Source organism: Caulobacter sp. GW821-FHT11E11 (assembly GCF_058808315.1).
Genome location: NZ_JBXARO010000001.1, coordinates 112,757 through 331,200, shown reverse-complemented (window position 1 = coordinate 331,200; position 218,444 = coordinate 112,757). Strand labels below are relative to the sequence as shown.

The following is a 218,444-nucleotide window of genomic DNA, read 5'->3' as shown; positions in this document are numbered from 1 at the left end:
TTCACCCTTAGGTGTTGACGGCGTCTTCCGGAGCCAGGTCGGTCTTCTTGGACAGGTCTTCACCGGTCTCCTGATCGACGACCTTCATCGACAGCTTGGTCTTGCCGCGATCGTCGAAGCCCAGGAGCTTCACCTTGACGATCTGGCCTTCCTTCAGCACGTCCGACGGCTTGGCGACGCGTTCGTTGCTGATCTGGCTGACGTGGACGAGGCCGTCCTTGGCGCCGAAGAAGTTCACGAAGGCGCCGAAATCGACGACCTTCACGACCTTGCCGTCGTAGATCTTGCCCACTTCGGCTTCGTCGGTGATCGACTTGATCCAGTCGATCGCGGCCTTGATCTTGGCGCCGTCCGAGGCCGAGACCTTCACGGTGCCTTCGTCGTTGATGTCGACCTTGGCGCCGGTGGTGGCGACGATCTCGCGGATCACCTTGCCGCCCGAACCGATCACTTCACGGATCTTGTCGGTCGGGATGGTGATGGTCTCGATCTTCGGAGCGAAGTCGCCGACCTCTTCACGCGGAGCGTCCATGGCCTTGTTCATTTCGCCGAGGATGTGCTCACGGCCACCCTTAGCTTGAGCCAGGGCCTGCTCCATGATCGCGGGCGTGATGCCGGCGATCTTGATGTCCATCTGCAGCGAAGTCAGGCCTTCGCTGGTGCCGGCGACCTTGAAGTCCATGTCGCCCAGGTGATCTTCGTCACCCAGGATGTCCGACAGAACCGCAAAACCGTCCTTTTCCAGGATCAGGCCCATGGCGATGCCCGAGACCGGACGGATCAGCGGCACGCCGGCGTCCATCATGGCCAGCGACGAACCGCAGACCGTGGCCATCGAGGACGAACCGTTCGACTCGGTGATCTCCGAGACCAGGCGGATCGTGTAGGGGAAGTCCTCCTTGGCCGGCAGCATCGGGCGCAGGGCGCGCCAGGCCAGCTTGCCGTGGCCGATTTCGCGGCGGCCCGGGCTGCCCATACGGCCGGTTTCACCGACGCTGTAGGGAGGGAAGTTGTAGTGCAGCAGGAAGGATTCCTTGTAGGTGCCTTCCAGGGCGTCGATGAACTGCTCGTCGTCGCCGGTGCCCAGGGTGGCGACCACGATCGCCTGGGTCTCGCCGCGAGTGAACAGGGCCGAGCCGTGGGTGCGCGGCAGGATGCCGACTTCACCCAGGATCGGACGGACCTTGTCGACGGTGCGGCCGTCGATGCGGATGCCGGTGTCCAGGATCGAGCGACGGACGATGTCGGCTTCCAGTTCCTTGAAGACCGAGACCAGCTTCAGCGGGTCGATGCCGGCCGGGTTGGTGTCGCTCTTGGCGAAGGTCTCGATGGCCTTGGTCTTGGCGGCGCCCAGCGCGGCGACGCGGTCGCCCTTGGCTTGGATCTTGTAGGCGTCGGCCAGGTCCTTGCCGACGGCCTTCTTCACTTCGGCCTTCAGGGCGTCGGTGTCTTCCGGTTGGAAGTCGAAGGGCTCCTTGGCGGCGTGCTCGGCCAGCTCGATGATCGCGTCGATCACCGTCTGCATTTCCTTATGGGCGAAGTTGACGCCGCCCAGCACGATCTCTTCCGAGAGCTCTTGGATTTCGCTTTCGACCATCATCACGGCGTCGGCGGTGCCGGCCACGACCAGGTCCATCTTGCTTTCCTTCAGCTCTTCGAGCGTCGGGTTCAGCACGTAGCCGCCGTCAACATAACCGACGCGCGCGGCGCCGATCGGGCCCATGAACGGGGCGCCCGAAAGGACCAGGGCGGCCGAGGCGGCCACCATGCCCAGGATGTCGGGATCGTTCTCGAGGTCGTGCTGCAGCACGGTGACGACGACCTGGACTTCGTTCTTGAAGCCCTTGACGAACAGCGGGCGGATCGGACGGTCGATCAGGCGGGAAACCAGGGTTTCCTTTTCCGACGGACGGCCTTCACGCTTGAAGAAGCCACCGGGGATCTTGCCGGCCGCGAAGGTCTTTTCTTGGTAGTTGACCGTCAGCGGGAAGAAATCTTGGCCGGGCTTGGCCTTCTTGGCGAACACGGCGGTGGCCAGGACGACGGTTTCGCCCATGGTGGCCAGAACGGCGCCGTCGGCTTGACGGGCGATGCGACCGGTTTCGAGGACCAGCGTCTTGCCGCCCCACTCGATCGTCTTGCGCTTGATATCGAACATTTTGCTTCTTTCGGTTCCCGCGAGCGGATTCTCGTCGGGGCGGACAGGGAAGGACGGCGAAGCTTGAAGAGCTTTTGGAGCCGGCCCGGTGATCCTCATCCAGTTCGACAGGCGGGTTTGAGGACGTGAACCCTCGGACGGACGAACGGTTCTGGCCAAGCCTTCAGGAAGAAGGTGTGCGCGAACCGCCTTGGGCTCCCGACGAACGGCCTGTCTCGACCGCCGGGCTCCAAATACGCGATCCGCCGCCCTGCGTGAGCGGGGCGGCGGACCTCTGTGTGCCTTAGCGACGCAGACCCAGCTTTTCGATCAGGGACTGGTAACGGGCGACGTCGGACTTCTTCAGGTGGTCGAGGAGCCGGCGACGCTGGGAAACCAGCTTCAGCAGGCCACGACGGCTGTGGTTGTCCTTCTTGTGCGTCTTGAAGTGCTCGGTCAGGTTCGAGATGCGCTCCGAGAGGATCGCGACCTGGACTTCAGCGCTGCCGGTGTCGCCAGTGGTGCGGGCGTGTTCGGCGATAAGAGCGCTCTTGCGCTCGATGGTGATCGACATCGGATGTCTCCGCTCAGGTGAGTTGGAAGACCCGCACGGGATTGAGCTTCCCAGCGCGCATCTCGCACAGGGCCACCAGCCGATCCCCTGACATGGCGGAAACGGTGCGATCGCCGGGCGGAAGCTCGGCTTTCAGCGTTTCTACCTGCCTTGGGAGCAGGACGATGGCGCGTCCCTGTGCAAGCCGGAAAGCGTCTTCATCGGTCACGGCCAACGCCGGGATGTCGTCCAGCGCGGTCTCGACCGGAAGCAATGCCTCCGACAGCCGGGCCTCATAGCTCAAATTCTCGAGAGTTTCCAGCGATATCGAGCCACTCTCGGTAAACCCGCCCACCCGCGTTCGGCGCAGCTCGGCGACATGGCCGCAGGTCCCCAGCGCCTTGGCCAGGTCGCGGACCACGGCGCGGACATAGGTGCCCTTGCCGCATTCCATCTCCAGGGTGACGTGGTCGACATCGGCCGCTTCGGTCACGCGCAGCGCGAAAATGTTGACCTTGCGCGTGGCCAGCTCGAATTCGACCCCGTCACGGGCCAGGTCATAGGCGCGCTCGCCGTCGACCTTGATGGCCGAGAAGTTCGGCGGGATCTGGTCGACCTCGCCGATGAAGGCGGGCAGCGCGGCCTCGACCTGTTCGCGGGTCGGACGCACGTCCGAGGTCCCGGTCGTCTCGCCCTCGCGGTCCAGGGTCGTGGTGTCGCGACCCCAGGCGATGGTGAAACGATAAGCCTTGTCGGCGTCCATCAGGAACGGGACGGTCTTGGTCGCCTCACCGAGAGCAATGGGCAGAATGCCGGTGGCTAGTGGGTCCAGCGTGCCGGCGTGGCCGCCCTTCTGGGCGTTGAAGGCGCGGCGCACGCGGCTGACGGCCGTGGTCGAGGTCAGGTCGTAGGGCTTGTCCAGGCACAGCCAGCCCGAGATGGCGTCGCCCTTCTTGCGGCGGGCCATGCCTTAGTCCTCGTCGTCTTCGCCGGCGACGTCCGCCAGGGTGCGGACGTCCTGCTGGACGCGCGGGTCGTCGAACAGGCGGTCCATGTGGGCCGCGGCGCCGAAGCTCTCGTCGTGAATGAACTTCAGGTCGGGCGTGAACTTCATGTCGATCAGCTTGCCCAGGCGGCCGCGCAGGAAGCTCGCCCCCCGGTTCAGGGCCTTGAGGACCTCTTTGATGCTCTCGTCGTCGCGGCCCGCCTCGCCCTTCAGGCCAGCGCCCAGCGGTTCGACGAAGCAGACGGCGTGGCGCAGATCGGGGCTCATCCGCACTTCGGACACCGTGATCGAGACGCCGACCAGCACCGGATCGGCCAGGCCCTCCTCGCGGAAGACATCGACCAGGGCGTGGCGGATCAGTTCGCCGGCGCGCAGCTGGCGTTGCGAGGGCCCCATCGGGGCGCTCTTCTTGGTCTCGGTATTGCGCTTCATGGCGCGGTATCCTTGCGGCCCGGCCGGCGGATCGAACGCCGGTGCGCGGGGAAAATCGGAAGGCGGGGTGTCTAGGCCTGTCGGACCCGGAAGTCCAGCCTTAGGCCCCCGCCCTGTCCTTGAAGAACGCGATCACCTTGTCGCGGGCCTTCATGCTGCCGCTGTCGGGGACCGAGCGGTGGAGGTGAAGGGTCAGCACCGAGTGCGGGGCCATCGGCACGCCGGGCGCGGCGTCCGCATCGGCCAGCTCGACCACCTCGACCTTGTCGCCGAACTCGGCCCTGAGCCGGTCGATGCGGGCGTTGGGCACCAGCTTGTCGGAGGAAAAGCGCAGGGCCAGCAGCGACAGGTCCTCGTCCTTGAACCGCTGCTTGGCGCAGGCCAGTTCCGAGGCAGAGCAGTCCAGGCCGCTGCCCTTGCCCAGCGGCAGCGAGGGCTGAGACATCACCGGCGCCACGACGGCCGGCTCGGTCATCATCGCCAGGGCGAAGCCGCCGGTGAAGCACATGCCGACCGCGCCGACGCCCCTGCCCCCACACTCGGCATGGGCCTGGCGGGCCAGGGCGCGCAGCCAGTCGACGATCGGGCTGGAGCGGCCGTCCTTCAGGGCGACGAACTCGCGGCGCACGCAGATATTCTTGACGATCTCGCCGATCGCATAACCGCGCGTGACCGTCTTGGCCGGCTGGCCGAACAGGCTGGGGCAGTAGGCGGTCAGGCCCGATGCCGCCAGGTCGCGGGCGAAGGCCAGCACGCCCGGATGCAGGCCAGGCACCTCGTGGATGACGATCACCGCCGGCCCGGACCCGATCCTGTAGACCTCGCGCGTCCAGCGCCCGTCGTCGAACTCGAACCGCTCGAACCCCGCCAGCGCATCGTCAGTCATGCCCGCCCCCGCTTTGTTTCGAGAAGGCTAGACCGGCGGTCTTCAGAACGCCATCGCCCGCTCCCAGACGGGTTTCGTCCTGCTCTGCACAGGCCGTTCGGAAAGGTCGCCAGGCTCGAGCAGCAGGCGGATCTCGATCTCGGCGGACCCATCGGCCGGCGCGGGGCAGCGGCGCACCCAGGCGGCGGCGTCCTCGCGGGAGTCGAGGTCGAAGACCCAGAAGCCGGCGACGGTGCGCCCCTCGCCGTCCACGTCCGGCGTCGTGCGCGCCCCCCGGGCCGACAGCCGGGTCCGGTCGGCCACGCCGGCCCGGACAAGTTCGGCGTCATAGGCCCGCATGGCCCGGTTCAGTTCCGGGCCTGGCTCGGCCTCGACCTTCAGAAGCACCATGAAGCGCATCGCGCATCTCCCGTTCCTCTCTTCAAAGACGCGGGAGGCCGGTCGGATGCGACACGACCGGCGAAAAATTATCTAGTTGGTCGTGTCCGGGTGCTGCGGACTGTCGGTCCAGTCGCTCATCGGATCGGGCGCGCGGTTCTTGGGCAGGCGCCATTCGCCGCGATACGAGAAGTCCAGCGTGCCGCACAGGCGGGCTTTCCCCTCGGCCTTGGGATCATCGCCGAACGCCTGGATGCGCAGGTCGCGGCGGATGACGATGGTGCTGAACGACAGCCACAGCCGCGTCGCGCCCGGGCAGAAGGCGCGGACATAGATCTTGCCCTGGGCGGCCTTGGCGTCGACCTCGAACAGCATGGCGTCGGCGTCGACGCCGTCCATGGCGGCGAGGCCGCCGGGACCCAGGTCCTTCTGGCGACCGTCCTTCAGCCGCGCCTCGGCCGGCACGCCGGTGGCCAGCACCTTGACCGGCCGGCCCGAGCCCAGCAGGCCCTGGTTGAACAGGATCGTCACCCCCGCGCCGGTCAGCCGCTTGGCGTCCGGCGAGATCGGGTCGTACGAGAACATCCGCGTCTCGGCCCGGGCAGTCGTCACTGCCAGCAGGGCCAGGGCCACGCCCCCCCAGATGGCTTGCTTCATCGCTTGAAGTGCAGGTTCGCGGCTTGAGGATCAAAGCCCGACAAGCGCCAGCGGTCGCCTTCCAGGCTGAAGGTCAGCAGGCAGGGGCCGTCCTTCTTGGCCGCGCAGACCCGGCCGTCGCCCACGGGGCGCAGGGTGCTGGCGATGGCGATGCGGCCCGGGATCGGGCGGTCGGGCGTATAGCCGTAGTAGTTGGCGGCGGCGTGGAAAGTCTCAGGCCGGATCAGCGCCTCGCCAGCCACGTCGGCCAGCGGCCCCGCCGCCAGGGCGGCCAGGGCCATGACGCCGTTGCTCTGCCCGCCGCGCTGGCGGGCCTCTTCCATCAGGCGCGACTCGATCTGGTACTTCAGCGCCCTGCGGTCGACATGGGCGTCGAAAGACGCCCTGTCGTTGTCGCGGATGGCGATCAGCAGGTCGTGCACGTCGCCGGCGGCGTCTAGACGGGTCGCGGTCGCGCAGGCGCTCAACGCGGCGGCGACGGCGGTCAGAGCAAGAAGGGCCTTGATACGCATGTGGAATGGGTAGCCCCGGATTGGGGCGATTTCCAGTCTAGCCTGCGAAGGCGACGGCCTCACGGCTGCGGGCCCGAGCCTCAGGCGAGATCCGCTGCAGGGCGTAGGCTACGAAAGCTCGCTCCGCGTCCTTGCCGGCGAAGAACCTGCGCGGCGCGAAATAGGCCATGCCGCCAACCACGAAAAGCCAGGCCGCCTTGCTAGGCGTCACCATCAGCACGGCGGTCCAAGGGAGGAACGTGTCCGTGCCGCCTTGCACACGCAAGCCCGCCTCGTCGGCGCTGAAGCGCACGTCGGTCTCCATCGGCGCGCCGAGCCGGCGGAAGGCGGCGCGCGCCAGGCCGCGGCACCAGCGCAGATAGAGAACAATGAACAGGACCGACGTGCCGATGATGGCCAGGTTGCTCCAGGCGGCAGGCAGGCCGGCGAGCCTCGAGACGGACATCCAGGCGATGACCTGCCCCGCCATCAGGGCCAGATAGATGAGGAAACCATAGCGTCGCCAGCCATAGAGCCGCTGGGTCAGCGCCGCGCCGGCCGTCGCGGCCTCGCGCACCTCGATTCGGCCTTCGATCTCGATCATACGCTCGCCCAAACGCAAGAAAGGCGCGAGCTTGCGCCCGCGCCTTTCTCTAAGCTGAGTTTGGATCGAACGCCTAGTCGAGCTGGCGCTTGATCTCTTCGACGGTGAAGCACTCGATAGTGTCGCCGACCTTGATGTCCTGGAAGCCGGCGAACAGCATGCCGCACTCCTGGCCGGACGGGACCTCGTTGACCTCGTCCTTGAAGCGCTTGAGCGTCGCCAGGGTGCCCAGTTCCAGAACGACGATGTCGTTACGGATGATCCGGACCTTGGCGCCCTTGCGGACCACGCCTTCGGTGACCTTACAGCCGGCGACCTTGCCGATCTTCGAGATGTCGAAGGCCTGCAGGACTTCGGCGTTGCCGAGGAAGGTTTCGCGCTGGATCGGGGCCAGCATGCCCGAGAGCACGCCTTTGATGTCGTCCAGCAGGTCGTAGATGATCGCGTAGTAGCGGATCTCGACCCCTTCGCGTTCGGCCAGGGCCCGCGCCTGCGCCGAGGCGCGGACGTTGAAGCCGATGACCGGCGCGCCGGCGCCCTTGGCCAGCATAACGTCGCTTTCGCTGATCGCGCCGGCGCCCGACAGGATGATCCGCGCGCGGACCTCGTCGGTGGCCATCTTGTCCAGCGAACCGATGATCGCCTCGGCCGAACCTTGCACGTCGGCCTTGATGATCAGCGGAAGCTCTTTCAGCTTCTTGTCCTGCAGCTTGGCCATCATGTCGGCCATCGAAGCGCCGGCGCCGATCGGGGCCAGCGACTTCTCGCGCTTCAGGCGGATGCGGTACTCGGTCAGCTCGCGAGCGCGGGCTTCGTTCTCGACCACGGCGATGGCGTCGCCCGGCGAGGGCACGCCGTCCAGGCCGAGGATCTCGACCGGGGTGGCCGGACCGGCTTCGGTCAGCTGCTCGTTGCGCTCGTTGAGAAGCGCGCGGACGCGGCCCCACTGGCTGCCGGCGACGACGATGTCGCCGCGCTTCAGCGTGCCGCGGTTGACCAGAACGGTCGAGACCGCGCCACGACCCTTGTCCAGCTTGGCCTCGATCACGACGCCGTCGGCGCTACGGTCGGGGTTGGCCTTCAGGTCCAGCACTTCGGCCTGCAGCAGGATGCCTTCGAGCAGTTCGTCCAGGCCGGTGCGGGCCTTGGCCGAGACCTCGATGATCTGGGTGTCGCCACCCAGGCTTTCTACGACGATCTCGTGCTGCAGCAGCTCGTTGACCACGCGGGTCGGATCCGAGCCCGGCTTGTCCATCTTGTTGACGGCGACGATGATCGGCACGTCGGCGGCCTTGGCGTGTTTGATCGCCTCGATCGTCTGAGGCATCACGCCGTCGTCACCGGCCACCACCAGCACGACGATGTCGGTGATGTTGGCGCCGCGAGCGCGCATCGACGAGAACGCGGCGTGGCCGGGCGTGTCGAGGAACGTCACGCGCTGGCCGTCCTTCAGGCGAACCTGATAGGCACCGATGTGCTGGGTGATGCCGCCGTGTTCGCCGGCCGCCACGTCCGTCGAGCGCAGGGCGTCGAGCAGGCTGGTCTTGCCGTGGTCGACGTGACCCATGATCGTCACGACCGGGGGTCGCGGCTCCAGGTGATCGTCGATGTCCTCGGCGCCAATGAAGCCTTCTTCGACGTCGGCTTCCGACACGCGGCGCACGGTGTGACCAAATTCGGTCGCCACCAGCTCGGCGGTGTCGTTGTCGATGACGTCGTTGATCTTCAGCATCACGCCCTGACGCATCAGGAACTTGATGATCTCGACGCCACGCACGGCCATCCGGTTGGACAGCTCCTGCACGGTGATGACGTCGGGAATGATCACTTCACGCGCGACACGGGCCTGTTCGGCCACGCCGCCACGGCGCTTTTCCTTTTCACGTTCGCGAGCCCGGCGGACCGAGGCCAGCGAGCGCATGCGATCGGCGGAATCCCCATCGCCGGCCACGGCCTGGATGGTGAGACGACCTTCGCGGCGCTGCGGGGCGCCCTTGACGCGCGACACGGCCTTGTTGGGCGCGTTCGCGGCCTTGCGACGATCGTCATCCTCGTCCGGACGGCGGCCAGCTTCGCCACCGGGACGCGGGGCCGAACGCATGGCGCGTTGGATTTCCGGCGTGGCCGGGGCCGCGGCGGGCACGCCGGGACGCGGACCGCGCGGCGGACCGCCGGGACCACGAGCGCCCGGCGCCGGACGCGGCGCGAGGGCCGAGTAGCGGACGGTCTGCTGCGGACGGTCGCCTTGCGGACGATCACCCTGCGGGCGGTCGCCACGGTAGCCGCCACGATCGCCCTGCGGACGATCACCTTGCGGACGATCACCGTCGGGACGCGGACCGCGCGGACGGTCGCCCTCGGGACGCGGCGCGCGTTGGCCGAAATTGGCGCCGGCGTCGGGACGCGGCGCGCGTTGGTTGAACGGGCGGTCGCCTTGCGGGGCCGGACGATAGGTCGTCGTGCTGGGACGATCGTCGCGGCGTTCGCGGCTGGGCTCGTAGGTGCGGGTCTGGCCGGGCGCGGCCTGGCCGCGCGGACCATCGTGACGCGGGCCCTCATGGCGAGGACCTTCGTGACGGGGCGCATCCTGACGAGGCGCTTCGGCGCGCGGCGCGGCCGGAGCCTGGGCCACGGGGCGCGGCGCCGGAGCAGCAGCGGCCACCGGCGGCGGGGCTGCCGGCGCGGCGGGCGCGACGGGGGCCTGAACGACCGGCGCCTGAGCGACAGGCGCGGGAGCCGGGGCCGGCGCAGCGGCGGCGCGTTCGGCCGCGGCCTTGGCGGCGGCTTCGCGCTGGGCGGCTTCCTGAGCGGCGCGAGCGCGCGCATCGGCGGCGGCCTGGTCGGCGGCTTGGCGAGCTTGATTTTCACGAGCGGCGTCGACGACGCGTTGGCGGGCGCGCAGTTCTTCCTGCGACAGGCCGCCGGCCGAACCGCCGCCACCGCCGCCTTGCGACTGCTGCGGGCGCGGAGCCGGGGCGTCAGGCGTATGGCGACGCTCAGCCGAAGACGGCGCGGCAAGATTGCCGCTCGGGGCCGCGTGGGGACGCGTCCGCTTGGTTTCCACAACCACCGTCTTGGTCCGGCCGTGGCTGAAGCTCTGCTTCACGACTCCGGCGCTCACCGAGCCCTGGCGGGGCTTCAGCGTTATCGGGGGTCGATTGCCGGGACGGCCGTTTTCGTTATCGTCGCTCATGCGCTCGCTTGTACTTCCGCCGGGCGGTACCCGGCTAAAAAACCGTTCGTTCCATGTGAGAAAGGGGCCTGGACGTACCTCCAAAAAGGAAGCGCGTTTCCCGACCCTTCACTCACGAACGCGACCCGAATAGCCGCGCCCAACATCAAAGATTCTAGAGCTTTTCCATCGCACCGGCGGTTCCCCGGTGGGAGGCAAAAACCCTAGAGCCTGTCGCGATCGGTTAGCCAGACCCGGGCGAACAGGCTCGCCCTCTTTCATGAGAAATCCGATCCGCCGAGGCGGGAAGATCTCTAGCTATCCTCACGCTCGTTCGCCGACCATTCGGGAGGCAAAAGCGGGCGGAAACCCGACAAGCGCTCGACATCCAATGTCCAGCTATCGGCGCCGCGCCCGGCAAGGAGTGCGGTGTGTATCACATTCTCCCCGCCCAAGGCTAAACCCAATTCATCCGAATTGAATGCGCCCAGGACACGGGGCGCTCTGGACGCCTTGCGGGCGGCGTTGAGGATCTTTCGGCGACCGTCAGCGGCCGCGTCGGACGCCTCGATCAGCCAGGCGACCTGGCCCGTCCCCAGGGCGGCCACCACCTTTTCGAAGCCTGAGATAATGGTCCCGGCCTTCCGCGCAAGTCCCAGGCTGTCCAGGATGCGGCGGACCAGCAGGGCCTCGACCTGGTCGGCCAGGTCGGCGGGCGCCGTCAGCTTGGCCTTGGCCGCGCGCGAGAACAGGCCCTTCTTGGCGGCGGTCGTGATCGAGTCCCGATCGGCTCCGACCCAGATACCCCGGCCCGGCAGCTTGCGCGCCACGTCCGGCACCACGAGGCCATCCGGACCCGCCACGAAGCGGACCAGGCGCGCCTCGTCCGTCGCCTCGCCCAGGACGATGTCCTTGCGCAGGCGGTTGGCTTCGGCGTGGGTCTTGGGCGTGGCGGCTTCGGTCATGTCTCGCTGGGCTAGGAACGTTCCAGAATGGCGAACGGCCCCGCGGATTGCTCCGCGAGGCCGTCACGCGTTCGTCAGACGCCCTTAGGCTTCTTCTTCCGAGGCGGCGTCTTCCGAAACAACCTCTTCCGAAGCGGCTTCAGCCTCTTCAGGGGCGTCCTCGGCGACGACGTCGCCTTCGGCTTCACCCTCGTATTCGCCTTCGTACTCGGCTTCCGGCTCGTATTCCGGCTCCGGCGGGGCTTCGACCCAGCCCATGACGATGCGGGCGCGCATGATCAGGGCTTCGGCGTCTTCCGGCGACAGGTTGAAGGTCTCCAGGATGCCCGGCTCGCGCACGCGCTCGCCGCCCTTGCTCTCGAACCAGCCACGCATGTCGTCCGGCACCAGACCCGCGAGGTCTTCCACCGTCTTCACGTCGCCTTCGCCCAGGGCCACGGCCATGGCCAGGGTCACGCCCTCGACGGCCAGGACCTCGTCCTGCACGCCCAGTTCGACGCGCTTGGCGTCCAGGGCGGCGGCTTCCTTGTCCAGGAATTCGCGGGCGCGGGCTTGCAGTTCCTCGGCAGTCTCTTCGTCGAAGCCTTCGATCGAGGCGATTTCATGCGGCTCGACGAACGCCACGTCTTCCACCGCGGCGAAGCCTTCGGTGACCAGCAGCTGGGCGATGACCTCGTCGACGTCCAGGGCTTCCTGGAACAGGCTGGTGCGCTCGGCGAACTCGCGCTGACGGCGCTCGCTCTCCTGGCTTTCGGTCATGATGTCGATCTGCCAGCCGGTCAGCTGCGAGGCCAGGCGGACGTTCTGGCCGCGACGGCCGATGGCCAGCGACAGCTGTTCGTCCGGCACCACGACTTCGACGCGCTCGTCTTCCTCGTCCATGACGACCTTGGAGACTTCGGCCGGGGCCAGGGCGTTGACGATGAAGGTGGCTTCATCTTCCGACCACTGGATGATGTCGATCTTTTCGCCCTGCAGCTCGGCCACGACGGCCTGCACGCGCGAACCACGCATACCGACGCAGGCGCCGACGGGGTCGATCGAGCTGTCGTTCGAGATGACGGCCATCTTGGCGCGCGAACCCGGGTCGCGGGCCACGGCGCGGATCTCGATGACGCCGTCGTAGACTTCCGGCACTTCCTGGGCGAACAGCTTGGCCATGAAGCCGCCGTGCGCGCGGCTCAGCATGATCTGCGGGCCCTTGGTCTCGCGACGGACGTCGTAGATGTAGGCGCGGATGCGATCGCCGACGTTGAAGTTCTCGCGCGGGATCGACTGGTCGCGGCGCATGATGCCTTCGCCACGGCCCAGGTCGACAATGACGTTGCCGTATTCGACGCGCTTGACGCTGCCGTTGACGATCTCGCCGACGCGATCCTTGTACTCTTCGTGCTGACGCTCACGCTCGGCTTCGCGGACCTTATGCATGACGACCTGGCGGGCCATCTGGGTCTGGACGCGGCCGATCTCGAACGGCGGCAGGATTTCTTCGTAGACCTTGCCGATCTCGGCGTCGCGCCAGCTGCGCTTGGCGATCGAAAGCTGGACCTTGCCGATCTCGCCTTCCAGCTCGGTGTCGTCGGCGACGACTTCGATCACGCGCTTCTGCGTCGTCTCGCCCGTGCGCGGGTCGATCTTGACGCGGATGTCATGCTCGGCACCGTAACGGGCGCGAGCGGCCTTCTGGAGCGCGTCCTCGATGGCCTCGATGACGACTTCCTTCTCGATGCCCTTTTCACGGGCGACCGCGTCGGCGATCTGCAGGAGTTCGAGCCGGTTAGCGGCAATGCCGATGGCCATGGTCAGTCCTCTTCACTTTCGGACACGTCTTCGTTGTCGGATTGCAGACGGGCGGCCCTTTGCTTGGCCCCCCGGTCCATCAGGGCGTCGGTCATGACGAGCTTGGCGTCGATGATCCACGCGAAGGGGAAGTAGACGGTAACGTCGTCCTCGCCCTCGATGTTCAAACCCACCTGGTCGTCCTCGATGCCGGCCAGCTCGCCCTTGAAGCGCTTGCGGCCCTCGGCGACGCGGTCGAGCTCGATGCGAGCCTCCAGACCGGCATAGTCGTCGAAGTCCTTCAGGCGGGTCAGGGGGCGGTCGATGCCGGGGCTCGAGACTTCCAGCGTGTATTCGCCGGAGATCGGATCGGCGGGGTCCAGAACCTCGGACAGGCCGCGCGACAGGCGGGCGCAGTCCTCGACGTTCATGTCGCCGCCACTGCCGTCTTCCTGCAGCGGATGTTCGGCCATGATCTGCAGGCGGCGCTGCTCGGCCCCGCCCATCAGGCGAAGGCGAACGATCTCGTAGCCGAGGCTCTCGGCGACGGGATCGAGCAACTCGATCAGATCACGGTCTTCCTGCGTCTTGCCGCGCACGGTTCTCTCAACTCTCAAGGCCGCCAGCTTCGCTGCCGATCAGCCAAACAAAAAGCGGCAGCCTTTCGGCCGCCGCTCGAAAGCGCCATCTAGCGCTAACGGACGATGTAGAACGCTTTATAGGCGAACAGATGGGCTCTGTCGACTCTCAGGCGGGAAATCTCCCGACTCTGACTTCCGCACCGCAGCAATAATCGCCTATAAGCCAGCCCGCGCAGGCCGCCTCCCCGCGGTCCTCATAAGACGAAGAGTCACAATGGACCTCTCAAAGATTCCGACCGGGGTGAACCCGCCTTACGACCTCAACGCCATCATCGAGATCCCGCAGGGCGGCGAGCCGGTGAAGTACGAGATCGACAAGGAAAGCGGCGCCCTGATGGTCGACCGCTTCCTGCATACGGCGATGTTCTACCCGGCCAACTACGGCTTCATCCCGCACACCCTGGCCGATGACGGCGATCCCGCCGACATCATGGTCGTGGGTCCGACCCCGGTCGTGCCGGGCGCGATCATCCGCTGCCGCCCGATCGGCACCCTGATGATGGTCGACGAAGCCGGCTCGGACGAAAAGATCCTGGCCGTGCCGGTCGACAAGCTGCACCCGTTCTACACCGGTGTGTCCAGCTGGCGTGACCTGCCGACCATCCTGACCGAGCAGATCGCCCACTTCTTCCAGCATTACAAGGATCTGGAAAAGGGCAAGTCGACCAAGATCACCGGCTGGGCCGACATCGAGGAAACCGCCGACGTCATCCGCGCGGCGATCAAGCGCTACAACGAGACCTACTGATGTCTCTGGCCAGGATCGATCTCACCTTGAGGATCATCCTGGCCGACCCGCCGCCCGGCGTGGTCTTCTCCAAACAGGACGCCAAGAACCATCCGGTCGATCCGGTGCGGGCTGAAGGCGACCTCTCCTTCGACATTCCCATTACCCTGACCCCGACGCCGAACGGCCTTCGCCCCGGCGGCGGCTTCGTGCGCAACGACAGCCGGGGGCGCTTCGTCTACATCGCCTCGGGCGGGCAGGCGGGCGATGGCCACACCGTGTGGTCGCGACGCATCAAGATCTATCTGCACGACCTGCCGGCCGACATCGCCTCGGGCGAAGTGCTGGCGGCGACCATCGCCGGCCGCGCCAAGGATGGCGGGCCGGCCTGTGCGACCGTCCCGCTGCTTTCGGGCTGGACCCGCGTCACGCCGCCATGACTGCCTGACGATCTGGGGCAGGACCGCGCAAGCTCAGGCGCTCCTGCACCGCCGCGACATAGCTGGGCCCCACCGGCACCGCGGCGCCATCGCGCAGCACCAGCGAGATCAGCCCCCGCCCCGCGCGATTGACGGCCTTGACCCGGTCGGGATTGACGAAGGCCGAACGGTGCACCCGCATCATCCGGCGCGGGTTCAGCTCGCGCTCCAGCGTCGTCATGGTGATGCGGTGGATGTGCCGGCGCGTGGCCGTGTGCAGCAGGACATAGTCCTTGGCCGCCTCGATCCAGTCGATCTCCGACAGCGCCACCCGCACCAGGCCCTGACGGCCGGGAACCCAGAGGCCGTCGGCATCCTCCTCGCGGGCGACGGGCGCCGTCGCCGTGGGCGTCATGGTCAGGATCATCGGCGCGCGCGGATCGGCCAGCAGGATGGCCAGGCCGCCCTGCGCGGCGACGTCCGTAAGGCCCAGCCCCGCCATCAGCCGCGAAAGCGCCTGGCGCAGGTCCCGATAGGCGGGATCCCACGGGTCTTGGGCGACGGCCCGGTTGATGAACGGAGCGGCAGACATGGGCTCTCCTCCCGGCGCTCGCCTCAGGGCGCCGATGGTGGTTGGTGGAGCCGCCGAGATCGCAGCAGCCCCCGCTGATGGACAGGATGTCGAACCGATGATTGCCTGATGAAACGCCGATCAAGGCGCGGCAGTCAGCGTCTTCTCACCCCTCGGTGACGAGAGCTGAATGCTATGTGGCACAAAATGTGTCAATCAGAATCGGGCACAAAAAGTGCCGCGTTCGATTACAAATCCGTCACGCCCTGACGAAGTCCAGGAAGACCGGGGCGCAGTCGCCCAGCTTCTTTTCCTCGTAGCGCGTGGTGACGTGGTCGGCCGGGATCGCGTTGCGGTCGGCGCTCGCGTCGGCGAAGCGGAAGTTCGGATCGGCCAGCACCCGCTCGGTCGTCCACTCGCCGTAGTCGGCCCAGTCGGTGGCGAAGCGCAGGGCCGCGCCGGGCTTCATGACGCGGGCCAGCCGGGCGACGAATTCCGGCTGGATCAGGCGGCGCTTGTTGTGGCGGGCCTTGTGCCAGGGATCGGGGAACATGATGAAGACCCGGTCGAGGCAGGCGTCGGGCAGCCAGTCGACCACGTCGCGGGCGTCGCCCTCGTGGACGCGGACGTTCTTCAACGCCTGCTCCTCGATGTGACGCACGGCGCTGGCCACGCCGTTCACGAACGGCTCGGCCCCGATCACCAAGGTCTCAGGGCTGCGGCCAGCCTGGGTCGCCATGTGCTCGCCGCCACCGAAGCCGATCTCCAGCCACACGGCCTTGGCGTCCGGCATCAGGTCCAGCGGCTGGAACGGGCCGTGCGGCACGGCGATCTCGGGCAGCAGGGTGTCGAGCAGGGCCTGCTGGCGCGGCTTCACCGGGCGCGCCTTCAGACGGCCGAACGAGCGCAGCGGGCCATGGGGTTGGGTCGGATTGGTCATGGGCGGGCGTCTTAGTCGGTTGAGCGTGAAATGAAAACGGGCTCCGACCCGGGAAGGATCGGAGCCCGCTTCCAAAAGGATTGAAGGGTAAGGCTTACGCCAGGCCCTTCAGTTCGCCGACCAGGTCGGTCTTCTCCCACGAGAAGCCGCCTTCGTTGTCCGGCGTGCGGCCGAAGTGGCCGTAGGCGGCGGTGCGGGCGTAGATCGGGCGGTTCAGCTGCAGGTGCTCGCGGATCGAGCGCGGGGTCGCGCCGCCGATCAGCTGCGGCAGGATCTTTTCCAGCACGGCCGGATCGACCTTGCCGGTGCCGTGCAGGTCGACGTGGAACGAGACCGGCTGGGCCACGCCGATCGCATAGGCGATCTGGATGGTGCAGCGGTCGGCCAGGCCCGAGGCCACGACGTTCTTGGCCAGGTAGCGGCAGGCATAGGCGGCCGAGCGGTCGACCTTGGTCGGATCCTTGCCCGAGAACGCGCCGCCGCCGTGCGGGGCCGCGCCGCCGTAGGTGTCGACGATGATCTTGCGGCCGGTGACGCCGGCGTCGCCGTCCGGACCGCCGATCTCGAAGCGACCGGTCGGGTTGACCAGCCACTGGGTCTTCTTGGTGATCAGACCGTCCGGGAAGATCGGCAGGATGTGCGGCTTGATCAGGTCCAGGACGCGCTTGGAGGTCGCGGCCTTGCCGTCGATCTTCTTGGCATGCTGGTGCGACACGACGATCGAGACGACGCGGACCGGGCGGCCATTGCCGTCATATTCCAGGGTCACCTGGCTCTTGGCGTCCGGCTCCAGCTCCGACAGCTCGCCGCTGTGGCGCAGCTCGGCCAGGCGCTTGAGGACGTTATGGCTGTACTGCAGGGTGGCCGGCATCAGCTCCGGGGTCTCGGTGCTGGCGTAGCCGAACATGATGCCCTGGTCGCCGGCGCCCTCGTCCTTCTTGTCGGTGGCGTCCACGCCCTGGGCGATGTGCGCCGACTGGCCGTGCAGGAAGTTGGCGAACTTCGCCTTCTGCCAGTGGAAGCCCTTCTGCTCGTAGCCGATGTCCTTGATGGCCGCGCGGACCTTGGGCTCCAGCGAGCCCAGGATGTCCTTGGTCAGCTGCTTGTTGGCCTTCTTGTCGCCGTCCGGCTTGCCGGCGCGGACTTCACCGGCCAGCACGACGCGGTTGGTGGTGACCAGGGTCTCGCAGGCGACGCGGGCTTCCGGATCGACCGTCAGGAAGGCGTCGACGACGGTGTCGCTGATGCGGTCGGCGACCTTGTCGGGATGGCCTTCGGAGACGCTCTCGCTGGTGAAGATGTAGGACGAACGGTTCAAGAGACAGCTCCGGCCTTGAGGATGCGCGGGCGCGCACGGGCGCCCAGTTCGGCGTCCAATTAGACCGAAAGCATATAAAGATATGTTTATGCGATCAAGGCGAGAGAACCTGGGGCCGCTTTAAGCCCCTTTCAGCCCTCTTCGCTGGCGCTCGCCTCTTCCTCGGCCATCGAGCGGACCAGCTCCAGGATCCGGCGACGCACCTTGGCGCGGCTGATCTTCGGGAACAGGGCGGCCAGCTCCAGGCCTTCCGAGGTCATCAGGAAGTCGTGCACGAACGGCTCGCCGGTCTCGGCCACGCCCTCGGCGGTCGGATCGGCCAGGCCCTCGAAGAAGTAGCCGACCGACGACTGCAGGCTCTTGGCGATCTCATAGAGCTTGCTGGCGCTGACCCGGTTGGCCCCGCGCTCGTATTTCTGGATCTGCTGGAAGGTCAGGCCCAGGTCCTCGGCCAGCCGTTCCTGGCTGACGCCCAGGATCTTGCGGCGCATGCGGATACGGGCGCCCACATGCAGGTCGACGGGATTGGGGTGACGCTCAGCGTCCGAGGACTCGCTCATGCCTACGCTTGATAGCTGAAATTGCGGTTTTAATTCAGCCTAAGTTTTTCACGCACGCAATAGATTAAAAGGACTTACCCCTCGGTCGGCGAGCTGACGCAACCGCAGATATCAGTAGAAGTGCGAAAAACGCGAAATCACCGAAGTTGTCGAAGGGTGTAAGCCCACCCTTACCTGGTATAACGGAGTCTATCACTCCACTTTTGCCTAAATCCAACCGGGTTCCAGAGATGATTCGACCATGCGCGTCGATGACAGCGCTGACTCCCGTGGGGGTCGCGCGCAAAATCGGCTTGGCGCTTTCTATGGCCCGGTAGCTGGCCAGGTTCAGATGCTGCAACGGCCCGGAGGTCACCCCGAACCAGGCGTCGTTCGAGACATTGATCAGGACCCGCACATTCGGGTCGGCCTTGGCCAGGCCCGGAAACAGGCTCTCGTAGCAGATCAGCGGCTGAGTCAGCAGGCCGTCGCCGACCTTCAGCGGGACGGGACGCGGCCCGGTTGCGAAGCCGTCGCCCAGATGCGCCAGGCTTTTGAACCCGATCAGGGTAAGGAATTTCTCGGCGGGCAGGTATTCGCCGAACGGCACCAGCCGGTGCTTGTCATAGATGCCGACGACCTCGAGGTCGGTCGCCGTCCGCTTCAGGGCGATCAGGCTGTTGTAGTAGGTCGGCTTCTCGATCGGGCCCTCGTAGCGATAGCCGCCGATCAGCAGGGTCTGGCCGGGCTGGACGCTGTCCACGATCGCCTGCCGCACCCAGGTTCCGGGGGCCATGTAGTCATTGATCGCCGCCGGCAGGGCGCCCTCGGGCCAGACGACCAGGTCGGCGGGCTTGCCGGCATAGGGCTTCGCGGTCAGCGAAACATAGGCCTGGACGATCTGGGCGAAGCGGGCGGCGTCCCACTTGGCGTCCTGCTGGATGTCGGCCTGGACGATGCGCACCGAGACCGGCGCGCCCTGGGCCAGCGGCCGCGAAACGGCGACCGCGCCATAGCCGTAGAGGAAGACGAGGCCGGCGGCGGCCACGCCCAGCGCGATCTTGCCCGCCCTGCCCTCGCGCCACACGGCCGGCGCGGCGGCGATGGCCAGGGTGATCCAGGTCAGGCCATAGGCGCCGACCAGGGCGGCGGCCTGCGATGCCCACGAGCCGGCCCGCCAGGTCTCGCCCGGCAGGTTCCACGGAAAGCCGGTCAGCACATGGCCGCGCAGCCACTCCAGGGCCGCGAAGGCGCCGGCGAAGGTCAGCACCCGCCAAGCGCTGGCTGGACGGAAGCGGCGGTAGAGCAGCCCCGCCAGACCCCAGAACAGCGCCAGACCCGAGGCCATGGCCGCCACGGCGAACGGGGCCATCCAGCCCTGGTTGGCCGCATCGACCATGAAGGCCTCGGCGATCCACCAGGTGCTCAGAGAAAAATAGCCAACACCCGCCAGCCAGCCGCGCCAGAAGGCCGAGCGCAAAGGCTTCTCGGCATTCGCATCATCGAGCAGATAGAGCAGCCCCGCATAGCCCAGCAGGCCCGGCAACACGCCGAACGGCGGATGGGCCAGGGCGGCGGCCAGACCGGCCAGCAGCGCCAGCACCGGTCCGCTCCAGGGCTTGGCGCGGAAGCGGCTCCAGGTCGCGGTCACGAGGCGGCGATGTCCTCGACGGCGCGCGACGTCGCCGGCGTCGGACCGCCACGCATGCGCACCCGGCGCACCCGGCGCGGATCGGCCTCGACCACCTCGAATTCGTAGCCGTCGGGGTGCGAGATCACCTCGCCCCGCTGCGGCACGCGGCCGGCCAGGGCCACCACGAGGCCAGCGACGGTGTCGATGTCCTCTTCCATGTCGGAGGGCGCCAGGCTGCGGCCGACGGCGGCTTCAAGCTCTTCGAGCGGCGCGCGGGCCTCGGCCTCGAAGATCCCGCCGGGGCGGGCCACGATGGCCGCGGCGGCCGCGTCATCGTGTTCGTCGTCGATCTCGCCGACCACCGCCTCGATCAGGTCTTCCATCGAAACGAGGCCGTCCGTGCCACCGAACTCGTCGATGACCAGGGCCATGTGGGTTCGGCTGGTGCGCATGCGGAGCAGCAAGTCGGCGGCCTTCATCGAAGCGGGCACGTACAATGCATCACGGCGCAGCTTGTTCAGCACCTGGTCGCCGGACGCCGGACGCTTCTCGTCGTCGGACAGCAAGCGAAAGACGTCCTTGATGTGGACGACGCCCACCGGGTCGTCGAGCGTCTCGCGGTAGATCGGCATCCGCGTGTGCTCGGCCTCGGTGAACTGAGCCACCACCGCCTCGAAGGGCGCGGACAGCTCGACGGCCACGATGTCGGCGCGCGGGGTCATCACGTCGGCGACCCGCAGCATCTGGAACGCTTCGGCCTGGTCGACCATGTCGACCGCGCCGGTCGCGGGCGGCGGCTCGGGCGGCCGCGCGAAATCGCCGCCGCCGGTCAGCTGCTTGCGCATGCGTCGAAGGAACGCCCGCACGCCCCGGCTTCTGCGAACCGGAACGGCGGGCTGTTGACTAGGCTCGTCGCTGGGCATGGCCCTGTTTAGCGCCCCTGTTCATCGCCGGCATAGGGATCTGGAACGTCCAGACCCGCCAGGATTTCGCGTTCGAGCGCCTCCATGGCTTCCGCCTGGTCGTCGCTCTCGTGGTCGTATCCTAGGAGATGTAGCACGCCGTGCGCCACCAGATGTTGCAGATGGTGGCCCAGAGGCTTGCCCTGCTCGGCCGCTTCGCGCGCGCAGACGCCGTAGGCCAGGGCGATATCGCCGATCTGGCCTTCCGGGTTGGGGGGCGAGGGGAACGACAGGACGTTGGTCGGATAGTCCTTCTGACGGAAGTCGCGGTTCAGGGCCTGGACGCTGTCGTCGTCAGTCAGCAGGATCACGATCCCCTGGCCTTCGATGTCTTCGTGCGCGTCCAGCACGGCCTGGGCGGCGCGCCAGACCAGGGCCTCGGTCTCGGCTTCCGCCGTGGTCCAGGCCTCGTCCTCGATCTCGATGTCTACGGTGATGGTCATGTTAGCGGGGAGTACTCTTACCTGGGCGTGCTTTGGGCCGCGTCCGCGTCATAGGCCTTGACGATACGCTCGACCAGCGGATGGCGCACGACGTCCGAAGACGTAAAGCGCGAGATCGACACGCCCTCGACCCCTTCCAGGATCGAAACGGCGTGGGCGAGCCCTGAGTCACGCGGGTTCAGCAGGTCGACCTGGGTCGGGTCGCCGGTGACGACCATGCGGGCGCCTTCGCCGATCCGGGTCAGGACCATCTTCATCTGCAGGCGCGAGCAGTTCTGGGCCTCGTCGACGATGACGAACGCGTGGGCCAGGGTGCGGCCGCGCATGAAGGCGATCGGGGCGACCTCGATCTCAAGCTTCTCGCGGCGACGACGCAGCTGGTCGGCGCCCATGATGTCGGTCAAGGCTTCCCAGACCGGAGCCATGTAGGGATCGACCTTCTCGTTCAGGTCGCCCGGCAGGAAGCCCAGCTTCTCGCCGGCCTCGACGGCGGGACGGGTGACGATCAGGCGATCGACCTCGCCGCGCATCAACATGCCCGCGCCATGGGCCACGGCCAGGAAGGTCTTGCCGGTGCCGGCGGGACCCAGGCCGAAGGACAGCGGATGGGTGGCCATCGCTTCCATGTAGTGGGCCTGGCCCTTGGTCTTGGGCGAGACATTGCCCTTGCGCACCGCGCGGGGCGAGGCCTGGCCGCCGGTCTCGTGGGCCGAGCCGATGGCGATGCGCGCGTCGGCCTCGACCACCTCCTCGCCGGCGTCGGCGCGGGCGGCCAGGGTCTGCAGAACGCGTTTCGCGCCGGTGCGGCCTCGGGCGTCGCCGGTGATGGTGACGCCGCCGCCCGGGGTCTCGATCAACACCTTGAAGGCGTCCTCGATCAGGGCGGCGTGACGGCCCGACGGACCGGTAACGGCGACGACGGCGTCGTCGGACAGCGGCAGGAACTCAGGCGTACGGCTCAAGCGGTCTCCAGGGCAGGATTGGTTTCAAGCACGCCCCCCAAGCTCATCTTGGCGGCGCTCTCGATACGGACAGGCACGATCGTGCCGATCAGGCTTTCAGGGCCTTCAGCATGCACGGCCTGCAGATATGGGCTGCGACCCACGATCTGGCCAGGGTGGCGGCCCGACTTCTCGAACAGCACCGGCATGACCTTGCCGACCTGGCTGGCGTTGAAGGCGCGCTGCTGGTCGTCCAAGAGCTGGTTCAGGCGGTCCAGGCGCTCGGCCTTGACCGCTTCGTCGACCTGGCCGGGCATGGCCGAAGCGGGCGTGCCGGGACGCCGCGAATACTTGAACGAGAAGGCGGATGCGAAGCCGACCTCGCGGACCAGCTCCAGGGTCTTGTCGAAATCGCCGTCGCGCTCGCCAGGGAAGCCGACGATGAAGTCGCCGCTCATGGCGATGTCGGGCCGCGCGGCGCGGATCTTCTCGATCAGCTCCACATAGCTCTCGGCCGTGTGGTCGCGGTTCATGGCTTTCAGGATCTTGTCGCTGCCCGCCTGCACCGGCAGGTGGAGGTAGGGCATCAGCTCCGGCAGCTCGCCGTGAGCCTCGATCAGATCCTCGCCCATGTCGCGCGGGTGGCTGGTCGTGTAGCGGATGCGGTCCAGGCCATCGATCTTGGCCAGCTGGCGCACCAGCTTGGCCAGGGTCGAGCCGTCGCCGTCATAGGCGTTGACGTTCTGGCCCAGCAGGGTGACTTCGCGCACGCCCTTGCCGGCCAATTGCTTCGCCTCTTCGACGATGTCGTTCACCGGCCGCGACCACTCGCCGCCGCGCGTATAGGGCACCACGCAGAAGGTGCAGAACTTGTCGCAGCCCTCCTGCACGGTCAGGAACGCGGTGACCCCGGTCACGTGGCGTTCGGCCGGCAGGGCGTCGAACTTCTCGTCGGCGGCGAAGTCGGCGGCCAGGCGCTCGCCGGTCGCCCGGTGGGCGCGGGCGATCAGCTCGGGCAGCTGGTGATAGGCCTGGGGACCGACGACCAGATCGACCGCCTTCTGGCGATGCATGATCTCCTTGCCCTCGGCCTGGGCCACGCAGCCGGCCACGGCGATGGTCATGCGACCGCCGTCCAAGGCCTTCCGGTCCTTCATCTGCTTGATGTAGCCGAGCTCGGAATAGACCTTCTCGGTCGCCTTCTCGCGGATGTGGCAGGTGTTCAGCACCACCAGGTCCGCGCCTTCCGGGTCATCGACGACGCCATAGCCCAGCGGACGCAGGACATCGGCCATGCGCTCGCTGTCATAGACGTTCATTTGACAGCCGTAGGTCTTGATATAGAGGCGCTTTTGCGGGGTCTCGCTCATGCGCGAGGTTATGGGGTCACGCGGCCGCCGGCGCAAGTTCGCCAGGGCCACACCCAGAGCCGCTTAGTCCTCCAGCGGGATCCCGTAGAGCTCCAGCCGGTGGTCGATCAGCTTGTAGCCGAGCTTGCGGGCGATCGCGTTCTGAAGCGCCTCGATCTCCTCGTCCACGAACTCCACGACCTTGCCGGTCTTCATGTCGATCAGGTGGTCGTGGTGGTGATCGGGCGTCTCTTCGTAGCGCGAGCGACCGTCACGGAAGTCGTGGCGCTCGATGATGCCGCTTTCCTCGAACAGGCGGACGGTGCGGTAGACCGTGGCGATCGAGATGTGCGGATCGATGGCGTGGGCGCGGCGGTGCAGCTCCTCGACGTCCGGGTGGTCGTCGGCGGACGACAGCACGCGCGCGATCACGCGGCGCTGGTCCGTCATGCGCATGCCTTTTTCGATACAGGCTTTTTCGAGTCGATCCACGGCGGCGCTCCGTCTTGAGTCGCGGGCAAGATAGGCGGTCGGTCGCTAAGTGTTAAGCGCCCGGCGCATGACAAGCGCGTCCTTAGCCCCATCGGGATGGGGATAATATCCCTTGCGCAGGCCGACCTTGGCGAAACCGGTCGTCTGGTAGAGGGCGATGGCCGCCAGATTGTCGGCGGCGACCTCCAGGAACATCGCTTCGGCGCCGGTTTCAGCGGCGATCCCGGCGGCGATCTCGACCAGGGCCGCGCCCCAGCCGCGACGTCGCGCGACGGGATCGACGGCGATGGTCAGGATCTCGGCCTCGCCGGCGATCGAACGGCACAGGATGAAGCCCTTGGCCTGCGCGGGTTCGCCCGCCTCGCCCAGCACGGCGAAAGCGCCGGGAGATTTCAGCAGGTCGTCGAACTCCACCGCCGTCCAGGGCCGGGGAAAGGCCTTGTCGTGAAGATCGGCGAGATCGAAGGCGGCTTCTGAGCCGACGGGACGCAGGTTCATGCGGCGGGCAGCGTGGCGTAGGGCGCGCGCAGATACAGCGGCCGGGGCGAATGGGCAGGCGCGGGCTTCCCAGCGGCCAGGCGGGCGACGGCGACAGGGTCCGGCGCGGCCGGGGTCAGCACGGTCGCGACGCTCAGTGTATCGGCCAGCAGCGGCGCGCCGGAGCCGACCAGGGTCGCCGGTCCGCCCGAATAGAGCTCGGCCAGGCGCGCGGCGGCTTCGCCCAGGCCCAAGGCGTCGGGGGCCATCAGCGAAACGCCGTCGGCGAAGACCTGAATGTAGACCTGGCTCATCCGCGCATCGATGATGGCGGCGACGAAGCCCTTGGTCCCATAGGCCAGGCTCTCCAGCGTGTTGACGCCCACGCAGGGGATCGACAGCGCCGTGGCCAGGCCCTTGGCGAAGGCCAGGCCCACCCGCAGGCCGGTGAACGAGCCCGGACCGACCGTGACGCCGATCCGCTTGAGATCGGTGAACGCTACGCCGGCTTCGGCGGCGGCCTCGCGGGCGAGGATTCCGATGCGCTCCTGGTGGCCGCGGGTCATCGGCTCGCTGCGGGTGGCCAGCACGCGCTCGTCCTCGAGCACGGCGACCGAGCTGGCGCCGAGGCAGGTGTCGATCGACAGGATCACGAGATCAGCCGGCGCCGACCACGGCGGCCTCGGCCGGGCGCCAGACGAATTCGTTCAGCTGGGCCTTGGCCTTCAGGGTCGCCTCGGGCGGCACGCCGCCCTTGGTCCAACCGGGCACGCCGAACACGTAGGACACGGTCGCCGCCTCGGGGCGGACGCAGATCACGGCATTGACCTCGCGGCCCTCGCCAGCGCGGCACTGATCGGCGGTGAAACCGAGATCGGCCCACTTGGCCAGCAGTTGCTCGTCCTGGGGACCGCGCGCATCGCCGGCATTGACGCGGACATAGGCGATCTCGCCTTCGTCATTCTTGCCGACCTCGGCCAGCGGGACGTTGTCCTGCTCGATATTGATGATCGGCTGGGGCGGGCCTTCGCCGAAGTGCAGGAAGGCGTTGTCGACCTTGGCCTTCGGGAACAGGACCTTCAGGGTCGCGAGATCGAAGGCGACCGAACCGTTGATCGGCCCGACGCCGTCCTTGCTGACCTTCAGCGGGCCGCCGGCATAGGGCGCGATGGCGACTTGGACGGGGGCCTTGGTTCCCGCGTCGGGAGCCTTGGCGGTCTCGTCCTTCTTGGCCGGCCCGCAGGCGGCCAGCAGCACGAGCGGCAGGGCGAGGAGGGTGTGGCGGAGGGTCATGCGGGCTTTGTAGCCCGGCGCCCCTCCGCCGTCACCGGGTCAGAGGATTTTCGCGGCCTCATCGAAGTCCAGGCGCGGGTTGCGCGGGAACAGGCCCTCGTCCGTGCCATGGCCGATCGAGACGATGAAGTTGCTCTTGATGTTGGCGCCCGCGAAGAACTCGGCGTCGACGCCGGCGTTGTCGAAGCCCGACATCGGACCGACGTCCAGGCCCAGGGCGCGCGCGGCGAGGATGAAATAGCCGCCTTGCAGCGAGCTGTTGCGCAGCGCGCCCCACTCGCGGGCGGTCAGGTCGTTGAACCAATCCTTGGCGCCTGGGGCGTGCGGGAACAGCTTGGGCAGGGTTTCCGGGAAATCGAGGTCGTAGCCGATGATCACCGTCACCGGGGCCTGGCGGATCTTCGGGGCGTTCGAGCCCGACGAATGCTTGGCCAGGCGTTCCTTGGCTTCGTCCGAGGTCAGGAAATAGAAGCGGGCCGGGGTCGAGTTGGCCGCGGTCGGGCCGAACTTGGTCAGCTCATAGAGCTCGCGCAGCACGCTTTCCGGCAGCGGCGTCGGATCCCAGCCATTGCGGGTCCGGGCTTCGGTAAACAGCTGGGCGAGCGTGGCGTCTTCGAGCTTGGCCATGAGCGATCCTTGAGGAAGCTATTTGCAACAACGATAGTTACAATATAGAGCTTCCGCCCGATCGCGCAAGCTTAGCCGAGCGTCTGCTCGACCCGCGTCACTTCCGGCACATAGTGCTTGAGCATGTTCTCGACGCCCGACTTCAGGGTCGCCGACGAGGACGGGCAGCCCGAGCAGGCGCCGCGCATGTGCAGCCACACCACGCCGGTCTGCGGCTCGAAGCGCGAGAAGACGATGTCGCCGCCGTCCTGGGCCACAGCCGGACGGATGCGGGTGTCGAGCAGTTCCTTGATCTCGGCGACGATCTGCGAGGCTTCCTCGTCATAGACGCCGTCGTCGTCGTGGCCGCCTTCGGCGTTCGACGCCGCATCCAGCAGCACCGGCCGGCCGCTGGTGAAATGGTCCATGATCGCCGCCAGGATCGGCGCCTTCAGGTGCGGCCACTGGGCGTCCTCGCCCTTGGTCACGGTCAGGAAATCGGGACCGAAGAACACCCGCGTCACGTCGCCCAGGTCGAACAGGGCCTTGGCCAGCGGCGAGGCGTCGCCCTCCTCCGGCGTGCGAAACTCGCGCGCGCCCTCACCCAGCACTTCGCGGCCGGGCAGGAACTTCAGGACCTCGGGGTTCGGGGTGGTTTCGGTCTGAATGAACATGGTCCTGAAATGGACCTCGCGAGGCCGTGACGCAAGACCGGTGCGATGTCGCATTTTAAAAGTGACACAGGCGTCATTTTCTGGCGTCATGCTCGCAAAACATCGATCCGCGGGAGGATCCAAGATGAGCGACGGTTCTATCGACCTGAAGGAAGCTGCGCGGGCCAAGGCCTATTCGACGCCGCTCGAGGACTATCACGTCGCCGACCCGGCCCTGTTCCAGGCCGACGCCATGTGGCCCTACTTCGAGCGGATGCGGAAGGAAGACCCCGTCCACTGGTCGAAGGGCGACGAGGAGATCGGGCCGTATTGGTCGATCACCCGCTACAACGACATCATGACCGTCGACACGACCCACCAGGTCTTCTCGTCGGACGCCCATCTGGGCGGCATCACCATTCGCGACTTTGACGAGGACTTCGTCCTGCCGATGTTCATCGCCATGGACCAGCCCAAGCACGATATCCAGCGCAAGACGGTCAGCCCGATCGTCTCGCCGCAGAACCTGGGCCGGCTGGAAGGCATCATCCGCGAGCGGGTCTGCCAGATCCTGGACACGCTGCCGATCGACGAGCCGTTCGACTGGGTAGACCGCGTCTCGATCGAGCTGACCACCCAGATGCTGGCCACCCTGTTCGACTTCCCCTGGGAAGAGCGCCGCAAGCTGACCCGCTGGTCCGACGTCGCCACGGCCTCGCCCGAGAGCGGCCTGGTGGAGAGCGAGGACGCCCGCCGCGCCGAGCTGCTGGAATGCCTCGGCTACTTCACCAATCTGTGGAACGAGCGGGTCAACCAGACCGAGCCGGGCAACGACCTGATCTCGATGCTGGCCCACGGCGAAGCCACGCGCGACATGCCGCCCTTCGAATATCTGGGCAATGTCATCCTGCTGATCGTCGGCGGCAACGACACCACCCGCAACTCGCTGACCGGCGGCCTCTACGCCCTGAGCAAGAACCCGCAGGAAGAGGCCAAGCTGCGCGCCGATCCTTCGCTGATCCCCAACATGGTCTCGGAGATCATCCGCTGGCAGACCCCGCTGGCCCACATGCGCCGCACGGCGCTGGAGGACTTCGAGCTCAACGGCAAGACCATCAAGAAGGGCGACAAGGTCGTGATGTGGTACGTCTCGGGCAACCGCGACGACACGGTCATCGAGAACGCCGACGCCTTCATCATCGATCGCCCGCAAGCCCGCCGCCACCTGTCGTTCGGCTTCGGCATCCACCGCTGCGTCGGCAATCGCCTGGCCGAGATGCAGCTGAAGATCGTCTGGGAAGAGGTGCTCAAGCGCTTCCCCAAGATCGAAGTCCTGGAAGAACCCAAGCGCGTCTACTCGACCTTCGTGAAGGGCTACGAGCGGATGATGGTGCGGATCCCGGAGCGGACCTAAGCTAGCGCGTCGAGCTCTTCGTCCGTCAGGTCACCCGGCACCACGGTGACGGGTAGCTTGCGCCCCGCGAAGCCGACGCCCTCCTTGGCGATGGCCGCGATCAGGGGGCCCGGGCCTCGGCCGGCCGTCGACGTCGCCAGGATCAGGATCTTGATGCTGGGATCGGCGGCGACCACCGCCTTCAGGGCCGTGCGGACGCTGTCAGCGTGCTTGATGATGAACTCGGGCGGCAGGCCGGTCTCGGCAACGACCTGGGCGGCTAGGCTCTGGAGCAGGACCTCGGCCTCCTCGCGTTCTTGTCGTTCTATCTCTTCTCGAACCCCGCTCCAGTGCTCGAACTCGGCGGGCGAGATCACCTTCAGCAGCGCCACGTGACCGCCGGTCGAGCGGGCGCGGCGGCAGGCGTATTTCAGCGCCGCGGCGAACTCCGGCGTGTCGTCGGCGACGACCAGGAACTTGCGGCGACTGGAAGCGGCGTCGGTCATGCGCCGACAAGACGCCGCTTCAGCATCGACCTCAAGCCCCCCAGAAGCCGACCAGCTTCTTGACCTCGGCCAGGGTCGGGGCCGCGGCTTCGCGCGCCTTCTCCGCGCCCTTGGCCAGGATGCTGTCGAGAACCGCCGGATCGCCCAGCAGGCCGCGCATGCGCTCGCCGACCGGGGCCAGCTTCTCGACCGCCAGCTCGGCCAGGGCCGGCTTGAAGGTCCCGAAGCCCTTGCCGGCGTATTCGGCCAGCACCTCGGCCTTGGTCCGGCCGGACAGGGCCGCGAAGATGCCGACCAGGTTGTCGGCCTCGGCGCGGGCGCCCAGCTCTTCCAGGGTTTCCGGCAGCGGTTCCGGGTCGGTGCGGGCCTTGCGGACCTTGGCGGCGATGTCGTCGGCCGTGTCGGTCAGGTTGATGCGCGAATAGTCCGACGGGTCGGACTTGCTCATCTTGGCCGAACCGTCGCGCAGGCTCATGACCCGCGCGCCCGGCCCCTGGATCAGAGGATCGGGCTGCGGGAAGAAAGCCGGAACGCCGCCAGGAATGCCGAAGTCGTGGTTGAACTTCTGGGCGATGTCGCGGGTCAGTTCCAGGTGCTGCTTCTGGTCCTCGCCGACCGGCACGTGGGTGGCCTTGTAGACCAGGATGTCGGCCGCCTGCAGCACCGGGTAGGTGTAGAGGCCCACCGAGCTGCGCTCCTTGTGCTTGCCGCTCTTCTCCTTGAACTGGGTCATGCGGTCCAGCCAGCCGAGGCGGGCGACGCACTGGAAGATCCAGGCCAGCTCGGCGTGCTCGCGCACCGCCGACTGCGGGAAGATCGTCGCCTTGTCCGGGTCCAGGCCCGAGGCGATGTAGGCGGCCGCGATCTCGCGGGTCTGCTGGGCCAGCAGCGCCGGGTCCTGCCACACGGTGATGGCGTGCAGGTCGGCCACGAAGATGAAGGTGTCGATCTCGTGCTGCAGGCGGGAGAACTTCACCAGCGCACCCAGATAGTTGCCCAGGTGCAGGGCGCCCGAAGGCTGGACGCCCGAGAGCACGCGGGCGGGGCCCGAGTAGACGGCCGGCGCTTGGGTGGCGGGAGCTTGATCGGTCATGGCCGCTGGTTAGCGCCGCGACCCGACCAGGGCAAGGCCGATCAAGCCTTGCCCCGGCGCAGGACCGCCTTCAGCTCGGCCGGCTTCACCCCGCCGAACAGGAACAGCAGCGGCGGATAGACCAGAACGCCGGCCAGGCAGGTCAGCGCCAAAGCGAACTCCTTGGCCCCGATCGCGTGGCCGGTCAGGCCCAGGCTCCGCAGCGGGGCCTCGATCAGGTCGCGATAGTGCGAGGCGGCGGCCATCAGCAGGCCCATGCCCAGGCTGGCCAGCAGGATGCGGATCAGGCGCGACCAGGTCTGGCTGGTCGGGCTGTAGTCCTTCTTACGCGACAGGCCGAAGGCCATCTGGCCGACATTGATCCACGAGGCGATGGCGGTCGCGGCCGCGATGCCCTTGACCCCGACCAGCTGGAACAGGACCACGCCGAAGGCGATGTTCACGGCCACCGAGATCAAGGCGAACCGCATCGGGCTCTTGGTGTCGCCGCGCGCGAAGAAGGCCCGCGAATAGAGCTGCTGCAGCACGAAGGCCGGGGTGCCCAGGCCGTAGAAGAACAGCGCCGCCGCCGTCTGGCTGGCGTCGAAGGCCGTGAACTGGCCGCGGGTGTACAGGCCGTCCGACAGGAAGCCCGGCATGGCGATCAGGGCCGCGGCGGCCGGCAGGGTCAGGGCCATGGCGAGCGTGACGCCCTGGTCCATGGCGCTCTGGGCGTCGTCCTTGTCGCCGGAGTGCACGGCGCGCGACAGGCGCGGCAGCAGGGCCACGCCGATGGCCACACCCACCAAGCCCAGCGGCAGCTGGTACAGGCGGTCGGCGGTAGCCAGCCAGGTGCGGCCGCCGGGGACGTGGCTGGCCAGGTTGCCCGAGATGAAGATGTTGACCTGGGTGGCGCTGGCCGCCAGGGCGCCGGGGATGGCCTTGCCGATCAGCTCGCGCACTTCCGGCGTCAGGCGCGGGATCCGCCAGTGGACCTTGGCGCCGGACTTGTTGACGCCCCAGGTCAGCAGGGCCGCCTGGGCGACGCCAGCCACCACGACGCCGATCGAGCCCCAGGTCGCCGCGCCGACGGCGCTGGTCTGGGGCAGGATGAAGGCCAGGGTGCAGATGTTCAGCAGGATCGGCGCGCCGGCCGACAGGATGAAGCGGTCACGGGCGTTCAGCACGCCCGACAGGTGCGCGACGATGGCCATGCACGGCAGGTACGGCATGGTGATCTGGGTCAGCAGCACCGCCAGCTTGTATTTCTCGGTGCCCCAGCCGAAGCCCGGGCTGATCAGCATCATCAGCCACGGCATGGCCAGCTGGCAGATCACGGTGATCAGGATGGTCGAGGCCGCCAGGGTGGCCATGGCGTCGGCCGCCAGGATGTCGGCCTTCTCCTCGCCGTCGCGCTGCAGCGACTTGGCGTAGGCCGGCACGAAGGCCGCCGCGAAGGCGCCCTCGGCGAAGAACCGGCGGAACAGGTTCGGGAAGGCCAGGGCGGCGTTGTAGGCGTCGGCGGCCGGGGTGGCGCTGGCGCCCATCCGGTACGAGACGGCCAGGTCGCGCGCGAAGCCCATGAACCGGCTGACCAGGGTCAGGCCCGAATAGATCGCCGACGACTTGAGCAGGCCTCCGCCCTTCTTGGCGGGCGGCGTGGACGTTTCGGCGGGCGAGGGAGGGACAGCGTCGGTCACGAACGGCTTCTGGGGGTTTGGCGGGAGGGCGTCAAGGTGCGGCGCTGACCCCTCCACCGGCTTCGCCGGTCCCCCTCCCCCAAGCGGGGGAGGAGAGTGACTGCCCCGCTTGGGGGCGGACAGACCGCGTAGCGGTCAGGTGGGGGCCTGTGCTGAGTCATGCGCTCTCGGCTCCACGCGGCCAGCGCCGCTGAAGGTGTGTGGGGAGGCGACGGAGCGGCCGGGCGAACCCGGAGACCGTAAGGTTTGTTGTGTTTCGGCTCGCAGACCGCTCCGCCAGGCTGTTCTTGCCCGTGAGGATGGGAGGCGTGAGCGTCTTTCAGCTCGGGTCCCCACTAGCCCCCGGACGGGCGCGGACCAAGTCGATCGGCTACATCCGTCTCGACCCCGACGATCCACGATAGGCGGCTTATACGATCACCGCCCTGTCGATCCGCTGATGGCTTTGACCCCGGAAGCTGCCCGTTCGCCAGCCGATCCGCCTAAAGAGTACGGATGGAGCGACTTTCGAGCCTCCAGGAACCGCCAGCGGCCCCGCTCAACCTACCCCCGCCGCCGTTTTGGGCCGGATCCAAACGCCCTCCCCCGCGACGGGGATGGCTATGATTGTGCGGCGGGTTTGAGCGCGGATCATTCAGCGAGGTCTAAAATCGACAAGCAGTTGATTTCACTGCGTTCGATCTCGCGAATTCCGAGGATAGAGCACCGCCAATCCCCTCTCTCTTAGAGAGAGGTTCGGTGCGCGCGATCCCACTCCGTAGGAAAGCCTTCCGGCCCGGAAGAGCGCCCTCCTTACATCTCACGGCGAGACGATCGCAGGGCTGACCAGGTCAGCCCTGCACGCTGCAGCCTCCAAGAGATGAAAGGATCGCACCGACCAAGGTCGACTTTCGACCCTTCGGCGACGTTTGAAAGGTCTGTTATGGTACCGCATGATTGAGATCACTCGGCACCGCATCATCAAATCATTCACCAACGAAAGCGGTGACCAACGGGTAGTTATCGAGTTACGACCTGACGAGCTGGCTCAATTCATCGAAGAGCATTTCTACGGCGATCCAGCCGAGCACGACGATCATGTCGGCTGGCAGGCCGTTTCTGCGTCTGGCCTCTATCCAACTGCATCAGAAGCCGAACGAGCAGCTTTGGCATCAAGACCCTGGCTTCTCACAAACGTCTAAGTCCCGTTCCGAGAACGACATCGACGTCAGCTCACCACCCGTGGCGGACAATCAGTGCGGCTGTTACGAGACCGGCCGGATTGGAGAAGAGCTATGGCCGTCTGCTGCTTCTGCGCACAACCGATTACCAGCAGCGATGTTGGCGCGGTCTCTATCGCCCTGGCGGCTCTCTCCGGTAGGCGAAACCCACCCAGCCAGGAACTGTTCGCTCATGCGCCGTGCTTGGAAGAAAAGTTTGCTCCGGTTCTCGCGCCGTCCATCCCGTTTGATGCGGAAGCCTTCAGCGACTGACGGTCGACGTCTCCTGAGCGGTCGTCCTCTGCTACACTGTGAGTTCGGATCGTACTTTGGTTAGGATACGTCCTAGCAAGTTGCCGCCCTTCCACTCTGACGGCGATTGCACACACGGATCATCAACGGCCAGGCCCACACCCCAAATCCAATCTCTCGGATTGGCCTCAACCAGCATGGCCTGCCCAGTCGCTTTCAGTTGCCGCGCCGCGCCCGCGTTTTGGGTGAACTTTGCTAGGTTACCCTGGTAGACAAGGCTGACTTTCCAGCGGTCCCAGGTTTCCTGTTCAAAGCCTTGGACCGTCTGTCCGAAACGCTTCTGCTCGTCCGGACTGGCGGTCGCTAAGATCGCCTCCGCAGCATTTCCATCGCCGAAAAGTCGCGCCTTGGAGAACATCATCCATTGTTCGGCAGTGACCAGCGTCAGGCCGTCAATCTCGAACGAGGTCGGATGCCACTGACTGAACACGCCCTTGATGAAAGGGTGAAAACTATCGAAATCCTCAGCTACCGGAAGGTCGGTCTCGGAGATCAAGGGCTTGTCGGTCATCTCGCCATATGACCTCAGAAGCGTCGCCTTTCCACCCATTGCGGAAGTTGCCGGTCCATCCGAAGCTGCCGATATGGGCACGTTGGAAGATCTTAAACTCGACCGGGAGCATGTGGCGCACTTGCTTGACGAGTGCGAATGCGGTCGCCACCCCGCCACACAAGAAGGCGAGGCGAGCCTTCAGTACGAGCTTGACAGGCTTGATGCCGAAATCTCCCGACTGACTACTCAAGCTTAGGTCCGTTCACCACCCTAGTCAGACATTCATTTTGCGACCTATTGTTGCGTATGGCCCTAGATAATTACGAAGGCGTACCGGTCGTCGGCGGCTGGTTCTTATACGGCGGGACCGTTCGCACGCGCGTTGAGATAATTGCTCGCGACTACGACGTTTGGCATCGAACCCTTGAGGCGGATGGGATGCTGGAGGCTGACGACGTACCCGTTCAGCCCGGACCGGACGGTTGTCTATACTACCTTCACGGAAACACGCTTCCCCACCGAACTCTCGACGAAGCCCGGGCCTGGGTAGACAGCCAGCCTTGGGCACCTGTGTGTTGGGACGACCGCTCACCACCCATCGCAGACGCCCGCTCCGCAGGCTATTTCGGCGCGAGGTCCGGCCGGGAAGCCAGGAACGCCGCGCGTTCCTCGTCGGTCAGCACCTTGGCGGTCTTGCGCCGCGCCACCTTCGGGGTCGGCCGCGCATAGGCGCCGGCGGGGGCCGCTGCCGGCTTGAGGTCGGCCAGGCTCTTGATCGGCGGCTTCATGTCGTTCCCCCAGTTCGTGACCCGGCGAGACGACCCGCCGGCTCGTGACGGTCTTGCGAAGACGCCTAGCGCGCCACGCTGGCCCGCGCCCGGCGCAGACCCGCGCGAGCGGCCGGCGCCGTCGCTTCGTTCTGTTCCAGCGCCGCCAGCAGGTCGGCCTTCAGGGCGGCGACCTTGCGGGTCTCGGTGACCTTCCCGCCCTCGGCCGTCTGGACGTAGAAGGCGTCGACCGCCCGCTCGCCATAGCCGTCGATATGGGCCGACTGGATGGAGAGGCCGCTCTCGGCCAGGGTCTTGGCGAGCGCGTGGAGCAGGCCCGGCCGGTCGCGGCCCGAGGCCTCGACCACCGTGGCGTCGTTGGAGGCCTCGTTGTCGACCACCACCGTGGGGGCGATGGCGAAGGCGGCGGCGCGCGATTGCTCGGCGCCTCGGCGCGGCTCGACCGACAGGGCCTCGCCCCGCCCGGCGGCCTCCAGCGCATCGGCCAGACGACGCAGGCCGCGAGGGTTCTCGCAGCCGAACGGCGCGCCGGTCACGTCCTGCACATGGAAGACGTCCAGGGCCTGGCCCTGGCGAGAGGTGAAGACCCGCGCCCCGACGACATTGCCGCCCAGCGACGAGATCGCCAAAGCCAGGTCGGCGAACAGGCCGCGACGGTCCTTGGCCGCCACTACGATCTCGGCGGCGTTCTGGCCCTGGCGCACCCGGCCCTCGGCGGCGGCGCCGCCCTGGATGGCCGCCCTGCGCGCCAGGGCGGCGTGCTCGAACAGGTCTTCCTGGCCGAAGGCGCTGAAATAGGCGTTCTCCATCGCCGTCGCCCAGCCCATGGCCGCCGGATCGGTCTCCAGCAGGGCCGCGCGCGCGGTCTCGGCGGTGATCTCCTGGTGGCGCTGGACATTGGCGGCGGCGTCGCTGCCGCGCCCGCCCCGGAACACCGCCTCGGTGGCGTTGTAGAGCTCGCGCAGCAGCTGGCCCTTCCAGCCGTTCCAGACCCCCGGCCCGACGGCGCGGATGTCGGCGACGGTGATGACCAGCAGCAGGCGCAGGCGCTCGGGGTTCTCGACGATGCGGGCGAAGGCCGCGACCGTGCCCGGATCGGAGACGTCGCGCTTCTGGGCGAAGTCGCTCATGACGAGGTGGTTCTCGACCAGCCAGGCGACCAGCTCGACCTTCACACGCTCGACGCCCAGCCGTTCGCAGGCGCTGCGGGCAGAGCGGGCTCCGGCCTTCTCCTGGCCGCCGACCCCGCCCTTGCCGGTGTCGTGAAGCAGCATGGCCAGGAACAGGGCCTCGCGGTCCTCGATCAGCGGCATGATCGAGACGGCCAGCGGGTGGTCGTCCACCAGTCGCCCGGCCGCCATGTCGCCGATCAGGCCCACCGCCCGCAGGGTGTGCTCATCCACCGTGTACGAGTGGTACATGTTGAACTGCATCTGGGCGACGATCCGGCCGAACTCCGGCACGAAGCGGCCCAGCACCCCGGCGTCGTTCATCAGGGTCAGGGTGCGATAGCTGCGCTTGCCCCGCGCCAGCAGGTCCAGGAACCCCCGGCAGGCGTCGGGATCGCGGCGCACGCGCGAGGTGATCAGCGACAGGCTGCGGGTCACCGCCGTGAAGGCGTCCGGATGCAGATCCAGGTCGCGCTCGTCGGCGATCTTGAACAGGCGGATCAGGTTGACCGGATCGGCCTCGAAGATCGATTGATCCTCGATGTTCAGGCGCCCGCCGTCCTCGTAGAAGCCCTCGACATCCAGCGCCTTGCGCTTGGGACGCCCGCCCGACAGGAAGCGCGAAATGCCCTTGGGCTCGTTCTTGAAGTGCTCGGCTTCCAGCTTGGCCGAGAAGGCGCGGGTCAGGGCCCCGACCTCCTTGGCGATCAGGAAGTAGCGGCGCATGAACCGCTCGACCGCCGGCGCGTCGCCCCGGTCGCCATAGCCCATGCGGCGGGCGATCTCGGGCTGGAGGTCGAAGGTCAGGCGCTCTTCCGGCCGGCCCGTCGTGAAGTGCAGATGCGCCCGCACGGCATGCAGGAAATCGAAAGCGCGGATGAAGGCCTTGGTCTCGCGGCCCGAGAACACCTCCATCTTGAAGACGTCCTCGGGACGATCGACGGGGTGCAGATATTCGGCGATCCACATCAGGGTGTGGAGGTCGCGCAGGCCGCCCTTCCCTTCCTTGACGTTGGGCTCGACCATGTAGCGGCTGGCGCCGGCGCGGGCCTGGCGGTCGTCGCGTTCCTTCAGCTTGGCGGCGACGAACTGGGCGCCGGTGCCCTTCATGACGTCGTCGCGGAAGCGCTTCTTCAGATCGTCGGCCAAGCGCTCGTCACCGGTCAGGCGGCGGGCCTCCAGGATCGAGGTGCGGATCGTGAAGTCTTCCTTCGAGAGGCGCACGCACTCCTCGATGGTCCGCGAGGCGTGGCCGACCTTGAAGCCCAGGTCCCACAGCGCATACAGCATGTACTCGATCACGCTCTCGGCGTGCGGCGTCTGCTTGTAGGGCCGCAGGAACAGCAGATCGATGTCGCTGAACGGCGCCAGGGTCCGCCGGCCATAGCCGCCGACCGCCAGCAGGCACAGGCGCTCGCCCTCGGTCGGGTTGCGGGCCCGGAACACGTGCACCGTCGTGAAGTCGTAGAGGGCGGTGATCACCTCGTCGGTGACCCCGCTGAGCAGCCGGGCGGTCTCGACGCCGGCGGCGCCGTTCTCCAGCCGTTCCTTGGCGATCATCCGGCCGCGAAACAGCGCCTGTTTCAGGATCTCGATGGCCCGCGAGCGCTGTTCGGCCTCGTTGCCGATGGAATCCAGCGCGGCGGCCGACAGTCGGGCCCGCAGGGCGTGACCGTCGACGACGTGTTCCAGGCGGGTGGGGCGAAGGCGACGGGGCATGTTGATTATATGGGTACCAGCTAGGTCTTCAGCAGACCCTTAAGACGATAGAGGGCTTCCAAGGCCTCGCGGGGGCTCATGCCGTCAACGTCCAGATCCGACAAGGTGTCCTCGACGACACTCGGCGCCGCTTTGGCGGGCATCGGCGCGGCGGCCTGGCTGAGGGCGAACAGCGGCAGGTCGTCCAGCTTGGCCGGCGACTGATCCTTGCTCTCCAGGCGATCCAGCACCTCGCGGGCGCGGACGACCACCGGACCGGGCACGCCGGCCAGCTTGGCCACCTGCACGCCGTAGGAGCGGTCGGCGGGACCGGGCGCGGCCTCGTGCAGGAAGACAAGGTCGCCGTTCCATTCCTTGGCGCGGAGGCTGAGGTTGGAGACGAAGCTCAGCCGCTCCTCCAGCGTCGCCAGCTCGTGATAGTGCGTGGCGAACAGGGCGCGGCTCTTGTTGGTGTCGTGCAGGGCCTCGGCGCAGGCCCAGGCGATGGCCAGACCGTCATAGGTGGCCGTACCGCGGCCGATCTCGTCCAGGATCACCAGCGAGCGCGGGCCGGCCTGCGTCAGGATGGCGGCGGTCTCGACCATCTCCATCATGAAGGTCGAGCGGCCACGGGCCAGGTCATCGCCGGCGCCGACGCGGCTGAACAGGCGGTCGACGACACCGAGACGGAATGAGGCGGCCGGCACGTAGCAGCCGGACTGGGCCAGGATCGCCAGCAGGGCGTTCTGGCGCAGGAAGGTCGACTTACCGGCCATGTTCGGGCCGGTGACGATCGACAGCCGCGCCCCGGTCTCGCCCGAGGCGTCCAGGCAGCAGTCGTTGGGGGTGTAGGGGTCGCCGGCGCGCTTGACGGCGGCCTCGACCACCGGGTGGCGGGCGCCCTTGGCGTCGAAGGCGTAGGACCTGTCGACGATCGGCCGCACGGCGTCGGCGTCCTCGGCCCACTCCGCCAGCGCCGAAGCGACGTCCAGGCGGGCCAGCGCCTCGGCGGCGATCTGGATGGCGTCGGCCAGCAGGCGGGCCTGCTCGCGCCAGTCCTCGAAGGCGGCGACCTCCATGGCCAGGGCGCGCTCGGCGGCCTGGGCGATGCGGGCGTCCAGGTCGGCCAGCTCCACCGTGGTGAAGCGCACCTGGCTGGCCAGGGTCTGGCGGTGGATGAAGACAGCATTCAGCGGTGGTTGAAAGAGCGGGTCGGCCTTGCCGGCCGTGGCCTCGACGAAATAGCCGAGCACGCCGTTGTGGCGGATCTTCAGTGGCACGCCGCTGTCGGCGGTCAGCTGGGCTTCCAAGGCGACGATGACCTTGCGGCTGTCGTCGCGCAGGCCGCGCGCCTGGTCCAGCTCGGGCCGGATGCCGGCGGCGACGAAGCCGCCATCGCGGGCCAGGGCCGGCAGGTCGTCGCCCAGGCCTTGCTCCAGCACGTTCAGGAACTGCGAAAGGCCCTCGTGCAGCGACGGAGTCAGGGCCTTGAAGGCGTGCTCCAGCTCGAATGGCGGCGGCGACAGCGGATCGGGCGAACCGCCCGCCATGCCGGCCAGGCGTTCGCCGACCTTCAGCGTGTCGCGCAGGCAGCCGAGGTCGCGCGGACCGCCCCGACCGAGGGCGAGACGGGAAAGCGCGCGAGCCATGTCGCCGGAGCCCTTCAGGACTTCACGCAGGCGCTGGCGCAGCTGGCGGTGCTCGACGAACCATTCGACGGCGTCCAGGCGCTGGTCGATGGCGGCGACGTCCAGCAGCGGGCGGGCCAGGCGCGAGGCCAGCATCCGCGCGCCGCCGGCCGAAACCGTGCGGTCGATACAGGCCAGCAGCGAGCCGTTGCGATCGCCGGTCTGGGTGCGGTCGATCTCCAGGCTGCCGCGCGTGGCCGGGTCGATGGCCATCACATCCGCATCAGCGGCGCGACGCGGCGCGCGCAGCGCCGGCAGCTTGCCGGCCTGGGTCATTTCCAGGTGGGCGGCGATCAGGCCCAGGGCGCCGATCTCGGCCGGCGTCAGGCCGCCAAAGCCGTCCAGGGTGTCGACACCGTACAGGCGCTTCACGCGGGCTTCCGAGGCCTGCGGCTCCGACAGCGCCGAGGGCATTGGCTGCACCAGGCCGCCGCAGATCTTCAGGGTCTGGGAGAGGCTCTCGTCCGACAGAAGCCGATCAGCGACCAGGGTCTCGGACGGCGCCAGCGCCGCCAGGATCGGGGCCACGGCCTCCTTGGCCAGGGCGAAGACCTCGACCTCGCCGGTCGACAGCTCGACCGACGCCACGGCCGCCTGCCCCGCCCGCACGGCGACGGCGGCCAGGCGGTTGGCGCCACGGGCGTCCAGCAGGCCGTCCTCGGTCAGAGTGCCGGGCGTCACGACGCGGACGATGTCGCGGCGGACGACGGACTTGGAGCCGCGCTTCTTGGCCTCGGCCGGGTCTTCCATCTGTTCGCAGACGGCGACCTTGAAGCCCATGCGGATCAGCTTGGAGAGATAGGCCTCGGCCGCGTGCTGCGGCACGCCCGCCATCGGGATCGGCTGGCCCGCATGCGTGCCCCGGAACGTCTGGCTGATGCCCAGCGCGGCGGCGGCCTTATAGGCGTCGTCGAAGAACAGCTCGTAGAAATCGCCCATGCGGAAGAAGATCAACGCATCGGGCTGCCGCGCCTTCATCTCGAAGAACTGCTGCATCACCGGCGTCGCGCCGGTGGGGTCGAGAAGGTGCGCAGGAGTCGGCGTGGCGTGGGCGTTCATGACGCCCGAAACTACAGAGCGTCGCGACTCCCGTTAAGGGGCGGCGTTAAGGTTTTCGGGGGATGGAAGACCGTTACGCTGATTTTCGAACTTGCTTGACGGCCGATCCACGCCCGGTTGAGCTGGCCGCATGACTACCACCACGCCGGCCCAGCCGCCTCCGCCTCGCCCCGCCGTCATGGGCTCCTACCGCCCCGACTGGCTCGAGAAGCCGACCGGCGACGACATGGCGGACTTCTATCCCGACCATGCCGCGCGAAACGACATCTCCGGCAAGGCGACGATCACCTGCAAGGTGAACACCGGCGGGCTCCTGACCGAATGCAAGGTCGTGGAGGAAAGCCCGCCCGGCGAGCATTTCGGCGAGGCGGCGCTGAAGCTGGCGCCCAAGTTCCGAATGATCCCGCCAGACGATCCCAACGCGGCGCCCGGCGAGGTGACGGTGCCGCTGATCTTCGAGATCCCGGAGCGGTCCGCGGGCGAACCCGACGTCTCCCAGATCCTGACGACGGCCGGTCTGGGCGTGGCGGGCGTCTCCGCCCTCCTGCTGATCGCGATGATCTGGGGTCTCGGCCGCTACCACAACCGCGCGGCCAGGCGGTCGACGAGGAAGCCCTAGCTCCCCGTCACCTCTTCCCAGAAGCGCTTGGCCTTGCCGACGAAGTTGGCCGACTTGGGGTTTTGCTTCTCGCCGCACAGGCCGGCCAGTTCGCGCATCAGTTCTTTCTGACGAGCTGACAGATGGGTCGGGGTTTCGACGAACAGTTCGACCACCAGGTCGCCGCGCTGACGGCTGCGCAGGGACGGCATGCCCTTGCCCTTGAGGCGGACGGTCTTGCCGGTTTGGGCGCCTTCCGGGACGTTGACCGAGATCTTGCACTGGCCGTCGCAGGTCTCGCCGCCCAGCAGGCAGGGGGCCTCGATCTCGCCGCCCAGGGCGGCCGTGGTCATCGGCACCGGCACGGTGCAGAGGAGGTCGAGACCGTCGCGTTCGAAGAGCTCGTGCGGGGTCACCGACAGGAAGATGTAGAGGTCGCCGCGCGGACCGCCGCGTGCGCCCGCGTCGCCTTCACCCGCCAGGCGGATGCGGGCGCCGTCATCGACGCCGGCCGGGATGCGGACCGACAGGATGCGCTCGCGGCGCACCTGGCCGTGGCCGTGGCAGTTCGTGCAGGGATCCAGGATCATACGGCCCGAGCCGCCGCAGCGCGGGCAGCCGCGCTCGACCGCGAAGAAGCCCTGCGTCGCGCGGACGCGGCCAGCGCCGCCGCAGGTGCCGCAGACGGTGGGGTTGGTGCCAGGCTTGGCGCCCGAGCCCTCGCAGACCTCGCAGGTCATGGCGGCGGGCACCTTGATCTCGACCTCGGCGCCGGCATAGGCCTGCTCGAGGGAGATCTCCAGATCGTAGCGCAGGTCCTGACCGCGCTGGGGACCGTTCGACTGGCGACGGCCGCCGCCGAACATCTCGCCGAAGACGTCACCGAAGACGTCGTTGAAGATGTCGTTGGCGTCGAAGCCCTGGCCGCCGAAGCCGGCGCCACCGCCGCCTTGCGGACCGTTGACGCCCGCATGGCCGAAGCGGTCATAGGCCGCGCGCTTCTGGGGATCGGAGAGGACCGAATAGGCCTCGTTGATCTCCTTGAACCGCCCAGTGGCGTTCTCGCAGCCGCCATTGCGGTCGGGGTGATGTTCCATCGCCAGTTTGCGGAACGCGGACTTCAGACCAGCATCATCGATGGTCCGGGTCACGCCGAGGATTTCGTAATAGTCGCGCATCGTCAGCGTCTGGCGCCCAAAAGGCCCACGAAAGTGGCGTTGATACAGGAAGAGGTGGGATAGCACGCGGCCCGGCGCAAGGCGTCCTCAGGCGGCGAGACAAGACGTCGCGGCCGCGGAACAGACCTATCGAGCATGTTCCGCGGCGCGCGCATGGCGATTAGTTCGCCGGCTTGTTGTCGTCGACTTCTTCGAACTCGGCGTCGACGACGCCATCGTCCGCGGCCTCGGCGCCGTCAGCGCCTTCGTCCGAACCCGACTGGGCGGCGTACATGGCCTCGCCCAGCTTCATCGACGCCTGGATCAGGGCTTGGGTCTTGGCCTGGATGGCCTCGACGTCCTCGCCTTCCAGGGCGGTCTTCAGCTCGGTGATCCCGGTCTCGATCGCGGTCTTTTCAGGCGCGCCGACCTTGTCGCCGTGCTCGGCCAGAGCCTTCTCGGTCGAGTGCAGGATCGCCTCGCCCTGGTTCTTGGCCTCGACCAGCTTCTTCTTGGTCTCGTCGGCGGCCTTGTTGGCCTCGGCTTCCTTGACCATGCGCTCGATGTCCGCGTCCGAGAGGCCGCCATTGGCCTGGATGCGGATCGAGTGTTCCTTGTTGGTCGCCTTGTCCTTGGCGTGGACCTGCACGATGCCGTTGGCGTCGATGTCGAAGGTGACCTCGATCTGCGGCACGCCGCGCGGCGCCGGCGGGATGCCGACCAGGTCGAACTGACCCAGGATCTTGTTGTCCACGGCCATCGGGCGTTCGCCCTGGAACACGCGGATCGTCACGGCCGACTGGTTGTCGTCGGCGGTCGAGAAGGTCTGCGAGCGCTTGGTCGGGATGGTGGTGTTGCGTTCGATCAGCGGGGTGAACACACCGCCCAGGGTCTCGATGCCCAGGGTCAGCGGGGTCACGTCCAGCAGCAGCACGTCCTTGACGTCGCCTTGCAGCACGCCGGCCTGGACGGCCGCGCCCAGCGCCACGACTTCATCGGGGTTCACGCCCTTGTGGGGCTCACGACCGAAGAAGTCCTGCACCGCCTGCTGGACCTTGGGCATGCGGCTCATGCCGCCGACCAGGATCACTTCGTCGATGTCGCTCTTCTTCAGGCCGGCGTCCTTGAGGGCCTGTTCGCACGGACCGATGGTGCGCGAGATCAGGTCGTCGACCAAGGCTTCCAGCTTGGCGCGCGACAGCTTGATGTTCAGGTGCAGCGGGCCCGAGGCGTTCATGCTGATGAACGGCAGGTTCACTTCGTACTGGGCGACCGACGACAGTTCCTTCTTGGCCTTTTCGGCCTCTTCACGAAGGCGCTGCAGGGCCAGCTTGTCCTTGCGCAGGTCGACGCCCTGCTCCTTCTTGAACTCGTCGGCCAGGTAGTCGACGATCCGAAGGTCGAAGTCCTCGCCGCCCAGGAAGGTGTCGCCGTTGGTCGACTTCACTTCGAAGACGCCATCGCCGATTTCGAGGATCGACACGTCGAAGGTGCCGCCGCCCAGGTCGTAGACGGCGATCTTCTTGTTGTTGTCCTTGTCCAGACCGTAGGCCAGCGCGGCGGCGGTCGGCTCGTTGATGATGCGCAGGACTTCCAGGCCGGCGATCTTGCCGGCGTCCTTGGTCGCCTGACGCTGGGCGTCGTTGAAGTACGCCGGGACGGTGATGACCGCCTTGGTCACGGTCTCGCCCAGGTGGGCTTCCGCGGCTTCCTTCATCTTCTGCAGGATGAAGGCCGACACTTCCTGCGGGCTGTAGTCCTTGCCGTGGGCCTTGACCCAGGCGTCGCCGGTCGGGCCCTTGACGATGTCGTAGGGCACCATGCCCTTGTCTTTTTCCACGACCGGGTCGCTGGCGGAGCGGCCGATCAGGCGCTTGATCGCAAACAGCGTGTTGGTCGGGTTGGTCACGGCCTGGCGCTTGGCCGGCTGGCCCACCAGGCGTTCGCCATCTTCCATGAAGGCGACAACCGACGGCGTCGTGCGAGCGCCTTCGGCGTTCTCGATCACCTTCGGGGTCTTGCCGTCCATGATGGCCACGCACGAATTCGTGGTGCCAAGGTCGATGCCGATAATCTTGCTCATATTGGTACCTGTTCGCTCCTTTAGGCGGACGGCGGTGACAAGGGCCTTCTCGGAAGCGCCCCGGTTTTTCTCGTTCCCGTCCCCGGTGGGTTCGTACGCTCTACGGTTGGGTCCACATCTTGTTCCGACGGCAAAAGCCGAGCGGGCAAAATGCGTTGTGCGAAGTTGACGAGCCCGTCAACCCCGCTTCGAAGCCGGATATGGGGGATGGGTGGCAGGGCGCAAGCCCATAACCCCTCGGATGGAGGGGGAATCTGGTACCGCGACCAAGAAAAATGGCCGCACCCCTTTCGAAGCGCGACCATTGGAAGTCGTTGATTATTCGAGAATTAGCCCGCCTTGGCGACCCAGGCGGTGATCACCGGCAGGCGCTGCTGGCGGATCTGGGCGCGGTTCAGCACGGCGGCGGCGGCCTTGTCGGCTTCCTTGCGCGAACCTTCGGCCAGATTGGCGGCGGCATAGGCCTTGATCTTCTCGGCCGTGGCCGGGTTCGACGAGGCCGCCCCCAGGCCGGGGATGAACCGGGTGCGCGAGCTGGAGTCGACCTTGTCGTTGACCGCGTCCTTGTTGGCCACGGCCCAGTCGAAGGTGAGGTCCGGATGCAGGCCGGCGACCCGCGAGATCATGGTCGACGACAGGGTCTCGCCCGGCTCGGTGGTCAGGGCCAGTTCCAGCGCCTTCTTGGCCAGGGTTTCATCTTCGGCCGCGGCCAGCAGGCTGTAGAGCTGGGCGCGGACCAGCGGGGTCTTCTCGGCCTGGGCCTGGGCGCGGATGGCGTCCCAGGTCGCCTGGTCGGCGTGCTTGGCCACGACGCCCAGGATGGTCTTGCGCAGCGGACCGGGGATGGCCGACGGGTCGGTCTTGTCGGCGTTGAAGCGCCGGGTCGCCTCGGCCACCACGTCGCTGTCGCCCAGGCCGCCCAGCGCCCCGATCAGGTCGGCGCGCAGGATGGCGACATTGTCGGGCTCGCCGGTCTTGGCGGTCCAGCCCACCTTGGCCATCAGCGGCCGCAGCTGGCCGATGGCCACCTTGCGGAACGCCGCGCGCTCGGCGGGCGCGCCTTCGTAGTAGCCGTCGATGGCCGACAGCACGCTGGCCACCTTGGACAGCACCTGCGGATCGGCGTCGGCCGGCGTGGCCTTGGCCAGGTCGAGGAAGTCGGTGGCGGGCTGGTAGCCGGCCAGGCCCATCGACCAGGCGTCGCTCATCACGCCCAGCTGGTCGATCGCCGGCAGCTTGCCGAAGCTCTGGACGATGCCCGTGAAGCGCTCCGAACCGTACAGGGTGCGGAAGTAGCCGCTCTGGCCGGCATTGACGACCACCGGGCCGCAGCCGTCGACCGTAACCGTCCCCTGGCCGCCGGTGACCAGGGTCTTGGCCGTGCCGCCGCCGATGGCCTGGACGGTGACCGGCACGCGCCAGGTCAGGGGCTTCTTGCCCGGGATATCCTTGCTGAACTCGCCCTGGGTCAGGGACAGCGTGGTCTTGCCCGCCGCGCAGGTCGCATTGCTGACCGTGATCAGCGGGACGCCCGGCTGCAGGGTGAAGTCGTGGGCGATGGCCTTGATCGGCTTCTTGGCGGCGACCTCGACGGCGCCCCACAGGTCGTCGCTGACCGTGTTGCCGTGGGCGTGCTGCTTCATGTAGGCGCGCACGCCGTCGCGCCAGGCGTCGTGGCCCACATAGCTTTCCAGCATGCGGATGACGGCCTCGCCCTTCTGGTAGGTGATGGCGTCGAAGGCCTGGCTGGCCTGCTCGACGGTCTCGACGTGCTGCACCACCGGGTGGGTGGTCTGCAGGGCGTCCAGGCCCATGGCGTACTCACGGCCGTTCACCGCGCTGACGGCGGCGTTCCATTCGGGGTGGAAATGCTCGGTCGCCCGGCCTTCCATCCACGAGGCGAAGCCCTCGTTCAGCCACAGGTCGTCCCACCAGGCCATGGTGACCAGGTCGCCGAACCACTGGTGGGCCATCTCGTGGGCCACGGTGGTGAAGACGTTCTGCTTGTCGGACTCCGTCGAGATCTTCGGGTCCAGGTTCATGGCGTATTCGAAGTAGAAGATCGCTCCCCAGTTCTCCATGGCGCTGAAGAACTGGCTGCGGCCCGGCGCGGCGATGTTGTCCAGCACCGGCAACGGGTACGGCGTGCCGAAATAGTCGTTGTACCAGGGCAGGATGTCGGCGGCGGACTTCAGGGCGAAATCGGCCTTGGGCGTATCGCCCTTCTTGGTCACCACGCCGACGTCGACGCCGGCGGCCTTGACCGAGGCGCGGTCGAACTCGCCCAGGCCGAAGAACAGCAGGTAGGTCGACATCTTGGGCGAGGTCGCGAACTTCACGACGGTCTTGCCGCCGCCCAGGTCCTTCGAGGACGCGATCGGCATGTTGCCCAGGGCCATCTGGCCGGTCGGGATCGTCGCCTCGACGGTGTAGGTGGCCTTGTAGAACGGCTCGTCCCACGAGGGGATGAAGCGGCGGGCGTCGGAATTCTCGAACTGGGTGTAGATCGCGCGCTTCTTGCCGGCCTCGGTCTCGTAGTCGAGGGCGAACAGGCCGGCGGCCTGCTTGTAGATCTTGCCGGCATAGTCGATCGACAGGACGTACTTGCCCTTCGGCAGGGTCTTGCCGAACGTGAAGGCGGCGGTCTGGGCTTCGTCGTCAAGCTTGATCTTGGCCGCGCCGAAACCGGCGATCTCGGCCTTCGAGAACGTCAGGTCGGCGGCCTGCAGCGTGACCGTCGCGGTCGGCTCGACCACCTCGATGGCGATCTTCACCTGAGCCGTGAAGGTCATCTTGTCGGCGTCGGGCGTGAAGGCCAGATCATAGTGGACGGGGCGCACATTGCGCGGCAGCTGGGTCGTCACGGTCGCGAAGGTCGCGCCCTTTGTGCCGACGGCGTTCGGGGCGGCGGAAGCGCTGCCGGCGGCCAACAAGATCACGGCCATGGCCGCTGAGGACATAAGACGACGCATGTTCGGTCCTAAAATGGAAAAATCATCCGGCCCCCTCAGCCGGCGGCGCAAACCAACACCTTCCGCCCCTATGGCGCGCGTTAAGTTTCAGTAATGTTTCAGCCCCTGACCGTCATTCCGGGTTTTGACCTCTGGCCCGCCCTGCTGGACCCCGCCGCCCAGCGGCAACTGGTCGAGGCCGCCCTGGCCGCCGCGCAGACTGCGCCGTTCACGAACTACGGCACGGCCTATGGTAAGCCGATGAGCGTAGCGATGACGGCGTTCGGCCCGCTGGGCTGGACCAGTGACGCCAAGGGATACCGCTACGCCGAACGGCATCCGGACACGGATCAGCCCTGGCCCGCCATGCCGCCCGTCCTGCTCGACCTCTGGCGCCAGCTCGGGGATCCCGACACGCCGCCGGACTCGTGCCTGATCAACCTCTATCGCGACGGCGCCCGCATGGGCCTGCATCAGGACCGCGACGAAGCCGATCCCCGCTTCCCGGTGCTGTCGATCTCGCTGGGCGATACGGCGGTGTTCCGGATCGGCGGGACCGCTCGCAGGGATCCGACCCGCAGCCTGAAACTGAGCTCAGGGGATGTGTGTCGGCTCTCAGGCCCGGCCCGCCTGGCGTTCCACGGCGTGGATAGGATACAGGCGGGATCATCGGGCCTGGTGCCCGGCGGCGGGCGGATCAACCTGACCCTGCGCCGGGCGCGGTAGGGGGAACCATGCGCATCGCCATTGCCTCGGACCATGCGGCGATCGCGCTCAAGAATGAGCTAGTCGCGTGGCTGACGGGCGAAGGTCATGACGTCGCGGACCTGAGCGCCGGCCTCGTCGCCGACTATGCCGACCAGGGCTACCGGCTGGCGGCGCACATCGCCGATGGTCGGGCCGAGCGCGGCATTGCCCTGTGCGGCTCGGGTATCGGGATCTCGATCGCGGTCAATCGCCACCCGGCGTGCCGCTGCGCGCTGGTCAGCGACCCCGACCTGGCCCGGCTTAGCCGCGAGCACAACGACGCCAATGTCATCGCCCTGGGCGCCCGCCGTGTCGACCTCGACACCGCCGAGGCCTGCATCGCCGCCTTCTTCGAGACCCCCTTCGCCGGCGGCCGCCACGCCCCTCGCGTCGAAAAGCTGAGCGCTCAGGCCTAGGGCGTGACGCCAAAGCTCGCGAAGCGCTTGTCGATCCCGGGCTCCAGGGCGCGGGCCTGGTCGAGATCGGCGTCGCCGCCGGCCGTGTCGCCGCTCCGGCGCTTGGCCACGCCGCGCCCGAACAGGGCGGTCGGCACCGGCGGATCGGTCTTCAACGCTTCGTCGTAGTCGACGAGCGCGCCGGACAGATCGCCCAGGCGCAGCTTCACCAGACCCCGGCTGTCGAGCGCTTCGGGCCGGCCCGGATCCAGGCCCAGGGCGGTGTCGCAGTCGGCCAGCGCCTTTTGGAGATCCACACCCGCCCTCGCCCGCGCCCAGCAGCGGTCGTTCATCAGATCCGGCCAGCCGGGCTGCTGGGCGATCAAGGCGTCGTATTCGGCGATCGCCAGGTCGTAGCGCCCGGCGTCGGCATTGATCTCGCCGCGCAGCTGGCGAAAGCGGAAGCTGGTCGGCGCGTACGCCAGCCCCTTGGCGACATCGGCCAGGGCCAGGTCGGTCTCGTCTCGCGCCCAGCGCATCCGGGCGCGGTAATAATAGATCCGGTCCTCGCCGCCGCCGACCTTCAGCGCCGCCTCGAGCGCGGCCAGGACCTCTTCAGGCGGACCACCCTCGGCCAGCACCGCCTTCAGCTGATAGGCCGCCGCGGTCGGCCCCAGGGCCAGGGACTTGTCGAGCTCCGCGCGCGCCTCGGGCATCTGGCCCAGCCGCCCCAGCGCCAGGGCGTAGGACAGGTGCGCCCGAGGATCGTTCGGCGCGAAGGCCAGCCAAGCCTGGTAGGTCTTCGCCACGCCCTCGGCGTCGCCCTGGTCGCTGAGGAACTCGCCCATCACGGCGTAGGCGCGCGGCGACTGGGGATCGAGGCGCAAGGCCTCGTCATAGAGGCGCTGGATCAGGGCCGCGGCTTCGGGATGCTCGAGCCGCATGGCCAGGCCCAGCCGCAGGTTGGCCTCGGCGCTGCGAGCGTTGGCGGCGAAGGCGGCCTGGGCGGTGTCGAGCCGCTCGGGCACGGCGTCCGAGCCCATGGTCCACAGCGCATCGGACAGGACCGAATAGCGTGAGGCCGTGCTGGAAACGCTGTCCAGATTGACCGGCTGGGTCTGGGCGAACGCCGCCGACGCCCCCAGCATGCAGACCGTCAGGATCGTGGTCCGCAGACCCTTGGCGACAAACTCGAACACGATCCCTCCTGACGCGAACCGCCTGATCCTAGCGTCAGCCGCCCATAACGAAAAAGGCCGCCCCCTTCGGAGCGGCCTTGTCGATCTTTGGAAACCGGTGTCCCGGCCCGTCCCGGATCAGCCGCGCAGCTTGCGGGTGATGACTTCCAGGTCGTGGTTCAGGGCGCTGTCCTCGGCCCGGAGGGCCTCGATGCGGCGCACGGCGTGCAAGACCGTGGTGTGGTCGCGGCCACCGAAACGACGGCCGATGTCCGGCAGCGAACGGGTGGTCAGCTGCTTGGCCAGCCACATGGCGGCCTGGCGCGGACGGGCCACGGCGCGGTTGCGGCGCTCGCTGAGCAGGTCGGCCTGCTTCATGCCGTAGTGCTCGGACGTCGCCTTCTGGATGTCGTCGATGGTGATGCGCTTCTCACCCGACCGCAGGTGCGGACGCAGGACCGCCTGAACTTCGTCCAGGGTCAGGCGCGACAGGCCTTCACCGGCGCGGGCCGACAGGGTGTTCAGCGCGCCTTCCAGCTCGCGGACGCTGTCGGTGAAGCGATCGGCCAGGAACTGCAGCACGTCCGGACGCATGGTCGGATCGAAGCCGTGCGCCGCGGCCAGGGTCTGGATCTTGCGCTCCAGAATGCCCATGCGCAGGTTGCGATCGGCCGGCTCCAGGCCGCAGACCAGGCCCGCCGACAGGTGCGAGCGCAGGTGCGGGTCCATCTCGGTCATGGCCGACGGCGGACGGTCCGCCGAGAACACGACGCGGCCGCCTTCGCCGACCAGGGCGGTCAGGGTGTGGAACAGCTCTTCCTGGGTCGACTGCTTGCCGGCGATGAAATGCACATCGTCGATGATCAGCAGGTCGGCGGCGCGCAGCTCTTCCTTGAAGGCCGCCGTCTGGCGATCCATCAGGGCGCGCACGAAGGTCGACAGGAAACGCTCGGCGGTCAGGTACACGACGCGCTTTTCCGGCGCGTTGCGCATGGCTTCCCAGGCCAGGGCATTCAGCAGGTGGGTCTTGCCGAAGCCGTAGGGGCCGTGGAACAGCACGGGATTGAAGTGACCGTCGGCCCAGTTGGCGATGCGGCGCGCCACGGCGTGGGCGAACTCGTTGGCCGGACCCGGGACGAAGGTCTCGAAGGTGAAACGTTCTTGCAGGCCCTGGGTGCGGGGCGACTTGGCGCTCGGCGCCACGACGGCCGGCGCGTCGCTCGACACGGGCAGGACGATCTCGATGGGTTCGGCGGCCTTCGGAGCAGCCTCGACATAGGCGCCCGCCGAAGCTTCGAATTCCAGACGCGACTTCAGGTCGATACGGCGACCGGTCGCGTCGTTCGCGGCCCACAGCTCGCCAATGCGACGCCAGGCGCTGCGACGGATCCAGTCACGCGCGATACCCGTGGGCGTCACCAGCACGACGTCGCCGGTCGCGGCCTCACGCAGCATCGCCGGTGCGATCCAAGACCCGAAGGCCGCGTCGCCCAGCTCGCGTTTCAGAGCCACGGTCACTTTCGACCACACGGTCGCGGCCGGCTCGCAAGCCGTCGCAATCGCCGCCGAAAAGTCCTGGCTGGCCACCCCGCCCTTCATCGTCATTCGTCCACCGCCTTCGTACAAAAACAACCGCCGCAAACCCACTTCAGCCGCTCGCCCCCCATGGCGTACAGCCGGTTACTCAGCGCACACAGGTTCTTACCCGGCGAACGCAGGAGGTCCGCCGCCGCCTTGTTTTTTCCAAGACTGGAGAAGCGCTGAGACGCTTAAACTAGCCAGCGCAGGGGGCCGGTCAAACGGAAAACTTGCGTCCGAGTCCGGATATTTCTGTTGACTCGCGAGAGCCCCTCGCCTGGCAAGGGAATAGTGAAGCCAACCCCTCAGATCACAGATTGCAACGCGAAAAATAGAGCGTTGGATTCAAAGCAAAAGCCGACCAGGCGGACCTGATCGGCTTTTGTAAATACTTGTAATCGTTGGACGAACGGCGTTCGTCCAGAATCTGGACTTAGGCCGCGGCCTTATCCAGCTTCTTCAGACGGGCCGCCAGACGCGACACCTTCCGCGAACCCGTGTTCGGGTGAACCACGCCCTTCGAGACAGCGCGCATCAGCTCCGATTGAGCCTCGACGAACGCGGCCTTGGCGACGGCGACGTCACCCTTGGCGATGGCGTCGTCGAACTTGCGCAGGAAGGTGCGCACGCGCGAGCGACGAGCGGTGTTGACTTCAGTGCGGCGGGCGATCTTGCGGATCGCTTTCTTGGCGCCGGGATTATTGGCCATTAGGTCGGACCTTCAAACGGACAGCCGCGCGGCGACCGCGAAGCAGGGAAAATAGAGCGCGCGGATATACGGGAACCACTCGCCGGGGTCAACGGTCCACAGGCAGGAATCCTGCGGCCATTTTGGCGCAATCGTTTCCGAGCGTGACAGCCAAAAAGTGGGAACCGGTTTTGGCGCCGTCACGCGACCAAGAAAGCTACTCGCCCTTGAACGCCGGCTTTCGCTTCTCGACGAAGGCCGCCATGCCCTCCTTCTGGTCCTCGAACGCGAACAGCGAGTGGAACAGGCGCCGCTCCAGGGCGACCCCCGTCGTCAGGGTCGTCTCGTAGGCGGCCTCGACCAGTTCCTTGTTCATGGCCACGGCCAGCGGCGACTGGGCGGCGATCTTGGCGGCGATGGCCAGGACCTCGTCGACCAGGGTGTCGGCCGGGAAGATCCGCGACACCAGGCCAGAGACCTGGGCCTCCTCGGCGCCCATCATCCGGCCGGTCAGGATCATGTCCATGGCCTTGGACTTGCCCACGAAGCGGGTCAGGCGCTGGGTGCCGCCGATCCCGGGCGCGACGCCCAGATTGATCTCGGGCTGGCCGAACTTGGCGGTGTCGGCGGCCAGGATGAAGTCGCACATCATGGCCAGCTCGCAGCCGCCGCCCAGGGCGTAGCCGGCGACGGCGGCGATGATCGGCTTGCGGCACTGCTCGATCGCCCGCGCGCCGGCGGTGAAGAAGTCGGCCTTGAACATCTGGGCGTAGCTCTTGTCCGACATCTCCTTGATGTCGGCGCCGGCCGCGAAGGCCTTGGCCGAGCCGGTCAGCACGATGCAGCCCACGGCGTCGTCGACCTCCGCCGCCGCCAGCGCCTGGGCCAGCTCGCCCAGCAGCTGGGTGTTCAGGGCGTTGAGGGCCTCGGGCCGGTTCAGACGGATCAGGGTCACGCCCGGCGCCTTTTCCGGCGCCTCGACGATCAGGGTCTGGTACTCGGCCATCGGGGTCTCCTGCTTGAACGGTGCAGTTATAGAGAGGCGCACGGCGTTGGGGAGCCCTCTAAGCGCCTTGGCGTCTTGGCTTTGCGCGGCTAGCCGAACGGAGAGTCCTCGGTCCTGAAATGAGGGATGGGCGTTGGCCTATCCCCCGAGGCGCCATCGTCGATATTGCACCAGCTGGACAGCGTGTTTCCGGTGGCGGCGTCGGAAACCAGGTTCACGACCTGACACCCTCCGTGAAAGTACTCCGGGAACTGGTCCCGCTGCGAAACAAGGCGAATTCCCGCGCGCTCGGACGTCCAGACGCTCGGGGTCCGCACGAAGACGGCCACCCATACCGTTCTGGGCTGGCCCAGCTTTTCCGGCGCGCCCGAGGTCGTGAAGGGAAGCTGGTCGCCGTCGCGGACGGTCATCAGCAGGTAGTGCCGAACGTAGTCGTCCTTCCTGAGGTCTGCTGAGGGCAAGACCGCGCGTTCGTCGACCTGCTCGACGCGAGGCGCGGAGGCATGGCAGGCGGCGAGGCTGAGGTCCGCAACAACGGCCACGACAGCGGCCCATCCCGCCCCGGCCCCCTGAGGTCGACTGAACATCTTCAATTCCAGGAAAAGCCCGTGCGCAAAGCGCAGCCGGAAGGCGTCTCGCCTTCTTCGTAAAGCGTCACGCGGCGGATGGCGCTTATCTGGCGCTCGGTCAGGGGTCTCTCCGAGCTGAAATAGGCGGCGCCATGAGCGCCATTCCAGATGGCCATCTCATAACGCCCCTCCACGCGTCGTTGAGCGAACCTCGCCGGTTTCAAGCCGGCCTGGGCTTCGACAATCCTGCCCTTGGGCCGGGCGGCCCACCCTACGCCCCGAACCTCGAGCGCGCCGAACGGTCCATTCCCAGCGGAAGCTTCCGCCGTGTACGCCACCGTCCAGCGTCGTAATTCTCTCACCGGGTTCCAGATCGATGATGGGGGAGTAGCCGCAGAAGCGCGCGGGCCCGATCAGTTCGGCGGCCTCCGCGCGCAGAGAAAGCGTCATGGCGAAGGCGGCGACAATCAGTGCTTTCACATGCCCCTCCAGACACCTCATGACGCTGGAGAGGCTAACGGTCCGAAGGCCCGACAGCCACCCAGCTCAGGCCTCGCTCGTGCTCACACCTGACACACCGGGCAGAAGAACGTCGACCGCCCTGCCTGGACCTCGCGGGCGATGACGCCCTTGCAGCCGGGGGTCGGGCACGGTTCGTCCTCGCGGTCGTAGACGCGGAAGCGGTGCTGGAAGTAGCCCAGGGCGCCGTCAGCGGCGGCGAAGTCCTTCAGGGTCGAGCCGCCGACCTCGACGGCCTCGGCCAGCACGTCCTTGATCGCCGTGGTCAGGGGGCCGAGCCGTTTCTTGGCGATCCCGCCTGACGGCTTGAACGGCGAGATGTGCGCGCGGTGCAGGGCCTCGCACACATAGATATTGCCCAGGCCCGCGACGGTCTTCTGGTCCAGCAACAGGGTCTTGGGGCCCTGCTTGCGATTGGCGAAGGCTTTTTCCAGCGTCTTGACGTCGAAGCCGTCGCCCAGCGGCTCGGGCCCCATGGTCGCGAACCAGGGGTGGCGGCTGACGCCTTCGGTCGGGATCAGGTCCATGAAGCCGAACCGGCGCGGGTCGTAATAGGTGACGGTCGCGCCCTCCTCCGTCTCGAAGACCACGTGGGCATGCTTGTCGTCGGGCGTGACCTCGCGGGCGAAGTCGCCGGGGCGGACGGTCCTCTCATGGCCCTCGGCCGGCGCGGCGATCTCGAAGCGGCCGGTCATGCCGAGGTGCATGACGAGCGTGTCGCCGCGATCCAACGGAGCCAGGATATATTTCGCGCGGCGGTCCAGCCGCAGGATCTTGGCCCCCGTCAGCCGTTGGACGAAGCCGTCGGGCAATGGGAAGCGCAGGTCGGGCCGGTTGGCGCGGACGCGGGCCAGGCGCGCGCCGGACAGGACGGGTTCGAGACCGCGTCGGACGGTCTCCACTTCGGGCAATTCGGGCAAGGGCGATCCCTTAAGACGATGACGCGACGCAATGTGCGGGCTAAGAGCGGTCTGTCATATAGAGAACCCGGCCCAAAGACGTCATGAGCAACACCTCCGCCAGCTTCGGTTTCACGGATGTCGACGCCTCGCTGAAGGCGGGCCTGGTGCGCGGGGTCTTCGACCGCGTCGCCAAGAACTACGACATCATGAACGACCTGATGAGCGGCGGCGTGCACCGCCTCTGGAAGGACGCCGTGGCCGCGCGCCTGAACCCGCAGCCGGGCGAGGTGATCGTCGACTGCGCCGGCGGCACCGGCGACATGGCCCGCCGCTTCGCAAAGATGACCCGCGCCGCCCAGGAGCGCCGTGGCGGTCCGGATGCGACCATCAACATCGTCGACTACAATGCCGAGATGATCATGGCCGGCATCGAGCGCGGCGGCGAACCCGAGATCACCTGGACGGTCGGCGACGCCCAGCGCCTGCCGCTGCCCGACAACTACGCCAACGCCTATGTGATCAGCTTCGGCATCCGCAACGTCACCGACATCGACGCGGCCCTGCGCGAAGCGCGCCGGGTGCTGAAGCCCGGTGGCCGGTTCCTGTGCCTGGAGTTCTCGCGGCCGGTGACCGAGGCGCTCGCGAAAGCCTACGACGCCTACAGCTTCAAGGTCATTCCGCAGGTCGGCGAGTGGGTCGCCAAGGACCGCGACGCCTATCAGTACCTGGTCGAGAGCATCCGTCGCTTCCCCGACCAGCGCACCTTCGCCGGCATGATCGAGAACGCCGGCTTCAAGCGGGTCAGCGTCACCAACTTCACCGGCGGCGTCGCGGCCCTGCACCAGGGCTGGGCGCTCTAGGATCGTGGCCAACCTGTCCGCCTTCTGGCGCCTGACCGGCGCGGGCTGGGCCCTGGTCCGGGCCGACGCCCTGATCCCGCGCGAGGTCGAGCCGCTGCTGCCGGCGCCCGCCAAGTGGGCCGGGCGCGTCCTGCGCCTGTTCGCCGGCGGGGCGGCCAAGCGCGGCCGGCCGGGCGAGCGCCTGGCTCAGGTGCTGGAAAAGCAGGGTCCGGCCGCGATCAAGATGGGCCAGTTCCTGTCGACCCGCGCCGACATCTTCGGAACAGCCTTCGCCGAGGACCTCTCGCACCTGAAGGACCGGCTGGCGCCATTCCCCCTGGCGGTGGCCGAAGCCGAGATTCAGCGCAATCTCGGCAAGCCGCTGGGCGAGATCTATGTCGAGATCGGCGAGCCGGTCGCCGCCGCCTCACTGGCCCAGGCCCATCCGGCCACGCTGGTCGACGGCCGCAAGGTCGCCGTGAAGGTGCTGCGCCCCGGCGTCGAGCGCCAGGTGGCCCAGGACAGCGCCGTGCTGCGCCTGGCCGCGCGGCTGGCTGAAAAGCTCGCCCCCGCCTCGCGCCGCCTGCGCCCGACCGAATTCGTCGAGGTGGTGATCCGCTCGCTGGACCTGGAGATGGACCTGCGTTTCGAGGCCGCCGGCTGCGCCGAGCTGGGCGAGGCCATGGCGGTCGACCCTTACATGCGCGCGCCGCTCGTCTGCTGGGAGGGCGTGGGCAAACGCGTCCTGACCCTGACCTGGGCCGAGGGCGTGCCGCTGTCCGAAGCCGCCGCGCTCGAACTGCCCGGCCTGGACCGCAAGGCCCTGGCCGAGAACGTCACGCGGGGCTTCCTCGCTCAAGCCCTGGACCATGGCCTGTTCCACGCCGACCTGCACGAGGGCAACCTGTTCGTGGCCGCCCCGGCCGAGGTGGTCGCCGTCGACTACGGCATCGTCGGGCGCCTGGGTCCCGGCGAGCGACGCTACCTGGCCGAGATCCTGTACGGCTTCTTGAACCGCGACTACGCACGGGTGGCCAAGGTCCATTTCGACGCCGGCTATGTGCCCGCCCACCAGGACGTCGACGCCTTCGCCCAGGCCCTGCGCGCCGTCGGCGAACCGGTCTTCGGCCGCAACGCCCGCGACGTCTCGATGGGCCGCCTCTTGGCGCAGCTCTTCGAGATCACCGCCCTGTTCGACATGGCCCTGCGGCCCGAGCTCGTCCTGCTGCAGAAGACCATGGTCACCGTCGAGGGCGTGGCCCGCCGCATCGACCCGACCCACGACCTGTGGGCCGCCGCCGACCCGGTGGTGCGCCGCTGGATTGGCCGCGAACTGTCGCCCGCCGCCAAGGCCCGCGACTTCGCCGAGGAAGCCCTGCGCGCCATCAAGGCCCTGGCTCGCCTGGCCGAGGCTCCGCCGCCGCCCGTCGCCGTGGTGGCCGAGCGCCAGCATGCTTGGCCGCTGCTGTGGTTCCTGGTCGGGGCCGCGACGGCCGGCGCGGCCTTCGTCACCGGCCTGCTGCTGGCGCGGCCGCCCGTCTAGCTCTCCGCCGGCTCCCGCTCGCGCCGATTGGACGCCGAGGCCCGCCGCGCCTCGCGGGTCTTCTGCTCGTCCCAATAGGCCGCGCCCTCGTCGGGCTTGAACATCGTGCGCGGCGCGCCCTCGCGCGACACCACCGCGAAGACATTGCCCTTGGGATCGTAGATCAGCAGGTCGCCGTTCGCGCGTTTCAGCGTCTCCGCGCCCTTGGGCGGATCGCTGACGAAGGCATGGACCTTAGCGACATAGTCGTCGGCGCTCTTGGCCTCGAAGGTCGCGCCGTTGCGTTCGAACGAGCGCTGGGCGTTCTCCTCGGCGGTGCGGGTGCGGTTGGCGGCCCAGTAGGGCTTGCCCGAGACCAGCTTGACCGGCGCGTCGCGCGGATCGGCGGTGCGACCGCCGCTTTCCCGGCCTTCGACGGACGGCGCTGTCGCCTCCGCGCTGGTCCGCTCGCTGGCCTTGGGCGCCTTCACCGCCGAGGCTCCGCTGTCGCAGGCCGCGAGGCCCGCGAGAAGCACGAGCGCTATCGCGCTCACCGAGAAACGTCGCACAATCTTCATGATGGCATCGCCCCATTGTTCTACTTTGACGTTTATTGAACGAAAGCGGAACACGAGTCGAGTCCCTATCTTTCAGCCATCATTGTCTCTGGCGCTTTGGCTCGGGCGTAGGCATGTGCAGGGCGATACAGATGTGCGGAGCGCGACGTTGAGCGAGAAGCGGGTTCTTCTGATCGTCGGCGGCGGGGTGGCGGCCTACAAGGCGCTGCTCTTGACCCGCCTGCTGCGCAAGGCCGGTATCGGCGTGCGGCCGATCCTGACCAAGTCCGGCGCCGAGTTCGTCACACCGCTGTCCCTGGCGGCCCTGGCCGAGGACAAGGTCTATCAGGAACTGTTCTCGCTGACCGACGAGCACGAGATGGGCCATATCGAGCTGTCGCGCTCGGCCGATCTGATCGTGGTCGCGCCGGCGACGGCCGACCTGATCGCCAAGGCGGCCCACGGCCTGGCCGGGGACCTGGCTTCCACCACCCTGCTGGCCACCGACAAGCCGGTGCTGATGGCCCCGGCCATGAACGTTCGGATGTGGCTGCATCCCGCCACCCAGCGCAACATCGCCACCCTGAAGGCCGACGGCGTCAGCTTTGTCGGGCCCGAGGAAGGCTCCATGGCCTGCGGCGAGTTCGGCTATGGCCGCCTGGCCGAGCCGGAAGAGATCTTCGCCGCCATCGTCGCGCAGCTGGAAGGCCCCGCCGCCCGGCCGCTGGCCGGCAAGCGTGCTTTGGTCACCGCCGGCCCGACCTTCGAGCCGATCGACCCGGTGCGCGGCATCACCAACCGCTCCAGCGGCAAGCAGGGCTTCGCGATCGCCGAGGCGCTGGCCAGGCTGGGCGCGGAAGTCACCCTGGTCGCCGGCCCCGTCGCCCAGCCCACCCCGGTCGGGGTCAAGCGGGTCGATGTCGAGACCGCTCGCCAGATGCTGGCCGCCAGCCAGGCCGCCCTGCCCGCCGATGTCGGCGTGTTTGTGGCCGCCGTCGCCGACTGGCGCGTGGACGAGGCCTTTGGCACCAAGCTGAAGAAGGAAAAGGGCGGCCCGCCGGCCCTGACCTTTGTCGAGAACCCCGACATCCTGGCGACCCTGTCGGCCAGCGGCCCGCAGCGGCCAAAGCTGGTGATCGGCTTCGCGGCCGAGACCGACCATGTCGAGGAGCACGCCCGCGCCAAGCTGGCCCGCAAGGGCTGCGACTGGATCATCGCCAACGACGTCACCGAACCGGGCGTGATGGGCGGCGGCGAGAACGCCGTGCTGCTGATCACCCAAGGCGGGACCGAGCGCTGGGACCGTGCGGCCAAGGACCAGGTGGCGGCCCAGATCGCCCGACGCATCGCCGACGCTCTGGCCTGAGCCCCGGCAAATCAGCTACAGCCGGGCGGTCTTTCAGGAGCGCCTCCCATGTCCGCCATCCCCGCCGGTCTCGCCATCCGCTTCAAGCGCTGGGAAGGTCAAGCCGACCTGCCGGTGCCGACCTACGCCACGGCCGGCGCGGCGGGTTTCGACCTGCGAGCCCACGTGCCGGAAGACGCGCCGATCGTGCTGAAGCCCGGCGCGCGCTGCATGGCCCCCACGGGGTTTTCGGTCGCGGTTCCGGACGGCTATGAGATGCAGGTGCGCCCGCGCTCGGGCCTGGCCTTCAAGAACGGCGTGACCGTCGTCAACGCGCCGGGCACCGTCGACAGCGACTATCGCGGCCAGGTCTGCGTGCTGCTGATCAATCTGGGCGAAGAGGAGTTCACGATCCGCCGCGGCGACCGCATCGCCCAGGGGATTATCGCGGCGGCCCCGCAATGGCCGCTGGTCGAGGTCGAAGACCTGGACGCCACCGATCGCGGCGCCGGCGGCTTCGGCTCGACGGGCTCGAAGTAAGGCTTAGAAACTGGGGGCCGCGTGGACGGCCTTGAGGCCGATCATCAGGTAGCCGCCGAAACCGGCCGCGAAAGCGGCCGCGGCCATCCACAGCACCGGGCGGATCATGTCGAGTGGCGTCTGGCCGGTCTGGGTCTTCATCTGAGGTAACTCCTGCGACCTTGAGCGGGGCCGGCGAGATACTCGCGCCGGAGGAGATACGCACTCCCGCCACGTTGGTTGCGTTGGGGAGCGGCTTTTACTGTGTCGTGATTCCGACGCAAGTGAAAATTGTGACAGGCTGTCGCAGTCGATTTTACGCCTCACAGTAGAGCGGTAATCGTCCGACTACGGAAAGTATCGCTTCGAGACCTTCATCAGGTATAGCCGGGTGCGACAAACGGTCGCCATCCGAGTGGATTCCTGAGATTTACTGGGCTGGAAACCGATTTCCACCTGCGAGATTCCAGTGAACACTGGTCTTCTTCACATCCCTACGGGTTTGTTAACCCTGTAAGCGCAGTTGTTGACCGAACGACCGGGCCGGGGACACTGCTCATGTCTAATCTGAAAGTTGCGCACAAACTTCTGGCTGCATTCGCCGCTCTGGTGATCGGCGTCGTCATCGCCGGCGCCCTGGTGGCCGCCAGCCTGGGTTCGACCCAGAAGATCACCGCGCTGAACGAGCACAGCTACGCCTATATCGACGCGATCGCCGACACGACCGGAGCCCTGGTCGAGGAGCAGAACGCGGTGCGCGGCTACGTCGCCAGCCTGGACGCCTCGTTCCTGAAGAAGCGCGCCAAGTATCACGAAGAGTACGAGACGGCCTTCAAGCGCATCGTGGCCGGGGTCGAGGACGCCGACGAGAAGGCCCGCGCCGACGCGCTGGTCGCCGCCGTCGAGACCTTCGAGACCGAGACCGGCAAGCAGATCGCCGACGCCGACAACCTGGCCACCCGCGAGCAAGCCCGCACGGAAATCGCCTCGTCCGGCCGCCTGACCAATGTCCGCAAGGTGCTGGAGGCGATGACCAAGGTCGAGGACCAGCAACTGGCCGAGCGCCGCGTCGAGCAGGCCAACGCCTTCCGCGCCGGCCTCCTCACCCTGGCCATCGGCGGCGCCGTCGCCGTGGGCGTGGCCATCCTGATGGGCTGGCTGCTGTCGAACGCCATCGCCGCCCCGGTCACCGCCATGACGGCCGCCATGCGCCGCCTGGCCGGCGGCGACAACACCGTCGAAGTGCCCGCCGTGGGTCGCAAGGACGAGATCGGCGGCATGGCCGCCGCCGTGCTGACCTTCAAGGAAGCCGCGATCGAGAAGATCCGCCTGGAAGGCATGTCGGCCGAGCAGCGCGCCGAGGCCGAGCGCACCCGCCAAGCCGGCGAGACCGAACGCGCGGCCAACGCTCGCGAGCAGACCGTCGTCGTCAGCCGCGTCGGCGAGGGCCTGGAAGCCCTGGCCGGCGGTGATTTGACCTTCCGCCTGACCGAGACCTTCCCGCCCGCCTATCGCAAGCTGCAGGCCGACTTCAACGCGGCCATGGATCAGCTGGCCCAGACCATGGGCGTGATCAACGGCGCGGTCGGTGGCATCCAGGCCGGCTCGGGCGAGATCAGCCAGGCGGCCGACAACCTGTCACGCCGCACCGAACAACAGGCCGCCAGCCTGGAAGAGACCGCCGCGGCGCTGGACGAGATCACCGCCACGGTCCGCAAGACCGCCGACGGCGCCGGCAGCGCCCAGCGCACCGTCACCTGCGCCCGCGCCGACGCCGAGAAGGGCGGCGAGGTCGTCGACCGCGCCGTGGCCGCCATGGGCCAGATCGAAAACAGCTCGCGCGAGATCGGGGCCATTGTCGGCGTCATCGACGAGATCGCCTTCCAGACCAACCTGCTGGCCCTGAACGCCGGCGTCGAGGCCGCCCGGGCCGGCGAGAGCGGCCGAGGCTTCGCGGTCGTCGCCCAGGAAGTGCGGGCCCTGGCCCAGCGCTCGGCCGACGCGGCCAAGGAGATCAAGACCCTGATCGCCAACTCGACCGCCCAGGTCGACGAGGGTGTCAGCCTGGTCGGCCAGACCGGCGAGGCCCTGCGACGGATCATCGCGGGCGTGCAGGACATCAACCACATCGTCGCCGAGATCGCCGCCTCGGCGGTCGAGCAGTCGACCGGCCTGCAGCAAGTCAATACGGCCGTGAACCAGATGGATCAGGCCACCCAGCAGAACGCCGCCATGGTCGAGGAAAGCACGGCCGCCAGCCATGCCCTGTCGAACGAGGCCCGCGAGCTGGGCCGTCTGGTGCAGCGCTTCCGCCTGGCCGAGGCTCCCGGCGCCCGCCGCGCCGCCTGAACCAAAAACATCGGTCGCCGTTAATTGAAAATTGGACGACTGCGTCCATTTATCCCTTGCTGAGCGCGCCGGACGAGACTATCCGGCGCGCTTGAAGCCTTTCGACAGGGGTCTGGGTCATGGCGACGCCGGGTAACAAGAAGCTGGTTCCGATGATCGTCGGCGGGGTCGTCCTGCTGGGCGTGGCCGTCGGCGGGACCCTGTGGTTCATCGACAAGCAACGCTACGAGGCGACCGACAATGCCTTCGTCCAGGCCGACACCGTGCAGGTCAGCCCGCAGGTCTCGGGCTATGTGGCCGAGGTGCTGGTGGCCGACAACCAGCGGGTCGAGGCCGGCCAGGTGCTGGCCAAGATCGATCCGTCGACCTTCCAGGCCCGCGTCGACCAGGCGATCGCCAATGCCGGCGCCGCCGACGCGGCCATCCGCGCCGTCGACGACAAGAACAGCCTGGAACAGGCGATGATCGCCCAGAAGGCCGCCGGCGTGACCAGCGCCCAGGCCGACGCCGGCCGCGCCAAGGCCGATCTCGACCGCTACGACGCCCTGGCCAAGCAAGGCTGGGTCTCGCAGCAGAAGGTCCAGACCGAGCGCGCCGCCGCCACCCAGACCACCGCCGGCGTCGCCAGCGCCCAGGCCGCCCTGGAAGCCGAACGCCGCGCCGCCCAGTCGCTGGGCTCGGCCAAGGCCCAGGCCGTCGCCCAGGCCGCCGCCGCCCACGCCGCCGTGGAACAGGCCAAGCTTGATCTGGAACGCACCACCATCCGCGCGCCGGTCGCCGGCGTGGTCGGCGCCCGCTCGGTCCGTCCGGGCCAGCTGGTCCAGCCGGGCGTGGCTTTGATGTCGGTCGTGCCGCTGGGCCAGGCCTTCATCGTCGCCAATTTCAAGGAAACCCAGGTCGCCCGCATCCGCGTCGGCCAGCCGGTCGAGATCAAGGCCGACGCCTTCGGCAAGCAGAAGATCGTCGGCAAGGTCGACAGCTTCGCGCCCGCCACCGGCCAGGAGTTCGCCCTGATCCCGGTCGAGAACGCCGTCGGCAACTTCACCAAGATCACCCAGCGCCTGCCGGTCAAGATCGTGGTCGACCGCAGCCAGCTGGGCGCGGCCCTGCGTCCGGGCCTGTCGGTCGAGATCAAGGTCGACGTCCGCGACCGCTCGGGGCCCTCGTTCGCCGAGGCCGGCCAGGCCGAGCCGCAGGTCGCCCGTCAGGGCGAGGCGCGCTAGGGGCGGACGGTCATGACCGACGCCGTCGCAGCCGCCGCCCCCAAGCCGGACGTTAACTGGACCAAGCTGTTCCTCGGCTTCGGGGCCATGGTCATTGGCCAGTTCATGGCCATCCTGGACATCCAGATCGTGGCGGCCTCGCTGCCGCAGATCCAGGCCGGCGTGGGCGCCAGCACCGACCAGATCAGCTGGATCCAGACCGCCTACCTGATCCCCGAGGTCGTGATGATCCCGCTCTCTGGGTATCTGTCGCGCCTGTGGGGCACCCAGCGCCTCTATCTGATCTCGTGCACCGGCTTCATCATCATGAGCGTGCTGACGGGCCTGTCCTCGTCGATCGACATGATGATCCTGACCCGGGCCCTGCAGGGCTTCATCGGTGGAGCGATGATCCCGACGGTGTTCGCCGTGGCCTTCACCGCCTTCCCGCCCGAGCGGCGCGTGACGGCCAGCGTGATCATGGGCCTGATCGTCACCCTGGCCCCGACCGTCGGCCCCACCCTGGGCGGCCACCTCACCGAGGCGCTGTCCTGGCGCTGGCTGTTCTTCATCAACGTGCCCACCGGCCTGATCGTGCTGTTCGGTGTCTATCGCTGGGCCGACTTCGACAAGGGCGACCCCAGCCTGGCCAAGGGCTTCGACTGGTTCGGCCTGGCGGTGATGGCGATCTTCCTGATGAGCATGCAGTTCGTGCTGGAGGAAGGCGCCAAGGACGACTGGTTCGACGACAGCGGCATCCTGTGGCTGACCGTCGTGGCCGTGCTGGGCGGGGTGACCTTCATCTGGCGGCAGCTGACCTATCGCAACCCGATCGTCGAGCTGCGCGCCTTCGCCAATCGCAACTTCACCATCGGCGTGGTGATGACCGCGGTCTCGGGCGCCAGCCTGTTTGGCGGCACCTTCCTCTTGCCGCAGTTCCTGGGCCGGGTGCGCCACTATTCGGCGTCGGAGGTCGGCACCACCATGGTGGTCTCGGGCCTGTCGATGTTCCTGACCGGGCCGCTGGCCGGGCGCCTGGTGCGCAAGGGCGACCCGCGCATCCCGATGTTCATCGGCTTCATGCTGGCCGGCTGGGGCATGTACATGGCCCATAGCGTGAGCAAGGACTGGGGTTTCTGGGAGTTCGCCGGCGTTCAGGCTTGCCGCGGCGTCGGGGTCATGATCGCCATGATCGCGACCCAGCAGATCACGATGAGCACCCTGCCCCCGCACATGGTCAAGAACGCCTCCGGCCTGGTGAACCTGTCGCGCAACACCGGCGGCGCTGTGGGCCTGGCCCTGCTCGCCACCTCGATCACCCAGCAGACCGCGCTGTACTACGACGACATGACCTCGAAGGTGATGCAGGGCGGTCCGACGGCCAACATGATGGCCGGCCTGACCGAGCGCATGATGCAGCTGGGGGTCGCCGACCCCGCCGGCGCCGCGCGCAAGGCCATCGGCGGCATGATGCAGCAACAGGCGACGGTCATGGCCTTCGGCGACAGCTTCACCCTGCTGGCCATCGGCTGCTTCGTCGCCGCCGTCGTGTCGCTGCTGGCCGCGCCGGTCAAGAACGCTCCCCCGCCGCCATCGGACGCTCACTGATGCCCCGCGTACCCGGACAGATCGACGTCGCCAAGACCGAAGCCATCCTCGACGCCGCCGTCGAGGTGATCGGCGAACGCGGCCTCTCGGCCCCGATGGAGGAGATCGCCCGCCGCGCGGGGGTCTCAAAGCAGACGGTCTACAACCACTACGGCTCCAAGGCCGAGCTGATGCGGGCTCTGATGAACCGCCGGGTCGAGGCCATTACCGCCTCGCTGCGCGAGCCGGGCGCCATCGAGAACCCGACCGAGGCGCTGGAAGCCTATGCCCGCTCCGTGCTGGAGACGGTGATCACCAGCAAGAGCTACTCGATGATGCGGGTGATCATGCTGGGCTCGGGCGAGATGCCCGACGTGGCCAAGGAGGTCTTCGAGGCCGGTCCCTTGAGCGCCCGCAGGCAGCTGGCCGAATTCCTCAAGACCGAGACCGAGCTTGGCCGGATGAAGGTCGAGAATTTCGACCAGGCCGCGGAGTTCTTCTCCGGCATGGTCATGGGCCACAGCCAGCTGCGCTCGCTGCTGCGCCTGCCGTCCGACAAGACCCCAGACGAATACGGCCGCCTCGCGAGGGAGGCGGCCGTTCGTTTCATGCGGGCTTACGCGCCGTAGAAAGTCTTACGCTTCTTCCTGATCGGGCATGCCCATCATGTGGAAGCCGGCGTCGACGTGGACGACTTCGCCCGTGGTCGACAGGCCAAGGTCCGAGACCAGCCACAGGGCCGCGCCCGCGACGCCTTCCATCGAGGTGTCTTCCTTCATTGCCGAGAACGCCCGGCCTTGGGCGATCATGCCGCGACCGCCGGCGATGCCGGCCAGGGCCAGGGTGCGCATGGCGCCGGCCGAGATGGCGTTGCAGCGGATGCCCTTGGGACCCAGATCGCGGGCGATGTAGCGGGTCGCCGCTTCCAGGGCCGCCTTGGCCACGCCCATGGTGTTGTAGTTCGGGATGGTCCGCTCCGACCCCAGATAGGTCATTGTGATCAGCGAACCGCCGTTCGGCATGATCTTCGAGGCGCGCTTGGCGACGTCCACGAAGCTGAAGGCCGAGATGTTCAGGGCCGTCAGGAAGCCCTCACGGGTGGTGTTGTCGACGAACGAGCCCTTCAGCTCGTCCTTGTTGGCGAAGGCCACCGAGTGGACGACGAAGTCGATCGTCCCGAACTTCTCCTCGATGGCGGCAAAGGCCGCGTCCATCGAGGCGTCGTCGGTGACGTCGGCCGGGACGAGGGTGGTGACGCCGATGCTCTCGGCCAGCGGCCGGACGCGGCGCTCCAGGGCTTCGCCCTGGTAGGTGAAGATCATCTCGGCGCCTTGGGCGGCCAGCTGGCTGGCGATGCCCCAGGCGATGGAGTTGTGGTTGGCCACGCCCATGACGAGGCCCTTCTTGCCCCGCATCAGCTCGCCCTTGGGGAACGCGTAATCGTCGGCCATGTGTCGGGCCCCTTCTAGAAGTCGTTGCCCGTGGTTAGCAGGCGGCGCGACGCTTCGAAACCCCGACCCGCGTTCAGTCGACGCGGACGATCCGTCCCAGCTTGTCGCGCAGGGCCTGGGCGAGAGGCCGCGGACCCAGCGGAACGGGCTTGCCATCACGCCGAGGCCAGACCACGCCGCCGGTGCGGACATTGGCCGGCAGCCGCAGATAAAGCTGGTTCGTCTCGGGTCGCGAATACAGCGGTGTGTAGTAGATGCAGTCCTCGAAGAAGAAGTGGGTGACCAGCGAGCGCCGCGTGGCGCCCGGCCGCTGGATCGCCAGGCCGCCATGGGTGGTGTTGGCGGCCCAGACCAGCACCTGGCCCTTGCGCAGCAAGGCCGGACGGCGATCGCCGGTCACTTGGCGGGCGAAGGCCTCGACATAGTGGGCGGCATAGTCGCCGCGCTTGGGCCGCCGACCCGCCACGCCCGCGTCGGCCATCTCGAAGATCCGCTCGCGGTGGCTGCCTGGGTGGTAGAACAGCGGCCCGGCGTCGGCGGCCACGTCTTCCAGCGCGATCCAGGCCCCGCACATGAAGCGCGGCGGCTGGCTGTGGAAGTGGGCGATGTCGGAATGGGCGTGCTGCTCGCTGCCTTCGCGGAAATTCAGGGTCTGGAAGGCGAAGGGCGCACGGCCATACGCCAGCTCCAACATCGTGGTCAGCTTGGTATGGCTGGCCAGGTCGCGTACGGCCTGCGAACGTCGCCAGACATCCTGGGCGCGACGCTTGCCGGGGCGGAAGAACCGCTCGGCGTCGGCCGTGGCGCGGTCGATCAGCGCCAGAGCGTCTCGCCCCAGGTCGAACACCGCCACGCCGTCGCGATGCAGGTCGGTGACGAAGCGGCGCTGCTCGGCGTCAGCGCCCGAAGCGTCGAGATAGGCCGTCACGGACTCGCCCTCGATCCATGGGATTTGCGGCAGATCGACGGGACGCATGCGGAAACGCTCGCTCGAACGGGAATGGCCGAGCTTACCGCCGAGCGTTGAGCGCAATCAACCTTGGGTGATCATTTTCTCGAAGGCCGCCTCGAGCGTTCGGGCGAAGGCGGCGGGATCGAACACCGAGGTGGCCAGAATACGCTCCGCCACCCGCGCCTTGAGCGCCGCCAGGGCCGCGTGATCGTTCGCCAGGCGGGTCGCCGTGGCGACGTAAGCCTTTGAATCGGTTGCGATCAGCTCGGGCAGTCCCAGAGCGGTCATCAGGCTGGCGCCGACACGGCTGGCGAAACTCTTGCCTGGAAGGCTCAGTATAGGAATTCCCATGCGCAGGGCGTCGCTTGCCGTGGTGTGGGCGCCATAGGGCCAGGTGTCGAGGACGAGGTCAGCCAGGACGTGGCGGGCCAGGTGCTGCGCATGCGGAACGGGCCCAGCGAAGACCAGCCGTTCGGGCGCCACACCGGCCACCCGGGCCTCGCGGCGCAGGTTCTCGGCCGCGCCTGGCGCGCCGCCATAGAGCCACAGCACGGCGTCTGGCGTGGCCTTCAAGATCGCCATCCACGCCGCGAAGGTCGCCGGCGTGATCTTGGCCGGGTTGTTGAAGCAGCACAGCACGACCGCATCATCGGGCAGACCAAGCTCGGCCCTACTGGGAGGTAGAGTCACCGCGCCGAGGGCGTCGTTGGGCTGGTAGAGCGGCAGGTGGACCACCGCCTCGGACCAGTGACCCTCTTCGCCCGGCGGGATCGTCACGGCGTCGGCCAGAACGATGTCGGCGTGCTTGCCCAAGGTCCCCGGATAGCCCAGCCAGCTGACTTGGACCGGCGCGGCGCGATGGGCCAGGATCCCTGGGCGGCCGTCCTGGGTGTAGCCCTTCAGGTCGACGGCGATGTCGATCCCGGCCTCGCGACACTGGGCGGCGATGGCCGCGTCGGTGAGGCTTCGCGCCTCGATCCAATGTTCGCAGGCTGCCTTCAGGCGATCGCGCATCGGCCCAGCCAGGTCGGGGCCGTACGAGACGGCGAAGATCTCGAACCGCTCGCGGTCGTGCGCCTCCAGCACCCCGGCCAGCAGACGCGCCGTGGCGTGCTCGTGCAGGTCGGCCGACAGATAGGCCACCCGGATCCGCGCGCCGGCAGGCCTTTCCGGCCATACGGGCGCCGGAACCGGCGGCGGAGCGGACAACTCCGCGCAGCGGCGATGCACGACGGGCTCGTCGAAGATGGCCAGGGCCGCGAACGGGGCGATGGCGGCGCGCCCCAGCTTCAGCTCGGCCTTGACCAGCATGTCCAGCGCCGCGTCTTCGCGCCAGTCGCAGGTCTGGCGCCGCGCCCACATCAGGTCGCCGGCGAGGCGGGGATGCAGCGGGTCGATCTCCATCACCGCTTCCAGGTCGCGCGCCGCGTCGGCCGGACGGTTCAGCAGCAGGCGCAAGGCCGCGCGGCTGGCCAGCACTTTGGCGTCGGCCGGCGAGACCTGCACGGCGCGATCCAGAACCGCCAGCGCCTCTTCGAAACCGCCCAGTCTTTGCAGCGACATGGCCAGGGCGCCGAGCACCGGCGGGTTCTCAGGATCGGCCGCGAGCGCCGCCCGCGCGGCGACCACCGCCTCAACATCACGCGCCAAACTATTGAGAACCAAGGCTTTTGCCGATAGTAAGCCAGGTCGCTTACTGTCGAGCGTCAAGCCAGAATCCAGGGCGTTCAGAGCCCCTTCCGCCTGGTCCAGGCCCAACAGCGAAACGCCGAGAATATGCCAAGCCTCGACGCTAGGCGCATCGACGACGAGCCGCTCGCACAGGGCGGCGGCCTCGGCCAACCGGCCGGCCTTGTAGAGATCGAAAGCCTCACGAGCGCTCATCGACGCCCGCTCCGGCTTAGACGCGGCTGAAGATCAGCGTGCCGTTGGTGCCGCCAAAGCCGAAGCTGTTGGACATTACCGTTTCCAGCGGCTTGTCCGAGCGCTCGAGCAGGATCGGCAGGTCGGCGAACTCGGGGTCCAGCTCCTCGATGTGGGCGCTCTTGGCCGCGAAGCCGTTGTTGAGCATCAGGATCGAGTAGATGGCCTCCTGCGCGCCGGCGGCGCCCAGGCTGTGGCCGGTCAGGGACTTGGTCGACGAGATCAGCGGAGCCTTGTCGCCGAAGACTTCGCGCACCGCGCCCATCTCCTTGCTGTCGCCGACCGGCGTCGAGGTGCCGTGCGGGTTCAGATAGTCGATGGTGCGGCCGCCCGCTTCGGCCATGGCCAGCTTCATGCAGCGCGCCGCGCCCTCGCCCGACGGGGCGACCATATCGAAGCCGTCCGAATTGGCGGCGTAGCCGACCAGCTCGCCGTAGATCTTGGCCCCGCGCGCCTTGGCGTGCTCGTATTCTTCCAGCACCACGATGCCCGCGCCGCCGGCGATGACGAAGCCGTCGCGGTTCTTGTCGTAGGCGCGGCTGGCCACGGCCGGATTGTCGTTGAAGTGGGTGCTCATCGCGCCCATCGCGTCGAACAGGTTCGACAGCGTCCAGTCCAGCTCCTCGCAGCCGCCGGCGAAGATGATGTCCTGCTTGCCCAGCTGGATCTGCTCGGCGCCCGCGCCGATGCAGTGGGCGCTGGTCGCGCAGGCCGAGCTGATCGAATAGTTGATGCCGCGGATCTTGAACCAGGTCGACAGCACCGCCGACGGACCCGAGCTCATGGCCTTGGGCACCGCGAACGGGCCGATCCGCTTGGGGCCCTTCTCGACCGTCGTGGCGGCGGCCTCGACGATGATGCTGGTCGAGGGACCGCCCGAACCGACGATCAGGCCGGTGCGCTCGTTGGAGATGTCGGTCTCTTCCAGCCCGGAATCGGCGATCGCCTGCTCCATGGCGACGTGGGCATAGGCCAAGCCGGGCGACAGGAAGCGCGCGGCGCGGCGGTCGACCAGCGACTCCCACTCGATCTGGGGCGCGGCATGGACCTGGCAGCGGAAACCACGCTCGGCGTAGTCCGGCGCGGCGACCACGCCGGACTTGGCTTCCCGCAGGGACGCCAACACCTCATTGGCGTTGTTGCCGATGGACGAGACGATCCCCAGTCCGGTGACGACGACGCGACGCATATCTAAATCCTCTTCTCCCCCCGGGGACCCTGTTAGGGGCCGACTCTCGAGGGCCGGTCTCGTCTAACGGATCAGGACGCCATCTGTTCGGCGGTGAACGTGCCGACCTTCAGGTCCTTGGTTTCGTAGATCACCTTGCCGTCGGCTTCCAGAACGCCTTCGGCGATTCCCATGACCAACTTACGCATGATCACCCGCTTGAGGTCGATCTTGTAGACGACTTTCTTGACGTCCGGCGTCACCTGGCCGGTGAATTTCACTTCACCGACGCCCAGGGCGCGGCCACGGCCGGGCGCGCCCGACCAGCCCAGGAAAAAGCCGACCAGCTGCCACATGGCGTCCAGGCCCAGGCAACCGGGCATGACGGGGTCGCCGATGAAGTGGCAACCGAAGAACCAGAGGTCGGGATTGATGTCGAATTCGGCTTCGACATAGCCCTTGCCGTACTTGCCGCCGTCGGATTCGATCCGAACGATGCGGTCGAACATCAGCATCGGCGGGGCCGGCAGCTGAGCGTTGCCGGGGCCGAACAGCTCGCCGCGACCGCAGGCGAGGAGTTCTTCGTAGGTATAGGCGTTCTTCTGCATAGGGACGCCCTAGCACGGCGGCGGGTCAGGTCTCAACGTTTCCCTGACGCCGTATGTTCCTATCCCTTGCGGCACTGGACGGCGGGGTCCGCGCCCCAGATGTCGGTTTCCCGCGCCCAGCCGGACGAACCATCGGCCCGCAGCCGACACCAGCCGTCCTCGCACTTGTCCAGGCTGGCCGTGGAACGGCCCTTCAGATAGGCGCTGACCTTGGCCCCCGCCTTGGGGGCGCTGAGCAGGGCCAGGTTGGTCGGTTGCACGCGCATCGCCGAGCGGCGGCCGTCGATCACCCGGCGATGGACCCAGGCCAAGCCCCCTTCGGGATCGCAGATCCGCCGCCACTCGCGGGTTTCGGCCACGATCTGCACCGGCATGCCCTTGGCGTGATAGATCCACAGCAGCTGATGGGCCTCGTCCGGACCGTTGCGAGCGTTGACCTCGGCATATTTCAGCGAGACGTAGCGCGGCACTTCCAGGCCCGAGGGCGTGATCCGAGGGCCATCGGCCAGGGCCGGACCCGCCAAAAGGGCCATAACCGCCGCAAAGACGGCAAGAAGCGAACGATGTTCTGTTTTCGACGGCATGTTGCTTGGCCCCCTCGGGCCCCTTTGCTACAGCTTTCAAACGCCCGTCAGTGAGAGCTTTTCAAACCGCCCATGGCCGCTCGCAAGCTCAAAGTCATCGTCACCCGCAAACTCCCCGATCCGGTGGAGACGCGGATGTGCGAACTGTTCGACACCGAACTGAACGTCTCCGACAAACCCTTGACGGCGGATGAACTGGTCGACGCCATGGGTCGCGCCGACGTGCTGGTGCCGACGATCACCGATCGTATCGACTCCCGCCTTCTGTCGCGATCCGGCGATCGGCTCAAGCTGATCGCGAATTTCGGCGCCGGTGTGGACAATATCGACGTCGCCACGGCCAACGCCCGCGGCATCATCGTCACCAATACGCCGGGCGTCCTGACCGAGGACACCGCCGACCTGACCATGACCCTGATCATGGCCACGTCGCGCCGGGTGGTCGAAGGCGCCGAGGTCGTGAAGGCCGGCGGCTTCCACGGCTGGTCGCCGACCTGGATGCTGGGCCGCCGCCTGTGGGGCAAGCGGATCGGCATCATCGGCATGGGCCGCATCGGCCAGGCCGTGGCCCGCCGCGCCAAGGCCTTCGGCATGCAGGTGCACTATCACAACCGCAAGCCCGTCAGCCCGCGCATCGCCGAGGAGCTGGGCTGCACCTACTGGGAAAGCCTGGACCAGATGCTGGCCCGGATGGACTTCGTCTCGGTCAACTGCCCGCACACGCCCGCCACCTACCACCTGCTGTCGGCTCGCCGGTTGAAGCTGCTGCGGCCGCACGCGGTGATCGTCAACACCGCCCGCGGCGAAGTGATCGACGAAGGCGCGCTGGCCAACATGCTGGCCAAGGGCGAGATCGCCGGCGCGGGCCTGGACGTCTACGAGCACGAGCCGGCCATCAATCCCAAGCTCCTGAAGCTGCCCAATGTCGTGCTGCTGCCGCACATGGGCTCGGCCACGGTCGAGGGCCGCATCGACATGGGCGAGAAGGTCATCGTCAACGTGAAGACCTTCATGGACGGCCACCGGCCGCCGGACCGCGTCATTCCGTCGATGCTCTGACAAGCTTTCAAGCCGAAGCTTGACCTTCAGCCCCGAACCAAGCACCTCTCCCAGAGGTTGCGGCGGGGCTCTGCATATGATTTCCAGGCGTGGACTCCTGGCCGCGGGCGCTGTCGCGCCCGGCATGCTGTCGACGGCGCGCGCCGCGACCACCACCGCCCCGTCGGTCTCCGAGCTTACCGCGCCGCCGACCGTGCTGGGCGCGGCGCTGTCGCCCAATGGCGCCCAGCTGGCCATCCTTCATGTCGAGCACGTCGGCGAGGCGCTCAAGGCCTATGTCCTGCTTCAGGACGTCAGCAAACCCAAGGCGCTGCCGATCCCGGTGCTTATCGGCGACTACGACGTCCAGAAGATCCAGTGGGCCAATGACGAGCGGCTGCTGATCTGGGTGGACATCCACAAGGAGCTGGACGGCAAACCCACCCGCGCCCGCTATGGCAACCTCTATTTCGACGCCCCCAAGAACCGCATCCTGTCGATGAACCTGGATGGGTCGGAATCGGCCCTGCTGTTTGGCCAGGAAGAGTTGCTGCTGCGGGAGTTCGACCTGGCCACGGTCGTCGACATCCTGCCCGAGGATCCGAACCTGATCCTGATGCAGGCCTGGGAGAGCCAGAAACTTCGCTACACGCTCTACAAGGTCGATGTCCGCACGGGCGCGGTGACCCTGTTCGAGCGCGGTGAGCCGTCGACCTATGGCTGGTTCACCCAGAACGGCGTACCGGTCGTGCGGTTCGACGCCAACCGTCGCGGCACGGTCGTCTCCCTGTTCACGCGCGCGCCCGGCGCCAAGGACTGGACTCTCTACCGCAAGCTGCGCCGCGACGAGATGCGCCGGTTTTCCGACCTCGAGATCGTCGGCGCGACGCCGGAGGCCGGGGTGCTGCTGGTCTCGAGCCAGCGCGACGGCGACGACGGCCACGTGCTTCGCCACTTCGACCTGGCCAAGCTCGAGCTGGGCGAAGCCATCGCCGCCCGACCGGGTCGGGACATTACCGACGTTTTCATGGACGACCGCAGCCGGCTGATCGCCGCGTCCTTCACTGAAGACCGGCGCGACTACGTCTTCTTCGAACCCGCGATGAAGGCCAGCTTCGAGCAGCTGTCGGCGGTGTTCAAGCACGACGTCAACCTGACCTTTGTCGACGTCAGCCTGGATCATCAGCACTTCGTTCTACACACCTCCAGCCCGACCGATCCGGGCTCGTACTGGTTCTACGACGCGGCTGGTCGCCTGAGCCTGCTGGGCCAGACACGCCCCTGGCTCAACGGCCGACTGGCGGCCATGCGCACCCTGAAACTCAAGGCCCGCGACGGCCTGGACCTGACCGCCTACCTGACCTTGCCGCAGAACGCAGCCGGTCCCTGCCCGCTGATCGTCTATCCCCACGGCGGGCCCGAAATGCGGGACAGCTACAGCTTCGACCTGTTTGCCCAGGCCTTCGCCGCGCGCGGCTGGGCGGTCCTGCAGGTCAATTTCCGAGGATCGGGCGGCTACGGCCGCGCCTTCGCCGATGCAGGTCGCAAGCATTGGGGCGTCGAGATGCAGAACGATATCGAAGACGCCCTCGCCGCTGCATTGGCCACCGGCAAGATCGATCGTGGGCGCGTGGCGATCTGCGGGGCCAGCTATGGCGGCTATGCGGCCCTGATGGGCGCGGTGAAGACGCCCGACGCCTATCGCGCCGTGGTCGCTATCGCCGGCGTCACCCATCTGGACGACTTCCTGGCCAGCGTCCGCAGCGACGACGGCGCAGACGCGCCCAGCTATCAATACTGGCTGAAGACGATCGGCGATCCGGTCGCCGACAAGGCCCTGCTGGCCGCCGGCTCGCCGGCCTTGCGCGCTCGCGAGATTCGCGCCCCGGTGCTGCTGATCCACGGAACGGTCGATGCGATCGTGCCGGTCGAGCAGTCCAAGACCATGGCCAGGGCTCTGAAGTCCGCCGGCAATCCCGCAAAATATGTCCAGATGGACTGGGTCGGCCACCGGGGCTGGGACCGCTTCACGACCACCAGAATCGTGACCGAGACCGCGGATCACATCGCGAAAGCCTTCGGCGCCTAGCCCTTGGCCGGATGCGTCGCCAGCCAGGCCTTGAGGTCGGCGGCGGAGCGGTCGGGGATCTGTTCCATCGGCACGTGGCCGACGCCCGGATAGAGGATCAGGGTCGCGCCCGGTATGGCCTTGTGGAACTTCTCGGCGTCGGCGGGCGGGATCAGCCGGTCGTCCTGGCCGAACATGATCAGGGTCGGGACGTGGATGGTCGACAGGTCCGGCGCGGTGGCCACGCGGCGCGGCCGCTGGCCCAGCAGGACCGTGCGGTGGCCCGGCGCCCGCGCCAGGTCGACATAGCGATCGATCAGGGCCGGGGTGACCATCTTCGGGTCGATATAGGCCGCCCGCAGCGCCTGGGTCATCAAGGGCCGGATCTCGATCTCCTTCAGCACCCGCCGGCCGATCGGATTGCCCAGGAACTTGAAGATCGTCGCCCCGCCGCGCCCTTTCGTGGGCCAGCCGGCGGCGTCGACCAGGATCAGGCGCTGCACGCGGTCAGGATGGTCCAGGGCGTAGGTCCAGGCGACCTCGCCGCCCATCGAATTGCCGCCCAAGGTGAAGCCGGTCAGACCCAGACCCCGGGTCACGCCGTCGACCACGCCCTCGAAGCTGTCGGGCTGCACGACATAGGTCTCGCCGGTGCGGGTCAGGCCATGGCCGGGCAGGTCCAGGACCACCACGCGGTAGTCGCTCGACAGCGCCTTCGCCCAACCATCCCAGGCATGGGTCGAGGCGGCGAAGCCGTGCACCAGCACGATGACCGGCGCGTCGCGCGGGCCGACGTCGCGGTAGTGCGCCCGCACGCCGCCCGGCAGGTCCATGTACTGCGAGTCCGGATAGCCATACTTGGCCTCCAGCGTGGCGTAAGGGATGTCCGGCCGCTGCAGCAGCAGCCAGCCCACCGTCGCCAGCACCACGATCAGCAGCAGGGCGGTCGCGAGACCGCGCACCAGCATCTTCATCCCCGCCCTCCCCCGAGAGATCCATCAAAACTAACCGAACGCCGTTATCCGAAAGCCGTCAAGCGCCGCAGGACGTACAATGGGGATCAGCCCCGATCCGCACCGTGCGAGTCTCGGCCGCCAGAGCATCATAGATCAAGAGCTTACCGGACAAGGGCTCGCCGGCTCCGGCGACCAGCTTGACCGCTTCCAGCGCCATCATCGAGCCGATCACGCCGGCCAAGGCCCCGACCACGCCCACAAGCGAGCAGGTCTCGGCGTCCGGCGGGATCTCCGGCACCAGGCAGCGATAGCAGGGCTTGCCATGGAACACCCCGACCTGACCGGTCCAGCGCCCTAGGGCCCCGCTGACCAGCGGCTTGCCATGGGCCAGGCACGCGTCGCTGACGGCGAAGCGGGTGGCGAAGTCGTCCGTACCGTCCAGGACGAGGTCGTACCGGGCGACGATGTCGCCGGCATTGCTCGCGTCCAGCCATACCGAATGGGTTTCGACGCTCGTGTGGGGGTTCAAGGCCTCCAGGCGCTCGACCGCCGCCTCGACCTTGGGCCGGCCGACATCGGCGGCGGCATAGAGCACCTGGCGTTGCAGGTTCGACAGCGACACGGTGTCCGGATCGACCAGGCCGATCGTCCCAATCCCGGCGGCAGCAAGGTACAGCGACGCCGGCGCGCCCAGGCCGCCGGCTCCGACCACCAGAACCCGCGCGGCCTTCAGCTTCTGCTGCCCCGGGCCGCCGATCTCGCGCAGGACCAGGTGGCGGGCGTAGCGCTCGACCTCAGCCTCTGAAAAGGCCATCGGGGAAAAACTCATGGCGCTTGACCCTCCGGCCCGGCCTCGCCACATGCGAAGCCATGCAAAGCTCGACATCCTTCCCCGACTGGCACGGCACGACCATTCTGGCGGTGCGCAAGAACGGACAGACCGTGATCGCCGGCGACGGACAGGTCTCCATGGGGCCAACCGTCGTCAAGGGCAACGCCCGTAAGGTGCGACGCCTCGCGGGCGGCAAGGTGGTGGCGGGTTTCGCCGGCGCCACGGCCGACGCTTTCACGCTCATTGAGCGTCTGGAAGCCAAGCTGGAGCAGTATCCTGACCAGCTGGCCCGCGCCTGCGTCGACCTCGCCAAGGACTGGCGCACCGACCGCTACCTGCGCAAGCTGGAAGCCATGCTGCTGGTGGCCGACAAGACCGCCATCTACACCGTCACCGGCGTCGGCGACGTGTTGGAGCCGGGCGAGAGCGCCGACGGCAACGCCGTGGCGGCGATCGGCTCGGGCGGCAACTACGCCCTGGCGGCCGGCAAGGCCTTGATCGACCAGGATCTTTCCGCCGAGGAGATCGCCCGCAAGGCGATGGCGATCGCGGCCGAGATCTGCGTCTACACCAACGGAAATCTCACCGTCGAAGCCCTGTAGGCTTTCGTCGCAAGACGGATGCTGATCCGCTCCCGGTGGCGCTTGATCGCGGTCGGGAGGATCCTTCGCAATGCTTGCTGTCGCACTCTTTGCCCTGTCGGTCGCCACGACACCCGCCGCCCAGATCGAGGCCGCCGAGCGCGCCTTCGCCGCTGACGGCCTGACGCTGGGGATCAGGGGCTCCTTCCTGAAGCACATGGCGGACGACGCCATCGTCTTCGATCCGGCCCCGGTCAGCGCCAAGGCGCTGTATGGCGGGCGCTCCGGCGAAGGCGAGCCGAAGCTGGAGTGGTGGCCGGTCTGGGTCATGGCGGCCCGGTCCGGGGACCTGGGCCTGTCGATCGGCCCCTCGGCGATCAACGGCAAGCGCGCCGGCTGGTACGCCAGCATCTGGCGCAAGGACGCCGATGGGACTTGGCGCTGGATCTATGACGGCGGCGCCCAGGCCGACTCTGTCTCGGTCCAGGGCCCGGAAACGCCGGCCGCGCACGGCCCGGTGGTCAAGACCGGCGAAACCAGCCCCGCCAAGGCTTTCGACGCCGTTCGGGCAGCCGAAGAAACGCTGAGCCAGAAAGCTCAGCAAGATACGGCCTTGGCCTATAAGGCTTTTCTAGCGACCGACGCACATCTGCTGGGTCCGCGCGGGACCCGTGACCTGGCGCCGACCGCCGCCGACCAACGCCTAGCGCTGCGTCCGGCGACCATGACTCTGACCCTGCGCGGCGGCGGCGCGTCCAAGGCCGGGGACTTCGTCTGGACTCACGGCGAGGCCATCTGGCGCGAGACGGGTCAAAAATCCGCCCAAGCTCACTATATGCATGTCTGGCAGAGGCGACCCGATGGGTGGCGCCTGATCTTCGAGACCCTGATCAACGACCGATGACCGAGTTTTCCCCCCGCGAGATCGTTTCCGAGCTGGACCGCTACATCGTCGGCCACGCCGAGGCCAAGAAAGCCGTCGCCGTGGCCCTGCGCAACCGCTGGCGCCGCCGTCGCGTGCCGGCCGACCTGCGTGACGAGGTTACCCCCAAGAACATCCTGCTGATCGGCCCGACGGGCGTCGGCAAGACCGAGATCGCCCGCCGCCTGGCCAAGCTGGCCCAGGCCCCGTTCCTCAAGGTCGAGGCCACCAAGTTCACCGAGGTCGGCTATGTCGGCCGCGACGTCGACCAGATCGTCCGCGATCTCGTGGAAAGCGCCCTGGCCATGGTCCGCGACAAGCGCCGCGCCGCCGTGAAGGCCAAGGCCGAAGCCGCCGCCGAGGAGCGGATCCTGGACGCCATGACCGGCCCCGGCTCGACCGCCGCCCGCGACAGCTTCCGCAAGAAGCTGCGGGCCGGCGAACTGGACGACAAGGAGATCGAACTAACCCTGGCCGACACCGGCGGCGGCAGTTTCGAGATCCCCGGCCAGCCCGGCGCCCAGGTGTTGAACCTGTCGGAGATGATGAAGTCGCTGGGCGGTGGTCGCACCAAGACCCACAAGACCACCGTCGCCGCCGCCTGGACCCCGCTGATCGCCGAGGAAAGCGACAAGCTGCTGGACCAGGAGGCCCTGACCCAGGAAGCCCTGGAGCTGGCCGAGAACCACGGCATCGTCTTCCTCGATGAGATCGACAAGGTCGCCAGCTCGTCGAAGCGTTCTGGCGCGGACGTCTCCCGCGAGGGCGTGCAGCGCGACCTGCTGCCGCTGATCGAGGGCACGACGGTCTCGACCAAGTATGGGCCGGTGAAGACCGACCACATCCTGTTCATCGCCTCGGGCGCGTTCCACGTGGCCAAGCCGTCGGACCTGCTGCCCGAGCTGCAGGGCCGCCTGCCGATCCGCGTGGAACTGAAGGGCCTGTCGCGCGACGACATGCGCCGCATCCTGACCGAGCCGGAAGCCAATCTGATCCGCCAGCACCAGGCCCTGATGCTGACCGAAGGCGTGACCCTGACCTTCACCGACGAGGCGATCGACGCCGTGGCCGATGCGGCCGTGGCCGTGAACAACTCGGTCGAGAACATCGGCGCCCGCCGCCTGCAGACGATCCTGGAGAAGGTGGTCGAGGAGATCAGCTTCTCGGCGGCCGATCGCAGCGGCGAGACCGTGGCGATCGACGCGGCCTATGTGCAGGACCGCATCGGGGCCCTGGCGGCCAACGCCGACCTCAGCCGCTTCATCCTCTGACGGCTAGGAGGCGGCGCGAACCGCCTCCATGCCCAGGATCGCCGCCTTGCGGGCCAGGCCCCAGTGGTAACCGGTCAGCTTGCCGCTCTTGCCGATAGCCCGATGACAGGGGATCAGCAACGAGATCGGATTGGCCCCGATCGCGCCGCCGGTGGCCTGGAAGGCCTTGGGCTTGCCGGCCCAGCAGGCGACCTGGCCGTAGGTGGCCGTCTCGCCGGTCGGGATCTGCAGCAGCGCCTTCCAGACCTGCACGTGATAGGGCGAGCCGATCAGCACCACCGGCAGCGGCCCCTCCCCGCCCGTGAAGGCGTGCAGGGCCGTGGCCTGGGCGGCCGCATCGTCGCGGGTCCAGTCGGCGGCCGGGAAGCGGCGGTGCATGTCGGCGAACGTCGCCTCGTCGTCGCCGTCCGAGAAGGCCAGGCCCGCCAGACCCCGGTCGGCCATCACGAACAGCCCCCGCCCGAACGGCGTCGGGGCCCAACCCCAGCGCAGCCGCATGCCCGCCCCGCGCCGGCGCACCTCGCCGGGCGTCACCGCCTCCTGGGCGATGAACAGGTCGTGCAGCCGCGACGGCCCTGACAGTCCCGCGTCGAAGGCCGCGTCCAGCACCGTGCCGCCGGCCTCCAGCGAGCGCCGGGCCTCGGCATGGGCGATGGCCGAGACGAAGCTCTTCGGGCTGACCCCGGCCCAGCGCGTGAAGATGCGCTGGAAGTGGAACGGCGACAGGCCTACGGCCTGGGCCGCCTCGTCCAGCGACGGGTGGTCCGACCACCGCTCGGCCAGCCAGTCGAGCGCCTTGGCCATGCGGTGATAGTCGACCGAGCGCTCGGCCAGGCGAACCAGCTCCTGGCTCGCCGTCTCCGGGATCGCGTCGGAAAAGGGGGATGCGTCGTATGCCATGGTCATAGGCTACGGCCCTCGGATAACGGCGTCCGCCCGGTTCTTGCGGTCGGCTCTGAATTTAGGGGGCGGCCCCGCGCTTGGCGAGCCGTGCGCATCACGGCATGGTCCGGCGCATGGCCAAGGCTCCCGCTCCCAAGAAAAAGAAACCCGCTCAGAAGCGGATCAGCCCCGCCGAGCGCGAGCGGGTCGAGATCCTGTTCGAGCGTTTCGAGAGCCTGGACCTGCATCCCAAGACCGAGCTGAACTACTCGAACGCCTATGAGCTGGTCACCGCCGTGGCGTTGTCGGCCCAGGCCACCGACGTCCAGGTCAACAAGGCCACCGGCCCGTTGTTCCAGGTCGCCGACAGCGCCGAAAAGATGCTGGAGCTCGGCGAAGAGGGGCTGATCAAATACATCGCCTCGATCGGCCTGTTCCGCACCAAGGCCAAGAACGTCATCGCCGCCGCGCACATCCTGATGGACAGGCACGGCGGCCAGGTGCCGCTGAACCGCGTCGACCTGGAGAGTTTGCCGGGCGTGGGTCGCAAGACCGCCAGCGTGGTGCTGAATGAGCTCGACATCGAACCGGCCATCGCCGTCGACACCCACGTGTTCCGGGTCTCGCACCGGCTGAAGCTGTCGGCCGGCAAGGTCCCCGACGCGGTCGAACAGGACCTGATGCGGATCGTGCCGCCGCCCTACCAGACCCGGGCGCACCACTGGCTGATCCTGCACGGCCGCTATGTCTGCGTGGCGCGCAAGCCCAAGTGCGAGATTTGCAAGATCAGCGACCTGTGCCCATCGCGGGAGCTGTTCCTGGGGGCCTAGCCGATCGCCCGAACCACCGCGCTTGCAAACGCCTCGCCCCGGTCGTGCGCGTGCTCCAGGAACAGGTCCGGTTCGATCACCTCCAGCTCCATCAGCTGCGGCGTGTGGTCCAGGCCCCGGATCAGGTCGACCCGCGCATAGGTCAGAACCTCCCCCGCCGCCTGCAACACCATCTCCGCCGCCCGCAGAGCCTCCGGCTCTGGCGCGATCTCGCTGACCTGGCCGCCGAACTGCGGTTGGACGCGGAAATCCCCCTCGACCGCGACCTTGGTCACCGCGTGGCTGAACTGGCCGTCGAAGAAGAACAGCGACAGCTCGCCCTCCTCGCCGACCGCCGGCAGGAAAGGCTGGATCAGCGCCGGGCCGCTGGGACCGCCGGCCAGCGAGCCGCCGTGGCGCTTGACCCGGATGGTCTCGTGCGAGCCGGCCGAGACCTGCGGCTTGACCACCAGTTCGTCGACCCCGAAGGCGTCGAAGGCGGCGCGGATATGTTCCCGGGTCAGCAGATCATGCGCATGGGTCGGCACGACCGGCGCGCCCTTCCCGGCCAGCTCGACCAGGTAGGTCTTGGTCGAGTTCCAGCGCATGGTCGCGGCCGGATTGGCCACGCGGACTCCGTCACGCTCCAGCCCATCGAGGAAGCCGAACCATTCGTCCTGACGGCCGTGATAGCCCCAGGCCAGCGACGGCATGGCCAGCCGCGCCTGGTCCTTTTCGACCCGATCGGTCCACGGTTGAGACGCCACGCTCAGCCCCTTGGCCCGCAGCGGCGCGGCCAGGCGCTCGAACAGCGGGCTCCAGCTGTCGGCGAAGCGGGGCTCGTCGCGGGCGGGGACCAGGATCAGGACGTCGACCATCGGTTTACTCATGCTTGCTAGAGCTTCGCAGCTAGGATGTCGCACGCCCCGGAGCAACCCTCGCGTTGCCTTGGGCGACTACATCCTTTAATCGCCAAGTGCTTGTGGCCTTTCGGCTCGTTCTTTCAAAGGTTTGTTCCGCCCCATGACCGCGCTGTACGACGTCGCCGCCATCGGCAACGCCATCGTCGACGTCATCGCCCAGTGCGACGACGCCTTCCTCGAGCGTGAGGGCCTGGTGAAGGGCTCGATGGCCCTGATTGACCCGGCGCGCGCGGCCAGCCTGTACGACGTCATGGCCGCGGCCATCGAAGCCTCGGGCGGCAGCGCCGCCAACACCGTCGCCGGCGTCGCCAGCTTCGGCGGCAAGGGCGCCTTCATCGGCAAGGTCGCCGACGACCAGCTGGGCGCGGTCTTCCGTCACGACATGAAGGCCATCGGCTGCCTGTTCACGACGCCGTCGCTGGCCGAAGGCCCGGCCACGGCCCAGAGCCTGATCAACGTCACCCCCGACGCCCAGCGCACCATGTCGACCTATCTGGGCGCCTGCGTGGAACTGACCCCGGCCGACGTCGATCCGGCGATCATCGAGGCGGCGCAGTATTCCTACCTGGAAGGCTATCTGTTCGATCCGCCCGAAGCCCGCCGCGCCTTCGCCAAGGCCGCCGCGCTGAGCCACGGCGCGGGCCGCAAGATCTCCATGACCCTCTCGGACAGCTTCATGGTCGACCGCCATCGCGGCGCCCTGCTGGGCTTCATCGAGACCCAGTGCGACATCGTCTTCGCCAACGAGGCCGAGGTCTGCTCGCTGTTCGAGACCACCGACTTCGACGCCGCCGTGAAGGCCTTGGCCGAGCGCAGCGAGATCGCCGCCGTCACCCGGGGCGAAAAGGGTTCGGTGATTGCCTCCAATGGGCAGCTTCACGAAATCTCGGCCTACCCGGTGGAAAAAGTCGTGGACACGACCGGCGCGGGGGACCAATACGCGGCCGGTTTCCTCTACGGCCTGTCGCAGGGACGTCCGCTGCCGGTCTGCGGCCAGCTGGGCTCTCTCGCCGCCGCCGAGGTGATCGACCACTACGGTCCGCGTCCGCAGGTTTCCCTGCGTGAGCTGGCCCAGAAGAACGGACTGTAAGGATTCAGATGGCCCGCACCGCTGAAGTGGTCCGCGAGACGAAGGAGACCCAGATCCGGGTCTGGATCGATCTCGACGGGACCGGCGCCTCGACGATCTCCACCGGCATCGGTTTCTACGACCATATGCTCGAGAGCTTCGCGCGCCACGGCGGCTTCGACCTCAAGGTCGAGACCAAGGGCGACCTGCATATCGACATGCACCACACGGTCGAGGACACCGGCATCGTTCTCGGCCTGGCGATCAAGCAGGCGCTGGATGGCTTCAAGGGCATCCGGCGCTTCGGCTCGGCCTATATCCCCATGGACGAGACCCTGACGCGCTGCGCCATCGATCTCTCCAACCGCCCGTATCTGATCTGGAAGGTCGACTACAAGCGACCCAAGGTCGGCGACATGGACACCGAGCTCTTCAAGGAGTTCCACCACGCGTTCGCCATGAACGTCGGGGCGTGCGTCCATCTCGAGACCCTGTACGGCGACAACACCCACCATGTGGCCGAAAGCGGCTTCAAGGCCCTGGCCCGGGCGCTGCGTCAGGCGGTCGAGATCGACCCGAAGACCGGCGGCCTGGCGCCGTCCACCAAGGGCGTGCTGTAAGGATACTCCATGCAGACCGTCGCCCTGATCGACTACGGGTCGGGCAACCTGCGTTCGGCCGAGAAGGCCCTGCGTGAGGCGGCCCGTCGCCGCGCGCTCGACGCCGACATCGTCGTCACCGCCGATCCCGACCTTGTCGCCAAGGCCGATCGCGTCTTCCTGCCCGGCGTCGGGGCCTTCGCCTCGTGCCGCGCCGGCCTGGACGCCACCGGCGTCTACGAGGCGATGAACCAGGCCGTCCACGGCCGCGGCGTGCCCTTCATGGGCATCTGCGTCGGCCACCAGCTGCTGGCCACCGAAGGCCTGGAGTTCGGCGTCACCCCCGGCCTCGACTGGATCGCCGGGCAAGTGAAGAAGCTCGAGCCCACCGATCCCGCGCTGACCATCCCGCACATGGGCTGGAACGCCATCAAATTCGCCCGCGCTCATGCCCTGTTCCAAGGCATCGAGGACGGCGCCCACATGTACTATGCCAACTCGTTCGCCCTGGATGCGGCCGACCCGGCCGACGTCGTCGCCACCACCGACCATGGTGGACCGTTCACGGCGGCGGTGGCCAAGGGCAATGTCGCGGGCTTACAGTTCCACCCCGAAAAATCACAAAGTGCCGGGCTCGCCCTGCTCGCCAACTTCCTGGAATGGCGCCCATGATCCTCTATCCCGCCATCGACCTGAAGGACGGCCAGTGCGTGCGCCTGCTGCACGGCGACATGGAGAAGGCCACGGTCTTCAACACCTCGCCCGCCGACCAGGCCCAGCGCTTCGTCAAGGACGGCTTCTCGTGGCTGCACGTCGTCGACCTGAACGGCGCCATCGAGGGCAAGTCGGTCAACACCGCCGCCGTCGAGTCGATCCTGGAGTCGATCTCCATCCCCGTGCAACTGGGCGGCGGCATCCGCACCCTGGAAGGCGTCGAAGCCTGGATCGAGGCGGGCGTATCCCGCGTCATCCTCGGCACCGTGGCCGTGCACGACCCCGAACTGGTCAAGAAGGCCGCCCGCCTGTGGCCCGAGCAGATCGCCGTGGCCGTCGACGTCCGTGACGGCAAGGTCGCCATCGACGGCTGGACCGGCCTGTCTGACCTGTCGGCCATCGACCTGTCGCGTCGCTTCGAGGACGCCGGCGTCGCGGCCCTGATCATCACCGACATCAGCCGCGACGGCGCCCTGACCGGCGTCAATGTCGAGGGCGTGGGCGAGCTGGCCGACGCCGTCTCGATCCCGGTCATCGCCTCGGGCGGCGTCGCGGCCGTGGCCGACATCGAGCGCCTCAAGGCCCGCAAGGGCGTCGAGATCGCCGGCGCCATCCTGGGTCGCTCGCTCTATGCCGGCACCATCAAGCCGTCCGAAGCCCTGATCGCGGCGGCGGTCTGATGCTGAAGACCCGGATCATTCCCTGCCTCGACGTGAAGGACGGGCGGGTGGTCAAGGGGGTCAATTTCGTCTCCCTGCGCGACGCCGGCGATCCGGTGGAGCAGGCGCGGGCCTATGACGCGGCCGGCGCCGACGAGCTGATGTTCCTGGACATCACCGCCTCCAGCGAAGGCCGCGGCCTGATCCTGGACGTCATCTCGCGCACGGCCGAGGTCTGCTTCATGCCCGTCTCGGTGGGCGGGGGCGTGCGGCAGGTGTCGGACATGCGCCGGCTGCTGCTGGCCGGGGCCGACAAGGTCTCGACCAACACCGCCGCCGTCGAGAATCCCGACCTCATCGCCGGCGGCGCCGACGCGTTCGGGGCCCAATGCGTCGTGGTGGCCATCGACGCCAAGCTGCGCGAGGACGGCTCGGGCTGGAACGTCTGGACCTATGGCGGCCGCAAGGACACCGGCCTCGACGTCGTCGACTGGGCCGCCAAGGTGGTCGAGCGCGGCGCGGGCGAGATCCTGCTGACCTCGATGGACCGCGACGGGGCCAAGATCGGCTACGACATTCCGCTGCTGCAGGCCGTGACGGGCGCGGTGAACGTGCCGGTGATCGCCTCGGGCGGGGCCGGCAAGACCGAGCACCTGGTCGAAGCCGCCCGCGACGGCCACGCCGCCGCCGTGCTGGCCGCCTCGATCTTCCACTTCGGCGAGATCAGCATCGGCGAGGCCAAGCAGGCCATGGCCGACGCCGGCATCCCCGTGCGCCTGGACCGGAGCGCCGCATGAGCCGCCTGAGCGAGGTCCTCGACCGCCTGGCCGCCACGATCGAAGCCCGCAAGGGCGGCGACCCGTCGGTGTCCTATACGGCCAAGCTGCTGAACGACCCTGCCCTGGCGGCCAAGAAGCTGGGCGAGGAAGCGGTCGAGACCGTGATCGCGGCGGTGGCCCAGGGGCCGGAGGCCCTGGCGGCCGAGAGCGCGGACCTGCTCTACCACTGGCTGGCGCTGATGGCGGCGTCGGGCGTGTCGCTGGACGCGGTGGCCGAGAAGCTGGAAGCCCGTGAAGGGACCTCGGGCATCGCCGAGAAGGCTTCTCGCCCCCAATAAACCCGCTGATCCCCGCGAAAGCGGGGACCCAAGCGGACTCAGCGGTCACTCCACGGGTTCAGATAGATTTCCAACTCAGCTTGGGTCCCCGCTTTCGCGGGGATCAGCGGTGTTGGGTTGTGGCTCAGGCTTTTCTTTTCAGCGCCACATAGAGCGCCCCGTCGCCGCCGTGCCGTTGGTCAGCGGTGGACACCCCCGCGATCATCTCGCGCACCGCTGGCCCCGCCAGCCATTCCGGCGTGCGTTGCTTGAGCACGCCGTGACCGACCTTGCCCTTGCCGGTGATCACCAGCACCGCTCGGTGGCCGTCGTCATAAGCCCGCCGGATGAAGCCTTCCAACGTCGCCCGGGCCTGGTCCTGATCGAGCCCGTGCATGTCCAGGCGCGCGCCGATCGGGTCGTGCGACTTGACGATGCGGCGCTTGCGGTTGGGTTCGATGCGGTCGGGCGCGTATTTCAGGGTCCTGGCCGGAACGGGCTTCAGCTCTTCGGGCGCCACGCGCAGGGGTGCGATCGAAGCCAGCCGGGTCGGCGGGTCGGCGGGCATGGCCGTGGACGCCTTCAGCGACGGCCGGATCCGGGCCTTGGACCGCATCTTCTCGGGCGCGACCGCCGCGCGGGGCGTCACGGTCGAGGCGACGAGCTTCCAGAGGCGCTTGTCGTCTTCCGGGGCGGGCGGCGGTTTCTTGGCCACCTCAGCGCGGGACCAGCCGGTAGAGGCGCAGGGCGTGGCGCACGCGGCCGGCCTCGGCCCCGGCGGCGGTCCCGCTGCCGACATAGAGGTCGGCCCGGACCTCGCCTTTGATGGCCCCGCCGGTGTCCAGCGCCACGGCGAGGCGGCGATAGGCCGGGAAGGCCCCCGCCAGCTTCGGCGCGGCGGCGTCCAGCCAGTACAGGCTGCCGAAGGCGTGCTTGCTGGGATCGACGGCGATGGCTCGGCCGGCCGGCAGCGGAATACCGGCCGCGCCGACCGCTTCCTTGCCGTCGTCGGCGGCCATCTTGAAGAACACGTAGCGCGGGTTCAGCTGCATGATCGCGTCGGCCTCGGGCCCGCGATGGTCGGCCAGCCAGGTGCGGATGGCGTCGCCGGAGGTGTTGTTGTCGGGCAGCAGGCCCCGGTCGCGCATGGCCGTGGCGATGCCGACGAACGGCTTGCCGTTGGTGCCGGCGAAGGCGGCGCGCACGCGGCGGCCGTCGGGCAGGACCAGGATCCCCGAGCCCTGGATCTGCAGGAAGAACAGCTCCTCGGGCCGCATCCAGGCCAGGGGCTTGTCGGTCGGAACCGCCTCGATCTCGGCGCGTGCCGGATAGGGCACGAAGGTCGGACCTTCGACATGGCCGGTGATCTTCTTGCCGACGAACGACGGCTCGAAGGCGCCCAGGTCCAGCACCACGAGGTCGGACGGCAGGCCGCGCACGGGAACCGTGAACTCGGCGTTGCGCGACATCCGCGCCTCGTACTGCGGGGCGAAATAGGCGGTCAGCAGGCCTTCGTCACCGACCGGCTCAGGCCGGAAGTTGGCCTCGAGGAACGCCCGCGCGCCCTGCCCGTCCTGGATCACCGTGGCCTTGGCCAAGCCGCAGACGCGGGTCAGGGCCGGGTCCTTGGACACGCCGCATCCGGCCCGGAAGGCGTTCAGGGCCGCCAGGTGATCTTCCTCGCCCCAGCCGGCCAGGCTGGAGAACGACATCGCCGTCGGCGGCAGGGCCGTGGCGGGCGGCGGCGGCGCCGTCGTGCTCGGCGGAGGCGTCGGGCCGGTCGTGACCGGCGCGGTCGGCGCTACCGCGCTGGCGCAGGCGCTCAGCAGCAGACCCGCCAGGATCAGCGGCGCGAAGGAGGTCGAAACGCGGGTCATTACGCCTCGGCGGCGGCGACGTAGGTCAGGAGCCAGTTCGGATTGCCGCTCTTGACCTCGCGCTCGAAGGTCCAGAGCTCGGCCGTGCGACGGTCGTCGACGCCCTCGCCGCGTTCGTCCTTGGTGCGAGTGCGCACCTCGGCGAGGATCCGCACCACCGCCTTGGCAAGATCGCCCACGACGTCGACCTTTTCCAGGTCCAGGCGCGGCGGGGTCAGGAACTCGACCTTCTCGGTGCGGCCCGAGGCTTCGCGCGTGGCCATGGCCTGCTCGAAATTGTCCATGACCTCGGTGGCCAGCAGGGGCTTGAGCGTCTCGCGGTCGCCTTCGGCATAGGCCTTGACGATCTGCTCGTAGGCCCCGCGCGCGCCGGTCAGGAACTTGGCCGGGTCGAAGTCGGGCTGCTTGGCCTTCAGCGTCGCCAGGCCTTCGGTGCGCTGGCCGTTATAGGTGTCGAGCGCCGCGGCAGGCGGGCCGGCCTGGACCGCTGCCTGCGGGTTGTCCTCGGGCTGACGGCCGACCCGGCGCCCCAGGGTGGCGTAGAGCTGGTACAGGACGACCGCGGCGACCGCGGCGAGGAACAGGATCTGGAGCACTTCAAGGTCCGTTGACGGGCTTTCGGCCCAGCGAATGGTGTCTATATAGGCGAGACGCGTTCTCCCGTCAGGCGCCTGGCGTTGCGCCAGACCGGCCCTCATGGTAGCAGCGCCCACCTTTCTTACAGGCGTTCTAGCCGCCGATTACGGATTTTATCCTAATGACCGACACCACCGCCCCCGTGGGGACCCCGGAAGAGGCCGCTGGGCAATCGGGCATCCGCATCCTGGCCCAGTTCGTCCGTGACTTCTCGTTCGAGAATCCGCTGGCTCCGGACAGCCTGCGCGCCGGCGCCGCTCAGCCCGCGATCGACATGGGCGTCGAAATGAACGCCCGCGGCCGTCCCGACGGCCTGTTCGAAGTCGACCTGAAGCTCTCGGCCCGCGCCCTGCGCGACGAGCAAGCCGTGTTCCACGTCGAAGTCGTGTACGGCGGTCTGTTCCATATCGAGGGCGTCGCCGAAGCCGACCTCGAGCCGGTGCTGCTGATCGAGTGCCCGCGCTTCCTGTTCCCGTACGCGCGTCGCCTGATCTCGGACGTCACGGCCGAAGGCGGTTTCCCGCCCTTCCTGATCGACCCGATCGACTTCGCCGGCGTCTACGCCGCGCGCAAGGCCCAGGCCGAAGGCCAGCCGATCGGCAACGCCTAAGCTTCAGGCGCTACCGCTGAATACAAGAAGGCCCGGTCATCGCTGACCGGGCCTTTTTCGTTACGGCTGCAGGCGATAGCCGCCCATCTCTGTGATCAGGATCCGCGCCACGGCCGGATCTGGCTCGATCTTCTGACGCAGGCGATAGACGTGGGTTTCCAGCGTGTGGGTGGTGACGCCGGCGTTGTAGCCCCACACCTCGGTCAGCAGTTCCTCGCGCGACACCGGCTTGGAGCCGGCGCGGTAGAGGTACTTGAGGATGTTGGTTTCCTTCTCGGTCAACCGCACCTTCTTCTGCTTCTCGTCGACCAGCAGCTTGGCGGACGGGCGGAATTCGTACGGGCCAATGCGGAACAGGGCGTCTTCCGAGGCTTCGTAGCTGCGCAGCTGGGCGCGGATCCGGGCCAACAGCACGCCGAAGCGGAAGGGCTTGGTGACATAGTCGTTGGCCCCGGACTCCAGGCCCAGGATCGTGTCGCTGTCGCTGGCGGCCGCCGTGAGCATGATGACCGGAGCCGTGACCCCGTTCTTGCGCATCAGGCGGCAGGCCTCGCGGCCGTCCATGTCGGGCAGGTCGACGTCCAGCAGGATCAGGTCGGGCTTGATCTCGCGAGACACCCGCACGCCCTCGCCGGCGGTCGAGGCCTCGGCGACCGCGAACTCCTCGTGCAGGGCCAGTTGCTCGGCCAAGGCGCCGCGCAGGTCGTCGTCGTCGTCGATCAGCAGAAGGGTCTTGCGTTGCGCCATAAGGCGAAACATGCACCGCTGCGGCCCCTCGGGACAACCCCGTGAAGGTTCATTAGTCTGAGGAGTAGGCCCTCAATGCCGTTTCGCGCCCATGCCGATGGCCGTTTCGAGCTGGACGGGCGGATCCTGCGCTGCGCGATCGGCAAGGCTGGCGTGATCGCCGGCGCGGACAAGCGCGAGGGCGACAACAGGAGCCCGCTGGGGACTTGGACGATGCGCGAGGTGTGGTACCGGCCGGACGTCTATCCGGACGGCCCGACGACCGCCCTGCCCGTCCGCGCGACGCGGCCTGAGGATGGCTGGTGCGATGCGCCAGGCGACCCCAACTACAATCGCCCTATCATCCTGCCCTATCCGGCCAGCGCCGAGCGGATGTGGCGCGACGACCCTGTCTACGACCTGGTGGTGATCCTGGGCCACAACGACGACCCGCCGGTCCCAGGGATGGGCTCGGCGATCTTCATGCACCTGGCGCGGGAGGGGTATCCCGGCACCGAAGGCTGCGTGGCGCTGGAGCGGCCGGACATCGAGGCGGTGCTGGCGGCGGCCAAGCCCGGCGATGCGGTCGAGATCGTCGCCTAGCCGCGGCTGCCGAAGATCGCCGATCCGACCCGCACCGAGGTCGCCCCCTCGGCGATCGCGGTCTCGAAGTCGTCGCTCATGCCCATCGAGAGCTTTTCGACGCCATTGCGCTCGGCGATGGCCCGCAAGGCGGCGAAGTGCGGCGCGGGGTCCTGGTCGACGGGCGGAATGCACATCAGCCCCTCCACGGTCAGGCCATAGGTCCCCCGGCAGGCGGAGATGAAGGCGTCGGCGTCGGCGGGCGCGATCCCCGCCTTCTGGTCTTCCTCGCCGATATTGACCTGGACGTAGAGGCGCGGGGCCTTGCCGGCCCGCTGGATCTCCTCGGCCAGCACGCGGGCCAGCTTTTCGCGGTCGAGCGTCTCGATAACGTCGAAGAAGGCGACCGCCTCGCGGGTCTTGTTGGTCTGCAGCGGGCCGATCAGGCGCAGCTCCAGGCCCTCGCGACGCGGACCCCAGCGCTCCATGGCCTCTTGCACCCGGTTTTCGCCAAACACTTTCTGTCCCGCATCCAGCACGGGCGCGATATGCTCCCACGGCTGGGTCTTGGAGACCGCCACCAAAGTCACAGATCCCGCCGGCCGTCCGGCGCGGACTTCGGCGGCGGCGATGCGGTCCTGGATGGTGGCGAGCGCGTGCGACATCGGGGGGTGTGGCCTTGGACGGAAACGTGAGCGAACTGGAAGTCCTGTCTAGTGCGGCGGCGGCCTTTCCGCCAAGGACCGCGCGCGGCAAGGCCCTGCCCGGCCTGCTGTTCTTCACCGATCCCAGCCGGATTGCGAACCCCGAAGCCGTGGCCGAGCGCCTGCCGGCCGGATCCGGGATCGTCTTCCGCGCCTTCGGGGCCGAGGACGCGGTGGACCAGGGCCGCCGCCTGCGGGCCATCGCCGACGCGCGCGGCCTGCTGCTGCTGGCCGGCGCCCATCCCAGCCTGGCCGAGGGTATCGGGGCCGACGGCGTGCACATGCCCGAGGCCCGCGTCGCCGAACTGCCGCGCCTGCGGGCCGAACACGCGCGCTGGCTGATCACCGTGGCGGCCCATGACGTGGTCGCCGTCCAGGCGGGCCAACGCGCCGGCGCCGACGCGATCGTCGTCTCGCCGGTCTTCGCCAGCAACAGCCCCTCTGCGGGCGAACCGTTGGGGATCGAGGGCTTGAAGGGTTTGGTCGCGGCGACGGATCTGCCCGTCTACGCCCTGGGCGGCGTGCGGGCGCGCACGGTCACGCAGCTGATCGGCAGCGGAATCGCCGGGATCGCGGCGGTCGAAGCCCTAGCAGGCTGACCGAATTAGAACTTGAAGGCGGTTTCCAGGCGGACGCGCGGCGCGGCTTCCGGCTGTTGAGCCTTGCGGGCGGCCAGGGCCGGGTTGGATTCACCCAGGCTGACGGCGCCGCCGACGCGGATCGACGGGGTCACCTTGAAATAGGCGCCGGCCTGGACGTCCTGCATTTCCATTTCGCGGCTGGACGGCTGGTCGAGGTCCAGCTTCAGGCCCCAGCGACCCTTCTTGGCGTCCCAACGCAGCGAACGCTTGTCGTCCTGCGGATATTGGATGCCGGCGGCGGCGCTGGTGAAGTCGTTCTTGACCGAGAAATCGGGCGCGACGGCATGCGGTTTGGCCTGGGCGAACGCCGTCGCCGCCGATCCAGTGAGGATCAGCGCGGCTGCACCCGCCAAAAAGAAACGCTTCGCGACCATCGCTACTCGCCGCCTAAACAATGTCCCCACTCGTTCCATATAGGATCGAGCCCCTGAGTTTTCGATTAAAGGCTTGGCTGGAACGCGGTCAACGGGGGTTTGGTCGCACTTAGGGCCGAATTGAACGATTCAATCGACTCCTGTGTCGATGAGGTCACGCGATTCCTGTTTTGAGGCGGCGTAGCCATGCTATAGACCGGCTCCCGGCCGCGGGGGCGCGCCAGGATAGCGCGAAGTCGCATCGGCGAGACATTGGAGCGAGGTACTATGGCGTTTGAGCGTGGGTCTGTGATGCGCGGCGTCGCCGCGGGCGTCCTGGCTCTGTCGATGCTGGGCATGACCGCATGCGCGAGCAACAAGCCCCCCAAGACGTTTTCCACGCAAAGCGACGAGCCGGGCCTCAACCCGTTCAAGCGCTTCGGCGGTGGCGGCAACAAGGCTCCGGCGACGGAAGCCGGGATCGGCGTCAACGGTTATCTGTGGCGCGCGAGCCTGGACACGCTGGCGTTCATGCCGCTGGCCTCGGCCGACCCGTACGGCGGCGTGATCGTCACCGACTGGTATGTGAACCCGGAAACCCCGGCCGAGCGCTTCAAGGCGACGGTCTACATCCTGGACACCCGCCTGCGCGCCGACGGCCTGAACGTCACGGTGTTCAAGCAGTCCAAGGACATCAACGGTAACTGGATCGACGCGCCCGTCGCCGACCAGACCGCCACCGACATCGAGAACGCGATCCTGACCCGCGCGCGTCAGCTTCGACTTTCGAACATCAAGACCCAATAGGGCCTGCGGGGCCTTCGTCGCTGCGGCGAAGGCCCTGACTGCCTATATTTCTGCGCGCTCCGGCCGCGAAACCGCATACCTTGTCGCGGACGCGCCTTCGGGGCGCTGCTTCGCATTCAAGACCCTGGTTTCCGATGGCCCGCTACAATCCCAAAGACACCGAACCCAAGTGGCGTGAAGCCTGGGCGAAGGCCGACGTCTTCAAGACCGGCGAGATCAACGACGGCCGTCCGAAATACTACGTGCTCGAGATGTTCCCGTATCCGTCGGGCCGCATCCACATGGGCCACGTCCGCAACTACGCCATGGGCGACGTCGTAGCCCGCTACAAGCGCGCCCAGGGCTTCAACGTCCTGCACCCGATGGGCTGGGACGCCTTCGGCATGCCGGCCGAGAACGCCGCCATGGAGCGCGGCGTCCACCCCAAGGGCTGGACCTACGACAACATCGCCGCGATGCGCGAGCAGCTAAAGGCGCTGGGCATCTCGATCGACTGGTCGCGCGAGTTCGCCACCTGCGACCCGGAATATTACGGCAAGCAGCAGGCCTGGTTCCTGCGCCTGCTGAAGCGCGGCCTGGTCTATCGCAAGGAAGCCTCGGTCAACTGGGACCCGGTCGACATGACCGTCCTGGCCAACGAGCAGGTCATCGACGGCAAGGGCTGGCGCTCGGGCGCGACCGTGGAGAAGCGCAAGCTGACCCAGTGGTTCCTGCGCATCACCCAGTATGCCGACGACCTGATCGAGGGCCTGAAGACCCTGGACCGCTGGCCCGACAAGGTTCGCCTGATGCAGGAGAACTGGATCGGCCGCTCCAAGGGCCTGCGCTTCAAGTTCCAGTTCGACGGCGAGGCCCCCGACGGCATGGCCGACGGGCTGGAGGTCTACACCACCCGTCCCGACACCCTGTTCGGCGCCAGCTTCGTCGGCATCGCGCCCGAGCATCCGCTGGCCGAGCGCCTGGGCATCGAAAACCCCGAGGTCCAGCAGTTCATCGCCGACTGCCGCAAGGGCGGCACCTCGGAAGCCGAGATCGAGAGCGCCGAGAAGCTGGGCTACGACACCGGCCTGCGGGTGCGGCACCCGCTGGATCCGTCGATCACCCTGCCCGTCTGGATCGCCAACTTCATCCTGATGGACTACGGCACCGGCGCGATCTTCGCCTGCCCGGCCCACGACCAGCGCGACCTGGACTTCGCCCGCAAGTACGACCTGCCGGTGCTGCCGGTGGTGTTGCCCAATGGCGAGGATCCGGCGACCTTCACGGTCGGCAAGGAGGCCTATGTCGGCCCCGGCAAGATCTTCAACTCCGAATTCCTGGACGGCCTGGACATCGAGGCCGCCAAGGCCGAGGCCGTGGCCCGTATCGAGGCCGCTGGCCAGGGCGAAGGCGCGACCGTCTATCGCCTGCGCGACTGGGGCGTCTCGCGCCAGCGCTACTGGGGTTGCCCGATCCCGGTGGTCCACTGCCAGGCCTGCGGCGTCGTTCCCGTGCCGGAAGACCAGCTGCCGGTCGCCCTGCCCGAGGACGTCACCTTCGACAAGCCGGGCAATCCGCTGCTGCGCCACCCCACTTGGCGTCACACCACCTGCCCGTCCTGCGGCGGCAAGGCCGAGCGTGAAACCGACACGCTGGATACCTTCATCGACTCGAGCTGGTACTTCGCCCGCTTCGCCGACCCGACGGCCGAGGAGCCCGTCGGCAAGGACGCGGCCGACTACTGGATGGCCGTCGACCAGTATATCGGCGGCGTCGAGCACGCGATCCTGCACCTGCTGTACGCACGCTTCATCACCCGCGCCCTGAAGGACGAGAACCTGCTGTCGGTCGAAGAACCGTTCGCGGGCCTGTTCACCCAGGGCATGGTCACCCACGAGGCCTACAAGAACGAGGCCGGCGAGTGGGTCGAGCCGTCGGACATCCGCATCACGGTCGAGGGTAACAACCGCTCGGCGGTCCACGCCACGACCGGCGCGCCGATCACGATCGGCGACGTCGAGAAGATGTCGAAGTCCAAGAAGAACGTCGTCGCGCCCGAGGACATCTTCGAGGCCTACGGCGTCGACAGCGCCCGCCTGTTCGTGATGAGCGACAGCCCGCCCGAGCGTGACGTCCAGTGGACCAACTCCGGCGTCGAAGGCAGCTGGCGCTTCACGCACCGCCTGTGGAACGAGTTCGACGGCCAGCCGGCCGGCGATTTCGCCCATGACGACAGCGACGAAGCCGCCCTGGCCCTGCGCAAGTCGGCCCACAAGCTGATCGGCTTCGTCACCGACAGCATCGAGGGCTTCCGCTTCAACAGCGGCGTGGCGCGCCTGTACGAGTTCCTGAACGCCCTGAAGGCCGCTCCGGCTGAAGGCGCTTCTCAGGGCGTGCTGGCGGCCCGCAAGGAAGCCCTGAACATCCTGGCCCGCCTGGTCTCGCCCTTCACGCCCCACCTGGCCGAAGAAGCCTGGGCCAGCATTGGCGGCGAAGGCATGGTCGTGAACGCGCCCTGGCCCAAGGCCGACCCGGCCCTGGCCGCGGACGACGAGCGCGTCCTGCCGATCCAGATCAACGGCAAGCGTCGCGGCGAGGTGAAGGTGAAAACCGGCGCCGCCGAGGACGAAGTCCAGAAAATCGCTCTGGCGGATCCCAACGTCATGGCCCACCTTGAGGGCCTCACGGTCCGCAAGGTGATCGTGGTGAAGGACCGGATCATCAACATCGTGGCCAACTGAGACAGATGAAACGCACCCTGGCAGTTGGCGCGATCGCGCTCTCGACCCTGGCCCTGTCGGCCTGCGCCGGCTTCACGCCGCTGTATGGCCGTCCCGGCGTCGAAGGCGGGCTCTCCAGCATCGAGACGGTCGCGTCCGAGGGCCGTGGCGGCTACCTGCTGCGCGAGCAGCTGGACGACGCCCTGGCCCACCGCGCCGGCGACCCGGCCGCCTACAAGTTGCTGCTGTCGGTCAACGAGCAGCGCTTCGCCCGCGGCGTACGCCTGGACAACACGGCCAACCGCTACGAGCTGAAGATGAGTGTCAACTGGCGCCTGCTGGACGCCAAGACCACGGCCGAGGTCCACAAGGGCCTGACCGAGGTCTCGGTGACCTACGATTCGGCCGACCAGCCCTATGCGGCCATCGCGGCCCAGAACGACGGCCAGGAACGCGCCGCCGCCGAGGTGGCCCGCAAGATCCAGCTGGACATCGCCACCTGGATGGCGGGCCGGAAGCCGGCCTAGAGCGCATGATCCTCTCCAAGCGTCCGGACGTCGAACGCTTCCTGCGGGAGCCGACCCCGGACATCCGGGCCGTGGTCATCTACGGCAAGGACCGGGGCGTGGTGCGCGATCGCGCCAACGCCCTGGCCAAGCGCGTGGTCGAGCGCCCGGACGATCCCTTCGACACCGCCATGCTGACCGACGGCGACCTGGACGCCGATCCGGCCAAGCTGGAAGACGAGCTGTCGGCCATGTCGCTGATGGGCGGCCGGCGCCTGGTGCGCCTGCGCCTGGGCGGCGAGAAGGCCGGTCCCGACAAGCAGGCCTCCGAGGCCCTGACCCGCCACGTCGAGGGCCAACTGAACCCCGACGCCTTCTTCCTGGTCGAGGCCGGAGCCCTGGATCGCAACTCCCTGCTGCGCAAGGTCGGCGAGAAGGCCAATGGCTGCGCCGTCATCCCCTGCTATGAAGACGAAGCCGGCGACCTGGCCCGCATGGCCCGCGACAGCCTGGCCAACGACAAGCTGAGTCTCAACAGCGAGGCCCTGGATCTCTTCGTCTCGCGCTTGCCCAAGGAGCGTGGCGTGGCCCGGGCCGAGATCGAGCGCTTGGCCCTCTATCTCGGCCCGGGCAGCGGCATCACCGCCACCGCCGCCGACCTGACCGACTTCCTCGGCGTTGAGCCCGAGGCCTCGCTCAGCGACGCCGCCGCCGATGCGTTCGGCGGCAAGGCCGGTCTGGCCCAGCAGGCCCTGCGCCGCGCCGCCGCCGAGGGCGAAGGCGGTCCGGCCGCCGTCCGGGCCATCAGCTACTATCTGAACCGCCTGCGCCGGGTGCTGACCCTGCACAAGAACGGCATCGACCTGCAGGCGGCCGCCAAGGCCTCCGGTGTGTTCTGGAAACAGGAACGCGAGTTCCTGCGCCAGGCTCGCGCCTGGAACCTGGAAGCGATCCTCGAGATCCAGGGCGAAGTCCTCACCGCCGATCGGGCCTGCAAGACCTCCGGCTCGCCCGACCAGCTGATCTCGGAGCGCCTGGCGCTGATGATCGCGGGTCGTGCGCGGCGACTGGGGCTTTAGGGCCAAAATCACCCAAAATAGCGCCTTTGCGCGCCTGTGGACGACTTCAGAGAAAGCCTTACGGCACAAGGGTTTGGAGTCTAATCGGACTCAAACCGCCCTCCTCTCACGAAAACGGCGCCTCCCGCAGTACGGAAAGGCGCCGCTTGGTGCGCGACAGAGGCGATTTTCGGAGGGCGTTTTCAGACCCAAAATCCGAGCATCTGCACACTCTTATGTGCGTCTGATCAGACCCCCCGGCTCAGCCGGTTGCAGAGGTCGTCGAGCTGCTCGAGCGTCGCATAGGTGATGGTCAGCGTGCCGGTCGAACCGCGATGGTCGATCGAGACGTCCAGACCCAGGACCGACGACAGGTCGGCTTCCAGCGCCTGGGTGTCGGTGTCCTTCACGCGCGGCGGACGACCACCCTTGTTCTTGTTCGGGGTCGCGGTCGGCGCCTTGCGAGCAAGCGCCTCGGTCTCCCGGACCGACAGACCGCCGTCGATGATCTGCTTGGCCAGGGCGACCGGGTCGGCCGCGGCGGCGATGGCGCGGGCATGACCGGCTGACAGCTCACCGCTGACCAGGTACGACTGCACCTCGTCGGGTAGGGCCAGCAGGCGCATCGTGTTGGCCACGTGGCTGCGGCTCTTGCCGATGGTCTGGGCGATGTTCTCCTGGGTGCGCTCGAACTTCTCCATCAGCACTTTGTAGGAGAGCGCTTCTTCCAGGATGTTCAGGTCGGCGCGCTGGACGTTCTCGATGATGCCGATTTCCAGCACCGCCAGGTCGTCCAGCTCGCGCACCATGATCGGCACGGTGCGCAGACCGGCGCGCTGGGCGGCGCGCCAGCGGCGTTCGCCGGCGACGATCTGGTACTCCCCCGGAGAGCCGGGCGCGGGACGCACCAGGATCGGCTGCAGGACGCCCTTCTCGCGGATCGAGTTGGACAGATCCTCCAGGTCTTCCTCGCGGAAGGTGCGGCGCGGCTGGTCGGGATTGCGCTTCAGGATCTCGATCGGCGCTTCACGTGAGCCGGCGGCGCTGTCGCCCAGCGCCTGAGCCGGCGCGGCGTCGACCTCGCCCAGCAGCGCGGACAGACCACGACCCAGACCACGACGCCCTTCGGAACCACCCGCCTCAGCCACCACAGACTCCATTCTTCTTCTCAAAACTCGGATCGATAATCGGAACTAGGATCAGGCAGCTTGCGCCTGGCGGTCGCGTTCGCGGCTGATCACCTCGCGGGCCAGCTTCAGGTAGGCCTGGCTGCCGGCGCACTTCAGGTCATACAGCAGTACGGGCTTACCGAACGACGGAGCCTCCGAGACGCGGACATTCCGCGGGATGACCGCGTCATAGACCTTGTCGCCGAAGTGCTCGCGGACATCCTTGGCCACCTGCTCGGACAGGCTGTTGCGGCGGTCGTACATGGTCAGCACCACGCCCTGGATCTCCAGGCGCGGGTTCAGGCTGCCGCGCACGCGCTCGATGGTGCGCATCAGCTGGGTCAGGCCTTCCAGGGCGAAGAACTCGCACTGCAGCGGCACGAACACCGCGTCGGCGGCGGTCATGGCGTTGACGGTCAGCACGTTCAGCGATGGCGGGCAGTCGATCAGCACATAGGTGTAGGGACCGTTGGCGCGGATCGCCTCCAGGGCATCGCGCAGGCGGTACGACCGGCGAGCGGTCTGGCCCAGCTCGATCTCGATGCCCGACAGGTCGGCGTCGGCCGGGATCACGTCCAGGCCGGGCAGCTCGCTCTTCACGGCGGCGTCGACGATCGGCGACTCGCCCATCAGCACGTCATACAGCGTGGTGCGACGCTGGGTGCGGCCGATGCCAAGCCCCGTGGAACAGTTTCCCTGCGGATCGGAATCGATCAGCAGCACCCGCTCGCCACAGGCAGCAAGCGCGGTGCCCAGGTTGATGGCGGTCGTGGTCTTGCCCACCCCACCCTTCTGATTGGCGATGGCGAGGACGCGGAGAGGATTAGCGGGCACGGGAAAGCCTCTTCACTTGAACGATCCGACCGCGGGGGTCGCTTTGACTAGGTCGTAGCTCGCTGGCGAATTTCCAAGCGCTGGAGGCTTCGGAAAGCTCGGCCGCGACATCCTGCCCCTTGAGGAACAGGCCCAGCGCGCCACGGTGCAGATAGGGTTCGGCGAAGCCCAGCAACTTGGTCATCGGGGCGCAGGCCCGCGCGGTGACGACGTCGACCTTCAGCTTCAGCTCTTCGGCCCGGACGTTGTGGATCTCGACAGGCAGGTGCAGGTCCTTGGCCACCACTTCCAGGAAGCGGCAGCGCTTGGTCATGGATTCGACCAGGTGAACCTTCGCCTCGGCCCTACCCTTCAGCAGTATGGCCAGCACGACGCCGGGCAAGCCGGCCCCGGCGCCCAGATCGGCCCAGGTCAGGGCCTCGGGCGCCAGCGCCATCAGCTGCGAGCTGTCCAGGGCGTGGCGGGTCCAGTAGGTGTCGATGGTCAGCGGACCGACCAGGTTCATCACCGCGTTCCACTCGGCCAGCAGCGCCTGGAAGCGCGTCAGGTCAGCCATCTCGGCGTCGGACGCACCGGTAAGGGCTTGGTAACCAACCGCGTCCAGCACGGGCGCTTCAGTCACAACGTTATCAAGCTGCACGGCTGCGCCTCACATGGGCCAGCAGCGCCGTCAGCGCGCCGGGGGTCACGCCCTCGATGCGGGCCGCTTGGCCTAGGGTCAGGGGACGCACGCGCTGGAGCTTCTCGCGCACTTCATTGGAAAGACTGCCGATGTCGGCATAGTCCAGGTCGGCCGGCAGGCGCAGGTCTTCGTCCTTGCGCAGCGACTCGGCGTCGGCGCGCTGACGATCCAGGTAGCCGGCATAGGCCGCCTCGATCTCGATCTGCTCGCGGACGTCGGTGTTCCACGTGAAAACCTCGGGCCAGAGGCGGCCCAGGTCGTCGAGGGTGACATCTGGATAGGCCAGCATAGCGAAGACGTCGCGGCGGACGCCGTCGCTATTGACCTTGAAGCCGGCCTTCACGGCCTCGTTCGGGGTCAGGCTGACCGAGCGGGCAAAGGCGCGAGCCGTTTCCAACCGCGCTTTCTTCTCGGTCCAGGCCGCAGCGCGGCGCTCACCCACGACGCCCAGTTCGATCCCACGATCGGTCAGGCGCTGGTCGGCATTGTCGGCGCGCAGGGTCAGGCGGAACTCGGCCCGGCTGGTGAACATGCGATACGGCTCGGTGACGCCCCGGGTGACCAGGTCGTCGATCATCACGCCGATATAGGCCTCGTCGCGGGCGAAGACGGCCGGCTCCCTGCCCTGCACGGCCAAGGCCGCGTTCAGGCCGGCGACCAGGCCCTGGGCTCCCGCCTCTTCATAGCCCGTGGTGCCGTTGATCTGGCCGGCCAGGTACAGGCCCGGCAGGCGCTTGGTCTCCAGCGTGGCGTACAACTCGCGCGGATCGACATAGTCGTATTCGATCGCATAGCCGTAGCGGATCACCTCGACCTTCTCGAGGCCGGGGATCGTGCGCAGGAACAGCAGTTGCGTTTCTTCGGATACCGAAGTGGAAATGCCGTTCGGATAGACCGTGTCGTCGTCCAGGCCTTCCGGTTCCAGGAAGATCTGGTGGCTGGTCTTGTCGGCGAAGCGGACGACCTTGTCCTCGATCGACGGGCAATAGCGCGGACCGATCCCCGTGGCGCGACCGCCATAGACCAGGGACTCGCTCAGGCGCTCTGCAATGATCTTGTGCGTCGCTTCGGTGGTGAACGTGACGCCGCAGGCGATCTGCGGGACGTCGATCTTGTCGTTCAGATACGAGAATGGGACCGGCTGTTCGTCGGCCGCCTGGCTGTCCAGCTGGTCCCAGGCGATGGTCTTGCCATCCAGGCGCGCGGGCGTGCCGGTCTTCAGCCGACCCATCTGGAAGTCCAGGCCGTAGAGGCGGTCCGACAGGCCGATCGACGGCTGGTCGCCCACGCGGCCGGCGGGGGTCCGGGTCTCGCCCAGATGGATGACGCCCTTCAGGAAGGTGCCGGTCGTCAGGATTACACGTGAAGCGCGGTAGGCCCGCCCTTCCCCATCGATCGCGCCGGCGACCTTACCGTCCTCGACGATCAGGTCCTCGGCGGCGGCAGCGATGATGTCGAGGTTCGGCGTCGCGGCCAGCTCGGCCTGCATCGCCTCGCGATAGAGCTTGCGGTCGATCTGGGCGCGCGGACCGCGAACGGCCGGGCCCTTGGAGCGGTTCAGCATCCGGAACTGGATGCCGGCCTTGTCGGCCATGCGGCCCATGACGCCGTCCAGGGCGTCGATCTCGCGGACCAAGTGGCCCTTGCCCAGGCCACCGATGGCCGGGTTGCACGACATCTCGCCAATGGTTTCGAGCTTGTGGGTCAGCAGCAGGGTGCGGACGCCGGCGCGCGCGGACGCAGCGGCCGCCTCGCAGCCGGCGTGACCGCCGCCGATGACAATGACATCCCAGGTATCGGACAAAAGACTCGCCTCAATGCGAACGCCCCCGAACGAGCGGGGGCGTTGGACTCGACCTATACGCCAATCAGGCGAGCCGGTCGATGCGACTCCCTGGCGTTTCACGTGAAACGGCCCTGCTACAGCTGTGAGCACGCTGTGGATAATATAGGGGATGTTCCACGTGGAACATCACTTGCCGATGCAGAAGGTCGAAAACACGCGACCGAGCACGTCCTCGGGATCCACGCGGCCGGTGATCTTCTCCAGCGCCCGAGCGGCCAGGCGAACATCCTCGGCGGCCAGCTCGACTTCCAGGCCCACCTCAGACAGCGCGCGGGCCAGATAGTCCTGAGCCTCCCGGAGGCGCTCGGCGTGGCGCAGTCGCGTGGCCGCTGGGAACTCCGCGCCGGATAGGGCGTCGGCCACATGCTCGGCCAAGGCGGCGCGAACCTGGTCAACTGCCTCGCCCGACTGGGCCGAAAGACAAAGGACCTTCAGGCCCTCCCCTGACCACTTCCGTTCGGCTTCATCCAACGCAGAGGCGTCAGCGATGTCCGCTTTGTTCAGCACCAGCCAGTCGCCCGGCCGGATCGCCTCCTCAAGCTTCACTGTATGTTTCACGTGAAACCCATCGACGACCCAAAGCCTTAGGTCAGCATCTTCAGCCCAGACCCGCGCCCGGCGGACGCCCTCGGCTTCGATCGCATCGGCCGTTTCGCGGATGCCGGCCGTATCGGCGACGAGCACCTTATAGCCGCCGAGCACCAACGGGACCTCGATGACATCCCGGGTAGTGCCGGGCGTATCCGTGACGATAGCCGCATCGCGCTCGACCAAGCCGTTGAGCAAGGTGCTCTTGCCGGCGTTCGGCGCGCCGACCAAAGCGATGCGGAAACCGTCTCTGACCCGGCGTCCACGGGAAACATCGGCCAACGCAGCGTCGAGTTCGGCGCTCAGAGTCCGCAGTCCCGGGCGGGCCCGCTCGGCCACCTCTTCTGGAAGATCCTCGTCCGGGAAATCGACCGCAGCTTCCAGCATGGCCAGCGACTGGACCAGCAGATCCCGCCAGCGGTCGTAGCGCTGGGAGAGCGCCCCACCGACCTGGCCGAGCGCCTGTTTGCGCTGGGCCTCGGTCTCGGCGTCGATCAGATCGGCGACGCCCTCGGCCTGGGCCAGGTCGAGCTTGCCGTTCTCGAAAGCGCGACGCGTGAACTCGCCCGGCTCAGCCAGGCGCAGACCCAGGTCGACCAAGGCCGACAGCAGCGCCTCGACGACCGCGCGGCCGCCGTGCACGTGAAACTCGGCGCTGTCCTCGCCGGTGTAGCTGGCCGGTCCCTCGAACCGCAGGACCAGAGCCTCGTCCAGCTCGACGCTCTGGTGACGCAGTTTGCGCAGAGCCGCCAGGCGCGGCTTGGGCGGTTTTCCCGTGAGAGCCTCGACGACCGGCAGGGTCGCCGGACCCGAGACGCGCACCACGGCCACCGCCGCTCGCCCGGCCGCGGTGGCCAGGGCGAAGATCGTATCCGTCATCGGGTCAGTCGCGCTTGCCGACCGCCGCGCCGGCCGCCGCCGTCATCAGCTTGCGGAACTGTTCCTGGGCGCCCGTACCGAACGCCATCCAGTTCTTCATCAGCTCCTCGGGCGCCAGCATGGCCATGTTGGCGTCCATGCGGTTCTGCATCTCCTTGACCAGATGCTCGTTCAAGCCACTGACATCAGGAAGGCCTAGAAAGGCCCGCGCCTCGACGGGCGAGCAGTCGATTTCGATGGTCATTTTCATCGGGTGGTTCCCTTCGGTCAGGGCACGATATTGTTATGGGGCAAGCCCGTCGGCGCAGGTTAGAGCGCTTTGGTCGAAAGTCACATCAGTCTGACTGGAGACACAGTAAGGACGGAGAGCTGCGATGAGCGAGACCCTCACGATCACAACGCCCGACGGCGACTTCTCGGCCTATGTGGCGCGGCCGCAAGCCGAGAGCGCTCCGGCCATCGTCGTGATCCAGGAGATCTTCGGCGTCAACAAGGTGATGCGCGACATCGCCGACGGCCTGGCCGCCCAGGGCTATGTCGCCATCGTGCCCGACCTCTTCTGGCGCATCGAGCCCGGCATCGACATCACCGACCAGTCCGAGGCCGAGTGGAAGCGGGCCTTCGAACTGTTCAACGCGTTCGACGTGGACTCGGGCGTGGCCGACATCGCCGCCACGATCACCGCCGCCCGCGAGCTGTCCGGCGTCAACGGCAAGGTCGGGGCGGTCGGCTACTGCCTGGGCGGCCTGCTGGCCTTCCTGACCGCGACCCGCACCGACGTCGACGCCAGCGTCTCGTACTACGGCGTCGGCATCGAGAAGCACGTGAACGAGGCCGAGAAGCTGACCCACCCGCTGCTGATGCACATCGCCGAGAAGGACCAGTTCGTGCCGCCAGAAGCCCAGCAGCTGATCCTCTCCGCCCTGAAGGACCACCCGCAGATCGAGCTGCACACCTACGCCGACCGCGACCACGCCTTCGCGCGCGAGGGCGGCGCGCACTACGACGCCGCCGACGCCGCCAAGGCCAACGGCCGCAGCCTGACCTTCTTCCAGAAGGCCCTGGCGTAATGCTGGCGATCCAAGCCGTTCGCACCGGCGGCCCCGAGGTGCTCGAGGCCGTCGAGCTGGAAGTCCCCTCGCCCGCCGCCGGCCAGATCCTGGTCCGCCACCAGGCCGTGGGTCTGAACTATATCGACACCTATCACCGCTCGGGTCTCTACCCGCTGAAGATGCCGGCGGTGATCGGGCTGGAAGCCGCCGGCGTCGTCGAGGCGATCGGTGATGGCGTCACCCGGTTCCAAGTCGGCGACCGTGTCGCCTACAACGGAACCATGGGCGCCTATGCCGAGGCGGCGGTCGTCCCTGCCGAACGCGCGGTGAAGGTCCCCGACGGCGTCAGCCTCGAGACCGCGGCCGCCGTCCTGCTCAAGGGCATGACCGCCGAGTTCCTGGTTCGCCGGTGTTTCCACGTGAAACCTGGAAACCTGGTTCTGATCCACGCGGCCGCCGGCGGCGTCGGCCAGATCCTGGTCCAGTGGTGCAAGGCCCTGGGCGCGACGGTGATCGCCACCGCCGGCTCGACCGCCAAGCTGGACACCGCTCGCGCGCTCGGCGCCGATCACTTGATCGACTACAGCCACGAGGACGTTGCGGCCAAGGTCGGCGAGATCACCGGCGGCAAGGGCGTGGCCGTCGTCTATGACGGGGTCGGCAAGGACACCTGGGACGCCAGCCTGAAGAGCCTGGCCCGTCGCGGCGTGCTTGTCACCTTCGGCAACGCCTCGGGTCCGGTCCCGCCGTTCGCGCCGCTGGAGCTGGGGGCCAAGTCAGCCTTCGTCACCCGCCCGCGCCTGTTCGACTACATCGTCACGACCGAAGAACTGGACGAGAGCGCCGAGGCTCTGTTCGCCGTCCTCGCTTCGGGCGCGGTGAAGATCGACATCGGCCAAACCTTCCCGCTCGCGCAAGCCCGCGCCGCCCACGAAGCTCTGGAAGGCCGTCAGACCACCGGGGCCACCCTGCTCATTCCGTAGGGCCGAACACGGTACGACCAACAAAAAAGGCCCCGGGTAGAACCGGGGCCTTTCTCGTATCTGCGGTGAGTCTGGTCGGACTCAGGTGTTCATCGACTGGAAGAAGTCGCCGTTGGTCTTCGACTGACGCAGCTTGTCGAGCAGGAACTCGATCGCGTCCGACGCGCCCATCGGGTTGAGGATCCGGCGCAGGACGTAGGTCTTCTGCAGCTGGTCGCGCGGCGTGATGAGCTCTTCCTTGCGGGTGCCCGACTTGAGCACGTCGATGGCCGGGAAGATGCGCTTGTCCGCCACCTTGCGGTCCAGGACGATTTCCGAGTTACCGGTGCCCTTGAACTCTTCAAAGATGACTTCGTCCATGCGGCTGCCGGTGTCGATCAGGGCCGTGGCGATGATCGAGAGCGAGCCGCCCTCTTCCACGTTGCGCGCCGCGCCGAAGAAGCGCTTCGGGCGCTGCAGGGCGTTGGCGTCGACACCGCCGGTCAGCACCTTGCCCGACGACGGGACGGTGGTGTTGTAGGCGCGACCCAGACGGGTGACCGAGTCCAGAAGGATGACGACGTCGCGCTTGTGCTCGACCAGGCGCTTGGCCTTCTCGATGACCATCTCGGCCACCTGCACGTGGCGGGTCGCGGGCTCGTCGAAGGTCGAGGCGATGACCTCGCCCTTCACCGTGCGCTGCATGTCGGTGACTTCTTCCGGCCGCTCGTCGATCAACAGGACGATCAGGTAGCACTCGGGGTGGTTGGTCTCGATCGACTTGGCGATGTTCTGCAGCATGACCGTCTTACCCACGCGCGGCGGGGCGACGATCAGGCAGCGCTGGCCCTTGCCGAGCGGCGCGACGATGTCGATGACGCGGCCCGAGCGATCCTTGATGGTCGGATCGGGCAGCTCCATGTTCAGGCGCTCATCGGGATAGAGCGGCGTCAGGTTGTCGAAGTGGATCTTGTGCTTGACGTTGTCAGGCGCTTCGAAATTGATCTTGGCCACGCTGGTCAAAGCGAAGTAGCGCTCGCCTTCGCGCGGCGAGCGAATGGCGCCGTCGACGCTGTCGCCGGTACGCAGGCCATACTTCCGGATCTGCGAGGGCGAGACGTAGATGTCGTCCGGACCCGGCAGGTAGTTGGCTTCCGGCGAGCGCAGGAAGCCGAAGCCGTCCTGCACGACTTCCATGGTGCCCGAGCCCGAGATCTCCACGCCTTCCTCGGCGAGGGTCTTCAGGATCGCGAACATCATGTCCTGCTTGCGCATGGAGTTGGCGTTCTCGACCTCGAAGGTCTCGGCGAACGCCAGCAGGTCGGCCGGGGATTTCTCCTTCAGCTCCTGCAGGGACATGGACTTCAGGCCCAGGGCGGCGACGGCGTCGGCGATGCCGGAACCGTCGTCTTCGCCTTCGGCCTCGACTTCCGCATCGGCGGAAGCGGCCTCGACCGTGGTGTCGATATCGACAGTGGTCTCTTCGGTGGCTGCTTCTTCAGCGGCCGGGATTTCGTTTTCAGTTTCTTCGGTCATGACAAGACTCAAGGAGGGGCGCGGACCCCAAGACGGAGTCCGGCCGGTAGAACTTTGAAAGTCACACTTGGTCTGCCCATCGGGACGGACCAGGCGAGCGCGTCGGTTGACGATGACGCGGATCGTTCGGGGGACGGACCTTGGAGCGGATCGCTCGCGGGGCGCGCCAGGACGGGCGCCAGTCCGAAAGAAGAGGACGGTTCACCGCTGGTGAACCCTCTCTGGATGCAAACCACGCTGAAGACGGCCGGTCAAGCGCCGGCCGCTTGCGCTAGTGGTTCAGGAACTTCGTCGTCACCGAGATGACGATGACGATCGCCAGCACGAACGGGATCTCGTTGGTGATCCGCCAGAACTTTTCCGAGCGGACGTTCTCGCCGCGCTCGAACTTCTTGCGCGAGGCCGACAGGAAGCCGTGCCAGCCATAGAGGCCGACTAAGGCGACCAGCTTGGTGATCATCCAGGGCTGGGCCAGGAAGCTCCAGCCTCGGATGGCGCTGTCGGCCAGGATCAGGCCGAGGCCGAACACCGCCGTGGCGATCGAGGCCGGGTTGATGATCCCGCGCAGCAGCCGCCGCTCCATGACCTTGAAGGTCTCGTCCATCTCAGAACCGGGCGTGGCCTTGGTGTGATAGACGAACAGGCGCGGCAGATAGAGCATCCCGGCCATGAAGGCGATGACCGACAGGATGTGCAGGCCCCGCACGACGTTGAAGTGGGCCACCAGGAAATCGGTCATGCCAAGGCCCCCTCTTTGCATGGGCAGTTGAAGTCGCCGCAGCGCCAGTCGCTACCCGGGATGACGCCGCCGGCCGCCAGCGCCCGGCCGACCATCCCGGCCAGGCCGGTGATGAACTCGGGCGCCGTGCCCGGGGCCGGCACGCGGATATAGGGGGCGACCCCGACCTCCTGCGCCAGCTCGGCATATTCGTGGTCCAGCTCGACCAGGGTCTCGACGTGTTCGGAAACGAAGGCGATCGGGGTGACGATCACGCCCTTCCCTTCCGCGCCCGCCCGACGGATCTCGTCGTCGGTCGAAGGCCCGATCCATTTCATCGGCCCGACCCGGCTCTGGTAGCAGACGGTCCAGTCCAGCCCGGCCGGCAGCTTGGCGGCGACCGCGGCGGCCGTGGCCTCCACCTGCTTCTGATAGGGATCGCCGGACAGGATTACCTTCTCCGGCAGGCCATGAGCCGAGAACAGCAGGCGCACGTTCGTCGGCGAACCGGCCTTCTCCCAAGTCTCGCGGATCAGCCGGGCGTGGGCCTCGACCAGGCGAGCCTCATCCGGATAGCAGCACACGGTCGTCTGGCGGCCAGGCCCTTGGTAGGTCTCGCTCCAGGCCTGCAGCGACGAGGCCGTCGTGGTCGCCGAATATTGCGGATAGAGCGGCAGAAGCACGATCTCGTCGGGTGCGAATGCACTGACCTGCTTGGCCGTCTCGCCGGTCAGCGGATTCCAGTAACGCATGGCGATGAAGCACTTAGCCTCGACGCCCGGCAGCGCCTTGGCCAGTTCGGCCTCCAGCGCCCTCGCCTGCTTCTCCGTCTCCGGCAGCAGCGGCGAGCCGCCGCCCATGATCGCGTAGTTGGCCTTGGCGGTCTTCTCGCGGGTGGTCGAGATCAGCGCCGCCAGCGGATACCGAAACAGCGCCGGCAGGCCGATGATCGCCGGATCGCGGAACAGGTTGAACAGGAACGGCCGCACCGCCGACGGACCATCCGGCCCACCGAGATTGAACAGGACAACGGCGAGCTTCTTTGCCACTAGCCGCCGACCTTCTGGCCGGTGACCCGCTCCAGCACCAACTCCACATTGGCGATCGGCGTGTCGGGCAGGATGCCGTGGCCCAGGTTGAAGATGTACGGACCCTGGTTCCACTGTTCCAGCAGTTGGTCGACACGACGCAGCAGCTCATCGCCGCCAGCCCGCAGCAGCAGCGGATCCAGCGCGCCCTGGATGGTCTTGGTCTTCTGGATCGATTGACCCAGCTTGGCCGACGCCGAGGTGTCCAGCGCCACGCCCTGCACCGGGACCTTGGCCGCATAGTCCTCGACCAGCGTGCCGGCCCCACGCGGGAAGCCGATGATCGGCACGGTCACGCCCCGCGCCCGCAGGCCTTCGATGATCTTGATGTGCGGCTGGGTGACCAGGCGGTCGAACAGCGGCTCCGACAGACCCTCGGCCCAGCTCTCGAACAGCTTCAGAGCCTGGGCCCCGGCGTCGACCTGCATGGCCAGGTAGTCGACCGTGGAGTCGACCAGAACCTGGATCAGGGCGTCCAGTTTCTCGGCGTTCTGGTAGGCATAGGTCCGCGCGCCGCTGCGATCGCTGGAGCCGCCCTCGATCATGTAGGTCGCCACGGTCCACGGCGCACCGGCGAAGCCGATCAGGGCCTTCGACGGATCGAGCTGTGAGCGAACCCTCGTCAGCGTCTCCCCGACGAGCTTGAGGGCCTCGCCCGCATTCCCGGCCTTGTCGGCCATGGACTCGATCGACGGCATCTCACCCAGCTTCGGGCCTTCACCGGCCTCGAACCAGACCTTCTGGCCCAGCGCGCCGGGGATCAGCAGGATGTCGGCGAAGACGATCGAGGCGTCATACGGAAACCGGCGCATCGGCTGCAGGGTGACTTCCGCTGCTTTCTCCGGATCGAAGCAGAAGCTGATGAAGTCCGGCGCCGTGGCGCGCACCGCGCGATACTCGGGCAGATACCGGCCCGCCTGGCGCATGAACCAGATCGGCGGGTTCGCATGCGTCTCGCCGGCGAGCGTTGAGAGAAATTTAGGGATTTGCGTGGGAGACGTCATGGCTCGGGTTAAAGCCCGGTCCTCGCTTGGGCTCAAGCCCGTAAGACCCTTAAGTCCCTCCCTTCATATCTTAATAAGAATTTAAGATTTTAAAGAGGGTGTTGAAGGGCAACTGCATAGTGGGGAAAACGCCTGTCAGGCGAGTGACTCGCACAGCCCATCCGCCTTTGCCCCCAGGCCTTCCCACATGTGGTTAAGGGTCTGTTAATCATGTGGATGGTCCGGCAGCGCTTTGAAGGCCTTAATGAATTCTTAACTCGCGGCGGCGGGACAAAGACCCTTCGCGAGACTCTGTCCCTACCCTTGGACAGCCGGGATTCACTCATCGGGGGATGCGGGGCGAGCCTGGGGATGGTACGCGAGCAATGCGACCGTTGATCACAGCGGCGCCATGTCACGACGTCTTCAGGGGCCTTTGGCGCCCAGGCGTCCCCAGGGGCGAGGCAAGTGGTTAAGCAACCGTTAACGGATGATCCACAGGAGACTCTGGGTCAGGGAGACGGGGAACGGCTGCCGCCGCGCTTCGCCACCTACTTCCACATCCACCTGGTGTCGGACTCCACGGGCGAGACCTTGAATGCCATGGCGCGCGCGGTGTGCGCCCGTTTCACCGATATCCTGCCTATCGAACACATCTACGCGCTTGTTCGTTCCACGCGGCAACTTGACCGGGCGTTGGAAGAGATCGGCGGCGCGCCGGGCGTGGTGATGCACACCATCGTCGATCCCAACCTGCGCGCGGCGCTTGAAGAAGGCTGCCGCAAGCTGGAGATGCCGTGCATCGCCGCCCTGGATCCGGTGATCAGCGCCATGTCGCGGTATCTGGGCGCGCGGATCTCGACGCGGGTCGGCGCTCAGCACGCCCTGACCAACGACTATTTTGATCGCATCGAGGCCCTGGACTACGCCATCGCCCATGACGACGGCCAAGGCGGCCAGGACCTGACCCAGGCCGACGTCATCCTGGTGGGCGTGTCGCGAACCTCGAAAACTCCGACCTGCATCTATCTGGCGCACCGGGGCGTGCGCGCCGCCAATGTGCCACTGGTGCCGGGCCGGCCGCCGCCGCCCGAGCTGTTCGAGCTGAAGAACACCCTGATCGTCGGCCTGATCACCTCGCCCGACCGACTGATCCAGATTCGTCGCAACCGCCTGCTCTCTTTGAAAGAGAACAGGGAGAGCGACTATGTCGACGGCGACGCGGTGCGCCAGGAGATCATCGCCGCTCGCCGCCTGTTCGAGCGGATGAACTGGCCGACCATCGACATCACCCGCCGCTCGGTCGAGGAGACCGCGGCGGCGATCATCAATCTCTTGTCCGGCGGTCGGGGCAAGGTCGAGGTTCTCGGATGACGCCTGTTACCCTCGCGTCGAAAAGCTCAGCGCGACAGATGATCCTCAAGAACGCCGGCGTCGCCTTCGAGGCGGTCAGCCCCGGCGTCGACGAGGACGCCGCCAAGGCCGGCCTACTGGCCGAAGAGGTCACGCCGCGCGACATCGCCGACGCCCTCGCCGAGATGAAGGCGGTCAAGGTTTCGAAGAAGCGCCCCGGCCTGGTGATCGGCGCCGACCAGACGCTCGACCTCAAGGGCAAGCTGTTCGACAAGGCCGAAACCCTGGCGCAAGCGCGCGAGCATCTGCTCGAGCTGCGCGGCACGACCCACAAGCTGCACTCGGCCGTGGTCGTCGCCCGCGACGGCCAGCCGATCTGGCGGATCGTCGAGAGCGCCAAGCTGTCGGTGCGCCCGTTCAGCGAGGCCTGGCTCGACGCCTATATAGAGCGTCGCGGCGAGGCCCTGCTGTGGTCGGTCGGCTGCTACGAGCTGGAGAGCGAGGGCGTGCAGCTGTTCGATGCGGTCGACGGCGACTACTTCACCATCCTGGGCCTGCCGCTGATCGGCCTGCTCGATTTCCTGCGCCTGCACGGAGCCCTGGCTGCATGACGATCTCTGGAGCCGCCATCGTCGGCGGCGTCTGCGGCGCGCCGATCAAGCATTCGATGAGCCCGCTGATTCACAACGCCTGGATCCAGGCGGCCGGTCTCGACGCGGTCTATGTGCCGTTCGCCCCGACGACGGACAGCTTCGAAGCCTTCGTGCACGGCCTGCGCGGCGGGGCGATCAAGGGCCTGAACGTCACCATCCCCTTCAAGGAGCGGGCCCTGGCCTGCGCCGATACCGCCAGCGACCTGGCGAAGATGGCTGGCGCGGCGAACCTGCTGATCTTTGCGGAAGATGGCTCGATCCATGCCGACAACACTGACGGTCCCGGCCTGTTGGGCGCGATCGAGACCCAGGCGCAAGGCTTTGACGTCACGGCCGCGCCGGTCGTGATCCTCGGCGCTGGTGGCGCGGCCCGTGGCGCGGTGGCGGCCCTGCTGCTGGCCGGCGCGCCCAAGGTCACGATCGTCAACCGCACCCTGGCGCGCGCCCAGGAGCTTGTCGACGCGTTCGGGACCAAGGTCTTCGCCGCCGACGAAACCGCCCTGCCCGGCCTGCTCACCGAAGCCGGCCTGATCATCAACGCTACCTCGCTGGGCCTGGGTGGCGGTGACGGTCCCGCGGCGGACTTCACCCTGACCCCGGAAACCGCCGTGGTGATGGACATGGTCTACAAGCCGCTGCGCACCGAGTTCCTGCGTCGCGCCGAGGCCGCCGGTCGGCGCACGGTCGACGGGTTGGAGATGCTGCTCCGCCAAGCCATCCCGAGCTTCGAGGCCTTCTACGGTGTCACGCCTTCGCCGGATGTCGACACACGCGGCATGCTGCTGCGTATCCTCGGCGAGGCCTAAGACCATGCTGATCCTGGGCCTGACCGGATCGATCGGCATGGGCAAGTCGACGACGTCGACCATGTTCCAGGCCGAAGGTGTTCCTGTCTACGACTCCGACGCGGCGGTCCACGCCCTGTATGCCACCGGCGGCGCGGCCGTCGGACCGGTGGAAGAAGCCTTCCCCGGCGTGGTGGTGAACGGCGCGATCAATCGGGCCAAGCTCAGCGCCCAGGTCGTCGGCAATTCCGAAGCCCTGGCGAAGCTGGAAGCGATCGTCCACCCGCTGGTCGGCGCCCACCGCATCGGTTTCTTTGAAAAGGCCCAGGCCGAGGGCCACCAGATTGTCGTCCTCGACATCCCGCTGCTCTTCGAGACCGGCGGCGAGAAGAAGGTCGACAAGGTCGTGGTCGTCTCCGCTCCGGCCGATGTCCAGCGCGCCCGCGTCCTGGCCCGCCCGGAGATGACGCCGGAGAAGTTCGAGGCGATCCTGGCCCGCCAGACACCCGACGCCGAAAAGCGCGCCCGCGCCGATTTCGTCATCGATACCGGCCAGGGCCTGGACCATGCTCGCGCCCAGGTCCGCGACCTTCTGACTCTGTTGAGAACTCCCGGCGACGCTTGATGCCGGAGTCGAACGGCTCCATTGAAGGGCCATGGCCCGGGAAATCATCCTCGACACCGAAACCACCGGCTTCGATCCGAAGACGGGCGACCGCCTGGTCGAAATCGGCTGCATCGAGGTGGTCGAGTTCATGCCGACCGGCCGCTCGTTCCACGAATATTGCGACCCGCTGCGCGACATGCCGGCCGAGGCCGAGAAGGTCCACGGCCTGTCGTCGGCCTTCCTGACCGGCAAGCCCAAGTTCCACGAGGTCGCCGACAAGTTCCTGGAGTTCGTCGGCGACAGCGTCGTCGTCGCCCACAACGCCGCCTTCGACCGCTCGTTCATCAATTTCGAGCTGGAGAAGTGCGGCCGCGCGCCGATCGCCGAGGAGCGCTGGATCGACACCCTGGCCATGGCCAAGAAGCGCTTTCCGGGCATGTACAACTCGCTCGACGCGCTGTGTAAGCGGTTCAAGATCAGCCTCGACAGCCGCGACAAGCACGGGGCGCTGATCGACTCGCACCTGTTGGCCGAGGTCTATCTGGAATTGCAGGGCGGCAAGGAACGCGCCCTGGAACTGACCCATGTCGAGGCCCTGTCGGTCTCGGCCGCGGTCCAGGGCTCGTACGGCGCTCGCCCTCGTCCCCTGCCCCTGCGCTCGACCGACGCCGAGCGTGAAGTCCACGCCGCCTGGATCCGCAAGAACCTCAAGGACAAGGCCCTGTGGATCACCCAGGGCGTCGTGGCGGTCGAAGGCTAGTCCAGCAGCGAGCGCACGGCCGCCAGGTCCTCGGGCGCGGCCGGATTGTAGACGATCATCGCCAGATCCGGCCGGCCATCGACGCTGAACGCCGAATATTCGAACGCCACCGCGCCCAGCACCGGATGGCGTAGACGCTTGATGCCGTCGCCATAGTGGCGGACGTCGTTGTCGGCCCACATCGTCGCGAACGCCGGGCTGCGGGCGCTGAGCTCGGCGACCAGCGCCTGGACACCGGCCTCGTTCCCCGCCCCGACCCTTGCGACGTCGGCGCGGAAGGCGGCGACCACGAAGCGGGCCACGCTCTCCCAATCGAACTGGGCGGCCTGGACCGCCGGGTCGCAGAACATCCGCCGTAGGATGTTGCGCTCGCCCGGCGCCATGGCGGCGTAGTCGCTCAGCACCAGGGTGGCGGCGCGGTTCCAGGCGATGACGTCCCAGGTCGGGGTCTTGATCAGGGCCGGGCTGGGCGACAAGGCGTCCAGCACCCGCTGCAGACGCGGCGTCACGCCCTCGGTCTCGCGATAACGGACGTCCGGCGCGCGGCCTAGACCCAGCAGGAACAGGTGCTCGCGCTCGACCTCGGTCAGCATCAAGGCGCGGGCGATGCGGTCCAGCACGTCGGCCGACGGCGCGCCGCCGCGACCCTGCTCCAGCCAGGTGTACCAGGTGGCGCTGATGTGGGCGCGCTGGGCGACCTCCTCGCGGCGCAGGCCGGGCGTGCGCCGGCGCGGGCCGGAAAAGCCCAGGGCAGCGGCGTCCAGCTTGGCGCGGCGGTCGCGCAGATAGGCGCCCAGCGGGTTCTCGGTGAGGAGCGGCGCGTTCATCCTGTTAGATCCTATACCCGTATAAGGTCACTACTTTAACAGGATGATCATAGCGCCCAGGGTGTTCCACGTGAAATCCCGAAAGGCCTTCCCCATGCGTATTTTCGTCACTGGCGCCACCGGCTTCGTCGGCTCGGCTGTTGTCCCCGAGCTTCTCGCCCACGGTCACCAGGTTGTTGGCCTGGCCCGCTCCGACGCAGGCGCTGCGGCGCTCGAAGCCGCCGGCGCGCAGGTCGTGCGCGGCGTGCTGGAAGACACCGACGTCCTTACCCGCGCGGCGGCCGACGCCGACGGCGTCATCCACACCGCCTTCAATCATGACTTCTCGAAATTCGCCGAGAACTGCCAGCTGGACCGCCGGGCTATCGAGGCCCTGGGCGAAGGCGCGGTCGGCAAGCCGCTGCTGGTCACTTCAGGCACCGCCCGCCTGGCGCCGGGCCGGCTGGCCTTGGAGACCGACATTCCGGCCGAGGGCGTCGACGGCTATCCGCGCCTGTCGGAATCCGCCGCCGCCAGCCTGGTCGCCAAGGGCGTCGAGGCCTCGACCGTGCGCCTGGCGCCGTCGACCCACGGCCCCGGCGACCACGGCTTCGTGCCGATGTTGATCGACATAGCCCGCCGCACCGGCGTCTCGGCCTATCTCGGTGAGGGCGAGAACCGCTGGTCGGGCGTGCACCGCCTGGACGCGGCCAAGGTCTACCGCCTGGCCATCGAGCGCGGCGTCGGCGGCGAGCGCTATCACGCGGTGGCTGAAGAGGGGGTGCCGTTCAAGCAGATCGCCGCCGCGATCGGCCGGGGCCTGGGCCTGCCGGTCGAGAGCCGTGCCGCCGAGCACTTCGGTTGGTTCGCGATGTTCGCCGGCATGGACGCGGCGACGTCCAGCGTCTGGACGCGTGAGACGCTGGGCTGGACGCCGACGGAGACGGGGCTGCTCGACGATATCGAGAGCGCCGGCTACTTCTAGACCTTCAAGTCCGCCGTCACCGGCGCGTGGTCGCTGGGGCGTTCCCATTCCCGGACCGTATCGTGGACGCGCGAGGACACCTTGCCGTCCACGATCGCCGCGTCGCGCAGGCCGGGGCTGGCCAGGATGTGGTCCAGGCGCAGGCCGCGGTTGGACTTGCGGAAGTCGGCGGCGCGATAGCTCCACCAGGAGAACAGCTTCTCAGGCTCGGGCGTCGCCAGGCGCGGCAGGTCCAGCAGGTCCATCGACTTCATCATCGCGTCGAAGGCCTCGAGCTCGGCCGGGGTGTGGCTGACCACCTTCAGCATCTGGCGGTGGCTCCAGACGTCGTTCTCGCCGGGCGCGATGTTCAGGTCGCCGGTGACGATCAGCGGCGCCTTGGGGTCGCGCTTCTTCAGGGCGGCGGTCAGGGTCTCGTAGAAGTCCAGCTTGTGGTCGAACTTCGGATTGCCGATGCGGTCGGGCGTATCGCCGCCGGCCGGGATGTAGAAGTTCTGGATATCGACGCCAGCCACCTTGACCGCCACGCAGCGGGCATGGCCCTCGCGGCAGTTCATCAGGGTCGGCACGTCCTCGAACGGCAGGCGCGAGGCGATCGCCACCCCGTGCCAGCCCTTCTGGCCAGCGATCTTCAGGTGCGGCAGGCCCATGGCCTCGAAGGCCTCGCGCGGGAACTCGCCCTCCTGGCACTTGATCTCCTGCATGCACAGGACATCGGGACCCTGCTCGTCGACGAAACGCGCGGCCTGTTCGGCGCGGAGGCGGACGGAGTTGACGTTCCAGGTGGCGATACGGAGGCGCATGGCCTCGCTCTAAAGCCTTTGCCAGACCCTGGGAAGGGAAACGCCAGCCTGTCAGGGCGAGCCCCCGGCCAGCGGCCGGCTGCCCAAAGAAAAAAGCCCAGGCGCATTCGATGCGCCTGGGCTGAAAGTCTAGTCTCTCATGCCGCCGCCGGGAGGGGATAGGATCCGGCACGGTTCGCGAAGAGCGGGTCGGTCGCTCATCGCCATGCGTGTTAAATATGCCACGTCAAAACATTTAGTCAACCCCGTAGCGGGTTGATTCTTGCCTGTTGTGGTAATGTCACATTCGGCGCGATCTACGGCTTGCCGACCTTGCGGCGCGGGTCGGTCAGCACGAACAGCTTGGGATCCAGGTCGGCGGTCTCGGCGAAATCGCTGAGGCGCACGCGGATCACGCCGCCCTTGATGTCGGTGATCGTCCAGCCCATCAGGCCCACGGGGCTGTTGGAGAAGTCGATGGTGATCCGGCCCAGCGCCTGGCGCTTGGCATCCTGGGCCACGACGGTGAAGCCATCAGCCAGCGGGCGGACATCGGTGATGATCACGCCGCGATCCAGGCGGACCTCGCGGGCCAGCAGCAGGTTCAGCGGCGTCTTGCTGAGCGGATAGCTCTCGAAGGTCTTCAGCCGGCTGTCGAAGATGTTGACGTTGTTGCCGTTGCTGACGACCAGCAGGCCGGCCGGCGGATCATAGGCGAACCGCGCCTTGCCCGGGCGCTGCAGATAGAGCGTGCCCTGCGTCTGGGTGCCGCGCGCATCGGTCTGCACGAAGCGGCCCTTGGCCGAGGACAGGCCCTGGATATAGGTGGTGGCCTTGTCCAGCAGGACCTGCTGCTCGGCGGTCAGCTTGGCCGGGGCGGGCTTGGCTTGCTGGGCCATAGCCGGAGAAGCGAGGGCGGCGGCCAGGCCGGCCGCAAGAAGGAAACGGCGATTGGTCATGCGAACTCCTTAGCCGCAACCTTGGCCTGCGCGAAGGCCGCCGCAAGGCCATTTTCCGGCGCCCCGATGAAGCGCCGTTCAGGTTGGGAGCGTGGAGAACGCCCAAGCTGAGCCGGAGTTTCCTACATCGGCGGCGGTGGCGGGGCCAGGATCTCGCGCTTGCCGGCGTGGTTGGCGGCGCCGACGACGCCTTCCTTTTCCATCCGCTCCATCAGCGAGGCGGCGCGGTTGTAGCCGATCTGCAAGCGGCGCTGGATGTAGCTGGTCGAGGCCTTGCGGTCGCGGGTGACCACGGCCACGGCGTGGTCGTAGAGATCGTTGGCTCCGCCCTCGCCCGAGAATGCGCCCTCGATCGCCTCTTCCTGTTCCTCGTCGCCGCCGGCGGTGACTTCTTCCAGGTACTGCGGGATGCCCTGGTCGCGCAGGAACTTGGCGACCTGCTCGACTTCGCCGTCGGAGACAAAGGGACCGTGCAGGCGGGTGATGCGGCCGCCGCCGGCCATGTAGAGCATGTCGCCCTGGCCCAGCAGCTGTTCGGCGCCCTGCTCGCCCAGAATGGTGCGGGCGTCGATCTTCGAGGTGACCTGGAAGCTGATCCGGGTCGGGAAGTTGGCCTTGATGGTGCCGGTGATGACGTCGACCGACGGGCGCTGGGTGGCCATGATCAGGTGGATGCCGGCGGCGCGGGCCATCTGGGCCAGGCGCTGCACGGCGCCTTCGATGTCCTTGCCGGCCACCATCATCAGGTCGGCGACCTCGTCGATGACCACGACCAGATAGGGCATGGCCTCGGGACGGATCTGTTCGGTCTCGTAGATCGGACGGCCGGCGTCGTCGAAGCCGGTCTGGACGGTGCGCTCGAAGTGCTCGCCCTTGTCCAGCGCCTCGTTGGCCTTCTCGTTGTAGCCGGCGATGTTGCGCACGCCGATCTTGGACATCCGGCGATAGCGGTCCTCCATCTCGCGCACGGTCCACTTCAGGGCCACGACGGCCTTCTTGGGATCGGTCACGACGGGGGCCAAGAGGTGCGGGATGCCGTCATAGACCGACAGTTCCAGCATCTTGGGGTCGATCATGATGAAGCGGCACTTCTCGGGCGGCAGCTTGTACAGGATCGACAGGATCATGGCGTTGACGCCGACCGACTTACCCGAGCCGGTCGTACCGGCGATCAGCAGGTGGGGCATCTTGGCCAGGTCGGCGATATAGGGCTCGCCGCCGATGGTCTCGCCCAGCGCCATGGGCAGGATCTGGCTGGCCTTTTCGTAGTCGGCGCTGCTCAGCAGGTCGCGCAGATAGACCGTCTCGCGCTTGGAGTTCGGCATTTCGATGCCGATGGCGTTGCGGCCCTGGGCCACGGCCACGCGGCACGAGATCACGCTCATCGAGCGGGCGATGTCGTCAGCCAGCGCCACGACGCGGGCGGTCTTGACGCCCGGGGCCGGCACCAGCTCGTACATGGTGACCACGGGACCGGGGCGGATCTGGTCGATCTGACCCTTGACGCCGAACTCGGCCAGCACGCTTTCCAGCAGGCGGGCGTTCTGGCGCAGGGCGCCGGCGTCGACTTCCGACGAGCGCGGCTTGGCCTTGGCCAGCATGGCCAGTTCGGGCAGCTGGAAGCCGGCGTCCTCCTCGAAGGCAAAGGTCTTCTGCTGCTCGCGCGCCTCGCGGCCAGACTCCTTGGGCATGGTCTTTGGCTTGGCGATGGCCATTGGACGGGCGTCGAGCGAGTCTTCGAAGTCGTCCTCGTCGTCTTGCGGGGGCGGCGGGGTGTAGGCGCGCTCAGGCGAGCTGATGGCGGTCGGCGCGGCGACGATCGCGTCGTCGTTGTCATCGATCGGCGGCAGGCGGCCCGGGCGCTTAGGCGCGGCCTCGGCCTTTTCCCGCTTGGCGCGGACCGGCTTGGCGACCGGAGCCGGCGCGGGTTCCGGCTCGGCGCGGACGCGGGGCTGCAGGGCGTTGCTGACGGCGGTGTGGATGGCGTCCGGATCGACCTCACGCACGCCGATGGCGAAGCCCAGGGCGACGACGGCGGCGATGGCGAACAGGATGGCCGAGATGACGGTCGCGCCGGGGATGTGGGCGAAGCCCAGGATGCCGGCCACGCCGTGCAGGAGCGCGTCGCCCCAGAAACCGCCCAGGCCCTTCTCCAGCTGCCAGATGGCCGGCGGCGGCGGCGCGGCCAGCACGGCCGACAGGGCCAGCAGGCCCAGCGATCCGACGACGGCGCGCTGGCGCAGGTCCTTGCGCTCGGCGTCCGGGTCGGCCTGGGCCACGCGGGTGACGCCGAAGATCAGCATCAGCAGGGCGATGCCCCAGGCTGACAGGCCGAGAGACTGCATCAAGAGGTCGGCGATGGCCGCGCCCAGACCGCCCAGCGCGTTGCGGGCCGGCTCGCCCGTGGCGGCGTTGAAGCTGGGATCGGTGGCGTTGTAGGTGGCGATGGCCAGCAGCAGGATGGCCCCGATCACGGTGACGACCCCGCCCCGGAACCGGGCCGTCCAGGGCTGGACCCAGCCGTAACGGAACGCATCCCAAAGGAGCTCCGTCGTGGATCGCCGCGCGGCTCGCGCCATGAAAGTCTCCGAACTCAACTTCGTATCTCGGGCCCCGTCGAAACGGAGCGAACCGAGATGTTGTGCCCGAAGAGCGTTAAGAGGCGTTTACGGCGTTCGTCAGGAAATGATTCAGAATGTCGCGGATCAGGGGCGGCGACGCGCGGCCAACGCCTTGGCGACCCAGGGCCAGGCCAGGACGATCGCCCAGAACAGGCCGATGCCGACCACGAACCACCAGCTTGAGGTCACGAATGCCGTCGGCGCCACATAGACCGATATCGGCATGTAGAAGAGCGTGACCGCCAGGAAGGCGACCAGGAAACGCGGCGATCGAAGATTGAACATCAGGCGGCGTCGAACGCGACCGGACCGCCCCAGAAGCCTTGCACCAGGCCGTTCTGCGGACCCGGTGTACCTGTCGTCAGGAAGACGCGGCCGCCGCCTGTTCCCGTTTCATATTCCGGATGGCGTCCCAGATAGAGCTCCAGCGCGTCGGCCGTGGCCTCGGGCTGCTGGATCAGCGGGGTGCCGGCCGGCAGGGCGGCGCGGAAGATGTCGGCGATGATCTCGTAGTGGGTGCAGCCCAGCACCACGCGGTCGGGGAAACGGCCGATGCGGGTCTTCAGGGCCTGGACGTGGCCTTCGACGGCCTTGGCCAGGTCGACGGCGCTGGCGTCGTGCTCGATCAGTGGCACCAGTTCTGGGCAGGGTTCGGAGAACACCGCCAGGTCCTGCTTGCGCTTGTCGATCTCGATCTCATAGACGCGCGACCGGGCGGTGGCCGGGGTGGCGAAGACGCCCAGGATGTCCAGCTGCTGGACCTTCTCGCCGCGCCGCTCGGCCTCGTGCTCCCACGGCAGGCCGGTAGCCTTCTCGATGGTCGGCACGATGATGCCCAGGATGTTGACCGGCCGGCCCAGTTCCTTGCGGTAGCCCGGCAGCCAGGTCTGCTGCAGCCGGCGCAGGGCGATGGCCGAGGCGGTGTTGCAGGCCAGGACGACCAGGCTGGCGCCGCGGTCGAACAGGCGGATGCAGCCGGCCTTGGTCAGCTCGACGATGTCCTCGCCGGTCCGCACGCCATAGGGGGCGTTGGCCTGGTCGGCCAGATAGGTGAAGTCCGCCTGCGGCAGACGCTGCACGAGGGCGCGGTGGACCGAGAGGCCGCCCACGCCGGAGTCGAAGACGCCGATCATGGGCAAAGCTGTAGCCGGCAAAAAGGGTGTCGTCCACGGAGCGCGAAAGGTTACGGTCCCGTCATGTGACGTGATCGGAGGGTTGCCCTAGGGTCGCGTCAAACCTTCACCGGAGACACTCCGTGCAACGTCGTACGTTCCTTGCTTCAGCCGCCGCCACCGGCGCGGCCGTCGCCCTCAATCCGAGCTTCGCCATGGCCCAGGCTACCAACCCGCTTCTCCAGAAATGGACGGGCCCCTATGGCGGCGTGCCGGCCTTCGACAAGGTCAAGGTCGCCGACTTCAAGCCGGCCCTCGAGGCAGCCATGGCCAAGAACCTGGCCGAGATCGACGCGATCACGGCCAACAAGGCCGCGCCGACCTTCGACAACACCATCGCCGCCCTGGAAGATTCCGGCAGGTCGCTGAACGACATCGGGACCTTCTACGGCATCTGGGGCTCGAACATGAGCACGCCGGAGTTCCAGGCCGTCGAAGAGGTGATGGATCCGGCCCTGTCGGCCCACAGCGACAAGATCAACCAGAACGCCGCGCTCTTCGCCCGCATCGAGGCGGTCTACAATTCGCCGGCCAAGGCCAAGCTGACGCCCGAGCAGCAGCGCGTGCTGTGGATCTACTACACCAACTTCGTGCGCGCCGGCGCCAAGCTCTCGCCCGCCGCCAAGACCCGGGTCGGGGCGATCAACACCGAGCTGGCCAGCCTCTACACCAAGTTCAGCCAGAACCTGCTGGCCGACGAGAACACCTGGATCGAGCTTTCCGACGCCGACCTGGCCGGCCTGCCGGAAGGCCTGAAGGCCGCCGCCGCCTCGAACGCCGCGGCGCGCAAGCTCCCGGGCAAGTTCGTGATCGTCAACACCCGCTCCAGCGTCGACCCGTTCCTGACCGAGAGCCCCGTGCGGGCGGCTCGCGAAAAGGTCTGGCGGGCCTTCGTCAACCGCGGCGACAACGGCGGCGCGACCGACAACAACCTGATCATCTCCAAGATCCTGAAGCTGCGCGTCGAGCGCGCCAAGCTGCTGGGCTACAAGACCCACGCCCACTGGCGCCTCGAGAACGCCATGGCCAAGACGCCCGAAAACGCCATGGCGCTGATGGAAGCCGTCTGGCAGCCGGCCATCGCCCAGGTCGCCATCGACGTGGCTGACATGCAGGCGATCATCGACAAGGAGAACGGCGGCTTCAAGCTGGAGCCCTGGGACTACCGCTTCTATGCCGAGAAGGTCCGCCTGGCGAAGTACGCCCTCGATATGAACGAGGTGAAGCCCTACCTGCAGCTGGACAAGCTGCGCGAGGGCATGTTCTGGGCCTCGGGCCAGCTGTACGGCTTCGAATTCAAGAAGATCGACGGCCTGCCCGTCTATCACGAGGACATCACCGTCTATGAGGTGACCCGCGCCGGCAAGCATGTGGGCCTGTGGTACTTCGACCCCTATGCCCGTCCGGGCAAGCGCTCGGGCGCCTGGATGAACGCCTACCGCACGCAAGAGCGGTTCAAGGGTGAGGTCACCACGATCGTCTCGAACAACTCCAACTTCATCAAGGGCAAGCCCGGCGAGCCCCTGCTGATCTCGTGGGACGACGCCACCACCCTGTTCCATGAGTTTGGCCACGCCATCCACGGCCTGAACGCCAATGCGACCTATCCGTCGGTGTCGGGCACCAACGTGGCCCGCGACTATGTCGAGTTCCCCAGCCAGCTGAACGAGCACTGGCTGCCGACCAAGCAGGTGCTGAACCAGTTCGCCCTGCACTATCAGACCGGCAAGCCGATCCCGCAGGCCCTGGTCGACAAGATCGAGGCCGCCGGCAAGTTCGGTGAGGGCTTCGGCACCACCGAGTATCTCGCCTCGGCGCTGATCGACATGAAGCTGCACCTGGCCGGTGACGTCGACATCGATCCGGACAAGTTCGAGCGCGAGGAGTTGGCCAAGCTGAACATGCCCAAGGAGATCGTCATGCGGCACCGCACGCCGCAGTTCGGTCACGTGTTCTCGGGCGACGGCTATTCGGCCGGCTATTACAGCTACCTGTGGTCCGACACCCTGACCGCCGACGCGGCCGAGGCTTTCGCCGAAGCGCCCGGCGGCTTCTACGACAAGGCCGTCGCCAAGCGCCTGCACGACGACATCATGTCCAAGGGCAACACCGTCGATCCCGTCGACCAGTTCCGCGCCTTCCGCGGCCGCGACGTCAAGATCGGCGCCCTGATGCGCAAGCGCGGCTTCCCGGTTCCGCCGGGGGCGTAAGCCACCCCACCAAGCCCTTCTCCCGCCATGGGAGAAGGGCTATCTGGGGACGGGGGCTGAAGGAGTTTCGATGGTTGCGTCCGCCGCTTTGGCCCTGTCCCTGTTGCTCGCCGGTCAAACCGCCCCGCCCCCGCCCACCGTCGATCTGGGCGCCGCCCCGGCAGGTGACGAAAGCGCGGTGGTCGCCGAGCTGACGGTGACCGCCAAGCCACAAGGGCCCGCCATCTGGCTGGTCGAGAAGGACGGCGCCAAGCTCTACATCCTGGGCTCGGCCCCGCCCCTGCCCCATGCCTTGAAATGGTCCAGCCCGCGCCTGGAGAAGGCCCTGGCCAAGTCCGACCTCGTTCTGGTCCCGCCCGAGGCGTCGGTGGGCGTGACCCAGATCGCCGGCTTCATCCTGAAATTCGGCAATGGCCTGCGCCAGCCGATGGGCAAGAACCTCGAAGACCAGCTGCCGGCGGACCTGAAGGCCCGCTTCGTCGAGTCCCGCAATCAGGCCCGCAAGGGCGCCGGCGACTACAAGAACTGGAAGCCGGCCGTGGCGGGGTTCCTGCTGCTGTCGGATTTCCGCCAGGCGGCCGGGCTGTCCGAAGCCAAGCCGATCAGCACGATCGAGCGCATGGCCAAGGCCCGCAAGCTCAAGGTCAAGGCGGTCGGCCAGTACCGGATGAGCGCGGTGACCACCATCGCCTCCAAGCTCTCGGCCGACGACCAGCTGTACTGCCTGAAGGTGGCCCTGGACGAGATCGCCTATGACGGCGCCCATTCCACCACCATCGGCCGTGACTGGGCCGAGGGCGACCTCGGCTCGGTCCGCGCCCGCTACCGCGAAAGCGCCGCCCAGCGCTGCCTGCTGCGCGCCCCCGGCGGCGCGGCCTTGCTGGAGAAGGGCGTCGCCCAGACCACCGGAGCCATGACCGAGGCCCTCAAGCGCCCCGGCGTCACCGTTGCGGTGGTCGACCTGGGCTTCCTGCTGCCCGGCAATGGCGTGCTGGACCGGCTGAAGGCCGACGGCGCGACGATCAGCTCGCCGGTCGAATAGGCCCCAAGACGGGTCGAGTTGACGGCCAGCCTCCCCTGCCCCCACCCTCGCGGCGAAGGTTCGGGGAGGAACACCCATGAAGACAACGATGATCGCCGCCGCCGCGCTTGCGCTGACGGCCGGCGCGGCGCGGGCCGAGGTCACCGACGCCCAGCCCAACGGCTTCGAGGTCAAGCACGTGGTCGAGATCGCCGCCCCGGCGCCTGCCGTCTGGGCCGTGCTGGTGCAGCCCTCGAAATGGTGGGCCTCGGCCCACACCTGGTCGGGCTCGGCCGCCAACCTGTCGCTGGGCGCGGCCTCGGGCGGCTGCTTCTGCGAACGCCTGCCCAATGGCGGCTCGGTGCTGCACATGACCACGGTCAACGCGGTCCCAGGGCAGAAGCTGGTGCTGTCGGGCGGTCTTGGACCGTTGCAGAGCTCGGGCGCGACCGGCGCCCTGACCTTCCTACTGGCGGAGAAGGACGGCCGCACGACCGTGATCGTCACCTACGACGTCGGCGGCTACTTCCGGGGCGGCCTGGACAAGATCGCCGCGCCCGTGGACGGCGTGCTGGGCCAGCAGGTCCAGGGGCTGAAGGCGGCGGCGGAGGCGAAATAGAAGCCCCCTGTACTACGGGCGTAATACCGACCTATCCTGTGTGGATGAAGCTGCTCGCTGTCGCCCTGCTCTACGCCGGCCTGTCGCTGTCCGCCGCCCAGGCGGCCGAGGGCTTCGTCCAGACCCCGGATGGCGTCCGGATCCACTATGTCGACCAGGGCAAGGGCTCGCCCGTGGTCCTGCTGCACGGCATGACGGGGTCATCCGCATCCAACTACGGCCAGACCGGAACGCTCGCGGCCCTGGCCCGGTCTCACCGGGTCATCGCCATCGATTTCCGGGGACACGGCAACAGCGACAAGCCGTTCACGCCAGACGCCTACCACCCGGATCGGCTGGTCGAGGACGTCCTGGCCGTGCTCGACGATCGAAAGATCGGACGCGCCCACTTCGTCGGCTATTCGATCGGCGGCTGGACGATCCGCCGCCTGGCCTCCGCCGCGCCGAAGCGGGTCGTGTCGGTGACGCTGGGCGGCGACGGCGTCTTCGATGGCGGCTGGCGCGCCCTGGGTTCGGAAGATCTCAAGGGCGAGGACACCGCCCTGCCCGCCTTGGCCGACGCCTTGTGGGATCGAGAAGTCGAAACCCCCGTCTACAAGGCCTTCAGCGAAGGCGTGTCAAAGCCCTCGATCTATTCAGACCGGCCGCCATTCCAGGCGCTGGGCATCCCCGTGCTGCAGGTGCTGGGCCAGTTCGACTATCCCAACACCATGAGCAAGCTGCTCCGGCGCGACGTGGCGAACTACCGGCTGGTCGTGCTTCCGGGGCGGACCCACCTGACCGCCCTCGCCGATCCCAAGTTCATCGACGCGGTCGTGACCTTCATCGTCGAGCAGGACGTCGCGCGCTGAGGCCGCCCGAATGCAAAACGCCCGCGAACCTCTCGGATCGCGGGCGCTTGCGTTTCTGATCGCAGAGGAGCTTAAGCGCTTTCGGCCACGCCCTCGTCCGAGGCGCCCAGCAGCGCCATCTGCAGGCGCGAGCGGTCGCGGCGAGCCGCTTCCAGGGCGCCTTCGGCCAGGGCCGATTCCGAGGTGAGGCGCTCGATCGTGGCCTGCAGCTCGGCGACCTTTTCCTCGTGTTCGCGACGGATCTGATCCTGGGCTTCCTGCATGGCGTCGAGACGCGAGCGCAGTTGCTGGGCTCGCTCCTCGGCGCGCTTCATGGCCTTGTCCTGGGCGACGGCGCCCTTGGCCAGCTGGTCGGCGCGCTCGATCGCGGTGGCGCGGGCGGTGTCGACGCCGGCGTGGCGCTGACGCAGGCCGTCCGACTCTTCTTCCAGGGTGCGGATGCGGTCCAGGGCGCGTTCCAGGGCGACGTTGAGGTCGCCGGCGCGGCGCTCAACCGCCTTTTGGTGCGCCGAGGACTCGGCCAGACGGGCTGAGATCTGGCCGTTCATCTCTTCCAGCTTGTCGGCGCGGCCCGTGGCGGTCTCCAGGCGGGTCTGCAGGGCCGAGATCTCGGCGCGGCTGGCTTCGACCTGGCTTTCGAGGCCGCGGATGGTGCGGCCGCTGTCGGTCTGGTGAGCGTGCAGGGCGTTCTCGATCGCCTGGACGCGGGCGCGCTCGGCGGCGATCTGGGCTTCGAGGTCGGTCTCGATGCGCGACAGGCGGGCGACGTCCAGGCCGGCCTGGTCGACACGCTTCTTCAGGGTCGCGGATTCTTCGCCCAGCAGGGCGTTATCCTGGTTGGCGCGGGCCAGGGCGGCCTCGGCGTCGCCACGACGGGTGTCGATGTCCTGGGCCTGGGTGCGCAGGCCGTCGACGTCCTGCACCAGGTGCTCGATGCGGGCGGTGGCGTCGCGCAGCGAGGCGTCGAGGCTGGAGACCTTCAGGTCCGACTGCAGCAGGGCGTTGCGCAGGCGGTCGATCTCGAGGGCGTTGTCTTCAAGGGCCGCGTCCTGGGTCTGGCGGCGGGCTTCCGACTCGCCAAGAGCGGTTTCGGCGGCCGACAGGCGGGCGCTGACGTCGCGCTCCTCGGCCTGGATCTGGGCGACGACGCGCTGGGCCTGGTCGTAGTTGGCGCGCAGGGCGATCAGCTCGGCGTGCTCGGCGCGGCGGGCGTCGAACTCCTGGGCGACCGGACCACGGATCTCGGCGATCAGCGGCTCGATGGCCTTCAGGTGCTCCATGACCCGGCCGATGCTGTCGAGGCCACCATGGATGGTCTCGTAGCGTTGGCCGATGGCCTGGGTGGATTCGATCTGGTGTTGCACGGTCTCGGTCCGGGTGTCCTCACCCAGAACGGTCGGCTTGCCGTTCTTGTTCTCGCGCGAATTCTTCGACAGCAGTCTCATCTAGCCCACCTTCGCCCCGTGCGAGCCCGCCGCGTCCTGAACGACGCTCTTGCGGAAACCGCGAATCTCTTACCCAGAGGTTAACAACTTAGTTTACAGACAAGCTGAATGTCGAGGGGCGCACACCGCGACCGGGCGTCGCGGACCCCCTTCAAACGCCCGAAAATGGGGGATGATCCACAAGTTCGGCGGCCAGGACCCGGGCGACGGCATTCACCACGGCGCCGATGCGCAGGGCGGCCTGGATCTGGACGGGCTCTGCGCCCCGCCGGCGCAGCTCCGCTTCGTGGCTGTCGAGGCATGCGCCGCAGCCGTTGATGGCCGACACCGCCATGCAGCAGAACTCGTAGGCCGTCGAATGATCACGGCTGAAGCGCAGCCGCGACGGCAGGTGCTCATAGTCCGGCGCGGTCATCAGGTGGACGGCGCGGAAATAGACATTGGTCATGGCCATGGTCGCCGCCGCCGTCCTCGCCTCCTCGAAGGCTTCCGGCGTCAGGCCTGCCTCGCGCGCCGCAGTGGTGACGGCCTTCAAGGTCTCGGGCTCGCCGACCGCGCAGGCGCTGGCGACGAAGCAGCTCCACTTGACTGTCGCGTCCAACACGGTCTCGTCGGCCAGGACCTCCAGGTTGCGGGCCATGGCGTGGGCGTAGGCGGGCAGCTGGTCGCGCAGGGCCTCGATCGACATGAGAACGCTCCGTCCGGAAGGGACTTGAGGCCTTAGCATCGTGCGGAAGGTTAGTCCCGGCCCGCGCCTGGGCTGGGGGAGAGGGGCGCGGACCGGGATCGGCGGGATGTCTGGGCGTCGGGGGGAGAAACGCCGGAACATCACCGTGAGACAGGGGATACGCCTTGGCTCTGAAGTTATCCAATCGATAGTTTTTGGAAGTCCGATAGAAGCGGCCTATATAGCAGTCATGCTTCTCCCCACCCTTCGCCAGCTGCAATATCTGAAGCTCCTGTCGGAGCACGGCTCGTTCAGTCGCGCCGCCGAGAGCGCCTTCGTCACCCAGCCCACCCTGTCGGCCGGCATCCAGGAGCTGGAGAAGATCCTGGGGGCGCCCGTCGTGGATCGGGCCCGCTCGGGCGTGATCCTGACCGCCGCCGGCCAGGAGGCCGTCCGCCGGGCCGAGGACATCCTGGCCAGGGCCGAGGACCTGGTGCAGGCCGCGCGCGGCGCGGGCCAGCCGCTGGCGGGCCGCTTCCGGCTGGGGGTGATCCCAACCGTGGCCCCGTACCTGCTGCCCCGCGCCCTGCCCGTGCTGCGTGACCGCTTTCCCAAGCTGAAGTTGTTCCTGCGCGAGGACCTGACCCAGCGCCTGATCGCGGCCCTGAAGACCGGGGCCCTGGACGCGGCCCTGATCGCCCTGCCCTATGACATGAGCGGCCTGGACTGGGCCCATGTCGAGGATGACGAACTGCTGGCCGCCGCGCCCGCCAACCATCCGATGGCGGCCCAGACGCGGGTTGATCCCGACAGCCTGCGGGGCGACGACCTGATCCTGCTGGAGGACGGCCACTGCCTGCGCGACCACGCGCTGGCCGCCTGTGGCCTTGAGCCCCCCAAGAAAACGGGGGATTGGGGTGTGGGCGACGAGGAAACCTTCGCGGCAACCTCGCTGCCGACCCTGGTGCAGATGATCGGCTCGGGCCTGGGCGTGTCGTTCCTGCCGGCCATGGCGGTGCAGGCGGGCCTGACCGACAAGACGGCCCTGACCATCCGGCCCCTGGCCACCGAACATCCCAGCCGCGAGATCGTCGTGGCCTGGCGCGCCGGCTCCAGCCGGGGCGTGGAAGGCAAGCTGCTGGCGGAAACCCTGCGGGTGGCGGCCTAGCGCCCGGCCAGCTTGGCGCGGGCGGCCTGCTCCAGCCGGTCCAGCCCCTGCAGCGTGTCGCTGGAGCTCTCAAGCTCCCGGTTGAAGCGGCGCAGGTCGTCCAGGTCGATCTTGCGGATGGTCTTGCTGCGCGACCACTCCACGCCGATCAGCTCGCCGACGCGGCAGGCCTTGGCCAGCACCGCCGGACGCTGGGCCGCCGGGCTGCGGTTCAGCAGGGTGGTGACCATGTTGTTCCAGTTGGGCTGGCCCAGAATGCAGCGCGGGATCTTCGCGTCGCAGCCGCCGGTCCAGAACCGCTTGTACCAGAGCTCGTGATTGGCCGTGTCGTAGCGCGGCGCGACCTGGGCCAGATGGCCCTGGCAGTCGCCACGCACGAACGATTGAGCCTGTGCGCCCGCTGAAAACAGCAGGCCCGTCATGAGGAAAAGAGCGCCGGTCGCCCTAGACCGCATGCGAGATCGGACCCTCGGCGCGCCCTTCGACGAACTGGCGGACGTAAGGATTGTCCGTGGTGCGCAGCTCGGCGGCCGGACCGCGCCAGATGATCCTGCCGTCGTGCAGCATGGCGATCTCGTCGCCGATCGTCTGGGCCGAGGCCAGGTCGTGGGTGATCGACACGGCGGTCGAGCCCAGGCGACGCACTTGGTCGGAGATCAGCTCGTTGATCGCCGCCGCGGTGATCGGGTCCAGGCCCGTGGTCGGCTCGTCGAAGAACAGGATCTCGGGCTGGGCGACGACGGCGCGGGCCAGGCCTGCGCGCTTCTGCATGCCGCCCGACAGCTCGGACGGGAAGCGGTCGGCGACGGCCGGGGCCAGGCGCACCTGGTCCAGGGCGTCGATCGCCCGCTCCTTGGCCTCCTTGCGGGGCACGCCGTCGGCGTTGATCAGGCGGAAGGCGATGTTCTCCCAGATGGTCAGGCTGTCGAACAGGGCCGCGCCCTGGAACAGCACGCCAACGCGCGAGAACAGCTTGCGGCGGGCGCTTTCCGACAGGCCGACGACGTTCTTGCCGTCCAGCTCGATCTTGCCGGCGTCCGGACGCATCAGGCCGAGCGCCGTCTTGATGGTCACCGACTTGCCCTGGCCCGAGCCGCCGATGATCACCAGCGATTTGCCGGGTGCGACCGACAGGTCCAGGCCGTCCAGGACCGTGCGGTCCTCGAAGCGCTTGGTCACGCCCTTCCAAGCGAGTTTGGGGATCGCTTCGGTCATTTGGCCGCGTGGGTGAAGAAGGTGGTGAGGAGATAGTCCGAGGCGAAGATCAGGATGGCCGAGGAGACCACCGCGTGGGTGGTGGCCCGGCCGACGCCGCGCGCGCCGCCCTTGGCGTTGTAGCCGTGATAGCAGCCCATCAGCGCCACGATAAAGCCGAACACCGCCGCCTTGATCAGGCCGGACAGGATGTCCCAACCCTGCAGGAAGTCGAGGGTGTTGCGGATGTAGACGGTCGGGTTGAAGTCCAGCACCCGCGTCGCCACCAGCCAGCCGCCGGCGACGCCGATGGTGTCGGCCACGGCGGTCAGCAGGGGCAGCATCAGCACCCCGGCCAGCAGGCGCGGGCCGACCAGGTAGCGGAAGGGGTCGGTCGACAGGGTGCGCATGGCGTCGATCTGCTCGGTCGCGCGCATGGCCCCGATCTCGGCGGCGATGGCGGCCGAGACCCGGCCGGCCAGCATCAGGGCCGCCAGCACGGGCCCCAGCTCCCGGGTGATCCCCAGGGCGACGATCTGCGGCATCACCTGCTCGGCGTTGAAGCGCCCGCCGCCGGTGAAGATGTTCAGGGCCAGGGCCGCGCCGGTGAAGATGGCGGTCAGGCCCACGACCGGCAGCGAGAAGAAGCCGATGGCCACGATCTGGCGCCACAGCTGGCTGACGAACCAGGGCGGGCTCAGGGCGGCGGCGGTCCCGCGCACGGCGAAGACGCCGACGCCGCCGACCATGCGCACGGCGGCCAGGGTCGAGCGCCCCAGCGTCTGGATGGGATGTCTGGCGACCTGCCGGGCCGCCTCGGCCGCGGTCACGCTAGTAGCTCGCTGCCGGCTGAGTGGCCGGATTGGCCGGAGCCGGAGCCGCCGCGGCGTCACCGCCGCCTTGCGGACGGATCACCGAGCCGATCAGACCGAACAGGTCGACCGCGCCCTGGGTGTTCTCGATCTCGCCGCCGGCCTTGATGTCCTCCAGCGAGGCGCCGGGGGCGATCGAGATGTGCGCGCCGCCCAGGATGCCGTCGCTGGTGATCTTGGCCGTGGAGTCGGCCGGCAGCTTGACGGTCGGGTCGATGCTCAGCTTGGCGACGGCCAGATAGGTCTTCGGCTCCAGCGTGATCTCGGAGACCGTGCCGACCTTGACGCCGGCGACGCTGACCGCGGCGCCGGGCGTCAGAGAGCCGGCTTCGCCGAACTTGGCGCTGATCACGTAGTCGCCACGCTTCATGCGGGCGCCGCCCACGCTCAGCGAATAGGTCAGAAACCCCGCCGCCAGGGCGAGGACGACGACGCCCATGGCCGTTTCGGCCCATTGTTCGCGCAAAGCCAAATCCCCTTTATCTTGAGCCCGTGGCCGCTCTTAGCGGCGACCAGCCGAGCCCGAGCCGCTCTTTTGCAGCTGATTGATCAGCACGTCGATGTTGCCGCCGGCATTGTCGATCGTCGAGACGAAGTCCTGCTGCTGGGTGATGGCCAGCCAGATGCCCTTGAACTGCACGTCCACGACCTTCCAGTTCTGGCCCGAGCCCAGCACGCGCCACGACACCGGCAGGGGCGAGCTGATCTGGCCGCCCGAGATGGTGGTGTTGACGATCACGTCGCCCGGCTTGCGGACGACCGAACCGGTCACCTTCAGCTGCTCGCCGCGATAGTCGTCGATGCGGCTTTGATAGACGTTCTCGGCATAGGTGCGGAACACCGGCGTGAAGCGGGCGCGCTGGTCCGGCGTGATGGTGCGGGCGTACTTGCCCAGCACGAAGTTGGTGATCTTCGGCACGTCGGCCAGTTCGTCCACCGCCTGGTGGAAGACCTGCTTCTTCTGCGAGTCGGGCATGCCCTTGTTGGCCAGCACGGTGATCACGCGCTGGGCCTTGGTCTGCACGAAGGCTTCGGCGCCGGGGTCACGGGCCTGAGCCAGGGCCGGGCTGGCGACAGCGAAGCTCGCGGCCCCGAAGAAAGCCAAAAGCGCGGCGTTGGCGCCGCGCCGGGTGGTGAGAGTGTTTTTCATGGGACTACCGGGAAGGGTCATGGTTTGGGCGTCGCCACCGGAGTGGGGGAGGGGGGCGGCGCATCGAAATCGGGCAGGTCCTCGGCTTCGCCAGTCGCCTCGCGGACGATGGCGTCGCGATACTGGCTGTAGGCCGAGCGGGTGGTGACATAGGGATCGGCCGCATCTTCCAACGCGTGGAAGGCCGGATCGGTGTCGGCGCGCAGGTCGACGATGGTGACGCCCGTGCGGGCCTTGCCGAAGTCGGTGCTGAGGCCGCCGACATAAAGCGAGACCGGGTCGGTGACGAAGTCCAGCGCGCGGCCGACGCCGTCGCGGACGTTCAGCGGGCCCATGCCGGGCACGTAGAGATAGGCGCCGGGACCCGCGCCCCAGACGCCGAACGTCTGGCCGAAGTCGGCGCCGCGCGGCGGCAGGTGCATCTTGGCGGCCACGTCGAACAGGCCCAGCACGCCGACCGTCGAGTTGACGATGAAGCGGGTGGTCGACCGCATGGCGCGCTTGGGCTTGCCCTGCAGCACGTGGTTCATGATCGTGTTGGGCTCGCCCAGATTATAGACCGCGTTGCTGACGCCGGTGCGCACGACCTTGGGCGTGACGGCGATGTAGCCATGGGCGATCGGCGAGAAGATGGCCTTGTCCAGGCCCATGCCGACCTTGAACGAACCGCGGTTGAAGCCCTCGATCGGATCGTAGACGGCGGCGGCGGTGGTCGAGTCCGCACTGGCTGCCGAAGCGGGCACGGTGGGGATCTGGTCCTCGGCGCGGGCGGCCGGCGCGAGCGCCAGCAGACCGGCGGCCGCGATCGCCCCGGCGGCGATGAAACGCCGTTCCTGGGCGGTCGGACGCGGGCTTTGGTCCAGTTCGCGCAAACTCATGCTCCTGCTCTCACACGCGGCATGTATTCACGCCGCCCTCCGTATCAAGATTGAAACCGACTATTTCCAGTCACGCTTCTGTCGTGTTGCACGGAAGCCGCGCTTCATGACCACCCCAGAACAAGGGGGTGGCGGCCTTAAGGCGCTTCTGTCTTGCACGCTAGTGACGTCGAAACGCGTCAGCAGCCATGCGACACAATCAGATATATCGAAAATAGCTCTTGACGGCTCGCCAATCCGATATATCTATCATTTCGATATAACGGAATAGGATCTAAAACACACATGTTTGGACGACACCATCACCATCATCGCGGCCGCTGGGGCCAGGGCGACGAGCATCACGGCCGGCATCCGTTCGGCTTCCACGGCGGCCATCACGGTCCCCGGGGTCGCGGCGGCCGCATGGGCCGGTTCTTCGATCACGGCGACCTGCGCTTCGTGGTCCTCAAGCTGATCGCCGAGAAGCCCAGCCATGGCTACGAGTTGATCAAGGCCATCGAAACGGCGGCCGGCGGCGCCTATACGCCCAGCCCTGGCGTGGTCTATCCGACCCTGACCCTGCTGGAAGAGCTGGGCTACATCGTCGCCAGCGACGCCGGCGGCGGCAAGAAGCTGCACACCATCACCCCCGAGGGCGAGGCCTTCCTGGCCAGCAACGAAGCCCCGGTCCGCTCGCTGTTCGAGCGCATGGCCGAGGCCGCCCAGGCCAGCGCCGCCTTCTCGCCGCAGATCCTGCGGGCCCGCGAGAACGTCAAGACGGCCCTGCGGCTGAAACTCCACGGCCAGCTGACGGCCGAGCAGATCGCGGCGGTCGCCAAGGTCCTCGACGACGCCGCCCAGGCGATCGAAGCCATCTAGAAGGAGGCCAGGCCATGGAAAGCCACGCCCGCGTCGCCACCGAAAAGGCGGCCCGCTACATGATCCAGCTGGCCAAGCACTGGAGCCACAAGTTCGAGGTCACCTACGACGAGACCTCGGCCTTGTTCCCGCTCCCGCTGGGAACCTGCCGCATGGTCGCCCACCCGGACGGCCTGGACATCACCGTCGAGGCCGCCGACCTGGAGGGCCTGGCCCGCATGGAAGACGTGGTGGCCAAGCACCTGGACCGCTTCGCCTTCCGCGAGGGCGAGCTGCAATACGGCTGGACCCGCGCCTGGGCCGCCGGCGCCGTGGATCCGCGCGCGATGCGGATCAACGCGGTTCACTAAAAAGAGCTAGTGCAGGCCGCGCAGCAGGTCGATGCGGCGCATGGCCTTGCCGGGGATCTCGGAGATCCGGCCCAACGGCAGGGCCTCGGCCACGCTGCGCAAGCCGTAGGCGAAGTGGCGCACCAGGGTGGGCGCCGAGGGCGCGCCCAGGAAGCCGAACACCACGGTCTGGCGGGCGTTGGAAAGCTCGCGCTTGAAGCGGTAGTCGCCGGTGCCGAGATCCAGGCGCGTATAGCCCGTGCCGTCCATGCTCTTCAGGATGTCCTGGAACAGCATTAGGCCCGGCGAATAGCGTTCGAGATCCGGATTGTGGGCGATCAGCCAGCCGTGGATCGTGTGCTCGCCGCGCAGGTGCAGGTGCACGGCGGCCAGGCGCTCGCCCAGATGCAGGGTGTAGAGCCCGCCGCCGAACGCCTCGTCGCGCATGGCGAACAGATCGTCGAGCAGCTTGTTGACCCACGGGGCCTTGAAGAGGTCGGTCTGGTGGGTCAGCAGCAGCTGCACCCGCTTCCAGGCGATCAGCTGGTCGAAGGCCGCGCGGCTGTCGGACATGGCGGTGAAGCGGCAGGGGCCGACCTCGCGCTCGGCCTTGCGGCGTTTCTTGTCGATGTCCTTGAGCACGCCGATGTTGGCGGCCTTGCGCTCGGCGGCATAGGCCTCGTAGCCGTCGGGCATCTCGACGACCCAGCTGTCGGCTCGGCCGCGCGCGTGGCGGCCCAGCGTCTCGTCGTCGGCCATCATGTGGCAGAAGTCGATGCGCACCGCGCCCAGGGCGGTCAGCAGTTCGCGGGGATCCATGGCCGCGCCCGGCGCCGAGACCAGGGCCTGATAATCGCACATCGGCGCGCCTACGGGCATGGCCACGTCCTGGCGCACGCGGGCCGGCAGGAAGGCCAGAGCCTGACCGTCCGCGCCGCGCGCGATGGCGACCTTCACTTCCTGGCCTTTGTCGCCCTGAGCCTTGGCCACGGCCAGCACCCACTGGGGAGACAGGAACGGCGAGTCCAATCGCGTCTGGCCACGCTGCAGCTCAACCCACCGCGCGATGTCGGCGGGCGTGAGGTCCAGGGCTTTGACGACTTCGATAGACAAGGAACGGCGTCCCGACGGGAGATGAGTCGCGGCGCATCCTGACGCCGATAACTTTCCTTAGGGTTGACGAGACGCCGTTCTTTGAAAACCAAGTTCCAGGCGGTCAGTCCATCAGCCGGCGGGTCAGGTAGATATATTCCAGCGCCTGGCGCCGGGCCGTTTCGGCCAGGTTGGCGCTGGCGGCGTGGCCGCCGTCGATGTTCTCGTAATAGAGCACCGGATAACCGAGCTCCTCGAGACGCGCCGCCGCCTTGCGGGCATGGGCCGGGTGGACTCGGTCGTCCTTGGTCGAGGTCTCGATGAACACCTCGGGATATTTCTGGCCGGCCTTGAGGTTGGAATAGGGGTCGTACTTGGCGATGACCGCCCGTTCCGACGGTATGGCCGGGTCGCCATACTCGCCCACCCACGAGGCGCCGGCCCCGATCTGGCTGTAGCGGATCATGTCGAACAGCGGCACCTGCACGACGATGGCGTTGTAGAGCTCGGGACGCTGGGTCAGGGCCACGCCCATCAGCAGGCCGCCGTTCGAACCGCCCATGATGCCGAGGCGACGCGGCGAGGTGATCTTGCGGGTGATCAGGTCCTGCGAGACGGCGAAGAAGTCGTCGTAGGCCTTCTGGCGGTTGGCCTTCAGCGCCGCCTCGTGCCAGGCCGGACCGAACTCGCCGCCGCCGCGGATGTTGGCCACGACGTACGTGCCGCCGCGCTCCAGCCACAGCTTGCCCATCACGCCCGAATAGTTCGGGGTCATCGACACCTGGAAGCCACCGTAGGCGTAGAGCAGGGTGGGGGCCGTCCCGTCGTACTTCACATTCTTGGGCCGCACGACGAAGTAGGGGACATTGGTCCCGTCGGTCGAGGTTGCCTCGAACTGCTCGACCACGTGGGTCGAGGCGTCGAAGCGGGCCGGCGAGGCCTTGACCTGCTCCAGCTTCAACGTGCCGGCGTCGGCCAGCCAGTAGGTGCTGGGCGCCAGGTATCCGGTGACGGAGACGAACAAGCGCTCGTCGGTCTCGGCCGAGGAGCCCAGGCCGATGGCGCTGTTGGCCGGCAGGTCCAGGCTCTGGACGCTCCAGCCCTTGTCGCCGTGGGTCAGCACCTTGGCCGCGCCCTTGACGCTGTCCAGCAGGCCGACGACCAGCTTGGTGCGGGTGGTGGTGACCTGTTCGACCGACTGGCGGGCGGTGGGACGTAGAACTAAGGTCGCCACGGCCTTGTCCGGCGCGGCCTTCAGCTTGGCCAGGTCGAAGCTGATCAGGTCGCCGGTCTTGAAGCCCTTCCAGTCCTGCTCCATCAGCACGACCATCTGGCCGGCGACATAGCCCTGGATCGAACTCTTCAGCGGCAGATCGAGCTTCACGGGCTGGGCGCCCTCGAGCAGGTAGGTCTCGCTCTCGAAGAAGGTCACGCCCCGGTGGGCCAGCACGGCCACGACCTTGCCGTCGGCGTCGCGCAGGATGAACGGGCTGACCGAGACGTCGGTGTCGACGCCGCGATAGACCTCGACTGCCTGGTCCAAGGCCTGGCCACGCTTCAGGGTCTTGAGCACATAGGCATAGCCGGACTTGGTCAGCTCGCCGGGCTTCCACTCGCGGCCGACCAGCAGGGTGTCCTTGTCCAGCCAGGCGTAGTTCTGCTTGCCCTCAGGCAGGGTGAAGCCGCCGGCCACGAAGCTCTTGGTGGTGGTGTCGAACTCGCGGACCGTCACGGCGTCCTTGCCGCCGTTCGACAGGGTGACCAGGCAGCGGGTGTCGTCGGGAGCCAGGCAGCTCGCGCCCTTGAACACCCAGTTGGCGTCTTCGGCCTTGGACAGCGCGTCGACGTCCAGGATCGTCTCCCAGGCCGGCTCGGCGGTGCGGTAGCTGTCCAGCGTCGTCTTCCGCCACAGGCCGCGCACGTGCTCCTTGTCCTGCCAGAAGTTGCGCAAGGATCCGTCGCGGGCGAACGACACGCCCGGCACGCGATCCTTGGCGTTCAATATGGCCAGGGCCTGGGCTTCCAGCTCGGCGTAGCGCTTGTCGCCCTGCAGGACCGGCAGCGTCCTGGCGTTCTGGGCCTTGGCCCAGTCCATGGCGCGGGTCCCTTCGATCTCCTCCATCCAGAGGTAGGGATCGTCCTTGCCCAGTTCGGTCAGCGGCGTGCGGGCTTCGGCCGGCTTGGTATCGGCTGCGGTCGCGGGATCTAGGGTCATCAGACTCGTGGAGGCGAGGAGGGCAAGGAGGAGCTTACGCATCTAGTCATCCGTCGTCGGCCGCGAAAGGCGCGGCGAAGCCGGCGACGGTAACGCAATTTCCTACCCGCGCCAGAGCTTGTCCGGGACGGTCAGACCCCGTCGTCGGGAATGTTCAGCACAAGCCCGCAGGCCTTGCAGTGCACCGCGTCCGGATCGTGCCGGCGCAGGCCGCAGCAGGGGCAGGGGTGGATCACCTTGTGCGGCCGCAGGATCGACTGGATCAGGCCGATGAACAGCGAAACCCCGCCCAGCATCACCGCCATCGAGAGCAGCTTGCCCCACACGCCCGGCAGGGTGACGTCGCCATAGCCCGTCGTCGTCAGGCTGGTGACAGTGAAATACAGCGCGTCGACATAGCCGGCGATACCGTCGTGACGGCCCGCGAAGCTCGTATAGACGAAGCCCGTGACCACGAAGACGAAGGTCGCCAGCGAACTGGCCGCCCGGGTGATGTCCTCGACCCGGGTGTCGTCATAACGTCGCCCGACCGTACGCCAGAAGAACTCGCTGTGGATCAGTGTCCACAGGCGCAGCACCCGCAGGAAGCCGAAGTTGAACAGCCAGGCCGGGAACAGCAGGGTGGCCAGCACGAACAGGTCCAGCCAGACGATCGGTTTCTTCAGCCAGGACTTGATGTCGCCATGCGCCACGGCCCGCGCGCCCAGGTCGGCGGCCAGGAACGCGGCGATCCCGTAGTCCAGCAGGTAGAAGGTCACCCCGTGCCGATGCATCAGCGGCGCGGCGATGAAGAAGGCGATCAAGGCCAAGTCGATCAGGATGATCGCATAGCGGAACCGCACCGCGACGGGCGAGGCGCCGTGATAGAGGGCCCGCAGGCGCGCCCGGATACGAAGATCCTCAGCCATTGTCGGACACCAGCCGCAGCGGCGGGCCCTCGACTGGCGCGGGCGGCGGGCCCCCGACCAGGGCCAGGGCCGTCTCGTAGGCGCCGCCGAAGTCGATGCGGGTCAGGTCGTCCAGCCGCCTGGCGACGGGCTGAGGATCCCAGGCCGCGTCGGGTCCGATGTCGCGCATCCAGACCACCCCGCCGTCCAGGCTGACCACCGCGCCGATATGGACCTGCGCCTCGCTGTAGGCCGTGATGACGGGGAACAGGTTGCCGGCGGTGGTCACGATGTCGTCGATGCTGTTCAGGGCCACGGCCGGCGTGTCGGGCTGGGTCTGACCCAGCTTTTCCAGCGCCGCCTCCACGAACTCGGGATAGGGCGCGGACTGCAGGTTCTTGATCTCGGCCAGGCTGTAGCAGCCGAAACCGTTGAAGCGCAGGTGGTCGCTGACCTCGCACAGCATCAGGAAGTCAGGCCCGATCCCGACCACATAGCCGCGCACCCAACCGTCCTCGAACCGGCGGTGGAAGCGCATCAGCCGGCGCTCCTGCAGGGCGCTGGTCAGCTGCGCGCGAATGTCCGTGGCCGTCATCTCTACTGCGTCGTCCCGCTGCGGTGCATTTCGCACTGCTTTCCACTATATAGCCGCGTCATGAGCCGCACCTTCCTGAAGATGAACGGGCTGGGCAACGACTTCGTCGTCATTCAGACCCTGGACCAGTCCTTTGAACCGACTCCCGAGGAGATCCGCGCGATCGCCAAACGTGGAGACGGCGGGATCGGCTGCGACCAGGTCATCGCCATCGATCCTCCCAAGGCGGAGGGTGCGTCGGCCTATGTGCGCTTCTGGAATTCCGACGGCGACGAGATCGGCGCCTGCGGCAACGGCACCCGCTGCGTCGCCTGGTTGCTGATGCAGTCGGCCGGCAAGGACAGCGTGGCGTTCGACACGAACGGCGGCCGTCTGTCCGGCGTCGCCGCCGGCGACAAGCTGGTCACCGTCGACATGGGCCAGCCGGGCCTGGACTGGACCCAGATCCCGCTGTCGGAAGAGATGAACACCGAGCGGGTCGAGCTGCAGGTCGGTCCGATCGACGCGCCGCTGGTCCACACGCCGGTCTGCGTCTCGATGGGCAATCCGCACGTCGTGTTCTTCGTCGACGCCCCGGTCAGCGACGCCTTCGCGACGGGCACGGGCTCGCTGGTCGAGCACCACCCGCTGTTCCCGGAGGGTGTCAATGTCGGCTTCGCGCACATCGCCAGCCGCGATCACATCCAGCTGAAGGTCTGGGAACGTGGCGCCGGCCTGACCGCCGCCTGCGGCACCGGCGCTTGCGCGGCCCAAGTGGCGGCTGTGCGTCGTGGCCTGACCGACCGCAAGGCGCGCGTCGAGTTCGAGAGCGGCTCGCTGCTCATCGAATGGCGTGAAAGCGACGGTCACGTGATCATGACCGGCCCGGTCAGCATGGACTTCGCCGGCAAGCTTCCGGTGGCCGCATGAGTCTCCACCCCGCCCTGGCCGCCGGCAACACGGCCGTCATCACCGGCGCCGCCGACGGCATCGGCCTGGCCGCCGCCAAGACGTTCCGTGAGCTCGGCCTCAACGTCGTCATGGCCGACATCACTGGCCGCAAGCTGAAGCAGGAAGCCGAGGCCATCGGCGCCCTGGCCGTCCCGACCGACGTCGCCGACCGCGCCGCCGTGGAAGCCCTGAAGGCCGCCGCGCTCGAGGCCTACGGCTCAGTCGACGTGCTGATGAACAACGCCGGCGTCGGCGGCGGCGGCGACGCCTTCGCCGGCGATGACGCCTGGAAGCGCATCCTCGACGTCAACCTGTGGGGCGTGATCAACGGCGTCCAGGTGTTCGGCGAGGACATGGCCACCTCGGGCCGTCCGGGCCTGATCATCAACACCGGCTCCAAGCAGGGCATCACCCAGCCGCCGGGCGACACGGCCTACAACGTCTCCAAGTCGGCGGTGAAGTCGCTGACCGAAGGCCTGGCCCACACCCTGCGCGAGACCGAAGACTGCCAGGTCAGCGCCCACCTGCTGATCCCCGGCTACACCTTCACCGGCATGACCAAGCGTGGCCCGGGCGACAAGCCCGCCGCCGCGTGGACCGGTGAGCAGGTCGTGCACTTCATGCTGGCCCGCATCGAGGCCGGCGACTTCTACATCCTGTGCCCCGACAACGACGTGCCGCGTTCGCTGGATGAAAAGCGCATGGCCTGGGCCCTGGGCGACATCATCGAGAACCGCCCGGCCCTGTCGCGCTGGCACAAGGACTGGAAGGACGCCTTCGCGGCGTTTGTCGGCAAGTGACCAGCTACACCGTCATCAAGGCGGCCCCGAAGCCCAAGCCGGAAGTGGGCGAGGAGGGCGGGCCAGCGACCACGATGTCGGGTCCGGACGGCGTCGACGTCGTCACCTTCGGCTGCCGCCTGAACGCCTATGAGAGCGAGGCCATCCGCGCCCGCGCCGCCGCCGACGGCCTGTCGGACGCGGTGGTGTTCAACACCTGCGCCGTGACCAACGAGGCCGTGCGCCAGGCCCGCCAGGCGATCCGCAAGGCCCGCCGCGAGCGTCCGGGCGCGCGGGTGATCGTCACCGGCTGCGCCGCCCAGATCGATCCCGCCGCCTTCGCCGCCATGCCCGAGGTCGACCTGGTGCTGGGCAATGCCGAGAAGGCCGCCCCCGGCGCGCTGATGGACACCTCCACCCGCGTGCGGGTCAACGACATCATGTCGATCAAGGAGACCGCCGGTCACCTGATCGATGGCCTGAAGGACCGCGCCCGGGCCTATGTCGAGGTCCAGAACGGCTGCGACCACCGCTGCACCTTCTGCATCATTCCCTATGGCCGCGGGAACTCGCGCTCGGCCCCGGCCGGCGAGGTCGTCGAGCAGGTCCGCAAGCTGGCCGCCGAGGGCTATCGCGAGGTCGTGCTGACCGGCGTCGACGTCACCTCGTGGGGCGCCGACCTGCCGGGGACTCCAACCCTGGGCCAGTTGGTTGGCCGGATCCTGCGCCTGGTTCCCGACTTGCCGCGCCTGCGCCTGTCTTCCATCGACGCGGCCGAGATCGATCCGGACCTCTTCAAGCTGCTCGAGACCGAGCCGCGCCTGATGCCGTACCTGCACCTGTCCCTGCAGGCCGGCGACAACATGATCCTCAAGCGCATGAAGCGTCGCCACAGCCGCGAGGACGCCTTGAAGCTGGTCTCCGAGGTGCGCCGCGTGCGTCCCGACACCGCCTTCGGCGCCGACCTGATCGCCGGCTTCCCGACCGAGACCGAAGAGGCCTTCGCCAACACGCTGGCCTTGGTCGAGGAGGCGGGTTTGGCCTTCCTGCACGTCTTCCCCTACAGCGCTCGCCCCGGCACCCCTGCCGCTCGGATGCCGCCGGTGAAGGGTCCGGTGATCAAGGACCGCGCCCGCCGCCTGCGCGAGGCCGGCCAGCGTGGCCTGGAGCGTCACCTTGAGCGCCAGGTCGGCCGCACCTTGCCGGGCCTGGTCGAACGCGACGGCGTCGCCCGCGCCGACGACTTCACCGAAATCCGCTTCGAGGGCGAGGCCCCGCTGGGCGAGATCGTCGCTTTCACGGTGACGGGTCACGACGGCTCGCATGTGATCGCGGAGCGGGCCGCCTGATCCGGGCGGCCTGGGCTCTTCTGGCTCTGGCCTTGCTGGCGGCGACGCCAGCGCGGGGGGACGCCTCGAAGCCGGTGACGCTTAGCGTCATGACCTACAATGTCGAGGGCCTGCCCTGGCCGGTCCGCAGCAAGCGCGGCTCGGCCCTGAAGGCGATCGGTCACGAACTGGCCGCCATGCGGGCCAAGGGCGAGGAGCCCGACGTCGTCCTGATCCAGGAAGGCTTCCGCGACGAGGTCTGGGACCTGATCGACGAGAGCGGCTACCCCTACGTGGCGCGGGGTCCGCGCAAGGGCCAGCGCGACCCCAACTACTTCCAGAAGGGCGAACGCCCCGACTTCCGGCGCGTGAAATACCGTCGCAAGGGCGAGGGCCTGGGCAAGTGGGGCTCATCCGGCCTGTGGGTGCTGAGCAACCATCCGATCGAGTGGGTGAAGTCGCACGCCTATCGCTACTGCGCGGGCCTGGACTGCCTGGCCAACAAGGGTGTGATGCTGACCGCGATCAGCGTGCCGGGCCTGCCGACGCCCGTCGAGATCGCTGATACGCACCTCAATTCCAAGGGCGCCTCGGGCGTGCCGCGCAAGCGGGCGACGGCGGCGCACCACCTGCAGGCCGATGAGCTGAAGCGCTTCATGCAGGCCGACCGCACGCCCGGCGCGCCGCTGATCGTCGGCGGCGACTTCAACGTCATGCACTCGCCCGAGCGTTTCGACCACGTGATGAGCGACTATCCGTTCGAGGTGGTCAGCCGCTGGTGCCACGAACGGCCGGGCGCCTGCGAGACCCAGATCTCGTACGACGGCGACGCCCCGTGGCTGGACACCCAGGACCTGATCGGCTTCCTCAATGGCGACGCCGTCGAGGTCACCCCGATCGCGGTCGAGGCCACCTTCGACGGCGCTGGCGAACCCGTGCTGTCGGACCACGACGGCTACAAGGTGACCTTCAAGCTCACCCCGAAGGAGCAGTGATCATGGCGTTGAGCGGCGGCTGCCAGTGCGGCGCGGTGCGGTTCCGGGCGGACGGCGAGGTCGGCCGTGCCTCGATCTGCTGGTGCCGCATGTGCCAGAAAGCGTTCGGCGGCCCGTTCGGGGCGCTGGTGACGGTGGACGTCGCGGACCTGACCTGGACGCGGGGCGAGCGGTCGGTGTTCCAGAGCTCGGACGCGGTAAAGCGCGGGTTCTGCGCGGCGTGCGGCACGCCGCTGACCTACGAATACAGCGACGAGAAGATCGACCTGGCGGTGTTCGCGTTTGATGACCCGTCGGCGGTGGAGCCGGTGGTCCAGCTGGCGATCGAGAACCGTCCGGTGTGGATGGAGCACCTGGCCGACATGCCGGTGCGGCCGCCGATGGGTGGGTCGATCGTGGCGGTAGTGTCGAGGCAGCACCCGGATCACGACACGCCCCCCACCTGATCGCTTCGCGATCGTCCGCCCCCAAAGGCGGGCGGAAGGTTGGCGCTGACCTTCTTCCCCTCCGGGGGAGGAGCGCGTCAGCGCGGAGGGGGCGAGTGATCGCTCTCGTCGCCACCGGCGAACCCCGGCAATGACCACCCGAACTTGATCGCACACGCCCGCAGCCCGAACGCCGCCACGAACCCCGCGATCCCCGCCGGCCAGAACGGCGCGCCCAGCAGCTGCAGCACCGCGAACACCCCCGCCCCCAGCAGCGCGGCGGTGATGTAGATCTCCCGCCGCAGCAGCAGGTTCGGCTCCTCGGCCAGCACGTCGCGGATCACGCCGCCGAAGGCGGTGGTGAGCACGCCCATGACCACGGCGCTGAACGGGTGGACGCCCAGGCTCAGCGCCTTGGCGGTGCCGACGACGGCGTAGGCGGCCATGCCCAGCGCATCCAGCCACAGCAGGGCCCGGAACCGCCAGCCGCGCTTGCCCAGCAGCCAGACCACCGTGGCGGCGGCTAGGCAGGCGAGGATGTAGCCAGGCCGCTGCACCCAGAAGACTGGCGCGCCGATCAGCAGGTCGCGCAGGGTGCCGCCGCCCACGCCGGTGATCGCGGCGAAGAATCCGAAGGTGATGATGTCGTGTTTGCGCCGAGCCGCCGCGAGGGCGCCGGTTGCCCCGAAAACGGCCGCGGCGGCGTAGTCGAGCCAGAAAAGCGCGGTCCCGAGGGGGTCTAGGTGCACGTCCATGCCCCCTCATGCCACGGCCATGCCGGGTCCGTGAACCATGTGGCGGTAATATCCGATTTACACTTTCGCCCGTTCGACTAAAGGGGCGCTGATGAGCGATAAGCCCGAGCAGAAAAAAGGCTGGTTCCAGCGCCTGACGTCAGGCCTGACCCGGTCTTCCCAGCAGATGACCGAGCAGGTCACGGGGGTCTTCACCAAGAAGCCCCTGGACCAGGAACAGCTGGACGCGCTGGAAGAGATGCTGATCGAGGCCGACCTCGGCCCGCAGATCGCCGCCCGCATCACCGAAGCCTTCGGCAAGGCGCGTTTCGGCAAGTCGTCGACCGACGACGAGGTCAAGGAAGCCCTGGCCGAGCTGATCGCCGCGGAATTGTCCGATCGCCAGGGCGACTTCGACCCGCTGTCGGGCCCGCGCCCCTATGTCGTGCTGTTCATCGGCGTCAACGGTTCTGGCAAGACCACCACCCTGGGCAAGATCGCCGCCGACCTGACCGAGAAGGGCGCCCGCGTCCTGATCGCCGCCGGCGACACCTTCCGCGCCGCCGCCGTCGAGCAGCTGAAGGTCTGGGCCGACCGGGCCGGGGCCGACTTCATGTCCAAGCCCACCGGTTCGGACGCCGCCGCCCTGGCCTATGAGGCCGTCGAGCGCGCCAAGGCCGAGCACTATGACGTGGTGCTGATCGACACCGCCGGCCGCCTGCAGAACAAGCAAGGCCTGATGGACGAGCTGCTCAAGGTCATCCGTGTCGTGAAGAAGGTCGATCCGGACTATCCGCACGAGACCCTGCTGGTGCTGGACGCCACGGTCGGCCGCAACGCCCTGGCCCAGGAGAAGATCTTCGGCAACCAGGTCGGCGTGTCCGGGATTGTCATGACCAAGCTGGACGGCACCGCGCGCGGCGGGGTGCTGGTGCCGGTGGCCCGCGCCTCCGACAGCCCGATTAAGCTGATCGGCGTGGGCGAAGGGGTCGAGGACCTGCAACCATTCGACGCTCGCGCGTTCTCGCGCTCCCTCGTCGGCCTGAAGGACTGATCCGTGAGCGAAGCGCCGGCGACTCCTGCGAAGAACAAGAACGGCTGGGTTCGGACTGTCGTCGACTACGGCGCGGCCCTGGCGTTCGGCGCGGCCTATTTCATCACCAAGGACTTCCAGAAGGCGACCTGGGTGCTGGTGGCCGCCTCGGCCGCGGCCCTGGCCATCGGCTTCGCGGTCGAGCGCCGCCTGGCGCTGCTGCCGCTGTTCTTCGGCGGCATGGCCCTGATTTTCGGGACCCTGGGGCTGATCTTCCACTCCGACGTCTTCGTGAAGATCAAGGTGACGGTGATCAACCTGGCCTTGGCCGCCTTCCTGTTCGGTGGGGTGATCGCCAAGCGCCAGCCACTGAAGCTGATCATGGGCGAGGCCCTGCACCTGCCCGACGCGGCCTGGCGGACCCTGACCCTGCGCTATGGCGGCTATTTCGGCGTCGTGGCCCTGCTGAACGAGATCGTCCGCAATACCCAGGACACCGACACCTGGGTGAAGTTCCGCATCGGCCTGCTGCCGCTGGCCCTGGTGTTCGTCGCGACCCAGGTGCCCTTCATGATGAAGCACATGGCCAAGGGCGACGAGCCGACGGCCGTTGAGCCGCCTGACGCCGGTTTCTAGAGCCGCCGGCTTCTAGGTTTCCGCCGTCCACGGACCGTTGTCGTCAAATCGACGTGTTAGGATGCTAGCGTTCGTCCGTCGGCCGAAAGAGGCCGTGCGCAACGGGGACGCGAGCATGGCCAAGAGCAAGGGCGACAAGACGGTCGGGGGTCTCCTGGAGCGCTCGCCCAGCCACCTGCTTCACCGGGTCCTGCAACTGGCGCTCGACATCTATGCCGAGGAGTGCGGCGAGGCCGGGGTCACCCAGCGCCAGTTCGCCGTGCTGGCCGCCGTGGCCGAGAACGAGGGCGTCACCCAGACGGCCCTGGTCCGCGCCACCGGCATCGACCGCTCGACCCTGGCCGACATGGTCGCCCGCATGATCACCAAGGGACACCTGGAGCGCCAACGCTCCAGCGAGGACGCCCGCGCCAACAGCGTCCGCCTGACCGAGGCCGGCCGCGAAGCGCTGGAGAGCATCCGCCCGATGGTCGGCATGGCCGACGCCCGTATCCTGGCCCTGCTGAAGCCCGGCAAACGCGAGGGTTTCCTCGACCTGCTGTCGGACATGGCCGGCGCTGAGCTGCACCCGGCCGAGTCGGAGCCCAAGGCCAAGAAGCTGAAGGCGCCGAAGGCCGAGAAGCCGAAAAAGGAAAAGAAGCCCAAGAAGGACAAGGCCGCGAAGAAGGCGGCCTAACGGGCTTTTCTAGACCACGATATTCAGCAGCGAGCCCGGACGCAGCGTGCGCTGCGGCTGGGTTTCCGGCTGCACGAACGGCTTGGCCGGCGCGGGGCGCTGCTGGGGCTGGGCCATGGTCTGCATCTGAACCGTCGAGGGCGCGGCGGCCGGACGGGTCGGGGCGGCATCGCCAAGAGCCTGCTGGAAGAACGCCGCACGCGTCTGCGCCGCCGGACCCGTAGCGGGGGCGGAAGCGGGTTTCGACGGGGCGGTCGGCCAACCGGCGGGACGTACGGTGCTCATGACGCGGACTGTAACATGGTTAACGGAAGTTCGGCGAGTATGGTCAACGCCGCGTTAACGCGATAGCTCCGCGACCTGTGAGCGCACCCCCGTGCGATAAGCGCCGCCTGGAGGCCTCGTGAACCGGCAGAAGATAATCTTCCTGATCGTCCTGGCCGCGGTCGGGCTGTTCATCGCCTCGATGGTCGGCTCGATGATGCCCAACAAGCAGGCCCTGCCGAACGGCTACCAGATCACGGTGGGCAGCAAGGGCGAGACCTGGGTGCGATCGCCGGAACACCAGGTGCTGGTGACGGACGTGACCTCGGTCTGGACGTCCGTCGATCGGATGCTGGTCGAGCGCCACACGACCGACGAGAAGCCGCCCTTCAAGCTGCTCGACTGCGACTACCAGGTCGCAGAAGGGAAGGGCGCCCTCCAAGCGATCTCGAAGGCCGATGCGCTGGCGATGCTGGCCGGCATGACGCGCGAGACGGCGGGGCCCAAGACCTGCGTCCCGGTGAAGGGCTAGCGGGCTTTCTTCAGCAGGTCCTCGGCCGCGTCGGGCGTCAGGGGACCGGTGTGCTTGGCGATGATCACGCCGTCCGAGCCGACCAGATAGGTCTCCGGCACGCCGGTGACGCCGAACTCCAGCCCCGCGCGGCCGTCGCGGTCGACCAGGCGCTTGGCGAAGGGGTCGCCCAGCCGGCCCAGGAAGGCCTGGGTGTTGGCCGGAGCGTCCTTGTAGGCGATGCCGACCACCTTCACGCCCTGGGCCTTCAGCGCCATCAGCTGCGGGTGCTCGATTTCGCAGGGCGCGCACCACGAGGCGAAGAAGTTCACCAGGATCGGGCCGTCGGTCGGCTGGCGGATCGGGGCCGCGCGGCCGCTGGTCAGCTCGGGCAGCAACGGGGCGGGCATGGCCTTGCCGACCAGGGCGTGCGGCTGGACGTGCGGATCGCGCTTGAGGGCATAGCCCGCGAACAGGGCCGCCAGGGCGACCAGCACCAGCAGCGGCGTGAAGGCCAGCCAGCGCTTCACGGCCTGGTCTCGTCCAGCTCGGCCTGCAGGCGTTCGGCTTGCTGCTTCCAGCGGCGCGCGCCGGCCACGCTGTCGGCGATCAGCCAGGCGAAGGCGACGGCCGAGATGGCGAAGGCCGGCCACAGATAGGCGGCGTACTTGCCGGCGTCGAAGTCGAAGCTCATCGCGCGCCCTCGGCCAGCTTCATCGACAGGCTGCGGGCCTTGCGCCGCCAGACCAGGGCGCGGATGCGCACCAGCCACAGCGCCCCGAACCCGCCCAGATAGGCCAGGCCCATCAGCAGGGCCGGCCAGGCGTAGACCGCCGGCAGGCCGTCGCCGCGCTTGGCCATGAAGGTCGAGGAGCCCTGATGCAGGGTGTTCCACCAGTCGACCGAGAACTTGACGATCGGCAGGTTGATCAGGCCGACCAGGGCGAGGATCGCGGCGGCGCGCGCGGCCTTCTGCTCGTCCTCCAGCGACCCGCGCAGAGCCATGTAGCCGAGATAGAACAGCAGCAGCACCAGCACCGAGGTCAGGCGCGCGTCCCACACCCACCAGGTTCCCCACATCGGCTTGCCCCATAGCGAGCCGGTGATCAGGGCCAGCGCCGTATAGACCGCGCCGATCGGGGCGCAGGCCTGGGCGGCGAGGTCGGCCAGGGCTTGGCGGAAGACCAGCGCCAGGAAGCTAGCGATCCCCAGGCAGACATAGATGAAGATCGACAGCGACGCGGCCGGGATATGGATGAACATCATCCGCACCGTGTCGCCCTGCTGATAGTCTTCGGGGACCAGGAAGGTCAAAGCGAGGCCTGCGACGGCGGCGACCGCCGACAGCCCGCCCAATAGCGGCGCGGCCCATCGCGAGAAGGCCATGAACCGCTCGGGATTGGTCAGGAAATCGAACGTGTGGCGGGCGTCCATGATCACGCTCTAGAGCGGCGCGTCGACGCGGGCAATGGCCGTATGTCTACGGAAGCAGGAGAAGACGCGACGTGTGCAGGCACGCCGCGCCTTCACGCTCGATCGGGGTCAGCCGACCTTGCGTTGGATAATGACCTTGCGGTCGCCGCTCTTGAACACCGCCGGACCACGGGTGTCGAAGCGGTGGACGTGGAAGCCGCCTTCATCCCGGCCGTCCATGCCCAGCACGTCGAAGGTCTTCTGCTGGCTGGGGGTCAGGGCTAGGTAGAAGGCGCGCGTGGCTTCGGCGCGGGCCTTCATGGCGTCGGCGGCCTTGGTCATGCGGTCCAGGCGCTCCAGCGTGGTCGGCGGGGCGTCCTTTAGGTCGGCGCTGGCCGCGTCTTTCTTGATCATCGTGATCTTGGGCGAAGTGGCCTCGACATAGGCCTTCAGCGCGCGGTCCTGGTCGGGACGCAGCTGCAGGACGTCGCGCAGGCGCTGGGCGCGCTTTTCCGGATCGGGGGCGCGGAAGTGATGATCACTCATCATGGCCATGTCCGGACCCATGGCCATCAGCATGTCCAGCGGCGGGGCAGGCGGAGCGGGGGGCGCCGGCGGGGCGGGCGGAGGCGGCGGCGCGGGGATCTGGGCCGAGGCCGCGCCGGCGGCGAGCACGGAGACGGCGACGCCCGCGAGCGCCAGGCGAACAAACGAATTACGCATGGTTGTGAGCTCCCTGTCGTGTTGATGGCGGAGAGCTTGGCCATCGGGATATGGCGCGAAAATGTCGAGATTCATGAACAATGTTACAGGATTGGCGGGCGGCGGAGACGAAGCTCTTCTTGCGCTCAAGCTGATGGACGCTATGTCAGCTGCCACATCCGGGACACGTCATCCTCTAGACAGCGCGCAGGGCCGCCCTTGCGTCGCGTCCCTGCCTGCTGCGGAGCGTCCATGAAGTCCCTCGCCTTTGTCGCCCTGGCCGTCGCCGGGATCTCGTGGGGCCTGGGCTTTCCGACGGGCAAGCTGATCCTGACTCAAATGGATGCGGCGCACATGGTGCTGCTGCGGTTCATGGTGGCGGCCCTGGCCGCCGCGCCGTTCGCCTTGCGCTCGGCCGAGGTCCGCGCCCTGTTCAAGTCGCCCGTCGTGCTGCTGGCCGGCGTCCTCTATGGCGTGGCCTTCATGGTCCAGTTCGAGGGCCTGGCGCATGTGTCGGTGACGGTGGCGGCGCTGCTGGTCGGCGCCATGCCGGCCCTGATCGCGGTCAGCGCCAAGCTGCTGGGCGAGAAGGTCTCACGCATGTCGTGGGCGGGCGTGGCCGGAGCGACCCTGGGCGCGGCCCTGATCGCCGGCAAGCCCGACGGGGCCAGCTCGCCGTGGGGCGTGGCTCTGTCGATCGGGGCGCTGTTCCTGTTCCTGGCCTGGCTGCTGACCTTGCGCCGCGCGCCGAAGGCCCCGAACGCCATGGCCATTCCGGCGGTGTCGATCATCATCGCCGCCGCGACGGTGCTGCCCATCGCCTTCTTCATGCACGGCCCGCCGAAGCTGGATCTGACCGCCCCCGTCTGGGCCGCGATCCTGGCCCAGGGCGTGCTGGCGACCTTGCTGGCCACCGCCGCCTGGCAGTACGGCGCCGCCCGCGTCGGGGCGGCCAGCGCCGGGGTGTTCATCAATATCGAGCCGCTGATCGGCGCGGCCTGCGGCGTGCTGCTGTTCGGCGATCACCTGACCGCGGCCTTGTTCGCCGGCGGCGCGCTGATCATCGGCGGCAGCCTGCTGGTGGTGCTGGGAGAGAAGAAGGCGGCGCTGGGCGACGTGCAGGCGACGGTCGCGCCGAGCGCTTAGTCCAGCGCGTTTCGGCACGCCGCGCCCATGGCCAGCGGCGACAGCGCCACGGCGCCAGCGCAATAGGCCAGCAGCAGCAGCAGCCCGCTCGTCCACGGCAGTCCGGCCGAATAGCCGTCCAGCGCTCCGGCTCCGAAGATCACCGGCGGCGCGAACAGCGGCAGGACGATCACGGCCACCAGCAGGCCGCCCCGCTTGGATCCCAGCGCCAGCGCGGCGCCCAGGCCGCCCAGGAAGGCGAAGGCCAGGCCACCGGCCAGGGCGCACAGCACCAAGAGCGGCATGACTTTCACATCCGCGCCCAGCATCAGGGCCGCGACCGGGGCGGCCAGGGCCAGGGGCGCGCCGGTGGCCAGCCACTGGGCCAGGCACTTGGCGACGGCGACGGCTTCCAGCGGCGCGGGACCGAGCGCCAGCAGGTCGAGGGTCCCGTCCTCGTAGTCACGCTCGAATAGGCGCTCGAGGGAGAGCAGCGCCGCCACGGCTAAGGCCAGCCAGGCGATGCCCGGCGCGATGGCGGCCAGGCGCTCTGGCGCGCGGCCCGAGGCCATGGGCAGCAGCACCACGACGCAGGCGTAGAAGGTCAGGGCCAGCAGCGGTCCGCCGCCCCGGCCCCAGGCCAGGGCCAGTTCCCGCCGCAGAAGGACGCCGAACGCCTTCATGCGCCGACCTCCACCTGACGCGCCGGGATCGGCAGCGGATCATGCACCGAGGCCAGGATCATGCCGCCGCCGGCCAGGTGTTCGGCCATCACCGTACCGAACGCCGCGCGCTGGGCCGCGTCCAGCGGGGCCATCGGCTCGTCCAGCAGCCACAGCGAGCGGGGACTGGCCGCCAGCCGCGCCAGGGCCACGCGCCGACGCTGACCGGCCGACAGGCGGCGGACCTCCAGGTCCAGCAGGCGGTTAAGGTCGAAACGCTTGGCCGCCGCGCGGGCGCTGTCCTCGGTCCCGCCGGTCCACAGCGTCTGGAAGCGAAGCTCCTCCCAGGCCGTTCGGCTGGACTTCAGCCCATCCTGGTGGCCCAGCAGATGCAGGTGTTCGGACCGCGCCGTGTCGGCCTCGATCGGTCCCGTGTTGCTCTCGAAACCGATGGAGCCCTCGGCCGGCCGCAACAGGCCGGCGACAGCGCGCAGAAGGCTGGTTTTGCCGGCGCCGTTTCGCCCCACCAGCACCGCCGCTTCGCCGGCGCTAAGCGTCAGATTCAGGTCGGAAAACAGCCTTCGCTCGCCGCGCGAAATCGCCAGATCCTTAATGAGAACAACTCTCAACATGCCAAGACCCCGCGCGCGACATGGACGTTGGGCGGAGGTGGCGCTAAGAAGCGGCCGGTCGCCCCCCTCCAGTCGTTCAGGGTGGTACGCGGCGCGGAGGCGGAACCTGTGCGTCCCTTCCGATTAGCGCGTGATCCCGGGAGAGGTTTTCGGGCGGCCGTGGACAGAGAAGGATCCTTAGAATGGCGTCTGTAGACAGCCTGAAAGCCCGCCGGGAAATCAAGGTCGGCAACAAGTCTTACGTCTATTACAGCCTTCGCGCCGCCGAGGAAGCCGGTCTTGCCGGAACGTCGTCGCTGCCGGTGTCGATGAAGGTGCTGCTGGAAAACCTGCTGCGCAACGAAGACGGCGTCTCGGTCAACGAGGCCGACCTGAAGGCCGTGGCCGCGTGGCTGGAAAACAAGGGCTCGGTCGAGCACGAGATCAGCTTCCGCCCGGCGCGCGTGCTGATGCAGGACTTCACGGGCGTTCCCGCCGTCGTCGACCTGGCCGCGATGCGCGACGCCATGGTCGCCCTGGGCGCCAACCCGGCCAAGATCAACCCGCTGAACCCGGTCGACCTGGTCATCGACCACTCGGTCATGGTCGACAACTTCGGTAACCCGAAGGCCTATGACGACAACGTCAAGCGCGAGTACGAGCGCAACATCGAGCGCTACCGCTTCCTGCGTTGGGGTTCGTCGGCGTTCAACAACTTCCGCGTTGTCCCGCCCGGCACCGGCATCTGCCACCAGGTGAACCTGGAATACCTGGCCCAAACCGTCTGGACCAACGAAGTCGACGGCGCCGAAGTCGCCTATCCCGACACCGTCGTCGGCACCGACAGCCACACCACCATGGTCAACGGCCTGGCCGTCCTGGGCTGGGGCGTGGGCGGCATCGAGGCTGAAGCGGCCATGCTGGGCCAGCCGATCCCGATGCTGATCCCGGAAGTCATCGGCTTCAAGCTGACCGGCGCCATGCCGGAAGGCGCGACGGCCACCGACCTCGTGCTGACTGTCACCCAGATGCTGCGCAAGAAGGGCGTGGTCGGCAAGTTCGTCGAATTCTACGGCGACGCCCTGGCCAACCTGACCCTGGAAGACCAGGCGACGATCGCCAACATGGCTCCGGAATACGGCGCCACCTGCGGCTTCTTCCCGATCTCGGCCTCGACCGTGGCCTATCTGAAGGGCACCGGCCGTACGCCGGAACGCGTCGCCCTGGTGGAAGCCTACGCCAAGGAGCAGGGCCTGTGGTGGGAGCCGGGCACGCCCGAGCCGACCTTCACCGATAACCTGGAGCTGGACCTGTCGTCGGTGCTGCCGTCGCTGGCTGGCCCCAAGCGCCCGCAAGACCGCGTCCTGCTGTCGGACGCCTCGCACAAGTTCATGGAATCGCTGACGGGCGAGTTCGGCAAGTCGGAAGACCCGAACCTGCGCGCGCCGGTGGAAGGCGAGAACTTCGACGTCGGCCACGGCGACGTGGTCATCGCCGCCATCACCTCGTGCACCAACACGTCCAACCCCTCGGTTCTGATCGCCGCCGGCCTGCTGGCCAAGAACGCGGTCGCCAAGGGCCTGAAGACCAAGCCGTGGGTGAAGACCTCGCTGGCCCCCGGCTCGCAGGTGGTCACCGACTACCTGGCCAAGGCCGGCCTGACCAAGCACCTGGACGCCCTGGGCTTCAACCTGGTCGGCTACGGCTGCACCACCTGCATCGGCAACTCGGGCCCGCTGCCGGAAGCCATCAGCAAGACCATCAACGACGCCGACCTCGTCGCGTGCTCGGTCCTGTCGGGCAACCGCAACTTCGAAGGCCGCGTGAACCCGGACGTGCGCGCCAACTACCTGGCCTCGCCGCCGCTGGTGGTGGCCTACGCCCTGGCCGGCTCGCTGAAGATCGACCTGGCCACCCAGCCGCTCGGCCAGGACAAGAAGGGCAACGACGTCTTCCTGAAGGACATCTGGCCTTCGAACGAAGACATCGCCGCCCTGCAGCGCAAGGCCATCAACGAGAAGATGTTCGCCACCCGTTACGGCGACGTCTTCAAGGGCGACAAGAACTGGCAGGGCATCAAGGTGACCGGCGGCCAGACCTACGCCTGGGAAGGTGACTCGACCTACGTCCAGAACCCGCCGTACTTCCCCAACATCTCGATGACCCCCGCTCCGGTCACCGACATCGTGGAAGCCCGCGTCCTGGCCGTGTTCGGCGACTCGATCACCACCGACCACATCAGCCCGGCCGGTTCGATCAAGACCTCCAGCCCGGCTGGTCAGTACCTGGTCGAGCAAGGCGTCGAGCCGGTGGACTTCAACGGCTACGGCGCGCGTCGCGGCAACCACCAGGTTATGATGCGTGGCACGTTCGCCAACATCCGCATCCGCAACAAGATCACGCCGGACATCGAAGGCGGCGTGACCAAGCACTTCCCGACCGGCGAAGTGATGTCGATCTACGACGCGGCCATGAAGTACCAGGCCGAAGGCCGTCCGGCGGTCGTGTTCGGCGGCAAGGAATACGGCACCGGCTCGTCGCGTGACTGGGCCGCCAAGGGCACCAAGCTCCTGGGCGTCCGCGCGGTGATCTGCGAAAGCTTCGAGCGCATCCACCGCTCGAACCTGGTCGGCATGGGCGTGCTGCCGCTGCAGTTCGTCCAGGACGGCTGGCAGAAGCTGGAGCTGACCGGCGAGGAGATCGTCTCGATCCGTGGCCTCACCGACCTGGCCCCGCGCAAGCAGCTGATCGTCGAGCTCTATCGCCCGACCGATGGCCGCATCGCCCGCTTCCCGGTCCGTTGCCGCATCGATACGCCGACCGAGCTCGAGTACTTCAAGAACGGCGGCGTCCTGAACTACGTGCTGCGCAACCTGGCCAAGTCGGCCAGCTAAGCTGCGGGTTCAGACCTGAAAAAGGCGGCCGGCTCCCTCGGGGGCCGGCCGTTTTTCGTTGGGGAAGGCCCTGACAACGTTTTCTCCCCATGGACCGACGCTATTCACGGCCTCGTGAACGGCTATCCGGGACGTTCTTGGCTTAAGTGACCCGCAATGCGTAAGGCCGTCCTCCCTCTGCTCGCCCTGGCCCTGTCCGGCGTTCTTGTTCCCGCCGCGTGGGCCCTGCCAGCCGGGGGCAAGCCGCCGGTGGTGGTCGAGCTATTCACGGCCCAGGGCTGCTCGTCCTGTGGCAAGGCCAACCAGGTCGCCGCCGACCTGGCCAAGGACGACGGCGTCCTGACCCTAACCTATTCGGTCGACTACTGGGACTATCTTGGCTGGAAGGACACCTTCGCCAAGCCGGTCTTCGCCGACCGCCAGCGGGCCTACGCCAAGAAGTTCGCCCTGCGCGACGTGCCCACGCCCCAGGTGGTGGTCAGCGGCCGCGTCCAGGCCTCGGGCGCCAAGGCCGAGGCCGTGCACGACTTGGTCAAGACCGCCAAGCGCACGCCGGTCAACGCGCCGGACATGCAGTTCATCGGCAAGACCCGCGTGGCCGTCGGCTCGGGCCCCGCACCGCGCGGCGGCGGCGAGGTCTGGCTGGTCCGCTACGATCCGCGCGAGCAGGACATCGCCGTCAAGCGCGGCGACAACAAGGGCCAGACCCTGGTCCACCGCAACGTGGTGCGCGACCTGGTCAAGCTGGGCCCTTGGGCCGGCAAGCCCAAGCTCTACCGCCTGCCGACCGCCATCGGCGCCGACCCAGACCTGGAGACGGTGATCCTGGTGCAGGGCGCCAAGGGCGGCCGCATCCTGGGCGTGCTGGAAACCACCAAGACCGAGCGCTAGCGCCTTTCAGGCAAAGAAAAACCCGCGTGGCCGGAGGGGACGGGCCACGCGGGTTCCTTTTGCATGCCGACGAGAAGCGTCTCGTGACCGGGCGGGCTGGGGGGCTGGACAGGAACCCGGTCCGCTCTTCGTCGACACATCCCTTATCGCGGCCGCATCGGGCGACGGATCGACCAAACCAAGGTCGTTTCTGGGCGGAGCGTGGCCGGTATGCGGCGGGCTGCCCTGAAACGACAGACAGCAAAAAGCCCGCGCGGTAGGGGGATCCGCGCGGGCTCATTGGGGGAGGGGATATAGAGTTTGTCGGCTGACCGGCCCGCGATCTGGGGGGCTGGGGGGGCTGTTCAGGATCCGAGACCGTGGGATGTCCGATCAGCCGACGATGTTGTTATCGCCCCGCAAACAGGCGGGCGATGGACCGAAATAAGGTCATATCGCGGCGCACCGTGACCATGCTGTGTCATTTTTTCCCGGCGTGACCGTCGCGACACGGATCGTTTCCGAGCCGGCTGGCTGTTCCAATCTTCTGATTTGGGCTTAGATTCACGGGATGGCCCTGGATTCCCATCCCACCGCGCCGGTCGGCGGCACCAATGGCAGCATCGTCTTCTTCGAGCGACGCGAGCTGGACCAGCTGATGCGCCTGTATGGCCGGATGGTCGCGGCGGGCGAATGGCGCGACTACGGGATCGCGGGGCTTTCGGATCGGGCGGTGTTCTCGATCTTCCGCCACGCCGCCGAAGCGCCGCTCTATCGTGTGGAGAAGCATCCGGCCCTGGCCCGCAAGCAGGGCGCCTGGGCGGTGTTCGGCCAAGGCGGCCAGATCCTCAAGCGCGGCCACGAGCTGGGGCAGGTGCTGAAGGTGTTCGAGAAGGGCAAGTTCTCGGTCGTCGACTGACCTAGAACGAAAAGCCCAGCTTGGCGCCGACGAAGCGGCCGTCATTGTCGTAGCCGCGCGCCGTGCCGACGCCGCTGGTGTCGGCGCTGGGCTGGATGCCGCACAGCACGCCCACGCCGCCCGAGACCGCGCCTTCGCGACGTTCGATCGCCGTCCGGGCGACGCCCCGCGGCAGCGGGGCCGGGGCCTGGGCGTAGCGCAATTCCACCGGACCGACCGGCTTCAGGTTCAGGGGCGTGGAGAGGGCCAGCGGCTTGGCGGCCGGCAGGACCGTCTCGGCCTGGGCGCCAGTGGCCAGCAACAGGGCGGCAGTCAGGGCGAAGGCTCGGATCATCGTCGTCTCCATCTCCGTCAATGTGGGGGCGAACCGGCCAAAGAAAAAGCCCCGGCGGGAAACCGCCGGGGCTCGGTCTTTCGACCCTGGGCTTGGTCTTAGCGACGGGCGCCCAGGAGGCTGAGCAGGAAGCTGAACAGGTTGTAGAAGTTCAGATACAGGTTCAGCGCGCCATAGTTGGTGGCCACGGCCATCGACTGACGGTCGCCGCCCATCTGGTAGTACTGGGTCTTCAGGTTCTGGGTGTCGTAGGCGATCAGGCCCGCGAAGATGAAAACGCCCAGGATGCTGATGATGAAGCTGAGACCCGGCAGGTTCAGGAACATCTGCACCAGCGAAGCCAGCACCAGGCCGATCAGGCCCATGATCAGGAAGCTGCCGAAGCCCGACAGGTCCTTCTTGGTCGTGTAGCCGAACAGGCTCAGACCGCCGAAGGCGATGGCGGTGATCAGGAAGGTCGAGGCCACCGAGGCGCCGGTATAGGCCAGCAGCCACACGCCCGCGCCCGCGCCGATCGAAGCGACCAGCGCCCAGTACAGGATGCCCGACGAACGCGCCGTCGGGTTACGCATGGCGAACATCGACACCAGCAGCATGGCCAGCGGCGCGAAGCGAACGATGGTGCCCAGCATGGTGAAGCCGGCCAGGCGGCCGTCCGGGGTCAGCAGGTAAAGTTGGCTGGCGACCGGCTGATAGGCGCTGGTCAGGAAGGCCAGGCCCGCCGACAGCAGGAGACCCAGCGCCACCTTGTTGTAGACGCCGAGCATGAAACTACGCAGGCCGGCGTCAACCGACATGTCGGCGCGATCCGCCGGGATCGAGCGCGCGTAGTCGCGGTTGAAGTCGTTCATCGAATTAAGCCCTTGAGCTAGAGCGTCCACGGTGGACGCCCCTTGAATATCGGGTGTCCTGGCCCGTCGCGCAATCCCTCTCCGCGATGCGTTCATGGTATGCGTTCGCGAAGCGGTTGATCGGCGGCCGCGCCTTGCGGGACAACGGCAGACGCCCTTAGAAAGCTTGTCAGACAAGGCAAAAGAGAGGCCGCCGCCGATGGACTACGCAAAGCTTGGTCGCACGGACGTGTCCGTCTCGCGCTGCTGCCTGGGCACCATGACCTGGGGCTCGCAGAATACCGAGGCCGAGGCCCATGAGCAGATGGACTACGCGCTGGGGCGCGGGGTCAATTTCTGGGACACGGCCGAGATGTACGCCAGCCCGCCCAACGCCGAGACGCAGGGGCGGACCGAAGCCTATATCGGCTCGTGGCTGGAGAAGACCGGCAAGCGCCACGAGATCGTGCTGGCCTCCAAGGTGGCCGGCCAGGGCGCGGCCTTCGGCGGCCTGTCCTGGATGCGCAAGGACGGCGCGGTCACCCGCCAGACCAAGGCCCAGATCGACGAGGCCGTCGAGGGCTCGCTGCGCCGGCTGAAGACCGACTATCTGGACCTCTACCAGCTGCATTGGCCTGACCGGAAGGTGCGGGTGTTCGGCGGCCAGGCCTTCAAGGATTACGACCAGGACTTCGAGGCGTTCGGCGACATTCTCGAGGCCCTCGACGCCCACGTGAAGAAGGGTTCGATCCGCCACGTCGGCGTCTCCAACGAGTTCCCGTGGGGCGTGATGAAGTTCCTGGCCGAAAGCGAGAGCAAGGGCCTGCCCCGCATCGCCTCGATCCAGAACGCCTACCACCTGGCCAACCGCACCTACGAATACGGCCTGGCCGAGATCGCCATGCGCGAACAGGTGGGCCTGCTGGCCTATTCGCCGCTGGCCCAGGGTCAGCTGACCGGCAAGTACCTGGACGGCGCGCTACCGGCCGGCTCGCGCAAGGCGCTCTACAACCGCATGCAGCGTTATGAGGGCCCCGGCTCGCAGGAAGCCTTCCGCGCCTATGTCGACGTGGCCAAGGCCCACGGCCTGGACCCGGCCCAGCTGGCGCTGAAGTTCTGCGACACGCGCCCGTTCGTGACCGCCACGATCATCGGCGCCACGTCGATGGAGCAGCTGAAGACCAATATCGACGCCTTCGACCTGGCCTGGACCGACGACCTGGAGACGGCGGTCAACGCCATCCACGCCCAGCACCCCAATCCCTGCCCCTGACGGCGCCCCCTAGCGGCGCTTGTTGGCGGCGGCCGCGAGCTCTTCGTCGATCCATTCCCAGATGAAGGGGATCACGATCGTCGTCGTCGCGGTGGGCAGGCCGTCATCGGCCTTCTCGGGCGCGCGCAGGCCGGCCAGGGTCGGCTTGACCACCGCCATCGCCGCCTCGGAATTGTCGCCGGCGAAGATGCAATCCAGCAGCGCGCCGTCGACGCTGGTGGTGCAGGCCGCGAAGGTCGCGCCGGTCTTGGGCGCGCCCTTGGACATCATTCGCCGGGTCTGCTTGACGTCCGGCTGGACCCGCCACGTCACGGTGTGGCCGTAACACTCGCCATAACCGTCGGGGCAGGGATAGAGCTCTCCGGAGGCGTTCTGAGACCCCGTGGCGCCGACCCGGGTCATGACCATGGCGCCATCGCCCAGTCGCTCCTCAGGATATTCGAAATTGATCGGCACGGTGACCTCGCCGCCTTCGACCGGCTGTCCGTCGATCGTCTTCGGGCTCATCAGGAAGAAGGCCGCCAGGGCCAGGGCTGCGTCGCCGAAGCCGTAGTCCTTGGGCGATTCCAGGTCGACGACGCAGTCGCGCAACACGCCCTGGGCGGTCACGCCGCAGGTGATCCAGGCCTTTCCGGAAACGCGCTCTTCCTCCGCCTTCTTGGGATAGAAGTCGGACATCTGGTCGCCGGTCGGCTTCTGGCGCCAGTCGGGCCGGGTGATCACCGCACGCGGCTTCGGCGCGGCCAGGGCCGGCGCGCCGATGGACGTCGCGATGGCCAGGATGACGAGATGGCGTGCCGCAAGGCGCATGGCTGAAGATCCCCCGGCCCCATCGGTAGCAACCGGAAGGCGCGGGAACAACCTTGAGTTCGCCCGAACGCGGCTTGCTCCCGCCGGGGTGGCGCGCCTAAATCCGCCCCATGATCCGCCTGTTCACCGCCATCGCCATCCCGCCCGACATCGGCCACGGGCTGCTCTCGCGCCAGCACGGGATCGAGGGCGCCCGATGGCGGCCGCTGGAGGCGTTTCACATCACCCTGCGCTTCATCGGCGACGTGCAGGAGCCGGTGGCGGCCGACCTGGACGAGGCGCTAGCCCAGATCACCGCTCCGGCCTTCGACCTGAGCCTGGCACGCGTCGGCCATTTCGGCGAGGGCGTCGACATCCACGCCGTCTGGGCTGGGGTCGAGGACAGTGCGCCGCTGCGCCGTCTGCAGAAGGCCAATGAAAGCGCCGCCCGCGCGGCCGAGCTCAAGCCCGAGAGCCGGCTCTACACGCCCCACGTCACCCTGGCCTATCTGAAGCGCGCCGCCGTTCCCGAGGTCGGGGCCTGGATCCAGGCCAACAACCTGCTGCACTCGCCCAGCTTCCGCGTCGATCGCTTCGGCCTATATTCCAGCTGGCAGACCAGCGAGGGCTCGGCCTACCGGCTGGAGCAGGAATATCCGCTGGCCGGCTAGGCGATCAGTTCGGGAAGGGCGTTGGGGTCACATCGCGCGGCAGGTACTCGCCGTAGGCGCGGGGCGCGACCGGACCCCAGGAAGTGTCGAGCGGCCAGGGATTGGCGATGGCGCCGCGCCAGCCGACATACGTCATGGGCGGCGAGGTCGAGGCCGTATACTCGTTCACCCAGCCGGCGCGCTTGCAGCTGCTGTACCGGGCCGAGGTCTCGGCCCGACAGCGGAAACCACCATCGACCGCCTGGCAGTCATCGACCTGACGCGCGGGGTGGTAGCACTGGGCCAGATCCCTGGCCGCGGCCTTCGCCTGGGCGGTGGCCAGACGCTTGGCGTCCTTCTGGGTCGAGGCCGTGGCGAAGTGCTGAGCGTCGGCGGCGATCGCGGCGCCAGCCGCTAGCGACAACAGCAGGCTCAAGACGACGAGACGCTTGTTCATCACTCGACCTCCGTGGCGACAACCTAACGGTGTTATCGATTTATCTTACAGTTTGGAGGTGGCGGCAAGAAGACGGGCATCGAGAGGCCTCTATCCTCGGCGTTCGCGAGATCGAACGCAACGAAATCAACTGCTTGTCGATTTTAGGCGCCGCTGAATGATCCGCGTTCAAAACCGCCGCACAATCATAGCCATCCCCGTCGCGGGGGAGGGCGTTTGGATCCGGCCCAAAACGGCGGCGGGGCTAGGTTGAGCGGGGCCGCTGGCGGTTCCCGGAGGCTCGAAAGTCGCTCCATCCGTACTCTTTAGGCGGATCGGTTGGCGAACGGGCAGTCTCTGGGACCAAGGCCGCAAGTGGATCGACAGGGCGGTGATCGTACAAGCCGCCTATCGTGGATCGTCGGGGTCGAGACGGATGTAGCCGATCGACTTGGTCCGCGCCCGTCCGGGGGCTAGTGGGGACCCGAGCTGAAAGACGCTCACGCCTCCCATCCTCACGGGCAAGAACAGCCTGGCGGAGCGGTCTGCGAGCCGAAACACAACAAACCTTACGGTCTCCGGGTTCGCCCGGCCGCTCCGTCGCCTCCCCAACACCTTCAGCGGGTCGCCGCGTGGAGCCGAGAGCGCATGACTCAGCACAGGCCCCCACCTGACCTGCTTATGCAGGTCTGTCCGCCCCCAAGCGGGGCAGTCACTCTCCTCCCCCGCTTGGGGGAGGGGGACCGGCGAAGCCGGCGGAGGGGCCAGCGCCGACCCTACGCCACCGCGTGATCCTTCAGCACCCCCAGGGTGACGATGGCCAGCATCTCCTCGTGGGTGGCTTCCAGCACCACCTGGGGCGCCATGCCAGCGTCGAGGGCTTCCTTCCAGCGGCCGGCGCACAGGCACCAGCGGTCGCCAGCCTTCAGGCCCTGGAAGGCCAGCTCGGGCCGGGGCGTCGACAGATCGTTGCCCTGGGCCTTGGAGAAGGCCAGGAAGTCGTCGGTCATCACCGCGCAGACGGTGTGCAGGCCCAGGTCGTGCGGACCGGTCTCGCAGCAGCCGTTTCGGTAGAAGCCGGTGACCGGGTCCATCGAACAGGCGGCGAGTTCGCCGCCCATGACGTTCTTGGCGTTCTTGTCGTAGCGGGTGCTCATGGCGCGATCCTACGCCCGCAGGGTCCGGCGCCAAGCCGCTTCCCGTACTGGGAAGGCTTTTGCCGTATCGCAGCGATGCTAGGGTCCAGGGGACAAGGAGTTCTCGCATGTCCGACACGATCATCCGCCCGCGCCGCAGCGCCCTCTACATGCCGGCCTCCAACGCCAAGGCGGTCGAGAAGGCCCGCACCCTGGACGCCGACGTGATCATCCTGGACCTGGAGGACGCCGTCGCGCCGGAGATGAAGCCGACAGCCCGGGAAGCGGCCGTGGCGGCGGTCAAGGCCGGCGGGTTCGGCGCGCGCGAGGTGGTGATCCGGGTCAACGGCATCGACACGCCCTGGGGCGCCGACGATCTGCGGGCCGCTGCCGAGGCCGGTCCGGACGCGGTGCTGGTCCCCAAGGTCGACGATGCGGACGACGTGCGCCTGTACGATCAGCATCTGAACAGCGCCCCGCCGCATACGCGTCTCTGGACCATGATCGAGACCGCCAAGGCCGCTTTCCACCTGTGGGAGATTGCCGGCGCGGTCCACGGCACGCGGCTGTCGGCCTGGGTCATGGGCGTCAACGATTTCGCCAAGGAGATGCGCGCTCGCCAGACGCCGGACCGCGCGCCGTTCCTGCCGCTGCTGACCCTGTCGGTCGCCGCCGCCCGCGCTCATGGCCTTACGATCCTGGACGGGGTGCACAACGACATCGAGGACCTGGCGGCGCTGGAAGCCGTCTGCGTCCAGGGCGTCGACTTCGGTTTCGACGGCAAGACCCTGATCCATCCCAAGCACCTGGAGATCTGCAACCGGGTGTTTTCGCCCTCGCCCGAGGACCTGGCCTGGAGCCGCGCGGTGATCGCGGCCTTCAACGCGCCCGAAAATTCTGGCAAAGGCGCCTTGCGGGTGGACGGCAAGATGGCCGAACGTCTGCATCTGGCGCAGGCCGAGCGCCTGGTCGCGGTGGCCGAAGCCATCGAGACCCGGTCCGCCGGCGCCTAGGGGGCAGTTGAAGGTCTAGAATGCGGGCTATCGTTCTCTCCGTCGTCATGGTCGCCAGCCCGGCGCTGGCGCAGCTGCCGGCGACACCCGCGCCTATTCCGCAGGTCTCTGCTCCCGCGACCGACGCGCCGGTCAGCACCGCGCCGCCCGCCCAGCCCAGTCCCGAGGTGCCGCAGGCCATCGACCCGCTGGCCGACCTGATCTCGCAGAGCACCCAGACCACCGACGAGGAGGAGGCCGAGACGGCCAACAAGCCCGCGCCCAAGCATCGCGGGACGATCCTGCCGATCCCGCCGCCGGAAACCTCGACCGCGCCAGACGGCAGTCCGACCCGGGCCCAGGTCTACGAGATGCGGGTCCAGGGCTCGGTCGCGGCCGCGCAAAGCCTGCAGGGACCGCTGGACGGCGGCTGGCGGATCACCGGCGCCGATGGCGGCCAGATCTATGCTCTGCAGATCGTCGACAAGGCCGGCGGCTATGGCGAGCTGGAAGGCGCGTGGCGCGACATGCGGCGACCGGGCAGCGTCGGCTCGACGGGCCTGGTCGAGGACCTGCGCCGCGACGGCGGCGACATCCTCATCCGTTTCAGCCCCAGGGGCGGCCAGTCCTCGATCCTGACCTTGCGGCCGGCCGGTTACGAGCGCTGGGCGGGCGAGCTGGCCGAGAACGGCGCGACCGTGGCGGTGACAGCCGAACACATTCTTCCGCAGGCCCCGCCCGGCTACGAGACCGATCGGCGCGGGCCCTATGTCTGGCCGGTCGCCCAGCGCGCCGCCGTCAGCCGTCCGACCCCCGCCGCCCCGGCCTGCTCGACCAAGGGCAAGAAGGGTAAGGCGCTGAAGGCCGCCAAGGCAAAATGCGCGGCGGCGGCCAAGAAGAGCGGCAAGGGTTCGGCCGCCAAGAAGGGCAGGGGTGGCAAGACCTCCAAGGCGACCGCCGCCAAGCGCGGCAAGGCGACGGCGAAGAAGAGCTCAAGCAAGAAGCGGCGCTAGGCCTTCAAGGCCTTGCGCGCCGCCGCGATCGGCGCGGCCAGGGCCTCAGTTGAATACACGGTGGCTGGACTGTGGCCCCAGACGGGACCGGGCCAGGCCGGATCGTCCTTGCGCCGCCCGACGACGTGGACGTGCAGCTGGGCGGTGACATTGCCCAACGCGCCGACGTTCAGCTTGTCGACGGCGAGACCCAGCGCCGCGCCGACCGCGCGGACCGCGGCCCCGGCCAGGACGATCTCTTCCATCAGCTGGATCCGATGGGCGGTGTCGAGCTCCTCGATCTCGCGCAGGTCGGCGTGGCGCGGGATCAGGACGAGCCACGGATAGCGGCTGTCGTCCTGCAGACGCACCTCGCACAGCGGCAGGTCGGCGACCTTGTGCGACGTCGCGACGAAGGCCGGATCGAGAGCAAAATCAGCCACGCTTAGGAACCGCCGCCCAATAGTCGAAGTCGAGAATGACGGCCGGATCGTAGACCCCTTCGCCATCCTTGTCCGGGAAGTCCGTGCAGGGCCGATCCTTGGTCGCGACCAGCCGCAGCCGCAGGGCCCCGACCGGTCCCAGGTCTGCCTTGTCGAGCACCTCGCTCCAGGCGAACACCGTGCCGCCGGCGAAGAACGGCGCCACGTGTCGTCCGCCATTGATCGCCAGGATCAGGCCGGCGTTCTGCAGGCCGTTGAACGACAGCGCCTTGGCCGTCGAGATCACCACGCCGCCGTAGATCAGCCGCTTGCCGGATGGGTCCTTGGCGCGCTCGAACTGGTTGAAATGGACCTTGGCCGTGTTCTGCCACAGCCGCGTGGCCATCTGGTGCTCGGCCTCTTCCACCGCCATGCCGTCGACATGGTCGATCTTCTCGCCGACCGCATAATCCTCGAAGGCGTGCGGCGCGCCGGCCAGCGCCCAGTCATAGGCGGAAACATCCAGGCCCTCGGGGACCGTGAGATCGGCCGGGGCCACCGCCGCCGACAGGGTCGGAACCGCCTGCTCGACGATCTCGGCTTCGGGATCGCGTTTGCGCACCATCACCCAGCGCACATAGCTCAGCACCGCCTCGCCACGCTGGTTCGTGCCCGTCGTCCGCACATAGACGACGCCGGTCTTCTTGTTGGAATTCTCCTTCAGCCCGATCACGTCCGAGACGGCGCTCAGGGTGTCGCCCGGAAACACCGGGGCCAGGAAGCGGCCCTCGGCGTAACCCAGATTGGCGACGGCGTTCAGGCTGATGTCCGGCACGGTCTTGCCGAACACCACGTGGAAGGCGATCAGCGGATCGACCGGCGCGGCGCCAAGGCCACAGCTGCGGGCGAATTCATCGGATGAGAACAGCGAAAAACGCGGTCCGTACAACGCCGTATACAGCGCGACATCGCCGCTCGTGACCGTCCGGGGCGTGGCGTGGACCAGTCGCTGGCCCAGCTTGAAGTCCTCGAAGAAATGGCCCGGATCGGTCTTGCTCATCTCCGGTTCCTCTTATCGTTGTTCACCCATCTTTGCCGCAGTGCAGCGAAACGGGAAAGAGGGCTTGAGGCCGAGCCGCGACAGGTCTAGACCGCGCCGCGACATTCCACTGTCCACAGCCTTGATGGAGACCCCATGGCTCGCGCGAAGATCGCCCTCATCGGCGCCGGTATGATCGGTGGCACCCTGGCTCACATCGCCGCTCGCGAAGAGCTGGGCGACGTGATCCTGTTCGACATCGCCGAAGGCACCCCGCAGGGTAAGGCGCTCGACATCGCCGAAGCCTCGGCCGTGTTCGGCAAGGACGTGGCCCTGAAGGGCGCCAATGACTACGCCGACATCGCCGGCGCCGACGTCTGCATCGTCACCGCCGGCGTGCCGCGCAAGCCGGGCATGAGCCGCGACGACCTGCTGGGCATCAACCTGAAGGTCATGAAGGCTGTCGGCGAAGGCATCAAGGCCCACGCCCCGAACGCTTTCGTCATCTGCATCACCAACCCGCTCGACGCGATGGTCTGGGCCCTGCAGCAGTTCTCGGGCCTGCCCAAGGAAAAGGTCATCGGCATGGCCGGCGTCCTCGACTCGGCCCGCTTCGCCTACTTCCTGGCCGAAGCCACCGGCGTGTCGGTCGAAGACATCCACGCCTGGACCCTGGGCGGTCACGGCGACGACATGGTCCCGATGGTCCGTCACTCGACGGTCGGCGGCCTGCCGCTGCCGGAACTGGTCAAGCAAGGCTGGCTGACGCAAGAGAAGCTGGACGCCATCGTCGAGCGCACCCGCAAGGGCGGTGGCGAGATCGTCGCCCTGCTGAAGACCGGCTCGGCCTTCTACGCCCCGGCGGAATCGGCGATCGCCATGGCGACGTCGTACCTGAAGGACAAGAAGCGCGTCCTGCCGTGCGCCACCTTCCTGACCGGCCAATACGGCCTGGACGGCCTGTATGTCGGCGTGCCGGTCGTCATCGGCGCCGGCGGCGCCGAGAAGATCGTCGAGTTCGAAACCAACGAAGCCGAAAAGGCGATGTTCGCCGCCTCGGTCGCGTCGGTCCAGGGCCTGATGGAAGCCTGCAAGGCCATCGACAGCTCGCTGGTCTAAGCGACTTTCGATCCTAAGAACGACGAAGGGCGGCTCCTCGCGGGGCCGCCCTTTTCTTGTCCGGTCGCGACGCCCTTAGTGCGCGGCTTCGCCTTCTTGCGAGATTTCCTCGAGGGTCTTGCCGACCTGCTTGGCGCCATAATCCTTGGCGACGTCGCCCAGGGACAGGATGCCCGTCAGGTTGCCAGAGTCGTTCAGCACGATCAGGCGGCGGACCTGGTTGTTGGCCATCTTGGCCGTGGCGTCGGCCAGGACGTCGTCTTCCTTTACGCTCAGCACTTCGCCGTCGGACATGGCTTCCGAGATGGGCGCATCGAAGCTGCGGCCCTCGGCGACCACGCGCAGGACGATGTCGCGGTCGGTGACCACGCCCACCACCTTACCGTCGTCGACGACGGGGACGACTCCGCTCTCGACCTTGGCCATGGTCTGGGCGACCTGGCGGATGGTGTCGGTGGGACGGGCGACCGAGACCTGGCTGGTCATGGCGTCGCTGACTTTCATGGTGTTCTCCTTTCGGGAGGAAATGGGACCACGAGAGAACACCGCGCAGCTTGCGGCGTTCCCAGCCTCAGGCGCCGGCCAGCGCCTCCCGTGCGGCCTTGGCCGCGTTCGGCAGGTCCAGCCGGTCGCTGAGCGCCACGGCTTCCTCGCGCAGCTTCCGGGCCGCGTCCTTCTCGCCGAGGCGGGCGTGGACGTCGGCCAGGGACAGCATCGAATACGGCATGAAGACCTCGAATCCGACCTTGCGGCGCAGGTCCAGGGACTGGGCGTAGAGGTCGCGGGCGGTCTTCAGGTCGCCGGCGTCCTCGGCCACGGCCGCTTCGTGGCGGGCGACATAGGAGAGCTCCAGGTCGCAGCGGCCGGCCTCGGCGATCGCGCGGGCCGTCTTCAGGGGCGCGGCCGAGGCGGCGGCGTCGCCCGCCACCTGCGGCATCAGGGCGGCGAAGAACAGGGCGTCGGCCTTGTCGCACGGATCGGCGATGCCCTCGGCCGCCGAGGCGAAGGCCGGGACGAAGGTCTTGGAGTCCTTGAGGTCGCCGGTCGTCAGACGGACGAAATAGGCCGAGGTCGTCTCCCGCAGTCCGGCCAGGGCCTTGAGGTTCGCATCGGCGGCGGGCTTCAGCGCCGCGACTTGGCTGGCGACGGCGGCTTCGTCCAGGCTGACCCGCCCGACCAGGCGCTGGCTCTGGTGGACCCGCATCTGTTGCAGGAGCAGCAGCAGACGTGTCTGGTCCGACGGCTTTTGCGCCAAGGCCGCCTTCAACGGCGCCGTCGCCGTCTCGAAATCGGCGGCGTAGCGCGCCTTCTCCGAGGCCTGGATCAGTGCTTCCGGCGTCGAGGCGAGGGCGGGCGTGGCGGCCGCGAGAGCGAGGACCGCGAGAAACGAGCGCATGGCGAACTCCTGTTGGAATATCGCTGATATCTAAGCCGTCATGGGCGCTCGCCAAGCCCCGCCGCTGTCCCTATCTAGGCGCATCGTCTTCCCGGAGCTTTTCATGTCGATCTCGATCCATCAGGCCAGCGTGCCCGTGTTCATCCAGGGCCTGAAGGGTCTGAAGGGCGTGCTGGCCAAGGCCGCCGCCCTGGTCGAGGCCAAGAAGTGGGATCCCGACGCCCTGCTGAAGGCGCGCCTGTATCCCGACATGTTCCCGCTGATCCGCCAGGTGCAGATCGCCACCGACTTCGCCAAGGGCGGCGCCGCGCGCCTGGCCGCCGTCGAGATTCCGGCCTGGGATGACGTCGAGACCTCGTTCGAGGACCTGATCGCCCGCATCGACCGCGCCATCGCCTTCGTGGAAGGCCTGGACGTCGCCGCGTTCGACGGCGGCCACGACCGTGACGTCCAGCTGGTCCGCCGCGGCGAGACCAAGACCTTCAAGGGCCTGGACTATCTGCAGGGCCAGGCGATGCCGAACTTCTTCTTCCACATCACCACCGCCTACGCGATCCTGCGCCACAACGGCGTCGAGGTCGGCAAGCGCGACTTCCTGGGCACGGCCTGATCCAAGCCAAGGCGGGTCCATGCGGCCCGCCTTTGACTCTTCCGCCTTTTCTGTGCATAAGCCCCGGCTTCCGGCGCTTTATCAGCAGCGCCTCCACCGTCACGACCCCGGCCTGTTAGCGCAGGATCCATCCGGACGAGGACGGCGAGGACCCCCGTCGACGTGATCGTCCACGGGGGCTGATCGCGTTTGGAGCGTTGATTTAACTAGGGTTCGACATGTTCGACGGCCTTACAGAGCGACTTTCAGGCGTCTTCGATCGCCTCGGCGGTCGCGGCGTGCTGTCCGAAAAGGACATCGACGAGGCGCTGCGCGAGGTTCGCGTCGCCCTGCTCGAGGCCGACGTCGCCCTGCCGGTCGTCAAGGACTTCATCAGCAAGGCCAAGGAACTGGCCGGCGGTGAAGCGGTCATCCGTTCGGTCAAGCCGGCCGACCAGGTGGTCAAGATCGTCTATGACGGCCTGGTCGACATGCTGGGCGGGGAAGTCCCCACCGGCCTGAACCTGGCCTTGAACCCGCCGTCGGTGATCCTGATGGCCGGCCTCCAGGGCTCGGGCAAGACCACCACCACCGGCAAGCTGGCCCTGCGCCTGTCCAAGACCGAGCGCAAGAAGGTGCTGGTCGCCTCGCTCGACACCCGTCGTCCGGCCGCCATGGAGCAGCTGGCGACCCTGGCCAAGCAGGTCGAGGTCGAGAGCCTGCCGATCGTCCCGGGCCAGAGCGCCACGGACATCGCCAAGCGCGCCATGACGGCGGCCAAGCTGGGCGGCTACGACGTCCTGATCCTCGACACCGCCGGCCGCACCACGCTGGACGAGGCGATGATGAGCGAAGCGGCGGAAATCGCCCGCATCGCCACGCCGTCCGAGACCATCCTGGTCGCCGACAGCCTGACCGGTCAGGACGCCGTGCGCACCGCCAAGGCGTTCCACGAGCGCCTGCCGCTGACCGGCCTGATCCTGACCCGCGCCGACGGCGATGGTCGCGGCGGCGCGGCGCTGTCGATGCGCCACGTCACCGGCCTGCCGATCAAGTTCCTCGGCGCCGGCGAAAAGATCGACCAACTGGACGTGTTCGACGCCCGCCGCGTCGCCGGCCGCATCCTGGGCCAGGGCGACGTCGTCGCGCTGGTCGAGAAGGCCGCGGCCGATCTCGACCATGCCGAAGCCGAGCGCATGGCCAAGAAGCTGGCCAAGGGCAAGTTCGACCTCGACGACCTCGCCGCCCAACTGCGTCAGATGCAGAAGATGGGCGGCATGGAAGGCATCATGGGCCTGCTGCCCGGTGTCCAGAAGGTCAAGAAGCAGATTTCCGAGAGCGGGATCGACGACAGCATCTTCCGTCGCCAGCAGGCGATCATCAGCTCGATGACCAAGGAAGAGCGCAAGAAGCCCGACATTCTGGCCGCCTCGCGCAAGCGCCGCATCGCCGCCGGTTCGGGCGTCGACGTCGCCGAGATCAACCGCCTGCTCAAGCAGCACCGCCAGATGGCTGACATGTTCAAGGCCATGTCCAAGGACGGCGGCAAGGGCCTGGCCCGCATGGCGTCCATGATGGGCGGCGGCGACATGGCGCGCATGAAGAACATGGGCGGGGGAAAGATGCCCCAGCCCGATCCCAACGCAGCGGGAGGCCTTGGCGGCGTCCCGGGGCTGCCCGGTCTGCCGGGCCTCGGGACTGGCGGCGACGCCAAGCCCAACCCTCTCTCCGGCCTGGGCCTGCCCGGCTTCAACCCGTTCAAGAAATAGAACTTTAGACCAAGGACTACCGATATGCTGAAGATCCGTCTCGCCCGTGGCGGCGCCAAGAAGCGTCCGTACTACTCGATCGTCATCGCCGACAGCCACTCGCCGCGCGATGGCCGCTTCATCGAGAAGGTCGGCACCTACAACCCGCTCCTCAAGAAGGACGACGCCAACCGCGTCACCCTGAAGGTCGAGTCGATCCAGGAGTGGCTCAAGAAGGGCGCTCAGCCGACCGACCGCGTCGCGCGCTTCCTGGCCGCCCAAGGCCTGACCACCTGGGCCCACGGCAACAACCCGCAAAAGGGCGAGCCGGGCAAGAAGGCCAAGGAACGCACCGCCGAGCGCGCCCAGCGCGAAGAAGAGCGCGTCCAGGCCGAAGCCGACGCCAAGGTCGCTGCTGCTGAAGCCGCCGAAGCCGCCAAGGTCGCCGCCGCTGAAGCCGCTGCCGCCGCCGCCGCTGCTCCGGCCGTCGAAGAAGCTCCGGCTGAAGAAGCCCCGGCCGCTGAAGCCGCTGCTGAAGAGGCTCCGGCCGCTGAAGCTCCGGCTGAAGAAGCCTCGGAAGGCTAAGGGTTCCAGCGCCGTCGTCTCTTGCGAGGCGGCGGCGCGACTCTGTCTACGATATGGCCAACTCTCCCGATGACCCGATGATCATGGTCGGCCGCGTGGCCGGCAGCTTCGGCGTGCGCGGCGAGGTGCGGATCACGACCTATACCGAAGAGCCGATGAGCATCGCGGCCTTCAAGACGCTGAAGCGCCAGGACGGCTCGGTCGCCCTGACCATCGCCTCGGCGCGCAAGGCCAAGGACGGCGTCGTCTGTCGTTGTCCTGGCGTCGACACCAAGGAAGCGGCCGACGCCCTGCGGGGCCTGCGCCTGTACGTCCCCCGCTCGGCCCTGCCCGAGCCGGACGAGGACGAGTTCTACCTGACCGACCTGGTGGGCCTCTCCGTCCGCCACATCGCCACCGACGTCCTGCTGGGCCGCGTGAAGAGCGTCCAGAATTTCGGCGCCGGCGACATCCTTGAGATCACCCCCGACCTGGGTGGCCCGACCTGGTACCTGCCGTTCACGCGGGCGGCTGTGCCCGAGGTCAAGATCGGCGAAGGTCTGATCCTGGCCGACCCGCCCGCCCTGGTGGGCGAACACGAAGGCCCTGAGGACCAGGGCCCGGACGAAGACGAAGAGCTGGGCGACCGGGACTGATCTTCCGCGAAGGAGCCTGCACGATGTCGGACGGAAAATGGCGGGTTACCGCCTCGCGCATCGTTCACAAGGACCCCTGGATCCATCTGCGCGCCGACGAATGCGTGACCGACGAGGGCGCGGTGGTCGCGCCGTACTACGTTCTCGAATACCGTGACTGGGTCGAACTGGTGGCGCTGGACGCCGACAATAACGTCTTGCTGGTCCGCCAATACCGCCACGGCCTGGGGGACCTCTCGAAGGAACTGCCAGCCGGCGGCATGGACGAGGGCGAGACCGATCCGGTCGAGGCCGCGCGCCGGGAACTTTTGGAAGAGGCGGGCTGCGCCGGGACGCTGGAACTGATCGGCGAGACCCGGCCCAACGCCGGCACCCACTCCAACCGCGTCCACATCGTCCTGGCCCGCAACGTCGTGAAGGTCGCCGAGCCCAAGGACGATCCCCACGAGCGGATCGAACCGTTCTGGGTCTCGGCCGCGCAGGCTCTGCGCATGGCGCTGGACGGCGAGATGACGGTCGGCATGCAGGCCGCCTCGCTGCTGCGCGGCCTGGCCAAGGCTGGCGTCGTCCAGATGACAACCAGGTCATGACGCAAGCTTAACTGGCGTTCGCGCTGCGCCGATGCGACCTCCCCGCCGACTTCGAAAGGGGACCCGCATGCGCCGCCTGTTGACCGCCACCGCCCTGGCCCTGTGCCTGACCTCGCCGGCCTTCGCCGCCGAAGAGCTTACTGCCAGGCAGGCGGGCCAGGTGGTCGATACGCTGGTCGGCCAGATGGGCGACTATTTCGACCCGGCCAAGGCTCAAGCTGTGCGTGCGGCGCTGCAGGCCCAGCGCGGCCAGCTGAGCAAGATCCACGACCGCCAGGCCCTGGCCGAAGCCCTCAGCGCCATCGCCCTGAGGACCTCCGGCGACCAGCACCTGAAGGTCTCGGTGACCACCGCCAGCGCCGGGGTGGCCAGTGTCAGCGACGCCGACCAGGCCTTGATCGATCAACGCCTGGCTTATGGGCTGATGGCGGCGCGGCGGCTGCCGGCCAATATCGGCTATCTGAAACTGCGCTATTTCGAGCAGACGCAGGCGGGCGCCGACCTGATCGATGCGGCCATGGGCCTGCTGCAGCATACCGACGCCCTGATCATCGACCTGCGCGAGAACACCGGCGGCGGCGGGGCGTCGGACGCTCGCTTGCTGGGCCACCTGTCGAAGACGCCGCTGGTCATGACCCGGATCCATTGGCGGCAGCCGGATGGTCGCGAAACCATCGAGCAACGCCAGCCGACCGTCCCGGCCTCGGGCCCGCTCTATGCCGACAAGCCGGTCTTCGTGCTGACGGCCAACCGCACCTTCTCGGCGGCCGAGGCCTTCGCCTACGACATCCAGGCCAACAAGCGCGGCGTGCTGGTGGGGGCCAAGACGCGCGGCGGCGGCAATCCGGCCAACCGGCCCACGCCGGGGCTGGGCTTTGGGCTCGTGGCCTTCGTGTCCAACGGCTGGACCGAGCATCCGCTGACCGGCAGGGGCTGGGACGGCGTGGGCGTGAAGCCCGACGTCGAGACCGACGCCGCCCTGACCGAGGCCTATCGCCGGGCCCTGGCCGTGGCCAAGCCGCTGGTCTCGACCCCGAAGTCGGAGAAGGAGCGCGCCGACGCCATCACCGATCCGGCGGCGGCCTTGGCCGGCGATCAGAAGCTCTAGATTACGTCCGAACTCGCATCAGGCACTCCTGGGCCACCGAGGCCAGGAGCTTGCCGTCCTTGCTGAACATCTGGCCGCGCACCAGGCCGCGCCCCTGCGAAGCGCTGGGGCTGTCCTGGGCGAACAGGGTCCAGTCGTTGAAGTCGAACGGATGGTGGAACCACATGGCGTGGTCCAGGCTGGCGGCCTGCAGGCCCGGCGTCGTCCAGATCAGACCATGCGGGCGCAGGGCGCTTTCCATGAACGCCATGTCCGAGGCGTAGGCCAAGGCCGCCTGCTGCATGCGGATGTCGTCGCCCAGCGGGGCCTTGGCGCGCAGCCAGACATTCTTGGTGCCGGACTTCTTCACCGGGGCCATCGGGTTCTGCATGTCGACCCAGCGGGTGTCGACCGGGCGCGGACGCTCGGACAGGGCGATGATCTTGGGATGGATCTGGTCGCCCAGGCTTTTGAGGAACTCGGCCTCGGTCGGCAAGCTCTCGGGATCGGGCGCGTCGGGCATCTCCGACTGGTGCTCGAAGCCGGCTTCCGGCGTCTGGAACGAGGCGGCCAGGTTGAAGATCTGCTCACCGTGCTGGATGGCGGCCACTCGGCGGGTCGTGAAGGTGCCGCCGTCGCGGGCCCGCTCGACCTCGTAGAGTACGGGCGCGTTCACGTCGCCGGGGCGGATGAAATAGGCGTGCAGCGAGTGGCAGACCCGGTCCGGCACGGTCTTGTAGGCCGCCAACAGGGCCTGGGCGATCACCAGCCCGCCGAAGATGCGCGGGAAGCCGTCGTTCGGGCTGACGCCTCGGAACAGGTTCACCTCGATCGGTTCGAGGTCGAGGATGTCGGCGAGGGTCTCGGTCGTCTGCATGGCGCAGTGCGATAAGCCCGCTTCGGCGCCGCCGCAAGCCGTCACCTTGCGTCATGCCGCCGCGCTCCCCATCGTGGGGCGATGTCTTCTTCTCCGCCCGTGATCCATCACCCCGCCTTCCGCGCCGAAATGCCGGCGGGGCATCGCTTTCCGATGGACAAGTTCTCGCGCCTCGCCGGCGTGCTGGAAGCTGAGGAAATTCCGGGTCCGGACGGCTTTCACCGCCCCGAGTTCATCGATGTCGAGACCCTGCGGCTGGCGCATACGGAAGACTATGTCCGGGGCGTGATCGAGCTGTCCCTGCCAGCCGACGTGGTCCGGCGGATCGGCATGCCCAATACCGACAGCGTCGCCACCCGCGCCCGCGCGGCGACCGGCGGCACCTTGTTGGCGGCGCGTCTGGCCCTGGAGCACGGCGTCGCCTGCAACACCGCTGGCGGCAGCCACCACGCCTCGGCCGAGAGCGGCGCGGGCTTCTGCGTGTTCAACGACGTGGCGGTGGCGGCGCGTCGGTTGCTGGCGGAGGGGCTGATCGGCAAGGCCCTGGTCGTGGATCTGGACGTCCACCAGGGCGACGGCACGGCGCGGATCTTCGAGGACGATCCGAGCGTCTTTACGGTCTCGATGCACGCCGAGAAGAACTTCCCGCACCGCAAGGCGGTCAGCGATCTTGACGTCGAGCTGGCCGACGGGACGGGCGATGACGCGTATCTGGAAAAGCTGGAAGCGATCCTGCCGGCGCTGTTTAGCAGCGTCCGGCCGGATATCGTCTTCTTCAATGCGGGGGTGGATCCGCACGCGGACGACAAGCTGGGGCGTCTGTCGCTGACCGATGACGGTCTGGCGCGACGAGAGGCCTATGTCCTGGGCGCTTGTCTTGCTCTTGAGATCCCCGTGGTCGGGGTCATCGGTGGCGGCTACGACGCGGATATCGATCGTCTGGCGGCCCGCCACGCCATCCTGCATCGGACGGCCAAGTCTTTGTATTCTCGGTAGTCCTGGTCGCCATCTCCGTCGAGGCGGCCCTTGCGGGCGGCCCGACGGAGGTTACGCGGCGATCACGCTTACAGGCTCGAAGCGAGCGAACCGGCGATGACGACGAGCGGCAGAACCGCGAGAACGAGCGAGGCGAAGCCGGCAACGGCGTTGGTCTTCATGGTCATGGTCTTGATCCCTGTTTTTGTTGTCCGGCGCCCGTTGGCGTCCGGTGATCAGGGATATAGGCGTCGACTCCGGTTAATGCACGTTACTCATGCTTCATGACGCCGATTTAAGAAACTTTGTCGCACCTAATCGGCATTACAGAGGATTAATGTCGTCGCTGAATTTAGTTTCCTGGGAAACTTTATCCTTTGAGACGGTTATTCCGGGCTCGGACTGTTAATCCTCACTGGGCGCGACGAGAAAGAGTCCACGCATGGTCGCGATGGGAGCGGACCGTGTCTCCTGCCAGGCCTCGACATGGACGTTGGCGATGCGGCGACCCAGCTTCTTGATGCTGGCGCGGGCATAGGTGGTGAGCGGCCGGCCCGAGCGCAGATACTCGATCGAGACGTCGATGGTGCGCGGCTGGCGCTTCATCGGCGCGGCCACCGACAGCTGGGCCAGGGCCGTCATCTCCATGAAGGCGCCCAGCACGCCGCCGTGGATGGCGGGCAGCATCGGATTGCCGACGATGTGCTGGGCGAAGGGCAGGATGGCGGTCATCTCGTCCCCGGCCAGCTCGGCCTTGATCCCTAGGAAGCGGGCATAGGGGATGGCGTCCAGCATGGAGACCAGGCGGGTGTCGATATCGCTCATTGGCCGGCGCCTCCGGTCTTGGCCCGCGTCTCGCGCGGCGGCTTGAAGTTGGCGCCGGGTTTCTTGCCCGCGCTCGAGTCCAGCATGAAGGTCGCCTGGGCGGTGGCCACGGGATCTTCGGGATCGCGGTCGTAGGCGACGGCGCGGACGAAGGCGATTGAACGGGTCATCTTGTAGCAATGGGCGCGGGCCAGCACGTCCAGCCCCGGCTCGGCCGCGCGCATGTAGTCGATGCGCAGATCAAGCGTGGCGATCGAGGTCCAGGTCTCCATGGCCGCGTGCACGGCCTGGCCGCTGGCGTGGTCCAGCAGGGTGGTGACCACCCCGCCGGCGATGACCCCGGTCTCGGGATCGCCGATGATCTCGGGGCGGTAAGGGACCTTCAGGATGGCGACCGCGTCGCCGATCTCCAGGGTCGAGAAGCCCAGCGCCTTGGCCTGGGGGCTGCCCTCGTTCATCGCCGTGGCGATCATGCGGCTCTGTTCGTTATCGCTCATGAGGATAGGCTTAGCGTCTTCCGCGTTGTCATATCCAGCCGTGATCAAGCCTGAAGACCTTCTCTGTCCCCGACCAGGCGGCCTCTACTGCCCGCCGGGAGACTTCTATATCGACCCCGTCCGCCCCGTGGACCGGGCCGTGATCACCCATGGCCATGCCGACCACGCCCGCGCCGGCCACGGAACGGTGGCCGCCACGCCCGAGACCCTGGCGATCATGGCGACGCGCTATGGCGAGGACTTCACTGAGCGGCGCCAGGCCGTTCCCTATGGCGAGACCATCACCCACAACGGCGTCGAGGTGACGCTGGTCCCGGCTGGCCACGTACTGGGCTCGGCCCAGGCGGTGGTGCGCTGGAAGGGCCTGACCATGGTGGTTTCGGGCGACTACAAGCGCCGTCGCGACCCGACCTGCGCCCGGTTCGAACCCGTGCCCTGCGACGTCTTTATCACCGAGGCGACCTTTGGCCTGCCGGTCTTCCGCCATCCCGACGACGCGGGCGAGATCCGCAGCCTGCTGGCCTCGGTCGAGCAGTTTCCCGAGCGTTGCCACATCGTCGGAGCCTATGCCCTGGGCAAGGCCCAGCGGGTGATCAAGCTGCTGCGCGAGGGCGGCTGGGACAAACCGATCTTCGTCCACGGGGCGCTGGAGAGGCTGAACGGGCTCTACGAGGCTTATGGCGTTGAGCTGGGTCCGCTGGCTCCGGCCACGACCTCGGGACCAAAGAGCGCCTTCGCCGGCCAGATCGTGATCGCTCCGCCCAGCGCGATAGCCAACAGCTGGTCGCGGCGGTTCCCGGATCCCGTGGACTGCTTCGCCTCGGGCTGGATGCGGGTGCGGGCTCGGGCGAGACAGCGGGGTGTGGAGCTGCCGCTGATCCTGTCCGACCATGCCGACTGGGATGAACTGACGGCGACCCTGAGCGAGCTTCGGCCCGGCGAGGTGTGGATTACCCATGGCCGCGAAGAGGCGCTGGAGCGATGGTGCGAGCTGGAAGGCCTGCCGGCTCGCGCGTTGCGGCTAGTGGGCTACGACGAGGAGGAGGGCGAGTAGCCTTCCGGCGCGACGCCGACATAGCGCGCCCTGGGGCGGATCAGCCGCCCCGTCTGCAGCTGCTCGATCGCATGCGCGGCCCAGCCGGCGCTCCTGGCCGTGGCGAACAGGATGAATGGCGCGTCCGGCGGCAGTTTCAGGGTGCGGGCCAGGGTCACCAGGGCGAAGTCGATATTGGGCGCGAGGCCCGTGGCCGCTTCCGTCACCGTGCGCAGGTCGGCCAGCAGAGGCGGGGCCTCGAACGCCGCCAGCAGCGCCGCCGCGCGCGGATCGCCGTCGGGATAGAGCGGATGGTCGAAGCCCGGCATCGACGCGCCTCGGGCCAGCCGCGCCGTCACCGCATGGTTGGCGTCACGCCGCTCGGCCTCCTCGACGAAGGCTTCGACCCGCGCGGCCATGCCGCCGTGCAGCGGTCCCGATAGCGCCGACAGACCCGCAAGGCAGGCCGCCGACAGCGACGCCCCGGTCGAGGCCGCCACCCGCGCGGCGAAGGTCGAGGCGTTCAGCTCGTGATCGGCCAGCAGCACCAGGGTCCGGCGGGCGAGATCCGCGCCGGCCGCGTCCAGCCCCCAGGCGGCGGCGAAGCGAGCGTGGGCCGGGCCTTCGCCGGCCTGGCCGGTGGCGGCGTCGACCACGGCCTCCAACAGGTCGGCGGCCTCCATGGCGAGTGCGAGCGGCGCGCGACCTCGGGCGGGGGGCTCGCGCCCGGCGCGGGCGGCCAGGGTCAGGAACAGCCGGCCCCGCGCGCTGTCGGCGACCGGCGGCTCCGGGCGGCGGGACGATTTCAGCGCCGCGCCATGGCCGCCGCGCAGGAGGCGACCGACGTTTTCCAGCGTCAGGCCTTGTTCGGCGAGTTCGACGGCGTCGCGGCCGCGATACCAGAGACGCCCGCCCGCGACGGTGGTGATCGCCGAGGGGAGCACTGGCTCACCCCAGGCAATGGCCTCGGCGGCGACGTCGGCGGCGCGGCGACCGCGCGCCTTCTTCTGCGCCAAAGCCGCGACGTCCGAGGCGCGATAGAGGCTGCGGCGCGGGTCATGCGGATGGGCGGCGGCCTCGATCCGACCTCGGCTGACATAGGCGTAGAGGGTCTGCGGCCGGATCCCCAGTCGTTCCAGAACCTGATCCGCGTCCAGCCAATCCGCCATATAGATTGATTATATTGATCAAGATTGACGATCAAGGCTTGCGGGCGCTTTTCATCAACACGAAAGGAGACCGCACATGTCTGATGGTCTTGAGGGCGTCATCGCCGCCCGCACCGTTCTGTCCGATGTCGATGGGGCCAAGGGCCGCCTGGTGATCCGGGGCTATGCCGTCGAGGATCTGTCGGGCCGCACCCGCTACGAGGAGGCCGCGCACCTGCTGTTCGACGGCTTCTTCGAGGACGCGCCGTCCGACCTGGCCCCGGCCCTGGGCGAAGCCCGCGTACGCGCCTTCGCCGAGGTCGCCGCCCTGGACGAGGGCCTGGCCCGCCGCGACCCGGTCGAGGCCATGCGCGCCCTGCTGGCCCGCCTGCCCGATGGCGACGACCTGAAGACGGCCCTGCTGCTGATCGCCGCCCCGGCCGTCTTCACCCCGGCCGTGCTGCGGGTCGCCAAGGGTGAAAGCCCAGTCGCGCCCGATCCGGTCCTTTCGCACGCCGCCGACATCCTGCGCATGACGCGCGGCGTGCCTGCCACCGACGCCGAGGCCGCCGCGCTGGACGCCTATCTCGTCACGGTCTGCGACCACGGCCTGAACGCCTCGACTTTCGCCGCCCGCGTGGTGGCCTCGACCCGCGCGGGCCTGACCTCGGCGGTGCTGGCCGGGCTATCGGCCCTGAAAGGCCCGCTGCACGGCGGCGCGCCGGGGCCGGTGATCGAGATGCTGGACGAGATCGGCACGCCGGAAAACGCCCGCCCTTGGCTGGAAAAGGCTCTGGCGCGCGGTGATCGGCTGATGGGTTTCGGCCACCGCATCTACCGCGTGCGCGACCCGCGCGCCGACGCCCTGAAGGCGGCCGTGCGCAAGCTGGCCGACGCCTCGCCCAGCCTGCCTGGCCGGGTCGCCTTCGCCGAAGCCGTCGAGCAGGCGGCGCTGGATATCCTGCGCGAGCACAAGCCCGACCGGCCGCTGGACACCAATGTCGAATTCTACACGGCGTTGCTGCTGGAGGCGCTGGGCCTGCCCCCGGCCAGCTTCACCTGCGTCTTCGCCATGGGCCGCGTGTCGGGCTGGCTGGCCCACGCTCGCGAGCAGCTGGCCGGTGGACGGCTGATCCGGCCGCAGTCGGTCTATGTCGGACCGGAAGTCAGAGCGGCGGCTTAGCCTTTGGCGCGGTGTGCGGTAGATAGGGCTCATGTCCCTGTCCGCCGCCGCCGATCCCAAGGCCACTCGCAACGTCGCCCTGCTGTCCGTGGCGACGGCGACCGTCCTGATCGTCGTCAAGGCGATCGCCTGGCAGGCCAGCGACAGCGTGGCGATCCTGGCCTCGCTGTCGGACTCGGCCCTGGACCTGGTGGCCTCGCTGGTCACCCTGTTTGCCGTGCGCTACGCCGCCGCCCCGCCGGACGCCGAGCACCGCTTCGGCCACGGCAAGGCGGAAGCCTTCTCCAGCCTGGTGCAGGGCGGCCTGGTCTTCGCCTCCGGCGCGCTGATTGGGCGCGAGGCCTTCCACGCCTTCCTCAATCCGCGTCCGGTCGAGCACGGGCTGGCGGGGGTGATCGTGATGATCATCTCGATCGTCCTGACCCTGGGCCTGATCACCGCCCAGACCCGGGTGCTGAAGGCCAGCGGCTCGATCGCCATCGCCGGCGACCGCGCCCACTACGCCGCCGACCTAGGCTCGAACGCCGTGGCTTTGGTGGGCGTCGGCGCGGCATCGTGGCTGGGCTTGTCCTGGGTCGACGCTGCGGCGGGCCTGGTCGTGGCGCTGTGGCTGATCTGGGGCGCGATCGGCGTTTTCCGCGAAGCCTCGGGTCAGCTGATGGACACCGAACTGCCCGAGGAGGACCGCGCCAAGATCCTGGCTTTGGCTACCGCCGACCCGCGTATCTTGGGCATCCACCAGCTGCGCACCCGCGCCTCGGGGCCTTACGTCCACATGCAGATGCATGCCGATCTGGCCGCCGACATCTCCCTGGCTGAGGCCCACACCATCATGGTCGAGGCCGAGAACCGCCTGCTGGAGGCCTTCCCGGCGGCCGATATCCTGATCCACCCCGACCCGCGCGGTAAGGCCGAGCCGCACGGCGGACTGTTCGCTCAACCCGTCGAGGGTTGAGTTCTCCGAGCGTGTGAGAGTACGGAAGCCGTATGGACGACGCTCTCTCCCATCTCCCCCGCGCCTTTGCCGGCAAGACCGTGCTGGTCCTCGGCGACGTGATGCTGGACCGCTTCATCTATGGCGCGGTCGACCGCATCTCGCCCGAGGCGCCGGTGCCGGTGATCGCGGTCGAGAAGGAAACCGCCATGCTGGGCGGGGCCGGTAACGTCGCCCGCAACGTCGCCGCCCTCGGGGCCAAGGCGGTGCTGATCGGCCTGGTCGGCCAGGACGACGCCGGCGCGGCCCTGCGCGGCATGATCGACGCCGAGCCGGGCCTCGAGGCCGAGCTGGTGGCCGATCCCAAGCGCCGCACGACCGAGAAGGTCCGCTACATCTCCGGCTCGCACCAGATGCTGCGGGTCGACCGCGAGGATCGCGGCCCCGGCGACGCCGCGACCTTGCTGGCCGCCTTCAAGGCGCGCCTGGCCGCCGCCGACGTGGTGGTGCTGTCCGACTACGCCAAGGGCGTGCTGACCGCCGAGGTCGTGCGCGGGGCGATCGATGCGGCCAGTGCCGCCGGCAAGCCGGTGATCGTCGACCCCAAGAGCCGCGACTTCGCCCGATATGATGGCGCCACCCTGATCAAGCCCAACCGCAAGGAAGCCGCCGAGGCCACGGGCATCACCGACAATTCCGACGAAGCCTCGGAAGAGGCCGGCGCGGCGATCCTGGCCATGGCGCCGGGGCTGGAAGCGGCCCTGATCACCCGTGGCGGGGCGGGTATGACACTCTCCGTTCGTGGCGAGGCGCCAGTGCACCTGCCGGCCACCGCGATCGAGGTGTTCGACGTCTCGGGCGCCGGCGACACCGTGGCGGCGACCCTGGCGCTGGCCGTGGCGGCGGGGGCAAGCCTCGCTGACGCCGCGCACCTGGCCAACCTGGCCGGCGGTCTGGTGGTCGCCAAGCTGGGCACCGATGTCGTCACCGCCGCCGAACTGACCGCCGTCGCGGTCTCGGCCCAAGGCGAACCGGGCGAGATCAAGATCGCCGATCGCGACCATGCCAAGGCGATCGTCGAGGGCTGGCGGGCGCGCGGCCTGAAGGTCGGCTTCACCAATGGCTGCTTTGATTTGCTGCACCCCGGCCACGTCTCGCTGCTCAGCCAGGCCAAGGCCGCCTGCGACCGGCTGATCGTCGGCCTCAACACCGACGCCTCGGTCTCCAAGCTGAAGGGCCCGACCCGGCCGGTGCAGAAGGAGACGGGCCGCGCCACGGTGCTGGCCTCGCTGTCGTCGGTCGATCTGGTGGTGCTGTTTGGCGAGGAGACGCCCCTGGAGCTGATCAAGGCCTTCCACCCGGACGTGCTGGTCAAGGGCGCCGACTACACGGTCGAGACCGTGGTCGGGTCCGATGTGGTGCTGGGCTATGGCGGGAAGGTCGTTCTTGCCGAACTCAAGCAGGGCCAGAGCACGACGAACCTGATTGCGAGAATGAACAGCTAAGTGAGTCAAAAGGCCGCGTAAAAGCCTGCTTTCCTTGGCTTAACGGCGTTCAGCAACCTCTTGTTAAGCAAAGCGGCGCATCGCTCTTTCGATGCAGCCTGAGCGCACCTGGGCATGAGCGTCGAACGCACCCTCCACCATTTCCCCCTGGACCCCGCGTCGCGACAGGTGCGTCTGGCGCTGGGCGAGAAGCGGCTGCCGTTCACCGACGTGCAGGTCCGCTACTGGGAAATGCCGCCCGAGTTCACGTCGCTCAACCCGTCGGGTCTGCCGCCGGTGCTGGTCGAGACCCGCAACCAGCGCAACCTGGTGGTCTGCGAGACGCGAGCCATTCTCGAGCATATCGAAGAGACCGAGAGCGAGCCGGCGCTGCTGGGTCGCGACGCCGGCGAACGGGCCGAGGCTCGCCGCCTGATGCAGTGGTTCGATCGCAAATTCGACAACGAGGTCAACGGCTTCCTCCTGCACGAGAAGATGGAGAAACGCCTGTTGCGGATGGGCGCGCCGGACCTCGCCGCGCTGCGCCAGGGCCGCGAGGCGCTGAAGGCGCACCTGGGCTACATCGACGGCCTGCTGCAGACCCGCGACTGGCTGGCCGGTCGCCGCATGAGCCTGGCCGACTTCGCCGCCGCCGCCCACCTGTCGGTCATCGACTATTTCGGCGACGTGCCCTGGAAGGACTTCCAGGCGGCCAAGACCTGGTACATGAAGCTGAAGTCGAGGCCGGCCTTCCGTCCGATCCTGGCCGACCGCTGGCCCGGCCTCGCGCCGGCCGCGCATTATGACGACCTCGATTTCTGACCTTTCGCCTGACGCCATCAAGGACGAGATCCGCGCCGAGGCCCTGGCCCTGGGGTTCTCGACCTGCGGCTTCGCCGACGCCGCGGCCGCATGGCCCAACGGCGAGTGGCTGAAGGCCTTCGTCGAAGCCGAGCGTCACGGCGACATGGGCTGGATGGAAGAGACGCTGGAGCGGCGCTCGCATCCCACCGCCATGTGGACCGAGGCCAGGTCGGCGGTGGTGCTGGGGGTCAACTACGGCCCCGACATCGATCCGCTGGAGCAGCTGAAATCGACCAGCGACGCGGCGATCTCGGTCTATGCCCAGGGCGACGATTATCACGACGTCATCAAGAAGCGCCTGAAGGTGTTGGCCGGCTGGATGCATCGCCGGTTCGGCGAGGACGTGAAGGTCTTCGTCGACACCGCGCCGCTGATGGAAAAGCCGTTGGCCCAACGCGCGGGCCTGGGCTGGCAGGGCAAGCACACCAACCTGGTCTCACGCCAGTTCGGCTCGTGGCTATTCCTGGGCAGCGTGTTGACGACCCTGGACCTGCCGCCCGATGAAGCCGAGGTCGACCACTGCGGCCGGTGCAGCGCCTGCCTGGACATCTGCCCGACCCAGGCTTTTCCGGCCCCGCGCCAGCTGGATGCGCGGCGGTGCATCTCGTACCTGACTATCGAGCTGGCGGGGCCGATCCCAGCGGAGTTCCGCACCGCGATGGGCAACCGGATCTATGGCTGCGACGACTGCCTGGCGATCTGTCCGTGGAACAAGTTCGCGAGCCTCTCCAGCGAGGCCAAGCTGCAGGCCCGCGAGGCGCTGAAGCAGCCGTCCCTGGCCGAGCTGGCGGTGCTGGACGACACCGAGTTCCGGGCGCTGTTCTCTAAGAACCCGATCAAGCGCATCGGCCGCGACCGCTTCGTGAGGAACGTCCTCTACGCGATCGGCAACAGCGGCGATGCGAGCCTGATGGCGGTTGTCGAGCCGCTGCTGGCTGACCCCGCGCCGGTGGTGCGCGGCGCGGCGGTGTGGGCCGCGCGGCGACTGCTCGGAAACGCCTCGGCGCTGAAGCGCGCCGAGGACGATCCCGAAGTTCTGGCGGAGTGGGCCTAGGCCTTCAGCGCCGCTTCCACGGCCGTGCGGGCGGCGGCGCCCAGGTCCGGACGCTTCAGGGCCAGGGCGACATTGGCCTTCAGCAGGCCGATCTTGTCGCCGCAGTCGTGGGTATTGCCTTCGTAGACATAGGCGTGGAACTGCTGCTGGGTCATCAGCTTGGCCATCGAGTCCGTCAGCTGGATCTCGTTGCCCGCGCCCTTTTCCTGGCTGGCCAGCAGTTCGAAGATCTCGGGCTGCAGGATGTAGCGGCCGGCGATCGACCAGTTCGAGGGCGCCGTGCCCTGAGCCGGCTTCTCGACCATGCCGGTCATGGTGGCCAGGCGGCCGTTCACTTCGCCCGGGGCGACGATGCCGTACTTGTGGGTCTCGCTGGCGGGCACTTCCTCGACGCCGATGACGTTGCCGCCGCCGACCTTGTCATAGACCTCGATCAGCTGGCCCAGCGCCGAAGGATCGGCGTCGACGATGACGTCGGGCAGCATGACCGCGAACGGCTCGTCGCCGATGATGTCGCGGGCGCACCACACCGCGTGACCCAGGCCCAGCGGGGCCATCTGGCGCACGAAGCTCATCTCGCCCGGACGGGGCAGCTCGTCGCGCAGCTGCTGGAGGATGTCCAGCTTGCCCTTGGCTTCCAGCTGGGCTTCCAGCTCGACCTGGTGGTCGAAATAGTCCTCGATCGCGCCCTTGCCGCGGCCGGTGACGAAGACGAAGTGCTCGATGCCGGCCTTGCGGCCTTCCTCGACGATGTACGACAGGATCGGACGGTCGACGACGTTCAACAGCTCCTTCGGCGTCGTCTTGGTGCCCGGCAGCACGCGCGTGCCGAGGCCGGCGACGGGAAGGACGGCTTTACGAACGGGTTTCATGAGCGTCTCGTCTGAGTATTGGGTGGTCGTTTCTAGAAAAGCTTTCTGACGAAAGCCACCACTGTTCCGTGAAAAGTATTCTACGGCCCGTTCGTGTTCGTCCGGAGATGGATTCCCGGGCTCTTCGTGCTAGCTGAACGGCCTGATTGTTCGAGGTTCTTCATGCATCGCCGCGCCCTGCTCGTCACCCTCGCCGCCGCCGGCCTGACCCTGGCCGCCTGCGGTCCCAGCAAGAAGGCCCAGGAAAACCTGAGCATCGCCGACGCCTTCATGGCCAAGAACGCCAAGGAGCCCGGCGTCGTCACCCTGCCCGAGGGCGTGCAGTACAAGGTGGTGCGCGAGGGCGCGAACGGCGGCATGCACCCGACCAAGGCCGATGAGGTCAAGGTCCACTACGAAGGCAAGCTGCTGGACGGTACGGTCTTCGATAGCAGCTACGAGCGCGGCGTGCCGGCGGTGTTCCCGCTGGACGGCCTGGTGCCGGCCTGGGTTATCGCCCTGCAGCGCATGAAGGCGGGCGACGAATGGATCCTCTACGTGCCGCCGGCCCTGGGCTACGGCGCGCAGGACAAGGGCCCGATCCCGGCCAACAGCGTGATGGTCTTCCGCATCGAGCTGCTGGACGTGAACCGGATCGGGCCGGGCAAGCCCAAGCAGTAGGGTTTAGACCACGCGGGGCGGGTAACCGCTCTCGCGCAGGGCCTGCATGACGTCCTGGGTGTGCTGAGCGTCGCGGGTTTCGATGGTGATGTCGAACTCCGCGCCCTTGGCCGGGACGTCCAGGGCCAGGCGGTTGTGGTTGACCTCGATGATGTTGGCGCCCATGGCCCCGATCACGCTGGCCACGGTCGACAGCAGGCCCGGACGGTCGTCGCCGATGATCCGAAGGGAGGCCAGGCGCTGGGCGCGGACCAGTTCGCGGGTCAGCACCGAGGCCAGCAGGCGGGTGTCGATATTGCCGCCGCACAGGATCAAGCCGCACTTCTTGCCCCGGAAGCGTTCCGGATAGGCCAGCAGCGCCGCCAGCGAGGCCGCGCCGGCGCCCTCGGCGATGGTCTTCTCGACATTGCAGTACAGCGAGACGGCCTGTTCCAGGTGCGGCTCTTCCAGCAGCAGCACGTCGTCGATCAGCGGGCGGACGACGCCATAGGTCAGCTCGCCGACCTGCTTGACCGCGACACCTTCAGCAATGGTCTGGCCGCCGCAGTGAGCGGCGACGCCGCGCATCTTGGCGGTGAAGGACGGGTACATGGCCGGCTCGCAGCCGATGATGCGGATGTCGGGCTTCAGCGCCTTGGCCGCCGTGGCTACGCCGCTGATCAGGCCGCCGCCGCCGATCGGCACCGGCAGGATCTCCAGGTCCGGCGCGTCTTCCAGCATCTCCAGGGCGATCGTGCCCTGGCCGGCCATGATGTCGTAGTCGTCGAACGGGTGGACGAAGGTCAGGCCCTGCTCGTCGCGCAGCTTGCGGGCGTGGGTGTTGGCGTCGTCATAGGTCTCGCCCTCGATGATCACGGTCGCGCCGAAATCGCGGGTGTGCTGCACCTTCACGAACGGCGTGGTGCGGGGCATGACGATGGTGACGGGCACGCCCAGGCGGGCGCCGTGATAGGCCAGGCCCTGGGCGTGGTTGCCGGCGCTGGCGGCGATGACGCCCTGCTTCTTCTCGGCTTCCGAGAGCAGCATCAGCTTGTTCAGCGCGCCGCGCTCCTTGTAGGCGGCGGTGAACTGCAGGTTCTCGAACTTCACCCACACCTCGGCGCCGGTGATCTTCGACAGCGTCTTGGAGTGGCGGCAGGGCGTGCGCTCGATCTGACCCTTCAGGCGGCCGGCGGCGGCTTGGATGGCGGCGAGGTCGAGGGTCATCGGGTCAGCACTCTGTCGCGGCGAGAAACGAGCCGTGGCCGGGCCTCTAGCACGGCGCGACCATCCGGGCACACCCCTTTAGGGCGCGGTCTCCAGCAGGTTTTCTATGGCGGCCCAGGCCTGCGGCTCGGTCAGCATCGGCGCGTGGCCGACGCCGGGGACCTCGGCATAGGCCATGTCGGGCGCGGCGGCCCGCATGCGCTCGGCGATGGCGGGGTCGATCAGGTCGGAGATGCCGCCGCGCACCAGCAGTAGCGGACGGTCCTTCGCCAGGGCGCGGAACAGCGGATACATGTCCGGCGGGGCGAGGGCCGCGCCGCCTTCGGCCTGGGATTTGGACGCCGCTTCCGCCGCCGCCTTGATCGGGGCCGAGATGTCGGGGTCGTAGGCCAGGACGAAACCCCCGTCCTTCTCGTCGAACAGCCGGCGGGCGAAGACGTCCCAGTCCTCGGGGCCGTAGCTCGGGAAGGCCGCTTCGTTGATGGCCTTGGCGTAGGCGACGGCGGCGTCCCAGGTCTCGAACCGGCTGGCCATACCGGTGTAGCCGGCGATGCGAGCCAGGCCGACGGGCGACAGCTCGGGGCCGACATCGTTCAGCACGGCCGCCGCGATCGCCTGGGGCACGATCGAGGTCAGCACCATGGTGATCAGCCCGCCCATGCTGGTGCCGACGAACACCGCCTTCTCGATCCCGGCCGCCTGGAGCAGCGAGACGACGTCGGCGGCGTAGGTCCCTGGATGGTAGTTCATCGGGTTCGGATCGCGCGCCGACAGGCCCCGGCCACGCACGTCGACAGCCAGCACCCTGCGGCCCGTAGCGGCGATGCGCGGCGCCAGGTCCTCGAAGTCGCGGGCGTTGCGGGTCAGGCCGTGGATGCAGATCACCGGCAGCTTCCGGGCCTCGCCCACAGGGGCATAATCCCGCGCGTGCAGCGGCAGGCCTTCGTGCGAGGTCCAGAAGAAGTCGGTGAAGCTCATGATCAGGCCTCGTAGGTGAAGGGCGAGTCGATCTCGCTCAGCAGCGGGGCGGCGTTGTCGCGGTCGTTGGCGGTGATCTCGGCGACCGGGATCGGCCAGTCGATGCCGACCGCCGGGTCGCTCCAGCGCACCGCGCCCTCGGCGGCCGGCGCGTAGTAGTCGGTGACCTTGTAGAGCACCTCGCAGGCGTCGGTCAGGGTGACGTAGCCGTGGGCGAAGCCCTTGGGGACCAGCAGCTGCTGGCGGTTCTCGGCCGACAGCTCGGCCCCGACCCATTGGCCATAGGTCGGCGAGCCTTTGCGGATATCGACCGCGACGTCGAAGATCGATCCGACCACGCAGCGCAACAGCTTGTCCTGGGCGTGGGGCGGCTTCTGGTAGTGCAGGCCGCGCTGGATACCTTGCGTCGTGGACCGCACATGGTTGTCCTGGACGAAAGCGGCCTTAAATCCAGCCTCCTCCAGCGCCGCCTGGCGGAAGGTCTCGGAAAACCAGCCACGCTCATCGCCATGCCGCGCGGGCGTGATAAGCAGCACTTCGGGGATCGCCAGCGGCGTGATCTTCATGACGCGTACCTTGAGAAACGAACCCGCCACCGATGCCGGCTGAAGCGACCGAAAACAACCCCGCGCCGGCGGTGACGGTGATCATCGTCTCTTACCAGAGCGGTCCGACGCTTGAGCCGTGCCTGGAACGGCTGGCGGCCCAGACCTTCCGCGACTTCGAGACCATCCTGATCGACAACGCCTCGACCGACGGCGCCCCGCAGGCGGCGGCCAAGGCCCATCCGCGGGTCGATTTCGTCGAGGCGGGCGCGAACCTGGGCTTCGCGGCCGGCAACAACTTCGCGGCCCGCCGGGCCAAGGGGCGTTGGCTGGTCCTGCTCAACCCCGACGCCTATGCCGAGCCCGAATGGCTGGCTGAACTGATGGCCGGGGTCGAGCGCCACCCGACCGTGAAGAGCTTCGCCTCCCTGCAGCTGTCGGCCGATCGGCCCGGCCTGCTGGACGGGGCCGGCGACAATGTCACCAGCGCGGGCATACCGTTCAGAGGCGGGTATGGCCGCAAGGAACCGGCGGTCCTGCCCGAGGGCGAGGTGTTCTCGGCCTGCGGCGCGGCGATGCTGATCGACCGGGCGCTGTTCCTCGATGTCGGCGGCTTCGACGAGCGCTATTTCTGCTACTGCGAGGACGTCGACCTGGGCTATCGGCTGCGGCTCTACGACTATCCGACCCTGCTCTTGCCCAAGGCCAAGGTCGCCCACGTCGGCTCGGCGAGCACCGGCGTGCGGTCTGACTTCTCGATCTTCCACGGCTCGCGCAACCGGGTCTGGACCTTCTTGAAGAACACGCCCGGCTGGCTGCTGCCGGTCACCCTGCCGCTGCACGTGGCGGTGACGGCGGGCCTGCTGCTGCTGCACTGGCGGCGCGGCGACGTGGCTCCGGCGATCCGGGGCATCAAGGCGGCGCTGAAACGCGAGGAGCTGGACCAGGTCATGGCCGACCGCCGCGCGATCCAGGCCAAGCGCAAGGTCTCGCCCGGCGCGATCCTGCGGGTGATGTCGATCGATCCGGCAGCCTTTATCGGCCGGCGGTTCGTCATCCGGCGCTGGAAAGGTCCTCGATCAGCCGGCGCATGAAGGCCGCGCCGCGCTGCATCTGGCTGATCTCGACATATTCGTCGGGCTGGTGGGCCTGGTCGATCGAGCCGGGACCACAGATGACGGTCGAGAAGCCCGCGCCCTGGAACTGCCCGGCCTCGGCGGCATAGGGCACCACCCGCGCCGGACCGTTGTCGCCGGCCAGCTTGCGGGCGAAGGCCTCGGCGACCCCGTCCTCCTCGGGCGCGAAGGCCGGGGTCAGCGAGCGGCGCTCGACCTTGACGCCGCCTTCCGGGGCCTTGGCCTTGATCTCGGCGTCCATCGCCTCGGCCGCCGCGAAGAAGTCGGCCAACAGCGCCATCGGATCCATCTTGCCCGGCGTACGCAGGTCGAACAGGAACTTGCACTCGCGGGCCAGGATGTTCCCGGCCGTGCCGCCATGGACCATGCCGACGGTCAGGGTCGCGCCCTTGGGCATGAACGGCGAGGCCGGATCGGCCTCGCGCTCCAGCTTTTCCGACAGCTCGACCAGCATGGCCATCAGCTTGATCGCGGCCGTATTGGCCGAGACGCCCAGGTGCGTGAGGCTGGAATGGGCCTCGCGGCCGGTGACAGTCACCGTGAAGGTCGCGATGCCCTTGTGGCCGCGCACGGCGACCATGTCGGTGGGTTCGCCAACCACCACGAGGGCTGGGCGGGGGACCTCGGTGGCGATGACCGCGATCATGTCGGGCGCGCCCAGGCAGCCGACTTCCTCGTCATAGGAGAAGGCCAGGTGCACCGGCTTGGACAGGGTGGCCTGGGCCAGGTCCGGCGCGGCGGCCAGCGCCAGGGCCAGGAAGCCCTTCATGTCGCAGGTCCCGCGGCCGTAGAGCCGCCCCTCCCGCTCGGTCAGCACCCACGGATCGCTGGACCACGGCTGGCCGTCGACCGGCACCACGTCGGTATGGCCGGAGAGCACGATCCCGCCCTCGACCGCCGGGCCGATGGTGGCCATCAGGTTGGACTTGGTCCCGTCGGCGTTCGGCACGCGGCGGGTCGGGACATCCAGATGAGCCAGGTACTGCTCGACCCACTGGATCAACTCCAGGTTCGACCGGCGCGAGGTGGTGTCGAACGCCACCAGCTTGGCCAGGATGTCGATCGCACGATCAGACAAGACTTCGGAGGAAGAAACCATGATCCAAGCCTAGACCCGTTCTCACTGCGCCGCCTACCCAACCGCAGCAAGATCGTGGTCCCATGCGTTGTTGATCCCAAAGTGAGCAGGAGCCGGACCGTGATCGATCTCTACACCTGGACCACGCCCAACGGCCGCAAGGCCTCGATCATGCTGGAGGAGGTCGGCCTGCCCTATCGGGTCAATCCGGTGAACATCGGCAAGGACGAGCAGTTCGACCCACATTTCCTGGCCATCTCGCCCAACAACAAGATCCCCGCCATCGTCGACCACGACGCGCAAGGCGTCCATGGGGGCGGTCCGCAGAAGGTGTTCGAGAGCGGCGCGATCCTGGTCTATCTGGCCGAGAAGACCGGCAAGCTGCTGGCCCCGAGCGGTCCCGAGCGCTGGGCCGCCCTGGAATGGACCTTCTGGCAGGTCGGGGGCTTGGGCCCGATGGCCGGCCAGTACAACTATTTCGCCCTGCGCGCCGAGGAGAAGTCGCCGCTCGCCATCAACCGCTTCGGCGAGGAGGTCACGCGCCTGCTGGGCGTGATGGATCGGCGGCTGAACGACCATCCCTGGCTGGCCGGCGAGCACTTCTCGATCGCCGACATCGCCAGCTACGCCTGGACGAAGGCCATCCTGGCGGCCCTGGCAAAGGCCGAGCCCGACCGCGAGCCGGGCGTTCCCGCCGTCGAGGCCTGGGTGCAGGCGGTGGGCGATCGCCCGGCCGTCCAGCGAGGCATGGACGTGCCCAAGGTTTAGGAAAACTCCGTACGCCAGAGGAAAATCGGCCTCGCCCGACGCGGTCTGCCGCTTTTCTTCGGCGATACAGTTCTCTAGAGGGAGCGGACCATGATCCTGACCCTCTCCTGCCCCGACCAGCGCGGCATCGTCGCCAAGGTGTCCGCCTTCCTCTTCGAGCGCGGCTGCAACATCCTCGACGCCCAGCAGTTCGACGACCAGGAGACCGGTCAGTTCTTCATGCGGGTGGTGTTCGACGCCGATGGCGCGGACCGCGTCGCCTTGCGCGGCGAGTTCGGGACCCTGGGCGACGCCCTGAAGATGAAGTGGACGCTGCGCGACCGCGCCGAGCGCTATCGCGTGCTGCTGCTGGCCAGCAAGTTCGACCACTGCCTGGCCGACCTGGTCTACCGCTGGCGCATCGGCGAGCTGCCGATGGACATCGCCGGCGTGGTCTCCAACCACCCGGCCGAGACCTACGAACACATCGACCTGTCGGGCCTGCCTTTCCACCACATGCCGGTGACCAAGGAGACCAAGTTCGAACAGGAAGCCGATCTCTGGAAGCTGATCCAGGAGACCAAGACCGACATCGTCGTCCTCGCCCGCTACATGCAGGTGCTGTCGGACGGCCTGTCGGCCAAGCTGCAGGGCCGCTGCATCAACATCCACCACTCGTTCCTGCCGGGTTTCAAGGGCGCCAAGCCCTATCACCAGGCCCATGCGCGCGGTGTGAAGCTGATCGGCGCCTCGGCTCACTACGTGACCGGCGACCTGGATGAAGGTCCGATCATCGAGCAGGACGTCGAGCGCATCAGCCACCGCGACACGCCGGACGACCTGGTCCGCAAGGGCCGCGACATCGAGCGCCGCGTCCTGGCCCGCGCCCTGCGGTATCGCCTGGAAGACCGCGTGCTGCTGAACGGCCGCAAGACGGTGGTTTTCACCGACTAAGTTGCGCGTACACTAAAAACTGGATACGGACCCGGCTCATCTTTTTGACGCGCGTTCGGCGGCGAAACCGCTCACACTTTCGCCTAACGCGCTCGCTCAGCCCGAGGCTAACCAGCGCATGTCGCAGCAGAATCTCCGCGTGATGGTGACCGGCGGGTCGGGCTTCATCGGCTCGGCCGTGTGTCGCCATCTGGCCGGCCAGAACGATGTCGCGATCCTCAACTTCGACAAGCTGACCTATGCCGCCTCGCCGGCCAGCTTGGCCATGCTGGCGGGCAAGGCCGACTACCAGTTCGTGCAGGGCGACGTCGCCGACGCGGCCGCCGTCTCGGCCACGATCGAGGCCTTCCGCCCCAACGTGGTCATGCACCTGGCCGCCGAGAGCCACGTCGACCGCTCGATCACCGGCCCCGGCGACTTCGTGCAGACCAACATCGTCGGCACATACGTGATGCTGCAGGCGGCGCTGGAGCACTGGCGCACGCTGGAGGGCGCCGAGAAGGAGGCCTTCCGCTTCCATCACATCTCGACCGACGAAGTGTTCGGCAGCCTGGGGGCCGAGGGCCTGTTCTCCGAGACCACGCCCTACGATCCGCGTTCGCCCTATTCGGCGTCCAAGGCCTCGTCCGACCACCTGGCCCGCGCCTGGCATCACACCTACGGCCTGCCGGTGGTGGTCTCGAACTGCTCGAACAACTACGGCCCGTATCACTTCCCCGAGAAGCTGATCCCGCTGGTCACGCTCAATGCCCTGGAGGGCAAGCCGCTGCCGGTCTACGGCAAGGGCGACAATGTCCGCGACTGGCTGCATGTCGAGGACCACGCCCGCGCCCTGCACCTGATCGCCAGCCGAGGCGTGCCGGGCGAGAGCTACAATGTCGGCGGCCGCAACGAGCGCACCAACCTGCAGGTGGTCGAGACGATCTGCGACATCCTCGACGAACTGCGCCCGATCGCCGGCCAGAGCCGTCGCGAGCTGATCACCTTCGTCACCGACCGTCCGGGCCACGACGCCCGCTACGCCATCGACGCCACCAAGCTGGAGACCGAGCTGGGCTGGCGGGCGCAGGAGACCTTCGACACCGGCCTGCGCAAGACCATCCAGTGGTACCTCGACAACGAGGCCTGGTGGGCGCCGCTGCGCGAACGCTACGACGGTCAGCGCCTGGGCCTGAAGTAGCCGTCTACGACCTCGACGCCCTGGCAAACGGACGCGCCGTAAGCGACAGTCCAAGAAAAGCGTTGGGGAGGCTCCCGTGTCCAAGAAGATCATCCTCGCCGCCGTCGCGGCGACGCTGCTGGCTGTGCCGGCCGCTCCCGCCCTGGCGCGTCCGGCCTCGGCCGCTGAAGCTCCCGCCCCCGTCAAGATCGACAAGAAACGCATCGACGCGGCCCTGAAGGCCATGGTCGACAGCGGTCGCGCCGTCGGGGTCTCGGCGGTGGTCTGGAAGGACGGCCAGGAGCGCTATTTCGGGACCGCCGGCATGGCCGACCGCGAAGGCGGCAAGCCGATGCGCCGCGACACGCTGGTGCAGATCTTCTCAATGACCAAGCCGGTCACCGGCGTTGCCCTCATGCAGCTGTGGGAGCAGGGCAAGTTTGGCCTGGACGACCCGCTGTCGCGCTACCTGCCCGACTTCGCCGACATGAAGGTGATGGACGCCCAGGGCCAGACGCGTCCGGCGGCCCGGCCGATCCTGATCCGCGACATCCTGCGCCACACGGCCGGCTTCTCGTACGGCGGGACCGCCACCCCGGCCGACGCGGCCTTCACGGCGCTGGACCCGATGAACCAGGCCAACGACCTGACCGAGTTCGGCCGCCGCATCGCCAAGGCGCCGCTGCTGTTCGATCCGGGCGAGCAGTGGAGCTACAGCGCCGCCGTCGACGTCCAGGCCCTACTGGTCGAGAAGCTGACCGGCCAGCCGTTCGAAGCCTATGTGAAGGCTCACATCCTCGAGCCGCTGGGCATGAAGGAAGCGGCCTGGACCCAGCCCGAGGCCGCCTTCGCCCGGCTGGCCGCCACCTATAACAAGGGCCCCGACGGCAAGCTGGCGCGCCAGGCCGACGCCGAGACCCGCCGCCTGAACTTCGATCCCGCCCGTCGCCTGACCATGGGCGGGGCCGGCATCGTGGCCCCGATCGACGACTACGCCCGCTTCTCGCGCATGCTGTTGAACGAGGGCGAGCTGGACGGGGTGCGGATCCTGAAACCCTCGACCGTGCGCCTGATGGCCACCGACCATCTCGACCCCCGCGTCACCCAGCGCCTCTGGCTGCCCAGCAAGGGCACGGTCGGCTTCGGCTTCGACTTCACGGTCCGTAAGAGCCAGCCCCAGACGGCGGCCGAGAACCGCGGCGCGATCGGCGAATTCTTCTGGGACGGCCGCGAGACCACCCTGTTCTGGGTCGACCCGGTCAATCACCTGACGGCGGTGTTCTTCGTCCAGACCTACCCGTTCGACGGCACGCTGCACCACGACTTCCGCGACGCCGTGTACGGGAAGGACTATCTGGGCCCCAAGGGCGACTAGGGTTTGGGTTGGGTAGCCAGGTCTTGGGTCTTCGAGGCGCAGCCCCGCAGGGTCTCGCCGTCGATCCAGACCTCGGCCAGGTAGCCGTAACGGCGGTCCGACATGCCGTCCGAGCACTCGCCGGGCGTCAGGCGCAGGACGAGCCGCTGCTCGCCGGCCGTGGCGTCGAACACGCCCTGCTCGCCGTCGATGCGCACGCCGGAATTGCCGGTGACCACGTCCGGATGGTCGGGACGGGCCAGGGTCATGCCCTCGCTGCGCACCTTCACGTTCCAGAACGGCTCGGTCCCGACCGCGTCGAAGTCGCCGGAATAGTCCGGGCCGACGGTGATCGGCGCATCGGCCGGCGGCGGCGCCTCCTCGGCCGAGCCCATGGGCGACTGGCCACAGGCCGTTATCAACAGGGCGGCGGCGATCAGGACGACGGTACGCATGTCTTTGACTATCCCCTCCAGGTCCGGTGAGGCTAGACTCTGCGGCGATGAATCGGAACGCTTCTCCCTCCTTCCTTGAGTTCTTCGCCGGCGGCGGCATGGCCCGCATCGGCCTGGGCGAGGCCTGGACCTGCGCGTTCGCCAACGACTTCGACGCGGTGAAGGCGGACACCTATCGCGCCAACTTTGCCGACGCCGAGACGCACTTCCACGCCGGTGACGTCTTCGCCCTGAAGGCGGACGCGATCCCAACCGCCGATCTGGCCTGGGCGTCCAGCCCCTGCCAGGACTTCAGCCTGGCCGGCGCCCGAGCGGGCCTGGCGGGCGGCAAGTCATCGGCCTTCTTTGGTTTTTGGACCTTGATCAAGGCGATGTCGGCCGAGGGCCGCGCCCCGCCGGTGATCGTCATCGAGAACGTCGTCGGCCTGCTGACCTCGCACCACGGCGACGACTTCACCGCCCTGTGCGGCGCGCTGTCGGAAGAAGGCTACCGCTTCGGGGCGCTGGAGATCGACGCCAGCGCCTTCGTCCCGCAGTCGCGACCCCGCGTGTTCGTGGTCGCCACCCGCCTGCCGACCGAGGGCCTGGAAGGGACCAGCGGCTTCCATAGCCGCGCCGTGCGCGAGGCCGCCGCCCGCCTCCCCGACGACCTGAAGGAGCGCTGGATCTGGTGGGGCGCGCCCGCGCCGCCGGCCCGCAACACCGACCTGGCCGTCGTGCTCGAGCCCGACGACGCCGTGGCCTGGAACCCGCAGGACCGCACCGACGCCCTGCTGGCCCTGATGGCCGACAGCCACCGCGAGGCGGTCGAGCGCCGCATCAAGTCGGGCGAACGCGCGGTCGGCGCCGTCTTCCGCCGGATGCGCGGCGGCGACCAGCGGGCCGAGGTGCGCTTTGACGGCGTCGCCGGGTGCCTCCGCACCCCGCGCGGCGGCTCCTCGCGCCAGACCTTGCTGGTCATCGAGGACGGTCAGGTCCGCTCGCGCCTGGTCACGCCTCGCGAGGGGGCGCGCCTGATGGGCCTGCCCGACAGCTACCGGCTGCCGCGCTCGCAGACGGCGGGCCTGCAGGTGATCGGCGATGGCGTGGCGGTCCCGGCCGTGCGCTGGCTGGCGCAAACCCTGCTGGAGCCGCTGCTGATTAGCAAAACTGCAAGCCTCGCCGCCGAATGACCCCCTGACAGCTGGGTTTTGGAGGGCTAGTGTGCGCCCGCTTCCCGCAACCCATGGCTCCAGGGTGCCTCCGATGGACGACGCTTCCTCCCTCTATGACGCTTCGCGCTTCAAGCGCGCCGGTCGCGGCAAGATCTACGACTCGATCATCGACACGATCGGCGACACCCCGATCGTCCGCCTGCCGCGCCTGACCGCCGAGCTGAAGCCCAAGGGCGAGGTCGTCGCCAAGCTCGAATTCTTCAACCCGATCGGTTCGGTCAAGGACCGCATCGGCGTGGCCATGATCGAGGCGCTGGAGGCCAAGGGCCTGTTGAAGCCCGGCGCGACGATCATCGAGCCGACCTCGGGCAATACCGGCATCGCCCTGGCCTTCGTGGCCGCCGCCAAGGGCTACAAGCTGATCCTGGTCATGCCGGAAAGCATGTCGATCGAGCGCCGCAAGATGCTGCTGCTGCTCGGCGCCAAGCTGGAGCTGACACCGGCCGAGAAGGGCATGCGCGGGGCCGTCTCGCGCGCCCAGGAACTGATCGACGCGACGCCGGGTTCGGTGATGCCGCAGCAGTTCGAGAACGGCGCCAACCCGCTGATCCACCGCGTCTCGACCGCCGAGGAGATCTGGAACGACACGGCCGGCGCCGTGGACGCCGTGGTCTCGGGTGTCGGCACCGGCGGCACGATCAGCGGCGTCGGCCAGGTGCTGAAGGCCCGCAAGCCCAGCCTAAAGATGGTCGCGGTCGAGCCGGAGGCCTCGCCGGTGCTGTCGGGCGGCGCGCCCGGCCCGCACAAGATCCAGGGCATCGGGGCCGGCTTCGTGCCGGGCATCCTCGACCGCTCGGTGATCGACGACATCGTCCAGGTCAGCAATGACGACAGCTTCGCCATGGCCCGTCGCGCGGCGGCCACCGAAGGCCTGCCGGTCGGCATCAGCTCGGGCGCGGCCCTGACCGCCGCCTTCGACCTGGCCTTGCGTGACGAATATGCCGGCAAGCTGATCGTGGCGATCATCCCCAGCTTCGCCGAGCGCTACCTGTCCACGGCCCTGTTCGAGGGCCTCTGAGCCCCCTTCGCGTAGGCGTCGTCGGGTGCGGCGTCGGCGGCATGGCCGCCGCGCTCGCCCTGGCGCGTCGCGGACACCGGGTCACCCTGCTGGAGGCCTTCGCCGCTCCGCGGCCGCTGGGCTCGGGCCTGCTGCTGCAGCCCACGGGCCTGGCGGCGCTGAAAGCCCTGGGCCTGGATGAAACGATCCGTGAGGCCGGCGCGCGCGTCGACAAGCTGGAAGGCAAGGACACGCGCGGCCGCCGGGTCATGGACCTGGACTACGGCGACTGGCGGCCGGGCGCCCATGGCGTCGGCATCCACCGTGCCGTGCTGTTCGACACCCTGCATGACCAGCTGGCGCCGGCGGGCGTCGAGATCGTCACCGACGCGCGTGTCGTCAGGATCGAGAACCCGGCCAAGCCCATCCTGCACGACCAGCAGGGTCGCAGCTTCGGGCCGTTTGACCTGGCGATCATCGGCGACGGCTCGGCCTCGACCCTGCGCACGGCGATCCGGCCTGGCGCCAGAGCTCCGGTCTATCCGTGGGGCGCAGTCTGGACCAATGCGAGCGATCCCGAGGGCCGTTTCGCCGGAGCCTTGCGGCAGGTCTACCACCGCGCCGAGGTGATGACCGGCGTGTTGCCGGTTGGCCGGGGCGGGGAGGGCGAGACCGACCAGGTCGCCATCTTCTGGTCGACGCCGGTCAAGGACCTGGACGCGTTCCTGGCCAGCGACTTCGAGACGTGGCGGCGCGATCGGCTCGGATCGCTGTGGCCCGAGGTCGCCGCCCTGCTGGACGGGCGCGAGGCCTGGGAAGGCTTCTCGCGCGCCCTCTATCGCGACGTCTCTGTGGGGCGCTGGAACCGCGAGGCCTGCGTGCTGATCGGCGATGCGGCCCACGGCACGAGCCCGCAGCTGGGGCAGGGCGCGAACCTGGCTCTGGTCGACGCCGTCGAGCTGGCCGGCCGCCTCGATCGTGATCATCGCCCGACCGCCGTCGCCGTCCGCGCCTGGCAGGATCAGCGGCGGCGGCACACCGGCATCTATCAGTTGGTCTCCAAGGCCCTGACACCGCTCTTCCAGGCCCACGGCGCGTTCTGGCCTTGCATGAGGGACTGGTTCTTCACCCCGATGTCGCGCTGGCCAGGCCTCAAGCAGCTGGGCGTGCTGCTGCTGACCGGGACGTTGCGCCTGGGCCGCTTCCCACCGGAGACGCGGCCTTGACCACCGACGTCTATGACAAGGCCAAGCGTTCGGCCGTCATGGCCGCCGTGAAGAGCAAGGACACCACGCCCGAAAAGGCCCTGCGCCGGATCCTGACGGGCCTGGGCGCGCGCTACCGCCTGCATCGCAAGGACCTGCCGGGCAATCCGGACCTGGTCATGCCGGGCCGCAAGCTGGCCTTCTTCGTCCACGGCTGCTTCTGGCACGGTCACGACTGCGCGCGCGGCTCGCGGGTCCCGAAGAACAACCGCGACTACTGGCTGGCCAAGGTGGCCCGCAACGTCGCTCGCGACGAACGCTCAGTGGCGGCGCTGGAGGCGGCCGGCTGGCGCGTGGAAGTCATCTGGGAGTGCGACCTGAAAGACGAGGCGGCCCTGACGGCGCGCCTCAAGGCCGTGCTGGATCAGGCGGCGGCTTCGTCGGATGCGGACACGTCGACCGCCAGCACCTGAGCCAGGGCGCTGAACAGCTCGACCGGATCGATCGGCTTGGCCACGTGGCCGTTCATGCCGGCGGCCATGCAGGCGTCCCAGTCCTTGGGCGTGGCCGAGGCGGTGACGGCGATCACCGGCGTATCGCGATTGGGACCGGCGCCAGCGCGCAGGATGCGAGTGGCTTCGCGGCCGTCCATGCCAGGCATGTAGACGTCCATCAGCACCGCGTCGAAGACCTCGGCATTCAGCAGCTCCAGCGCTTCCTCGCCGGACTCGGCCAGGGTGGCGTCGACGCCGAACGGCTGGAGCACCAGCTCGATGGCCCGGCGGTTGACCACATGGTCGTCGACCACCAGCACCCGCAGGCCCGTGATCGAGCGGCCTTCCTCCTCGGCGCGCGGCGCTTCGGCGGTCTCGAAGGTGGCGGTCAGGGTGAAGTGAGCCCCATGACCGGGCGCGCTGGCGGCGGTCAGGTCGCCGCCCATCAGGCGGGCCAGCTCGCGGCTGATCGCCAGGCCCAGGCCCGAACCGCCATGCTGGCGCACGACGGCGGCGTTCAGCTGGTCGAACGGCGTGAACAGGCGCGGCAGGGCGGCCTCGGGGATGCCGGGGCCGGTGTCGATCACCTCGATCGAGAGCAAGACTTGATCGGGCGAGGCCTGGGCGTGCAGAACGACGGTGATCTCGCCCCGATCGGTGAACTTGATGGCGTTGCTGAGCAGGTTGTTCAGCACCTGCTTCAGCCGCATGGCGTCGCCGGCCACCCAGCGAGGCAAGCTGGCCGCGCCCTTGATGCGCAGCTTCAGTCCCTTGCGGGCGATCTCGGGCCGCCACAGGCGCAGGGTGTCCGACAGGGCCTGGCGCAGGTTGAAGGCCGACTGCTCGACCGTCATCCGGCCGGCGTCCAGGCGCGAGAGGTCCAGCAGGTCGTTCAGCAGGGTGCGCATCAGGCCGCCGGCGTCGGCGATCAGCTGGGCGTGGATCTTGGAGCTGGCCTCGGGGACCTCGCTGTGCAGGCGGGCCGCGCCGGCCAGGATGGCGCTGATCGGGGTGCGCAGCTCGTGGCTGATCATGGCCACGAAGGCCGACTTGGCGGCCACGGCTTCCTCGGCTTCGTGGCGGCGACGCTCGGCCTCGGCCTTGGCGTCGGCCTCGGCCTTCAGGGCGGTGTTGAGGGTGCGGCTGGCGACGGTGACCGAGATGATCATCAGCAGGGCGCCGAACCACAGGACGTCGGCCAGGTTGGCGCCGGGATTGGCGGCCTTGGCCACGAACGGCGCGACCAGCAGGTAAAGGGCGTGCGGGGCGGCGGCCATCAGGGTGGCCAGGCGGTTGCCGGCATTGACGACCACGACGTTCAGCAGGGCGCCGGCCAGCAGCATGCCGCCCAGGGTGGGGGCGAAACGGATGTGCGAGGCGAACAGCGCCATCGACACGGCGCCGAACGCCGCCGAGGTGATGAACGGCGCGACGACGGCGGCTACGCGTCGCCACGTCGGCGCGGTCTCCGACGGACGCCGCACCCAGGTCTCGAAGCCGTAGCAGACCGTGTAGGTCAGGGCCCACAGCCAACCCCAGGCCGGATGCAGATAGACCTGCAGCAACAGGGCGATGGCCAGGGTGGCGCCCATACGCAGATAGGTGTTCGCGCGCCCTGAGGCGGCGCGAGCCACATCCTTCTGCACCCCAGTCCCGATCATGGACGCCCTTGCCCCCTGAGACCCCCCGGTCCCCATCACGACCAGGCTAGCCGCGATGGGCTAGATGGAATTGAAAGAACGCCGCCTAGTCAATGGCTTGGACCAAAATTCAGTTTGGGCAAGATCGTGCGCGATCGGGCCTGCGTGGCGCCGTATCGGCAAGGATTTGCCCTTTGTGGCGCAGCTTAGGGCCGCGCGCCGAACGCCTTGGCCAGGTCGTCAGGGGTGACGCCGTCCAGCTCCAGGCGCTTGAGCCGGGCCGTGTCGCCGGCGGCGATCCGCACCGCCGAGCGCGGGATCTTCAGGGTCTTGGCCAGGAAGGCCAGCAGGGCCGCGTTGGCTGCGCCGTCGACCGGCGGGCTGGCCACGCGGACCTTCAGATAGGGCCGGCCGTCCGCGTCGCTGGCCCAGCCGTCGACCGCATCGCGGCCGCCACGGGGCGTGAGGCGAACGGCCAGAACCTCAGCCAAGAACGTTCAGCAGGGTGTTCTGAAGCGCCGGCAGGATGAAGATCTGCAGGCCGCGCAGCAGCAGCAGCACGACGATCGGGCTGACGTCGACGCCGCCGATCGACGGGATGATCCGGCGGAAAGGCGCTAGAATCGGGTCCGTGACGCGATCCAGGAAGCTGGCGACATTGTAGACGAACTGGTTGCGGCGGTTGATCACGTCGAACGCGAACAGCCAGCTCAGCACCGCCGAGATGATGATGGCCCACCACAGCAGGTCCAGCAGCGCATTGAGGATGAAGAAGACGAGATTGATGATGGGAGCCATGGGTTTCCGTCCGGACGCTTGAGCTTCTTGCCGCGCCTGGAGGTTGCTGGCAAGGCGCGGTGAGAACCCCGCTTGACGAGCGCGTCCAAGGGCCGTATCTCCGCCGCTCCTTGGGGCCGTAGCTCAGATGGTAGAGCGCCTCGTTCGCAATGAGGAGGTCAGGGGTTCGATTCCCCTCGGCTCCACCAAGGACCTTCCCGACATGTGCAAATGAACGCTTCGCCGGGCGCGAGCTTGGCCTTGCACGTTCATGCCCTTTCCGCGTGCGTCAGCGTCATCTCGCCGCAGGGGACTGAAATCCCCATCTCGGCGTGGGGTCTGCGACGACTCGCCACAGCCCAGGTTTACCGGATGGCGCCTCGCCCTGCGTGAGGTTGCCCCCTCGTCCGATCGAATGTCGGGCCAGCGGGGGCTAGAATGCGCCAATCCAAGATCACCGGGGCTAAATCCAGCCGGATCGCCTATCGCCTGGCGGCCGGATCCTTCGTCATCGCCGCGGCGCTGCTGGCGGCCGATGCGGCTTTCGCCGAAGAAGGCTCTGCCCTGACCCTGGGTGGCGGCTATACGGCCGATGTGACCGGCACGGTCAGCGGCGGCCTGGCCAAGCGCGGCCGGGTGCTGGACGACTTCCAGATCTCCGCCGATCTCGACCTGGACAAGGCCTTTGGCTGGAAGGGCGCGACCGCCCACGCCCTGCTGCTGAACAACAGCGGCGCCATGCCCAATGAGGACGCCGGCACGCTGCAGGGCGTCGACAATATCGAGGTCAGCCGCCAGCGCGCCCGCCTGTTCGAGGCCTGGGTCGAGCAGGGCTTCGGCGACAAGGGTTCGATCCGTGTCGGCCTGTATGACCTCAACAGCGAGTTCTATTCCAACGACAGCGCCGGCCTGCTGATCGCGCCAGCCTTCGGCATCGGCTCGGAGCTGGCGGCCACGGGTCCCAACGGGCCGTCGATCTTCCCGTCTACCGCTCTAGCCGTCCGTGCCCGCTGGACGCCCAACGAGCATGTCTACGCCCAAGCGGCCGTTCTGAACGCCAATGCCGGCGTGCTGGGCGATCCGGGCGGCGTCCACACCTCGTTCGACAATGGCGTCCTGGTGATCGGCGAGGCCGGCTGGCAGGGCCGCGGCAAGGTGGCCGTCGGGACCTGGCGCTATAGCGACAAGCAGGACGACATCCGCAGCGTCACGCCCGCCGGCGATCCGGTCCATCGCACCGCCCAGGGCGCCTATGTGCTGCTGGAACGCCAATTGACCGGCGAAGGCGACGACGCGGTCCGCAAGACCACCGCCTTCGCGCGCCTGGGCGTCTCGGACGGCGACACCACCGCCTTCAAGGGCGGCTGGCAGGCCGGCGTGCTGGTCGAGCATGTGTTCGAGAGCCGCCCCGACAGCGCCTTCTCGGTGGGCGTCAACCAGGCCTATCTGTCGAGCAAGTTCCGCGACAACGCCTTCGACGCGGGTCAGCGCCTCCAGCACGCCGAGAGCGCGATCGAGGTGACCTATTCGGACAAGATAGGCCCGGTGACGATCCAGCCCGACCTGCAATATGTGAAGGACCCGGGCGCCGACGGCGGCGTCGGTCACGCCCTGGTGGCGATCCTGCGGGTGGGGGTGGAGTTCTAAGGAACTCCACCCGCTCCGGATCTTAGGCCGAGGCGGCTTCCGCCACGGCTTCGGCGGTGATGCCGAATTCCTTGTAGAGGCGCTCGAACGGGGCCGAGGCGCCGAAGCTCTTCATGCCGACGAACTTGCCGTTCTCGCCAATGAAGCGCTCCCAGCCCATCTTGATGCCGGCTTCGACGGCCACGCGCACCGGCGCATTGCCGATGACCGAAGCCTGATAGGCGGCGTCCTGCTTGTCGAACAGTTCCCAGCAAGGGGTCGAGACGACGCGGGTCGGCTTGCCCTTGGCCTGCAGGATGTCGCGGGCGGCGACGGCGACGCCGACCTCGGTGCCCGAGGCGAAGATCGTCACGGCCGCTTCACCACCCTCGGCCGCCAGCAGCTCGTAGGCGCCCTTGGCCGACAGATCGCCGCCGGCGGTGCGCACGTGCGGGGTCTTCTGGCGCGACAGGGTCATGACCGACGGGGTGCGGGCGCTTTGCAGGGCGACCTTCCAGCACTCGGCGGCTTCCACCGCATCGGCCGGACGAAACACCAGCAGGTTGGGGATGGCGCGCAAGCTGGCGACCTGTTCCACCGGCTGGTGGGTCGGGCCGTCTTCGCCCAGGCCGATGGAGTCGTGGGTCATCACGTGGATGACGCGGGCTTCCATCAGCGCGCCCAGGCGGATCGCCGCGCGGCTGTAGTCGGCGAAGGCCAGGAAGGTGCCCGAATACGGGATCACGCCGCCGTGCAGCGACATGCCGTTCATGGCCGCGGCCATGCCGAACTCGCGCACGCCGTAGTGGACGTAGCGGCCGGTGTACTCCGGCGCGTCGAACGCGCCCATGCCCTTGACCAGGGTGTTGTTCGAGCCGGTCAGGTCGGCCGAGCCGCCGATCATTTCCGGGATGGCCGGGATCAGCTGGTCCAGGGCCGAGCCCGAGTGGACGCGGGTGGCGTTGACCGGCTTGGTCTCGACCGCCTTGGCGATGTGGGCGTCCAGGGCTTCGAAGGCGCTGGCCGGCAGTTCACCCGCCATGGCGCGCTTGAACTCGCTGGCGTTGATCGAAGCGGCCAGCTTGGTTTCCCAGGCCTTGCGGACCTTGGCGCCGCGACGGCCGACGCTCTTCCAGGCCGTGGCGATGTCGCCCGGCACGGTGAACGGCTCGGCGTCCCAGCCCATGGCGACGCGGGCGTCGCGGATCTGGTCGTCGAACAGGGTGTAGCCGTGGCTGTGGGGGTCGCCTTCTTTCGGACCCGCGCCCTTCGAAATCAGCGTCTTGCACGCGATCATGGTCGGGCGGTCCTGCTTGGTGGCCCAGCGCAGGGCTGCGGCGATCTTGCCGTGGTCGTGGCCGTCGACGACCTTCACGGCCCAGCCGGCGGCCTTGAAGCGGGCGACCTGGTCGCCGGTTTCCGAGATCGTGGCCTCGCCGTCGATGGTGGTGTTGTTGTCGTCAAACAGCACCGTCAGCTTGGCGAGCTTCAGGCGGCCGGCGATGCTGATCGCCTCATGGCTGACGCCTTCCATCAGGCAGCCGTCGCCAGCGATCACCCAGGTGCGGTGGTCGACCAGGTCAGAGCCGAAGCGGCCGGCCAGATGGGCTTCCGCCATCGCCATGCCGACGGCCGTGGCCAGGCCCTGGCCCAGCGGACCCGTGGTGGTCTCGACGCCGGGGGTGTGGTGGACTTCCGGGTGGCCGGGGGTCAGCGAGCCCCACTGACGGAAGTTCTCGATCTCCTTCATCGTCACGGCCTTGAAGCCGGTCAGGTGGAGCAGGGAATAGAGCAGCATCGAGCCGTGGCCCGCCGACAGCACGAAGCGGTCGCGGTCGTGCCAGTTGGGCTGCGACGCGTCGAACTTCAGGAACTTGCCCCACAGGACGGTCGCCACATCGGCCATGCCCATGGGCATGCCTTGGTGGCCGGACTTGGCCTTGTGCACGGCGTCCATGGAAAGGACGCGGATCGCGTCGGCCATCTTGATGGGCGAAACGGGCATGTGGGCTTCCGTCTTTTCTATGTTTTGCGGGGCTGCGCGAGGGGCGCACTCGCATGGGAGGCCCCGGGGGTCAACCCAAGCGGCGGACTTCTGGCGACATGCTGAGGACGCTATGCAACATCGTCCGGTGACGTTATAGCTGGATGCAGACTTATGCTCAGTTTAAGCATAACCCTGAAAGGCCGGTTCCTTGGGTAGTCCGTCGTTCTTCTCGCCCTACCGCCACGGCTTCGTCCGTGTGGCCACCGCCGTTCCTAAGGTGAAGCTGGCCGATCCGGCCGTGAACGCCGCGAGCGTCCTGGCCCTGGCCCGCGAGGCGCATGACGCTGGCGTGGCGGTGATCGTGTTCCCGGAGCTGGGCCTGACCGGCTACACGATCGACGACCTGCTGCAGCAGGAGGTCTTGATGGACGCCGTCGAGGCGGCGATCGCGACCCTGGCGCAGGAGACCCGCAAGCTGGCGCCGCTGATCGTGGTCGGAGCGCCGCTGCGCGACGGCGGCCGGCTCTACAACACCGCCGTGGCGATCCAGGGCGGCCAGGTGCTGGGCGTCGTGCCCAAGAGCTTCCTGCCCAACTACCGCGAATTCTATGAGCGCCGCTGGTTCACGCCTGGCGCGGGCGTCACTGGCAAGACCCTGACTCTGGCCGGCCAGAGCGTGCCGTTCGGGACCGACGTGCTGCTGCGCGCCGATGCGCCGACGCCGTTCACCGTCGGCATCGAGATCTGCGAGGACGTCTGGACGCCGACCCCGCCCAGCACCGCCCAGGCGATGGCCGGCGCAGAGATCCTGCTGAACCTGTCGGCCAGCAACATCACCATCGGCAAGTCCGAGACCCGCCGCCTGCTGTGCGCCAGCCAGTCGTCGCGGATGATCGCGGCCTATGTCTATTCGGCGGCCGGGGCGGGCGAGAGTTCGACGGATCTCGCCTGGGACGGCCATGTCGACATCCACGAGATGGGCGCGCTGCTGGCCGAGAGCCCGCGCTTCTCGACCGGCCTGGCCTGGACCTATGCCGACATCGACGTCGAGCGGATCCGCCAGGAGCGCATGCGGGTCGGCAGCTTCGGCGACGCCATGGCGCTGAACCCGGCCAAGGTCCCGTTCCGCGCCGTGCCGTTCAGCTTCGAAGCGCCCGCCGGCGATCTCGCCCTGGTCCGTCCGATCGAGCGCTTCCCGTTCACGCCCTCGGACCCCGCCAAGCTGCGCGAGAACTGCTACGAGGCCTACAACATCCAGGTTCAGGGCCTGGCCCGGCGCCTTGAAGCGTCGGGTCTAAAGAAGCTGGTGATCGGTATCTCGGGCGGCCTCGACTCGACCCAGGCGCTGCTGGTGGCGGCCAAGGCGGTCGATCAGCTGGGCCTGCCGCGGACCGATATCCTGGCCTACACCCTACCGGGTTTCGCCACCTCGGATCATACGAAGAACAATGCCTGGGCGCTGATGCGGGCGATCGGCGTCACCGCCGCCGAACTCGACATCCGTCCGGCCGCGACCCAGATGCTGAAGGATCTGGACCACCCGTTCGGGCGTGGCGAGCCGGTCTATGACGTGACCTTCGAGAACGTGCAGGCGGGCCTGCGCACCGACTACCTGTTCCGCCTGGCCAACCACAACGCCGCGCTGGTCGTCGGCACCGGCGACCTGTCGGAACTGGCGCTGGGCTGGTGCACCTACGGCGTCGGCGACCACATGAGCCATTACAACCCCAATTGCGGGGCGCCTAAGACGCTGATCCAGCACCTGATCCGCTTCGTGGCCCATTCCGGCGATGTCGATGCGGCCACGACGGCGCTGCTGGAGGACATCCTGGCCACCGAGATCTCGCCGGAGCTGGTGCCGGGCGAGCAGACCCAGGCCACCGAGAGCTTCGTCGGCCCCTACGCCCTGCAGGACTTCAACCTCTTTTACATGACCCGCTACGGCATGGCGCCGTCCAAGATCGCCTTCCTGGCCTGGAGCGCCTGGCATGACGCGGATCAGGGCGGCTGGCCGGTGGGCCTGCCCGACAGCGGCCGGCGCGCCTACGACCTGGCCGAGATCAGGAAGTGGCTGGAGCTGTTCCTGAAGCGGTTCTTCGCCAACCAGTTCAAGCGCTCGGCCGTGCCGAACGGGCCCAAGATCTCGTCGGGCGGGGCGCTGTCGCCGCGCGGCGACTGGCGGATGCCGTCGGACGCCAAGCCCGACGCCTGGCTGGCGGAGCTGAACGCGAACGTTCCCGGTCAATAAAGCCTTCGCGACGGGCGCGCTTCACGATATCCCCACGGCCAAGCAGGGGTGCTTGTCAGTCTGAGGTTACTCTTGGCCGCGATCTATCCGGTTATCCTGTGCGGCGGTTCGGGCACGCGTCTGTGGCCCGCGTCGCGTAGCGACCAGCCCAAGCAATTCCTGAAACTGGTCGGCGACCGCTCGTCGTTCCAGGAAACGGTGCTGCGGGTGCGTGACCTGCCGGGCGTCGCCGAGATCGTCGTGGTCACCGGCGAGGCCATGGTCGGCTTCGTCGCCGAGCAGACCGCCGAGATCGACACCTGGGTCACCATCCTGGTCGAACCCGAGGCCCGTGACAGCGCCCCGGCCGTGGCCGCGGCCGCCGCCTATGTCCAGGGCCTGGACGCCGAGGGCGTGGTGCTGATGCTGGCCGCCGACCACCACGTGGCCGATCCCGCGATGTTCGGCGAGGCCGCCGTCATTGCCGCCAAGGCCGCCGAACACGACCTGATCGTCACTTTCGGGGTGCAACCCACAGTGCCGGCCACGGGCTTCGGCTACATCCGTCCCGGCGCGCCGCTGCTGGACGGCTCGGTGCGCGAGGTCGCCGCCTTCGTCGAGAAGCCCGACCGCGAGACCGCGGAGCGCTATCTGCTGGAAGGCTATCTCTGGAACAGCGGCAATTTCGCCTTCAAGGCCAGCACGCTGCTGGGCGAGTTCGAGGCGTTCGAGCCTTCGGTCGCCGAGGCCGCCAAGGCCTGCGTCGCCAAGCTGGAGCTTGAGGCCGGGATCGGCCGCCTGGACCGCGAGGCCTTCGCCGGCGCGGCCAAGATCAGCCTCGACTACGCGGTGATGGAGCGGACGACCAAGGCGGCCGTGGCCCCGGCGTCGTTCGCCTGGTCAGACCTGGGGGCCTGGGACGCGATCTGGGAGGCTTCGGACCGCGACCATGCCGGCAACGCCAGTGATGGCGACGTCGACCTGCACCAAGCCTCGAACGTTCTGGTCCGCACCACCGGCCCCTATGTCGGCGTGATCGGCGTCAGCGACATCGTGGTCATCGCCGAGCCGGACGCGGTGCTGGTCTGTCACCGCAAGGACAGCCAGGCCGTGAAGGTCCTGGTCGATGGGCTGAAGGCCAAGGGCCGCTCGATCGCCTCGCGCAAGAGCGCTTCGCCCAACGGGACCGAGACCCTGGTCAGCACCGACGGCTTCGACGTCGAGTTGCGCCGCGCCCCGGCCGGCGAGACGGTGGTCCTGCCGGTCTCGACCGTGCAGCTGCTGGAAGGCGTGCTGGAGATGGACGGCGACGTCTACGCCGCCGGCGCGATCATCCCGCTGGAGGCCGAGACCCGGGCGCGGGCCATCGGCGCGGCCACGCTGCTGGTCACCCGGCCGCGCTGAGCGCTCGGTCCATCTCCAGGATCGACAAGACGATGTGGTAGAACGAGCTGGCCGGCGCCGGCTCGTCCACAAAGGTCTCGTCGGGCTGGTACTTGTCGCGCCACAGGCCCGGAACCGGGGTGCGCAGATAGGTCAGCAGCCCCTCGGCGCCGGCGGCGGCCATGCCCCAGTACTTGGCGTCGCCGGTGACTTCGGCGGCCAGGACGGCGGCCTTGATCCGCTCGGTCTGCGGCCACAGGCGGGCGCCGTTGTCGTGGATCGAGAAGTCGTCCAGCAGGGCGTTGATCGCCACGCCGCGCGCCAGGTCGACGCCTTGGGTTTCCGCGTCGTCGATCATCCGCAGGGCGGCGGCCGTGGCATCCGGGCGTCCGGCCAGCTTGCCCCAGCGCAGCAGCAGCCAGCCCCATTCGAACTGGTGGCCCGGCTCGCAGATCCGGCCCTCGACGCCCGGCGCGGCGTTCCAGTCGAGGTCGAAGAACTCGCGCAGCTGGCCGCTCTCGGGCTGAATGAACTTGGCCAGCGCCAGCTCGGCGATCTCGTCGGCCAAAGCGCGCCAGGCCGGGTCGCCGTCGACCTCGGTCCAGGCCAGCATGGCCTCGAACAGGTGCATGTGCGGGTTGGACTGCAGCGGCGCGGTCGGCGGGTTGGACTGGTGGAAGCCGGCCACCGGATGCTTGCGCTCGGCGATCAGCTTTTCACGCACGGCCGTCGCGATGGCCTTGGCCTCTTCCGCGCGGGCCGGCAGCGTCTTGGCCACCGCCGCCAGGGCGAACATGGCGAAGGCCTGGTCGTAGAGGTCGGCGGTCTCGTCCAGGCTCTCGCCGCTGGGGCCGATCAGGGTGCGGAACAGGCCGTCAGTGCGGCGATAGTGCGAGAGATAGAACGACAGGCCATGCTCGACCGCCGTCCGCCACGGACCGGTCCAGCCCAGGTCGCCGGCGATGGCGAACGAGTAGATCTGGCGCGGCAGCACCCGGCCGCGACGCGGGCCGTCGACGGGCGCGCCCTCCAGGTCCAGCTTCTCGAAGAAGCCGCCCTTCACGTGATCGGCGCCGGTTTCCCACCACAGCGGATAGGCCGCCTCGGTCGCCCAGGTCTTGAGGCGGTCGCGCAGGCGGGCGGCGTCGGCGAAGGCGTTGGTCATCGAAGGCTCCAGAAGCGGCTCTTTCTAGTGCGGATCGTGTGTCCAGGCCAAGACGGAGCCTTGGCGATTTGGCGCTACTCGGGGTAGTGCTCAGGCCATGACCGACGCTGCCGCGCTTCCTCCCCTGAAGGCCGTCTTCCTCGATCGGGACGGCGTGCTGAACATCGACCACGGCTATGTGTTCGATCCTGCCAAGCTGAACTGGATCGACGGCGCCCGCGAGGCGGTGGCGGCGATGACCCAGGCGGGGCTGAAGGTCCTGGTGGTCACCAACCAGTCGGGCATCGGCCGGGGCTATTTCGACGAGGCGCAGATGGACCGGTTCCACGGCGCCATGCAGGACCAGCTGGCCGAGCTGGGCGGGCGTATCGACGCCTTCTACCACTCGCCTTTCCACGAGGCGGCCGTCGTCGACGCCTTTCGCGTCGCCGACCATCCCGATCGCAAGCCCAATCCCGGCATGGTCCTGCGCGGCCTGGCCGACTGGAACCTGGCGCCGGAAGAGGCCGTGATCATCGGCGATCGCCACATCGACGTGGAAGCGGGCAACCGGGCGGGCATGCCGGGTTACCTGTTCAAGGGTGGCAACCTGCGCACCTTCGTCGGCCAGGTGCTGGGCGATCGGGTTCCGGCGCTGAAATGAAGATCCTGCAGTTCGGCCAGACCGGCCAGGTCGCCACGGCGGTCCAGGCCGCAGCGCGGGATCGTGTCGAGCTCATCGCCCTGTCGCGCGCCGACTGCGATCTCGAGAACCCCGAGGCCATTCGCGCCGCGATCCTGGCCGCCGACTGCGACCTCGTCCTGAACACCGCCGCCTTCACCCACGTCGATCCCGCTGAGGCGCGGCCCGACGAGGCCTTCGCGGTCAACGCCACGGCGCCGGGCGCGATGGCCGCCGCCAGCGCCGAGCGCGGTCTGCCGTTCGTGCATCTGTCGACCGACGCGGTGTTCGACGGCCTGACCGGTCGTCCCTATGTCGAGACCGACGAGGCCAAGCCGATCAACGTCTACGGCCGCTCAAAGCTGGCCGGCGAGCAGGCGGTGCTGGCCCATCCCCGTACGACGGTGCTGCGCATCTCGTGGGTCTTCTCCCGCTACGGCCGCAACTATGTGAGCTTCATGCTGAAGCTGGCCCGCGAGCGCGAGGTGCTGAAGGTGGTGGCCGACCAGTTCGGCACGCCGACCGACGGCGAGGCCCTGGCCGACTTTCTGGTCGCGACCGCGCCGCGCTGGGCCGCCGCGCCGGCCGGTGATCCGGTCTTTGGCCTGTTCCACTTCGCCAATGCCGGCGAAACTAGCCGCTTCGGCTTCGCCAAGGCCGCGATCGATCGCGATCCAAACAGCCGTGCCCGCGTCGAGCCTACCACCCAGGCCGCCTTCGCCGAGCCCGCCCCACGCCCGCCGCGCACGCCGCTCGACACCGGCAAGCTGCAGATGGTGTTCGGTTTCACGCCCGAGCCCTGGCGCGTGGCCGTGGAGCGGACCGCAGATCGACTGGTATGACGAGTCTGGCGTGACGCCGCCGCTCGGGCTAAACCGGCGCAACTCCAAACATAACCAGCAGGCGCGAGCGACCATGCAGATCTTCCTCGACAGCACCGACACCAAGGTCATCGCCGACCTGAACGCGACCGGCCTGATCGACGGCGTCACCACCAACCCGACCCTGATCGCCAAGTCGGGCCGCCCGATGCTGGAAGTGATCGCCGAGATCTGTGACATCGTCCCCGGCCCGATCAGCGCCGAAGTCGCCGCCACCACGGCCGACGCCATGATCGCCGAAGGCAAGAAGCTGGCCGCGATCGCTCCGAACGTGGTGGTGAAGCTGCCGCTGACCCGCGACGGCCTGATCGCCTGCGCCGCCTTCGCCGACGAAGAGATCAAGACCAACGTCACCCTGTGCTTCTCGCCGACCCAGGCCCTGCTGGCCGCCAAGGCCGGCGCGACCTACATCTCGCCGTTCATCGGCCGCCTGGACGACTACGGCTTCGATGGCATGGACCTGATCCGCGACATCCGCGCGATCTACGACAACTACGGCTACGAAACCGAGATCCTGGCCGCCTCGGTGCGCAACGCCGCCCACGTCAAGGAAGCCGCGATCATCGGCGCCGACGTCGTCACCATCCCGCCGGCGGTGTTCGCCGAGCTCTACAAGCACCCGCTGACCGACAAGGGTCTGGAACAGTTCCTGAAGGACTGGGCTTCGACGGGCCAGTCCATCCTGTAAGGAATTTTGCGCTCTCGGGCGGGCCAGGCGCTCGCTCGGGAGGCGAACAAGTGATCACAGTTTATTTCGCATTGGCGAAGCTGGTTCGCAAATGCGAGTTCGTGCGTTAAAGCTTGGTCCGTCCACAGAGGGCCACATCCATGGCTTTGACGACCGCTGAGACAGAAGTCCGCCTGGCCGGCCCCGAAGAGGCCGACCGCTTCTCGCGATTCCTGCACGGCTTCCTGTCGGCCAACGGTTTTCCGTTCGTCATCGTCCACGACACGCCCGAGCTTCTGGGCCAGCTGCGCAAGGTGGTGTTCGAGGACGTCTGCCTCAGCCGCAAGTTCGCCGCCGAGTGGCTGAACCAGCGCGGAACGGCCGGGGCGGCGTAGGGCTTTCCTTCTTTCCCAAACAGCACCTATCTAGGGGAAAATCGTTTCACCCTGCAGCGGAGCTGCGCCATGAACGACCCTAAATCTGGCCTTCCCAGCATGGCCGGCTCGGCTCTCGACCTGATCGGCCGCACGCCGATGATGGAGGTCAAGAACCTCGACACCGGCCTGTGCCGCCTCTTCCTCAAGCTCGAGAACCAGAACCCCGGCGGCTCGATCAAGGATCGCGTCGCCCGCTCGATGATCGAGGCGGCGGAAGCCGACGGCCGGCTGAAGCCCGGCGGGACGATCATCGAGGCCACGGCCGGCAATACGGGTCTGGGCCTGGCCCAGGTGGCCAGCCTCAAGGGCTACAAGCTGATCCTGATCGTCCCCGACAAGATGGCGCGGGAGAAGATCCTGCACCTGCGGGCCATGGGCGTGGACGTGCGCCTGACCCGCAGCGACGTCGGCAAGGGCCATCCGGAATACTACCAGGACATGGCTCAGAGCCTGGCCCAGTCGATCCCCGGCGCGCTGTACGCCAACCAGTTCGAGAACCCGGCCAATCCGCTGGCCCACGAGACCACGACTGCGCCGGAGCTGCTGACCCAAATGGACGGCGACATCGACGCCATCGTCGTCGGCGTCGGCTCGGGCGGCACCCTGACCGGCGTCGGCCGCTACATGAAGGCTCACTCTCCTAAGACCAAGATGGTTCTAGCCGACCCTGAGGGCTCGATCCTGCGCGACTATGTCGAGACCGGGACCTTCGGCGAGGCCGGCAGCTGGATCGTCGAGGGCATCGGCGAGGACTTCATCCCCGACAACGCTCAGATGGACCTGGTCTCCCAGGCCTATTCGATCAGCGACCGCGAGAGCGTCGACACCGCCCGCCTGCTGCTGAAGAAGGAAGGCATCCTGGCCGGCTCGTCCTCGGGCTGCCTGCTGGCGGCGGCGCTGAAATACTGCCGCGAGCAGACCGAGCCCAAGCGGGTCGTGACGCTCGTCTGCGACACGGGGTCGAAGTACCTGACCAAGATGTTCAACGACTTCTGGCTGGCGGCCCACGGCTTCGACGGCCGCGAGCTGCACGGCGACCTGCGCGACCTGATCGCCAAGCGCTACGCCGACGGCGGCGTCATCGCCATCGGCCCCGACGACACCCTGCTGACCGCCTACAACCGCATGCGCTCCAGCGACATCAGCCAGCTGCCGGTCGTCGACCATGGCAAGCTGGTCGGCATCCTCGACGAGAGCGACGTGCTGGCCGCGGTCGAGGCCGGTGACGAGGCCCCGCGCTTCAAGACCCTGGTCGGCGCGGCCATGACCCGGGCCGTCAACACCCTGCAGGCCCATCAGTCGGTCGACGACCTGCCCGACGTCTTCGATCGCGACGAGGTCGCCCTGGTGGTCGACGGTGAAGAATTTCTGGGTGTCATCACCCGGGTCGATCTGATCAATCACCTGCGTATGAGCGCCTGAAGGACCCTGCATGACCGACATCCCCGGCAAGAACCGCCTGGACTTCGCCACGCGGACCATTCACGGCGGCCAGTATCCCGACCCGACCACGGGCGCGGTGATGGTCCCGATCTACGCGACCTCGACCTACGCCCAGACCAGCCCTGGCGAGCACAAGGGCTTCGAGTACAGCCGCAGCCACAACCCGACCCGCTTCGCTTTCGAGCGCAGCATCGCCGACCTTGAGAGCGGCACGGCGGGCTTCGCCTTCGCCTCGGGCCTGGCGGCCGCCTCGACCATCCTGGAGACGCTGGACAGCGGCGCGCACGTGATCGCCAGCGACGATCTCTATGGCGGCTCGTTCCGGCTGTTCGAGAAGGTGCGCAAGCGCTCTGCCGGCCTGACGTTCAGCTTCGTTGACATGGCCGATCTGGCGGCCGTCGAGGCGGCGATCACCCCGGCGACGAGGATGATCTGGGTCGAGACCCCGACCAATCCGATGCTGCGACTGGCGGACCTGGCGGCCATCGCCGCGCTCGCGAAAAAGCGCGGCTTGATCACGGTCGCCGACAACACCTTCGCCAGCCCCTACATCCAGCGACCGCTGGAGCTGGGCTTCGACGTCGTCATGCACTCGGCGACCAAGTACCTGAACGGCCACTCCGACGTGGTGGCGGGCGTGGCGGTGGTCGGCGACAACGCCGCCCTGGCCGACCAGATGAAGTTCCTGCAGAACGCCATCGGTTCGGTCCTTGGGCCGTTCGACAGCTTCCTGGCCCTGCGCGGCGTGAAGACCCTGGCCCTGCGCATGCAGCGCGCGTGCGACAGCGCGCTCGAGATTGCCCAATGGCTGGAGAAGCACCCCGCCATCGAGCGGGTGATCTATCCCGGCCTGGAAAGCCACCCGCAGCACGACCTGGCCAAACGCCAGATGACCGGCGGCTTTGGCGGCATCATCTCGGCCGACGTGAAGGGCGGCCTGGCGCCGGCCCGCAAGATGCTTGAGCGCACGCGCCTGTTCACGCTCGCCGAGAGCCTGGGCGGGGTCGAAAGCCTGATCGAGCATCCGGCGATCATGACCCACGCCTCGATCCCGGCCGATCAGCGCGCGGCGCTGGGCATTTCCGACGGCCTTATTCGGCTTTCGGTGGGGATTGAGTCTTGCCGGGACCTGATTTCCGACCTCGACGCGGCTTTATCAGGCTGAGCAGGTGATGGTGCTCGCCCTCGCCCGGCATGACGGGCGAGGGGTCCTTGGCCTTGGTCGGACGCGGCGGCGGCAGGTCGGTGCGGGCCGGGTCCTCGGCCAGCAGATGGGCGGCCAGCATCAGGTCGGTCTTGACCGGACCGAAGTCGGCCGACGCCGTCCAGACACGGATCGCGGCCTGAGCGAAGGCTTCCGACAGGTCGACGACCTCGATCATCACCGCCGGATCCTTGCGGATGCGCGGGTCGCTCTCGGCCCGCTCGCGCAGGCGCTTGAGGACCATCACCAGATCGGTCTTCAGCGGAACCTTGAAAAGCACGTCGGCCCGTCGGCTGCGGTGGGTCGAGTAGTTCAGGATCACGTCGCCGAACACCTTGCTGTTGGGGATCATGACCTTGACGTTGTCGGGGGTGGCGATCTCGGTGAACAGCAGGTCCAGTGACTTCACCGTGCCGTTGCGGGTCGAGGTCTCGATCACGTCGCCGACGCGATAGGGGCGGAACAGCAGGATCATCACCCCGGCCGCCACGTTCGACAGGGCGCCTTGCAACGCCAGACCAATGGCCAGCGAGGCCGCGCCCAGGACCGCGATGATCGAGGTGGCCTGCACGCCCAGCTGCTGAAGCACCGCCACCAGGCCCACGGCCACGACGGCATAGCGCACCAGTGACGACAGGAAGCTCTCCAGGGTCGGGTCCGGATTCTTGCGGTGCACGCGGCCCAGGCCCCGCTTGGCGACATTGGACAGCCAGCCCGCAACCCAGAAGGTCAGGAGCAGGATCAGGGCGGCGACCACCAGGTTCACCGCCAGCTTGCCCAGCCAGTCCAGGAAGTGTCCGAGCATGGTCTCGTCGGCCTTGACGTTGGCGAGCGACGGCAGGGACGCATCCGCCGGTACGAGGGTGGGTTTGGTCTGCATAAGGGTCTCGATAGGCGCCCCCGCGCTGATCGGTCAACGACAGGATGAGCTGACGGTTCCGCTTGTGGCGGGAAACAGTCGGTTACATCAATTGGCTCGAAATCGTCATGAACCGCGCATAAAGGCCGCGCCATGAGCATGCCCTTCATCGACCTCGCCGCGCAGCAGCGCCGGATCCGCGACAAGATCGACGCCGCCATCGCCAAGGTGCTGGACAGCGGCGCCTATGTCATGGGTCCGCAGGTCCGCGAGTTCGAAGCCAAGCTCGCTGCGTTCGGCCAGGCCAAGCTGGCCTTGTCCTGCGCCAACGGCACCGACGCCATCGCCCTGCCGCTGATGGCCTGGGGCGTGGGCCGGGGCGACGCGGTGTTCTGCCCGTCCTTCACCTTCGCCGCGACGCCGGAAGTGGTGCCGTGGGTCGACGCGACGCCGGTGTTCGTCGACGTGCTGCCGGAGACCTACAATCTCGACCCCGCCAAGCTGGACACGGCCATCGCCGCCGTGAAAGCCGAGGGCCGCCTGACCCCCAAGGTGGTGATCGCCGTCGACCTGTTCGGCCAGCCCGCCGACTATCCGGCCATCAAGGCCATCTGCGACCGCGAAGGCCTGAAGCTGATCTCCGACAGCGCCCAGGGTTTCGGCTGCACGCTCAACGGCTACCACCCGCTGCATTGGGCCGACGTGGCGACCACCAGCTTCTTCCCGGCCAAGCCGCTGGGCTGCTACGGCGACGGCGGGGCGGTGCTGACCAATGACCAGACGCTGTGGGATCTGATGGACAGCTACCGCGTCCACGGCAAGGCGGTTGGTCCGGACCTGGAAGGCAAGACCTTCGACCACGACCCGAAATATCTGAACACCCGCATCGGCATCAATTCGCGCCTCGACACCATCCAGGCCGCGATCCTGCTCGAGAAGCTGGCGATCTTCCAGGAAGAGATCGACCTGCGTCAGGTCGTGGCCAACCGCTACGCCGAGGGCCTGAAGGGCTCGGTGATCTCGACCCCGGCTGTGATCGACGGCGGCGTCTCGGTCTGGGCGCAGTACGTGATCGAGCACGACAATCGCGACGGCCTGGCCGCGCACTTGAAGACGCAAGGCATTCCGACGGCGGTCTATTACCCTGTCCCGATGCACGTGCAGACGCCCTACGCCCACTTCCCGCGCGGCGAAGGCGGCCTGCCGGTGACCGAGGCCAAGGCAGAGACGGTGCTGGCCCTGCCGATGCACCCCTATCTGGGCGAGGCCGACCAGCAGAAGATCATCGACGCGATCCGCGCCTTCAACGGCTAGGCGGCTTCTCTAAACGGATTTTTTGGGCCCGGCGACGAAGCAGGTTCACCGCCTGCAGCGCCGTCGCCGCGGCGGTCAGCGCCACGCCCATGGCGCAGACGCCGGTCCAGCCGGTCGACTTCCACAGCATCACCGCGACGGCCGAGCCGGCCGCGCCGCCCACGAACATGCCGCCCATGAAGACGGTGTTCAGCCGGGCGCGCGCCTCGGGCTTCAGGGCGTAGACGATGTGCTGGTTGGAGACGAGGACGCTCTGGATCGCGAAGTCCAGCAGGATCACCCCGACGACCAGGCCCGGCACGCCCGGCCAGAAGCCCAGGATCAGCCACGACACGAGCGCCAGGGCCGCGCCGGCGGCGATGATCGGGCGCGGGCCGCGCTTGTCGGCGATGCGGCCGGCCAGGGGCGCGGCCAGGATGCCGACGGCCCCGATCACCCCGAACAGGCCGGCGATGTCCGAGCCCAGGCGGTAGCTCTGCAGGTGCAGGGCCAGGATGGTCCAGAACGAGGTGAAGGTCGCGAACAGCAGGGCCTGGGTCGCCACGGCCAGGCGCAGCGAGCCGAACTCGCTCCACAGCCGGCCCAGCGAGATCATCAGGGTGACATAGGACAGGCCGCCCTGCGGGTGGCTGCGCGGCAGCTTGGCGTACATCCAGCCGCCGGCCGCCAGGGCCACCGGCGCGGCCAGCCAGAAGATCGCCCGCCAGCCGGCATGGGCCGCGACGAAGCCGGCCAGGGTCCGGGAGAGCAGGATGCCGCACAGCAGGCCGGCCATCACCGTTCCCACGGTCGCGCCGCGCTTCTCGGGCGAGGCCAGGTGGGCGGCGAACGGCACGATCTGCTGGGCCACGGTCGCGGCTGCGCCCAGCAGCAGCGAGCTGACGATCATCAGGCCCGGCGTCGGGGCCAGGGCGGTGGCGATCAGGGCGATGGCCAGGGCCAGGAACTGGAAGGCGATCAGCTTGCGCCGCTCGATCAGGTCGCCCAGCGGCACCAGCAGGAACAGGCCCGCCGCATAGCCGGCCTGGGTCGCGGTCGGGATCAGGGCCGTCGCGCCGCCGGGCATGTCGCGCAGCATCAGGCCCAGGGTCGGCTGGCTGTAATAGATGTTGGCGACGGCGATGCCGGTGGCGGCGGCCATGGCCAGGGTCAAGCCTCGGTTCAACGCACCGGGCGGGGTACTGTGGGTCATGGGGCGGCTATATAGGCCTTTCCGACCCAGATGCGATCACCCTGAGGTTGGCGGGTTGTCGCACTGGCCCTATATGGCCCGCGTACGCGTCTCGTGTCTGGGGCGTCCAGAGCGCGAGAAACTCCATGTCCGACACCAAGCCGTCGCCGCATCCCGGCATGGGCTTTGGCCAGTTCGTCGCGCTGATCGCGGCGATGATGGCGACCAACGCGCTGGCCATCGACTCCATGCTGCCCGCCCTGCCGCACATCGGCGAGGCGCTGGGCGTGCATGACCCCAACGCCCGCCAGTGGG

The 218,444-nt window shown here is 68.0% G+C and carries 228 protein-coding genes, 1 tRNA gene and 1 pseudogene (1 of these 230 cut by a window edge); 103 read left to right on the top strand and 127 right to left on the bottom strand.

Annotated features, from left to right (window positions below):
• Positions 1-7 precede the first annotated feature (7 nt).
• The 13 genes from pnp to rimP form a co-directional block, all read right to left on the bottom strand.
• Complete coding sequence (gene pnp / locus AC1RR5_RS01670) at positions 8-2,158, bottom strand: polyribonucleotide nucleotidyltransferase (protein WP_492919361.1); 2,151 nt, start codon at positions 2,156-2,158, stop codon at positions 8-10.
• Positions 2,159-2,441: 283 nt separating this feature from the next.
• Entirely contained in the window at positions 2,442-2,711 is a 270-nt protein-coding gene (gene rpsO / locus AC1RR5_RS01665) for a 30S ribosomal protein S15 (RefSeq protein ID WP_454713536.1), read from the bottom strand.
• A 13-nt stretch (positions 2,712-2,724) separates the two neighbouring features.
• A complete protein-coding gene (gene truB, locus AC1RR5_RS01660) occupies positions 2,725-3,657 on the bottom strand; it encodes a tRNA pseudouridine(55) synthase TruB (RefSeq protein WP_492919360.1) in 933 nt (310 codons plus the stop codon).
• Positions 3,658-3,660: 3 nt separating this feature from the next.
• Positions 3,661-4,128 carry a 30S ribosome-binding factor RbfA gene (rbfA, locus tag AC1RR5_RS01655; protein ID WP_492919359.1) on the bottom strand — a complete coding sequence of 156 codons (468 nt, stop codon included), beginning with the start codon at positions 4,126-4,128 and terminating at the stop codon, positions 3,661-3,663.
• A 100-nt stretch (positions 4,129-4,228) separates the two neighbouring features.
• Entirely contained in the window at positions 4,229-5,014 is a 786-nt protein-coding gene (locus AC1RR5_RS01650) for a dienelactone hydrolase family protein (protein WP_492919358.1), read from the bottom strand.
• Positions 5,015-5,056: 42 nt separating this feature from the next.
• Entirely contained in the window at positions 5,057-5,413 is a 357-nt protein-coding gene (locus AC1RR5_RS01645) for a YciI family protein (RefSeq protein ID WP_492919357.1), read from the bottom strand.
• Between the two features lie 72 nt (positions 5,414-5,485).
• Positions 5,486-6,049 (bottom strand): hypothetical protein, encoded by a 564-nt coding sequence (locus tag AC1RR5_RS01640; protein ID WP_492919356.1) that lies wholly within the window; start codon positions 6,047-6,049, stop codon positions 5,486-5,488.
• Entirely contained in the window at positions 6,046-6,561 is a 516-nt protein-coding gene (locus tag AC1RR5_RS01635) for a DUF2939 domain-containing protein (RefSeq protein ID WP_492919355.1), read from the bottom strand. Before AC1RR5_RS01635 ends, AC1RR5_RS01640 begins: the two co-directional genes overlap by 4 nt.
• Before the next feature lie 37 nt (positions 6,562-6,598).
• Positions 6,599-7,144, bottom strand: a complete 546-nt coding sequence (locus AC1RR5_RS01630; RefSeq protein ID WP_492919354.1) for a YcxB family protein — start codon at positions 7,142-7,144, stop codon at positions 6,599-6,601.
• A 73-nt stretch (positions 7,145-7,217) separates the two neighbouring features.
• The gene (infB, locus tag AC1RR5_RS01625) at positions 7,218-10,337 is read right to left on the bottom strand and encodes a translation initiation factor IF-2 (RefSeq protein WP_492919353.1); all 3,120 of its coding nucleotides are present in this window, start codon (positions 10,335-10,337) and stop codon (positions 7,218-7,220) included.
• A gap of 293 nt (positions 10,338-10,630) precedes the next feature.
• The gene (locus AC1RR5_RS01620; protein WP_492919352.1) at positions 10,631-11,281 is read right to left on the bottom strand and encodes an RNA-binding protein; all 651 of its coding nucleotides are present in this window, start codon (positions 11,279-11,281) and stop codon (positions 10,631-10,633) included.
• 84 nt (positions 11,282-11,365) lie between these two features.
• Positions 11,366-13,081, bottom strand: a complete 1,716-nt coding sequence (nusA, locus tag AC1RR5_RS01615) for a transcription termination factor NusA (RefSeq protein ID WP_492919351.1) — start codon at positions 13,079-13,081, stop codon at positions 11,366-11,368.
• Positions 13,082-13,083: 2 nt separating this feature from the next.
• Entirely contained in the window at positions 13,084-13,659 is a 576-nt protein-coding gene (gene rimP / locus AC1RR5_RS01610) for a ribosome maturation factor RimP (protein WP_492919350.1), read from the bottom strand.
• Positions 13,660-13,915: 256 nt separating this feature from the next.
• On the opposite strand from rimP, the gene ppa reads away from it, so the two are divergent.
• Positions 13,916-14,449 (top strand): inorganic diphosphatase, encoded by a 534-nt coding sequence (gene ppa, locus AC1RR5_RS01605; RefSeq protein WP_492919349.1) that lies wholly within the window; start codon positions 13,916-13,918, stop codon positions 14,447-14,449.
• Positions 14,449-14,868 carry a DUF5990 family protein gene (locus AC1RR5_RS01600; protein WP_492919348.1) on the top strand — a complete coding sequence of 140 codons (420 nt, stop codon included), beginning with the start codon at positions 14,449-14,451 and terminating at the stop codon, positions 14,866-14,868. The genes ppa and AC1RR5_RS01600 overlap by 1 nt, the downstream gene beginning before the upstream one ends.
• Here the strand turns inward: AC1RR5_RS01600 and AC1RR5_RS01595 are convergent.
• From AC1RR5_RS01595 to AC1RR5_RS01525, 15 genes are all read right to left on the bottom strand, one after another.
• Positions 14,855-15,439, bottom strand: a complete 585-nt coding sequence (locus AC1RR5_RS01595; RefSeq protein ID WP_492919347.1) for a LytR/AlgR family response regulator transcription factor — start codon at positions 15,437-15,439, stop codon at positions 14,855-14,857. The two genes, AC1RR5_RS01600 and AC1RR5_RS01595, sit on opposite strands and share 14 nt — an antisense overlap.
• A 238-nt stretch (positions 15,440-15,677) precedes the next feature.
• Positions 15,678-16,358 carry a tRNA (guanosine(46)-N7)-methyltransferase TrmB gene (trmB, locus tag AC1RR5_RS01590; protein ID WP_492919346.1) on the bottom strand — a complete coding sequence of 227 codons (681 nt, stop codon included), beginning with the start codon at positions 16,356-16,358 and terminating at the stop codon, positions 15,678-15,680.
• 94 nt (positions 16,359-16,452) lie between these two features.
• A complete protein-coding gene (gene metK, locus AC1RR5_RS01585) occupies positions 16,453-17,676 on the bottom strand; it encodes a methionine adenosyltransferase (protein WP_492919345.1) in 1,224 nt (407 codons plus the stop codon).
• Positions 17,677-17,807: 131 nt separating this feature from the next.
• Positions 17,808-18,236: a helix-turn-helix domain-containing protein gene (locus AC1RR5_RS01580; RefSeq protein ID WP_492919344.1), complete on the bottom strand. Its 429-nt coding sequence runs from the start codon at positions 18,234-18,236 to the stop codon at positions 17,808-17,810.
• A 64-nt stretch (positions 18,237-18,300) separates the two neighbouring features.
• Positions 18,301-19,866 (bottom strand): apolipoprotein N-acyltransferase, encoded by a 1,566-nt coding sequence (lnt, locus tag AC1RR5_RS01575; RefSeq protein ID WP_492919343.1) that lies wholly within the window; start codon positions 19,864-19,866, stop codon positions 18,301-18,303.
• Positions 19,863-20,771 carry a transporter associated domain-containing protein gene (locus AC1RR5_RS01570; protein ID WP_492919342.1) on the bottom strand — a complete coding sequence of 303 codons (909 nt, stop codon included), beginning with the start codon at positions 20,769-20,771 and terminating at the stop codon, positions 19,863-19,865. Before AC1RR5_RS01570 ends, lnt begins: the two co-directional genes overlap by 4 nt.
• 8 nt (positions 20,772-20,779) lie before the next feature.
• Positions 20,780-21,235 (bottom strand): rRNA maturation RNase YbeY, encoded by a 456-nt coding sequence (gene ybeY / locus AC1RR5_RS01565; protein WP_492919793.1) that lies wholly within the window; start codon positions 21,233-21,235, stop codon positions 20,780-20,782.
• A 35-nt stretch (positions 21,236-21,270) separates the two neighbouring features.
• Positions 21,271-22,215 (bottom strand): PhoH family protein, encoded by a 945-nt coding sequence (locus AC1RR5_RS01560; protein ID WP_492919341.1) that lies wholly within the window; start codon positions 22,213-22,215, stop codon positions 21,271-21,273.
• Entirely contained in the window at positions 22,212-23,564 is a 1,353-nt protein-coding gene (miaB, locus tag AC1RR5_RS01555) for a tRNA (N6-isopentenyl adenosine(37)-C2)-methylthiotransferase MiaB (protein WP_492919340.1), read from the bottom strand. The genes AC1RR5_RS01560 and miaB overlap by 4 nt, the downstream gene beginning before the upstream one ends.
• Positions 23,565-23,627: 63 nt before the next feature.
• Positions 23,628-24,035 (bottom strand): Fur family transcriptional regulator, encoded by a 408-nt coding sequence (locus tag AC1RR5_RS01550; protein WP_492919339.1) that lies wholly within the window; start codon positions 24,033-24,035, stop codon positions 23,628-23,630.
• A gap of 45 nt (positions 24,036-24,080) precedes the next feature.
• Positions 24,081-24,533: a ribosomal protein S18-alanine N-acetyltransferase gene (rimI, locus tag AC1RR5_RS01545; RefSeq protein WP_492919338.1), complete on the bottom strand. Its 453-nt coding sequence runs from the start codon at positions 24,531-24,533 to the stop codon at positions 24,081-24,083.
• Positions 24,530-25,165, bottom strand: a complete 636-nt coding sequence (gene tsaB, locus AC1RR5_RS01540) for a tRNA (adenosine(37)-N6)-threonylcarbamoyltransferase complex dimerization subunit type 1 TsaB (protein ID WP_492919337.1) — start codon at positions 25,163-25,165, stop codon at positions 24,530-24,532. The genes rimI and tsaB overlap by 4 nt, the downstream gene beginning before the upstream one ends.
• 4 nt (positions 25,166-25,169) lie before the next feature.
• Positions 25,170-25,805, bottom strand: coding sequence for a DUF1131 family protein (locus tag AC1RR5_RS01535; RefSeq protein ID WP_492919336.1), 636 nt, complete (start codon positions 25,803-25,805; stop codon positions 25,170-25,172).
• A gap of 39 nt (positions 25,806-25,844) precedes the next feature.
• Positions 25,845-26,432, bottom strand: a complete 588-nt coding sequence (locus tag AC1RR5_RS01530; RefSeq protein WP_492919335.1) for a malonic semialdehyde reductase — start codon at positions 26,430-26,432, stop codon at positions 25,845-25,847.
• A gap of 71 nt (positions 26,433-26,503) precedes the next feature.
• A complete protein-coding gene (locus AC1RR5_RS01525) occupies positions 26,504-27,085 on the bottom strand; it encodes a NifU family protein (RefSeq protein WP_492919334.1) in 582 nt (193 codons plus the stop codon).
• Positions 27,086-27,209: 124 nt separating this feature from the next.
• On the opposite strand from AC1RR5_RS01525, the gene AC1RR5_RS01520 reads away from it, so the two are divergent.
• Positions 27,210-28,478, top strand: coding sequence for a cytochrome P450 (locus AC1RR5_RS01520; RefSeq protein ID WP_492919333.1), 1,269 nt, complete (start codon positions 27,210-27,212; stop codon positions 28,476-28,478).
• On the opposite strand, the gene AC1RR5_RS01515 is transcribed toward AC1RR5_RS01520, so the two are convergent.
• From AC1RR5_RS01515 to AC1RR5_RS01500, 4 genes and pseudogenes are all read right to left on the bottom strand, one after another.
• Positions 28,475-28,963 (bottom strand): universal stress protein, encoded by a 489-nt coding sequence (locus tag AC1RR5_RS01515; RefSeq protein WP_492919332.1) that lies wholly within the window; start codon positions 28,961-28,963, stop codon positions 28,475-28,477. The genes AC1RR5_RS01520 and AC1RR5_RS01515 overlap by 4 nt on opposite strands.
• 31 nt (positions 28,964-28,994) lie before the next feature.
• Positions 28,995-30,056, bottom strand: coding sequence for a tryptophan--tRNA ligase (gene trpS / locus AC1RR5_RS01510; protein WP_492919331.1), 1,062 nt, complete (start codon positions 30,054-30,056; stop codon positions 28,995-28,997).
• Positions 30,057-30,097: 41 nt separating this feature from the next.
• Positions 30,098-31,735: a murein biosynthesis integral membrane protein MurJ gene (murJ, locus tag AC1RR5_RS01505; RefSeq protein WP_492919330.1), complete on the bottom strand. Its 1,638-nt coding sequence runs from the start codon at positions 31,733-31,735 to the stop codon at positions 30,098-30,100.
• Positions 31,736-32,217: 482 nt separating this feature from the next.
• Positions 32,218-32,357 (bottom strand): annotated as a pseudogene (locus AC1RR5_RS01500) (hypothetical protein); the annotation flags it as partial.
• A gap of 310 nt (positions 32,358-32,667) precedes the next feature.
• Here AC1RR5_RS01500 and AC1RR5_RS01495 point away from each other — a divergent pair.
• Positions 32,668-32,916: a hypothetical protein gene (locus tag AC1RR5_RS01495; RefSeq protein ID WP_492919329.1), complete on the top strand. Its 249-nt coding sequence runs from the start codon at positions 32,668-32,670 to the stop codon at positions 32,914-32,916.
• Positions 32,917-33,238: 322 nt separating this feature from the next.
• Here AC1RR5_RS01495 and ybiA read toward each other — a convergent pair whose 3' ends face one another.
• Positions 33,239-33,757, bottom strand: a complete 519-nt coding sequence (gene ybiA, locus AC1RR5_RS01490; RefSeq protein ID WP_492919328.1) for a riboflavin biosynthesis intermediates N-glycosidase — start codon at positions 33,755-33,757, stop codon at positions 33,239-33,241.
• Between ybiA and AC1RR5_RS01485 the strand changes: the two genes are divergently transcribed.
• A complete protein-coding gene (locus tag AC1RR5_RS01485) occupies positions 33,747-33,995 on the top strand; it encodes a hypothetical protein (RefSeq protein ID WP_492919327.1) in 249 nt (82 codons plus the stop codon). The genes ybiA and AC1RR5_RS01485 overlap by 11 nt on opposite strands.
• A gap of 364 nt (positions 33,996-34,359) precedes the next feature.
• On the opposite strand, the gene AC1RR5_RS01480 is transcribed toward AC1RR5_RS01485, so the two are convergent.
• The 3 genes from AC1RR5_RS01480 to mutS all read right to left on the bottom strand — a co-directional run bounded on the left by AC1RR5_RS01480 (position 34,360) and on the right by mutS (position 40,141).
• Positions 34,360-34,527, bottom strand: coding sequence for a hypothetical protein (locus AC1RR5_RS01480; RefSeq protein ID WP_492919326.1), 168 nt, complete (start codon positions 34,525-34,527; stop codon positions 34,360-34,362).
• Positions 34,528-34,592: 65 nt separating this feature from the next.
• Positions 34,593-37,415, bottom strand: a complete 2,823-nt coding sequence (locus tag AC1RR5_RS01475) for a [protein-PII] uridylyltransferase (protein WP_492919325.1) — start codon at positions 37,413-37,415, stop codon at positions 34,593-34,595.
• Positions 37,416-37,435: 20 nt separating this feature from the next.
• Positions 37,436-40,141, bottom strand: a complete 2,706-nt coding sequence (mutS, locus tag AC1RR5_RS01470; RefSeq protein ID WP_492919324.1) for a DNA mismatch repair protein MutS — start codon at positions 40,139-40,141, stop codon at positions 37,436-37,438.
• Positions 40,142-40,271: 130 nt separating this feature from the next.
• Here mutS and AC1RR5_RS01465 point away from each other — a divergent pair, with 130 nt between their 5' ends.
• On the top strand, positions 40,272-40,760 hold the full coding sequence (locus AC1RR5_RS01465; RefSeq protein WP_492919323.1) for an energy transducer TonB: 489 nt from the start codon (positions 40,272-40,274) through the stop codon (positions 40,758-40,760).
• Here the strand turns inward: AC1RR5_RS01465 and dnaJ are convergent.
• The 3 genes from dnaJ to AC1RR5_RS01450 all read right to left on the bottom strand — a co-directional run bounded on the left by dnaJ (position 40,757) and on the right by AC1RR5_RS01450 (position 46,951).
• Positions 40,757-41,917, bottom strand: coding sequence for a molecular chaperone DnaJ (gene dnaJ, locus AC1RR5_RS01460; protein ID WP_492919322.1), 1,161 nt, complete (start codon positions 41,915-41,917; stop codon positions 40,757-40,759). The two genes, AC1RR5_RS01465 and dnaJ, sit on opposite strands and share 4 nt — an antisense overlap.
• Before the next feature lie 160 nt (positions 41,918-42,077).
• A complete protein-coding gene (gene dnaK, locus AC1RR5_RS01455) occupies positions 42,078-43,979 on the bottom strand; it encodes a molecular chaperone DnaK (protein ID WP_492919321.1) in 1,902 nt (633 codons plus the stop codon).
• A 329-nt stretch (positions 43,980-44,308) separates the two neighbouring features.
• Positions 44,309-46,951: a M1 family metallopeptidase gene (locus AC1RR5_RS01450; RefSeq protein ID WP_492919320.1), complete on the bottom strand. Its 2,643-nt coding sequence runs from the start codon at positions 46,949-46,951 to the stop codon at positions 44,309-44,311.
• A 93-nt stretch (positions 46,952-47,044) separates the two neighbouring features.
• On the opposite strand from AC1RR5_RS01450, the gene AC1RR5_RS01445 reads away from it, so the two are divergent.
• Entirely contained in the window at positions 47,045-47,656 is a 612-nt protein-coding gene (locus tag AC1RR5_RS01445) for an alpha-ketoglutarate-dependent dioxygenase AlkB (RefSeq protein WP_492919319.1), read from the top strand.
• An 8-nt stretch (positions 47,657-47,664) separates the two neighbouring features.
• A complete protein-coding gene (locus tag AC1RR5_RS01440; RefSeq protein WP_492919318.1) occupies positions 47,665-48,093 on the top strand; it encodes an RpiB/LacA/LacB family sugar-phosphate isomerase in 429 nt (142 codons plus the stop codon).
• On the opposite strand, the gene AC1RR5_RS01435 is transcribed toward AC1RR5_RS01440, so the two are convergent.
• The 7 genes from AC1RR5_RS01435 to mutM form a co-directional block, all read right to left on the bottom strand.
• Complete coding sequence (locus tag AC1RR5_RS01435) at positions 48,090-49,271, bottom strand: tetratricopeptide repeat protein (protein WP_492919317.1); 1,182 nt, start codon at positions 49,269-49,271, stop codon at positions 48,090-48,092. The genes AC1RR5_RS01440 and AC1RR5_RS01435 overlap by 4 nt on opposite strands.
• Before the next feature lie 117 nt (positions 49,272-49,388).
• The gene (dnaA, locus tag AC1RR5_RS01430; RefSeq protein ID WP_492919316.1) at positions 49,389-50,855 is read right to left on the bottom strand and encodes a chromosomal replication initiator protein DnaA; all 1,467 of its coding nucleotides are present in this window, start codon (positions 50,853-50,855) and stop codon (positions 49,389-49,391) included.
• Between the two features lie 406 nt (positions 50,856-51,261).
• Positions 51,262-51,537 carry a 30S ribosomal protein S20 gene (rpsT, locus tag AC1RR5_RS01425; protein WP_099444320.1) on the bottom strand — a complete coding sequence of 92 codons (276 nt, stop codon included), beginning with the start codon at positions 51,535-51,537 and terminating at the stop codon, positions 51,262-51,264.
• Between the two features lie 196 nt (positions 51,538-51,733).
• Positions 51,734-52,522, bottom strand: a complete 789-nt coding sequence (locus AC1RR5_RS01420; RefSeq protein WP_492919315.1) for an enoyl-CoA hydratase — start codon at positions 52,520-52,522, stop codon at positions 51,734-51,736.
• An 89-nt stretch (positions 52,523-52,611) separates the two neighbouring features.
• Entirely contained in the window at positions 52,612-53,064 is a 453-nt protein-coding gene (locus AC1RR5_RS01415; protein WP_492919314.1) for a hypothetical protein, read from the bottom strand.
• 47 nt (positions 53,065-53,111) lie between these two features.
• On the bottom strand, positions 53,112-53,267 hold the full coding sequence (locus AC1RR5_RS01410; protein ID WP_492919313.1) for a hypothetical protein: 156 nt from the start codon (positions 53,265-53,267) through the stop codon (positions 53,112-53,114).
• A gap of 387 nt (positions 53,268-53,654) precedes the next feature.
• Positions 53,655-54,530 (bottom strand): bifunctional DNA-formamidopyrimidine glycosylase/DNA-(apurinic or apyrimidinic site) lyase, encoded by an 876-nt coding sequence (mutM, locus tag AC1RR5_RS01405; protein ID WP_492919312.1) that lies wholly within the window; start codon positions 54,528-54,530, stop codon positions 53,655-53,657.
• 83 nt (positions 54,531-54,613) lie between these two features.
• On the opposite strand from mutM, the gene AC1RR5_RS01400 reads away from it, so the two are divergent.
• Both AC1RR5_RS01400 and ubiB read left to right on the top strand, forming a co-directional pair.
• The gene (locus AC1RR5_RS01400) at positions 54,614-55,372 is read left to right on the top strand and encodes a class I SAM-dependent methyltransferase (protein ID WP_492919311.1); all 759 of its coding nucleotides are present in this window, start codon (positions 54,614-54,616) and stop codon (positions 55,370-55,372) included.
• 4 nt (positions 55,373-55,376) lie between these two features.
• Complete coding sequence (gene ubiB / locus AC1RR5_RS01395) at positions 55,377-56,894, top strand: 2-polyprenylphenol 6-hydroxylase (protein WP_492919310.1); 1,518 nt, start codon at positions 55,377-55,379, stop codon at positions 56,892-56,894.
• Here ubiB and AC1RR5_RS01390 read toward each other — a convergent pair.
• Entirely contained in the window at positions 56,891-57,451 is a 561-nt protein-coding gene (locus AC1RR5_RS01390) for a hypothetical protein (protein ID WP_492919309.1), read from the bottom strand. The genes ubiB and AC1RR5_RS01390 overlap by 4 nt on opposite strands.
• Positions 57,452-57,599: 148 nt before the next feature.
• Between AC1RR5_RS01390 and coaBC the strand changes: the two genes are divergently transcribed.
• Positions 57,600-58,796: a bifunctional phosphopantothenoylcysteine decarboxylase/phosphopantothenate--cysteine ligase CoaBC gene (gene coaBC / locus AC1RR5_RS01385; RefSeq protein ID WP_492919308.1), complete on the top strand. Its 1,197-nt coding sequence runs from the start codon at positions 57,600-57,602 to the stop codon at positions 58,794-58,796.
• A gap of 48 nt (positions 58,797-58,844) precedes the next feature.
• A complete protein-coding gene (gene dut / locus AC1RR5_RS01380; protein ID WP_492919307.1) occupies positions 58,845-59,315 on the top strand; it encodes a dUTP diphosphatase in 471 nt (156 codons plus the stop codon).
• A gap of 3 nt (positions 59,316-59,318) precedes the next feature.
• On the opposite strand, the gene AC1RR5_RS01375 is transcribed toward dut, so the two are convergent.
• Positions 59,319-59,456, bottom strand: coding sequence for a hypothetical protein (locus AC1RR5_RS01375; protein ID WP_492919306.1), 138 nt, complete (start codon positions 59,454-59,456; stop codon positions 59,319-59,321).
• A 396-nt stretch (positions 59,457-59,852) separates the two neighbouring features.
• Between AC1RR5_RS01375 and AC1RR5_RS01370 the strand changes: the two genes are divergently transcribed.
• From AC1RR5_RS01370 to AC1RR5_RS01355, 4 genes are all read left to right on the top strand, one after another.
• Positions 59,853-61,643 carry a methyl-accepting chemotaxis protein gene (locus AC1RR5_RS01370; protein ID WP_492919305.1) on the top strand — a complete coding sequence of 597 codons (1,791 nt, stop codon included), beginning with the start codon at positions 59,853-59,855 and terminating at the stop codon, positions 61,641-61,643.
• Between the two features lie 119 nt (positions 61,644-61,762).
• On the top strand, positions 61,763-62,866 hold the full coding sequence (locus tag AC1RR5_RS01365; RefSeq protein WP_492919304.1) for an HlyD family secretion protein: 1,104 nt from the start codon (positions 61,763-61,765) through the stop codon (positions 62,864-62,866).
• 12 nt (positions 62,867-62,878) lie between these two features.
• A complete protein-coding gene (locus AC1RR5_RS01360; RefSeq protein ID WP_492919303.1) occupies positions 62,879-64,453 on the top strand; it encodes a DHA2 family efflux MFS transporter permease subunit in 1,575 nt (524 codons plus the stop codon).
• Complete coding sequence (locus AC1RR5_RS01355) at positions 64,453-65,061, top strand: TetR/AcrR family transcriptional regulator (protein WP_454761967.1); 609 nt, start codon at positions 64,453-64,455, stop codon at positions 65,059-65,061. Before AC1RR5_RS01360 ends, AC1RR5_RS01355 begins: the two co-directional genes overlap by 1 nt.
• Positions 65,062-65,067: 6 nt before the next feature.
• Here the strand turns inward: AC1RR5_RS01355 and AC1RR5_RS01350 are convergent, their stop codons facing one another.
• The 6 genes from AC1RR5_RS01350 to AC1RR5_RS01325 form a co-directional block, all read right to left on the bottom strand.
• Complete coding sequence (locus tag AC1RR5_RS01350; RefSeq protein WP_492919302.1) at positions 65,068-65,883, bottom strand: enoyl-ACP reductase FabI; 816 nt, start codon at positions 65,881-65,883, stop codon at positions 65,068-65,070.
• Between the two features lie 73 nt (positions 65,884-65,956).
• Positions 65,957-66,859, bottom strand: a complete 903-nt coding sequence (locus AC1RR5_RS01345; protein ID WP_492919301.1) for a phytanoyl-CoA dioxygenase family protein — start codon at positions 66,857-66,859, stop codon at positions 65,957-65,959.
• A 57-nt stretch (positions 66,860-66,916) separates the two neighbouring features.
• Positions 66,917-68,719, bottom strand: a complete 1,803-nt coding sequence (locus AC1RR5_RS01340; RefSeq protein WP_492919300.1) for an O-linked N-acetylglucosamine transferase, SPINDLY family protein — start codon at positions 68,717-68,719, stop codon at positions 66,917-66,919.
• A 16-nt stretch (positions 68,720-68,735) separates the two neighbouring features.
• Positions 68,736-69,947 (bottom strand): beta-ketoacyl-ACP synthase I, encoded by a 1,212-nt coding sequence (gene fabB, locus AC1RR5_RS01335; protein ID WP_492919299.1) that lies wholly within the window; start codon positions 69,945-69,947, stop codon positions 68,736-68,738.
• A 71-nt stretch (positions 69,948-70,018) separates the two neighbouring features.
• Positions 70,019-70,534: a 3-hydroxyacyl-[acyl-carrier-protein] dehydratase FabA gene (fabA, locus tag AC1RR5_RS01330; protein WP_454718586.1), complete on the bottom strand. Its 516-nt coding sequence runs from the start codon at positions 70,532-70,534 to the stop codon at positions 70,019-70,021.
• 59 nt (positions 70,535-70,593) lie between these two features.
• Positions 70,594-71,118, bottom strand: coding sequence for an SH3 domain-containing protein (locus AC1RR5_RS01325; RefSeq protein ID WP_492919298.1), 525 nt, complete (start codon positions 71,116-71,118; stop codon positions 70,594-70,596).
• A gap of 72 nt (positions 71,119-71,190) precedes the next feature.
• Between AC1RR5_RS01325 and AC1RR5_RS01320 the strand changes: the two genes are divergently transcribed.
• The gene (locus AC1RR5_RS01320) at positions 71,191-72,177 is read left to right on the top strand and encodes a 2-hydroxyacid dehydrogenase (protein ID WP_454718584.1); all 987 of its coding nucleotides are present in this window, start codon (positions 71,191-71,193) and stop codon (positions 72,175-72,177) included.
• A 124-nt stretch (positions 72,178-72,301) separates the two neighbouring features.
• Complete coding sequence (locus tag AC1RR5_RS01315) at positions 72,302-74,245, top strand: alpha/beta hydrolase family protein (RefSeq protein ID WP_492919297.1); 1,944 nt, start codon at positions 72,302-72,304, stop codon at positions 74,243-74,245.
• On the opposite strand, the gene AC1RR5_RS01310 is transcribed toward AC1RR5_RS01315, so the two are convergent.
• On the bottom strand, positions 74,242-75,198 hold the full coding sequence (locus tag AC1RR5_RS01310; protein WP_492919296.1) for an alpha/beta fold hydrolase: 957 nt from the start codon (positions 75,196-75,198) through the stop codon (positions 74,242-74,244). The two genes, AC1RR5_RS01315 and AC1RR5_RS01310, sit on opposite strands and share 4 nt — an antisense overlap.
• A gap of 58 nt (positions 75,199-75,256) precedes the next feature.
• Positions 75,257-75,994: a HesA/MoeB/ThiF family protein gene (locus AC1RR5_RS01305; protein ID WP_492919792.1), complete on the bottom strand. Its 738-nt coding sequence runs from the start codon at positions 75,992-75,994 to the stop codon at positions 75,257-75,259.
• 20 nt (positions 75,995-76,014) lie between these two features.
• Here AC1RR5_RS01305 and hslV point away from each other — a divergent pair, with 20 nt between their 5' ends.
• The 3 genes from hslV to hslU all read left to right on the top strand — a co-directional run bounded on the left by hslV (position 76,015) and on the right by hslU (position 78,786).
• Entirely contained in the window at positions 76,015-76,614 is a 600-nt protein-coding gene (gene hslV, locus AC1RR5_RS01300) for an ATP-dependent protease subunit HslV (RefSeq protein WP_492919295.1), read from the top strand.
• 70 nt (positions 76,615-76,684) lie between these two features.
• Positions 76,685-77,497 (top strand): Cif family virulence factor, encoded by an 813-nt coding sequence (locus tag AC1RR5_RS01295; RefSeq protein WP_492919294.1) that lies wholly within the window; start codon positions 76,685-76,687, stop codon positions 77,495-77,497.
• The gene (hslU, locus tag AC1RR5_RS01290; protein ID WP_492919293.1) at positions 77,494-78,786 is read left to right on the top strand and encodes an ATP-dependent protease ATPase subunit HslU; all 1,293 of its coding nucleotides are present in this window, start codon (positions 77,494-77,496) and stop codon (positions 78,784-78,786) included. Before AC1RR5_RS01295 ends, hslU begins: the two co-directional genes overlap by 4 nt.
• A 3-nt stretch (positions 78,787-78,789) precedes the next feature.
• Here the strand turns inward: hslU and AC1RR5_RS01285 are convergent, their stop codons facing one another.
• Complete coding sequence (locus tag AC1RR5_RS01285; protein WP_492919292.1) at positions 78,790-79,692, bottom strand: methylated-DNA--[protein]-cysteine S-methyltransferase; 903 nt, start codon at positions 79,690-79,692, stop codon at positions 78,790-78,792.
• A gap of 98 nt (positions 79,693-79,790) precedes the next feature.
• Here AC1RR5_RS01285 and nth point away from each other — a divergent pair, with 98 nt between their 5' ends.
• Positions 79,791-80,498 carry an endonuclease III gene (nth, locus tag AC1RR5_RS01280; protein ID WP_492919791.1) on the top strand — a complete coding sequence of 236 codons (708 nt, stop codon included), beginning with the start codon at positions 79,791-79,793 and terminating at the stop codon, positions 80,496-80,498.
• Here nth and AC1RR5_RS01275 read toward each other — a convergent pair.
• Positions 80,495-81,355, bottom strand: a complete 861-nt coding sequence (locus AC1RR5_RS01275; RefSeq protein WP_492919790.1) for an ATP-grasp domain-containing protein — start codon at positions 81,353-81,355, stop codon at positions 80,495-80,497. The two genes, nth and AC1RR5_RS01275, sit on opposite strands and share 4 nt — an antisense overlap.
• A 145-nt stretch (positions 81,356-81,500) precedes the next feature.
• Here AC1RR5_RS01275 and AC1RR5_RS01270 point away from each other — a divergent pair, with 145 nt between their 5' ends.
• The 6 genes from AC1RR5_RS01270 to AC1RR5_RS01245 are packed head-to-tail and all read left to right on the top strand — an operon-like array spanning position 81,501 to position 85,558.
• Positions 81,501-82,490, top strand: a complete 990-nt coding sequence (locus AC1RR5_RS01270) for an adenosine kinase (RefSeq protein WP_492919291.1) — start codon at positions 81,501-81,503, stop codon at positions 82,488-82,490.
• 8 nt (positions 82,491-82,498) lie between these two features.
• Positions 82,499-83,089, top strand: a complete 591-nt coding sequence (gene hisB, locus AC1RR5_RS01265) for an imidazoleglycerol-phosphate dehydratase HisB (RefSeq protein WP_492919290.1) — start codon at positions 82,499-82,501, stop codon at positions 83,087-83,089.
• Between the two features lie 9 nt (positions 83,090-83,098).
• A complete protein-coding gene (hisH, locus tag AC1RR5_RS01260; protein ID WP_492919289.1) occupies positions 83,099-83,740 on the top strand; it encodes an imidazole glycerol phosphate synthase subunit HisH in 642 nt (213 codons plus the stop codon).
• Entirely contained in the window at positions 83,728-84,462 is a 735-nt protein-coding gene (gene hisA, locus AC1RR5_RS01255) for a 1-(5-phosphoribosyl)-5-[(5-phosphoribosylamino)methylideneamino]imidazole-4-carboxamide isomerase (protein WP_492919288.1), read from the top strand. The genes hisH and hisA overlap by 13 nt, the downstream gene beginning before the upstream one ends.
• A complete protein-coding gene (gene hisF, locus AC1RR5_RS01250) occupies positions 84,462-85,238 on the top strand; it encodes an imidazole glycerol phosphate synthase subunit HisF (RefSeq protein ID WP_492919287.1) in 777 nt (258 codons plus the stop codon). Before hisA ends, hisF begins: the two co-directional genes overlap by 1 nt.
• On the top strand, positions 85,235-85,558 hold the full coding sequence (locus AC1RR5_RS01245) for a phosphoribosyl-ATP diphosphatase (RefSeq protein WP_492919286.1): 324 nt from the start codon (positions 85,235-85,237) through the stop codon (positions 85,556-85,558). Before hisF ends, AC1RR5_RS01245 begins: the two co-directional genes overlap by 4 nt.
• 124 nt (positions 85,559-85,682) lie before the next feature.
• On the opposite strand, the gene AC1RR5_RS01240 is transcribed toward AC1RR5_RS01245, so the two are convergent.
• Genes AC1RR5_RS01240 through timA form a run of 3 tightly spaced genes read right to left on the bottom strand, consistent with a single transcriptional unit; the run spans position 85,683 to position 88,046 of the window.
• Positions 85,683-86,252: a Smr/MutS family protein gene (locus AC1RR5_RS01240; RefSeq protein ID WP_492919285.1), complete on the bottom strand. Its 570-nt coding sequence runs from the start codon at positions 86,250-86,252 to the stop codon at positions 85,683-85,685.
• A 1-nt stretch (position 86,253) separates the two neighbouring features.
• Entirely contained in the window at positions 86,254-87,414 is a 1,161-nt protein-coding gene (mltA, locus tag AC1RR5_RS01235) for a murein transglycosylase A (RefSeq protein ID WP_492919284.1), read from the bottom strand.
• Complete coding sequence (gene timA / locus AC1RR5_RS01230; RefSeq protein WP_492919789.1) at positions 87,414-88,046, bottom strand: TIM44-related membrane protein TimA; 633 nt, start codon at positions 88,044-88,046, stop codon at positions 87,414-87,416. The genes mltA and timA overlap by 1 nt, the downstream gene beginning before the upstream one ends.
• A gap of 125 nt (positions 88,047-88,171) precedes the next feature.
• On the opposite strand from timA, the gene secB reads away from it, so the two are divergent.
• The gene (secB, locus tag AC1RR5_RS01225; protein WP_492816120.1) at positions 88,172-88,660 is read left to right on the top strand and encodes a protein-export chaperone SecB; all 489 of its coding nucleotides are present in this window, start codon (positions 88,172-88,174) and stop codon (positions 88,658-88,660) included.
• Positions 88,661-88,720: 60 nt separating this feature from the next.
• On the opposite strand, the gene AC1RR5_RS01220 is transcribed toward secB, so the two are convergent.
• Positions 88,721-89,407, bottom strand: coding sequence for a response regulator transcription factor (locus AC1RR5_RS01220; protein ID WP_252635320.1), 687 nt, complete (start codon positions 89,405-89,407; stop codon positions 88,721-88,723).
• A gap of 75 nt (positions 89,408-89,482) precedes the next feature.
• On the opposite strand from AC1RR5_RS01220, the gene AC1RR5_RS01215 reads away from it, so the two are divergent.
• Complete coding sequence (locus tag AC1RR5_RS01215; RefSeq protein WP_492919283.1) at positions 89,483-89,989, top strand: L,D-transpeptidase family protein; 507 nt, start codon at positions 89,483-89,485, stop codon at positions 89,987-89,989.
• On the opposite strand, the gene AC1RR5_RS01210 is transcribed toward AC1RR5_RS01215, so the two are convergent.
• Entirely contained in the window at positions 89,986-90,633 is a 648-nt protein-coding gene (locus AC1RR5_RS01210) for a YggS family pyridoxal phosphate-dependent enzyme (protein WP_492919282.1), read from the bottom strand. The two genes, AC1RR5_RS01215 and AC1RR5_RS01210, sit on opposite strands and share 4 nt — an antisense overlap.
• Before the next feature lie 14 nt (positions 90,634-90,647).
• Between AC1RR5_RS01210 and AC1RR5_RS01205 the strand changes: the two genes are divergently transcribed.
• Positions 90,648-91,271, top strand: coding sequence for a thiamine phosphate synthase (locus AC1RR5_RS01205; RefSeq protein WP_492919281.1), 624 nt, complete (start codon positions 90,648-90,650; stop codon positions 91,269-91,271).
• 5 nt (positions 91,272-91,276) lie between these two features.
• Here the strand turns inward: AC1RR5_RS01205 and AC1RR5_RS01200 are convergent, their stop codons facing one another.
• A complete protein-coding gene (locus tag AC1RR5_RS01200) occupies positions 91,277-91,687 on the bottom strand; it encodes an NtrZ family periplasmic regulatory protein (RefSeq protein ID WP_492919280.1) in 411 nt (136 codons plus the stop codon).
• Positions 91,688-91,939: 252 nt separating this feature from the next.
• Here AC1RR5_RS01200 and AC1RR5_RS01195 point away from each other — a divergent pair, with 252 nt between their 5' ends.
• The 4 genes from AC1RR5_RS01195 (at position 91,940) to holA (ending at position 96,757) form a co-directional block, all read left to right on the top strand.
• Complete coding sequence (locus AC1RR5_RS01195; protein WP_492919279.1) at positions 91,940-92,473, top strand: DUF3576 domain-containing protein; 534 nt, start codon at positions 91,940-91,942, stop codon at positions 92,471-92,473.
• Positions 92,474-92,607: 134 nt separating this feature from the next.
• Positions 92,608-95,193 carry a leucine--tRNA ligase gene (gene leuS, locus AC1RR5_RS01190; protein WP_492919278.1) on the top strand — a complete coding sequence of 862 codons (2,586 nt, stop codon included), beginning with the start codon at positions 92,608-92,610 and terminating at the stop codon, positions 95,191-95,193.
• A gap of 5 nt (positions 95,194-95,198) precedes the next feature.
• Positions 95,199-95,699, top strand: a complete 501-nt coding sequence (gene lptE, locus AC1RR5_RS01185; RefSeq protein WP_492919277.1) for an LPS assembly lipoprotein LptE — start codon at positions 95,199-95,201, stop codon at positions 95,697-95,699.
• A 5-nt stretch (positions 95,700-95,704) separates the two neighbouring features.
• On the top strand, positions 95,705-96,757 hold the full coding sequence (gene holA / locus AC1RR5_RS01180; protein WP_492919276.1) for a DNA polymerase III subunit delta: 1,053 nt from the start codon (positions 95,705-95,707) through the stop codon (positions 96,755-96,757).
• 227 nt (positions 96,758-96,984) lie between these two features.
• Here holA and AC1RR5_RS01175 read toward each other — a convergent pair whose 3' ends face one another.
• The 6 genes from AC1RR5_RS01175 to AC1RR5_RS01150 form a co-directional block, all read right to left on the bottom strand.
• Positions 96,985-97,896, bottom strand: a complete 912-nt coding sequence (locus AC1RR5_RS01175) for a ParB/RepB/Spo0J family partition protein (RefSeq protein ID WP_492919275.1) — start codon at positions 97,894-97,896, stop codon at positions 96,985-96,987.
• A gap of 39 nt (positions 97,897-97,935) precedes the next feature.
• Positions 97,936-98,739 carry a ParA family protein gene (locus tag AC1RR5_RS01170; protein ID WP_492919274.1) on the bottom strand — a complete coding sequence of 268 codons (804 nt, stop codon included), beginning with the start codon at positions 98,737-98,739 and terminating at the stop codon, positions 97,936-97,938.
• The gene (gene rsmG / locus AC1RR5_RS01165; RefSeq protein WP_492919788.1) at positions 98,729-99,295 is read right to left on the bottom strand and encodes a 16S rRNA (guanine(527)-N(7))-methyltransferase RsmG; all 567 of its coding nucleotides are present in this window, start codon (positions 99,293-99,295) and stop codon (positions 98,729-98,731) included. Before rsmG ends, AC1RR5_RS01170 begins: the two co-directional genes overlap by 11 nt.
• A 73-nt stretch (positions 99,296-99,368) precedes the next feature.
• Positions 99,369-101,225: a tRNA uridine-5-carboxymethylaminomethyl(34) synthesis enzyme MnmG gene (gene mnmG, locus AC1RR5_RS01160; protein ID WP_492919273.1), complete on the bottom strand. Its 1,857-nt coding sequence runs from the start codon at positions 101,223-101,225 to the stop codon at positions 99,369-99,371.
• A gap of 168 nt (positions 101,226-101,393) precedes the next feature.
• A complete protein-coding gene (gene mnmE / locus AC1RR5_RS01155; RefSeq protein WP_492919272.1) occupies positions 101,394-102,734 on the bottom strand; it encodes a tRNA uridine-5-carboxymethylaminomethyl(34) synthesis GTPase MnmE in 1,341 nt (446 codons plus the stop codon).
• A gap of 4 nt (positions 102,735-102,738) precedes the next feature.
• Positions 102,739-102,984, bottom strand: a complete 246-nt coding sequence (locus AC1RR5_RS01150) for a DUF6489 family protein (protein WP_492919271.1) — start codon at positions 102,982-102,984, stop codon at positions 102,739-102,741.
• Between the two features lie 124 nt (positions 102,985-103,108).
• On the opposite strand from AC1RR5_RS01150, the gene AC1RR5_RS01145 reads away from it, so the two are divergent.
• Complete coding sequence (locus AC1RR5_RS01145) at positions 103,109-103,804, top strand: dienelactone hydrolase family protein (protein ID WP_492919270.1); 696 nt, start codon at positions 103,109-103,111, stop codon at positions 103,802-103,804.
• Complete coding sequence (locus AC1RR5_RS01140; protein ID WP_492919269.1) at positions 103,804-104,769, top strand: quinone oxidoreductase family protein; 966 nt, start codon at positions 103,804-103,806, stop codon at positions 104,767-104,769. The genes AC1RR5_RS01145 and AC1RR5_RS01140 overlap by 1 nt, the downstream gene beginning before the upstream one ends.
• 81 nt (positions 104,770-104,850) lie before the next feature.
• Here the strand turns inward: AC1RR5_RS01140 and rho are convergent, their stop codons facing one another.
• The 4 genes from rho to hemE all read right to left on the bottom strand — a co-directional run bounded on the left by rho (position 104,851) and on the right by hemE (position 109,094).
• Positions 104,851-106,284, bottom strand: coding sequence for a transcription termination factor Rho (gene rho, locus AC1RR5_RS01135; protein ID WP_492919268.1), 1,434 nt, complete (start codon positions 106,282-106,284; stop codon positions 104,851-104,853).
• Positions 106,285-106,555: 271 nt separating this feature from the next.
• Positions 106,556-107,044: a CopD family protein gene (locus AC1RR5_RS01130; protein ID WP_492919267.1), complete on the bottom strand. Its 489-nt coding sequence runs from the start codon at positions 107,042-107,044 to the stop codon at positions 106,556-106,558.
• Complete coding sequence (gene hemH / locus AC1RR5_RS01125; protein WP_492919266.1) at positions 107,020-108,051, bottom strand: ferrochelatase; 1,032 nt, start codon at positions 108,049-108,051, stop codon at positions 107,020-107,022. Before hemH ends, AC1RR5_RS01130 begins: the two co-directional genes overlap by 25 nt.
• Positions 108,051-109,094 carry a uroporphyrinogen decarboxylase gene (hemE, locus tag AC1RR5_RS01120; protein WP_492919265.1) on the bottom strand — a complete coding sequence of 348 codons (1,044 nt, stop codon included), beginning with the start codon at positions 109,092-109,094 and terminating at the stop codon, positions 108,051-108,053. Before hemE ends, hemH begins: the two co-directional genes overlap by 1 nt.
• A 447-nt stretch (positions 109,095-109,541) precedes the next feature.
• Here hemE and AC1RR5_RS01115 point away from each other — a divergent pair, with 447 nt between their 5' ends.
• Genes AC1RR5_RS01115 through dnaQ form a run of 5 tightly spaced genes read left to right on the top strand, consistent with a single transcriptional unit; the run spans position 109,542 to position 113,231 of the window.
• Positions 109,542-110,447: a pyruvate, water dikinase regulatory protein gene (locus AC1RR5_RS01115; protein WP_492919264.1), complete on the top strand. Its 906-nt coding sequence runs from the start codon at positions 109,542-109,544 to the stop codon at positions 110,445-110,447.
• Positions 110,444-111,037, top strand: a complete 594-nt coding sequence (locus AC1RR5_RS01110; protein WP_492919263.1) for a Maf family protein — start codon at positions 110,444-110,446, stop codon at positions 111,035-111,037. Before AC1RR5_RS01115 ends, AC1RR5_RS01110 begins: the two co-directional genes overlap by 4 nt.
• The gene (aroE, locus tag AC1RR5_RS01105; protein WP_492919262.1) at positions 111,034-111,885 is read left to right on the top strand and encodes a shikimate dehydrogenase; all 852 of its coding nucleotides are present in this window, start codon (positions 111,034-111,036) and stop codon (positions 111,883-111,885) included. Before AC1RR5_RS01110 ends, aroE begins: the two co-directional genes overlap by 4 nt.
• A 4-nt stretch (positions 111,886-111,889) precedes the next feature.
• Entirely contained in the window at positions 111,890-112,489 is a 600-nt protein-coding gene (coaE, locus tag AC1RR5_RS01100) for a dephospho-CoA kinase (RefSeq protein ID WP_492919261.1), read from the top strand.
• Positions 112,490-112,520: 31 nt separating this feature from the next.
• Entirely contained in the window at positions 112,521-113,231 is a 711-nt protein-coding gene (gene dnaQ, locus AC1RR5_RS01095) for a DNA polymerase III subunit epsilon (RefSeq protein WP_492919260.1), read from the top strand.
• Here the strand turns inward: dnaQ and AC1RR5_RS01090 are convergent.
• On the bottom strand, positions 113,228-114,058 hold the full coding sequence (locus AC1RR5_RS01090) for a helix-turn-helix transcriptional regulator (RefSeq protein ID WP_492919259.1): 831 nt from the start codon (positions 114,056-114,058) through the stop codon (positions 113,228-113,230). The genes dnaQ and AC1RR5_RS01090 overlap by 4 nt on opposite strands.
• A gap of 94 nt (positions 114,059-114,152) precedes the next feature.
• Here AC1RR5_RS01090 and AC1RR5_RS01085 point away from each other — a divergent pair, with 94 nt between their 5' ends.
• The gene (locus tag AC1RR5_RS01085; RefSeq protein WP_492919258.1) at positions 114,153-115,022 is read left to right on the top strand and encodes an SDR family oxidoreductase; all 870 of its coding nucleotides are present in this window, start codon (positions 114,153-114,155) and stop codon (positions 115,020-115,022) included.
• On the opposite strand, the gene AC1RR5_RS01080 is transcribed toward AC1RR5_RS01085, so the two are convergent.
• The 5 genes from AC1RR5_RS01080 to AC1RR5_RS01060 all read right to left on the bottom strand — a co-directional run bounded on the left by AC1RR5_RS01080 (position 115,019) and on the right by AC1RR5_RS01060 (position 120,517).
• Entirely contained in the window at positions 115,019-115,825 is an 807-nt protein-coding gene (locus AC1RR5_RS01080; protein ID WP_492919257.1) for an exodeoxyribonuclease III, read from the bottom strand. The genes AC1RR5_RS01085 and AC1RR5_RS01080 overlap by 4 nt on opposite strands.
• A gap of 296 nt (positions 115,826-116,121) precedes the next feature.
• Positions 116,122-116,763, bottom strand: coding sequence for an outer-membrane lipoprotein carrier protein LolA (locus tag AC1RR5_RS01075; RefSeq protein ID WP_492919256.1), 642 nt, complete (start codon positions 116,761-116,763; stop codon positions 116,122-116,124).
• Between the two features lie 122 nt (positions 116,764-116,885).
• Positions 116,886-119,360, bottom strand: coding sequence for an FtsK/SpoIIIE family DNA translocase (locus AC1RR5_RS01070; protein ID WP_492919255.1), 2,475 nt, complete (start codon positions 119,358-119,360; stop codon positions 116,886-116,888).
• 108 nt (positions 119,361-119,468) lie between these two features.
• Positions 119,469-119,669 (bottom strand): hypothetical protein, encoded by a 201-nt coding sequence (locus tag AC1RR5_RS01065; RefSeq protein ID WP_492919254.1) that lies wholly within the window; start codon positions 119,667-119,669, stop codon positions 119,469-119,471.
• A complete protein-coding gene (locus AC1RR5_RS01060; protein ID WP_492919253.1) occupies positions 119,669-120,517 on the bottom strand; it encodes a glutamate racemase in 849 nt (282 codons plus the stop codon). Before AC1RR5_RS01060 ends, AC1RR5_RS01065 begins: the two co-directional genes overlap by 1 nt.
• A gap of 122 nt (positions 120,518-120,639) precedes the next feature.
• On the opposite strand from AC1RR5_RS01060, the gene AC1RR5_RS01055 reads away from it, so the two are divergent.
• The 4 genes from AC1RR5_RS01055 to AC1RR5_RS01040 all read left to right on the top strand — a co-directional run bounded on the left by AC1RR5_RS01055 (position 120,640) and on the right by AC1RR5_RS01040 (position 125,257).
• Positions 120,640-122,766, top strand: coding sequence for a M3 family metallopeptidase (locus AC1RR5_RS01055; protein WP_492919252.1), 2,127 nt, complete (start codon positions 120,640-120,642; stop codon positions 122,764-122,766).
• Positions 122,767-122,836: 70 nt separating this feature from the next.
• The gene (locus AC1RR5_RS01050; protein WP_492919251.1) at positions 122,837-123,808 is read left to right on the top strand and encodes a TraB/GumN family protein; all 972 of its coding nucleotides are present in this window, start codon (positions 122,837-122,839) and stop codon (positions 123,806-123,808) included.
• A 76-nt stretch (positions 123,809-123,884) separates the two neighbouring features.
• On the top strand, positions 123,885-124,406 hold the full coding sequence (locus tag AC1RR5_RS01045) for an SRPBCC family protein (RefSeq protein ID WP_492919250.1): 522 nt from the start codon (positions 123,885-123,887) through the stop codon (positions 124,404-124,406).
• A 44-nt stretch (positions 124,407-124,450) separates the two neighbouring features.
• Positions 124,451-125,257, top strand: coding sequence for an alpha/beta fold hydrolase (locus tag AC1RR5_RS01040; RefSeq protein ID WP_492919249.1), 807 nt, complete (start codon positions 124,451-124,453; stop codon positions 125,255-125,257).
• Positions 125,258-125,328: 71 nt separating this feature from the next.
• Here AC1RR5_RS01040 and creS read toward each other — a convergent pair whose 3' ends face one another.
• Together creS and ahpD are read right to left on the bottom strand one after the other, a co-directional pair.
• Entirely contained in the window at positions 125,329-126,702 is a 1,374-nt protein-coding gene (gene creS / locus AC1RR5_RS01035) for a crescentin (RefSeq protein ID WP_492919248.1), read from the bottom strand.
• Positions 126,703-126,853: 151 nt separating this feature from the next.
• Entirely contained in the window at positions 126,854-127,390 is a 537-nt protein-coding gene (ahpD, locus tag AC1RR5_RS01030) for an alkylhydroperoxidase, AhpD family (protein WP_492919247.1), read from the bottom strand.
• Between the two features lie 229 nt (positions 127,391-127,619).
• On the opposite strand from ahpD, the gene AC1RR5_RS01025 reads away from it, so the two are divergent.
• Positions 127,620-128,537, top strand: a complete 918-nt coding sequence (locus tag AC1RR5_RS01025) for a hydrogen peroxide-inducible genes activator (protein ID WP_492919246.1) — start codon at positions 127,620-127,622, stop codon at positions 128,535-128,537.
• On the opposite strand, the gene AC1RR5_RS01020 is transcribed toward AC1RR5_RS01025, so the two are convergent.
• The 6 genes from AC1RR5_RS01020 to AC1RR5_RS00995 are packed head-to-tail and all read right to left on the bottom strand — an operon-like array spanning position 128,534 to position 132,631.
• Positions 128,534-128,959: a hypothetical protein gene (locus AC1RR5_RS01020; RefSeq protein ID WP_492919245.1), complete on the bottom strand. Its 426-nt coding sequence runs from the start codon at positions 128,957-128,959 to the stop codon at positions 128,534-128,536. The two genes, AC1RR5_RS01025 and AC1RR5_RS01020, sit on opposite strands and share 4 nt — an antisense overlap.
• A 22-nt stretch (positions 128,960-128,981) precedes the next feature.
• A complete protein-coding gene (locus AC1RR5_RS01015) occupies positions 128,982-129,752 on the bottom strand; it encodes an ABC transporter ATP-binding protein (RefSeq protein ID WP_492919244.1) in 771 nt (256 codons plus the stop codon).
• Entirely contained in the window at positions 129,749-130,561 is an 813-nt protein-coding gene (locus AC1RR5_RS01010) for an MlaE family ABC transporter permease (RefSeq protein WP_492919243.1), read from the bottom strand. Before AC1RR5_RS01010 ends, AC1RR5_RS01015 begins: the two co-directional genes overlap by 4 nt.
• A 1-nt stretch (position 130,562) precedes the next feature.
• Positions 130,563-131,075: an outer membrane lipid asymmetry maintenance protein MlaD gene (gene mlaD, locus AC1RR5_RS01005; protein WP_492919242.1), complete on the bottom strand. Its 513-nt coding sequence runs from the start codon at positions 131,073-131,075 to the stop codon at positions 130,563-130,565.
• A gap of 30 nt (positions 131,076-131,105) precedes the next feature.
• The gene (locus AC1RR5_RS01000) at positions 131,106-131,774 is read right to left on the bottom strand and encodes an MlaC/ttg2D family ABC transporter substrate-binding protein (RefSeq protein WP_492919241.1); all 669 of its coding nucleotides are present in this window, start codon (positions 131,772-131,774) and stop codon (positions 131,106-131,108) included.
• Positions 131,771-132,631: an MlaA family lipoprotein gene (locus AC1RR5_RS00995; protein WP_492919240.1), complete on the bottom strand. Its 861-nt coding sequence runs from the start codon at positions 132,629-132,631 to the stop codon at positions 131,771-131,773. Before AC1RR5_RS00995 ends, AC1RR5_RS01000 begins: the two co-directional genes overlap by 4 nt.
• Before the next feature lie 285 nt (positions 132,632-132,916).
• Here AC1RR5_RS00995 and AC1RR5_RS00990 point away from each other — a divergent pair, with 285 nt between their 5' ends.
• Both AC1RR5_RS00990 and AC1RR5_RS00985 read left to right on the top strand, forming a co-directional pair.
• Positions 132,917-133,492 (top strand): PadR family transcriptional regulator, encoded by a 576-nt coding sequence (locus AC1RR5_RS00990; protein WP_492919239.1) that lies wholly within the window; start codon positions 132,917-132,919, stop codon positions 133,490-133,492.
• 14 nt (positions 133,493-133,506) lie between these two features.
• Positions 133,507-133,842 (top strand): DUF2218 domain-containing protein, encoded by a 336-nt coding sequence (locus AC1RR5_RS00985; RefSeq protein ID WP_492919238.1) that lies wholly within the window; start codon positions 133,507-133,509, stop codon positions 133,840-133,842.
• A 6-nt stretch (positions 133,843-133,848) separates the two neighbouring features.
• On the opposite strand, the gene AC1RR5_RS00980 is transcribed toward AC1RR5_RS00985, so the two are convergent.
• From AC1RR5_RS00980 to AC1RR5_RS00965, 4 genes are all read right to left on the bottom strand, one after another.
• Entirely contained in the window at positions 133,849-134,934 is a 1,086-nt protein-coding gene (locus tag AC1RR5_RS00980; RefSeq protein WP_492919237.1) for a GNAT family N-acetyltransferase, read from the bottom strand.
• A 103-nt stretch (positions 134,935-135,037) separates the two neighbouring features.
• Positions 135,038-137,170, bottom strand: coding sequence for a prolyl oligopeptidase family serine peptidase (locus AC1RR5_RS00975; RefSeq protein WP_492919236.1), 2,133 nt, complete (start codon positions 137,168-137,170; stop codon positions 135,038-135,040).
• Between the two features lie 89 nt (positions 137,171-137,259).
• A complete protein-coding gene (locus AC1RR5_RS00970) occupies positions 137,260-138,036 on the bottom strand; it encodes a potassium channel family protein (RefSeq protein WP_492919235.1) in 777 nt (258 codons plus the stop codon).
• On the bottom strand, positions 138,029-138,610 hold the full coding sequence (locus AC1RR5_RS00965; RefSeq protein ID WP_492919234.1) for a hypothetical protein: 582 nt from the start codon (positions 138,608-138,610) through the stop codon (positions 138,029-138,031). Before AC1RR5_RS00965 ends, AC1RR5_RS00970 begins: the two co-directional genes overlap by 8 nt.
• A gap of 60 nt (positions 138,611-138,670) precedes the next feature.
• Between AC1RR5_RS00965 and dapF the strand changes: the two genes are divergently transcribed.
• The 5 genes from dapF (at position 138,671) to AC1RR5_RS00940 (ending at position 143,088) form a co-directional block, all read left to right on the top strand.
• Positions 138,671-139,519: a diaminopimelate epimerase gene (gene dapF, locus AC1RR5_RS00960; protein ID WP_492919233.1), complete on the top strand. Its 849-nt coding sequence runs from the start codon at positions 138,671-138,673 to the stop codon at positions 139,517-139,519.
• On the top strand, positions 139,516-140,340 hold the full coding sequence (locus AC1RR5_RS00955) for an SDR family NAD(P)-dependent oxidoreductase (RefSeq protein ID WP_492919232.1): 825 nt from the start codon (positions 139,516-139,518) through the stop codon (positions 140,338-140,340). Before dapF ends, AC1RR5_RS00955 begins: the two co-directional genes overlap by 4 nt.
• Positions 140,337-141,668, top strand: coding sequence for a tRNA (N(6)-L-threonylcarbamoyladenosine(37)-C(2))-methylthiotransferase MtaB (gene mtaB / locus AC1RR5_RS00950; RefSeq protein WP_492919231.1), 1,332 nt, complete (start codon positions 140,337-140,339; stop codon positions 141,666-141,668). The genes AC1RR5_RS00955 and mtaB overlap by 4 nt, the downstream gene beginning before the upstream one ends.
• A 74-nt stretch (positions 141,669-141,742) precedes the next feature.
• The gene (locus tag AC1RR5_RS00945) at positions 141,743-142,642 is read left to right on the top strand and encodes an endonuclease/exonuclease/phosphatase family protein (RefSeq protein ID WP_492919230.1); all 900 of its coding nucleotides are present in this window, start codon (positions 141,743-141,745) and stop codon (positions 142,640-142,642) included.
• 2 nt (positions 142,643-142,644) lie between these two features.
• Positions 142,645-143,088 carry a GFA family protein gene (locus AC1RR5_RS00940; RefSeq protein ID WP_492919229.1) on the top strand — a complete coding sequence of 148 codons (444 nt, stop codon included), beginning with the start codon at positions 142,645-142,647 and terminating at the stop codon, positions 143,086-143,088.
• 77 nt (positions 143,089-143,165) lie between these two features.
• Here AC1RR5_RS00940 and AC1RR5_RS00935 read toward each other — a convergent pair whose 3' ends face one another.
• Complete coding sequence (locus AC1RR5_RS00935) at positions 143,166-143,822, bottom strand: trimeric intracellular cation channel family protein (protein WP_492919228.1); 657 nt, start codon at positions 143,820-143,822, stop codon at positions 143,166-143,168.
• Between the two features lie 91 nt (positions 143,823-143,913).
• On the opposite strand from AC1RR5_RS00935, the gene ftsY reads away from it, so the two are divergent.
• The 3 genes from ftsY (at position 143,914) to AC1RR5_RS00920 (ending at position 146,146) form a co-directional block, all read left to right on the top strand.
• The gene (gene ftsY / locus AC1RR5_RS00930) at positions 143,914-144,855 is read left to right on the top strand and encodes a signal recognition particle-docking protein FtsY (RefSeq protein ID WP_492919227.1); all 942 of its coding nucleotides are present in this window, start codon (positions 143,914-143,916) and stop codon (positions 144,853-144,855) included.
• 3 nt (positions 144,856-144,858) lie between these two features.
• The gene (locus AC1RR5_RS00925; RefSeq protein WP_492919226.1) at positions 144,859-145,470 is read left to right on the top strand and encodes an inner membrane-spanning protein YciB; all 612 of its coding nucleotides are present in this window, start codon (positions 144,859-144,861) and stop codon (positions 145,468-145,470) included.
• A gap of 115 nt (positions 145,471-145,585) precedes the next feature.
• Positions 145,586-146,146 carry a MarR family winged helix-turn-helix transcriptional regulator gene (locus tag AC1RR5_RS00920; RefSeq protein ID WP_492919225.1) on the top strand — a complete coding sequence of 187 codons (561 nt, stop codon included), beginning with the start codon at positions 145,586-145,588 and terminating at the stop codon, positions 146,144-146,146.
• A 9-nt stretch (positions 146,147-146,155) separates the two neighbouring features.
• On the opposite strand, the gene AC1RR5_RS00915 is transcribed toward AC1RR5_RS00920, so the two are convergent.
• Positions 146,156-146,431 (bottom strand): hypothetical protein, encoded by a 276-nt coding sequence (locus AC1RR5_RS00915; protein WP_492919224.1) that lies wholly within the window; start codon positions 146,429-146,431, stop codon positions 146,156-146,158.
• 118 nt (positions 146,432-146,549) lie between these two features.
• Between AC1RR5_RS00915 and AC1RR5_RS00910 the strand changes: the two genes are divergently transcribed.
• A complete protein-coding gene (locus AC1RR5_RS00910; RefSeq protein ID WP_492919223.1) occupies positions 146,550-146,942 on the top strand; it encodes a hypothetical protein in 393 nt (130 codons plus the stop codon).
• On the opposite strand, the gene AC1RR5_RS00905 is transcribed toward AC1RR5_RS00910, so the two are convergent.
• The 4 genes from AC1RR5_RS00905 to AC1RR5_RS00890 form a co-directional block, all read right to left on the bottom strand.
• Positions 146,939-147,451: a DsbE family thiol:disulfide interchange protein gene (locus AC1RR5_RS00905; RefSeq protein ID WP_492919222.1), complete on the bottom strand. Its 513-nt coding sequence runs from the start codon at positions 147,449-147,451 to the stop codon at positions 146,939-146,941. The genes AC1RR5_RS00910 and AC1RR5_RS00905 overlap by 4 nt on opposite strands.
• Positions 147,448-147,615, bottom strand: coding sequence for a heme exporter protein CcmD (ccmD, locus tag AC1RR5_RS00900; RefSeq protein WP_492919221.1), 168 nt, complete (start codon positions 147,613-147,615; stop codon positions 147,448-147,450). The genes AC1RR5_RS00905 and ccmD overlap by 4 nt, the downstream gene beginning before the upstream one ends.
• Positions 147,612-148,355, bottom strand: a complete 744-nt coding sequence (gene ccmC, locus AC1RR5_RS00895) for a heme ABC transporter permease CcmC (protein ID WP_492919220.1) — start codon at positions 148,353-148,355, stop codon at positions 147,612-147,614. The genes ccmD and ccmC overlap by 4 nt, the downstream gene beginning before the upstream one ends.
• A 108-nt stretch (positions 148,356-148,463) precedes the next feature.
• A complete protein-coding gene (locus AC1RR5_RS00890; protein WP_492919219.1) occupies positions 148,464-149,057 on the bottom strand; it encodes a Spy/CpxP family protein refolding chaperone in 594 nt (197 codons plus the stop codon).
• 231 nt (positions 149,058-149,288) lie between these two features.
• Between AC1RR5_RS00890 and AC1RR5_RS00885 the strand changes: the two genes are divergently transcribed.
• A complete protein-coding gene (locus tag AC1RR5_RS00885; RefSeq protein ID WP_492919218.1) occupies positions 149,289-150,182 on the top strand; it encodes a DMT family transporter in 894 nt (297 codons plus the stop codon).
• On the opposite strand, the gene ccmB is transcribed toward AC1RR5_RS00885, so the two are convergent.
• Together ccmB and ccmA are read right to left on the bottom strand one after the other, a co-directional pair.
• Complete coding sequence (gene ccmB, locus AC1RR5_RS00880; RefSeq protein WP_492919217.1) at positions 150,179-150,844, bottom strand: heme exporter protein CcmB; 666 nt, start codon at positions 150,842-150,844, stop codon at positions 150,179-150,181. The two genes, AC1RR5_RS00885 and ccmB, sit on opposite strands and share 4 nt — an antisense overlap.
• The gene (gene ccmA, locus AC1RR5_RS00875; RefSeq protein WP_492919216.1) at positions 150,841-151,455 is read right to left on the bottom strand and encodes a heme ABC exporter ATP-binding protein CcmA; all 615 of its coding nucleotides are present in this window, start codon (positions 151,453-151,455) and stop codon (positions 150,841-150,843) included. The genes ccmB and ccmA overlap by 4 nt, the downstream gene beginning before the upstream one ends.
• Positions 151,456-151,637: 182 nt before the next feature.
• Here ccmA and acnA point away from each other — a divergent pair, with 182 nt between their 5' ends.
• From acnA to AC1RR5_RS00860, 3 genes are all read left to right on the top strand, one after another.
• Positions 151,638-154,328, top strand: coding sequence for an aconitate hydratase AcnA (gene acnA / locus AC1RR5_RS00870; RefSeq protein ID WP_492919215.1), 2,691 nt, complete (start codon positions 151,638-151,640; stop codon positions 154,326-154,328).
• Positions 154,329-154,484: 156 nt separating this feature from the next.
• Positions 154,485-155,219 carry a DUF1223 domain-containing protein gene (locus AC1RR5_RS00865; RefSeq protein ID WP_492919214.1) on the top strand — a complete coding sequence of 245 codons (735 nt, stop codon included), beginning with the start codon at positions 154,485-154,487 and terminating at the stop codon, positions 155,217-155,219.
• Between the two features lie 550 nt (positions 155,220-155,769).
• Positions 155,770-156,117, top strand: coding sequence for a DUF2794 domain-containing protein (locus AC1RR5_RS00860; protein ID WP_492919213.1), 348 nt, complete (start codon positions 155,770-155,772; stop codon positions 156,115-156,117).
• A 1-nt stretch (position 156,118) separates the two neighbouring features.
• On the opposite strand, the gene AC1RR5_RS00855 is transcribed toward AC1RR5_RS00860, so the two are convergent.
• Complete coding sequence (locus tag AC1RR5_RS00855; RefSeq protein WP_492919212.1) at positions 156,119-156,451, bottom strand: hypothetical protein; 333 nt, start codon at positions 156,449-156,451, stop codon at positions 156,119-156,121.
• 98 nt (positions 156,452-156,549) lie between these two features.
• Entirely contained in the window at positions 156,550-157,302 is a 753-nt protein-coding gene (locus AC1RR5_RS00850; protein WP_492919211.1) for a Bax inhibitor-1/YccA family protein, read from the bottom strand.
• Between the two features lie 199 nt (positions 157,303-157,501).
• Between AC1RR5_RS00850 and AC1RR5_RS00845 the strand changes: the two genes are divergently transcribed.
• Positions 157,502-158,554, top strand: a complete 1,053-nt coding sequence (locus AC1RR5_RS00845) for an aldo/keto reductase (RefSeq protein ID WP_492919210.1) — start codon at positions 157,502-157,504, stop codon at positions 158,552-158,554.
• A gap of 9 nt (positions 158,555-158,563) precedes the next feature.
• Here AC1RR5_RS00845 and AC1RR5_RS00840 read toward each other — a convergent pair whose 3' ends face one another.
• Entirely contained in the window at positions 158,564-159,364 is an 801-nt protein-coding gene (locus tag AC1RR5_RS00840; protein ID WP_492919209.1) for a TonB family protein, read from the bottom strand.
• A gap of 110 nt (positions 159,365-159,474) precedes the next feature.
• On the opposite strand from AC1RR5_RS00840, the gene thpR reads away from it, so the two are divergent.
• The gene (gene thpR, locus AC1RR5_RS00835; RefSeq protein ID WP_492919208.1) at positions 159,475-160,014 is read left to right on the top strand and encodes an RNA 2',3'-cyclic phosphodiesterase; all 540 of its coding nucleotides are present in this window, start codon (positions 159,475-159,477) and stop codon (positions 160,012-160,014) included.
• Positions 160,015-160,018: 4 nt separating this feature from the next.
• Here thpR and AC1RR5_RS00830 read toward each other — a convergent pair whose 3' ends face one another.
• Positions 160,019-160,450, bottom strand: a complete 432-nt coding sequence (locus AC1RR5_RS00830) for a hypothetical protein (protein WP_492919207.1) — start codon at positions 160,448-160,450, stop codon at positions 160,019-160,021.
• A 755-nt stretch (positions 160,451-161,205) separates the two neighbouring features.
• Positions 161,206-161,586: a DUF2237 family protein gene (locus AC1RR5_RS00825; RefSeq protein WP_492919206.1), complete on the bottom strand. Its 381-nt coding sequence runs from the start codon at positions 161,584-161,586 to the stop codon at positions 161,206-161,208.
• A 107-nt stretch (positions 161,587-161,693) separates the two neighbouring features.
• Between AC1RR5_RS00825 and AC1RR5_RS00820 the strand changes: the two genes are divergently transcribed.
• Positions 161,694-162,578: an HpcH/HpaI aldolase/citrate lyase family protein gene (locus AC1RR5_RS00820; protein WP_492919205.1), complete on the top strand. Its 885-nt coding sequence runs from the start codon at positions 161,694-161,696 to the stop codon at positions 162,576-162,578.
• A 20-nt stretch (positions 162,579-162,598) separates the two neighbouring features.
• Positions 162,599-163,570 (top strand): hypothetical protein, encoded by a 972-nt coding sequence (locus AC1RR5_RS00815; protein ID WP_492919204.1) that lies wholly within the window; start codon positions 162,599-162,601, stop codon positions 163,568-163,570.
• Here the strand turns inward: AC1RR5_RS00815 and AC1RR5_RS00810 are convergent.
• Together AC1RR5_RS00810 and AC1RR5_RS00805 are read right to left on the bottom strand one after the other, a co-directional pair.
• Positions 163,567-163,992 (bottom strand): HIT domain-containing protein, encoded by a 426-nt coding sequence (locus tag AC1RR5_RS00810; protein WP_492919203.1) that lies wholly within the window; start codon positions 163,990-163,992, stop codon positions 163,567-163,569. The genes AC1RR5_RS00815 and AC1RR5_RS00810 overlap by 4 nt on opposite strands.
• Entirely contained in the window at positions 163,985-165,031 is a 1,047-nt protein-coding gene (locus AC1RR5_RS00805) for a MaoC family dehydratase (protein WP_492919202.1), read from the bottom strand. The genes AC1RR5_RS00810 and AC1RR5_RS00805 overlap by 8 nt, the downstream gene beginning before the upstream one ends.
• A 135-nt stretch (positions 165,032-165,166) precedes the next feature.
• On the opposite strand from AC1RR5_RS00805, the gene mdh reads away from it, so the two are divergent.
• Positions 165,167-166,129 carry a malate dehydrogenase gene (gene mdh, locus AC1RR5_RS00800; protein ID WP_492816287.1) on the top strand — a complete coding sequence of 321 codons (963 nt, stop codon included), beginning with the start codon at positions 165,167-165,169 and terminating at the stop codon, positions 166,127-166,129.
• A 75-nt stretch (positions 166,130-166,204) separates the two neighbouring features.
• On the opposite strand, the gene AC1RR5_RS00795 is transcribed toward mdh, so the two are convergent.
• A complete protein-coding gene (locus AC1RR5_RS00795; RefSeq protein WP_492919201.1) occupies positions 166,205-166,633 on the bottom strand; it encodes a CBS domain-containing protein in 429 nt (142 codons plus the stop codon).
• 67 nt (positions 166,634-166,700) lie between these two features.
• Positions 166,701-167,525 (bottom strand): hypothetical protein, encoded by an 825-nt coding sequence (locus AC1RR5_RS00790; protein WP_492919200.1) that lies wholly within the window; start codon positions 167,523-167,525, stop codon positions 166,701-166,703.
• Between the two features lie 103 nt (positions 167,526-167,628).
• Here AC1RR5_RS00790 and AC1RR5_RS00785 point away from each other — a divergent pair, with 103 nt between their 5' ends.
• From AC1RR5_RS00785 to AC1RR5_RS00760, 6 genes are all read left to right on the top strand, one after another.
• Entirely contained in the window at positions 167,629-168,135 is a 507-nt protein-coding gene (locus tag AC1RR5_RS00785; RefSeq protein ID WP_492919199.1) for a DUF1993 domain-containing protein, read from the top strand.
• 218 nt (positions 168,136-168,353) lie between these two features.
• Positions 168,354-169,883 carry a signal recognition particle protein gene (gene ffh / locus AC1RR5_RS00780; protein WP_492919198.1) on the top strand — a complete coding sequence of 510 codons (1,530 nt, stop codon included), beginning with the start codon at positions 168,354-168,356 and terminating at the stop codon, positions 169,881-169,883.
• Between the two features lie 24 nt (positions 169,884-169,907).
• Positions 169,908-170,447 (top strand): 30S ribosomal protein S16, encoded by a 540-nt coding sequence (rpsP, locus tag AC1RR5_RS00775; RefSeq protein ID WP_492919197.1) that lies wholly within the window; start codon positions 169,908-169,910, stop codon positions 170,445-170,447.
• 53 nt (positions 170,448-170,500) lie between these two features.
• The gene (rimM, locus tag AC1RR5_RS00770; protein ID WP_492919196.1) at positions 170,501-171,082 is read left to right on the top strand and encodes a ribosome maturation factor RimM; all 582 of its coding nucleotides are present in this window, start codon (positions 170,501-170,503) and stop codon (positions 171,080-171,082) included.
• 23 nt (positions 171,083-171,105) lie between these two features.
• Positions 171,106-171,672, top strand: a complete 567-nt coding sequence (locus tag AC1RR5_RS00765) for an NUDIX hydrolase (protein ID WP_492919195.1) — start codon at positions 171,106-171,108, stop codon at positions 171,670-171,672.
• 67 nt (positions 171,673-171,739) lie between these two features.
• On the top strand, positions 171,740-172,780 hold the full coding sequence (locus tag AC1RR5_RS00760) for a S41 family peptidase (protein WP_492919194.1): 1,041 nt from the start codon (positions 171,740-171,742) through the stop codon (positions 172,778-172,780).
• A gap of 1 nt (position 172,781) precedes the next feature.
• Here AC1RR5_RS00760 and AC1RR5_RS00755 read toward each other — a convergent pair whose 3' ends face one another.
• Positions 172,782-173,636: an acyl-CoA thioesterase gene (locus tag AC1RR5_RS00755; protein ID WP_492919193.1), complete on the bottom strand. Its 855-nt coding sequence runs from the start codon at positions 173,634-173,636 to the stop codon at positions 172,782-172,784.
• Positions 173,637-173,717: 81 nt separating this feature from the next.
• On the opposite strand from AC1RR5_RS00755, the gene AC1RR5_RS00750 reads away from it, so the two are divergent.
• Positions 173,718-174,632 (top strand): histone deacetylase family protein, encoded by a 915-nt coding sequence (locus AC1RR5_RS00750; RefSeq protein WP_492919192.1) that lies wholly within the window; start codon positions 173,718-173,720, stop codon positions 174,630-174,632.
• 68 nt (positions 174,633-174,700) lie between these two features.
• Here the strand turns inward: AC1RR5_RS00750 and AC1RR5_RS00745 are convergent, their stop codons facing one another.
• From AC1RR5_RS00745 to AC1RR5_RS00735, 3 genes are all read right to left on the bottom strand, one after another.
• Positions 174,701-174,799, bottom strand: coding sequence for a hypothetical protein (locus AC1RR5_RS00745; RefSeq protein WP_492084139.1), 99 nt, complete (start codon positions 174,797-174,799; stop codon positions 174,701-174,703).
• 217 nt (positions 174,800-175,016) lie between these two features.
• Positions 175,017-175,436: a PaaI family thioesterase gene (locus tag AC1RR5_RS00740; protein ID WP_492919191.1), complete on the bottom strand. Its 420-nt coding sequence runs from the start codon at positions 175,434-175,436 to the stop codon at positions 175,017-175,019.
• Complete coding sequence (locus AC1RR5_RS00735) at positions 175,433-175,933, bottom strand: PaaI family thioesterase (RefSeq protein WP_492919190.1); 501 nt, start codon at positions 175,931-175,933, stop codon at positions 175,433-175,435. Before AC1RR5_RS00735 ends, AC1RR5_RS00740 begins: the two co-directional genes overlap by 4 nt.
• 25 nt (positions 175,934-175,958) lie before the next feature.
• On the opposite strand from AC1RR5_RS00735, the gene AC1RR5_RS00730 reads away from it, so the two are divergent.
• The gene (locus AC1RR5_RS00730; protein ID WP_492919189.1) at positions 175,959-176,987 is read left to right on the top strand and encodes a ligase-associated DNA damage response exonuclease; all 1,029 of its coding nucleotides are present in this window, start codon (positions 175,959-175,961) and stop codon (positions 176,985-176,987) included.
• Here AC1RR5_RS00730 and AC1RR5_RS00725 read toward each other — a convergent pair.
• On the bottom strand, positions 176,963-178,135 hold the full coding sequence (locus tag AC1RR5_RS00725; RefSeq protein WP_492919188.1) for a citrate/2-methylcitrate synthase: 1,173 nt from the start codon (positions 178,133-178,135) through the stop codon (positions 176,963-176,965). The two genes, AC1RR5_RS00730 and AC1RR5_RS00725, sit on opposite strands and share 25 nt — an antisense overlap.
• Before the next feature lie 76 nt (positions 178,136-178,211).
• Between AC1RR5_RS00725 and AC1RR5_RS00720 the strand changes: the two genes are divergently transcribed.
• The 5 genes from AC1RR5_RS00720 (at position 178,212) to queG (ending at position 183,633) form a co-directional block, all read left to right on the top strand.
• Positions 178,212-179,297, top strand: coding sequence for a citrate synthase/methylcitrate synthase (locus AC1RR5_RS00720; protein ID WP_492919187.1), 1,086 nt, complete (start codon positions 178,212-178,214; stop codon positions 179,295-179,297).
• Positions 179,298-179,328: 31 nt separating this feature from the next.
• On the top strand, positions 179,329-180,252 hold the full coding sequence (locus tag AC1RR5_RS00715) for a cation diffusion facilitator family transporter (RefSeq protein ID WP_492919186.1): 924 nt from the start codon (positions 179,329-179,331) through the stop codon (positions 180,250-180,252).
• 32 nt (positions 180,253-180,284) lie between these two features.
• Complete coding sequence (gene rfaE1, locus AC1RR5_RS00710) at positions 180,285-181,736, top strand: D-glycero-beta-D-manno-heptose-7-phosphate kinase (protein ID WP_492919185.1); 1,452 nt, start codon at positions 180,285-180,287, stop codon at positions 181,734-181,736.
• A gap of 114 nt (positions 181,737-181,850) precedes the next feature.
• A complete protein-coding gene (gene fzlA / locus AC1RR5_RS00705; protein ID WP_492919184.1) occupies positions 181,851-182,537 on the top strand; it encodes an FtsZ-binding protein FzlA in 687 nt (228 codons plus the stop codon).
• Positions 182,518-183,633, top strand: coding sequence for a tRNA epoxyqueuosine(34) reductase QueG (gene queG / locus AC1RR5_RS00700; protein WP_492919183.1), 1,116 nt, complete (start codon positions 182,518-182,520; stop codon positions 183,631-183,633). The genes fzlA and queG overlap by 20 nt, the downstream gene beginning before the upstream one ends.
• On the opposite strand, the gene AC1RR5_RS00695 is transcribed toward queG, so the two are convergent.
• A complete protein-coding gene (locus AC1RR5_RS00695; protein WP_492919182.1) occupies positions 183,630-184,505 on the bottom strand; it encodes a UTP--glucose-1-phosphate uridylyltransferase in 876 nt (291 codons plus the stop codon). The genes queG and AC1RR5_RS00695 overlap by 4 nt on opposite strands.
• A gap of 162 nt (positions 184,506-184,667) precedes the next feature.
• Here AC1RR5_RS00695 and bamJ point away from each other — a divergent pair, with 162 nt between their 5' ends.
• Positions 184,668-185,165 (top strand): BamJ family beta-barrel-assembly machinery protein, encoded by a 498-nt coding sequence (gene bamJ, locus AC1RR5_RS00690; protein WP_492919181.1) that lies wholly within the window; start codon positions 184,668-184,670, stop codon positions 185,163-185,165.
• A 3-nt stretch (positions 185,166-185,168) separates the two neighbouring features.
• Here bamJ and AC1RR5_RS00685 read toward each other — a convergent pair whose 3' ends face one another.
• From AC1RR5_RS00685 to rfbC, 3 genes are all read right to left on the bottom strand, one after another.
• Positions 185,169-186,371, bottom strand: a complete 1,203-nt coding sequence (locus AC1RR5_RS00685) for a threonine ammonia-lyase (protein ID WP_492919180.1) — start codon at positions 186,369-186,371, stop codon at positions 185,169-185,171.
• Between the two features lie 78 nt (positions 186,372-186,449).
• Complete coding sequence (locus AC1RR5_RS00680) at positions 186,450-187,352, bottom strand: alpha/beta fold hydrolase (RefSeq protein ID WP_492919787.1); 903 nt, start codon at positions 187,350-187,352, stop codon at positions 186,450-186,452.
• Positions 187,352-187,915, bottom strand: coding sequence for a dTDP-4-dehydrorhamnose 3,5-epimerase (rfbC, locus tag AC1RR5_RS00675; RefSeq protein ID WP_492919179.1), 564 nt, complete (start codon positions 187,913-187,915; stop codon positions 187,352-187,354). The genes AC1RR5_RS00680 and rfbC overlap by 1 nt, the downstream gene beginning before the upstream one ends.
• A 32-nt stretch (positions 187,916-187,947) precedes the next feature.
• Between rfbC and AC1RR5_RS00670 the strand changes: the two genes are divergently transcribed.
• A complete protein-coding gene (locus tag AC1RR5_RS00670; protein ID WP_492919178.1) occupies positions 187,948-188,988 on the top strand; it encodes a glycosyltransferase family 2 protein in 1,041 nt (346 codons plus the stop codon).
• On the opposite strand, the gene argE is transcribed toward AC1RR5_RS00670, so the two are convergent.
• A complete protein-coding gene (argE, locus tag AC1RR5_RS00665) occupies positions 188,948-190,129 on the bottom strand; it encodes an acetylornithine deacetylase (RefSeq protein WP_492919177.1) in 1,182 nt (393 codons plus the stop codon). The genes AC1RR5_RS00670 and argE overlap by 41 nt on opposite strands.
• 99 nt (positions 190,130-190,228) lie before the next feature.
• On the opposite strand from argE, the gene AC1RR5_RS00660 reads away from it, so the two are divergent.
• From AC1RR5_RS00660 to AC1RR5_RS00645, 4 genes are all read left to right on the top strand, one after another.
• On the top strand, positions 190,229-190,876 hold the full coding sequence (locus tag AC1RR5_RS00660; RefSeq protein WP_492919176.1) for a glutathione S-transferase family protein: 648 nt from the start codon (positions 190,229-190,231) through the stop codon (positions 190,874-190,876).
• 90 nt (positions 190,877-190,966) lie between these two features.
• On the top strand, positions 190,967-191,809 hold the full coding sequence (gene purU / locus AC1RR5_RS00655) for a formyltetrahydrofolate deformylase (RefSeq protein ID WP_492919175.1): 843 nt from the start codon (positions 190,967-190,969) through the stop codon (positions 191,807-191,809).
• A gap of 118 nt (positions 191,810-191,927) precedes the next feature.
• Positions 191,928-192,989 (top strand): dTDP-glucose 4,6-dehydratase, encoded by a 1,062-nt coding sequence (rfbB, locus tag AC1RR5_RS00650; protein ID WP_492919174.1) that lies wholly within the window; start codon positions 191,928-191,930, stop codon positions 192,987-192,989.
• 76 nt (positions 192,990-193,065) lie between these two features.
• Positions 193,066-194,343 (top strand): serine hydrolase domain-containing protein, encoded by a 1,278-nt coding sequence (locus tag AC1RR5_RS00645; RefSeq protein WP_492919173.1) that lies wholly within the window; start codon positions 193,066-193,068, stop codon positions 194,341-194,343.
• Here the strand turns inward: AC1RR5_RS00645 and AC1RR5_RS00640 are convergent.
• The gene (locus AC1RR5_RS00640; protein WP_492919172.1) at positions 194,340-194,777 is read right to left on the bottom strand and encodes a COG3650 family protein; all 438 of its coding nucleotides are present in this window, start codon (positions 194,775-194,777) and stop codon (positions 194,340-194,342) included. The two genes, AC1RR5_RS00645 and AC1RR5_RS00640, sit on opposite strands and share 4 nt — an antisense overlap.
• A 47-nt stretch (positions 194,778-194,824) precedes the next feature.
• On the opposite strand from AC1RR5_RS00640, the gene AC1RR5_RS00635 reads away from it, so the two are divergent.
• The 4 genes from AC1RR5_RS00635 to AC1RR5_RS00620 all read left to right on the top strand — a co-directional run bounded on the left by AC1RR5_RS00635 (position 194,825) and on the right by AC1RR5_RS00620 (position 198,666).
• Positions 194,825-195,949, top strand: a complete 1,125-nt coding sequence (locus tag AC1RR5_RS00635) for a DNA cytosine methyltransferase (protein ID WP_492919171.1) — start codon at positions 194,825-194,827, stop codon at positions 195,947-195,949.
• 73 nt (positions 195,950-196,022) lie between these two features.
• Positions 196,023-197,009, top strand: a complete 987-nt coding sequence (cysK, locus tag AC1RR5_RS00630; protein ID WP_492919170.1) for a cysteine synthase A — start codon at positions 196,023-196,025, stop codon at positions 197,007-197,009.
• Positions 196,928-198,214 carry an FAD-dependent oxidoreductase gene (locus tag AC1RR5_RS00625; protein ID WP_492919786.1) on the top strand — a complete coding sequence of 429 codons (1,287 nt, stop codon included), beginning with the start codon at positions 196,928-196,930 and terminating at the stop codon, positions 198,212-198,214. Before cysK ends, AC1RR5_RS00625 begins: the two co-directional genes overlap by 82 nt.
• The gene (locus AC1RR5_RS00620) at positions 198,211-198,666 is read left to right on the top strand and encodes a very short patch repair endonuclease (protein WP_492919169.1); all 456 of its coding nucleotides are present in this window, start codon (positions 198,211-198,213) and stop codon (positions 198,664-198,666) included. Before AC1RR5_RS00625 ends, AC1RR5_RS00620 begins: the two co-directional genes overlap by 4 nt.
• On the opposite strand, the gene AC1RR5_RS00615 is transcribed toward AC1RR5_RS00620, so the two are convergent.
• The 3 genes from AC1RR5_RS00615 to AC1RR5_RS00605 form a co-directional block, all read right to left on the bottom strand.
• Positions 198,618-200,348, bottom strand: coding sequence for an ATP-binding protein (locus AC1RR5_RS00615; protein WP_492919168.1), 1,731 nt, complete (start codon positions 200,346-200,348; stop codon positions 198,618-198,620). The genes AC1RR5_RS00620 and AC1RR5_RS00615 overlap by 49 nt on opposite strands.
• 185 nt (positions 200,349-200,533) lie before the next feature.
• Complete coding sequence (locus AC1RR5_RS00610) at positions 200,534-200,818, bottom strand: DUF167 family protein (protein ID WP_492919167.1); 285 nt, start codon at positions 200,816-200,818, stop codon at positions 200,534-200,536.
• Positions 200,811-201,125, bottom strand: coding sequence for a YggT family protein (locus tag AC1RR5_RS00605; RefSeq protein WP_492919166.1), 315 nt, complete (start codon positions 201,123-201,125; stop codon positions 200,811-200,813). Before AC1RR5_RS00605 ends, AC1RR5_RS00610 begins: the two co-directional genes overlap by 8 nt.
• Before the next feature lie 112 nt (positions 201,126-201,237).
• Here AC1RR5_RS00605 and AC1RR5_RS00600 point away from each other — a divergent pair.
• Both AC1RR5_RS00600 and AC1RR5_RS00595 read left to right on the top strand, forming a co-directional pair.
• A tRNA-Ala gene (locus AC1RR5_RS00600) sits at positions 201,238-201,313 on the top strand.
• Positions 201,314-201,542: 229 nt separating this feature from the next.
• The gene (locus tag AC1RR5_RS00595) at positions 201,543-202,751 is read left to right on the top strand and encodes a carbohydrate porin (protein WP_492919165.1); all 1,209 of its coding nucleotides are present in this window, start codon (positions 201,543-201,545) and stop codon (positions 202,749-202,751) included.
• Between the two features lie 22 nt (positions 202,752-202,773).
• Here AC1RR5_RS00595 and tkt read toward each other — a convergent pair whose 3' ends face one another.
• A complete protein-coding gene (tkt, locus tag AC1RR5_RS00590; protein WP_492919164.1) occupies positions 202,774-204,735 on the bottom strand; it encodes a transketolase in 1,962 nt (653 codons plus the stop codon).
• Positions 204,736-204,925: 190 nt separating this feature from the next.
• Between tkt and AC1RR5_RS00585 the strand changes: the two genes are divergently transcribed.
• The gene (locus tag AC1RR5_RS00585) at positions 204,926-206,965 is read left to right on the top strand and encodes an NAD(+) synthase (protein ID WP_492919163.1); all 2,040 of its coding nucleotides are present in this window, start codon (positions 204,926-204,928) and stop codon (positions 206,963-206,965) included.
• A 72-nt stretch (positions 206,966-207,037) separates the two neighbouring features.
• Complete coding sequence (locus tag AC1RR5_RS00580; RefSeq protein WP_492919162.1) at positions 207,038-208,348, top strand: mannose-1-phosphate guanylyltransferase; 1,311 nt, start codon at positions 207,038-207,040, stop codon at positions 208,346-208,348.
• Here AC1RR5_RS00580 and AC1RR5_RS00575 read toward each other — a convergent pair.
• Positions 208,332-209,492 (bottom strand): AGE family epimerase/isomerase, encoded by a 1,161-nt coding sequence (locus AC1RR5_RS00575; RefSeq protein WP_492919161.1) that lies wholly within the window; start codon positions 209,490-209,492, stop codon positions 208,332-208,334. The two genes, AC1RR5_RS00580 and AC1RR5_RS00575, sit on opposite strands and share 17 nt — an antisense overlap.
• Positions 209,493-209,589: 97 nt before the next feature.
• Here AC1RR5_RS00575 and AC1RR5_RS00570 point away from each other — a divergent pair, with 97 nt between their 5' ends.
• From AC1RR5_RS00570 to AC1RR5_RS00545, 6 genes are all read left to right on the top strand, one after another.
• Positions 209,590-210,135 carry a D-glycero-alpha-D-manno-heptose-1,7-bisphosphate 7-phosphatase gene (locus tag AC1RR5_RS00570; protein WP_492919160.1) on the top strand — a complete coding sequence of 182 codons (546 nt, stop codon included), beginning with the start codon at positions 209,590-209,592 and terminating at the stop codon, positions 210,133-210,135.
• Entirely contained in the window at positions 210,132-210,995 is an 864-nt protein-coding gene (gene rfbD, locus AC1RR5_RS00565) for a dTDP-4-dehydrorhamnose reductase (RefSeq protein ID WP_492919159.1), read from the top strand. The genes AC1RR5_RS00570 and rfbD overlap by 4 nt, the downstream gene beginning before the upstream one ends.
• A gap of 73 nt (positions 210,996-211,068) precedes the next feature.
• On the top strand, positions 211,069-211,722 hold the full coding sequence (gene fsa, locus AC1RR5_RS00560; RefSeq protein WP_492919158.1) for a fructose-6-phosphate aldolase: 654 nt from the start codon (positions 211,069-211,071) through the stop codon (positions 211,720-211,722).
• 140 nt (positions 211,723-211,862) lie between these two features.
• On the top strand, positions 211,863-212,096 hold the full coding sequence (locus AC1RR5_RS00555; RefSeq protein WP_492919157.1) for a hypothetical protein: 234 nt from the start codon (positions 211,863-211,865) through the stop codon (positions 212,094-212,096).
• 69 nt (positions 212,097-212,165) lie between these two features.
• The gene (locus AC1RR5_RS00550; RefSeq protein WP_492919156.1) at positions 212,166-213,560 is read left to right on the top strand and encodes a pyridoxal-phosphate dependent enzyme; all 1,395 of its coding nucleotides are present in this window, start codon (positions 212,166-212,168) and stop codon (positions 213,558-213,560) included.
• 10 nt (positions 213,561-213,570) lie between these two features.
• Positions 213,571-214,746 carry a trans-sulfuration enzyme family protein gene (locus AC1RR5_RS00545; RefSeq protein WP_492919155.1) on the top strand — a complete coding sequence of 392 codons (1,176 nt, stop codon included), beginning with the start codon at positions 213,571-213,573 and terminating at the stop codon, positions 214,744-214,746.
• Here AC1RR5_RS00545 and AC1RR5_RS00540 read toward each other — a convergent pair.
• Complete coding sequence (locus tag AC1RR5_RS00540; RefSeq protein ID WP_492919154.1) at positions 214,673-215,665, bottom strand: mechanosensitive ion channel family protein; 993 nt, start codon at positions 215,663-215,665, stop codon at positions 214,673-214,675. The two genes, AC1RR5_RS00545 and AC1RR5_RS00540, sit on opposite strands and share 74 nt — an antisense overlap.
• A gap of 132 nt (positions 215,666-215,797) precedes the next feature.
• Here AC1RR5_RS00540 and AC1RR5_RS00535 point away from each other — a divergent pair, with 132 nt between their 5' ends.
• Positions 215,798-216,958, top strand: a complete 1,161-nt coding sequence (locus AC1RR5_RS00535) for a DegT/DnrJ/EryC1/StrS family aminotransferase (RefSeq protein ID WP_492919153.1) — start codon at positions 215,798-215,800, stop codon at positions 216,956-216,958.
• On the opposite strand, the gene AC1RR5_RS00530 is transcribed toward AC1RR5_RS00535, so the two are convergent.
• Positions 216,948-218,150: an MFS transporter gene (locus tag AC1RR5_RS00530; protein ID WP_492919152.1), complete on the bottom strand. Its 1,203-nt coding sequence runs from the start codon at positions 218,148-218,150 to the stop codon at positions 216,948-216,950. The two genes, AC1RR5_RS00535 and AC1RR5_RS00530, sit on opposite strands and share 11 nt — an antisense overlap.
• 125 nt (positions 218,151-218,275) lie before the next feature.
• On the opposite strand from AC1RR5_RS00530, the gene AC1RR5_RS00525 reads away from it, so the two are divergent.
• Positions 218,276-218,444 carry the 5' portion of a multidrug effflux MFS transporter gene (locus tag AC1RR5_RS00525; RefSeq protein WP_492919151.1) on the top strand. It continues 1,082 nt past the right edge of the window, so 169 of the gene's 1,251 nt are visible here — the first part of the coding sequence; its start codon is at positions 218,276-218,278; the stop codon falls past the right edge of the window.

Coding starts and splice junctions, on each gene's coding strand:
- pnp (WP_492919361.1), bottom strand. CDS start 2,158: ATGTTCGATATCAAGCGCAAGACGATCGAGTGGGGCGGCAAGACGCTG.
- rpsO (WP_454713536.1), bottom strand. CDS start 2,711: ATGTCGATCACCATCGAGCGCAAGAGCGCTCTTATCGCCGAACACGCC.
- truB (WP_492919360.1), bottom strand. CDS start 3,657: ATGGCCCGCCGCAAGAAGGGCGACGCCATCTCGGGCTGGCTGTGCCTG.
- rbfA (WP_492919359.1), bottom strand. CDS start 4,128: ATGAAGCGCAATACCGAGACCAAGAAGAGCGCCCCGATGGGGCCCTCG.
- AC1RR5_RS01650 (WP_492919358.1), bottom strand. CDS start 5,014: ATGACTGACGATGCGCTGGCGGGGTTCGAGCGGTTCGAGTTCGACGAC.
- AC1RR5_RS01645 (WP_492919357.1), bottom strand. CDS start 5,413: ATGCGCTTCATGGTGCTTCTGAAGGTCGAGGCCGAGCCAGGCCCGGAA.
- AC1RR5_RS01640 (WP_492919356.1), bottom strand. CDS start 6,049: ATGAAGCAAGCCATCTGGGGGGGCGTGGCCCTGGCCCTGCTGGCAGTG.
- AC1RR5_RS01635 (WP_492919355.1), bottom strand. CDS start 6,561: ATGCGTATCAAGGCCCTTCTTGCTCTGACCGCCGTCGCCGCCGCGTTG.
- AC1RR5_RS01630 (WP_492919354.1), bottom strand. CDS start 7,144: ATGATCGAGATCGAAGGCCGAATCGAGGTGCGCGAGGCCGCGACGGCC.
- infB (WP_492919353.1), bottom strand. CDS start 10,337: ATGAGCGACGATAACGAAAACGGCCGTCCCGGCAATCGACCCCCGATA.
- AC1RR5_RS01620 (WP_492919352.1), bottom strand. CDS start 11,281: ATGACCGAAGCCGCCACGCCCAAGACCCACGCCGAAGCCAACCGCCTG.
- nusA (WP_492919351.1), bottom strand. CDS start 13,081: ATGGCCATCGGCATTGCCGCTAACCGGCTCGAACTCCTGCAGATCGCC.
- ppa (WP_492919349.1), top strand. CDS start 13,916: ATGGACCTCTCAAAGATTCCGACCGGGGTGAACCCGCCTTACGACCTC.
- AC1RR5_RS01600 (WP_492919348.1), top strand. CDS start 14,449: ATGTCTCTGGCCAGGATCGATCTCACCTTGAGGATCATCCTGGCCGAC.
- AC1RR5_RS01595 (WP_492919347.1), bottom strand. CDS start 15,439: ATGTCTGCCGCTCCGTTCATCAACCGGGCCGTCGCCCAAGACCCGTGG.
- trmB (WP_492919346.1), bottom strand. CDS start 16,358: ATGACCAATCCGACCCAACCCCATGGCCCGCTGCGCTCGTTCGGCCGT.
- AC1RR5_RS01580 (WP_492919344.1), bottom strand. CDS start 18,236: ATGAGCGAGTCCTCGGACGCTGAGCGTCACCCCAATCCCGTCGACCTG.
- AC1RR5_RS01570 (WP_492919342.1), bottom strand. CDS start 20,771: ATGCCCAGCGACGAGCCTAGTCAACAGCCCGCCGTTCCGGTTCGCAGA.
- miaB (WP_492919340.1), bottom strand. CDS start 23,564: ATGAGCGAGACCCCGCAAAAGCGCCTCTATATCAAGACCTACGGCTGT.
- rimI (WP_492919338.1), bottom strand. CDS start 24,533: ATGAACCTGCGTCCCGTCGGCTCAGAAGCCGCCTTCGATCTCGCCGAT.
- AC1RR5_RS01535 (WP_492919336.1), bottom strand. CDS start 25,805: ATGACCCTCCGCCACACCCTCCTCGCCCTGCCGCTCGTGCTGCTGGCC.
- AC1RR5_RS01530 (WP_492919335.1), bottom strand. CDS start 26,432: ATGGCCAAGCTCGAAGACGCCACGCTCGCCCAGCTGTTTACCGAAGCC.
- AC1RR5_RS01525 (WP_492919334.1), bottom strand. CDS start 27,085: ATGTTCATTCAGACCGAAACCACCCCGAACCCCGAGGTCCTGAAGTTC.
- AC1RR5_RS01520 (WP_492919333.1), top strand. CDS start 27,210: ATGAGCGACGGTTCTATCGACCTGAAGGAAGCTGCGCGGGCCAAGGCC.
- AC1RR5_RS01515 (WP_492919332.1), bottom strand. CDS start 28,963: ATGACCGACGCCGCTTCCAGTCGCCGCAAGTTCCTGGTCGTCGCCGAC.
- trpS (WP_492919331.1), bottom strand. CDS start 30,056: ATGACCGATCAAGCTCCCGCCACCCAAGCGCCGGCCGTCTACTCGGGC.
- AC1RR5_RS01495 (WP_492919329.1), top strand. CDS start 32,668: ATGATTGAGATCACTCGGCACCGCATCATCAAATCATTCACCAACGAA.
- ybiA (WP_492919328.1), bottom strand. CDS start 33,757: ATGACCGACAAGCCCTTGATCTCCGAGACCGACCTTCCGGTAGCTGAG.
- AC1RR5_RS01480 (WP_492919326.1), bottom strand. CDS start 34,527: ATGAAGCCGCCGATCAAGAGCCTGGCCGACCTCAAGCCGGCAGCGGCC.
- AC1RR5_RS01475 (WP_492919325.1), bottom strand. CDS start 37,415: ATGCCCCGTCGCCTTCGCCCCACCCGCCTGGAACACGTCGTCGACGGT.
- mutS (WP_492919324.1), bottom strand. CDS start 40,141: ATGAACGCCCACGCCACGCCGACTCCTGCGCACCTTCTCGACCCCACC.
- AC1RR5_RS01465 (WP_492919323.1), top strand. CDS start 40,272: ATGACTACCACCACGCCGGCCCAGCCGCCTCCGCCTCGCCCCGCCGTC.
- dnaJ (WP_492919322.1), bottom strand. CDS start 41,917: ATGCGCGACTATTACGAAATCCTCGGCGTGACCCGGACCATCGATGAT.
- dnaK (WP_492919321.1), bottom strand. CDS start 43,979: ATGAGCAAGATTATCGGCATCGACCTTGGCACCACGAATTCGTGCGTG.
- AC1RR5_RS01450 (WP_492919320.1), bottom strand. CDS start 46,951: ATGCGTCGTCTTATGTCCTCAGCGGCCATGGCCGTGATCTTGTTGGCC.
- AC1RR5_RS01445 (WP_492919319.1), top strand. CDS start 47,045: ATGTTTCAGCCCCTGACCGTCATTCCGGGTTTTGACCTCTGGCCCGCC.
- AC1RR5_RS01440 (WP_492919318.1), top strand. CDS start 47,665: ATGCGCATCGCCATTGCCTCGGACCATGCGGCGATCGCGCTCAAGAAT.
- dnaA (WP_492919316.1), bottom strand. CDS start 50,855: ATGACGATGAAGGGCGGGGTGGCCAGCCAGGACTTTTCGGCGGCGATT.
- rpsT (WP_099444320.1), bottom strand. CDS start 51,537: ATGGCCAATAATCCCGGCGCCAAGAAAGCGATCCGCAAGATCGCCCGC.
- AC1RR5_RS01420 (WP_492919315.1), bottom strand. CDS start 52,522: ATGGCCGAGTACCAGACCCTGATCGTCGAGGCGCCGGAAAAGGCGCCG.
- AC1RR5_RS01410 (WP_492919313.1), bottom strand. CDS start 53,267: ATGGCCATCTGGAATGGCGCTCATGGCGCCGCCTATTTCAGCTCGGAG.
- AC1RR5_RS01400 (WP_492919311.1), top strand. CDS start 54,614: ATGAGCAACACCTCCGCCAGCTTCGGTTTCACGGATGTCGACGCCTCG.
- AC1RR5_RS01390 (WP_492919309.1), bottom strand. CDS start 57,451: ATGAAGATTGTGCGACGTTTCTCGGTGAGCGCGATAGCGCTCGTGCTT.
- dut (WP_492919307.1), top strand. CDS start 58,845: ATGTCCGCCATCCCCGCCGGTCTCGCCATCCGCTTCAAGCGCTGGGAA.
- AC1RR5_RS01375 (WP_492919306.1), bottom strand. CDS start 59,456: ATGAAGACCCAGACCGGCCAGACGCCACTCGACATGATCCGCCCGGTG.
- AC1RR5_RS01370 (WP_492919305.1), top strand. CDS start 59,853: ATGTCTAATCTGAAAGTTGCGCACAAACTTCTGGCTGCATTCGCCGCT.
- AC1RR5_RS01365 (WP_492919304.1), top strand. CDS start 61,763: ATGGCGACGCCGGGTAACAAGAAGCTGGTTCCGATGATCGTCGGCGGG.
- AC1RR5_RS01360 (WP_492919303.1), top strand. CDS start 62,879: ATGACCGACGCCGTCGCAGCCGCCGCCCCCAAGCCGGACGTTAACTGG.
- AC1RR5_RS01355 (WP_454761967.1), top strand. CDS start 64,453: ATGCCCCGCGTACCCGGACAGATCGACGTCGCCAAGACCGAAGCCATC.
- AC1RR5_RS01350 (WP_492919302.1), bottom strand. CDS start 65,883: ATGGCCGACGATTACGCGTTCCCCAAGGGCGAGCTGATGCGGGGCAAG.
- AC1RR5_RS01345 (WP_492919301.1), bottom strand. CDS start 66,859: ATGCGTCCCGTCGATCTGCCGCAAATCCCATGGATCGAGGGCGAGTCC.
- AC1RR5_RS01340 (WP_492919300.1), bottom strand. CDS start 68,719: ATGAGCGCTCGTGAGGCTTTCGATCTCTACAAGGCCGGCCGGTTGGCC.
- fabB (WP_492919299.1), bottom strand. CDS start 69,947: ATGCGTCGCGTCGTCGTCACCGGACTGGGGATCGTCTCGTCCATCGGC.
- fabA (WP_454718586.1), bottom strand. CDS start 70,534: ATGCAGAAGAACGCCTATACCTACGAAGAACTCCTCGCCTGCGGTCGC.
- AC1RR5_RS01325 (WP_492919298.1), bottom strand. CDS start 71,118: ATGCCGTCGAAAACAGAACATCGTTCGCTTCTTGCCGTCTTTGCGGCG.
- AC1RR5_RS01320 (WP_454718584.1), top strand. CDS start 71,191: ATGGCCGCTCGCAAGCTCAAAGTCATCGTCACCCGCAAACTCCCCGAT.
- AC1RR5_RS01315 (WP_492919297.1), top strand. CDS start 72,302: ATGCTGTCGACGGCGCGCGCCGCGACCACCACCGCCCCGTCGGTCTCC.
- AC1RR5_RS01310 (WP_492919296.1), bottom strand. CDS start 75,198: ATGAAGATGCTGGTGCGCGGTCTCGCGACCGCCCTGCTGCTGATCGTG.
- AC1RR5_RS01305 (WP_492919792.1), bottom strand. CDS start 75,994: ATGGCCTTTTCAGAGGCTGAGGTCGAGCGCTACGCCCGCCACCTGGTC.
- AC1RR5_RS01295 (WP_492919294.1), top strand. CDS start 76,685: ATGCTTGCTGTCGCACTCTTTGCCCTGTCGGTCGCCACGACACCCGCC.
- hslU (WP_492919293.1), top strand. CDS start 77,494: ATGACCGAGTTTTCCCCCCGCGAGATCGTTTCCGAGCTGGACCGCTAC.
- AC1RR5_RS01285 (WP_492919292.1), bottom strand. CDS start 79,692: ATGACCATGGCATACGACGCATCCCCCTTTTCCGACGCGATCCCGGAG.
- nth (WP_492919791.1), top strand. CDS start 79,791: ATGGTCCGGCGCATGGCCAAGGCTCCCGCTCCCAAGAAAAAGAAACCC.
- AC1RR5_RS01275 (WP_492919790.1), bottom strand. CDS start 81,355: ATGGTCGACGTCCTGATCCTGGTCCCCGCCCGCGACGAGCCCCGCTTC.
- AC1RR5_RS01270 (WP_492919291.1), top strand. CDS start 81,501: ATGACCGCGCTGTACGACGTCGCCGCCATCGGCAACGCCATCGTCGAC.
- hisB (WP_492919290.1), top strand. CDS start 82,499: ATGGCCCGCACCGCTGAAGTGGTCCGCGAGACGAAGGAGACCCAGATC.
- hisH (WP_492919289.1), top strand. CDS start 83,099: ATGCAGACCGTCGCCCTGATCGACTACGGGTCGGGCAACCTGCGTTCG.
- hisA (WP_492919288.1), top strand. CDS start 83,728: ATGGCGCCCATGATCCTCTATCCCGCCATCGACCTGAAGGACGGCCAG.
- hisF (WP_492919287.1), top strand. CDS start 84,462: ATGCTGAAGACCCGGATCATTCCCTGCCTCGACGTGAAGGACGGGCGG.
- AC1RR5_RS01245 (WP_492919286.1), top strand. CDS start 85,235: ATGAGCCGCCTGAGCGAGGTCCTCGACCGCCTGGCCGCCACGATCGAA.
- mltA (WP_492919284.1), bottom strand. CDS start 87,414: ATGACCCGCGTTTCGACCTCCTTCGCGCCGCTGATCCTGGCGGGTCTG.
- secB (WP_492816120.1), top strand. CDS start 88,172: ATGACCGACACCACCGCCCCCGTGGGGACCCCGGAAGAGGCCGCTGGG.
- AC1RR5_RS01220 (WP_252635320.1), bottom strand. CDS start 89,407: ATGGCGCAACGCAAGACCCTTCTGCTGATCGACGACGACGACGACCTG.
- AC1RR5_RS01215 (WP_492919283.1), top strand. CDS start 89,483: ATGCCGTTTCGCGCCCATGCCGATGGCCGTTTCGAGCTGGACGGGCGG.
- AC1RR5_RS01210 (WP_492919282.1), bottom strand. CDS start 90,633: ATGTCGCACGCGCTCGCCACCATCCAGGACCGCATCGCCGCCGCCGAA.
- AC1RR5_RS01200 (WP_492919280.1), bottom strand. CDS start 91,687: ATGGTCGCGAAGCGTTTCTTTTTGGCGGGTGCAGCCGCGCTGATCCTC.
- leuS (WP_492919278.1), top strand. CDS start 92,608: ATGGCCCGCTACAATCCCAAAGACACCGAACCCAAGTGGCGTGAAGCC.
- lptE (WP_492919277.1), top strand. CDS start 95,199: ATGAAACGCACCCTGGCAGTTGGCGCGATCGCGCTCTCGACCCTGGCC.
- holA (WP_492919276.1), top strand. CDS start 95,705: ATGATCCTCTCCAAGCGTCCGGACGTCGAACGCTTCCTGCGGGAGCCG.
- AC1RR5_RS01175 (WP_492919275.1), bottom strand. CDS start 97,896: ATGGAGTCTGTGGTGGCTGAGGCGGGTGGTTCCGAAGGGCGTCGTGGT.
- rsmG (WP_492919788.1), bottom strand. CDS start 99,295: ATGGCTGACCTGACGCGCTTCCAGGCGCTGCTGGCCGAGTGGAACGCG.
- mnmE (WP_492919272.1), bottom strand. CDS start 102,734: ATGACGGATACGATCTTCGCCCTGGCCACCGCGGCCGGGCGAGCGGCG.
- AC1RR5_RS01150 (WP_492919271.1), bottom strand. CDS start 102,984: ATGAAAATGACCATCGAAATCGACTGCTCGCCCGTCGAGGCGCGGGCC.
- AC1RR5_RS01145 (WP_492919270.1), top strand. CDS start 103,109: ATGAGCGAGACCCTCACGATCACAACGCCCGACGGCGACTTCTCGGCC.
- AC1RR5_RS01140 (WP_492919269.1), top strand. CDS start 103,804: ATGCTGGCGATCCAAGCCGTTCGCACCGGCGGCCCCGAGGTGCTCGAG.
- rho (WP_492919268.1), bottom strand. CDS start 106,284: ATGACCGAAGAAACTGAAAACGAAATCCCGGCCGCTGAAGAAGCAGCC.
- AC1RR5_RS01130 (WP_492919267.1), bottom strand. CDS start 107,044: ATGCAAAGAGGGGGCCTTGGCATGACCGATTTCCTGGTGGCCCACTTC.
- hemE (WP_492919265.1), bottom strand. CDS start 109,094: ATGACGTCTCCCACGCAAATCCCTAAATTTCTCTCAACGCTCGCCGGC.
- AC1RR5_RS01110 (WP_492919263.1), top strand. CDS start 110,444: ATGACGCCTGTTACCCTCGCGTCGAAAAGCTCAGCGCGACAGATGATC.
- aroE (WP_492919262.1), top strand. CDS start 111,034: ATGACGATCTCTGGAGCCGCCATCGTCGGCGGCGTCTGCGGCGCGCCG.
- coaE (WP_492919261.1), top strand. CDS start 111,890: ATGCTGATCCTGGGCCTGACCGGATCGATCGGCATGGGCAAGTCGACG.
- dnaQ (WP_492919260.1), top strand. CDS start 112,521: ATGGCCCGGGAAATCATCCTCGACACCGAAACCACCGGCTTCGATCCG.
- AC1RR5_RS01090 (WP_492919259.1), bottom strand. CDS start 114,058: ATGAACGCGCCGCTCCTCACCGAGAACCCGCTGGGCGCCTATCTGCGC.
- AC1RR5_RS01085 (WP_492919258.1), top strand. CDS start 114,153: ATGCGTATTTTCGTCACTGGCGCCACCGGCTTCGTCGGCTCGGCTGTT.
- AC1RR5_RS01080 (WP_492919257.1), bottom strand. CDS start 115,825: ATGCGCCTCCGTATCGCCACCTGGAACGTCAACTCCGTCCGCCTCCGC.
- AC1RR5_RS01075 (WP_492919256.1), bottom strand. CDS start 116,763: ATGACCAATCGCCGTTTCCTTCTTGCGGCCGGCCTGGCCGCCGCCCTC.
- AC1RR5_RS01065 (WP_492919254.1), bottom strand. CDS start 119,669: ATGTTCAATCTTCGATCGCCGCGTTTCCTGGTCGCCTTCCTGGCGGTC.
- AC1RR5_RS01060 (WP_492919253.1), bottom strand. CDS start 120,517: ATGATCGGCGTCTTCGACTCCGGCGTGGGCGGCCTCTCGGTCCACCGC.
- AC1RR5_RS01050 (WP_492919251.1), top strand. CDS start 122,837: ATGGTTGCGTCCGCCGCTTTGGCCCTGTCCCTGTTGCTCGCCGGTCAA.
- AC1RR5_RS01045 (WP_492919250.1), top strand. CDS start 123,885: ATGAAGACAACGATGATCGCCGCCGCCGCGCTTGCGCTGACGGCCGGC.
- AC1RR5_RS01040 (WP_492919249.1), top strand. CDS start 124,451: ATGAAGCTGCTCGCTGTCGCCCTGCTCTACGCCGGCCTGTCGCTGTCC.
- creS (WP_492919248.1), bottom strand. CDS start 126,702: ATGAGACTGCTGTCGAAGAATTCGCGCGAGAACAAGAACGGCAAGCCG.
- ahpD (WP_492919247.1), bottom strand. CDS start 127,390: ATGTCGATCGAGGCCCTGCGCGACCAGCTGCCCGCCTACGCCCACGCC.
- AC1RR5_RS01025 (WP_492919246.1), top strand. CDS start 127,620: ATGCTTCTCCCCACCCTTCGCCAGCTGCAATATCTGAAGCTCCTGTCG.
- AC1RR5_RS01020 (WP_492919245.1), bottom strand. CDS start 128,959: ATGACGGGCCTGCTGTTTTCAGCGGGCGCACAGGCTCAATCGTTCGTG.
- AC1RR5_RS01015 (WP_492919244.1), bottom strand. CDS start 129,752: ATGACCGAAGCGATCCCCAAACTCGCTTGGAAGGGCGTGACCAAGCGC.
- AC1RR5_RS01000 (WP_492919241.1), bottom strand. CDS start 131,774: ATGACCCTTCCCGGTAGTCCCATGAAAAACACTCTCACCACCCGGCGC.
- AC1RR5_RS00995 (WP_492919240.1), bottom strand. CDS start 132,631: ATGAGTTTGCGCGAACTGGACCAAAGCCCGCGTCCGACCGCCCAGGAA.
- AC1RR5_RS00990 (WP_492919239.1), top strand. CDS start 132,917: ATGTTTGGACGACACCATCACCATCATCGCGGCCGCTGGGGCCAGGGC.
- AC1RR5_RS00985 (WP_492919238.1), top strand. CDS start 133,507: ATGGAAAGCCACGCCCGCGTCGCCACCGAAAAGGCGGCCCGCTACATG.
- AC1RR5_RS00975 (WP_492919236.1), bottom strand. CDS start 137,170: ATGCGTAAGCTCCTCCTTGCCCTCCTCGCCTCCACGAGTCTGATGACC.
- AC1RR5_RS00970 (WP_492919235.1), bottom strand. CDS start 138,036: ATGGCTGAGGATCTTCGTATCCGGGCGCGCCTGCGGGCCCTCTATCAC.
- AC1RR5_RS00965 (WP_492919234.1), bottom strand. CDS start 138,610: ATGACGGCCACGGACATTCGCGCGCAGCTGACCAGCGCCCTGCAGGAG.
- dapF (WP_492919233.1), top strand. CDS start 138,671: ATGAGCCGCACCTTCCTGAAGATGAACGGGCTGGGCAACGACTTCGTC.
- AC1RR5_RS00955 (WP_492919232.1), top strand. CDS start 139,516: ATGAGTCTCCACCCCGCCCTGGCCGCCGGCAACACGGCCGTCATCACC.
- AC1RR5_RS00940 (WP_492919229.1), top strand. CDS start 142,645: ATGGCGTTGAGCGGCGGCTGCCAGTGCGGCGCGGTGCGGTTCCGGGCG.
- AC1RR5_RS00935 (WP_492919228.1), bottom strand. CDS start 143,822: ATGGACGTGCACCTAGACCCCCTCGGGACCGCGCTTTTCTGGCTCGAC.
- ftsY (WP_492919227.1), top strand. CDS start 143,914: ATGAGCGATAAGCCCGAGCAGAAAAAAGGCTGGTTCCAGCGCCTGACG.
- AC1RR5_RS00920 (WP_492919225.1), top strand. CDS start 145,586: ATGGCCAAGAGCAAGGGCGACAAGACGGTCGGGGGTCTCCTGGAGCGC.
- AC1RR5_RS00915 (WP_492919224.1), bottom strand. CDS start 146,431: ATGAGCACCGTACGTCCCGCCGGTTGGCCGACCGCCCCGTCGAAACCC.
- ccmD (WP_492919221.1), bottom strand. CDS start 147,615: ATGAGCTTCGACTTCGACGCCGGCAAGTACGCCGCCTATCTGTGGCCG.
- ccmC (WP_492919220.1), bottom strand. CDS start 148,355: ATGGACGCCCGCCACACGTTCGATTTCCTGACCAATCCCGAGCGGTTC.
- AC1RR5_RS00890 (WP_492919219.1), bottom strand. CDS start 149,057: ATGCGTAATTCGTTTGTTCGCCTGGCGCTCGCGGGCGTCGCCGTCTCC.
- AC1RR5_RS00885 (WP_492919218.1), top strand. CDS start 149,289: ATGAAGTCCCTCGCCTTTGTCGCCCTGGCCGTCGCCGGGATCTCGTGG.
- ccmB (WP_492919217.1), bottom strand. CDS start 150,844: ATGAAGGCGTTCGGCGTCCTTCTGCGGCGGGAACTGGCCCTGGCCTGG.
- ccmA (WP_492919216.1), bottom strand. CDS start 151,455: ATGTTGAGAGTTGTTCTCATTAAGGATCTGGCGATTTCGCGCGGCGAG.
- acnA (WP_492919215.1), top strand. CDS start 151,638: ATGGCGTCTGTAGACAGCCTGAAAGCCCGCCGGGAAATCAAGGTCGGC.
- AC1RR5_RS00865 (WP_492919214.1), top strand. CDS start 154,485: ATGCGTAAGGCCGTCCTCCCTCTGCTCGCCCTGGCCCTGTCCGGCGTT.
- AC1RR5_RS00860 (WP_492919213.1), top strand. CDS start 155,770: ATGGCCCTGGATTCCCATCCCACCGCGCCGGTCGGCGGCACCAATGGC.
- AC1RR5_RS00855 (WP_492919212.1), bottom strand. CDS start 156,451: ATGATCCGAGCCTTCGCCCTGACTGCCGCCCTGTTGCTGGCCACTGGC.
- AC1RR5_RS00850 (WP_492919211.1), bottom strand. CDS start 157,302: ATGAACGACTTCAACCGCGACTACGCGCGCTCGATCCCGGCGGATCGC.
- AC1RR5_RS00845 (WP_492919210.1), top strand. CDS start 157,502: ATGGACTACGCAAAGCTTGGTCGCACGGACGTGTCCGTCTCGCGCTGC.
- AC1RR5_RS00840 (WP_492919209.1), bottom strand. CDS start 159,364: ATGCGCCTTGCGGCACGCCATCTCGTCATCCTGGCCATCGCGACGTCC.
- thpR (WP_492919208.1), top strand. CDS start 159,475: ATGATCCGCCTGTTCACCGCCATCGCCATCCCGCCCGACATCGGCCAC.
- AC1RR5_RS00830 (WP_492919207.1), bottom strand. CDS start 160,450: ATGAACAAGCGTCTCGTCGTCTTGAGCCTGCTGTTGTCGCTAGCGGCT.
- AC1RR5_RS00825 (WP_492919206.1), bottom strand. CDS start 161,586: ATGAGCACCCGCTACGACAAGAACGCCAAGAACGTCATGGGCGGCGAA.
- AC1RR5_RS00820 (WP_492919205.1), top strand. CDS start 161,694: ATGTCCGACACGATCATCCGCCCGCGCCGCAGCGCCCTCTACATGCCG.
- AC1RR5_RS00815 (WP_492919204.1), top strand. CDS start 162,599: ATGCGGGCTATCGTTCTCTCCGTCGTCATGGTCGCCAGCCCGGCGCTG.
- AC1RR5_RS00805 (WP_492919202.1), bottom strand. CDS start 165,031: ATGAGCAAGACCGATCCGGGCCATTTCTTCGAGGACTTCAAGCTGGGC.
- mdh (WP_492816287.1), top strand. CDS start 165,167: ATGGCTCGCGCGAAGATCGCCCTCATCGGCGCCGGTATGATCGGTGGC.
- AC1RR5_RS00795 (WP_492919201.1), bottom strand. CDS start 166,633: ATGAAAGTCAGCGACGCCATGACCAGCCAGGTCTCGGTCGCCCGTCCC.
- AC1RR5_RS00790 (WP_492919200.1), bottom strand. CDS start 167,525: ATGCGCTCGTTTCTCGCGGTCCTCGCTCTCGCGGCCGCCACGCCCGCC.
- AC1RR5_RS00785 (WP_492919199.1), top strand. CDS start 167,629: ATGTCGATCTCGATCCATCAGGCCAGCGTGCCCGTGTTCATCCAGGGC.
- ffh (WP_492919198.1), top strand. CDS start 168,354: ATGTTCGACGGCCTTACAGAGCGACTTTCAGGCGTCTTCGATCGCCTC.
- rpsP (WP_492919197.1), top strand. CDS start 169,908: ATGCTGAAGATCCGTCTCGCCCGTGGCGGCGCCAAGAAGCGTCCGTAC.
- rimM (WP_492919196.1), top strand. CDS start 170,501: ATGGCCAACTCTCCCGATGACCCGATGATCATGGTCGGCCGCGTGGCC.
- AC1RR5_RS00765 (WP_492919195.1), top strand. CDS start 171,106: ATGTCGGACGGAAAATGGCGGGTTACCGCCTCGCGCATCGTTCACAAG.
- AC1RR5_RS00760 (WP_492919194.1), top strand. CDS start 171,740: ATGCGCCGCCTGTTGACCGCCACCGCCCTGGCCCTGTGCCTGACCTCG.
- AC1RR5_RS00755 (WP_492919193.1), bottom strand. CDS start 173,636: ATGCAGACGACCGAGACCCTCGCCGACATCCTCGACCTCGAACCGATC.
- AC1RR5_RS00750 (WP_492919192.1), top strand. CDS start 173,718: ATGTCTTCTTCTCCGCCCGTGATCCATCACCCCGCCTTCCGCGCCGAA.
- AC1RR5_RS00745 (WP_492084139.1), bottom strand. CDS start 174,799: ATGACCATGAAGACCAACGCCGTTGCCGGCTTCGCCTCGCTCGTTCTC.
- AC1RR5_RS00740 (WP_492919191.1), bottom strand. CDS start 175,436: ATGAGCGATATCGACACCCGCCTGGTCTCCATGCTGGACGCCATCCCC.
- AC1RR5_RS00735 (WP_492919190.1), bottom strand. CDS start 175,933: ATGAGCGATAACGAACAGAGCCGCATGATCGCCACGGCGATGAACGAG.
- AC1RR5_RS00725 (WP_492919188.1), bottom strand. CDS start 178,135: ATGGCGGATTGGCTGGACGCGGATCAGGTTCTGGAACGACTGGGGATC.
- AC1RR5_RS00720 (WP_492919187.1), top strand. CDS start 178,212: ATGTCTGATGGTCTTGAGGGCGTCATCGCCGCCCGCACCGTTCTGTCC.
- AC1RR5_RS00715 (WP_492919186.1), top strand. CDS start 179,329: ATGTCCCTGTCCGCCGCCGCCGATCCCAAGGCCACTCGCAACGTCGCC.
- rfaE1 (WP_492919185.1), top strand. CDS start 180,285: ATGGACGACGCTCTCTCCCATCTCCCCCGCGCCTTTGCCGGCAAGACC.
- fzlA (WP_492919184.1), top strand. CDS start 181,851: ATGAGCGTCGAACGCACCCTCCACCATTTCCCCCTGGACCCCGCGTCG.
- queG (WP_492919183.1), top strand. CDS start 182,518: ATGACGACCTCGATTTCTGACCTTTCGCCTGACGCCATCAAGGACGAG.
- AC1RR5_RS00695 (WP_492919182.1), bottom strand. CDS start 184,505: ATGAAACCCGTTCGTAAAGCCGTCCTTCCCGTCGCCGGCCTCGGCACG.
- bamJ (WP_492919181.1), top strand. CDS start 184,668: ATGCATCGCCGCGCCCTGCTCGTCACCCTCGCCGCCGCCGGCCTGACC.
- AC1RR5_RS00685 (WP_492919180.1), bottom strand. CDS start 186,371: ATGACCCTCGACCTCGCCGCCATCCAAGCCGCCGCCGGCCGCCTGAAG.
- rfbC (WP_492919179.1), bottom strand. CDS start 187,915: ATGAAGATCACGCCGCTGGCGATCCCCGAAGTGCTGCTTATCACGCCC.
- AC1RR5_RS00670 (WP_492919178.1), top strand. CDS start 187,948: ATGCCGGCTGAAGCGACCGAAAACAACCCCGCGCCGGCGGTGACGGTG.
- argE (WP_492919177.1), bottom strand. CDS start 190,129: ATGGTTTCTTCCTCCGAAGTCTTGTCTGATCGTGCGATCGACATCCTG.
- purU (WP_492919175.1), top strand. CDS start 190,967: ATGATCCTGACCCTCTCCTGCCCCGACCAGCGCGGCATCGTCGCCAAG.
- rfbB (WP_492919174.1), top strand. CDS start 191,928: ATGTCGCAGCAGAATCTCCGCGTGATGGTGACCGGCGGGTCGGGCTTC.
- AC1RR5_RS00640 (WP_492919172.1), bottom strand. CDS start 194,777: ATGCGTACCGTCGTCCTGATCGCCGCCGCCCTGTTGATAACGGCCTGT.
- AC1RR5_RS00635 (WP_492919171.1), top strand. CDS start 194,825: ATGAATCGGAACGCTTCTCCCTCCTTCCTTGAGTTCTTCGCCGGCGGC.
- cysK (WP_492919170.1), top strand. CDS start 196,023: ATGGACGACGCTTCCTCCCTCTATGACGCTTCGCGCTTCAAGCGCGCC.
- AC1RR5_RS00615 (WP_492919168.1), bottom strand. CDS start 200,348: ATGATCGGGACTGGGGTGCAGAAGGATGTGGCTCGCGCCGCCTCAGGG.
- AC1RR5_RS00605 (WP_492919166.1), bottom strand. CDS start 201,125: ATGGCTCCCATCATCAATCTCGTCTTCTTCATCCTCAATGCGCTGCTG.
- AC1RR5_RS00595 (WP_492919165.1), top strand. CDS start 201,543: ATGCGCCAATCCAAGATCACCGGGGCTAAATCCAGCCGGATCGCCTAT.
- tkt (WP_492919164.1), bottom strand. CDS start 204,735: ATGCCCGTTTCGCCCATCAAGATGGCCGACGCGATCCGCGTCCTTTCC.
- AC1RR5_RS00575 (WP_492919161.1), bottom strand. CDS start 209,492: ATGACCAACGCCTTCGCCGACGCCGCCCGCCTGCGCGACCGCCTCAAG.
- AC1RR5_RS00570 (WP_492919160.1), top strand. CDS start 209,590: ATGACCGACGCTGCCGCGCTTCCTCCCCTGAAGGCCGTCTTCCTCGAT.
- rfbD (WP_492919159.1), top strand. CDS start 210,132: ATGAAGATCCTGCAGTTCGGCCAGACCGGCCAGGTCGCCACGGCGGTC.
- fsa (WP_492919158.1), top strand. CDS start 211,069: ATGCAGATCTTCCTCGACAGCACCGACACCAAGGTCATCGCCGACCTG.
- AC1RR5_RS00555 (WP_492919157.1), top strand. CDS start 211,863: ATGGCTTTGACGACCGCTGAGACAGAAGTCCGCCTGGCCGGCCCCGAA.
- AC1RR5_RS00550 (WP_492919156.1), top strand. CDS start 212,166: ATGAACGACCCTAAATCTGGCCTTCCCAGCATGGCCGGCTCGGCTCTC.
- AC1RR5_RS00545 (WP_492919155.1), top strand. CDS start 213,571: ATGACCGACATCCCCGGCAAGAACCGCCTGGACTTCGCCACGCGGACC.
- AC1RR5_RS00540 (WP_492919154.1), bottom strand. CDS start 215,665: ATGCAGACCAAACCCACCCTCGTACCGGCGGATGCGTCCCTGCCGTCG.
- AC1RR5_RS00535 (WP_492919153.1), top strand. CDS start 215,798: ATGAGCATGCCCTTCATCGACCTCGCCGCGCAGCAGCGCCGGATCCGC.
- AC1RR5_RS00530 (WP_492919152.1), bottom strand. CDS start 218,150: ATGACCCACAGTACCCCGCCCGGTGCGTTGAACCGAGGCTTGACCCTG.